This is a genomic window from Streptomyces pseudoechinosporeus (assembly GCF_054783935.1).
The window spans coordinates 1-228534 of record NZ_BAAGPS010000080.1 but is presented as its reverse complement, the minus strand read 5'-3'; the positions used below and the strand labels follow the sequence as shown (position 1 = coordinate 228534).

The following is a 228534-nucleotide window of genomic DNA, read 5'->3' as shown; positions in this document are numbered from 1 at the left end:
TGCACATCGAAGGTGACCACACCACGGTCCGGCTTGGAAGAAGACGGCCGCAGCTCGGCCACCCGCTGGTGGACCCTGATCGTGTCCCCGATCCGCACCGCCGCCTTGAGGCTCCAGTTCATGCCGAGGAACGCGATCGCGGTACCGTCCTTGATGCCGAGACGCGACTCCAAACCGGTCGCCACGGCGAACACTCCGGGGCCCTGGAAGATGCGCCCCCCGAACTGGGTCTTCTTCGAGAACTCCTCATCGGTGTGCAGCGGGTTGAAGTCCCCCGAGATCCCGGAGAAGGCCACCAGGTCCGCCTCGGTGATCGTGCGGGCCGGTGTCACCCAGCTCTGGCCCAGGGAGAAGTCGTCGAAGTACAGTCCGGTCACCCCGGCCGCCGTTTCCAACACGCTCATGGCCCCCAACTTTCGTCCGTGGTCGGGCGCCTCCATCGGCGCTCCCGAGCGAGTCTGGCCGCCACCGGCAGACCGGACCATCGGCCTGGTTACCAAAGAACCATGAGCCTGGCTGAATATTTCCGAAGGGCCCAGCAGGGGACCGATCGAGGAAAGGGAGCCATGGATGGATTGTGGGATTTCCAGGAATACGTCACCGATGCGAATGCTCCGCCGACTGGGCGAACAGCACCCCCTTTACGGTCGGTTCACCATCAGGCGACTCTTGTCGCCCGCACGGTGCCCAGGAAGGGCCCATCACGCATGAGCCTCTGCTTCCCGGCGACACTCGTCAACAGACGCTGCCACGACGCGGCGTCCACTCAGGTGGCCGGCAGACAAGCTCGCCGGTCCTCTCATCGGTGATCGGGACCATATCGGAGTGAAGGGCAGGGTGCCGGCCCGGACGCGCGCGGTGGGCGCGTGCGCGAGGGCGGTCGGATCTTGGTGAGATCCTCCGCGCCCGGCGACCGGCACGCATGACAGCGGCCAGCGGCCGGGCACCGGGGGGTTGCCGGTGCCCGCCCGCGAGTCAGCCGACCTCGAGGACGAACTTGCCGAGATGGTGGTCGCGCTCGAGTGCGGCCTGGGCGTCGAGGGCCTGGGTCCACGCAAACGTCCGGTCGACGACGGGACGGAGGGCGTCGGCCGCGCTGTTGAGATCGATCTCGGCGCACAGGGCCCTGACGACTTCAGTCTTCTCCTCAAGAGTGCGGGTGCGGAATGTCGTACCGATGATCTCCAGCCGCTTGCGGGCGAGTTCCTCCATGTCCAGGACTCCCTCCGCCCCTCCGAGACGGCCGACACCGACGATGCATCCGCGCACTGCTGCGGCACGGATGTTCGCCGGGAGGTAGGGGCCTCCCAACATGGTCGACGATGACGTCGGCTCCGGCTCCGCCGGTGACTTCCTGGACCCGCTCGGCGAAGTCGTGCTCGCTCGTGCTGATCAGTTCGTCGAGTCCCAGCTGCCGCAGGGCCGTGCCGTCGCGCCCCGACCGGGAGGTGCCCAGGATCCGCCCGGCTCCCAGCTGCCGGGCGACCTGGATCGCCTGGGTGCCCACGCCACTGGCTGCGGCGGGGTGATGAGCATGTGCCCAGCGTGGCGCACCGACTCGTGCCCGAAGGCCGTGAGCCACCCGAGGCCTGCCAGACCACGGACGGCCTCACACCAGCGCCGCAACAGCCGGGGCGGAACCACTCGCCGAGGTCCTCTCCCCCACCGTGCTCATGACCGGACGAGCCCGCCGTCGACGAAGAGCGTCTGGCCGGTGATGAACACAGCATCGTCGGAGACGAGGAAGGACAACGTGCCCGTGAGGTCCTCGGGGACTTCCACCCGTCGGATGGCCTGCGCCTGCGGAGCCGCCTCGAACAGTTCCGCCGGCCCGGCCTCCGTCGTCGCCGTACGCACCAGGCTGGGCGCGATGGCGTTGACGGTGATGCCGGCGTCGCCCAGTTCGGTGGCCAGTGCCCGGGTGAGGCCGATCACGGCCATCTTGCTCGCCATGTAGTGCGCGAAGCCGGGAGCGACCAAAGCGACGGAGTTCGACGTCATGTTGACGATCCGGCCCCAGCCCCGCTCGCGCATGCCCGGCACGAACGCCTTCGCCGTGTGGAACATGGCATCGACGTTCAGGCTGAACACCGCGCGCCACTGCTCGAAGGTGATGGCGTCGAACGGCTGGATAGGATAGACACCTGCGTTGTTGACCAGGATGTCGACCCCCCCGAACTGCTCCGTGACCTCCTCCTGGGCGGCCACCACACTGGCGGGCTCGGTGAGATCGGCCTGTACGGCGATGGCCCGGCCACCCGCGTCGAGGATCTCCTTCACGACCGGGGTGGCATCGGCCCGGTCCAGCACCGCCACGGCGGCACCTTCGGCAGCCAGCCGGAGGGCAAAGGCACGGCCGATCCCGGCCGCAGCTCCGGTGACGACCGCGGTCCGGCCTTCGTGCCGCATGGTGACTCCTCTGTACGGTGTTCAGAGCCCGAAGGATGTATGCAGATACGGACCCGTCGGCGGCTTCAGCCGGCGGGGACTGGCAACGGTCGTCTCGATCTCCTCACGGCGCGCTGTGGGAGCCGGTCATCAGGGCGGCGAGGTCCTCCGGCTGAAGGAACGACGGCGGGGGCGGCGGCCCCCAGTTGTAGAGACCCTTGAGTCCTTCGAACATCCCCGGCTTCCAGAGCTGGTCGTCGAGGACGCAGTCGAGGTCGCTGTAGTACTCGGAGAAGTTGCCCGCGGGGTCCCTCAGGTACCAGAAGAAATTCGACCCGACGTGATGACGGCCCAGGCCCCAGATGTGCCGCTCGGGATTGCCTTCCAGCATGGCCGTGGCCCCGCGGCCCACCTCGTCGACGTCGTCGACCTGCCACGCGGTGTGGTGCAGGAAGTTCAGCGGGGACTGCTGGACGAGGAAGTTGTGGTGGTCGGTCGAGCAGCGCATGAAGGCGGCGAGGCCCTTGGCCTCGTCGGTGACCTTGAAGCCGAGTCCCTCGGTAAAGAACCGCTGGGTGGCCTCCTTGTCCACGGAACCGACCACGATGTGCCCGAGCTTGCGGGGCCGGACCGGTCCCTCCCGCAGGATGCCGGGGGCCCGGGTGTTGGGGCGCTCCACGCGCCCCGGTCCGTTGTACGGGGTCGGAGGCTGTTCCGGCTGGACGAGCCGCGGCATGACCCGCAGGGTGACGTCGAACCCGCCGATGGGCTCCCGGACCGAGAGCGTGTCCGCGCTTTTGGAGACCGTCAGGTCGAGCTTGGTCAGGGACTCCGCCGTGCGGCCGAGGTCGTCCTCGTCGTCAATGCCGACTTCGATGGCGAGGAGTTGGCGGGTGGGTGAGTGGCGCAGGATGAGCTGTTCACCGCCGTCCTGGGTGGCGAACCGGCCGGGTGCGGTCTCGGTGAGACCGAATTCCGCGTAGTAGGCGGTGGTTTCGGCGACGTTGGGCACCCCGATGGTGACCGACGCCATACGATGAAGGGCCATGATCTGTTCCCTCGTGGACTCGTCGTTGAGCAGAGAAGTGGCGCGATGGAGTGGAGAGGTGGCGCGGAGGAGGCTTGAGCGCCCGGGTCAGGCGAAGCAGCGCTGGCGGATCTCCCCGATGCCCTCGATGCGGCTGACGACCTCGTCGCCGGGCGAGAGGAACCTGGGAGGGGTCCGGGCCATGCCGACGCCGCTGGGAGTACCGGTGAAGATCAGGTCGCCGGGGAGCAGCGGACACACCGCGGACAGCCGGGCGATCAGCTCGCGAACCGGGAAGATCATCGAAGAGGTGCGGGCCTTCTGGACCTCTTCGCCGTTGATCGTGCAGCTGAGCTCCAGATCGTCCGGGTTGTCGAATTCGTCCGGCGTGATCAGCCACGGACCGATGGGGCCGAACCCGGGGAAGGACTTGCCCAGCGAGAACTGCGGGACCGGACCCGTGAGTTGCACCTTCCGCTCGGAGAAGTCCTGCCCGACGGTCAGCCCGGCGACGTACTCCCAGGCGTCCTCCTCCTTGACGTGATGCGCCGGCCGACCGATGACCACGACGAGCTCCACCTCCCAGTCCACCGAGCCGCTCGGCAGCGGGAGATCCCCGTACGGGCCGGTGATGCAGGTGGGAAACTTCGTGAACGTCGGCGGCGCCTCGGGGAGCGCCACCCCCGACTCCTTGGCGTGATCGTTGTAGTTCAGCCCGATCGCGAAGACCTGCCGGGGTGCCGGAACGGGAGGCCCGAGGGTGTCGGGAGCGACGACGGCGTCGGCCGTTGCCCCTGCCGCGGGGACCGCGTCGGCGGCCCACTCGCGGAACTCGTCCCATCGTTCGTAGACGGCCTGAGGATCGGACGAGAACCGATCATCGCTGAGCCGGGCGACGTCGGCTGTGTTGCCGTCGGCGGTGAGGACGGTAAGACGTTGTGCCACGGATGCCACGCGCATGTTCGCTCCTGGAGCCACATCGACCGGTGCTGTCTACCATCAACATCCGCCGAGCATTTCGGCATGTCAATACGTTTTCGAAATTCTGTTGGGGTTACGACATTGGCCCGTCTCTGCTTTACTTCAGGACATGCTCAGTGACGCACCGACGAAGGCCGGCCGGTCCGGAGCGCCGACGAGGGCGGAGAAGGTCTACGCCGAGCTCCGCAGCGACATACTCAACGGCCGCCTCGGTCCCGGAGAACGACTGCCGTTCGCCCAACTCGGCGAGCGGTACCAGGCAAGCACCGGCGTACTCCGGGAGGTCCTTCCCAGGCTCGTCGAGCAGGGCCTGGTGACTTCCGAACGGCAGTTCGGGTTCCGTGTCATGCCGGTGTCCGAGGTGGACCTACGCCATCTCACCGAGCTCAGGGTCACCATCGAGTCCCAGGCCCTGCGGCAGTCCGTCGAACAGGGCGACCTCGCGTGGCAGTCACGCCTTGTGGCGGTCCATCACACCCTGGCCGCCACTCCGATGACCGACCTGTCGGGCGCCATCAACGAGGACTGGCTGGAAGCCCACGCCCGGTTCCACGCGACGCTCAACGAGGCATGCCCGAACGGCAGGCTCCGTGGGCTCGCCGACTCCCTGCGGGCCGTCTCCGAGGTCTACCGCTGCTGGTCGGGCGTCGCCACCGACGGTGCGGGCCGGGACGTCACGGGCGAACACGGCCGGATTCTTGACGCCGCGCTCGCCGGCGACGCCGATCGTGCCGTGGCGGAACTCACCGCGCACATCCAGCGCACGACGGACGCGCTGCTGGCATCCCGCGGTGCGACTGCTCCCGACGGAAGCACGGCCCCTAGAGAAAACGGCCCCTAGAGAAACACGAGGAGCGTGATGGCAGATGCGCGAGCTCCACCCAGCGCCGTACTCACCGACCGGGTCATGCCCGGTGCCACCTGCTTCCCCGGCCCGGCTCGACTACGCCGAACACGCCGTCCGGGTAACCGACCCCGAGCATCCCGCCCTCATCGCCATCGACGACAAGAACGGCCGCGGGGCCGACTGGTCCTGGACCTCACTGAGACAGCGAACGGCGGCGCTCGCGGCGCACTTCCGCGAGCTCGGCGACCGGCCCGGCGACCGGATCGTCGGCTACCAGCCGACTATCCGCACGCCGTCGTCGCCTCCCTCGCCACGGCCAGTGCCAGCGCCGTCCGGCCCTCCTCCGGCCAGGATTTCGCCCCCGAGCGCGAGGAAGAACGCCACCTACACCGCGTTCCGCGAGGTCGGCGCGTGATCCGCACCGTGCAGCTGCTGCGCTACCTCTCGGATGCCCGCTGCGCGAGCAGGATCTGACCGCCGGGGCCTTAGGGCAGGCCGCCTGACCGGGTCGAGCGTTCGCCACCGAGGTCGTCCGCGCCGTCCGTGATGCCCTCGGACAGCTCCTACCGAGATACTTGGCCAGCCACAGACCTTATTGCTACGTTTACGTGCCCAGCCACCTAATGCGGTGGAACGTACGGATCTGTCACCTCCCGGTCGCGACACGCGACCCCCTCATCCAAGGAGACCCCCATGCGCCATGCCTTTGATCCAGAGCTCGCCCCGATCGCGGAGATACTCCCCCACCTCCCTTACGCCGATCCCCCAGCGTTCCGCCAGCAGGCCACCGAGTTCGCCGCGAGCATGCTGGGGCGCCCTGAGACGGCCATTCCCGTCGAGGTACGGGATGTGGCGGTGCCGGGCCCGGCAGGCGCGCCGGAGGTTCCCGTAAGGATCTACACTCCCAAGAGCGGCCAGGCAGCGTCCGGCGCGTTCATCTATATCCATGGCGGCGGCTGGATCGGCGGCGACGTCGCCGCCAATGACGGCCTCACGTACGCCCTGGCCGCCGAGTCGGGGGCCGTCGTGCTGTCCGTGGAATACCGCCTGGCCCCCGAGAACCCCTTCCCGGCCGCGCTCGAGGACTGCTACGCGGCCTTCCTCTGGACGGTCGAGAACGCCGCGGAACTGGGCATCGACCCCGAGCGGATCGGGATCGGAGGCGACAGCGCCGGCGCCAACCTCTCGGCCGGCGTGAGCCTGATGGCCCGCGACCGGGGCGGGCCGACGCCGTGCTTCCAGTTCCTGCGCGTCCCGGCCTTTGACGACCGCCTCGACACCCCGTCCATGGCCGAACTCACCGACACGCCGATCCTCAGGGGGTCCGACCTGCCGTTCGTGTGGGACTTCTACCTGGGCGGCCCGGGGCGTCGAGGTGGCCCCGATGTCTCCCCGTACGCCGCACCGGCCCGCGCCGAGGATCTGACCGGCCTCCCGCCCGCCTACGTCTGCGTCAGCGAGTTCGACCCGCTGCGCGACGAAGCCATCGCCTACGCCCAGCGCCTCCTCGATTCCGGCGTACCCACCGAACTCCACCTCGTGCCCGGCACCTTCCACGGTTCCCACGCCATCCTCGGGCCGAAGATCAACGAACGGGTGAACGCCGAGGCGGTCACTGTCATCCAGCGCGGCCTGAAGATCGAACAGTAAGCGCGGACAGCGTCACGTGCATGCCCGGCGCGGCATTGCGCGGCTCGCGCCGTGCGGTGCCGCGCCGCTCGCTGGAGCAGTGAGCATCCCCCACCCAGGGCCACCGCGTCTCGCGCGGCGGCCCTGGGAAACGAAACCGCCATCTCGCCGAGACCGACGCGACCGCGACCGATCCCGGCGCAGCTCGGGCCTCAGCAAATATTTGGCTAGCCACGTGTTTGCTGTTACGGTAGTTATGTGTCCAGCCACCTAAATGGGTGGTGACACGAGAGGAGTCGTCATGAAAGCCATCCTGTTCGACCGTTTCGGAGGCACGGACGTGCTGCACGAGGCGGACATCAAGGTCCCGCAGCCCGGCCCCGGGCAGGTCCTCGTCCGCGTCAAGGCGGCCGGGCTGAACGCGCTGGACGGCAAGATCCGCTCCGGGGCGCTGGAAGCCAGGTTCCCCACGCCGCTGCCCGCCGTCCCCGGTGGCGAGCTGGCCGGTGTGGTGGACGCCCTGGGTGAGGGCGTGCGGGACGTGCAGGTGGGTGACGAGGTGCTGGGGTGGTCGGACACCGGCTCGTACGCCGAGTACGCGCTGGCCACCACCGTGGCCCTCAAGCCCGCCGGCCTCGACTGGCAGCACGCCGTCGCGCTGCCGGTGGCGGGCGCGACGGCCGAGGGGGTCCTGGACCTGCTCGGCGTCGCCGCCGGGGAGACCGTGCTGATGCACGGCGCGGCCGGAGCGGTCGGCACCCTGGCGGTCCAGCTCGCCACGGCCCGCGGAGCGCGTGTCATCGGCACCGCCGGCGCCGCCAACCAGGACTACCTCACCTCGCTCGGCGCCACCGCGACCCTCTACGGCGAGGGCCTGGTCGAGCGGGTCCAGGCACTGGCCCCCGACGGCGTGGACGCGGTGTTCGACCTGGCCGGGAAGGGAGCCCTTGAGGACTCCATCACCCTGCGCGGCGGCACCGAGCGCATCGTCACCATCGCCGACCTCCGCGCGCACCAGTTCGGCATCACCTTCTTCAGTCTCCAAGAACGTTCGGCCGCCCACCTGGCCGCGCTGGCCCAGGACGCCGCGACCGGGAAGGTCGTCACCACCGTCACCGCCTACCCGCTCGCCCAGGCCGCCACGGCCCAGCAGGTCAGCGACGCCGGGCATGGCCGGGGCAAGCTCGTCCTCACCGTCGACTGATCGCGCCCGCCACGCCCTCCCACTTGGTCGTCACAGCACCAGAAGGCCCCCTCATGCTGAACTCCCTGTGGACATCGACCACCGTCGGTGGCCGACCACGGTCCTCATCCTCGCGCTCGCCAACCCGGACCTGGTCGAGCGGCTACGCTCTGACGCGCCGCTGAACACCCCCGATCCGATGACCTTCTACGGCGGCGGAGCGGTCGGCTACACCGACTACCCCACCCACACCGTCTGAGGAACCCAACCATGCCCGCCCCGACACCCCGCATCCCCACTACGGCCAGCGAGGGACCGATGAGCTACGCGATCTACCAGCTCGCCCGCGCTCACCGCGCCCGCGCCGCCGCAATGCTCCGCGAGATGGACCTGCATCCCGGACAGGAACTGCTGCTGATGCACCTCCTCGACCAGGACGGCCAGACCCAGTCCGAGCTGCTCGAAAGCGTCGACGTGGACCACTCCACCATCTCCAAGTCCCTACGCCGCATGCAGGATGCCGGCCTGCTCGTCCGCGAACCGGCCGCACACGACCGACGCGTCATGGTCGTCCACCTCACTGACAAGGGCCGTGCTATGCGCGAGCCCCTGGCAGCCATGTGGCGGGCCCTGGAGGAGACCTCCGCGCAAAACCTGTCGGCGCAGCAGGCGGAGTCCTTCGTCCGCATGGCCTACGCCATGGCCGACGCGATCAACAGCCGCGCTCTTCCGGAAGAAGAGTCCACGTAACTCACCCGTTTGCACCCCATCTGGCGTGCCCCGCTCGCCAGATGGGGTGGGATGCGAGCATGGGGTGCAAATCGTTTGGATTTGGCGGAGTCACTGCTAACTTCCGCACGTCGGGGAGAACGAGTGGTTGCGGGGCCTCAGCGTCAATCAAGCGCGAGATGTCCCGGTGCAGGCAGGCGGAACTCATCCGGGGGGCGAGGGCAACACTCCCGCGGGGACGGCGAGCCCTTCCCCATCGCCAACTGGCTGTACATCGAGGACGGCCGCATCACCCGCGTCCGGGTCACCTTCGACCTCGGCAAGCTCCTGCAGGCCGGCGGTGACCCGCGCAAACGGATCCGGCCACCAAAGGCCCGCCTCTTGAGCGACCCGGGCCGACGGCACCCACGTCCGCGGCCACCCCTGCTCCGCCCATCCACTCCCCCCACTCCTGACCTGATGGAAGTGAGACCCCATGTCCACCACCCTCCCCGTCCTCGTCGTCGGCGCGACCGGCTCCGTCGGCGGCAAGGTCGTCGACGAACTGCTCAAGCGCGGCAAGAACGTCCGCGCCCTGGTCCGGCCGACCACCGACGCGAGCAGGCTCGAAAACCGGGGTGTCGAGATCGCCCGCGGCGACATGCTCGACCTCGACTCGCTCGTCGCCGCCATGAACGGCGCCGATGCCGTCATCACCACCGCCGCCGGCTACACCCGCGGCGGCAAGAACGCGCACGACATCGACACCGTCGGCAACGCCAACCTCGCCGAGGCCGCCCACCGCGCCGGCATCCGAAGGTTCGTCCTGACCAGCATCCTCACCAGCGACCAGACGCCCCAGGTCCCGCACTTCTGGCACAAGAAGATCGCCGAGGACAAGCTCGAACAGCTCGGCGTCCCGTTCGTCGCACTGCGCCCGGGAGCGTTTTTCGACCAGATCGCGAGCATGGCGGGCGACCCGGTCGACAAGGGCCGCCTGATCTGGATGAGCAAGGCCAACGTCCCACTGACCTGGGTCCACACCTCGGATCTCGCGGTGTGCCTGGCGGCCGCGGTCGACGCCGAGGCCGCCAACGGCGAGCGCATCGACATCGGTTGGGACCGTCCGGTCAGCATGCGCGAGGTGGCCGACCTGATGGGCAGCCGGGCCGGAAAGAAGATCAAGGTGTGGACCGTCCCTTCGACCGTCACACGCGCATCAGGAGCCGTCGTCGGCCGCTTCGTGCCGGTGGTCAAGGACATGGCCGCGATGTTCGGCTGGTTCGACACGGGCCGCTATGTCGCCGACACCCGCCGGCAGGAGCAGCTGTTCGGCCTCGTCCCCACGGCCGAGGACGTCGTGGCCCGGTTCACCGACGAGCTGGGCAAGGCACGGCACCAGTGACGGGCCCGCATCCCGGTCCCGCTGCCCGGGCGGGGGTCTCATCGATGTGTGGCGGAATCGCCATGACAGATTCATCAGCGCCGGTGTGTCCATGACGATGCGCGCATCGTGCTGTCCGAGCCGGGCGGTGTGGACAAGCTCGTCGTCAAGGACGTCCCCTGCCCGCGGTGCAGCCGGGCGGGGCGCGGGATCCGGGTGAAGGCGTCCGGGGTGAACGAGTCGGAGGTGACGACCGGCAAGGGGCTCGCCGACTCGGACGTGACCTTGCCGCGCATGCCGGGCATCGAGGGTGCCGGCGTGGTGGACGAGGCCCGAGGGCAGCGGTCTGACGCCGGTCGGCCAGGTGGCGGCGATGATCGGGAGGCATGGGCCGCTCCAGCGACGGTTCCTGCGCCCAGTACCTCCTGGTACCGGTCGGCCAGGTGATCCCCGTCAGTTCGGACCTGCCGTGGTCGACGCTGGGCGCGCTGCCGGAGATGTCCGGACGGCCTCGGCTCCCTCACCACCGGCCTGGACCTCAAGTCCGGGCAGACCCCGCTGATCCGGCGGAACGTCCACGGTCGGGCTGAGCGCGGCCGCGATGGCAAAGGGCATGCACGCCACCGTCGTCGCCACCACCCGCAGCCCGGCTCGCGCCGACATGCTGCGGGGGCTCGGTGTCGATCACCCGGCGATGGACGACGGCAAGATCGCCGACATCGTACGGGCCGCCTGCCCGGACGGTGTGGACGCGGCGCTGGAGCTGGTCGGCTGCGGAGCCCTGCCGGACACGCCGGCCAGGGTCCGCGCCCACGGCACCGCCTGTTTCACCGGCGCGCTGGACGACCAGCGGACGATCCGGGACTTCGGGTTCGTCTCCTACGGCGGCGACGCGGCCGGCACCCGCGCGGTGCAGCAGCACAGCCGACTCAATGCTCGACGGCTGATCAGTCGTGTGACGGCGGGCGACGAGGATTGTGTGTCGAGCCCATGAAGGCCCCGGCGAATGCGGGCGGCAGCAATGACGGGCCGGTTGCCAGGTCGGCGGCACCCGGGTTGGGGTGGACTCTGATGAGCGCGATGACGCGGTCAGGCTGGAAGATTGTCCGAACCCGTTGGCACGGTGTGGTTGCCGAGCAGTTGGACAAATCCGTCCGGGACGAAGAAGTCGACCGCCGGCGTGGTGCCGGGTTGGGCGGAGTAGCGATCGAGGTCGTGTTCTCCTTCCGCGCGGAGGACCTCCTCGTCGATGAAGAAGTTCCCAGTGCAGTGCTCCGCCGGCTTGACCAGGATTGCGTGGGCGGCGTCGGCGACGATGGCGGGTTTTCGGCCGGCTGCCGGGCCTGTAGCGGCGGCGGCGACCACATTGCGCACAGCCGCGGTGTCGATCAACGTGAGCGGCCACAGCGAGTTGACTCCGATCCCGGTATCTCGGAGTTCTTCCGCCAGGCCGAGAGTGCACATGCTCATCCCCATCTTGGACATCGTGTACGCGAGGTGCATACCGAACCATCCGGACACCATTCCCAACGGAGGTGACAGGTTCAGGATGTGGGGGTTGTCCGCGGCCTCGAGGTGGGGCAGGCAGGTTTTTGACACCAGGAAAGTGCCACGCACGTTTACCTGATGCATCAGGTCGAAACGCTTCATTTCAGTTTCCACGGTATTCGTGAGACTGATCGCGCTCGCATTATTGACACAGATATCGATGCCGCCGAACCGTTTCACGGTTTCCGTTACAGCAGCGCTGACCTGGTCATCGGATCGAACATCACAGGTGAGCGGCAACGCCTGGCCGCCGGCCGATTCGATCTCGCGTGCGGCCGTGTAGATCGTGCCGGGGAGCCGCGGGTGGACCTCCGTCGTCTTTGCAGCGATGGCCACATTTGCCCCGTCACGAGCCGCGCGCAATGCGATCGCGAGACCGATGCCGCGGCTGCCGCCTGTTATGAAAAGCGTCTTACCGGCCAACGTCGTCATGTCATCTCCTTCAAGGCCGTTGTGCCGACCGAGCGAAACCCTCGGGCAGCACGAACCGGGTGGCGTCAGGTCATCCGGTGCGCGGGATGGCCGACCACGCCGTCGCGCTGGAGTACCACCACGGTGACCGCGCAGGCACTCGCCGCAGCGCAGACGTCACGATCAGCGAGCTCTCCCGAGCGGCTCAGGTCCGGGAGGCGGGTGGCCGTGCCGGTAATCGCTGCCGGCACGGCCCGCGCCACGGTCATGCTGAGACCGTGCTAGTCGACGGTCTCCTCACGCAGCGCGGGAATGACTTCGCGCCCGAGCAATTCATAGGAGTTCATCGTCTGTTCCTTCGTCAGGGTCCCGAACGAGCCCCAGAACAGGAGGTTCGAGGACCCGATCTCGTGCGCCTGCTTGATCAGCTTTTCGCGGACGGTGCTCGGTGACCCGACAATGAAGATCCCGAGATCGACGAGGGTCTGCCAGTCGACCGGACCGGATCCGGCGAAGGGACGGAAGAACGACTGGTAGAACTCGGTGTCGTACCCCTCAGGGACGGTGTTCTCGATGTCCTTCCAGACGACGGACTCCTTGTACAGCCCGAACATGTGGTTGAGAGCGGGCTCGGCGATGGCGCGGGCTTCCTCGTCGGTTTCCGCGACGAAGACGTTCCTGAGCACCATCACGGTCTCCGGCCCTGAAGGGTTCCCCGCCTTTTGCGCCGCAGCACGATACCTGTCGTGTGTGGCACGCAGTTGCTGGGTGGGCTGGAAAGCCGTGGAGATGCGGTAACCCTGCTCGCCACACCAGTCGATGGTCTCCGGACTGAGTGCGGTGATCCAGATCGGAGGCCGCTCCGACATGGGTTGCCGCGGCTGCGGCCACATCGACGTCTCCACGAAGTTCGCGTACTCGCCGGAATGCGTGAAGACCGGCTTCGAGAGCATCTCTTCGATCAGACGCAGACCTTCTTGGAATCGGGCTCGCGTTTCCTTCAGCGGGATGCCTTCGCGGAGGAACTCCCGTTCGTCGACACCCCGGCCGAGGCCGATCTCGAGCCGCCCGTGGGTGAGATAGTCCAGCATCGCGTACTCTTCGGCCAGCCGGCGCGGGTTGTGCATCGGCAGGATGTTCGCCATGACGCCGAGCTTCAGCCGCTGGGTGCGCTGAGCGAGCGCGGCGACCAGAAGATTGGCGGACGGGCTCAAGGCGTAGGGGGTGTAGTGGTGTTCACTGAAGAACATGCCCTCGAATCCGACACGCTCGGCCAGCTCCCACGTGTCGAGGTGCCAGTCGAAGAGATCCTGAGTTGCCTTGGTGTCGAACTTCGTGGGGTCGGGGGACCACGGGTAGTTGAAGTTGTCGAACAGCCAGGGGGTGATCATTTTTTGGCCTCCGTCGTCATTGGCGGAATTCTGGGGTCAGGAGATCGGTGCGGAAAGGGTGCCATCGGCGGACATGTAGGTACCGATGCGGTTGCCATTGGTGATGGGAAGCTTCAGTTCTGACGGGTGTTCGGCATCGTGCAGGATGCTGACCCAGGAGGGACTGCGCCTGAGCAGATGGCCCTGACCGACCACATCGACGAACCTTTCAGGATGTTCCAGGTCGGAGGAGCTGACCTGAAGCTGGATACGCTGGCCGGGACTGAACACATAGGCGGTCGGGGACAGCGAGATCTCGTATCGGTGCACCGCGTCAGGTGTCACGGATTTGGGGTTGGTGTAGGGGTGCTCGGGAAGCCAGGGTTCGGATCGAGCCTCGTCCACCTCGCGCAGAGTTCCGCGGAGCCAGCCACGGGTGATCAGGTGGCGGCTGCCGTCGACATCGACCACCCACAACGAGAGGAACAGCAGCAACTCGTCGTCGGTGGTGGCCGCGTACACCGTCGCGGTCGCCGGCCCGACCACTTCGGTGCGTTCGACCAGCGGGGGCGTGGTGAAGGTGACGGCGTCACGGCCGTTGTAAATGTTGTCCTCGTAGCCGGACGCGCCTTCGAAGGGCCAGTGCTCGTGTTCCGACAGCAGCCCTTCGCGGTGAAGGTAGAAGCTGTGCCACGCGGTCTGCGGCAGCGGCCACTCGTGGGCGTCGAGCCAGGAGCCCTTGCCGTCGTCGCCCTGCAGGAACAGCTGCACGGGTGGCTCGTCGAGGTAACCGGTGTCGTTGCCCTTGAGCCAGTGGTCGAACCAGCGCAGTGACTGCTCCGCGTACTGGTAGACCGGTCGGTTGAGGTAGATCGGCGGCCCGACGATCAGCTTCTTGGGCGCGTCGATCTGCTTCCACGCCCGGAACTCGCCGGGCAGGTGCAATCCGTACATGCCCCAGCAGGCGCCCAGCACGATGGGCACACGGATGGCCGTGAGGTCGGGGTTGCGTTCGTGCCAGTAGGGGCCGTCCACCGAGTTCATCAGCACGTCGACGATCAACGGGTGCGCGTTCACGTCCGGCGCGGCGAGCGCGGCCGCGAGCTCGGACACCGCTGTGATGTCCGGGTCGGCGCGCAACTGCTCCAACCGGCGGGCGTACTCCTCCTCGCCGAGCGCCTTCTTGCTCCATCCGTCGACCTCGACGTTGGCCAGCTGCTTGGTCCACGACGTGACGAAGTTCCGGGCGAGGATGCCCCCGTGGTAGAACTTGTCGCGATAGAAATCGGTGTACCCGAACGGCGCGAACACGGCCTTGAGCGGTTCCGGATTGCGGGCCGCGACCTGCTTCGCCGCTACGGCGAAGTAGGACACGCCGAACATCCCGACACCGCCCGTGCACCACGGCTGGGCCGCCATCCACTCGATGACGGCGACGATGTCGTCGACATCGCGCGGTCCGTAGTGGGAGTAGCGGCCGCCAGAGGCGCCGGTCCCGCGCGCGTTGACAATCACATGAACGTAACCGCGCCGTGCGTAGAAGTAGGGATCGCCGGCCTCGGCCTGAGCGTTCGCCAGGTTCATCGCGCGAGGGCGCGAGTGCGCGGTCTGCATGGCGGCGTCGTAGGCGTGCACCCCGAGCAGGCCAGGGAACTGGCCGTCGGAGTCCGGCCGGTACACCTGCGCGTCGAGCTCGACGCCGTCGTCCATCACGATGCGCACATGTCGCTCGACCAGCACGTCGTACTGTCGTGGCGAGGTTCGCCAGTTGACGCCGAACATCTCTACAGCTCCCCGAGGGCATCAAGCGCGGCTTGGGCCACGGCCGCATCCTGAGCGCTGGCGCCGCCGCTCACCCCGATCGCACCGATCACGCGACCGCCGCCGGTGATGGGAAGACCGCCGGCGACCGAGCTGAACCTGGGCACTGTCGGCATGGACACCAGCGCCCCCGGGTCCGAACTGATGAAGGCGTGCACCTGCTCGGTGGGAGCACCGGCATTGGCGGCCGTCCAGGCCTTGTCGGATGCCACCTTCATGGGCAGCAGGCCGGCGCCGTCCGTGCGCGCGATCGCGATCGGCTCACCGGCGACATCGCTGACGACGATGGCCGCCGGCATACCGGCCTCGCGTGCGCTCCCGACAGCAGCCTCGAGCAGTCGGCGAGCCGTCTCGTAGCTCACCGTCGACCGCTCGTAGGTGGTCGGTTCCGAATCACTCATCTCGTTCCTTCCTCACTGTGACAGGCTTGGTGCAGCGCGGCACGGAGCAGGCGTGGGTCGTGCAGCGGATCCATCAGCGCCATCATCGACAGCGCTGTGGCAGCCAGGTGTCGGGCCAACTCCGCACCGGCGGCAACGGCGTCCCCTCGGGACACCGCTTGCAGGATTCTGGTGTCGTGCCCTATGACCACGTCCCAGGCGCTCGGTGACTGGGTCATGTAGACGCGGCGATACCGGCTCGCATGATCGGCCAACTGATTGATCTGCCGCAGCAACCGGCCACTTGTGTCCGAGTAGAGGACCGCGTGGAACCGCTCGTGCGGAGCCTTGAACCGGTCGTAGTCGCGCTGCTCGGCGCTTTGTCGCATCTCCTCGAGCACCGTGGCCATCTCGTCCAGTTCGCTCGCTGTCAGAGACGGCACACGCACGGTCAGCGCCAGCGGCTCCAGCACCAGCCGTGAGGCGTAAAGCTCCTCCAGGTCCTCCATGGAGAAGTCGGCAACCTGGACGCGGCGGTTGTGTCGCGAGACCACGAGCCCTTCCCGCTCCAACAACCGGCACGCCTCGCGGATCGGGGAGCGGGACACCCCTAGGTCGCGGGACAGATCAGCCTGGGACACGACCGCTCCCGGCGGGAGTTCACCGTGCAGGATCCGGTTGCGCAGCAGTTCGTGAACCGCGTCGAGGGTGACAGTTCCCTGGCCCGACTCGCTCCCGGCTTCCGCTGCTGTGAGCGAGTCTGCTGATCGTTCGACCATCGGCATAACCCCTGCGTGTACTCGGTCCGTGTGGCGACACTCGGCATTCTGTCGACAGATTCACCTAGCGTCAAGATGATTCGGTGCGGAGTTGGCCTTGTGAACACCTAGTTAAGGGTCCATTCTGTAGACAGAATCGACCAGTACTCAAGGAGGCGTCATGGTCGAACCCGACCTGTTTCGTGCTGCCATGTCTCAGGTTGCGACCCCGGTCGTCGTGGTGACGGCGATCTCGGAGGAGCGGCCGCACGGCACTACCGTCGGCGCGTTCACTTCCCTGTCTCTTGATCCACCGATGATCTCCGTCGCCCTGGACCGGCAGTCGGAGCTGCTGGCCAAACTGCGGGGCGCCGAGCGCTTCGGTGTCAACGTGCTGGCCAGTGACCAGAAGGTGCTCGCGGCCAACTTCAGTAAGAAGAGTCCCGACAAGTTCGCGTCTGTGGATTGGCGTTCCGACGCGGGACTGCCGCGGCTGCCCGGCGTTGCCGTCTGGTTGGCATGCCGGACAAGCGGACTTCTCGACGGTGGCGACCACGTGGTCGTGCTGGGAACCGTCGAACACGCCGAGATAGACCAGCGCTCACCGCTGGTCTACCACGACCACGTCTTCTCGACCGTCGGGGCCATCGCGGATGACGTTGTCGCCAGCCGCGCTCGCAGGGTGGCCGAAGCGTGATCACTACGAAGAAACATGATGTGGCGCTGCAGTCCACTCCTCGTGCCGGCGGGGACGACAGGGTTTGGCACGCCATCGCTGCGGTAGCGGCCGGACGTCCGTCATGGTCGTCGACGACAGCCGCGCCCAGGGCAGCGTGACCTTCGCCGCGAGCCTTGCGAAACCGCGGCTTGTCGCGTTCGCAGTCCGGTACACCGCCGACTATGGCCACCAGCCTGAGCCGCTGAAACCCAATTAGGCACTCACCGGGTCACGGTCGATCGGCTGGGCGCCGGACCGGGATATCCGGTGGAGACCGCGCGCACCGTCGCGACCCTCGCCCCGCCGTAGTCGAGCGCCGCGGACTTATCCCGCCCGGGCCACGTCGTGCCGGTGGAGGCGGGAGCCGGCGGGGTGTTGCGCAGGCCTTGGATAGCCGAGGCAGCGGTGGAGCCCGTGCGCCAGGCGGGGCTCCCGGCGGTGGGCGCCTTCTGCGAACTCGTGCCGGAGGAATGAGCGGTCGAGTCGGCCCGCGGCAGAGAACCTGCCCGCTTCCCCACCAAGCGTGAACTCGCACTCGTCTCGATCGCCGCCCTGATGATTGGTCGGGGAGTGCTGGGTGTGGATGTACACCGGCTGCACGCTGCCGCCTCCGAAGGCGTTGGCCGTTGCGACACGCCGTATGCGACACCGGCCTGATCCGACCAGTCGTGAGAACGACATCCTCTGAGCCCAGCCCGCTGCGCAGAAGGGCGACACCGGAATCGGCGTCGCCCTTCTTTGCGTCGCGCACCGAAATCCGATCTTCGTCGTGGCGCTCGACTCCTCGTACTCGCTCAGGCTGTCGATCCATGAACTGTTCGGACAGGAAAATATGCGCGCCTGCACGTGTGCCCCCGGCCGGATCAACCGGGCCGGGGGCACACGTGCAGGCCTGACGGCCGAGGATCAGCCGTGGGTCGGGTAGTCGGTGTAACCGGTGTGGTCACCGCCGTAGAAGGTTGCCGGGTCCGGGCTGTTGAACGGGCCGCCGACGGCGAGACGCTTGGGCAGGTCGGGGTTGGCCAGGAACAGGGCGCCGTAGGAGATCAGGTCGGCGGTGCCGTCCTCGAGCAGCTGCAGCTCCTCCGGGCCCGTGGGCCGCGGGGCGGTGAAGGGGTTGAGGATGTAAGTGCCCGGGAACTGCTTGCGCAGGCGGAGGGTCAGGTCGCGGGACTCGGGGGCCTCCATCTGGTGCAGGTAGGCCAGGCCGAGCGGGGCGAGCGCGTCGACCAGCGCGGTGTAGGTCGCCTCCACGTCGACTCGGTCAGACTCATCGATGTCGTTGAAGGGGTTTCCGGGGGAGAGACGGAAGCCGACCTTGTCCGCGCCGATGGCCTCGACGACGGCCTTGGTGGCCTCGACGGCGAAGCGGATGCGGGCCTGCGGCGAACCGCCCCAGCCGTCGGTGCGCTGGTTGGAGTTCGGGGCGAGGAACTGGTGGATCAGGTAGCCGTTGGCACCGTGCAGCTCCACGCCGTCGAAGCCGGCCTCGATCGCGTTGCGCGCGGAGGAGGCATAGTCGGCGATCGTCTCGAGGATCTCGGCCTCGGTGAGTTCCTTCGGCTCCACGAAGTCCTGCGGGCCGCTCTGCGTGTAGACCTGCCCCTTGGCTGTGACGGCGGACGGACCGACGGGCTGAAGGCCCATCAGGCTCGGGTGACCGACCCGGCCGGTGTGCATCAGCTGCAGGTAGATCACACCGCCCTCGGCGTGCACGGCGTCAGTCACCTTGCGCCAGGCCTCGACCTGCTCGTCCGAGTGAATGCCCGGGGTGGCGGGGTAGCCCTGGCCGACCACCGACGGCTGGGTGCCCTCCGTGATGATCAGACCGGCGCTCGCCCGCTGCGCGTAGTAGGTGGCCGACAGGTCGGTCACGCACTGCCCGTCATCGTAGGCGCGACTGCGGGTCATCGGAGCCATCACGATGCGGTTGGCCAGCTGCTTGCCACTGAGGTCGTAGGACTGGAATGCCGTTGACATGAATCATTTTCCTTGTCTCACAGGCGGGCCGACGGTTCCCGCAGCCCATGACGTACCAGCGCCGATCGCGCCATTTACTGTCTGAACAAGTAAATCGCACAGGGCCATCCCCTCGCACCAGTGATCCACGTCACCTCGACCGTTTTCGCACAGCAAGGTAGGGCGAAAGCAGGGCTCTTGCTGCAGCTGTTGAGACCCAGCAGGGCGGTAGCGTCTACTTGTTCAAGCAAGTTCCCACACCGCCCAGCGAGGAAGAAATGACCCAGCCGGAGAGAGCGGACGCAAGTCGCTCGACCGCAGCCCGGACGACGCCGTCCGCGGACGGCCCCTTGCCGCTGCCACCTTCCGTCGCGGCCGGTCCCCTCAGTCACGCGATCCTCCGCGTGGCCCGCGTGCACCGGATGCTCGCCGGGCAGCTACTGCGCCGCGTCGGCCTCCACCCCGGCCAGGAACTGGTCATGATGCAGCTGTGGGACCGCGGCCCGCAGCGCCAGACCGACCTCGTCCGCCTGCTCGGCTCCGACGCCGCCACCATGACCCGCACCGTTCAACGCCTGGAGAACGCGGGCTTCGTACGCCGCCGCCCCTCCCCCAGCGACAAGCGGGCCACCATCGTCGAACCCACGGCCGCCAGCAACGCCCTGCGGCAAGAGGTGGAGCGCGCGTGGCTCGATCTCGAGGCCAGCACCGTCAACGACCTGACCCCCAAGGAACAGGCCGAGGCTCTCGAGGCCCTGGGCCGGATCGAGGACAACCTCACGCGGGCCGCAGCACAACTCGACTGAGGGACCGCACGACGGATCCGGAGCCGCCATGCGGATCGGGGCTCAGCCCGCCGCCTCGGTCCAGAACCTCGGGCACTGCCGGGGCAGGAAGAGGGCCAGGATCAGTCCGACGACCACGGCGGCTTTGGCGGTCACGGCGTGGAGTCGGAGGGGGCAGACGACGGTGCTGCGGCCCCAGGCCACTATCGGCCCCGCCCCACGCCTGACCAGCAGGAGAGGCCTCCGGCTTCGACGTCCAGGACAATGCCAGGGCGCCTTTGCGGCCAAGTAGCGCTGCGATCGGCCAACTATCGCTGCGAGCACAAGAGCCGGGGTTACCCGCCCATGGCGGCGACCTTCCGCAGACCCAACTCCCTGACGACGAGCCGACGCAGACCAGTGCGGTCGAGCCCGATGTCCAGCCCACGGCGGGCCGTACTGCCGGCACCGTCGCACCCGGCGAGATACGAGGCACGCTCGCGCCGGGGCTCGCCCGTCTCTGTGCACTGGATGACGGCGTCCACTCCCGTGTCGTCCTGCATGAACGACTCAAGACCCCACCCGTACCGGACATTGACGTGTCGGGCATGGGTCTCCAGGTGCTCCTTGAGTGCCGGTTCGAGGAGGATCTGGGAGACCCGCATCGTCGCTTCGAGCGGGAGTGTCCCGTCGTTGCGAGAGCGGATCTGCGCGAACTGCTCGTCCACGGACGGGTAGGTGAAGCGGTGCAGCTCCCAGCCCGTCAGCTTCGTCACCCAGCTGACGGCCATCCGGTGATCGGCGGGAACGGCGACCTTCCGCAGGAGACCGGCCACTCCCAGCCGACGGAACAGCTCCATCGTGCGCGCGTTGGTGATGTCCATCTTCGGGTGCCGGGTCGTCGTGGGATTGCGTTCGATCAGGAGCGCCTCCACGCCGTGGTGCTCGAGTTCGAGGGCCAGGGCGAGACCGACCGGTCCGCCTCCGGCGATGAGCACGGGAACGCGCCCGACCGGCTCGTCAGAGGGGTTCTGCCTGGGGGTTTCCGCCATGTGCGCGGCTCTGCGAGTCATGGTGGCGCCGCCTCGCTCTGCGCTTGACCGCAGAGTGAACACTCATGTTCAATCCGAGTCAAGAGTGTTAACTGCAAGGCACTCATGATCAAAGAGATCACGTGTGTGCGATCCACGCACTGCCACGACAGGGAGGCCACGACCTGTGAGCGCGACCGAGAAGAGGATCACGGCAGCGGCCATCCGGTTGTTCGCCGAGCGGGACAAGCCCGACCTCACGATGAGCGAGCTGGCATCCGAGGCACAGGTCGCGCGCGGCACGCTCTACCAGAAGGTCGACTCGATCGAGCAACTGTTCACGACCGTGGTCGAGAACATGACCCGCGAGCTGCACGCCAAGGTCGCCGCGGTCGTCGCCGGCACCGCGAACACCGACCCGGCGGCCCGACTCGCCACCGGGTTGCGGCTGTTCGTCCGGCTCTCCCACGAGGATCCGGCGATCGGCAGGTTCCTGGTCCGCTACGCCCTCACCGACGAACATCTGCGGACGCTGCTGAGCGGCCCGCCCATGAAGGACCTCGCCGAGGGCATCGCCTCGGGGCGCTACGACATCACGGAGACGAAGGTACTGAGTGTGGCCGGATTCATCAGCGGTACGACGGTCAGCGCGATGTGGATGGTCCTCGACGGCCACCAGGGCTGGCGCGAAGCCGGCAGCACGGCCGCCGAGTTGATCCTGCGAGCCCTCGGCATCGCACCGGACGAGGCGCAGCGCCTCGCCGCCATGGATCTGCCCGCTCCGCCGGAAGGCTGAGCCACACCCGACAAGCACAGAGACGAGGAGGCTCGCCGTGCGTCAGACGACTCCGCAGCCTGCGCGCCATCCCAACCCCACCGCCAAAGCGATCAAGCTCGCGCATCTGATCTTCCACCGGCCCGCCCTGGACCGGGCGGAGACCTTCCTCCGCGACTTCGGTCTCACCGTCGTGGAGCGCGGCCGGGAACGGATCCTGACCCCTGCCGCGGACGAGTCACCGTACTGCTACCGGGTCCACCGGGCCCGCGAGGAGCGCTTCGTCGGGCTCGGTCACCTCGTCGGCGGCCGCGCCGAGCTGGAAGCGCTCAGCAAGCTCCTAGGGGCGTCACCCATCAGTGAGGTGACGCTGCCCTGCGGCGGCGAGCAGGTGGTGCTCACGGACCCCTCGGGATTCACCGTCGAGGCGGTGTGGAACCAGGCGAATGTCGAGCCGCTCCCGGACCGTGCGCCGATGACGTTGAACGTCGGTGGGCAGCGACCGCGTCAACGCCGGTCAGCGGCCCGCGATGGAACCGCCGCGCATCATCGAACTCGGCCATGTCGTGCTCGACTTCGCCGACTACCAGAAGACGGTGGGCTGGTACACCGAGCACTTCGGGCTGATCCCCAGCGATGCGCAGCTCCTGCCGGACGGCTCCCCCCTTGTCGCCTTCATGCGGCTGGACCTCGGCGACACCCCGGCCGACCACCACAGCATCGCCGCGGCCCAGGGCCTGTGGCCCGAGTACAACCACAGCGCCTACGAGGTCACCGACGCCGATGCCGTGGGCGACTTCGTCCAGTGGGGCCCGCAGTTCCCGGTCTCCATGGTCAGGCCCAAGGCCAGCCTCAGGACGGCGCGCGTGGCCTGGCACCACCTGCGCCACACCCCCGACGTGTCGGTCGGCAAGCTCCGGTCGATGGCACGCCTGATCTCCGCATCCCGTACCCGATGAACTGAGAGTGGGAAGACATGGCAACCACCGTGGTGCGCTACGCCGCCGACGGCCCAGCGCGCTGGGGTGTCCTCCGCGGCGACAAGATCACCCCGGTTCCCGGCGAGTTCGGGACGACGGGCGAGCTCGTCGAGGGCACGACCACCGGCGAACTGGCCGCGCTGGACGGCGAGATGGTCGACGTCAACGACGTCCAGCTGCTGTCGCCGGTGACCCGCAACCAGCAGTTCGTCTGCCAGGGCGCCAACTACCGGCAGCACATGGTCGAGTCGGGCATGAACCACGACGACAAGACCTTCAACATGATCTTCACCAAGGCACGCAGCAGCATCGCGCCGGCGGACACCTACATCATCCGGCCCGCGCACGTCAGGCTGCTGGACTACGAGATCGAGCTCGGCCTGGTGCTGCGCCGGGCCGTCACCTCGCCCCAGCGGGTCACCGAGGCCAACCTGCACGAGTTCGTCGCGGGCGTGGTGATCGTCAACGACTACTCGGCGCGCGATGTGCAGCTGCCCCAGACGCAGTTCTACAAGGGCAAGAGCTTCCGCACCTTCGGCCCGGTCGGGCCCTACCTCGTGCTACTCGACCCCGACGAGATCGGTGTGCTCGGCGATCTGCGGCTCCGGCTCAGCGTCAACGGCGTCGTGCGCCAGCGGGAAACCACCGCCAACCTGGTGTTCAAGCCGGCCGAGACGCTCACCGAGCTCTCCGCAGTGCAGGACTTCGCCGCGGGCGATCTGCTGGCGGCCGGCACCCCGGCCGGGTGCGCGCTGAAAGTCCCGAGTCCCGAGGTAGTCAAGTTGCTCGGCCTGCTGCCGGCGGCAAAACGATGGGAGCTGGTCGGAAAATCGCAGGCCAGTCGGCCGTATCTGCAACCCGGCGACGTCGTCGAGGCGAGCATCACCAGCCGGGACAGCCCTGTCGACCTCGGTGTGCAGCGCAATCGCGTCGTAGACGGAGTCCTCTCGTGACCGCGCAGCCGCAGGGCGTGGCAACCCTGGCCGACGTGGAGGCGATCGAGGCGCGGGGCTGGCCGCAGGACGTGCCGGTCAGCACGTACGAGGCGATCCAGCGCACCGCCGACCGGACCCCCTCGGCGCCCGCCCTCAGTTTCTTCCTCACCGCCGACCGGCACCGGACGCCCGAGACCTGGACGTATCAACAACTGCTCGGTGAGATCAACCGCGCCGCCAACGCCTTCCACTCCCTCGGCGCCGACGAGAAAACCGTCATCGCCTACATCCTGCCCAACCTCCCCGAGACGCACTTCGTCATCTGGGGCGGCCAGGCGGCCGGCATCGTGTTCTCCGTCAACCCGTTCCTGGAGTCCGAGGCCATCGCCGACCTGCTCCGGGCGGCGGGCGCCGCGATCGTGGTCACGCTGGCGCCGTTCCCGGGAACCGACACCTGGGAGAAGGTCGCCCGGGCCGTCGAGAGCGTCGATTCCGTGCGGCATGTCGTCCTGATCGACCTGGCCGAGCACGCACCCGGACCGGTGTCGGCTTCGTCGACGGACGCCCGGCCGGTGCTGTCCGGTATCGCCGTACACGATTTCGCGGCCCTGCGGGCGGGGCAACCGAAGGATCACCTGGTCAGCGGCCGGGTCATCGCCCCGGACGACTTCTCGTCGTACTTCGGCACCGGCGGGACCACCGGCCTGCCCAAGATCGCGATGCGCACCCACCGCAACGAGGTCTCCGACGCCCTCAGCACGTCGTACCTGCTCTCCGGCCTCGTCGGCGAAGGCAAGAACATCTTCTGCGGCCTGCCGATGTTCCATGTCAACGCCGTCCTCATGACCGGTCTCGTCCCCTTCTCGCAGGGCGCGCACGTCGTCCTCGGAACGCCACAGGGCTACCGGGCCGACGGGCTCTTCGCGGCCTTCTGGGACATCGTCCAGCACCACCGCATCCACTTCTTCTCCGGCGTCCCGACCATCTATGCCGCCCTGTTGGAGCACCCCACGGACGGGTACGACCTCAGCTCTCTGGAGTACGGCATCTGCGGAGCGGCCCCGCTCCCCGTGGAGTTGATGCGCCGGTTCGAGAGTTCCACGGGCGTGAAGATCCTCGAGGGTTACGGACTGACCGAGGGGACCTGTGTGTCCTCGGTCAACCCCCCGCTCGGGGAACGGCGGACGGGCTCGATCGGTCTGCGGATCCCGTTTCAGAGGATGAAGGCGGTCGTGCTCGACGACGCCGGTGCGTATGTGCGCGACTGCGCGGCCGAGGAGACCGGGGCGCTGGTGATCAGCGGGCCCAACGTGTTCGCCGGGTACCGCGTGGCCGCGCAGAACGCGAACCTGTGGGTCGACACGGGCGACGGTGACCGGTGGCTCAACACGGGCGACCTCGGACGCCAGGACGCCGACGGCTACTTCTGGCTGACCGGGCGGAAGAAGGAACTCATCATCCGCGGCGGACACAACATCGACCCCTCGGTGATCGAGACACCGCTGTACGCCCACCCGGACGTGCAGTACGCGGCGGCCGTCGGCCGGCCGGATCCGCGGGTGGGCGAACTGCCGGTGGTCTACGTCCAGCTCAAGGACGGCGCCACCGCGGACGAGAAGGACCTGCTGGCCTATCTGGACGAGCGCATCGCGGAGCGCGCCGCCCGGCCCAAGGCCCTGCACATCATCGACAGCATGCCGATGACCGCGGTCGGCAAGCTGTTCAAGCCCGCCCTCGGCCGCCGCGAGACCGAGGCGGCACTCACCGCCGCACTGCGCGACGCGGGGTTCGCGGACGCCGTCGTACGCAGGCACCCGGATCCGGACCTGCCGCAGAACGTGATCGCGACCCTGCCCGCCGGTGCCGACGTCGACGCCGCGGCCAAGGTGCTCGGGGCCTTCGCCTTCCCGTTCACCATCACGACCGACTGACCAGCACACGATGGGAGCCCCAGCACATCATGGGCGATCACCGCGCCATCCGCTTCCCCGCCGAGATCCTCAAGGAGTGGGCCGAGTCGGGCGTCGACCTCCCCTCCCTCTTCGCCACCCCCCACCTCGGCACCCGCATGGGCATCCAGCTCACCGAAGCCTCCCCCGAACGCGTCGTCGGCACGATGCCCGTCGAAGGCAACACCCAGGTATACGGCCTCCTCCATGGCGGCGCCTCCGCCGTCCTCGCCGAGTCCCTCGGCGGCTGCGGGGCCATACTCCACGCCGGCCCCGGCCGGTTCGCCGTCGGCATCGATCTCAACGCCACCCACCACCGCTCCGCCCGCTCCGGCCTCGTCACCGGCGTCGCCACCGCCCTGCACCGGGGACGCAGCAGCGCCACCTACGACATCGCCATCACCGACGAGGACAACCGCCGGATCTGCTCGGCACGGCTGACCTGCACAGTCCGGGGGTCTGTACCCAACGGGCCCGAGGAATCGGCGGGTTGACGGACGCCACAGGGTTGTCACATACGCATCACAGGCAGTTGACAGGTCATCAATCATCCCCGATCCTCGTGACCACAACAGGCTGGGCCATTCGTGCCCGGCCTCTTCTCCGCATCGCCGCGTTCCACCCTGTGGTGGACGCCGCCTATGCACGCGTCGCCCAGTCCCCTGCCGGCCGCGGCGCGGTCATCCACCCTCACCGCCCGGAGGTTCCGTGCACCCTCACTTTTCCCCGACTCCACCCGGTCGCCCACCGGCGCCGACCCCTTCAGCCGATGCGCTCCAACGCCAACGCGCCGAAGCCCTGAGCGAAACCACGCATCGCGCCCAGCGCGCCTTCGTCGTCGTCAACGCCGTCCCCTTCACGACCGGCATCGCGCTCTCCTGCTTCACGGACGTCCCCGCGGTCTCCGTGCACGGGCCGCTGACCCTGGGCCTGGTGTGGGGCGTCCTGCAGTGCGGCCTGTTCGTCGCCAGCGCCTGGTTGTACGAGACGCGGTCCACGCGGTCGGGCGATCCCCTTGAGGAGTCACTGGCGCGATGACCCTGCACCTCTTGAGCTCAGGCGTCCTCGATCCCATCGGATCGGATGCCAGACGCCCCGTGATCCTCGCCTTCCTGATCTTCATCGGCGTGTCTCTGCTGTGGCTCTTCACCCTCGCCGCAGCGGAGGAGGACCACCCGGAGAGGCTCTACCTGGCCGACCGGTCCCTCTCCCCGGTCCTCAACGGGTTCGCCATGGCGGGCGAGCAGATCTCGGTCCTCACCCTATTGGCGGCTTCCGGGGTGGTCGCCCTGTTCGGCTACGACGGGTTCACCTTCGCCATCGACAGTCTCATCACGCTGGGCGTCCTTCTGGTCCTGGCGCAGAAGATACGCAACAGCGGCCGTTACACGCTCGGCGGTCTGTTCTCCCTGCGTGCTTCGGGGCCGGGGCCACGCATCGCCGCGGCCCTGGTGACGCTGGCCGTCACCGTTCCCATCGTGATGCTCCAGCTCCGCGCCGCCGGCATCAGCGCGGCCCTTCTGATCGGCATATCGACCGAGGGGGCCCAGATCATCTGCACTGTCCTGGTGGGCTGTCTCGTCGCGTGCTTCGCCGCGGTGGCGGGCCTGAAGGGCACCAGCCTCATGCATGCCCTCAAGGTGCCGCTCACCCTGGTGACCCTCGCGGTGGTCACGGTGCTGGCCCTCAGGAAGTTCTCGTGGGACCCCGGGGACCTCCTCTCGGCCGCCGTCGCGAAGAGCGTGGCACCGGACGACTACCTGAGCCCCGGCATGTGGCCGTACACGGCGAGCCTCGGATCGCTCAACACCTTTGGCAACCACATCGTCGTCATCCTCGGTACGGCCGTGATGCCCCATCTGATCCTGCGCGTCAGCGCCTCCCGGACCGGCCGCTCGGCGCGGCGGTCCATGAGCATCGCCACGGGACTGGTCGGGATCTTCGTCCTCCTCGTGGTCATGACGGGTTTCGCGGCAGCGGCCGTGGTGGGCGGTGCCCAGATCGGTGCCTTCGACGTCACGGGCCAGTCGTCCCCGATCCTGCTGGCCTCGGGCGTCCTGGGTGACGGTTCGGCGCGCGTCGCGCTCATCACCCTGATGGCCTGTGTCGTGTTCGCCGCCGTCCTCACGACGGTGACCAGCGTGACCTTCGCCGCCGCGGTCTCCTTCGCGCACGACGTGTTCGCGCGCGGCAGGCGGCCTCGTACCGACAGCGGAGAAGTGCGGGCACTGCGCGTGGCGGCCGTCCTGGTGTGCACCGTGGGCCTGTCGCTGACCGCCGCCACGCACCACTATCCGGCCGAGTTCCTCGCCACCTTCTCGATGAGCGTCGCGGCATCGTGCATCTTCCCCGCGCTGATCTACTCCTTCTTCTGGCACAGGTTCAATCGCACCGGCCTGCTGTGGTCGGTCTACGGCGGACTGCTGCTCAGCGTGGCCCTGACGATCCTCTCGCCCACCGTCTCGGGCAGTGAGTTCGCGCTGTGGCCGGACGCGAGCTTCGATCTGTATCCGTTCCAGACCCCTGGCCTGGTCTCGGTGCCCGTGGCGTTCCTGCTCGGATGGCTCGGCAGCATCGCCTCGCCGGAGCGCTCGCCGTCCGATTTCCGGCAGGTCGAGGACCAGCTTCTGACAGGTCGGGAAGTCGGGCCGAAGGCCGACTGAACGCCAAAGGGGACGCCGTCCTCCCCCGGACGGCGTCCCCTTTGGCGTTCTCGGTCAGTCCCCGGTGAACTCCGGGGTGCGCTTGTCGACGAAGGGCACGTCTCCCTGTACATCGGCTCCCCCTCCATGGGCTGGGCCGAGGACTTCCCGCCCGGGCTGATCAAGACGATCGGCATCCTGGAGGTTCTCGCCGCACTCGGGCTGATCCTGCCCGCGGCGGTGGACATCGCTCCGGACCTCGTTCACCCGGATGGACACACCCACCGTGGAGGTCGACCTGTGGTCGATGAGCATGGTGGGGACGCTCAGTCGCTCGTCACGCTTCCTGTCGCCCCACACAGGTACCCCTTCCCAAAAGTTGTCACATCAACTAATGTCTCTCTCGGGTTCAGAGCCAGTCCACGGCCTGGGCCGGAGGGAGCGCAGAGACATGACCACGCAGCGGCACGAGTTGCTCTTCGGAAGCTTCATCACGCCGAGTGCCGATCAGGCCGAACAGGTCGTGGCACTCACCCGGCTCTCCGAGCGGGCCGGGCTCGACATCGCCACGTTCCAGGACCACCCCTACCAGCCTCGGCTGCTCGACTCCTGGACATTGATCTCGTACCTCGCCGCGGCGACGAGCCGTATCAAGCTGGCGCCCAACGTGATGAACCTGCCGATGCGCCAGCCCGTGGTGATCGCCCGCAGTGCCGCGACACTGGACCTGCTCAGCGGCGGGCGCGTCGAACTGGCCTTGGGAGCGGGCGCATTCTGGGACGCCATCGAAGCGATCGGCGGCCGGCGGCTGGCACCCGGCGAGTCCGTCGACGCCCTCGAAGAGGCCATCACGATCATCCGTGAGATCTGGGACACCGAAACGCGTGGCGGAGTGCGCATGGACGGCACCCACTACCACGTCGCGGGCGCCAAGCGAGGCCCCGCACCCGCCCACGACATCGGCATCTGGGTCGGCGCGTACCGGCCACGGCTCCTCCGGCTGGTCGGCCGCATCGCTGACGGATGGCTGCCCAGCCTCAGCGCCTTCGAAGGCGGGCTCGCCGGCCTCGCCCGCGCCGGCCGTCACGTCGACGAAGGCGCCGAAGCGGCGGGGCGTGACCCCGCGTCCGTGCGCCGACTGCTCAACATCGGCACCCCTTCCCCATCCGGCGGCTCCGGAGCCCTCAGCGGGCCGCTCACGCAGTGGGCCGAACAGCTCGCCGAGGTCACCCTCGAACACGGCGTCTCCGGCTACATCCTGGGCGGCGACGACCCCACCGCGATCCAGCAGTTCGGCGAAGAAGTGGCCCCCACAGTACGGGAGCTGGTCAGAAAGGCCACTGCCTGACCAGCCCGTCCCCGACGCAGGCGCGCCTTGATCCGCGCCGCGGGGAAACCCTGCCCATCCCCCACTGGGGATGCCCAGTCGAGGCCCGGCTCGGCGATCGTGGCACCGGTCGTGCTGGGCACGCTGCCGGCCTGGATCATGTCAGTCGTCATCCGGAAACTCGCCCGCGAACGCGGCGGCCATGCGCATCCAGGGCTCCGCCTCCCCGTGCCGTCCCTGGCGTTGCAGGGTGCGGCCCAACATCAGGTGGGCGTAGTGCTCCACCGGATCGCGGTCGACGATCACACGCAACTGCTCCTCGGCGCGCCGCAGTTGTGCGGAGTGGTAGTAGGCGCGGGCCAGCAGCAGCCGGGGGCCGGTCTGCTCCGGGACCTCCTCGACGACGACGGCCAGCAGCCGCGCGGCGCCGATGTAGTCCCTGGCCTCGAACAGCAACTGGGCCCGCTCCCAGCGTTCGGCGGTGGTCTCCTCGTGCGGCACGCCGGCGCCGTTGTCGAACAGGTGCAGGGCGCTGGCCCAGCGGTCGGGCGCGACGCCGCCGTTCGCCCAGGTGCCGTTGAAGTTGTCGCTCATCAGTGGTCCTTTCCCGGCTGCCGCGTGCGCGGCAGCTCCCCTCATGCCGACCGGAGTGCGGCCAACTGCTGCTCGAAGGGCACGAAGGTCTCTGTGTGCTCCGCAACGGCCCGGCGGCCGCCCATGAGCCCTGCCAGCTCGCCACCGGCCCGGCCGATCCGGGAGGCGAGACCGCCGGTACGCCCGTCCCCGGCCGTTCCCCAGTCCTCGGACGCCCCGTACACGGCAGTGGGTACGACGATCGTGCGCAGGTAGGCGAAGAGCGGACGCAACGCGTGCTCGAGGACGAGCGAATGCCGGGAGCTGCCGCCCGTGGCGGCGATCAGCACCGGCTTGCCGGTGAGAGCGCCTTCGTCCAGCACGTCGAAGAACGACTTGAACAGCCCGCTGTACGAGGCCGAGAACACCGGCGTGACCGCGATGACGCCGTCGGCTTCCGTGACGGCCTCCAGCGCCTCCCGCAGGGCAGGCCCCGGGAAGCCGTTGACCAGGTTGTGGGCGATGTCCGTGGCCAGGTCGCGCAGTTCGACCACCTGCACGTCCACCTCGCGCCCGCCGTCCGCCAGGCTCTCGCGGGTGGCGTCGGTGAGCCGGTCTGCGAGCAGCCTGGTGGAGGAGGGCTGGCGCAGGCCCGCCGACACGACCGCCAGCTTCAGGGGCTTCATCGTCAGGTCCTTTCGTACGGTCTCGGGTCGTGCGGATCTCAGGTCGTACGGGTCTCAGGCCGCCGGTTCGGCGGTCGGCGCGCGCTCCGCGTCGCGGGCGGCGAGCAGCGAGGCGTGGGTGGGCGCGTCGGGCACGTCGGCCGGCCGGTTCTTGGCGAACTCCTTCCGCAGCACCGGTACGACCTCCTCGCCGAGCATGTCGATCTGCTCCAGCACGGCCTTCTGCGGGACTCCGCCGCCGTCCACGATGAACAGCTGGCGCTGGTAGTCGCCGAAGTGCTCGCGGAAGGTGAGCGTCTTCTCGATGACCTGCTCCGGAGTGCCGACGGTCAGCGGGGTCTGCTCCATGTACTCCTCCATGGATATCCCGCCGCCCATCACCGGTGAGTGGTCGAAGAACGGGCGGAACTCGCGGATGGCGTCCTGGGAGTTGTGGCGCATGTAGACATGGCCGCCGAGGCCGACGATGGCCTGCTCGGGGCTGCCGTGGCCGTAGTACGCGTACCGCTCCCGGTACAGATCGATCAGCTTCTTGGTGTGCTCCTTGGGCCAGAAGATGTTGTTGTGGAAGAAGCCGTCGCCGTAGTACGCGGCCTGCTCGGCGATCTCCGGGGAACGGATGGAGCCGTGCCAGACGAACGGCGGTACGTCGCCCAGGGGCCGCGGCGTGGAGGTGAAGCCCTGCAGCGGGGTGCGGAAGCGCCCCTCCCAGTCAACGACGTCCTCGCGCCACAGCCGGTGCAGCAGGGCGTAGTTCTCGATGGCGAGGTTGATGCCCTGACGGATGTCCTGCCCGAACCAGGGATAGACCGGGCCGGTGTTGCCGCGGCCCATCACCAGGTCCACGCGACCGTCGGCCAGGTGCTGCAGCATCGCATAGTCCTCGGCGATCTTCACCGGGTCGTTCGTTGTGATCAGCGTGGTCGCGGTGGAGAGGATCAGCTTCTCGGTCCGCGCGGCGATCCAGCCCAGCATCGTCGTCGGCGAGGACGGCACGAACGGCGGGTTGTGGTGCTCGCCGGTCGCGAAGACGTCCAGCCCGACCTCTTCGGCCTTCTGCGCGATGGTGACCATCGCCTTGATCCGCTCGTGCTCGGTCGGCGTGCGGCCCGTGCTCGGGTCCGTGGTCACATCACCGACGGTGAAGATGCCGAACTGCATCGTCCTCAGCCTTTCATTCACGTGGTTGACGGATCAACCATACGCCTCCAACGCACCCCGGAGCTCCCCTATTCCGCTCCGCCGACAGCGGATCCCGTCAGCCGAGTTCCGCCTCCAGCCACCGCAGGACGTCGGGCGTCACGGGGTCGGTGATGTCGGCGAACTCGGCATGCCTCTTGAGGAACTTGGCCACGTAAGGGCAGACGGGCACGATCCGTTTCCCGGACTCGCGCACGTCCTCGAGTGCCCGCTGAACCAACGGTGCGGCCAGGCCCTGACCGGCGAAGGCGTCGTCGATCTCCGTATGGAAGAAGACACGTTGCTCACCGCGGTCGCGGTAGGCGGTCAGACCGGCACGCCGGCCGTCGACGGAAATCTCGTACCGGTGGTCGGCGTCCACCCGCTCGACGATCGGAGCGGCGGGAGACTGGCTCATGAGATGCCTTTCGCAGGAGGTCAGCGACGCGGGGAATTCCGGCGCGGGGTGATGATGGCGTTCGGCAGGGCCGGCGCGGGGAGGCGATGACCGGGATAGCCCTCGACGGCGCCGAAACGGTCGGACGATGCCTCCCAGTCCTTTCGGGCTTGGACGATGTCCTCGTGGCTGCGTCCGATGAAGTTCCACCACATGACGATCTCCTCCTCGAAAGGAGGGCCTCCGAGGAGGATCACCCGCGCCGGAGCGTCCGACTCGTTCACCACTGCCAGGGTGTCGGCGCCGCAGGGAACGTAGCCGAGTTCGGCCGGGCGCAGCGCGGTGTCGAGCAGGCGGACGTCCCCGCTGTCCACGAGCAGGCCGTGCTCGAAGGCGGTGTCCACAGGGAGGGTGATCGCCGCACGTGGTGCGAGGACGATCTCGGCACCGACCAGGGGCGTGAAGGTCCGCACCGGGGAGGTGCTTCCGGCGAGCGAGCCCAGGAAGACCCTGATCTCGGCCCCGTCGATCCGCACGGGTTCGGGGACGCAGCGCTGGAAGTCCCGGTCGGCGTTCCGGTGCTCCTCGGGAAGCGCCACCCACAGCTGGACGCCGTGGAGGACGGTGGTGGCCGGGGTGGAGACCTCGGAGTGGCTGATGCCGTACCCGCCCGTCATGAGGTTCATCTCGCCGGGCCGGATGAGGGCATGAGTGCCCAGGCTGTCGCGGTGCTCGACCTCCCCGCTGAACAGCCAGGTCACCGTCTGCAGGCCGGTGTGCGGATGCGGCGCGACGTCCATGCCGTGGGCGGTGGTGACGTCGACCGGGCCGTAGTGATCGGCGAAGCACCAGGCTCCGATCAGCGTCCGGGCCCGCTGCGGCAGCGTCCGCCGTACGCGCATCGCACGCGGGCCGCCCAAGGGCACCTCCCGCGCCGACAGCACATCGACCAGGGGCGCTCCGGCCTGCCGCCCGTCGTCGACCAGGGTTCCGCACCTCAGCTCCGCGGGTTCGGTTTCGACGTTGCTCACCGGGACCACCTTCCACCTACTATAGTTGTCACATCAACCACTATGCCACGAGAGCAGGCTGAGGGCCACAACACGCATCCGGCGTGCGGGCCGGCCTCAGCGGCCGTGAAGGAGTCCCACAGTGAGCAACCCCACCACCGGATCCGCACCGACGCGGAGGATCTTCATCGACAAGCAGAGCCCCAAAGCCTTCCACGCCCTCACACAGACCGCGGAGGCGGTACGCACGGTCGCCGCCGAGGCGGGACTCGACCGCACCACGGCGGAACTGATCAACCTCCGCGTGTCACAGATGAACGGCTGCGCCTACTGCCTGGACTCACACACCAGGACGGCCCTGCGCGCGGGCGAGTCGGCACAGCGACTGGGAGTGCTGGCGGCCTGGCGGGACACCGACATGTTCACCCCCTCCGAGCGCGCGGCGCTCGCGCTGGCCGAGGTGACGACCGATCCGACGGACGCCGACGCACAGGCGTCCGCCCATGAAGCCGCCCGGCAGGTCCTCACCGACGACCAGATCTCCGCCGCGATCTGGGTGGCGATCACCATCAACGCGTTCAACCGGGTGTCGATCATGAGCAAGCATCCGGTTCCGACACTCCGCAAGGCGTAGGCCCACCGGCACGCCGACCCGACCCACCGCTCCACCCGGTCACCGGACGCGACGAAAAGAACTCGCCATTTGATTGACGTATCACCTATGCCTCCGTAGAGTCCACGTCGACGAATCAACCACGACCTGCGTCCACTCCGTCCCGGCGTGGGCCAGCACGGAAGGAACCACCCCATGTACGTCACCGCCGCCATTCTCAGCGTCCTCCTCGTCCTTGTGACGCTGGCCGCGGGTGCGCCCAAGACTCTCCTCAAGGGCGACGTCTCCGCCGGGCTGCAGTCGCACATGGGGCTGAGCGCGGGCCTCGTCCGCTTCATCGGACTGGCCGAGGTCGCCGCCGCGGTGGGCCTGATCGTGGGCCTCTTCTGGCAGCCGCTCGGCATCGCGGCTGCCATAGGCTTCGCCATCACGATGGTCGGCGCGGTGGGCTTCCACGCGAAGGCCGGCGACTACGCCGACCCGGCCACGCGGGGGAACGCCATGGCCCCCTTCGTCCTCATCCCGCTCTCAGTGGCAACTGCCGTGACGCTCGGACTCGCGATGTGACCCGTGCATCAGGGCGCGCCGGCCACCCTCCGGGGTCAGGACGCGTCCTCGTCCAGCTTGTCCACGACGCGTGCGGAGACGTCCCCCAGCACCCGCAGTTCTGCCGGCGTGACATGGTCGAGGAACAGTTCGCGCACCGCCTCGACATGGAGCGGGGCAGCGGCCTCGATGGCCGTACGTCCCGCCTCCGTGATCACCACGAACGCGCCGCGCGCATCTTCAAGGCACTCCTCCCGCACTACCAGCCCCCGTCCGGCCATCCTCGCGATGTGATGGGACATCCTGCTCTTCTCCCACTCCAGCGCGCGGGCCAGATCCTGATAGCGCTGCCGCCCTTCCGGCACATCCGTCAGATTGACCAGCACCGCGAAGTCTGCAGCCGACAAACCAGACTTTGTCTGCAGCAAGCGCGACAAACGGCCCCCGAGCCGCTCGTGCAACCGGACAAAGCTCCGCCACGCATGCTGTTCGTCTGGCGTCAGCCACCGCACCGTTTCTCCCATGGAGTAATTGTAAACGTAGTTGATAGCTCATCAAACTCCGGAGGCGTGGCCCGACCTGTCCTGCCCTGACTGCCCGGGCCGCGCCTCCGGGCCCTGAGTACGACAGCACCGAACCGGAGAGGACGCGGCACACATGGCGATGAACGGAGTTCGGGACCGAAGCGCGATACTCGAACCGACCCCGATCATGCGCCGCAGCCACGGGTGATCGTCATGGGCGCGCCCGGAGCCGGAGTTCGCGCCCTCAGGTGTCGCGCGGCGCCTTGAGCCCGGTCCGCAACGCCGTCGCGATCTCCTCCGCCGCCGCGAGCTGGCCCGGCGTGAGGGGATTGACGAACAGCTCGCGTACGGCACGCAGATGGGGCAGGGACGCATTCCGGAACGCTTCCGCGCCGGTGGACGTGAGCACCACCTCGGCGCCTCGGCTGTCGGTGGCGCACTCCTCGCGCCGTACCAGCCCTCGCCGCTCCATGCGCCCAAGCTGGTGCGAGAGACGGCTGCGCTGCCAGCCGATACGGGCCGCCAGTTCGGACGGGCGCAGGCTGCGCCCGTCCGCTTCGCGCAGCGCGAGGAGCACGGCGTAGTCGCCGGGCGACAAGGAGGACTCGCTCTGCAGGCGTGACGCGAGATCGGAGCGGAGCGCTTCCGTCATCTCGATGAAGTCCCGCCAGATCCGCAGTTCCTCGACGGTGGGAAATGCCTTCCGTCGCTCTGTCATGGTGGTCACCATCCCTTGGTTGACATATCAATCATAGAGAGCAATGATTGAAGCGTCAACTAATAGCAACCGTGCCACCCATGCCACGGCCGGGGAACACAGCAGGAGGAGCCCACCCATGTCTGATCTCGTCTTCGGTCTGGACACGTTCGGGGATGTGCCTCAGGACGACTCCGGCATCCCCGTGTCCGACGCGCAGGCCATCCGGCAGGTTGTCGACGAGGCCGTTCTCGCGGAGGAGACCGGCGTCGACGTCCTGGCCCTCGGTGAGCATCACCGCCCCGAGTACGCCATCTCAACTCCCGAGACCGTACTGGCCGGCATCGCCACCCGTACCAACCGCATCCGTCTGTCCTCCGGCGTGACCGTGCTCAGCTCCGACGACCCGGTCCGCGTGTTCCAGCGGTTCTCGACTGTGGACGCGCTCTCGAACGGCCGGGCCGAGGTCATCCTCGGACGCGGCTCCTTCACCGAGTCGTTCCCCCTCTTCGGGTACGACCTGAGTGACTACGACGTGCTGTTCGAGGAGAAGATCGAGCTCTTCGCCAAGCTGCTGGAGGAGAAGCCCGTCACCTGGAGCGGCACCAAGCGGGCTTCGCTCGACAACGCCGACGTCTTCCCCAAGACCGAGTCCGGGCACCTGAACACCTGGGTCGGCGTCGGCGGCTCCCCCCAGTCGGTCATCCGCACCGCGCACTACGGCTTCCCGCTCATGATCGCCATCATCGGCGGCGCCCCGGAACGCTTCGCCCCCTACATCGACCTCTACCAGCGCGCCACCGACAAGTTCGGCACGACCGCCCACCCCGTCGGCATGCACTCCCCCGGCTTCATCGCCGACACGGACGAGGAGGCCCGGGAACTGCACTGGCCGCACTACAAGGTCATCCGGGACCGCATCGGTGCGCTGCGGGGCTGGCCGCCGGTCCGCAAGGAGGAGTACGAGGCCGAGATCGAGCACGGCTCCCTCTACATCGGCTCGCCCGAGACGGTCGCCCGCAAGATGGCCCGCGCCATCAAGGCGCTCGGCGTCGGCCGGTTCGACCTCATCTACACCACGGGGGCACAGCCGGTCAGCGCCCGCCTGCGCGCCGTAGAGCTGTACGGCTCGAAGGTCCTCCCGATGGTCCGCGACATCCTCGCGGGCTGACACCGTGAACGGAGCAGACATGGACATCACGGACGTTCGTACGGTCGGCATCCTGGGCGCGGGGAAGGTCGGGACCGTACTGGCACGACTGGCCGTGGCCGCCGGCTACCGCGTACTCATCGCCGGATCGGGCGATCCCGACAAGATCGCCCTCACCGTCGAAGTCCTCACCCCCGGCGCGGTCCCGGTCACTGCCGCACAGGCCGCGGCGGAGGCAGACGTCGTCGTCCTGGTGCTCCCGCTCGGCAAGTACCGCGGCATTGACGCCGAGGCGCTGCAGGGCAAGCTCGTCATCGACGCGATGAACTACTGGTGGGAGGTCGACGGCATCCGCGATGATCTCACCGACCCGCACACCTCGTCGAGCGAAGTCGTGCAGGCGTATTTGTCCGGAGCGCGTGTGGTCAAGGCGTTCAATCACATGGGCTACCACGACCTCGAGGACGGGGCCTGGCCCGCGGGGATACGTGGACGCAAAGCGATCGCGATCGCGGGTGACGATCCGGACGACCTCATGCTCGTCGGACGTCTCGTCGACGACTTCGGCTTCGACCCCGTCACGGCAGGCCCCCTCTCCGCAGGTGTACGGCTCGAACCGGGCACCGAGCCGTTCGGCGCCAACGTCGGCGCCGAGGAGCTGCGCGCGATGCTCAACCGCTTCCCGGAATCGGAGCGTGGACGGGCCGTGATCAGCGCACGGACCGCTGCTCCGCCGTCGACCGAAGACGCAGCCTGAGCGCCAACCCGTGACGGGCCGCGGGTTTGCCGCCGGTTTGCCGCCGGCCCGTCTCCAGTTTCCTGCACTCCCGACCGAGACCAGACGGACAGGTTGACATATCATCTAAGTTCCTCTAATTTGGATGACGCATCAATAATTACTGTGGGACTCCGCCAGGCGGGCCCGCACCACCCGATCACAAGAGGCACCTGTGAACGTCGCTCTGTGGGCCGTCGCGGCCCTGCTCGCTCTCGTGTTCCTGGGGGCCGGCGCTGCCAAGCTCGCCCAGCCCAAGGAGAAGCTCCTCGCCTCCCCGTCCATGGGCTGGGCCGAGGACTTCCCGCCCGGGCTGATCAAGACGATCGGCATCCTGGAGGTCCTCGCCGCACTCGGGCTGATCCTGCCCGCGGCGGTGGACATCGCCCCGGACCTCGTTCCGCTGGCCGCCTCCGGCCTGGCCCTGACCATGTTCGGCGCCGCCATCACGCACAGCCGACGCGGCGAGGCCCAGTCGGTCGTCGTGAACGTGGTCCTGCTCGCCCTGTCCGTCTTCGTGGCCTGGGGACGCTTCGGACCGCACGCCTTCTGACCTCACCTGACAGAGAAGGGAACCCCCCATGCCCGCGATCACCGTGGACGACGTCCTGGTCCTGCCGCGCCTGCCGGAGCCCGACCCGGCCGGCACCACCTTCCGGCCCGTCCGCCGCCTGACGACCGCCCAGCACGGCTTCGAGGGCGAGGGCTTCCCGGTCCGCCGCGCCTTCGCCGGAGTGCCGCTGCCCGAGCTCGACCCGTTCGTGCACATGGACCACCTGGGCGAGGTCGAACAGGCCCCGGGCGAGGCCACGGGCACCCCCTGGCACCCGCACCGCGGCTTCGAGACCGTCACCTACCTCATCGACGGCGCCGTGGAACACCAGGACTCCAACGGCGGCGGCGGAGAGATCACCGACGGCGACACCCAGTGGATGACCGCCGGATCCGGCATCCTGCACATCGAGCAGCCGCCGGAGCGACTCGTCCAAAGCGGCGGGGTGTTCCACGGCGTGCAGCTGTGGGTCAACCTGCCCCGCGCCCAGAAGATGAGCCCACCGCGCTACCAGGACATCCGCGGCAAGCACACCGGACTGCTCACCACTCCCGACGGCGGCGCGCTGATCCGGGTGATCGCGGGCGACATCGCCGGCCACAGCGGCCCGGGCGTGACCCACACCCCGATCAACCTCGCCCACCTCACCGTCGAGCCCGGCGCCCGCGTCGACCTGCCGTGGGACCCCGCCTACAACGCGCTGGTCTACGCCCTGGCGGGCCACGGCACCGTCGGCGCCGACTCCCGGCCGATCCGGGAGGGCCAACTCGCCGTCTTCGGCGCGGGTGACGCGCTGCGCCTGACCGCCGACCGCGTACAGGAGTCCCGCTCCCCCAAGCTGGAGCTCTTCGTGCTGGGCGGCCGACCCATCCGCGAACCCGTCGTCCAGTACGGCCCGTTCGTGATGAACACCCCCGAAGAAGTCCAACAGGCCTTCGAGGACTACCAGGCGGGCCGCCTCGGCGTCATCCCCGCCCAGCACCTCCCCCACACCTCCTGAACCCCCGTTCAGGACAGATCGCCTCCTTCGACGGGTTCGTCTTCATCAGATGGCCGATGTGCGCCAGCAGGTGACGCTGTCCCTGATGACCGAGTTCGAGAACTTCAGCGTCCTCAAGCCGGGCGACCACAATGTGCAGGCCCTCGACACCCTGCTCGACCAGGTCGTCGCCTGGAGCACGGCGCTGGCGCCGCTCCGCGCCACCGCCTGAGCCCGAGGCACCACACCCCTCCCGATGCCGGGTCCGCCAGCCGGGCCCGGCATCGGGCCGTTCGCCTGCCCGCCCACGGACTTCGCCCAGGACCACGCAACCGTCTTCTCCTGAGACGCGCCCGCGTGTCCATGAAAGGCGCGGCGCGGAAACTGATCGCTCCCTGTCGGGCAGTGGCCGAAATGCGACTTCTTGAGGACGGCGAACACCGAAAGGGCTTGCATAACAAGCTAGTTGATGTGTCGTCTTTGGCCTGTCAGCCCTTCGCCTCTCCCCCCACACAGGAGTACACATGCGTATAGGCTTCTCGCTCCCCCAGTACGGCGCCATGGCTCAACAGCCCGACCGAGTCGCCCACTTCGCCCGCCAGGCCGAGGAACTCGGCGCGGACAGTCTGTGGGCCGGCGACCGTGTGCTGGCCGCGGTGAATCCGACCGTGGGCTATGCGGGCACGGACACGATCCCGCCGAAGATGAACACACTGACCGACCCCTTCGTGACCCTGTCCGTGGCCGCAACCGCCACCGAGCGGCCCCTGCTGGGCACGAGCGCGCTCGTCGCGCCCTGGTACCCGCCGCTGCTGCTGGCCCGATCGCTGGCCGGCGTCGACGTGGTGAGCCGGGGGCGGCTGATCCCCGGCCTGGGGACCGGCTGGTCGCCTGAGGAGTACCAGGGCGTGGGCGTGCCCTGGAAGGAGCGGGGCGCGCGGCTGGACGAGTGCCTTGACGTGCTGGAGGCAGTGTGGACCACCGATCCGGTTGAGCATGAAGGAAAGCACCACTCCATCCCCGCCGCCCACATCGGGCCGAAGCCCGTCCAGCGCCCCCGGCCCCCCATCTACCTGTCCGGTTTCACCCCGGCCTCGCAGCGCAGGGTGGCCCGCCGGGGTGACGGCATCCTGCCGGTGGTCGTGACGTACCCCGGTTTCGAGTTCGACCCGGCGGCCATGGTCAACGACCCCTTGCAGCAGGTTCGTAAGATGGCCGAGGCCCAGGGCCGCGACCCGGCGAGCATCGGCGCGATCCTGCGGATCAACCCGAAGGCCGAGTCGACGGTGGAGGAGGTCGCGGACGTCATCCTGCGCACGCGGGACGAGACGGACGTCGACCACGTCTTCGTGGACTTCGTCGATCCTGCCGAGAGCGTGGACCATGCGTTGGAGCTGCTCCAACGCACGCTGGAACTCACGCGCTGATCCGTTTCCGGCCATCGTCGAGGCGACGTCGCCCGGCCGTCCCGCGTCAGCGGAAAGCCTGCGGCGTCACCGCCGCATCGAGTCCAACACGACGTTCCATTCGCGCACGTCCACCTTCGCGTCACCGGAGCGGACGATCGGGCTGTCGCGATAGAGGTCCTGTGCTGCCTCGAGCGAGTCACCACGCAGAATGGCCAACCCGCCACGGCCGTCGCTGAACAGGCCGGACATCACGAGGGTGCCTTCCTCCAAGAGCCCGGCGACGAACTGAACCTGTCGGTCAACACCGTGAAGTCGTATCTACGGGAGATGATGCACAAGCTCGCCGCCCGCAACCAGGCCCGCACGGCCTGCTGTGAGCAGTACGTCAGTAAAACGGGCCTGGCCACGAGTCCTCACCAAAGGAGCCTGAACAACACATGCGTTATCGCGAACTCGGCCGTACCGGGCTGACCGTGTCCGAGATCGGCTACGGGGCCTGGGGGTTGGGCCAAGGGGCCTGGGTCGGTGCCGACGACGATTCCGGGGTGCGCGCGCTGCACCGTGCCGTCGACCTGGGCGTCACCTTCATCGACACCGCCAGGGCGTACGACCGCAGTGAGCGGATCGTCGGCCGTGCGCTCAGGGAGCTTCCGGGCGGCGGTGACGGCGTGCATGTGGCGACCAAGGTCGGGCCAAAGGTCCCGGTCTCCCTGGCGCCCAGCGGACTCGACCCCATGGAGGCGTTCCCCGGCTCGCACCTCCGCGAGAGCCTGGAGACCAGCCTCCGCGAGCTCGGCCGCGACCATGTCGACCTCCTTCAGCTGCACACCTGGGAGGACGAGTGGACCGGGCGCGGTGACTGGCTGGAGACGGTGGACGCCCTCAAACAGGAGGGCAAGATCCGGTTCTTCGGGATCTCCGTCAAGGACCACCAGCCCGAGAACGTGCTCACGGTGCTGCGTACCGGGGTTCTGGACACGGTCCAGGTCATCTACAACATCTTCGAGCAGGCCCCGTCCGACGCCCTGCTGCCTGCCTGTGCGGAGCACGGCGTGGGCGTGATCGGGCGGGTCGCACTCGACGAAGGGGCCCTGACGGGCTCGGTCCGCACGGGTGTCACCTTCCCCGAGGGCGACTGGCGCAACTGGTACTTCCGGGAGGACCGACCCGCCCAGGTCGAGAAGCGCGTGGACGCCCTCCTCGCCGACCTGGGGATCGGCGCCGACGAGCTTGCGTCCACCGCACTGCGGTTCACGCTCGCCGGACAGGCGGTCTCCACGGTCATCGTCGGGATGCGGTCACTGGCGAACGTGGAACGCAACGCGGCGATCGCCGACGCACCACCCCTGACCGCCCACGAACTCTCGCTGCTGGCCAAGCACCGCTGGCCGAAGAACTTCTACCTCTGATCCCTGTCCTCTCGTCCTGTCAGCCGAGGCCGTCCGCGCCGATCTGGACGGCGGATTCGTCGAGGAGGGCGTCGGTGACGGGCTGCGGACGCCCGTCGAGGTCGTGGACGGGGGTGGCTTCCTTGTACCAGGATTCGATGACGGCGTTGCCCCAGAAGTCGCGGCGGCGGTCGTCGTGGACGTTCCAGCGGTAGGTTTCGTGGTCGGGGTCGCCGGTGTAGTAGTCGCTGGTGTAGATCTCCACGCGGTGGCCGTCGGGGTCGCGGAGGTAGAGGTAGAAGGCGTTGGAGACGCCGTGCCGGCCGGGGCCGCGTTCGATGTGGTGTTCCTTGCGCAGGGAGCCGAACAGGTCCGCCGCGCGCAGGACTTGGTGGGATTCGTGGGTGGCGATACCGAGGTGGTGCAGGCGGGGGCCTGCGCCGCCGGTGAAGGCGACGTCGTGGACGGTCTGCTTGCGGTACATCCAGGCGGCGTACAGCTCGTGCTCGTCGCCCTCGATCGTTTCCGAGCAGCCGAAGCCGAGGGACTGGTAGTGGGCGTAGGCGGCCGGGATGTCGGGGGTGCAGATGTTGAAGTGGTCCAGGCGGGCGATCTCGGCGCCGTGGCGGAGGTCGTAGCGCTGGATGAGGCGCTCGGCGCGCTCGATCTCGTGGAAGAACTCCACGGGGAAGCCGAGCGGGTCGATCACGCGGACCGCGTCGCCGATCCCGTGCGTGCCCTCGCCTTTCCTCAACCGCTTGAGGGGGCGGCCGAGTTCGGCGAAGAACTTCTCCGCCTTGTCGACGTCCTCGGGGGTGCGGACCCGGTACGCGAGGTGGTCAAGAGCGGCCGTCTCCCCACGCCTCAACACCAGCGAGTGGTGGGTGAGTTCATCCGTGCCGCGCAGGCAGAGAGTGTCGGTGTCCTCGTACTGGACGTGGAAGCCGAGCATGTCGACCCAGAACCAGCGGGCCGCCGCCAGGTCGGTGACGGCCAGCTGGGCGTAGGCGGACCGGATCACATCCGGGGCGTCGGGGTGCGCGGTGGTCATCAGGCGGCTCCGAAGCGGGGGGTGTGGACATCGCCCAGGGCAACGTGGACGATCTTCGATTCGGTGTAGAAGTCGATGGAGTGGGCGCCGCCCTCGCGGCCCACACCGGAGGCCTTGACGCCGCCGAAGGGAGTGCGCAGGTCACGGACGTTGTGCGAGTTGAGCCAGACCATGCCGGACTCGACGGCGTGGGCGATGCGGTGGCCGCGCTTGAGGTTGGTGGTCCAGACGTAGGCGGCCAGCCCGAACTGGGTGGCGTTCGCGAGTTCCACGGCCTCGGTCTCGTCGTCGAAGGGGGCGACGGCGACCACGGGGCCGAAGATCTCCTCCTGGAAGATACGGGCGTCGCGCTCGACGTCCGCGAAGACGGTCGGCTGGAGATAGTTGCCGTCGGGGAGGTGGTCAGGGCGGGTGCCGCCGGCGACGAGGCGGGCCTCCTTCCTGCCGATCTCGACGTAGTTCAGCACGCGTTGGTAGTGCTCGGGGTGGACCAGTGCGCCGACCTCGGTGGCGGGGTCGGAGGGCAGCCCGACGCGGACGTTGGCGGCCCGCTCGGCCAGGCGGCGGGTGAACTCCTCGTACACCGGACGCTCGACCAGCACCCGCGAACCGGCGGTGCAGCGTTCACCGTTGAGGGAGAACACCCCGAACACGACCGAGTCCAGGGCCGCTTCCAGGTCGGCGTCCGCGAACACGACGGCCGGGGACTTGCCGCCCAGCTCCATCGAGGTGGTCTTCAGGTGCTGGGCGGAGGAACGGATGATGTGCCGGCCGGTGTCGGTGGAGCCGGTGAAGGAGATCAGCGGCACGTCCGGGTGGTCGACGAGGGCCTGGCCGGCCTCCTCGCCGATGCCGTGGACGATGTTCACCACCCCGGCCGGGACACCCGCCTCTTCGAAGATCTCCGGCCACAGGCTCGCGGACAGCGGGGTCCACTCGGCGGGCTTGAGGACCAGTGTGCAGCCGGCGGCCAGAGCCGGGGCGAGCTTCCAGCTCTCCAGCATGAACGGGGTGTTCCACGGCGTGATCAGCCCGGCGACCCCCACCGGTCGGCGTACGACATACGAGAACTGCTCCTCGCCCTGCCGGAACGCCTCCTCGCCGAGCGCGACGATGACGTCGGCGAAGTAGCGGAAGTTCTCGGCGGCGCGCCGGGCCTGGCCGCGTGCCTGCGTGATCGGCAGTCCGGTGTCGTACGACTCGAAGGCGGCGAGCCGGTCATGGCGGGCCTCGACGGCGTCCGCGATGCGGTAGAGGGTGTTGGCGCGCGCCCGATTGGACAGACCGGCCCACTCGGGGAACGCTGACCTGGCGGCGGAAACCGCCCGATCGACGTCGGCCGCACCGCCTGCCGCAGCCCTGGCGTAGGGCGTGTTGGACACCGGATCGGCCACGGGGAACGTACGCCCGTCGGTGCTGTCGACCGGTTCTCCGCCGATCCAGTGCCGGATGACGGTCGGCAGGTTCTCGATGGTCGTCGTCATGGTCATGCTCCGATCGGTGCGGTGAGGTCGCCGCCCTCGGCGAGCAGCGCCCGAATGCGGGAAAGGCCCGCCTCGGTCGGGGTGATCAGCGGCGGACGGACGTGGGCGGAGGCGATCCGGCCCTGCTGCGCGAGCACCCACTTGGCGGGCGCCGGGTTGGTCTCGACGAACAGCAGGTCAACGAGCGGGTGCAGCCGGTAGTGCAGATCGCGGGCCCCGTCGAAGTCGCCCGCCTCCCACAGCTCGTACATCCGCGCCACCGCGGTCGGCGCGAGATTCGCGACCGCGCTCACGAAACCGGCTCCGCCCAGCGCCAGCAGCGGCAGGCACAGCAGCTCGATGCCCGACCACACCAGCAGCGAGCGGCCGCAGGCGTGCAGCACCCGGGAGAAGTGCTCGAAGTCCTTCGTCGTCTCCTTGACCCCGACGAAGTTGTCGAAGTCGGTGAACAGCCGCTTGACCGTCTCCGGTGCGATGTCCACCGCCGTGCGGGAGGGCACGTTGTAGGCGACGATCGGCAGATCCGGGAACTCCCGGGCCACCGTCGCGTACCACTGGTACAGCGCCTCCTGGGTGGGCCGCGCGTAGTACGGCGTGATGACGAGCGCGGCGTCCGCACCCAACTCCCGTGCCGCCGCAGTGATTTCGAGGGTCTCGTCGAGCTTGTGCGAGCCCGTGCCGGGCAGGAACGGGACGCGGTCGTCGATCACCCCCACGGCCGTACGCATCCCCGCGATCCGCTCGGCGACACTCTGCGCACTCGGCTCCCCGGTCGAACCGCCCAGCGAGATGCCGTGCGAACCGGACTCCAGCTGGAAGCGGATCAGCCCGGCCAGACTGTCGTGGTCGACCGCCCCATCGGCCGTGAACGGGGTGACCACCGGGGCGATCGAGCCCCGGATCGTGGACGGGTCGCTACGGAACTTCACTCTGTCTCTCCCTTGCACCAGGTCTCGTACGCATCCCGCCAGGCCGGGCCCAGCGGATACAGGCCGTCGACGCTCGCCCCGGCCCGCACCTGCTCGGTGATGAACCGCTCCTGCCGCTCCTGCTCCCGGCAGTCGGCGATCAACTCCGCGGCGAGATCAGGGGGTACGACGACCACGCCGTCGTCGTCGCCCACGATCAGGTCGCCGGGCTGCACCAGGGCCCCGCCGCAGGCGACCGGCACGCCGGTGTCCCAGGGGACGTGGCGGCGGCCGAGCACCGACGGGTGCGGTCCGCCGTGGAACACCGGCAGCCCCAGTGCGGCGACGGCCGCGCTGTCCCGCAGCCCTCCGTCGGTCACCACCCCGGCCGCGCCGCGCTGCTGCGCGCGCAGGGCAAGGATGTCGCCCAGGGTTCCGGCGGAGGTGTCCCGCCGGGCGTCCATCACCAGGACGTGGCCGGGCTGGAGCTCCTCGATGGCCCGCTTCTGGGCGTTCATGCCGGTGCCGTACTTCTCGAACAGGTCCTCGCGCAGCGGCAGATAGCGCAGGGTGTGCGCGACGCCCACCATGCGGGTGCCGGGTGCGGCCGGACTCGCCCCGTCGACCGACATGTGCGGCAGACCGCGCCGCCGTAGCTGCGCGCTGATCGTCGCCACGGCCACCGAGCGGAGGCCGCCGGCGAGGCTTTCGTCGAGAAGCGAGCCGGGTACGTACGCGGATCCGTACGCCGACTCCTCCTCGGCCCTGTCCGCCTTGGGCTGTGCGCCCCACGGCTCCAGGTCGTGCTCGGCGGAGGCGATCGGGCTGCGCAGCACTCCGGTGCTCAACCGGCCGTCGCCGACCTCGACTTCGACCACGTCCCCCGGCTCGACCACCGAGGCGCCGGCCGGTGTGCCGGTCAGGACCACATCGCCGGGTTCCAGGGTGACCAGCCGGGACAGGTCCGCGACCAGCTGGCCGAAGGGGAACAGCAGCGTGTCGGTCGTGTCGTCCTGGACCATCTCGCCGTTGACCCACGTCCTCAAGCGCAGTCCGGCGGGGTCGAGTTCGGTGGCGTCCAGCAGCCGCGGACCGATCGGGGTGAAGCCGTCCGCGCCCTTGGAGCGCAGGTTGGAGCCCCGGTCTGCGTATCTCAGGTCGTACACGCCCGCGTCATTGGCGGCGGTCACCCAGCGCACGTGGCGCCAGCCGTCCTTGGGCAGCACCCGTCGGGCCCGCGAGCCGATGACGAGTGCGATCTCGCCCTCGAAGCCCATGAGTTGGCAGCCACGCGGCCGGATGATCGCTTCCTCGGTGCCGGCCAGCGACGACGGTGGCTTGAGGAAGTAGGAGGGGTGGGCGGGAAAGCGTCCCCGCTCCTTGACCCGGCTGCGGAAGTTGAGGTGGACAGCGATGATCTTCGATGGGGGGTTCCCCAAGGGATGTGGCAACGGGGCTCCTTCAGCTGCCGGGCGTCTCGCCGAGGCGGCGGACGCGCTCGCGGAGGGCGAGCAGTCCGTGCACCGCGTCGAGGGAGGGGGACGGGACGCCTGTGCGGCGCGCGAGTTCGCGTACGGCACCGACGATGGCGTCGAGTTCGAGGGGCCGGCCACGGTCCGCGTCCTGCAGCATCGAGGTGCGGAACGCGCCGAGCTTGCGGGCGATGTCGAGCCGGTCGTCGGCCGTCATGGCGCTCTCGATGCCCAGTGCGGCACCGACGGCCGCCGACTCGTCGAACATGGCGGCGCAGACCTGCCGTACGTCCGGGTCGTCGAGGATGTCCAGGACGGTGGCGCCGGTGAGCGCGCTGACGGGGTTGAGGTTGACGTTGCCCAGGAGTTTTTCCCAGATGTCCCGGCGGATGTCGGTGCTGGGTTCCGGGCGGACGGGGCCTGCGGACAGGGCTGCGGCGCACCGTGTGACCCGCTCGGAGATGCCGCCCGTCGCATCGCCGATGATCAGCCTCGTGCCGCTGAGGTGGGTCACCCGTCCCGGTCCGTCCACTGCGCTGCTGAAGTGCGCCACCCCGGACATCACGCGCTCGGCGGGCAGGAGGCGCAGCAACTCGCCGTCGGGGTCGACCGATCGCAGAACGGGGTCTCCGCCGGCGTGCTCGACGGTGGACAGCAGCCACCAGGGCACTCCGTTGGCGACGACGAGTACGTCCACGCCGTGCTCGATCCACGTCCGGATGGAGCGGGCCGCCGGGAGCAGGTATTGGCTCTTGACGCAGACGACCGCCAGATCCGGTACAGGCAGCCCCGCGGTGTCGTACGCCGTGGGAAACCGGTGCCGTGCCTCGGTTCCCGTCTCGGCGCTCCGCAGCCCCAGCCCGTGCGCGGCGATCACGGCGAGGTGCGGGCCCCGCCTTCCGAGCAGGGAGACCTCGGCGCCCGACGCGGCGAACGCCCCGGCGAGGGTGGCGCCGACGGCCCCGGGGCCCACGATAGTGATCCGATGCGCCATGGCAGGCGGTTGCGGCGACACCGTCGCACCTCCATCTCGAGTGGTGGTCGATCCGTCGGCCGATGGCGGCCGTTCGCAGCGAGCATGCGCCGTGCCGCAGCCCGCAACAATGTCGGCACCTACACTCACGAAGGCTCAGTGATATAGATTCCGACACCCCTTGAACGCCTGAACAGGAGGGTCGGCATGACCGCGATACGCCTCGATCAGCTCGTCGAAGCCCTGCAAGGCGGCGTCATCAGCGTGCTGTCCGAAGGTGGTGCGGGCGATCAGCCGGTCATCGGTGTCGAGTTGCTGGACTGCCCAGAGGCGCTCGGGACCACCGCACCCGGACATCTGCTGCTCGGTGTCGGACTGGACATCGGGGACCGTACGGCACTGACCGCGGCCCTTCGGACGGCGGCGGACAGCTCCTGCGCACTCGCCGTCAAGTGCGCCGCTCCCGCACCCCCGGACGTGGCGGCGCACGTCCGGGAGATGGGCGTTCCAGTACTGGCCGTCGAGCCGCAGGTGCCGTGGACGCGCGTCCAGCGCCTGGTCACGACCATCCTGGCCGCGCGCGCGGCGCGTACCGAATCCGGTGGTGGGACGACGGGCGGCGACCTGTTCTCCTTGGCCAACGCGGTCGCCGGAATCGTCGGTGGGGCTGTCGCGATCATGGATACGCAGCAGATCGTGGTCGCCTACTCGAACCTGCCCGACCAGCCCATCGACGAGACCCGGCAGCGCGGGATCCTGGGCAGGCGGGTACCCGAGGACGCGCTCGCCGATCACCTGGACCGGGCGGTGTGGGTGAGCGACGACGTCGTACGCCAGCACCGGCCCGGGGATCTGCCGCGCATGGCCGTGGTCATCCGGGCGGGCGAGGACGTACTCGGCTCCCTGTGGGTCGCGTTCTCCGACGAGGCCGCGGCCACCGACTGCGGGCCCACTCTGCAGGAGGCCGCCCGGGTCGCGGCGCTGCACATGCTGGCGCTGCGCCGCCAGGTCGACGCGGAGCAGGAGAGGCGTGACCGCGCCCTGCGTTCCACGCTGGAGGGGCAGCCGGAACAGGGCGACCCGCACGGCGGCGTCCGCCTTCCCGCCGTACTGGTCGGGCTGGCCGAGACCGTACCGGAGACGGTCAGCGAGGAGTCGTGGGAGGCCGGCCTCGCGGCCCGGCACCGAGCCGCTGCGATGCGGATGCTGGACCTGGCCGTCCTCGACGGCCGCTCCCTCGGCTACGAGCCGGCGGCGGCCCTGCTCGGAAACCGCGTCTACGTGCTGCTGCCGGCCGCCGGCTCCGGCTCCGTGTCCACCGGTGTCCTGCTGGACCACCTCCTGGACCGGGCCGGGCACAGCCTGCACCGGTCGTTCACCGCGGTCCACTCCCCCACCGTCGGGACGCTTCCCGCTCTCCTCTCCGCCCGCCGCGACATCGACGCCGCGCTCGATCACCTCGGGGAGCAGCGCGCGGACCCGGGCGCGTACCGCACCGAGGACCTGCGGCCGGAGCTGGTGCTGCGGCGGCTCGTCGGGGCCGTACGCGACGATCCCGAACTGCGTACCGGCCTCGCGGAGCGCCTGCGGTCCCACGACGCCGAGCACGCCACCGACTACGCGGCCACCCTCCTCACGTATCTGCGGCACTTCGGCGATGTCGCCGCCGCCAGCGGCGAGTTGCACATCCACCAGAACACGCTGCGGCTACGGCTGCGCCGGGCCGAGCAGCTCTTCGGCGTGACGCTCACCGATCCGACGCGGCGCCTGCTGCTGACGTTGGAACTGACCGCTCTCGCGGGCCTGTCACAGCCGCCGACGGCAGAGTGACGTACGGGTGTCCTTCCTCTCACTCGGGCACCCGCACCCGTCAACTGCCCAGCCGTTATGTCAAATCGGACACCGTACGGCGGCTTTCGATGGCGACCTCGACATTGGTTCCCCGGCGGTCGGGCACCCATGCTCCTGGACACCGAAGGGCGCCGCCCGCCGCGTACCGGCGATGCCCATGGAGCGACCAAGGAGCATGGCAGTGACCGTTCTGGACACCCCGACGAGCACGGCGAAACCGGCGCGCATGAGCGATGCGGAGTGGCGAGCGCGGCTCGAACTGGCCGCGTGCTACCGGATCTTCGACCACCTCGGCTGGGTCGAGATGATCTTCAACCACATCACCGTGCGCGTGCCCGGCGAGGACGGGCACCTCCTGATCAACCCGTTCGGCCTGATGTACAACGAGGTGACCGCCTCGAACCTGGTGAAGATCGATCTCGACGGCAACGTCCTGTCAGACTCGGACTGGCCGGTCAACGAAGCAGGGCTGCTGATCCACTCGGTGATCCACGCCAACCGGCCCGACGCGCACTGCATCATGCACACCCACACCACCGCCGGCACCGGAGTCGCCTGCCTGCGCGACGGACTGGACCCTGACAACTTCTACGCCGCCCAACTGCACGACATGGTCGCCTACCACGACTTCGAGGGCATCACCGTCGACCCCGAAGAGAAGCCACGGCTGGTGGCCAACCTCGGCAACCACGACCTGATGATCCTGCGCAACCACGGCCTGCTGGCGCTGGGGCCGACCCTGCCCGCCGCGTTCGCCTCCCTGTGGACCCTGCAACGGGCCTGCGAGATCCAGCTCGCCGCCCAGTCGTCGGGACAGTCGCTGACCCCCGTGACCCTGGAGGCGGCGGTGCGCTCGACCAAGGAGTCCTTCCAGATGGGCGACCGAACCGAGTCGGGCAGGACTCTGTTCGACGCGCTGCGCCGCAGGATCGACCGCATCGCCCCCGACTACGCCGTCTGACACCGCCACACGTCCGCACCCCCGTCCCCTCCCCGGGCCAACGACGCCCCGACGACGATCGGACTCCCCATGTCCCCATCCGCTCAGACATCCGGCAGCCAGAGTCAGCACCGCACCGTCGCGCTCGCCGCCATGGCGGGCACCACCATCGAGTGGTACGACTTCTTCATCTACGCCCTGTGCACCGGACTGGTCTTCAACAGCCTGTTCTTCGACGGGCTCGGCGAGAACTCACTGATCATCTCCTTCGCGACCATCGGCATCAGCTTCTTCTTCCGGCCGGTCGGGGCCGCGCTCGCCGGCCACCTCGGTGACCGCATCGGCCGCCGCGCCATGCTCATCGCCACGCTGCTGCTCATGGGCGTCGCGACCACCCTCATCGGTCTCGTACCGTCGTCCAGTTCCATCGGTACGAGCGCCCCGGTCATCCTCGTACTCCTGCGCATCCTCCAGGGGTTGTCCGCAGGCGGCGAGTGGGGCGGCGCCGCGCTGATCTCCGTGGAACACGCGCCCGCGGCGCAGCGCGGAAGGTTCGGGGCCTATCCCCAGCTCGGAGCCCCGCTGGGCCTGCTGCTGGCCAACGGCGCCCTGGCCGCCGTCACCGCCCTCACCACGGACGACCAGTTCCTCGCCTGGGGCTGGCGCATCCCGTTCCTGGCGAGTGTCGTCCTCGTCGCGGCCGGGTTCGTCATCCGGCGCAAGGTGGAGGAGAGCCCCGTATACCGGGAGTTGAAGGAGTCCGGGAGCCGGTCGCGCGCCCCGCTCGCCGTGCTGTTCAAGGAGCACTGGCCGCTCGTCGTGGCCGGTGCCCTGCTGTTCGCCGCCAACAACGCCGTCGGCTATATGACCACGGGCGGCTACGTCCAGAGCTATTCGGTGAACCATCTCGACATGGACCCGACGACGATCCTGATCGGCGTGATGGTCGCTGCCGTCGGCTGGCTGGTCAGCACCATGGCCGGCGGCATACTGTCCGACCGGTTCGGCCGCCTGCGCGTCTACCGGATCGGCTTCGTCATCCAACTCGCCTGGATGTTCCCGTTCTTCGCGCTGCTCAACACGGCGAACATCGGACTCGTCGTCGTGGCGCTCGTCCTCTACAGCGTCGGCCTCGGACTCACCTACGGGCCGCAGGCCGCCCTGTTCGCGGAGCTGTACCCCGCTGCCGTCCGGTACAGCGGTGCGGCACTGTCGTACGCCATCGGAGCCGTCCTCGGCGGTGCCTTCGCCCCCATGATCGCCGAAGCCCTGCAGTCGAGCACCGGCACCGTGTACTCCGTCGGCGTCTACCTCGCGGGGGTCACGGCGGTCGGACTGGCCGTCACCTTCGTCCTGAAGAAACACCTGGGTGTGCCGCTCAGCGATGCCGGGGCCGACGAGAAGGACGAGCAGGCGGCACTGACCACCCTGAAGAACCACTGAACGGCGAAGAAGCCCTCCCCCCACAAAGCCTCCCGCTCCCCCCGTCCCACCCATCCCCTCACATCAAGGAGCCATCCGATGAACGAGCCGCACACCGACGCAACCCGCCCGGCGCTCACTCGCCGCCGCTTCTGGCAGCTCGGCGCCGCCACAGCGGTCACGGCCGGCGCGGCGGCGGTGCTCGCGGACAGCGCCGACGGGGCCCCGGCGGCCCCGGGTGACACCGCGCAGGACTACTTCGACCGGGCTGCCGAACTGGCAGGTGACAACCCGGTCTTCAAGAGCATCGTCAACGCGCTCACCTCCGGCTACACCCCTCCGCGACCCGCCGCTCCTGCGCCGCTGCGGATCTTCGACAACGTGGGGGTGGTGAGCGTCGGTTTTGTGTCCGCCACGGCGATCCTCACCTCACGCGGGATCATCCTCATCGACGCCCTGAACAATCCGGACGAGGCCGAGCAGATCCTCGTCCCGGGGTTGCGCGAGCTGGGAGCCGACCCGTCGACGATCAAGTACGTCGTGGTCACCCACGCCCACGGCGACCACTTCGGCGGCGCCCAGTACCTGGCCGACCAGTACGGCACGCGGGTCATGATGGCCCCGGCCGACTGGGACCTCCTCGCCTCCACCGCCCCGGCCAACGCACCCATCCGCGACCTGGACATCGCCGACGGCCAGAAGCTGACCCTGGGAGACACCACGGTCACGCTCCACCACACCCCGGGCCACACCCCCGGCAGCGTCTCGCCGTTCTTCCCGGCCCGCTGGCAGGGCCGCACGCACACCGCGATGACCTGGGGCGGGACCAACCCGCCCACAGCCACCGCGAGCAAGGAGACCTACCTCTCCTCCATCCTCACCTTCGCCTCCCGGATGCGGCGGGCCGGGGTCGACGTCGAACTGAGCAACCACGCATTCGCCGACCACGGCCTGGAGCGCATGGAAGAACTGCGCGCCGCGCCCGACGGTCCCGACAACCCCTTCGTCATCGGCACCTCCGGGGCACAGCGCTACATGAAGGTCATGGAGAACATGCTCCGGGGCCGCATCGCCCTGGACCAGGAGGGCGCCACCACCGCGTCGACGACGGTGGCAGCCGCGAGCACACATACGGCGGGCTGCTGCTGACGGCCATGAGGTCAAGGCAGTCGCCGGGGAGCGGCGGGCGCGGTCGGTGTGTCACACCGGCCGCGCAGCCACGTCGGCCGACGACCGCCTGCAGTCCGGCCAACCGAGACCGAGGCGGCGTTCGCTGACGGCTCGCGGGAAGAAGTGCTGCGACATCTCTTGACGTGTGCCCTGCAACTGCGTAGACATGACCGCGCGGTCATACGGATGACCTCGCTCGATGCAGACATACGGCCATGAGGAGACGTGATGACACCAGGGGTGGGGCGGAACACGGACTCGCCTGCGCCGCGCAGCGCGGACGTGGCCCGTGTGGCCGGAGTCTCGCGCAAAACGGTCTCACGGGTCCTCAACAACGAGCCGTACGTCTCCGACGACGCCCGCCAACGTGTCCTCGCAGCCGCCGGCGAACTGGGCTACCGGCTGAACCACGCGGCCCGTGCGCTGGCCTCCGGGCGTACCCGCTCCATCGGAGTGGTCGCTCTGGGTACGGCCGGATACGGCACCGCCTCGCTCCTTGTGGGCATCGAGCACGCCGTGCGGGACGCGGGGTACGCACTGCGCGTGGTCAACACGCCGGACGGCGACCCGGAAGGGATCGCCGGCGCAGTGGAGTCACTCCTCGAGCAGGGCGTGGACGGAGTCGTCGTCTCCGAGCCCATCGTGGAGGGAGAAGTCTCCGTCCACGCCGACGTACCGGTCCTCTTCCTGGGGGCACCGCCGGCCTTCAACGCCGCTCGCACGCTGACCGTGGGCGTGGCCGCCCACCAGCTGGCGCGGGTTGCCACCGAACATCTGCTGGACCTGGGACACGTGACCGTCCATCACCTCTCCGGACCGCTGCGGTGGTACGCCTCCAAGGACCGCCTGGAAGGATGGCAGGCCGCACTGGCGGCACGGGGCGCACCCGAACCACCTGTCGTCGAGGGTGACTGGTCACCCGCCTCCGGGTACGCAGCGGGCCGCGAGCTGGCCTCGGACCCCTCCGTGACCGCCGTGTTCGCAGCGGGCGACGAGATGGCCATCGGCCTCATCCACGCCCTGCGGGAGGCCGGTCGCCATGTGCCGGAGGACGTCAGTGTGGTCGGATTCGACGGCAATCCCGTCTTCGCCTACGTCGCTCCTGCCCTGACCACCGTGCGTCAGCCCTTCGACGCCGCGGCACGGGAAGGAATCAAGCGGCTCGTGCACGCCATCGAGGAGCCGGACACCGACCTGCCGCCGGCGAGCGACCCACCGGTCGAACTCGTCGTCCGTGGCTCGACCGCGCCCCCGCCGCCCCACCAGGGCTAGCCAGTACTTCCGATCCGGTGTTCACCGCGACGTCGTCGACCTGCCGTACCCGACGGACGCGCGCCCATTGACCCCGCCGCCTCCGCCCGGATCTCCCGAGTGGGCGGCGGTTACCGAAACGCATCCCCCCATCCCTCGTCATGGGAGCCGCACATGTCCCCTGCGCAGACAGGCGCCAGACCCGGCGCCGCTCCGCGTTCCCGCCCCTCCACCCTCCTGTTCCTCCTGCTCGCCCTGGCCGTCGCGGCTGCGACGCTCGTCCTGCCCGCCGCAGGCAGGGCAGACGCCATCTCCCGTCCGTCGCAGACGATGTACACACCACCGTCGAACGCGCCCTCGCCCGGGGTGTTCTACCCGCGCGCGATACGTCTGCAGCACAACGGCTCCGCCAACGGCACGATGCTCGCCACCTTCGAGCAGTACACCTCCGGCACTCCGGTCTTCCCGATCTACCGCAGCACCGACAACGGCGCCTCCTGGACGAAGATCTCCGAAGTCGCCGACACACAGAACGGCTGGGGCATGCGCTGGCAGCCCGAACTGTTCGAACTGCCCAGGGCCATGGGCGGCTTCCCCGCCGGAACCATCCTCGCCGCGGGCGACTCGGTGCCGGCCGACCGGGGAGGCAGCAAGATCGACCTGTACGCCAGCACCGACCGCGGCCAGAGCTGGGACTTCGTCACCAACATCGCCACCGGCGGCCCGGCGCATTCCACCAACGGCTACACCCCCGTCTGGGAGCCGTTCTTCCTGATCTCCGGCGACAGACTGATCGTCTACTACTCCGACCAGCGCGACACCGACCACGGCCAGAAGATCGTCCACCAGGTCTCCACGGACATCCGCAACTGGGGCCCGGTCGTGGACGACGTGGCGATGCCCACCTACGCGGACCGCCCGGGCATGCCGGTGGTGACCCGACTACCCAACGGCAACTACGTGATGAGCTACGAGTACTGCAACGCCCCCGAGGGCGGGTGCTCCGTGTACTACAAGATCTCCTCCGACCCGGAAGGGTTCGGCTCCGTCACCGGCCGGGTACTGCGGTCGACCGACGGCGTCATCCCCAGCGGAGCGCCCTTCATCACCTGGCTGCCCACCGGCGGCCCGAACGGCACCCTCGTCCTCAGCGGCGAGAGCCAGGACGACCTGTTCGTCAACACGGAGAACGGGGCCGCGAACGCCTGGACCCGCATGCGCTCCAACGTCGCCGGCGGGTACAGCCGGGGCATGCTCCCGCTGGCCGACGGCCACAGCCTGATGGTGCTCAGCGGGGGACGCGCGCGCAGCACCGGCGTCAACCCGGTCACGTACAGCGTCGTCGACCTGGGCGGCGGCATCTCCAACGGTGCCACCTACACCCTGTCCAACGCGAACAGCGACCTGAAGCTCGCCATCGCCGGCGGTTCCACCACCAACGGCACCAGCGCCACCCAGCAGACCACCACCAACGCCACCGACCAGCAGTGGCGCGTCACCCGGCAGCCCTCCGGCTACTTCAAGATTCTCAACGTCGCCAGTGGCAAGGTCCTGGGCGTACAGAACCAGTCCACCGCCGACGGCGCCAGGATCCTGCAGTGGGACGACAACGGCACCCTCGACCACGAATGGGCCGTCGCCCCCCATCCCGCCGGCGGCTACATCTTCAAGAACCGCATCACCGGCAAGTACCTGGAGATTCCGAACGCCTCCACGGCCGTGGGCACGCAGGCCGTCCAGTGGAGCAGCACCGACTGCGCTTGCCAGCGCTGGAACCTCACCCAGACCGCCCTGCCGCCGCTGGGCACCGGACAGTACGTCCTCGTCAACAAGAACAGCGGCAAATACCTCGACATCCCCCAGGCCTCCACCGTCACCGGTACAGCAGCCAACCAGTGGCAGAACTCCGCCTGCGTCTGCCAGTTGTTCACCTTCCAGTCCGCGGGCGGCGGAGCCTGGAGCATCAAGAACGTCAACAGCAATCTCAACCTGGACATCCGCGACTCATCCACCACCGCAGGCGCCGCCGTCATCCAGAGCACACCCTCCAGCGCCGACTCCCAGAAATGGACCCTCACCAACGCCGGCGACGGCTACTACGAACTCGTCAACGCCAACAGCGGCCTGAACGCCGCCGTCGCTCAGTCCTCCACGACCGACGGCGCACCCGTCGTCCAGTGGAACGACGTCGGCCTCGACGACCAACTCTGGAAGATCGTCCGCATCAACTGACCACCCACACATGACAGTCAGGACGGAGGGCGGTGCGGGTCGGTCACCCGCACCGCCCGACCCCTTTCACACCTGTGCCACCGCCACCACGTGTGGGCCGAGAAGGTCCTCGCCGGACGCTTCGACGAGCTGGCACCGTACGACGTGGTGTCACTGGAGACGCTGAGCTGACGCTGGAGTTCGACAAGCGGGCGTACCGGGTCATCCAGCAGGTTGGAGTCAGGACGCGTCCTCATCCAGCCTGCCCACGACCCGTTCGGAGAGAGGAGAGAGACTTATAGTTGATGCATCAACTTTTGCGAGTGGAATCAGGGTGGAATTCAGCCACGTTCACCCAGACGCTCGTACGCACCGATCGGCGGCCAACTCACCGAACACCAGCGGCGGTTCGAGCAAGGAGGGTTCAGCCCAGTTCGATGAGGCCGCGACGGACGGCCTCGGTGACCGTACTCGCCCTGTTCTCGGTACCGAGCTTCCGGTAGATGCGTACGAGATGGGTCTTGATCGTCGCCTCGCTGAGGAACAGTACAGCGGCGATGTCCCGGTTGCTGTGTCCTTGGGCGAGCAGCCGTATCACCTGGGTCTCCCGCTCACTCACTGCCACTTCCGGCTCGGAGACGTGGCCGGCGAGCCGCTCGGCGGCCTCGGGGGCGAGCACCGTCCTCCCGGTGGCCGCGGCACGCACGGCTCGGAACAGTTCCTCGGGCGGGCCCGCCTTGAGAATGTAGCCGCGGGCACCGGCCTCCATCGCCCGCACGACGTCGCCCTGGGTCCGGTAGCTCGTGAGCACGACGACCCGTACGCCCGGGACCGAGGCGGTGATCCGCCGGGTCGCCTCGATGCCGTCGTCCCCTTCACCGGCCCCCGGCCCGTCGGCCAGCCGGAGGTCCATGAGCACCACGTCGGGGCGGAGCCGCTGAGCGAGGTGCACGGCCTCCTGCCCGTCGCCGGTCTCGCCGATGACGGCGAAGCCGGGCTCGCCCTCGAGGAGGGCGAGCAGTCCGGCGCGGACGACGGCGTGGTCGTCCACGATCAGGACCCGGACCGTCGCGGGGGGTGCCTCGCTCATCGCGTGCTCGCGGGGACGGGGGTTTCCACGGGGAGAGTCGCCCGCATCCGGGTGCCGCGTCCGGGAGCGCTGTCGACGGTCAACGTGCCGCCGTACGCGGCGAGTCGCTCCCGGCCCGCGGCCAGTCCGAATCCGCGCCCGTCGACAGAGGCGCCCCTGCCCGGTGACGCGGCGTCGAAGCCCACGCCGTTGTCCCACACCTCCACCGTGACCGCGCCGGCGTCCCGGCGGTCGAGCGTGACCCACACATGTGCCGCACGGGCGTGCTCGCAGGCGTTGGCCAGCAGGCCCTGGGCCACGCGCAGCAGCTCCGCGGCCCGGTCCGGGGGCACGCTGCGGAACTCGCCCAGGGTGCCGAAGGCGACCCGCGGCATGCCGTCGCCGGAGCCCTTGCGCGCGCACAACTCGCGTAACGCCGCTGCCAGATCGCCCTGCACGAGCGCGGGCGGAGTCAGATCGCGGATGATGCTGCGGGTGTCCGCGAGACTTGCGCCGAGCGCCTCCGCCACGGCACGCACCTGCTTCCGCGCGGCCTCCGGCCTGCGGTCCCAGTCCCGCTCGGCGGCCTGCAGGAGCATCCGGTTGCCCGCGAGCTCCTGGGCGAGGGTGTCGTGCAGGTCCCGGGCGATGCGGGCCCGTTCGGCGAGTCGTCCGGCCTCCCGCTGCTGCCGCGCCAACTCCTCGCGGGTCCGGTCGAGTTCGTGCACCAGCCGCTGCTGGCCGCGATAGAGGACGACCGTGATCCAGATCGCCGTGACCGGAGGTGCCACCAGTTCCACATCGAGGCCCCCGGCGATCCGTACGAAGCAGACGACCAGCAATGCCGTGATCACCCCGACCACCGCGATGGCAGCCCGGTCCCCGAACATGCGCAGGGCCAGGACCGCCAACGGCACGGCCAGCCATGTGTAACCGAAGGCGAGTCCGGCCGGGAGGACCCACGAGAGCCAGCCCCACAGCCCGAGGAGCAGACCCAGCCAGACGGGTCTGATCCGGGTGCTCATCCGCTCCCACAGGCCCAGTCCTGCGCCGTAGCCCGCTGCCAGGAGCACGACGGGCGGTGCGACGGACCAGCACAGCTCGCTCGACACCTGGACGAGCCGCGTGAGCGTGCCGACGACGACCGTCAGGAGCAGAACGTGGGGAAGCAGCCGCAGCAGCAGCAGATAGCCCTGACACTGGGTGGCTAGGGGGGCGGGGGCGGCAGGGGACACGGCGGCGGTTCCTCAGCGGCAGGCGGGTCTGACGATGGGAGCGTTCGTCAGTGTAGACCGTTGCCGGTGTGACAGAAGTTGAGGAACTCGCCGCCGCAGAAGGCCAGTTACCGGCCCGGGTGGAGTCCCGGCCACCCCGGGGTCGGGTCGCCCTTGACCTCGCCGAAGTACAGGGCGAAGGTCTGCTTCAGCTGCTCGACCCGGGCACGGTCCTCCATGAACCGCGGGAATCCGTCCACGTTGGCGTTCGGGTACTCCCAGATCGGCTTCAGGCCCGTGGGCGAGGCGATGTCCGTACGTACCGACCAGCCGCTGGACGTCTGGCGCTCGGTGGACAGCTGCCAGTTCAGGTAGAGCTTGGCCGCCGTGGGATGAGCGGCCTGCTTGAAGATCGCGAGCCGCTGTCCCCACGCCATGAACGGGTGCCCATCGGCCATCCCCATACGGGTCGGGCTGGTGCTGGTCGGACTGCCGCCCGTCCCGACGCCGATGATCTTCTGCTTGGTGTTGACCGCGGTGCCGGGCGAGAAGGAGCCGCGGGCGAACTGCGGCTGCTGGGCGGCGAAGTCGGCCACCCAGTCCCAGCCGTACTTCTCCACGTAGAGGGCGAAGAGGTAGAGCACCGCGTCGTCGTCGTGCGGGTAGGACGAGGCGATGGCCCCCTTCCAGCGCGGGTCGACCAGGTCCAGCGGCGTCTGCGGCGCGTTCGCCCCGGCCGCCGCCACGTCGTACAGGTAACTGAAGGCGATGACCATCCCGGCCACCCAGGCACCGTCCGGGTCCCTGAACTGCTTGTGGAGCTTGCTGAATCCGGCGGGCTTGTAGCGCAGCAGCCGCCCCTCGCGCTTCCAGCGCGTGAAGTCGTGCAACGTCTGCAGCTGTACGAGGTCGGGGACCAGGGTGTCGGTGGCGAACTGGTTGTCCACGCGGACGTCGTGGTACTTGCTGTAGTCCACGATGAGCGTGAGGTCGATCTCCGGGAACCGCCGGCGGAAGGCCTCCCTCGCGCCCGCGCCGCTCCCCGAGTTGGCCAGGTCCCCGCCCGCGTAGACCACGAGCTTGCCGCCTTCGGCGATGGCGTCCTGGTACAGCTCGTCGAGCGAACGGGTCTCTTCGCCACGGCCCGCGGCGCCTTGCGCCGCGGCGGCGGACGCGGAGTCTGAGGCGGTCCCGGCCGACGCCTGTGTGCCAAGGGGTGCGGCGGACACCGATGTTGCGGACGTCGCGCCCAACACGGCGCCTGCGCCCGCCGCTAGCATCCGTCGTCTGCTGAAGTTGTTGGACATGTGAGGGGGTTGGTCCTTTCTCGGCCTGCGGGAATCCGCCGTAGACCACGGCGCCACCAGCCTGCCGCCTCACCAGGGCGGCGCGCGTCGCCCGGAAGCTGCTTCTACGTTCAACCGAACGGTTGAACGTAGAACGGCCCCCAAGGCTGCCGGCGGACTCGTCGAGCACGGCGTCGGAGGCGGGCTGCGGGTTCCCGTCGAAGCCGAGGACGGTTGGCCTTCTGGACCTGGGCTGTCAGAACTCGACGACGATGGAGCCGATCGCTTCCCGCGAGGCAAGGCGCGCGTAGCCGTCTTCGAAGTCCTCGAGAGCGAACCTGCTGTCGATCACCGGCCTCAACTGTCCAGCGGAGATCGTCGTGGCCGACCTGCGCCTACAAGCCGGACGCCACCCAGCTGAACGAACTGATCGGCGAGGCATACATCAAGGTGCCGGAATTCCACACCTGGTGGGACAGCCACCGCGTGGCCCGGTGCGCCCACAATACGCAGCGCTTCCACCACCCGGTCGTCGGCGAGCTCACCCTGCACCACGAGCTCCTCGCCTTCCCGGCCGACCCGGACCAGACGCTGTGCCTCTACACCGCCGAGCCCGGCTCTCCTTCCGCGCAGGCCCTCGCCCTCCTCGCCAGTTGGAGCGCACCCGACGCCACGCCCGGCCACGGCGCCTCCCACGCCTCACGGCTCGGCAGCAGCGCGGGCGATGAGTGAGCTACTCCCCCTCGCCCGCAGCGGTGACGGCATGGCCGCCGAACTGGTTGCGCAGGGCCGCGATCATCTTCATCTGCGGGGAGTCGTCCTGGCGGGACGCGAACCGGGAGAAGAGGGAGGCGCTGATGGTGGGCAGCGGCACGGCGTTGTCGATGGCCGCTTCGACGGTCCAGCGGCCCTCACCGGAGTCCTCCACGTAGCCGCGCAACTTGTCCAGGTGCTCGTCGGCGTCGAGGGCGTTGACGGCGAGGTCCAGGAGCCAGGAGCGGATGACGGTGCCGTCCTGCCAGGAACGGAAGACCTCGCGTACGTCCGTGACCGCGTCGACCTTCTCCAGCAACTCCCAGCCCTCGGCATAGGCCTGCATGATGGCGTACTCGATGCCGTTGTGGACCATCTTCGAGAAGTGCCCGGCTCCGACCGCCCCCGCATGGACAAAGCCGTACGGCCCGTCGGGCTTCAGCGCGTCGAAGACGGGCTTGACGACGGCGATGTCAGCGGTCTTGCCGCCGACCATGAGCGCGTAACCGTTCTCCAGGCCCCACACGCCGCCCGAAACACCCGCGTCGACGAAGCCGACGCCCCACGCGGCGAGTTCGAGGGCGCGCTTCTCGTCGTCCGTCCAGTGGGAGTTCCCGCCGTCGACCACGATGTCACCGGGCGACAGCAACTCCGCGAGTTCGTCGATGACTTCCTGTGTCGCCTCCCCGGCGGGAACCATCACCCACACCACGCGCGGGCCGTCGAGCTTGCCGACGAGTTCGGCCAGGCTGCCGACGTCGGAGACTTCGGGGTTGTGGTCGTAACCGATGACGGTGTGGCCCGCGCGGCGGAGCCGCTCGCGCATGTTGCCACCCATTTTGCCCAGACCGATGAGGCCAAGTCGCATAGCGGTCATGTCACTTGCTCCTGTGCTGTTCGTAGTCGATCAACCAAAGGACACCTTGATGAGTCAACTAACAGCTGAAGAGCAAGCCTCTGTTCCCAGCCCTGGGAGGCGGTTACTTGCACGGGGCGAGCCCGGCGGAATCACCGACCGCAGGGCCCCGCGTGATCGCAGTACGGCTGAAGCCGACTCTGCCCGCAGCCGCACAGAATGACCCTGGTCTCGGCGCGCGAACCTTCCGCTGTGTCCACGCGCAGCTCGCCGCGCACGGTCAGCTGGCCGGTGGAGCCGCGCGTGACCTGCGTGGGTCGCTCCGGGATCTCCGTCCCGCCGTCCGCGAGTTGGTACTGCAGCGCGCCCGAGAGGCAGCGCCGCACCACTTCGGCCAGGCGATCGGTCGCGGCACCGTCGGTCCTGATCCACGGCCGTGCGGCCGTGTCGAATACCTCCGGCAGGCCACGGACGCATTCAGTGCCCCCACCGAAGTGGCCGGTCTGCGGTACCGGCACTGGTACCGCAGACCGGTGTGCCGCTCAGTGCAGCCGGGCGGTCAGGTGGTACCGGCCGGACGGGATCCGGTACGAGGCCACCCCGTCCGCCTGACCGACGAAGCGCACCCCCTCCACTCGTGGCAACGGCGTGCGTCCCTCACGAACGGCATCGGCGGAGGCGACCGGAAGCCGCAGGGTCGCCTCACTGTTCGCCGGCACCACCGCCTCGTACACGAGGACCCCGCCTCCCTCCTCCACCTTCCACTTGCTCCGGATCTCGCCGTACGGCGACTCGTACGAGCCCGACACCCGCGTGATCCTGCCGGTGGGATCGATGTGGGGTTGCAGCAGGAAGTGCTTGAAGCCGGGGCTGTCCGGGTCGCGGGCGATGCCCGCCATGTACGCGTACATCCACTCCATGATCGCGCCGTAGGCGTAGTGGTTGAAGGAGTTCATGCTGACCGGGCCGAAACCGGCGTCCTCGGAATAGGAGTTCCAGCGCTCCCACACGGTGGTGGCGCCGTTCCTCACCGAGTACAGCCAGGACGGGAGCGCGTCCTGGTGCAGCAGCTTGTACGCCAGGTCGGCGCGGCCCTCGTCGGTGAGGACGGGGGCGAGGACGTTGACGCCGAGGAAGCCGACGGACAGGGTGCTCTCGGCGTACCTGACCCGGCTGCTGTCCGGGTGGGCGGCCTTGTAGGCCTCGTCGTTGCCGATGTTGTCGGCCAATAGCCCGACGAGCGTGCGGCGTTGAGCCTGCGTCTCGTAGAACCCGAGCTTGAGAACCCACAGCAGTGCTGACTGGCTGTTGTCCTCCGTCTTCTCGTTGGGGTCGGCGCCCGGTTCGATCGGGGAGGCGTCGCCGAGGCTGGACTTGACCGTGACCCGGCCGCCCTCGGTGCTCAGGTACTTGGTGATGAATGCCTGCTTGATGCGTCCAAAGAGGCGGTCGTACGCGTCTCCCTCCGCCGTCTTGCCGATCGCGTGGGCCATCTGCGTCATCAGCTTGGCGACATAGCCGTAGTAGACGTCGCTCATGAGCTGGGCGCTGGTCTTCTGCGGTGCCAGCCAGTCGCCGGTGAGGGAGCCCTGTCCGGCGTAGGTGTCGCCGGTTTGCTGCCGGATCCAGTCCAGGTAGCCGGTCATCGCGGGCCAGTTGTCCTTGACGACGGTCGCGTCACCGGTCATCTGCCACACGGTCCACGGCACGATGACACCGGCGTCCGCCCAACCGCTGCCGCCTCCTGGGAAGTTGTACCGTCCGCCGGGTGCGACCCCGGTGAACTGCGCCTTGTCCGCGCCGTAGATGACCGCGGAGTCGACGACGGTGTCCTGGAAGTGGCTGAGGAAGGCACCAGCGTCCGCGTTGTAGAGGCCGGTCGTGGCGAAGACCTGTGTGTCGCCCGTCCAGCCGAGGCGTTCGTCGCGCTGTGGGCAGTCGGTGGGCACCCAGAGGTAGTTGCCGCGCTGGCCCCAACGGATGTTCTCCGCCAGCTTGTTGATGTCGGGGTCGTTGGTGGTGACGGTGCCGGTCTCACGGATCGCGGATGTGGCGACCTTGCCGGTCAGTTCGGTGATCGTGACAGTCTCCGTCGCGGTCACAGACACGTAGCGGAAGCCGTAGAAGGTCAGGGAGTCCTGATGGGTCTCGCCGTGCCGGTCGCCCTTGAGGACGTACGTGCTGGTGGCCTTGGCGCTGCGGAGGTTGGCCCGGTAGACGGAGCCCTCGGGGCCGTCCGCGCCGGCACTGTCGTCGTTGAGCATCTCGCCGAACCTGAACCCGACCCGGGCTCCGGCCGGGCCGCGCAGGCTGTAGCGGGCCACCCCGACCATGTTCTGGCCGAGGTCGAAGACGGCGGTCTCGCCACTGCCGATCGTGACGGAGGCAGAGGCCGCCTCGGCGGGATCGGTCACCGTCCGGTCGGGGTCCACGACGATGCGCCCCCTGCCGCCCGGGCTACCGTCCTGTCCGGTCACTCCGGTGGCGACGGTGATCGACTCCGGTCGGCGGTCCCACTTCGACATCAGGCGTGCGGTCTCGCCCGGGTAGGCGAGGAGTTGGACGTCCGGGTACTTGTCCTCGAAGGCGACGCGTTCCACGTCCGACCACGCTGAGTCGTCGAAACCGTGCGCCGTCCAGCCCGGCAGCTCCATGCGGGCGTCGTAGGTCTGGCCGTCGTAGATGTCGTCGGCCCGGTAGGGACCGGTGTCCGTGGCCTTCCAGCTGCCGTCCGGCGCTGTGATGACCGTCTGCGAGGTGCCGTCGGCGTACCGGATCAGCAGCTTGGCTTTGACCGCGAGGGCGTTGCCGTCCTTGGAGTAGTACGTACTGCCGTCGGATATGCGGCCGTTGTACCAGCCGTTGCCGAGGACGACCGCGAGGGTGACGTCCGCTTCCCGCGTCATGAGGTCCGTGACGTCGTAGGCCAGGTAGTTGACGCGCGCGTCGTAGTTGGTCCAGCCCGGGGGCAGCAGTTCGGTCGTGGTGCCGCCGTCCTGCGGAACGGTCACGTGGTGTCCGTTGACGTATGCCTCGTACACGCCGAGGGCCGAGACGTACAGCCGTGCCTCACGGACCTGGGGCCGGTTCTTCAGGGCTGCTTCCTTCCGCAGCATCGGTGCCCCGGCCGAGTTGGGGGTCTTCCCTTTCACCCCGATCCACTGCGCGCCCTCCCAGCCGCCGACACCGTCGGTGCTCATGAGGCCCGTCTCGAAGAAGGCGGGGGACGCCTTGCCGACCGGACGCCCTTCGGCGTCCCAGACGGTGACCGTCCAGTGATAGCGACTCGAGGCGTGCAGCGGCTTGCCCGCGTAGCGGACGGCCACCGAGTCGGGCGAGGCGACACGACCGCTGTTCCAGACGTCGGCATGGGCAGCGGTCAGCTTGTCCGGGGAGCTCGCGACGAGGATCTGATACGCCCCTTGGCACCGCCCCCGGGCGGCGGACCGCATACGCCACCCGAAGCGCGGCCGGCCCACGTCCACACCGAGGGGATCAGTGCGGTGTTCCACGGTCAGCCCCCACACCGTGCCGCCCTCCACACGGCGGGCCGCTTCCGCCGCCGCGCTCGTTCCACCTCCCATGAAACCAGCCCCTACCGACACGGCGCCGGCCGTCGCGGCGAGCACGGTTCGACGAGGCACTGCCGGGCTGTGTCCGCGGGGTGGAATCCCCTCGCTGACATCGTCGTCGGCGCCGTCTGCACTGCGAGCTTCATGGCTCACACCTTCGTCCTTTCGGTTTCCTGGGAGTCGACCAAGGGATCGCGGCTGGTGAACGTGTGCTTCCCCGAGCCGACGACGTGGGTGGCACGGTCGCCCGTGGGCAGCCGGACCTCCGCCGTGGTGTTCGGCGGGAGCTCTACGTCGAGCCGGAACCTGCCGTTCTTACGGATCCACTGCGCGGACACCACGCCGTACGGCGTGCGGTAGCCGCCCTCGGCGTGGGTGAGTCCGCCGACCGGGCGAGGGTCGATCACCAGCTCGCGGTAGCCGGCCTTGCCACGCGCCTGGCGGATGCCCACCAGGCCGCTGTGAAACCACTCCTCGATCTGCAACAGGATCATGTGGTTCTTGGAGTTGCCCATGCCCCACTCTTCGGGAACGGTCGTCAGGCCGCCGGGATTGGCGGTGGTGGGTGCCATGAAGTAGCCGTAGCTCGGGCGGGTGTCCTCCTGGAGGACGTCCCACAGGACGTCGTCGCGGCCGCCTTCGTGCAGGGCTCTGACGATCGGGGCGAGACCGAGGGTGCCGCCGCTGAGATGCGGCCCGCCCCCGAACGGCCGGTGGGCATGGACCAGTTCCACCAGCGCGTCGAGGACCTTCCCACGTTCCCCCTCCGGTACGAGCCCCTCATCCAGCGCGAGCGCCTGCGCGGCCTGCGTCGCCCCGGCACCGCCCTGGTCGCCCTCGGCGGTGTACCGGCCGAGCGCCGCGTTGTAGAAGGTGTCGTTGAACGCGTCCTTGATGTTGGCCGCGAGGTTGCGGTACTCGGACGCGTCGGCATCGCGCCCGATCAGCGTTGCCATCCGGGCCATCCGGTCGGCGATCTGGTGGTAGCCCCAGGTTCCGGTGATGCGGCCCGAGGTGTTCTCACTGGCGATCCAGTCGGCCAGGGCCGCGTCCACGATGTGGGTGTCCGCGCCGGTGCCGGCCTTCCTGGTCCTGATGTAGTGCAGGAAGGCCTGCATCTGCACGTAGTAGCGGCTCATTGTCCGGGTGTCGCCGTATGTCTCGTACAGCAGCCAGGGCACGAGGATGATGCCGTTGCCCCAGTTGATCTCGTCGCCGAACCGGCCGGTGTAGCCCCAGTCGTAGACCGGGGCCTTGAGCGCCACGTTGCCGATGTTGTCGCCGGCCCGGGACTGGCCCTCGACCAGGTGGCGCTGCATGGTGCGCAGGTAGGCCGCGTAACCGAAGGTGCGGTGGAGGGATCCGAAGGGCTGCACGTAGTCGGCGGGGTAGGCGAGTTTTTCGCGGCCGGGGCAGTCCGTGAAGGTGGACATGGTGTTGCTCATGATCGAGTAACGGGCCATGCGGTGAATGCGGTTGATCCGGTCGTCGGAGGTCCGCACGGTGCCGGTGGCCGGCACGTCCGCGTGGATCTGCAGGCCGGTCACCGTGTTCCGGGTCGGTACGTAGCCCTCGGGCAGGCCGGTCACCTGCAGCCACTGCATGCCGAAGTAGTGGAACTGCGGGTGCCACCGCTCGCCTCGCTTGTCGCCGTACGTCGTGTAGGCGGCGAACACGTGGGTGCCGCGCGCTGCGCCGCCGCCCATGATCGATGCCTGGTTGACGGTGCCGTCGGCGTTCAGCGACTCGGCGGGGTACAGCTTGACGGTGGTGCCGGACGGGAGCGGGCCGTGGAGTTCGAGCAGCGGCCAGCCGGCGAAGTTCTGCCCGAAGTCGAAGACCCACACGCCGGGTTGAGGCTGGGTGACGCTGACCGGACGCAGTTTGTCGACGACCTTGAGCGGCTCGGCCACCCGCCAGACCAGTTCGGTGGTCAGGTTGGGCGGCGGGGCGATTGCGGCGTCGGTCCAGCCCACGGCCGTGCCGTCGCGCCGCCTCGCCGACTCGCCGAGATCCGCGCCAGGGGCGGTCCAGGCGGGCTGCTCGCGCCGGGCGTCGTAGTCGGAGCCGGAGTACCAGTTGGCTGTGACGGTCGGGCCGAGAGCCGTCTTCCACGAGCGGTCGCTGACGACGGTCTGGACCGTCCCGTCGGCCTTCGTGAGTTCCAGGCGGGCGATCACACGTGGGGAGACGGCGGCGCCCGCGCTCGGGTCCGTGCTCGCGAGGGAGTTGCCGGAGCCGGTGACGGCGGCACCGCTCTCGTGCCCGGAGGCGAGGCCGGGTTCGAAGGTGATGCCGGTGCCGTCGGCGCCGGCGGTGCCGATCGCGGTGATGGTGCGTGACTCCAGGCGCTCGCCGCCGTCGCGGGTGTCGATGTTGACGGTGCCGCCGACGTGGTAGTTGGCCACGCTGTTCACCTTGATCGTGGTGGCGCCCCGGGCGGCGGGCGCGACGAGGTTGCCGCTGCCCTTGAACTGGCTCTGCCACCAGCTGTACGGGGCAGTGCGGCCGGTGGTCGGATTCGTGACGGACCGGGTCACCAACGCCGTGCCGTGGCCCAGTTCGACGCCCACGGTGTTGTCGCCGGGGCGGACGAGGTGGGTGACGTCGTAGACCCGGTATTCGGTGGAGAGCTGGTAGTTGGAGTTGCCCGGAGCGAGCACCTCGTCGGTGACGGGTTTGTCGTTGAGCCGGGCCACGTGCAGTCCGATGCCGGACAGGTACAGCCTCGCCCTGACGACCTTTCCCCGGCGCTCGTTCACCCGGAAGGCGCGGGCGAACACGGGCAGGGGCTGGTCGACGGTGCGGCCCGGGTGTTCGATCCACCGGGCCTTGCCCCAGTCGGAGCGCTTGAGGAGCCCCATCTCCCATGAGGCGGGTCGGCTCCACGGTGTCGCGTCACCGTCGGTGCTCCACACCCGCACCTGCCAGACCAGCCGGTCGCGCGAGGCCAGTGCGGGACCGTGCCATGCGACGTCGGTCTGGGCCGAGGAGCGGACCTTGCCGCTGTCCCACAGCAGACGGCCCCTGTCGAGATCCCGCTCGGCGCGCGCCGAGCGGATCTGGTAGGCGGCCTGGGTCCATGCCGCGCCGGCGCCCACCACCCGCCAACTCAGTCGCGGGGCGGAGTCGTCTACGCCGAGCGGGTTGTCCTCGCGGCCGTCGACGGCGAGACCGGTGACCTTCGGCCCGTGTCTGTCGCCGTCCTCGTCGGCGTGGGCCTCCTGCGTGGGGAGGCCGGGGACGGTGGGCAGCGCCAGCCCTCCCGCGGAGACGGCCATGGTGCCGACCACCTGCCTACGGCTCACCGCTCCGCCCGATATGCCGGACATGCCAAACCTCCGTTGATTCGATGACCCCTGCGGGAATCTGAACGTTCGCCCACGTGCCGGACAGCCCTGTGGTCAGCTCCCGGCCTTGTAATCGGCGTCCATTTCCTTGAGGAGCTCTTCGGGCGTGGACTGGTCACTGAAGATCTCCTGGAGCCCGCTGAGCATGGTCTGCTGCACCTTGGCGTTGGGCCAGAGCTGGTCCATGAACGGCACCGTGCGGTCCGCCCTGATGAACGTGGACAGTTCGCCCAGCGACGGGTCCACCGCATAGCCCGTGTCGGCCAGGGAGGGCAGACCGCCCTGCTTCTTGACGAACAGGTTCATGCCCTCGGGAGACATCACGAAGTTCACGAACTTCAGCGCGAGGTCCTCGTTCTTCGCTTTGGCGTTCACTCCGTAGCCCGCACCCGCCGCAGCCGGAACGATCGTTGCGGACGGGTCGTCAGCGGCCGGCAGCGCCTTGAACGTGAACGTGCCCTGCGGGTTCTTCTGCTTGAGGAGAGCGATCACCCAGTTCCCCTGGATGATACCGAGTGTCTTGCCGGTGGCGGCGAGGCCTTGGCTGGCTTCGTAGTTGGTGCCCAGCGGGTTCTTCTGGAAGCAGCCGGTCTTCTCCATCGTCAGGTACTTGTCCAGGGCGGTGGTCCACTGCGACTGGGCGAAGGTGGCCTGGCCGGTCTGCATCTTCTTGTCGAAGTCGCGGTCGTCGCCGTAGACGGTCGTGGCGACCAGCGCGTACAGGACGAGCTGGGTCACCCAGTTGTCCTGGTTGCCCAGCGCGAACGCGGGAGTCCCCTTGTCGGCCGCGGCCCGGCAGAAGGCCAGCAGATCCTTCCAGGTGTCCGGGGGCGTGAGTTCGGCCTTCTCCAGGGCTTGTTGGTTGTAGACGGCGCCGATGCCGTTCTGCCCGAAGATGGCGTTGTAGGTCTTCCCCTCGTACTGGGCGACGCTCTTGATCGCGTCCGGCAGTTTGGCGGCCCAGGGTTGGTCCGAGAGGTCACGCAGGTAGCCCGGTTTGGCCAGGACGTACGTGGCGCCGGGGTTTCCGTTGCCCGGCCAGACCGACATCACGTCGGGTGCCGTGCCCGAGGACAGCTGAGTCCGGATCTGCTGCTGGTACTGGTCGGCGCCGCTGGTGGTGTAGCGGACCTTGACGCCGGGGTTGGCCTTCTCGAAGGCTTTCACGACATCCTCGACGGATCCCTGGTCGACCGAGGCGAGCGTCAGGGTCTTGGATCCGCCGCCGGAGTCGCCCGCCTTGGTGCCGCCGCTACAGGCGGCAAGGAGGGCAGCGGCTGTCACAACGGCCGACAGGACCGTCGGTATGCGTGTCTTCATGATGTCTCCCTCGGAGAAGAGGCCACGGCCGTGGTGGACGGGTGGGACTCGCGTGTCATCCCTTCAGCCCTCCCGCGAAACCGTTGATGATGCTGCGCTGCAGCACGAAGTAGACGAGCAGGACGGGCAGGATGCTGATCACCAGGGCGGCGAAGATGAGGTTCCAGTCGGTGACGTACTGGCCGACGAAGCCGGCGATCGCGACCGGCATGGTCTGCTGGGCGCTGCCGCTCAGGTACAGCAGCGGGGTGAAGAAGTCGTTCCAGACAGCGACCGTGTTGAGTACCAGGGCCGTTACCGTGACCGGTTTGAGCATCGGCAGCACCACGTACCGGAAGCCCTGCAGGGGTGTGCAGCCGTCGATCAGGGCCGCGTCCTCGAAGTCCCGGGGCAGGGCGCGCAGGAAGCCGACGTAGAGGAAGACGGTGAAGGGCACCTGCAGGCCGGAGTAGAAGAGGACCAGGGCCCAAGGAGTACCGAGCAGACCGAGGTCCCGCATGGTCTGGTAGAGCGGCAGCGAGGCGAGTTGGAAGGGCAGTACCAGGCCCAGGAGGACCAGCAGGTACGTGCCGCGTGACCAGCGTGCCGTGACGCGGGCCAGCGGATACGCGGCGAGCGAGGAAACGGCCAGCACGATGGTCACGCTGCAGACCGTCACCAGCACGCTGTTGGCCAGCGCACCGCCGAGCGCGCCCTGCTGCCAGGCCTGCGAGAAGTTGTCCAGGGTCGGCGAGGTGGTCGGCTCGATGGGCGAGGACGTGTCCGACGCCGGTCGCACCGCGAGGTTGACCAGGACGTACACGGGGAAGCCCACGAAGAGGGCGGCGGCGATCATCGTCAGTTCCAGCGCGAGGGTGCGCGGGCGGTAGCGGTTCATGACGCGGCCCTCTCGTTGCGGGACAGCACCAGGTACTGACCCGTGGAGGCGACCGCCACGATGATCGTGAGGACCACCGCGAGCGCGATGCTGTAGCCGAACTCGCCGAGCGTGAAGGCGTCCTTGTAGATCAGCGTGGAGATGGTGTCAGTGGCGTGTCCCGGTCCCCCGCCCGTCAACGCGTAGACCTGGTCGAAGAGTTTGATCCCGCCGATGATCGACAGCATCAGGTTGATGGTGAACGCCGGAGCCAGCAGCGGACGGGTCACCGACCAGAAGCGCCGTACGGGACCTGCCCCGTCGATGGCCGCCGCCTCATGGATCTCCTTGGGTACCGACTGGAGCCCGGCCAGGAAGATGACCATCGAGTAGCCCGCGTACTGCCAGACGATCACTCCGACCACCGCCCACAGCGCGAGCTGCGGATCGCCCAGCCAGTCCTGCCGCGAGCCGTCAAGGCCGACCGCGCCCAGCAGGCTGTTGACCCCGCCGTCGGGGCCGAGCAGGTTGCGCCAGAGGTAGGCGGTGACGATCGGGGTGATCACGGCCGGAGCGAACAGGAAGACCCTGAGCACGTTCCGGGACTTGATGGCCGTGTTGACCCCGAGGGCCAGCAACAGGCCCAGCCCGTTCTGGAGGACCGTGATCGACACGGCGATCAGCAGCGTGTGCCAGATGGCCTGCACCGCGTCGGCGTCGCTGAACATGTCGGCGAAGTTGCCCAGCCCGACGAAGGAGAAGTTGGGGTCCAGGCCGTCCCAGTCGGTGAAGGCGTAGTACACGCCACGAGCACTCGGTATCAGGACGACGAAGACGAAGAGCAGCAGTGCGGGCAGCGCGAACCACCAGGGGGGTGTGGTGCGCGGTCGGCGGGCGTGCGCTGCCGGCGCCGCGTGCGGGAAGTGGTCGTGGTCCGGAAGTTGCTCGTTCGGGGCGAGGGTCACAAGCGGACTTCCTCCTTGAAACGTTTCAAACTGGTTGTGAGATCAGGGCTCCGGTCGGCTGGACACCGTGAGGCATCTGCCGGCTCAACGTCTTGGGGATGTGGTCCGAGACCCAGTAAGGGCGTCCAGGGTGTGGTCCAGTGGGTAACGTTTCCCAAAGGGTGCTGCCAGACCCTAGAGAGCGCCTCGCGTGACGTCAAGATGCCGCGCAAGCTGCGCAACTGTTACGGCGGCGACGCGTTCCACGGCACTCGACGACGTGCTGGGATGTGGCTCACGGCTCACGACTGCGCCTTACTGAGCTGCGGCTCCGCCGTACACTCTGCGGCAACGTTCCCCACTTCGCCGGAGGGCACCGGGATGGAGCCGCCAGCACCGCCTCGCCGCGTCACGATCGTCGACGTGGCACGTCACGCCCAGGTGTCCACCACCGCTGTCTCCAAGGTGCTGCGCAACGCCTACGGAGCCAGCCCCGAGATGCGCGCGAAGGTGCGCCGGTCGATCGACGAGCTCGGCTACCGGCCGCACGCGGGGGCCAGGGGCCTGCGCGGGAAGACGTACACCATCGGCGTGATGCTGCCCGACATCCGCAACCCGTTCTTCCCCGAGATCCTCGACGGGATCACCGGCCGCCTCGCGGACACCGACTACCAGGTCTTCCTGGGCCCGGGCTGCAATGGCGAGACGGCGGAGGCGCGGGTCACCGAGGCCATGATCGACCGGGGAATGGACGGCATCGTCCTGATCGCACCCGTGTCACCGCGTGCCCATCTCGAGCACGTCGCCTCTGCCGTACCGACCGTCGTCATCGGCCGCCACGGGCATTCCCCGGTGTACGACACCGTGACGGACGACGACATGGCGGGCGCGTCCTTGGTCGTCGGCCACCTCGCCGACCTCGGCCACCGCCGGATCGCCCACATCGAACATCACGAAACCGACCCGACACGCATCGCGGAGATGCCCAACGCCCAGCGCGCCGACGGATACCGGCAGGCCATGCGGTCCTTCGGCTTCGCGGAGGAGATCGACATCGTCTCCACCACGTACACCCAGCAGGGCGGGTACGAGGGCGCCAAGGAACTGCTCGCGCGCCCCCGCCCACCCACGGCTGTCTTCGCAGGCGCGGACATCGTTGCGATGGGTGTGCTGGAGGCGCTCACCGAAGCCGGAGTGTCCGTTCCCGGTGACATCTCGGTGGCCGGCTACGACAACACGACGTTCGCCTCCTTCGGTCCGATTTCACTCACCAGCGTCGACCAGGCGGGCCACGAGATCGGCGCGAACGCCGCCCGCCTCCTCCTGGAACGGATCGCCGACCGTCACAAGGCGCCGGTCCAGGTCAAGCTCTCCCCCACGCTGGTGCCGCGCCGGACCACCGCTCCTCCCCCGGAATAGAAACCATTCCGGAGTCCGGCAGCGGCGGCGTTCAACCGTTGGGTTGAACACCGTTTCCACCTACGGCAGGCCTCATCGCCGACTCCGCGGCGGAGCTGCTGTTGACCAAGGTCACGCCCGCGTCGAAGCCCGGGTCAGCAGGCAGCTGCTCCTTCCGGACGCCGGTGCAGAGCAGACCGATCCCACCAATTGGATCGCCCTATCCATTTTCGTGCTACGGTGGCGACAGTGAACCGGAAAGGCCTATCCGATTCAAGAAGTGGATAGAACTATCCGGCTTCCGCTGTCATGAGTCTTCCGAGAAAGGACTTGCTGTGACCAGCATCGCCATCGTCGGAGCCGGCCCCCAGATGGGCCTGGCCATCGCCCGCACCTTCGGCTCCCAGGGCTTCGACGTCGCCCTGATCTCCCGTAACCGCGACAAGCTCGACGGCCTCGTCAGCAAGCTCGCGGCCGAGGGCATCACCGCCGCCGCGTTCCCCGCGGACGTGCTCGACCGCAACGCGCTCACCCAGGCGCTCAAGGACGCCGCCGCACGCTTCGGCGGGATCGACGTCCTGGAGTACTCCCCGGTGGGGACGTTCGGCGTCACCACGCTGACCGCTCCGGCCACCACCGAACCCTCGGACGTGGAGTTCGAGATGAACTTCCAGCTGTACGGCGCCATCGCCGCCACCCAGGCGGTACTGCCCGCGATGCGTGAGGCCGGCGCGGGCACCCTGCTCTACACCACCGGCGCCGGCTCGATCTGGCCCGACCCGCGGGTCGCCAACGTGAACGCCGCCGCCGCGGCGCTGCGCAACTGGGTGATGAACCTGCACAAGGAGCTGGCCGACGCCGACACCGGCATCCAGGCCGCCCACATCGGCATCGACTCCTCGATCGGCGTCTCCGTCATCCCCGGCGTGGAGGCGGCCCGGCCCGAGCAGATCACTCCCCTCTACTGGGAGCTGCACACCACCAAGCGAGACGAGGCCGAGGTGGTCTTCAAGCTCGACGACGACGGCTTCCCCCGCGGCTGACAGCACACCGAGCCGTACCCGCCCCCTCATCGAACCCTGATCGCGCCGCGGTGTTCCGGTCCGCGGCGCGATCAAGGAGAAGGGTTCCGTTCCGCTGGACATTGCCGGCCGCCCGGTTCGCGGCCTCCGGCGTCATGAAGGCCACCAAGTCCCGTGAGCGGCTCATGCCTTGACACCCTCGGCCTGCTGATGCCCCCGTCGCCCCGTTCCCCCCACCTTTTCGAGGAACAGACCCTCATGACCACGACCACCGACCCGGCACTGATCAACCCCCGCGCGGTACGTCTCGTCAAGGCGTTCAAGGACTTTCTGGCCCGCATGCGCGACGAGGAGGGACTGACTTTCGACGACTTCAGCGTGGCCGCCGATCTGCTGCAGAGGGTCCAGGCAAACACCGGCGCTCCCTTGGCGATGGTCTTCGGCCCGCTGTACAGCGAGGTCTTCCTGGACGGCCGGGATGGCTACACCCCCTCCGCAGGCGTCGACAGCGCCACGGTCATCCCCGGCTCCCCGCGCATCGGCAACCCCGGCACCCTGCCGATGCGGCCGGACGAACCCGCTGGCCACAGACCTGAACCAGCGACCTGCGAAATGCGGGGCCAGGGTCTGCCCATCCCGAGCCCCGCCCCCTCACACGGCGGGACGACCTCGAACTGCGGGGAGTCACCCCGCCGCCCGGCCATGATCACGATCAACAGGAAGTCCTTCGCATCGGCCGTGCCTGATCGATCCGGAACCGCACCCAGCACCAGGTCCTTGACCCGCGCTACCAGCTACCACGCCCCGTGCTTGGCACTCTTCGTCGATATGTTGCTGTTATGCCGCGCCTCGGCACGGTGATCCGGCCCTGAGGTCAGCTGCTCTTGCCCGGCGGTGTGGTGGTGCCCTGGCCGGCGCGGAGCATGGCCTTGTAAAGGGGTTCGTGCCCGGGTGAGGCGGGCAGGGGGCCGCGCGCCGGGGCCTCAAGGGACTGGATGAACAGGGCGACAACGCGTCGCCAGGCATCCGGGGCGGCGTCGCCGGTGGCGTTGACGACGCCCGCGTTGGCCATATGGATCAGTACCAGGTCCGAGGGGTCGAAGTCCTCGCGCAGGCGGCCGGTGGCCTTGGCGCGGTCGATGAGGCGCAGCATGGCCTGGTACGCCTCGTTGCGGCGTTGCTCCAAGACCTTGGCGGTGGGGAAGGACATGGTCAGGACGTCGGCGAAGCCGTTGTCGGCGGCCTGCATCGCGCAGGCGGCCTCGATATAACCGACGAAACCGTTCCAGGGGTCGGGGTCGTCCAGGGCGACGGTGACCGCGTCGGCGTAGGCGCCCATGCGGTCGGAGAAGACGGCGTCGACCAGTTCCTCCTTCGTGGGGAAGCGGCGGAACATGGTGGCAATGCCCACGCCCGCCTCGCGGGCCACGGACGCCATGGAGGCGCTCAGGCCGTCGCGCGCGAATACCGTCCGTGCGGCGGCGATGATCCGCTCCCGGTTGCGCTCGGCGTCACTGCGAAGAGGCTGAGCGGCGGGACCGTCGGGGTGCTGGGCGCCAGGGTTCATACCAGCCAGTCTAGCAATCGGATTGGCCTATCCATTTTTGATGCCATGCTGGTCACTCGGAGCGCGAAGTGTCTCAACCTGCCGTCCCCGTCAGTTGGCCTGCGGCAGGCATGCGGTGGATCGGGCCGGACAGGTCGGACAGGGGCAGGCCGCTTGCGCGGTTGGTGTGGGCGATGATCTCCGCGGTGATGGAAACCGCGGTCTCTTCGGGGGTGCGGGCGCCGAGGTCGAGGCCGATCGGTGAGCGCAGCCGGGCCAACTGACCTTGTGTGACGCCGACTTCGTGCAGGAGGCGCAGGCGTTCGTCGTGGGTGCGCCGGGAGCCCATCGCGCCGACATAGCCGACGGGCAGGTCCAGGGCCAGGCGCAGCAGGGGGATGTCGAACTTGGCGTCGTGGGTGAGGACGCACACGGCGGTGCGCTCGTCCACGGTCGTGCGTTGCAGGTAGCGGTGGGGCCAGTCGACCACGATCTCGTCCGCGTGCGGGAAGCGTGCGGTCGTGGCGAAGACGGGCCGGGCGTCGCAGACGGTGATCCGGTAGCCCAGGAATTGGCCGGCCTGGCTGAGGGCGGCGGCGAAGTCGACGGCGCCGAAGATCAGCATGCGGGGGCGGGTGGCTGCCACGTGGACGAGGATGGAGAGCCGCTCCGGGCAGGTGTCCGTGTCCCCGCCGAGCGAGGTGAGCGCGGTGCGTCCTGCCCGTAGCAGGGCTGTGGCCCGGTCCGCCACCGCCCACCCTGTGGACCCCTTGTCCAGCGTCCCGTCAGCAATCCAGCTGTCACCGAGAACGCTCAGGGTGGCGCCGAGAAGCCGGTCAGGGCCGTCGACGATGTGTGCCACCGCCGTGGGCCGGCCTCGCACCACGTCGGCGAGGGCGGCGGCGAGTTGCGGCTGGGCCACGGGATCGATGCGCTGGACGAGGACGTCGAGTTCGCCGCCGCAGGTCAGGCCGACGGCGAAGGCGTCGTCGTCGGAGTACCCGAACCGGGCGCGCTGCGGAGCACCGCGGTCGCGCAGTACCTGCCGGCACAGTTCGTAGACCGTGCCCTCGACGCAGCCGCCGGAGATGCTGCCGACCGCGTTGCCGTCCTCGTCCACCGCGACCGACGTACCGGAAGGCAGGGGTGCGCTGCCGGTGACGTCGACGACGGTGGCCAGGGCGAAGGGGCGTGCCTCGCGGCACCAGCGGTGCAGTGTGTCCGCGATGTTCAGCATGGGCGGGTCTCCGTGTGAGACGACGGGGGACGACGATTCTTGGAGTGGGACGGCTTGGGAGGTGGGCCGCCGCTGTGTCGTCGGGGGGAGTGACACGGCGGCGGCCCGGGGGTCCGGCGGCCGGGCATGGTCAGCCGCCGAACGGTCGGGTGAGCACCCCGGGCGGCCGTCTCACCACGAAACCGACCGCCCGGGGGCCCGTATCGGGCCTCGGCTCAGAGCAACGCCTCGGCGGTGATGGGCAGTTCACGGACCCGTCGGCCGGTGGCGTTGAACACCGCGTTGCCGATCGCGGCCGCCACACCCACCTGGACGACCTCGCCGAGCCCCTTGACGCCGAGCGCGTTGCCGTCGTTGTCCTCGCCGTCCAGGTAGATCGCCCTGACCTCGGGGACGTCGGCGTTGACGGGCACGAGGTAGTCGGCGAGGTTGGCGTTCACGATCCGGCCGTCGCGGTGGTCGGTGACCGTGTGCTCCAGCAGGGCCGCGCCGATACCGCCCACGATGCCGCCGATCGCCTGGCTGTCGGCGAGCTTGGGGCTGATGATGCGGCCGGCGTCGTACACCCCGAGCATCCGCCGCACCCGCACCAGGTTCTCGCCGGCGTCAGCACCGAGTGGTACACGCGGCTGGAGAAGGGCCACATCGGCGGCGTCTCCGAGGACGTTCTCGACGCGGTCGCCCAGGCACTGCGGCTGGACGAGGACGAACGGACCTACCTGTTCGACCTGGCCCGGGCGGCCCGGCCCGCCCGTCGCAGGCCACCCCGCCGCAAGGACGTCGAGGTTCCTCCCGCCGTCCACTGGATGCTCGACTCCGTGACGATGTCCGCCGCCTTCGTACGCAGCGGCCGAGGGGACATCGTCGCGAGCAACGCGTTGTGCCGAGCCCTGTACGCGCCGATGCTCGACAGCGACACCACCGACGAGCAGGACCGCGCCAACTTCCCCCGCTACTTCTTCCTCGACCCCGGCTCCCAGCACTTCTTCGTCGACTGGGACCACGGCGCGAACGCCACCGTCGCACTGCTGCGCGCCGAAGCCGCGCGCGAGCCCCACGACCGGGTCCTGCGCGAGCTCATCGGCGAACTGTCCACGCTCAGCCCCGAGTTCCGCACCAGGTGGGCCAGGCACGACGTCCGCATCCGCCACGAGGGCGTCAAGCGGCTGCAGCACCCCGAGGTCGGCCGCCTGGAGCTGACCTTCCGCGCTCTGGACCTACCTGTGTCCAACCGGGCGGTGCACGAACTGACCTTCTACACCGCCGAGCCGGGCACCGCCGACGAAGACCGGCTCAAGCTCCTCGCCAGCTGGGCAGCAACACAGCCCCCGGCCACAGAGCCCAACCGACATAAGAGTCGATGAGAGCCGGCCTTTCGGGCTTGTCGAGGCGCCTGGCCAAGCGCGCGCTCAAGGGTACGTTCAGCGTCGGCCCCGCCGGCCGCCGATCCCCTGGAGAATGTCGACGTACACGTACCGGCCGTCGACCCAGCGACCGCCCTCGGCGAGCTCGTACCCTCCGTCCACGACAACCGTCGCGGGCGCTGCCGTTGATGTCACGTTCGGTCTCCTGGGTCAGCGAATCGTCGTGCCGTCCGGCTGGTCGAGCAGGCCGAGTTCGTCCCGTGTCGGCAGGCCCTCCCAGTCGCCCCGGGACGCTACTGCACAACAGGCCCCTTCGGAGCCGCGCCCTGGCGGCACAGGTCCACGAACGCGGTGGCCGCGGGCGACAGTTGCTCGCAGCGCCACATCATCACCGCGCTGCGGACCAGGCGCGGCTCGGTCAGCATGACGACCGCGCCCCGGCCGGCCGCGTCCTCCGCGAGCCGGCGCGGCAGCAGGGTGGCTCCGGCACCGGCCAGGACGAGGGGGACGATGGCGGCGCGATGCGGGGTCTCGACCGCGACGCGCGGCGGCTTGCCGTCGACGGTCAGTACGTGGTCGACGAGGGCGCGCATGGCGGTACCTTCCGGTGTCGAGATCAGTGGGAAGGCCGCCAACGCGGCGACGTCCACGGCCTGCTGGCCGTCCTGCTGGGCCCCCGGCGGCAGCACCGCGAAGAACTCCTGCTCGGGCAGGCGCAGATGATCAAGGCCGTCCAGGCCGACCGGGGACTCGGCGAGCCCCAGTTCGCACTCGCCCGTGAGGACCATCCGGGTCACCGCGTCATCGTGTTCGGGGTCCGTGACCCGGACGTCGACCAACGGGTGCCGTTCCCGGAACTGGCCGATCAGCTCGGCCAGCGGGTCGACCGCGAGCGTCGTCAGCGCGACGATGTCGAGCCGTCCGCCGACCAGTCCGACCACGGCGTTCACCGAGGCCCGCGCCGTGGCGAAGTCCCGCAGCACCTGCTGCGCCGGGCGGACCAGCGCCTCACCGGCCGCCGTGAGGCCGACACCGCGGCCCAGCCGGTGGAACAGGGGCGTGCCGAGGTCGCGTTCCAGCGCCCGGATCGCTTGCGACAGGGAGGGTTGCGCCACTCGCAGACGACGGCTGGCGTTGGTGAACCCCCCGCTGTGAACGATCGCTAGAAAATATTCCAGCTGGCGACGTTCCATAGGCGGATCCTATGTGAATTGTCAAGAACTGGTCTTCCTTCACCGGGCGCAGCCGTTGTGCGGACCGTTGCCGGAGCGGGATCGTTTCCCGCCAAGAGGCGACGGTGCCTTCACCTCTCCCCCGCCGGTCTTTCACCGCCCTGAAGGGACGCCTCCTGATGATGAGTTGCTGCGGCATGGACCACCACCAGGCGGGCTATACCGAGAGCCAGCGCAGGGACCTCGACCGCGTGCTCGCCTTCAACCGCCGCCTGGCCGCGGCGATCGACGACTGTACGGACATCTCGGCCGTGGTCGCGGTGCTGGACCCCGATCCGCTGCGCTACATGTGGGTCGACGAGGGCGGCGGACGGCTCACCGAGTATCTGGCCGCCGCCGAGCGGGAGTTGAGCACCGCGGGCCGGCTCGCGGGCCACCGCAGGCTGCCCGGCCGGGCAGTGTGCGCACCGCGCTCGGCGGCCCGCCCGGCGGTCGCGGCGGCGGACGACGGCCGGGTCCTGTACGCGTGGATCGAGTGGCAGGACGAGGTCGGGGAGCGCGTCGTCGCGGCGCTGGCGGACGGCCCCGGCGCCGAGGCGGTGCCGGTCGTACTGAACGACGAGCCGTCCGACTGTTTCCGGCCATCCGCCGCCTTCGACTCCGAGGGAGGCGCCTGGGTCTGCTATGGGCGGGCGGACGCGGACGGTCACGTGGACGTGTGGACACACCGTTTCGATCCCACCTCGGGGTGGGGTGCCGCTGAGCGGATCAGCGGGACCGGCCACCCATCGTTCAACCAAGAGGTCGTCGCGCACACGGACGGCGGCATCGAGGTGGTGTGGCAGGGCCCGCACGGATCCGGCTTCGGCATCTGGTCCCGGCGTCTGCGGGACGGGGCGTGGGGCGGGGTCCGGCTGGTCAGCGAGGGCGCGGCGGGCAACGCCTGGGATCCGGCGGTGGCGGCTCTGCCGGACGGCGGCAGCGCGTACGCCTGGTCGGAGTACGTGGCCGGGTCGTACCGGGTGGTGGTGTGCGTCGCGGACGGCTCGGGGGTGCTGGGGCCGGTGCGGCCGGTGAGTTCGGGGACGGACTACGCGCTGCACCCCAGCCTCGCGGTGACCGCGGACGGCGGGCTCTGGTGCGCGTTCGACGTCATCGCCGTGCACGGGCACGGCGGTTCAGGGCCGACCCGGCTGCGACCGGTGGCCGAGCTCGCCGAGGCGCCGGGGGTCATCGGCATGCGGGACAGCGGCGACTCCGTACCGCCGGAACTGCTGCCCGAGGTGACGGCGTCGCTGCGGGTCGTGCGGGTGACGGAGGACGGGCTGCTGGAGCCCGACGGCGTACTGGCCGAAGGGCTCGATGTCGTACCAGGCGGGCTGCCCCGGCTGGCCGCGGACGCGTCCGGCGGGCTGACCGTCGCGTACCGCACCCACCGGCGGCTGCCCCTCATGACGTACTACTGGGAGGTCGCCGCGCAGACGCTCGGCCCCGACGGCTGGTCCCGCCCCGTCACCTTCGGCGGCAGCGACGGGACGCTGGAAGAGGTCGCGGTGGCGCGCGCCGGGGACGGTGTGCTGCTGGCCTGGCAGACCGACGGCAGGCTGGAGCGCAGCCTCACCTGGACGGAGGGCTTCGGCGGCCGGGAGTGCCCGAACCTGCTGGAGCACCTGGGGTCGGTGGTCTGGCACGGGATGCACGGAGTCGGCGCGATCAGCTCCGCGGTCCTTCCCGCCGACGGCCGCCCCGCGCACGCCGCACGCCGCGTCCCGGTGGTGGCCAGCAGCGACCGCCGTGAGGCCCGCTCCTGGGCCGACACCCCCAGCCCCCGCCACCGCACCGAGGTCGACGGCACCGAACTCACCCTGTACTGGGGCGACTTGCACCGCCACTCCCTGGTCAGCCGGTGCACCTCCGGTGACGAGCCGTCGCTGGAGGACTTCTACCGCTACGGCTGGGACGTCTGCGACTACGACTTCTGGGCGGTCACCGACCACTCCGAGAACAGCAGCGCCTACCAGTGGTGGTCGATCCAGAAGATCGCCGACCTCTTCCGGGTCGACGACCGCTTCGTGCCGATGTACGGCTTCGAATGGACCGGCAACACCGGGCACCAGAACGTGATCTACGGTTCCGAGGAGCGCGGCGCGCCCATCTACTCGTCGTTCGCGGCCGGTTCGCAGACCCCGGACGAGCTGTGGGCGAGCCTGCGGCGGCATCCGCGCTATCCGGCGCTCACCATTCCGCACCACCCGGGCTCGGCGATGATCCCGTACGACTGGGACTACCAGGACCCGGAGTTCCTGCGCCTGGTGGAGGTGTTCCAGGCGTGCCGGGGCAACTACGAGCAGCAGGGCTGCTTCCGGCAGTACTCGGACGGGACGCTCGACGGGACGTTCGTGCTGGACGGGCTGCGCCGGGGACACCGCTTCGGGCTGATCGCCAGTTCGGACCACGGCAACGGGGCGAGCTACGTCGGCGCGTTCGCCGAACGGCTCACCCGGCAGGGCGTGTTCGATGCCCTACAAGCCCGCCGGGTGTTCGGCGCGACGACCCGGGACGTCATCGTCGACGTACGGGTGGGCGGCGCCTTCATGGGCAGCGAGATCCGGCGCGACGGGCCCGTCGAGATCGAGGTCTACGCTCGCGGTTTCCGGGACCTCGCGCGGATCGAGCTGGTCCGGGGCGGCGAGACCATCCAGAGCCTGGCCCCCGACCCGGTCCTGCCGGAGGGCTGGGTGGAGCTGCCGCTGCGCGTGGAGTTCGGGCAGAGCGGCGTCACCACCGACTGGAGCGGGAGCCTGCGCGTCGACGGCGGCACGATCGTACGGACGCCGTTCTGGAGCCCCGAAGTCACCCTGGCCGACGACCACTTGGTGCGGTGGACGGCGTACACCAAGTCCTTCGGTGAGCCGTACGGTTCGCAGCGCGGCGGGATCGAGCTGACCCTGACCGGCCCGCCCGAGGCCACGGCCGTCCTGGAGACCGCGCAGGGCGGCATGACCGTCGCGCTGGGCAAGCTGCTGGCCGGGGCGGTCGAGATGCCGGGCGGGGACGGCGGGCGACTGCGCCTGGGCCGCGGGACCGGCGGGCTGACCTCGCTCGGCGGGACCGAGCGGCGGCTGACGTGGACGGACGATCCCGGCGGCGCCGCGTACTACTACGTACGAGTCATCCAGATCGACGGCGAGATGGCCTGGTCATCTCCCGTTTGGGTGGACCCCGAAGAGCCGACGGGGCGTGAACCCGCTACCGCTTCCCCCTTCGGAACCGCTTCGCCCTTCGAACAGGAGAACGTGCCCCATGTACCCCATGTACCCCATGCTCCCCAGAAGTAGCAGATCCCGCTCACGCGGACGGCTCACCGCCGTCCTCTCCCTCGCCCTCACGATTCCGCTGCTGCTCGCGGGCTGCGGCAGCGGCGACTCCAGCTCGTTCGGCTCCGGTTCCGGCTCCGGCGGCGAATCGAAAGCGGTCCGCCTCGTCCAGCAGCCCTGGGCGGACCTCGTCGTCGAGAACCAGATCGTCAGCGACATCCTCACCAAGCTCGGCTACTCCCCCTCCGTCCAGGAGGTCGCGGTCCCGCTGGGCGCCCAGGCGCTGTCCACCGGCAAGGCGGACGCGTACCTCGGCAACTGGTGGCCGTCGCAGGAGAGCGTGTACGGCAAGATGATCGACGACGGGTCGGTCGCGGTGTCGGGCACCGTGCTCACCGGCACGCAGTACGCCCCGGGCGTCCCCGGGGCGATGGCGAAGGAGCTGAAGATCAGCTCCCTCGCGGACCTCGACGCCAAGGGCGACCTGTTCAAGCACGAGATCCTGGGCATCGAGCCGGGCACGCCGGGCAACCAGGCCATCCTCGACGCGATCAAGAAGGACGCGTACGGACTGGGCGACTGGAAGCTGGTCCCGAGCAGCACCGAGGCCATGCTCGCCGAGGTCACCCGCCGGGTCGCCAAGGACCAGCCGGTCGTCTTCCTGGCCTGGAGTCCGCACTGGATGGTGGTGAAGTGGGACGTGACGTTCCTGGCCGACCCGCAGAAGGTCTGGCCCGGCGCCGGCGAGATCCGCACGCTCACCCGGTCCGGGCTGAAGAAGGAGGACCCCAACGTCGTCCGCTTCCTGTCCCAGGTCAGCACCGACGCGGCGACGGCATCGGCGTGGATCGACGCGTTCGACAACAAGAAGCAGTCGGCGAAGGAGATCGCCGCGGCATGGATCGACGCGCACCCGGAGGACGTCAAGAAGTGGCTCTTCGGCGTCAAGACCGTGGACGGCGAGGACGGTGCCGCGGCGGTGCTCGGGGCTGACGCGTCATGAGCCCAGGACTCCCGACGGCGCAGTCCCCGGCCCCGCCCACGGAGGCCACGACAGCGATGATCGAGGGCTCCGGACTGAGCAAGGTGTACGGGCTCTCCGAACCCCGGGCGGCGGCCCTGCTCCAGGGCGCCCGCCCGGCGCCGTCGGTCGCCGCGGCCGGGGGAAACCTCGCCGTCCACGACGTCGCGTTCACCGTGGGCCAAGGCGAACTCTTCGTCATCATGGGCCTGTCCGGCTCCGGCAAGTCGACGCTGCTGCGGATGGTCAACCGGCTCGTCGAGCCGTCGTCCGGGACGCTGCGGATCGACGGCGCCGACGTGACCGGCATGGAGCCGGCCGCCCTGCGCGAGCTGAGGAACCGTCACATCAGCATGGTCTTCCAGCACTTCGCGCTGCTGCCGCACCGGACCGTACGGGAGAACGCCGCGTACGGGCTGCAGATCCGGCAGGTCCCGGCGAAGGAACGGCTGGAACGGGCCGACGCGGCACTGCACCAGGTGGGCCTCGGGGACCGCGGAGACGTACGCCCCCACCAGCTGTCCGGAGGCATGCGGCAACGGGTCGGTCTGGCCCGCGCGCTGGCGACCGACGCCGACATCCTGCTGATGGACGAACCGTTCAGCGCACTGGACCCGCTGATCCGGCGGGACATGCAGGATCTGCTGCTCCGGCTCCAGGCGGAACGCCGGCGCACCATCGTCTTCGTCACCCACGACCTCAACGAGGCCATGAGGATCGGCGGGCGGATCATGGTGATGAAGGACGGCCGCGTCGTGCAGTGCGGTACCGGACCGGAGATCCTCTCCTCACCCGCCGACGCGTACGTGAGCGACTTCGTGTCCGACGTCGACCGGTCCCGGGTGCTGACCGCCGGCGCGGTGATGCGGCCCGCGCTGCTCACCGCGAGCGCCGGCGAGGCGCCCGCGGCCGTCCTTGACCGGCTGGCGAACGCCGAGGCGAACGGCGTCTTCGTCCTGGGCGACGACGGGCGGCTGCTCGGCGTGGCGCGGGACGAGGACCTGGCCGCCGCCCTGCGGGACGGTGAGCCGGACATCGTAGGGCGGGTGGTGGACACGTTCGACGCGGTGCCGCCGGACCTGCCCCTGTCGGACCTGCTCCACCTCGCGGGCCGGAACATCGTGCCGGTCACGGTCGTGGAGGACGGGCGGCTGCTCGGTGTCGTGCCCAGGGCGGCCATCCTGTCCGCCATCGCCATGCCGGGGAGGAGCGGTCATGCCTAGGATCCAGGTCGGGCAGTACGTCAACGACATGATCGAGTTCCTGCTGCGCCACCTGGGCGGGGTGTTCGACGGGCTGGCGTCGGCGGCGACCTCGGCGGTGGACGCCGTCTACTGGGTCGTACACACCCCTCCTTCCGGGGTGATGATCCCGGTCTTCGCGGTCATCGCATGGCTCGCGACCCGTCACTGGCAGCTCGTGGTCTTCACGGTCCTGGCGTTCCTGTTGGTCGACTCCATGGAACTGTGGACGGCGACGATGCAGACCCTCACCGTCGTGCTGATCGCCGCGACCGCGGCCGTCGTGATCGGCGTGCCGATCGGGATGTGGGCGGCCACCAGCGGCCGGGTCAGCGCGGTGGCGCGGCCGGTGCTGGACTTCATGCAGACGCTCCCGGTGTTCGTCTACCTCATCCCGTCCGTGTTCTTCTTCGGCATCGGCGTCGTGCCGGGCGTCGTGTCGACGACGGCGTTCGCCATCCCGCCCGCGGTACGGCTGACCGAGCTCGGCATCCGGCAGGTCGACCAGGAGATCGTGGAGGCCGCGCACGCCTTCGGGTCCCGGCCCCGGCAGGTGCTGCGGCAGGTGCAACTGCCGCTCGCCATGCCGTCCATCATGGCGGGCGTCAACCAGGTGATCATGCTGGCGCTGTCGATGGTCGTCATCGCCGGCATGGTGGGCGCGGGCGGGCTCGGCGAGGTCGTGGTGCGCGGTGTGACGCAGCTCGACATCGGGGCCGGCTTCGAGGGCGGGCTGTCGGTGGTGATCCTGGCGATCTTCCTCGACCGGGTCACCAGCGGCCTCGGGACACCGGGGCTCCGCCCTCGACGGCTGCTGCTCCGCCGCCCGGCGGCGACCGCCACCTCCTCTTCCGACTCGGTGTCGCCGGACCATGAGTCCGCGGACCTGGAACCCACAGTCGCGGGTGCCGGGGACCTGGTGAAGGGAGCTCCCTCCTGAGCCTCCGAACTCCGGCCGCGCCGGAGGCCGTTGCGGGCGGGCCGGGCATCGCGACCGTCGAGCACCACAGCCGAGCCCGCACCGGAACCGGGCGATGAGCACACCGCCCGCCAGTCGGCCGGATGAGTGTTCCGTACGCTCCAGGACGCGTGGGCCTATAGGCCCTGGTCCCCGAAGGGGAGCGCGTCCAGATCTCCGTCGAAGTCCTGGGGGTCCAGGAACGCCAGGTCCAGGGGAGGGGGCGGCGGTTCTTTGTGACTGTCGGGGCCGAGCAGGGCCTGTTCGGTCCAGATGCACTTCCCTGTCGGCGTGTAGCGCGTGCCCCAGCGTTGGGAGAGCGCCGTGACCAGTTGCAGGCCACGGCCTCCCTCGTCGGTTTCCGTCGCGCGGCGCATGCGGGGCATCGTCAGGCTGCCGTCGAAGACCTCGCAGATCAGCTCGGCGCCGTGCAGCAGGCGCAGGCGGACCGGGCCCTTGGCGTGGCGTACGACGTTGCCCACGAGTTCGCTGGCCAGGAGCTCCGTGGTGGGCGTCAGGCCGTCCAGGCCCCAGGCGGAGAGCTGCTCGCGGACGTGGCGGCGGGCCTGGCCGGCCGCCTTCGGGTCCTCGGGGAGCGGCCAGGAGGCGATCCTGTCGCCGGTCAGGGCGTGCAGGCGGGCGACGAGGAACGCCGCGTCGTCGGCCGCCTGGTGCTCGGAGGGGAGCAGGCCGGCCGTCAGGGTGTCGCAGAGGCGCTCCAGCTCCGCGTCGGTTCCGTCCTCGTGGGCCGTGCGCAGGAGCCGGGCCAGATCCGCCATGCCCTCGTCGATCTCGCGCTTCGACGACTCGACCAGGCCGTCGGTGTAGAGGACGAGCAGGCTTCCCTCGGGGACGGCCACCTCGACCGTCTCGAACGGCGGTTCCGCCGCGCCCAGGGGTGGGTCGGCGGCCAGCTCCGGGAAGTGCACGGTGCCGTCGGGGTGGACGAGGGCGGGCGGCGGGTGCCCGGCGCGGGCGATGGAGCAGACCTGGGTGGTGGAGTCGTAGAGCGCGTACAGGCAGGTGACGTACGACTCCTCGCCCATGCCACCGACGATGTCGTTGAGGTGGCTCATGATCTCGTCGGGGGGCAGTTCGAGATCGGCCAGGGTGTGGACGGCGGTGCGCAGCCGGCCCATCGTGGCCGCCTCGGGCAGACCGTGGCCCATGACGTCGCCGACGACGAGGGCGACCTGTCCGCCGGAGAGCGGGATGATGTCGTACCAGTCGCCGCCCACGTCCATGCCCTGTCCCGCGGGGAGGTAGCGGGCGGCGGCCGTGCACGCGGGCAGGTCGGGCAGGCCGCGGGGAAGCAGACTGCGCTGGAGTTCGCGGGACCGGCCGTGCTCGGCGTCGTAGAGCCGGGCCCTTTCCAGGGCCTGCGCGACAAGGGCGGTGATCGTGGTCAGCAGGGTGCGCTCCTCGTCGGTGAGGCGGCGCGGACGGTCGAAGGCCACGACGCACACCCCGAACGTGTGACCGGACGCGGTCAGCGGCAGAAACGCCCAGGCCTGTTTGCCGGCGTGGCCGGGCAGGTCGGCCCGGCCGGGGTAACGCGTGGCGAATTCCTGCGGGGAGGACAGGAACAGCGGCGTGCCGGCCAGGATCGCGTCCCAGAGCGGGTTGGGCTGTATCGGCTCGCGGCTGTCGAGCCGGTCGAGGAAGTCGTCCGGGTAGCCGACGGATCCGACGTTGCACAGCCGGTCGCCCTCGCGCACCTGCACCACAAGGCCGGTGGCGGCGAACGGCGGCAGCACCCGCAGGGCGACCGCGTCCACCACGTCCTGTGAAGTCATCGCCTTGGCGAGTGCCGTGGTCAGCTCCGCGATCCGGGCCGCCCGTTCGGACGCGGCGCGTTCGGCGGCCTGGTGCTCCTCCGCGAGGCGCCGCTTCTCGGTGACGTCGGTGCAGTAGAGGGTGCGGCCGTCGGGTCCCGGCACAATCCGCACGTGATAGCGGCGCCCGTTGTCCGGCATGTGTACGTCGAACCCGGCGGGCTTCTCCTCGGCCGCGGCCTCTCGGCAGCGGCTCTCCAGGCCGGGGACCTGCAGTGCGGAGGGCAGCTCCCACAGCGTGCGCCCGAACAACTCCTCCTCGGAGAAGCCGAGCGTGCGTTCCGCCTCCAGGTTGGCGAAGGTGATCCGCCACTCGTCGTCCACCGCCAGGAAGCCGTCGCTCATGTGGCGCAGGGCCCGGCTGAGCGCGTCACGCGTGGAACGGGGCTCGTTGCTGTCCCACCCCACGCCGATCATCCGGTGGGCTTCGCCCTGCTCGTCGTACGTCGCCCTGCCGCGGGCCTGTGTCCAGCCCCATGTTCCGTCCAGTTTGCGCACCCGGTACTCGGCCTCGTACACGCCGTGCTCCCGGATCGCCCGCTGCGCCGCCGCCAGCGTCGGCGCCAGGTCGTCGGGGTGGACGATCCTCATCCAGTTCTCGATCTTGCCGGTGAAGTCCTCGGGCCTGGTGCCATAGAGCTCCAGGGCCGCCTCGTCCCATATCAGGTCGCCGGTCTGGATGTTCCAGTCCCACGAGCCGACGCTGACCTCCTTCATCGCCTGCCGCAGGCGCTCTCCGCTCAGCTCCGTCTGGGAGGGCCCGGACGGCGGCGGCGCCTGCACCATGCGCTCCTCGGTCCAGGCGATCACGGCCCGCAGGAAGTCCCACTGCTCCGGGGTGGGCTCGCCCCCGTCGCCCATCAGGAGGGTGAGCGCGCCGATGCTGCGGTCCCCGCTGAACACCGGTAGGGCGGCCAGGCCGGTGCCGGGCCACGTGACGTCCGCCGCTTCCGCCGGAAGTCCGGCCGGCCGGGTCGGCGAGCCCGCGGCCGGGTCGGCGAGCCCGTCGGATTCCAGCGGCACCCATACACCACTGCCCTGGTGCAGGGCACGCGCCGGGGCCAGCGGGCCCTCCTGGTCGAGGATCTCCCAGGGGCGGGTGAGGGCGGGAGGGAGACCGGCCGCCGACACCAGGCGCAGCGCGGACATGGGGCCACGAAGATGAACCGTTCCGCCCAAGGCGCCCAACTCGCCCACCGCATGCTGGAGTGCGAGCCGGAAGACTTCACTTTCCGTGACACCGGGGACAACCGTGCTCAGCAACGCCAGCCTTGCGTTCATGCCGCGGACCTTATCGTTCTCATCTCGTTCAAAACCTTGCTTCGCAGGATTCTCACGCTCATCCCCGGGCGGCGCCACAGGGTATCAACAGCGGTGAAGGTGAAGGGAGTTGGCTGAGTGCATCGTCAACTCCCGGCAGTGTAACGGGAGTAACGCTCCAGTCCCGTGTAACGTGCCTCCCCACGGGCAGCCTGGCGGCATGGATATCGGCGTCTTCATCCCCATCGGCAACAACGGCTGGCTCATATCGAAGAGTTCCCCGCAGTACATGCCCACCTTCGAGCTGAACAAGGCCATCGTGCAGAAGGCCGAGGAGCACGGGCTCGACTTCGCGCTGTCGATGATCAAGCTCAAGGGGTTCGGCGGCGAGACCGAGTTCTGGGACCACTGCCTCGAGTCGTTCACGCTGATGGCGGGCCTGGCCGCCGTTACGGAGCGGATCAAGCTGTACGCCTCGACGCCGATCCTCGTCCTGCCGCCGGCGATCGTCGCGCGCATGGCCGTGACGGTCGACTCGATCGCCCCCGGCCGGTTCGGCGTCAACATCGTCACCGGCTGGGCGCCAGGCGAGTACTCCCAGATGGGCCTGTGGCCCGGGGACGAACACTTCGGCAACCGCTATGCCCGGGCCGTCGAGTACGTCACCGTGATGAAGGAGCTGTGGAGCGAGGGCGTCAGCGACTTCAAGGGCGAGTTCTACGAGATGGACGACTGCGTGCTGTCGCCGCAGCCGGTGAACGGGCACATTGACATCGTTGCCGCGGGCCAGAGCAACACCGGCATGAAATTCGCCGCCGAGCACGCCGACTACAACTTCATCCTGGGCAGCGGCGTCAACACCCCGCTCGCGCTCTCGGACACCACGGCCACGCTCGTGGACGCGGCGCACCAGGCCGGCCGCGACGTCGGAGCGATGTCGCTGTTCATGGTCATCGCGGACGAGACCGACGAGGCCGCCCAGGCGAAGTGGCAGGACTACCACGACAACGCCGACCGCGCGGCGCTGGCGTACATGGCGGGGGAATCGGCCACGGACAAGACCGCCGACGACTCCTCGACCGCCCGCACCATCTCGCTGCCCGAGGGCGCCGTGAACTTCAACATGGGCACGCTCGTCGGCTCGTACGAGACCGTCGCGAAGATGCTCGACGAGGTCGCCGAGGTCCCCGGCACCAAGGGGATCATGCTGGTGTTCGACGACTTCCTCGAAGGCATCGAGAACTTCGGCACGCGCATCCAGCCACTGATGCGGTGCCGCTCGTGAAGTCCCGCTCATGACCTGGCGGAGCCCGCCCCCCTGCCGTTCAGCCCCGCTGGTGACCGAAGCGAGCACCCTTCAGGGTGAGGCCGTGCACCGCGGGGTCCACGCGGCGCTGGGGGTGGGTGCGCACCGGGGCGGGCTCGATCACCGAAGGGGGCTCGCCCGCCTCCGCCATCCGGCGCAGCAGCCGCTCGCGCAGGTCGTCGGCGAGGTCCCGGTGGGAGGCCAGGCCTACGAGGTTGTCCAGCTCGTAGGGGTCGTGGGCCAGGTCATACAGGGCGGTCTCGGTATAGCGGTCCGCCGAGGGCCGACGCCACGGGTCGGCGTCGGGTGCGCTGACGTGGTACTTCCAGCGGGAGGTGCGGATCGCCCTGCCGCACTCGGCCTCGCTGATCTGGATGTACACCTCGCTCGGCCACTCGGCCCCGGGATCGCGGACCAGGGGCAGGAAGGACCGCCCCTGCATGTCGTCGGGCACGCCGACCCCCGCGGCGTCCAGCAGCGTCGGGGCGAGGTCTATGGTGCTGACCGGCGTGTCGATCGCCCGGCCGCCGTCGAAGCCGGGGCCGCGCACGGCGAGCGGCACCCGCACGGAGCCGTCGTGACAGGAGCGCTTGTACTCGTCGTTACGCGTCTTGAAGTGGTTGCCATGGTCGGACGTGAACGCGACGATCGTGTCGTCGAGCAGGTCCATGCTGCGCAGCGCGTCCAGCAGCCGGCCGAGCCCCTCGTCGACGCGGCGGATCTGCCCGAGATAGCCGCCGATGTGGCGGTGCGCCGAGCCGCCGGAGGCCGACAGGGCGGCGAGGTCGGGCGGCATCCAGCGGCCCTGGTAGCGCTGCGCGTAGCCGTCGGGTGCCGGATAGCTGTCCACCTCGTTCTGGTGGTGCGGCTCGATGAGAGAGCAGAAGAGGTAGAACGGTTCGGCGTGGTGGTCGGCGGCGTAGCGTACGGCCGCGTCGAACAGAGCGTCGGAGCGGTAGCCGGGCAGGAGGACCGGCCTGCCGCCGTCGTCGTACATGACCGTCTTGTACGCGTCGGAGGTGAACTCCAAGGTGTTCGAGCCCAGCCAGGAGCCGTAGCCGCCGCGCTGTTCGGGCGGTACGGGGTTACTGCTCGCCAGGTGCCATTTGCCGAGGTAGCCGGTGGCGTAGCCGGCCGCGCCGAAGTGATGGGCGAGGGTGCGACTGCGCTCGGGCAAGGGGATGCCGTTACGGAAACAGCCGGTGGTCGTCGGGTACTGCCCGGTCTGGAGGGCCGCCCGCGCCGGGGCGCACACCGGCTGCGGGGTGATCGCCTGCACGGCGTGCGTACCGGTGCGCGCCATGCTGTCGAAGTTGGGCGTCAGGCCGAGCGGGTTGCCGTGCACCCCCGTCGTGTCCCAGCGCTGCTGGTCGGTGAAGACGACGATGACGTTCGGGGGCCGTTGCGGCATGGCGCTCCTTTGGTTCACATAGCTGATCACGGCCGTCTCAGGTCGAGCTGCGGCGGATCCGGATGGCCGACCGCGTTGCCGTACGCATGCGCGAGGAAATCACACGATGGAGCAGCCGAGCTGAACTGAACGGGCTCGGACGCGTACAACAACGACAGCAGGGCCTCTCGGCACTGCTCGGTTGGATTCGCATCCCCGAGCTGCCGAGAGGCCCTGTCTTTATGTGCGTACAACGGGAAGATCACCCCGCGGGAAACCTGTCCGACCCGCACGTTCCATGATCGCTTGAGATACGACTACTCAGTAAGTGGCCGGGACGGACGAACCGTCGAAGTTGACGGAGTAGACCTTCTTGTCGAAGCCGTCCACCGTCTTCCGCTTGAAGGTCACGTCGTCGGCGCTGCCCTCATAGACGACAGTGCCATTCTTGTTGGGGCCGAGGTTGTTGCCCGCGGCTTTGAAGGACGCGGCGGTCGCCTTGCCGCTCTGATTCAGACCCCTGTCCTTCTGCCAGAACTTGGTCGCCGACGCGGTACGCAAGTCGAACTCGCCGCTGATGTCGTCCTCGGTGAACAGGTGCAGGACGCCCGCGCCGTCCTTCCAGGAGACGCCATCAGCCACCAGGACGGTCTGCCACAGGACGACCGCGTTGCTCTCGGCACCCTTCTTGAGCGTTCCCTCGTCGTCCCAGTCGTCGCCGGTGTTGCCGCTGCCGTCGATGACGCCGACTTCCTCGTCCGCATGGGCCGCGCCCGTCGCCGCGAATCCCCCGAGAGCGGTGCCCACGGCCAGCACGGTCGCCATCGCTGCCTTGCGGAAGTGCTTGTTCATGTTCTTCTTCTTTCCCTTGGACCGCTCATCCCGTTGATCCTCGCGAGACCAAGCGGGTTGTCGAATTGACTAACTCGACCATCCGCGAAGAGAGCCTGGGGGGGTAGTCACGTAGTTCCGGGGCTTGACATCCGCCCACCCGGGGACGCCAGGACTGAGTGGGACAGTCGGCCCGTCGGCACCCGGGCGCCCCCGTTATGTTTTCCGCGGTCTTGCAAAAGGGCCGCCGGCCTCCGGGCCCGGCATGACTGTGTCCCCCTGTCGAAGGGATGACCTGGGGGGTGGTGCCACCGGGCCCGGGAGGTGTCGTCGGAGACGCTGATGAGTGCCTCTGTGTGTCAAGCGGCCGCAGCAGGCGTCGTCTGGCGGTCGCGTTTGAGGGTGCGGTAGACAACGTTCGACAAGCGTCGTTTGAGGGCCCGGCGGGCCTCCGCCGGCGTCTTGCCTTCGGCGATTTTCCGCAGGTAGTAGTCCTGGCCTCGGCCGCCGTCGCGGATCTGGCAGACCGCGATGATGTGCAGCACGGAGTTCAGCGCGCGGTTGCCTCCGGTGTTGAGGCGGTGACGGGTGTTCTTGCCGCTGGAGGCATCCAGGGGTGCCGTGCCGGTGTAGCTGGCGAAGTGGTGCTCGGTGGGGAAGCGTGTGACGTCGCCGACGTGTCCGAGGAGCTTGGCGGCGAGCACGGTGCCCAGGCCAGGGAGCGCGGTCAGCGCGGTGCGGGCTGCGGCCAGAGCGTCGCGCATTTGGGCTTCGTTGTCGCGGACTTGCCGGTCGACGCGCCGCAGGTCGGCGAGGAGATCCCGAGCGAGGTCGCGGCGGCAGCAGTCGGTGGCGGTGGCTGGACGGATGCCTTTCATGAGGGCGGCGGCCTTCTCTGCGGACAGGCGGGTGGGGGCACCGCCGGGCAGCAGGTCCCGCAGCACGGCGTGGAGGCGGTTGATGATGCGGGTGCGTTCGTTGACCAGGTCGTCGTGCCGCTCGGTCAGCAGCCGCAGGATCGTCGACTGGTCTTCCGGCTCGACCGTGCGCAGGTCGTGCCGGAAGAGGGCGACCTGGGCGACGTGCAGGGCGTCGGCCGCATCGGTCTTGCGGTCCCCGCCGGTGGCCAGGAGCCGGGCCCGGGCGGAGAGGGTGGAGGGCACATCCACCACGGGCTCGCCGGCGGCCGCCAGCTGCTGGGCGAGGCTGCGGCCGAGTCCTTTGGCGCCTTCGACGGCGAAACGGCGCTCGGGCCATCGCTCGCACCAGCGCAGCAGTTGCCGGACGGTCCCTGCGTTGACGACGAAGCGCCGCTGGGCGAGCTGGTGTCCTGCGGCGTCGACGGCGACGGCGGTGTGGGAGGACTTGTGGGGGTCGATACCGATGGTGATCACGTGCACCTTGCCCAGGTCGAGCGGGATGGGAGGGGTGCGGTGGGCACTCTGACTTGAAGTCTCAGCGTCCATTGGTCACGCCTCTGTCGAGCCACACCGCGCGGGTGCCGGCCGGCGGCGGCAAACTCATCATGAGCCAGCTCCAGTTGGGGCGGCATGAGGTCACGCGAGCCCATGCCGGTCGGCATCCTGGACGCTACGGCTGCAGACCGTGCGTCTGGGTCCGATTCAACAAGTCAGAGGTCCGGCCACCACCCGGTCCAGACCGTCAGGCGTTGAGCGCGTCGGTCAGGGCCTTGGTCACGTCTTCCGTCGTGGCCGTGCCGCCGACGTCGCGGGTGAGGATGCCCGCGGCGGTCGTGGCCTCGATCGCCTTGTTGAGGCGGGCCGCCTGGTCGGGAAGCCCGAAGTGCTCCAGCATCAGCGCGGCGCTGCCGACCGCGCCGATCGGGTTGGCCAGGCCCTGGCCCGCGATGTCCGGCGCGGAGCCGTGCACCGGCTCGAACATGCTGGGGAAGCGGCGCTCGGGGTTGAGGTTGGCGCTGGCCGCCAGGCCCAGGCTGCCCGCCAGGGCGCTGCCGAGGTCGGAGAGGATGTCGGCGTTGAGGTTGGAGGCGACGACGACCGAGAGGTCCTCGGGGTGCAGCACGAACTTGGCGGACATCGCGTCCACGAGCACGCTCTCGGTCTCGACGTCCGGGTAGTCGGCGGCGACCCGCTGGAAGACGTCGTCCCACAGGACCATGCCGTACTGCTGGGCGTTGCTCTTGGTCACGGAGGAGACCTTCTTGTGCACCCGGGTGCGGGCCAGGTCGAAGGCGAACCGCATGATGCGCTCGCAGCCCACCTCCGTGAACAGGGCCGACTGGACGGCGACTTCGCCGCCGGGTCCGCGGCCGGAGAGGTTGCGGCCACCCAGGCCTGCGTACTCGCCCTCGCTGTTCTCGCGGACGACGACCCAGTCGAGCTCCGTGTCGTCGGCCTTGCGCAGAGGGCTCTGGACGCCGGGCAGGAAGTGCACGGGGCGGACGTTGGCCCACTGGTCGAAGCTCTGACAGATCTTCAGGCGCAGGCCCCACAGGCTGACGTGGTCGGGGACGGTCGGCCAGCCGACGGCGCCGAAGTAGATGGCGTCGAAGTCCTTGAGCTGCTCCAGGCCGTCGTCGTCGATCATCTTGCCGGTGCGCTCGTAGAACTCGCAGCCCCAGGGGAACTCCTCCCACTCGAAGGCGAAGGGGGCCGCGGACGCCTGGGAGGTCTCGGCCAGGGCGTCCAGGACGGCTCGCCCGGCGGCGACGACCTCTTTGCCCACCCCGTCGGCGGGGATGGCGGCGATGCGGAACGTGCGGGGTGCGGCTGTCATGGGTGCCTCCGGCTCGCTGTGGTGCGGTCGGATTCGAGTCAACACACCGACGTCACGGCGCGTCCAAGACCTGCTTTCGATACGACGTATAGGCGTGGCCGATCGGTCCTGCGTCAGGCGGCGTGTGCCCGCCGCTGCGCCAGCGACCCGGTGAGAGCGAGGAACGCCCGCGCCGCCGGCGTGAGGTGGGCGGGCAGGCTGACCATCGCCACGTGGAGATGGGCGGTCGGCTCGATGGGTGCGACCACCGCGCCGCAGCGGCGGGCCAGCCGGGTCCAGGAGGAGGGCAGGACCGCGACGCCCACCCCGGTGAGGACCAGCGGCAGGATCGACGTGCGGTGGTCGACGACCGTCACGATCTCCGTTCCGGTGCCGCCCGCGGTGATGTCGTCCACGATGCTGCGCATCAGGCTGCCGGTGCGGGACGCGATGAGCTTCTGGCCGGCCAGGTCCTCGGGCCGGATCGTGACGTCGTCCTCGATCGCCCCGCCGGGCGCGGCAACGACCACGAACGGCTGGTCCTCGACGTGCAGCACGTCCAGCCCGGACGGGAGCACGGGAGCGGCACTGCCCAGCAGGCCCAGTTCACAGGCGCCGCTGCTCACCAGGGATATGACCTCGTCCGGGGTGAATGCGGCCTGGGTGCTCACCGTCACCGACGGATGCAGCTCGGCGAAGCGGTGGATGAGGGTGGTGAGCGGTTCGATGCCGGGCGAGGGCATGGTGGCGACCTCGACGGTGCCGCCGTGCAGCCCGGCGAGCGCGGCCGCGGTGTCCCGTACGGCGGCCAGGTCCCGCAGCACGCGACGGCTCGGCTCCAGCAGTTCCGCACCGGCTTCGCTCAGTACGACGCCCCGCCCCACCCGGTGGAAGAGGGCCACCCCGAGATCGGCCTCCAGGTTCGCCATCGCCTGGGACAGCGACGGCTGGGCCACGTGGAGGGCGGCGGCGGCCTTGCTGAAACCACCGTGCTCGACGATGGCGAGGAAGTACTCCAGTTGCCGGGCGTCCACGGTGCCTCCCCGCTCTGTGCCGGTACGACAGGCGGAGCGAGCCTACCTGCCGGTTTCCGTTCCTCCGCGTCCGATCCAGCGGCTGGCGAGGGTCCGCCCGCACTGGGCGAGCAGCCGCGCGGACAGGGCGCTGTCCTGCGCGCAGTCCTGGTCGGTCAGGTCCGTCAGGGCCTGGACGGAACGGAAGTGGGTGGCGGTCCGGTCCGCGGGCAGGGTGCAGCGGCCGGCCATCGCGTGCACCGCCACGTCCAGTCGACGGGCCCGCCGGGCGAGCGCGACCGGCAGCTTGCCCGACAAGGACTGCTCGTCGAGGCTGCCTTCGCCGGTTACGACGAAGACGCTCCCGGCCAGCAGGTCGTCGGCTCCGAGCAGGGTAAGGAAGTAGTCGGCCCCCGAGCACACCCGCCCGCCCAGCAGCATGCCGGCGTACCCCAGCCCGCCGGCTGCCCCGGCACCGGGGGCATCAGCGAGGCGTACCGCCTCTGCGACTCCCGCCGCCGCCAACCGCCGTACGAAACCGGCGAGCGCGCCGTCCAGCTCCCGTACGTCGTCCGCGCTCACCCCCTTCTGGGGACCGTAAACGGCGGCCGTGCCAGTCGGTCCCAGCAGCGGGTTGTCCACATCGGTGGCCAGGACGAGGTCGACCCGGGCCAGCGCGGCGCGGGCCTCGGCGAGGTCGACCATGTGGAGGTCGGCGAGCCCTGCGCCGCCCGGGCCGATCGGCGTGCCGTTCTCGCGGGCCAGTACCGCGCCGAGGGACTGCAGCAGTCCCGCGCCACCGTCAGTCGTGGCAACACCGCCGAGTGCGAGGACGATCGTGTCCGCTCCGCACGCCAGCGCGTACCGGACGGCCTGACCGATACCCCGGCTCGTGGCCGTGAGCGGCACCTTGCGCCCGCCCGGCAGCATGCCGAGTCCACAGATGGCCGCCGCCTCGATGAGCACGGTACGGCCCCGCACCGCGACCTCGGCCGTGACCGGCTGCCCGGTCGGCCCGGTCACCGTGACCTTCTCGGACCGGAACCGGCCCGCGCAGGCGGCATCCACACTGCCCTCGCCCCCGTCCGCCAGCGCGAGCCGGCGGACCTGCGCGCGCGGGGCGCCTTCCAACAGCCCGCGCTCCAGCGCTGAGGGAGCCCTTGAACTTGTCCGGGGCGACCAGGACGGACACCATCAGGACGCCACCTCGGCGCTGGGAGCCACAGTCGGCCGGCTCTTCACCGCTTCCGGCTCGGCGGCCACCGGCGGTTCCACCGCCCTGCCTGCCAGCACCTCGCGTGCCCGCGCCAGATCCAGGGTGTTCTCCCACCGGGCGATGAAGAGGGTGGCGACGGCGTTGCCGGAGAAGTTCACCATGGCCCGGCACTCGGACATGAACTTGTCGATGCCGAAGACGAGCATGATGCCGGCGGCGGGAACGGTACCGACGGTCGACAGGGTCGCGGTGAGCGCGATGAAACCGCCGCCCGCGACACCCGCCGCGCCCTTGGAGGTCAGCAACATGACCGCGAGCAGCCCCAGTTGCTGGGTGACGGACAGCGGGGTGTCGGTGGCCTGGGCGATGTACAGCGTCGCGAGGGAGAGGTAGATCGCCGCGCCGTCGAGGTTGAAGCTGTAGCCGGTCGGCACGACCAGGCCGACCGTGGACCTCTCGACCCCCATGTGCTGGAGCTTGCGCATCAGCCCCGGCAGCGCGGGCTCGGCGGTGGACGTGCCCAGGATCAGGAGGTACTCCTCCTTGAAGTAGCGGAAGAGCTGGAAGATGTTCAGCTTCACGTACGCGGCCAGCACACCGCCGAGCACCACCACGACGAACAGGATCGACGTGACGTAGAAGAGCAGGATCAGCGAGCCCAGGCTGGTCAGGGTGGACAGGCCGAACTTCCCGATCGCGTACGCCATCGCGCCGAAGGCACCCAGCGGCGCGACCTTCATGACGTACGACAGCACCTTGAAGACGACCTCGGTCAGCCGGTGCACACCCGCGATGACCGGCTCACCCGACTTCCCCACCGCCTTCAGCGCGACGCCGAAAATCACCGCCAGGAAGATCACCTGGAGGATGTCGCCCTCGACGAACGGGCCGAAGAAACTGTCCGGCACGATGTGGGTGAGGAACTCCCACCACTGCTGGTGCTCGCCCTTCTCGATGTACTCGCCCGCGTCGCCGGAGGTGTCCAGCGTCGACGGGTCGGCGTGCACGCCGTCGCCGAGCCGGAAGATGTTGATCGCCACCAGACCCGCCGCCATGGCGACGATCGTGCCGACCTGGAAGTAGGTCAGCGCCTTGATCCCGGTGAGCCCGACCCTCTTCAGGTCCGCGACGCCCGCTATGCCGCCGATGATGGTCAGGAACACGATCGGGCCGATCAGCATCTTCATCGCGGTGATGAACGTCGTACCGAGCGGCTCCATGTCGGTGGCGAGATCCGGCCACCGCCAGCCCAGCACGATGCCGATCACGATCGCCACCAGGACCTGGACGTACAACTGCCGGTACCACGGTTTCGCCGCGATGCGCGCGGCCTGTGCGGCTCGCTCGTTGTCCGGGGTTTGCGTCATTGCAGCCTCCCTGATCGCGCGACACCGAGCCCGATCGGCACGCGCCAGCTTTGCGCCACAGTGAACCGGGCCACACATCAGGGGGTCCACGACCAAAAATCGATGCCCCGTATAGGCCGGGCCTATCAATACCGGCACAGGCCACAGGCTCCACTGCGCGGGCGAAGGGGCCTGCGCATGACGAAGTGGACGTCCTTCTGGTCGGGTCGCCTCCCTGGGTCGCGCGTCGCACCGGCGAGAGGGCCGGGCGACTGGCAGTCGACCTCGACCCAGAAGACCGGGCAGTACAGACGGACGGAGAGCGCATCGCCGTCGCCGATGCCATCGGCCCGGCCCACGAAGGCTCGACCATGCCGAGGAGCCTCTTCTTCTGCGCTGCGATGAGCTTGTCGCAGCGCAGGCCCGTGTGCTCCTGGACCGTGTTGCCGGAGAAGGCGCCGGCCTTCGCTCAGGGCCGCGCAGGCGTCGCCGACGGTCAGGTCGTCAGAGAGCGGGAGGCTACGCGAGACGAGCCGCTCCTTGGGTCCGATGCCCAGCCCACCGTCAGCCAGGTGATGCACGTCACACCCGGCGGGGGAAATAAATGGACCAGGCTTCCCACTTATCTTGATCAATGAGAAGGGACAGTCGGCGCGCCCTCGAGTGACGCGCCCCTGACTGATCAGGAGGCTGCCGTGACGCAGTCCGTATCGCCTCGGAACGGCGCATCCCCGCAGCCGAGCAGGGCGAGGAAGAAGACCGCGCGCGTCATGCCGCTGTGGGAAGCGGCCAGGACACAGCGGCTGAGGAGCCTGGCGCACGATGCCGGAGGGACCCGGTGAGCTGCGTGGCCGCCTGCGGCCTTCGCAGCCGCGGTTCCCGGCGCGCGCCGGTTCTCAGCCGGACCGCGCCGAGGGAGGCGCACGTGCGGCGGAACCTGCGGCTCGCGATAGCGGGCGTGGCGGCGACGCTGCTCATGTATTCCGGGCTCCTCGCCGTGTCCGTCCGTAAGGAGGCCTTCGTCGAGGTCGGCTGGACGTCGTCCGCCGCCGAACGTCTCCGCCCTTATGGGACCGTCGCAGCGGAGAGAGGAGCGGCGTTCGTCCACGATGTGGCACAGGCACTGACCTGGATCCTTGCCCTCGCCCCGTTGCCCTTGGCGGTGCTGAGCCTGCTCTGGCTGGCCCGGCGGGATCAGCAGGTCTACATGCGCCTTGCCATCGCGTTGCTGTTGTCCGGCGCGGCCGGGCTCGGCGTCTTCGCCTCGGTGCGGGAATGGCCGGTGCGCGAGACGTCCGTGCTCGGTGATTACCTGGCGCTGCCCGGTGTACGTGCCGGCTGGTACGTGCTGATGGCGCTGGCGGTGGTCGCCACCACCTCGAAGACCTGGCCGCGGGTGACCGTACTGCTGATCGCGCTGTCCGCGGCAGTGGCGGGGGCGTCGACCGGGGGCAGCCTCTGGCTCGCAGCGCTGTCTGCCGTGGTCGCACCGCTGCTGGCGTGGTACGCCGCAGGTCACCTCCCGTATGAGAAGGAGAAGCATCCGCGCGGGGACGCGGACGCCTTGCCCGCCGGGGATTCGCAGGGACGGGTGCTGTCGTTCCGGCCACACACCCAGGTGCCGAAGCCGACGGACACTCCGGAACCCGCCCCGCTGCGGCAGGCGGGCTGACGGCCATGGATGTCGGTGCTCTGATCGAGGCGGCGGGATGGTGGTCGTACATCGTCGTGTTCGCCGTGACGGCCGGCGAGACCAGCGCCTTCATCGGTGTGCTGCTGCCCGGCGAGACCGTCATCCTCCTCGCGTCCGCGATCGCGGGCCAGGGCGACCTCAACCCTGTGCTCCTCGCCGCCCTCGTCGTGACCGGTGGCATGACCGGCGACAGTCTCGGCTACGCCCTGGGGCACTGGTACGGGCGACGCCCGAACGCCCGACTTCTACGCCGAATCCGGCCCGACGGCCGGATCGGACAGGCCCATGACTTCCTGACGCGTCATGGCGGGGCGGCGGTCGTCACTGGCCGGTTCATCGGATTCGTACGGACCTTCCTGCCCTTCGCCGCCGGGGCGTCCGGCATGCCGTACCGCCGCTTCTTCCTCTTCAGCACTCTCGCCTCGCTGATCTGGGGCATCGGAAACGTGCTCCTCGGCTACTTCGCCGGCGCCGCCGCCACCGAGTTCCTGCACTCGGCCGGTCCGATCGTTGCGACCGTGCTCGCCGCCGCGGCTGTGGCGCTGGTCGGTCTCGTGTGGTTGCTCAGGCGTCGCCGCGGCAGCGCGCGGGTGCCGTCTGCCGTGGTGGCCTCCGGCGCAGCCCTTCGGCGCCCTCAACAGGAACCGATCCACCTCACCACCTCTTCGAAGGAGTAGTGACCCATGGGATTCGAGGGTGCGGAACTGGCGGTCGTACCGCTGGACGCCGAACATGCGAAGGACGCGGCCGTCACCGGCGCGAAGGCCGCCAATCTGGCGCGTGCCGCCGTGGCGGGGTTGCCGGTGCTGCCGGGGTTCGTGCTGGTGCCCGCCGATCGGGCACCCCAGGCGGGCGCAGGGGAGGACGCGGTGCGCTCCGCGTGGCGGGCGCTGGCCGGCCCCGAGGAGCGGGCGTTGGTCGTGCGGTCCTCCTCCGCACACGAGGACACCGAGGACTCCTCCATGGCGGGGCGGTTCGAGTCGGTGCTGGATGTGCGGGGCTGGGAGGAGTTCACCATCGCGGTGCAGATCGTCCTCGACTCCGCCGGACGAGTCAGGCCGCTGCGCCCACCGGAGGAGATCCCGGACGGTGACGGAATGGCGGTGCTGGTGCAGCCGATGCTCGCATCCGCCGTCGGCGGCGTGATGTTCGGCGCCGACCCGGTCGAGGGCCGCACCGACCGGATCCTCGTCAGCGCGGTGCCTGGCGGACCGCACCAGCTCGTCGACGGCAGCACCCAAGGTGTGCGCTATCAACTGACCCGCCTCGCCCGGCTGGTACGCACCGACCCGGCCGAAGCACGCGGCCACCGGATCCTGTCCCACCGGCGACGAGTGAGGCTGGTGGAGCTGGCCAAGAAGACCGAGCGGGCGTTCGGCGGACCCCAGGACATGGAGTTCGGCTTCGACGCCGACGGAAAGCTGTGGCTGTTCCAGGCCCGGCCCATCACCGCGATGGCGGCCCGCCCGCCACGGGGAGCGCGCCTGCTGGGCCCCGGTCCGGTCGCCGAGACCCTGCCCGGGGTGCTCCAGCCGCTGGAGGAGGACCTGTGGGTGGCCCCGATGTCCCACGGCCTCACCCTCGCCCTCGACACCGCCGGCGCCGCGCCCCGGCACCAGCTGCGCACACTCCCGCTGGTGACCACCGTGGACGGGCGGGCTGCCGCCGATCTGCTACTGCTGGGCGCCGTCCCGTCCGCCCACCCGGTCCTGGACTTCATCAATCCGGCACCGGGGGCCCGCCGGGCGGGCGCGGCCTGGCGGATCGGGCGGCTGCGCTCGGCACTACCGCTGCTGGCCGTCGACCTGATGGCGGACGTGGACTGGCAGCTGGCCGACTTCCCTCCACCCCGGGAGATGCTCAGCGGCCAGCTACTGGACGCCGTCGCCTGGGGCCGGCACGTCCTGTCGTCCCTGCACGCCCAGGAGTCCCTGGCGGGCGCGCTGCTCAGCGCGGGCACCGGCGCCACCGCAGCGGGCGAAGCGCTCGCCGAACTGATGGAGGGCCGCAGGCGGGGCCTGAGCGACGAGCAGCTCGTGGAACGCCACCCCGTTCTGCTGGCCCTGCTGCCTCCGACCCTCGGCGACCGCCCGCCGCTGCCCGCACAGACCGGGTGGACCACGGCGCCGCGGGGCGTGGGCGCGCTGCCCGTGCGGGAAGGGCTGCGGCTGCGCATCCGCTGGGTGCAGGAGATGCAGGCGCAGATGGTTCGGGAACTCGCACAGCGCGTCGGCCCCGGTGAGTGCGGGGTCGGGTCCTCTCGTCTGGTGCTGTTGCGCTGGGAGGAACTGGTCAGGGCGGCGGACGGCAAAGGCCTGCCGACCGATCTCGCCGAACGGCTGCCCCGCGAGGACACCGGTCCGCTGCCCGCCGTCTTCCGCCTGGCCGACGGCCGCCCCGTGGCCCAACTCCCGCCCGGACACCGGGCCTCGGGCGAGGGGCAGGGGGCCGGCGGCGGCTTCGGCACCGGCACCGCCTGGGACGGCCACGGCGAGCGCCCCGACCATCCCGTGCTCGTGGTCCGCTCCCTCGACCCCGCCCTGGCCCCACTGCTGCCCGGCCTGACCGGGCTGGTCGCGGAGACCGGCAGCGCCCTGTCCCACCTCGCCGTGCTCGCCCGCGAATACCGGGTGCCCACCGCAGTCGGCGTACCCGCGGCGGTCGACCGCTTCCCCGCCGGAACATCTTTGACCGTGGACGGCGGGACAGGAGAGGTGACCGTGAACGACACCCCCGGTGCGGCGCCGGAACCCACATCGATACGTGAGGAGTCGGCGGCATGAAGGCCATCAGACTGGTCGGCTACACCTTCGGTGGCCTGTCCGCCGCCTACGCCGGCTACTACACCGTGCTCTACCTGACCCGCTGGGAATGGCAGCGGGCCCTGATCTCCGCCGCCCTGCTCATCGTCGTCGAGGTCTTCCTCGCCACCGTCCTGCTGCTCACCCGCCTGGCCCGCCTGGAGGACCGGCTGGAGCAGTCCGACGCCCGCGTCGAGGAGGTGCGCAAGCGGCTCGAACAGACCCGTGATCCGGTGCCGAACCACTTCAACTGGCTCGCCGCCGTCGACCGGACGGAGCTGAACGGCACCCACCGCACGTTCGTCTTCGTCCCCGTGCTCATGGTGGCCGGCGCGGCCCTGTCCGGGATCGCCATGGTCATCCAGAAGGTGGCCGGAGCCACCGCGCGACCGGGCGCCGAGCGCCGACTGGCCGGACGCCTGGCCGCCCTGACCGCCCCGCCGCTCACCGCGACCGCCGCTTTGGAGAGCCGCCCGGCCGTACCCCCCACCCGCACCGGCCGGAAGGCACTCGCCGTAGCAACGGCCGTCGGTGGCCTGCTCCTGGTGCCCCTGCTGTGGTCCGCCCTGGCGGACGCGACCCAGACCCGACCCGAACAGGCCCCCACCGCGGCGAGCACCACCATGGTCTTCCGCGTCGAGACCCGCGGCGACCAAAGCCCCCAGGCCGTCCAGCTCGCCGCCACCGACCTCTGGGAGACCTGCCGCCGCTCCACCGCCGCCCAGAACGACAACGCCACCCTGAGCCAGATGCGCGACGGCGTCTACACCGGCGTCATCCGCCCCGCCCTGCCGCCGCACGACGTGATGCGCCTGCGCGGCTGCCTCCAGGACGCCAACACCAACCGCACCAGCGCCGTCGTCCTCGGAGAAGGGCAGACCGAACAGCGGAGCTGAACATCGGCCAAGAGCCGAGTGCCGTGGGACTGGCCCACGGCACTCGGCTCAGCGACGATCGGAGCCCGCGCCGCGCGCAGCTGCCCAGAGCTTCGTCCTGTCGCCCGGACTCGGTCAGCGAAGGCTGCGGCCAACTCGGCGATGACGGCCGTGGCCCGCTCGCGCGGGCAAGCGTGCACGCGATGGTCGATCTCGACATCGGCCTGCCCACCCGGCAGTCAAAGCACGAACTACCGGCCGGTGCCGCCAGCCGCCCACCTCCTGCGGCACGGTGGAGCGCTGAACGCCGGCCCGGCGACGGGGTACCCACCCCGGGCGAGGCACCGCCGACAGCAGGGCCTGGGTGTAGGTGTCCTGCGGGTCGTCCAGGACCGCGGCGGTGCGGCCCGCTTCGACGACCCGTCCCCGGTGCATGACGACGCAGTCGTCGCTGATCTCCCGTACCACGCCGAGGTCGTGGGAGATGAAGAGGAACGGCCCCGCTCCAACGGCGGCGCCAGCTCGACGGTCATACCTGACCAGCTCCTGTTCCGGCCGGCCCGACCATGCATGACCGATACCCGCCGGGTACCGCTGTGATACCGGAACCGTCATTGTTCCCGCAGGCGAGCGGTGTTGGACTCGACGTCATGAATAAGCTCAACAACAAGGTCGCGGTCATCACCGGCGGCAGTTCGGGTATCGGACTCGCCACGGCGCAGCGATTCATCGAAGAGGGCGCGGTGGTCTACGTCACCGGCCGCAGGCAGCAGGAGCTGGAAGCCGCCGCGGCGAAGGTGGGCGCGATCGCCGTCCAGGGCGACGTGTCGAACCCCGCGGACCTCGACCGGCTGTACGACACCGTACGGGGCGACGGCCGCCGGATCGACGTGCTGGTCGTGAACGCTGGGACCTCCGCATTCGCCAGGCTCGAAGACGTCACCGACGAGCTCTTCGACAAGATCTTCAACAGCAACGTCAAGAGCACACTGAACACAGTCCAGAAGGCCCTGCCACTGCTCAACGACGGCGCGTCGATCGTGCTGGTCAGTTCGGTGTCGGGGAGCACCGGACCGGAAGGGTACAGCGTCTACAGCGCGTCCAAGGCCGCGGTCCGTTCGTTCGCCCGGGGATGGGCGAACGAACTCAAGGGACGGAAGATCCGGGTCAACGCGATGGCACCGGGCACCACGGACACTCCTGGGATCGGGAGCGGGATCGACGAGGCCACCAAGCGCGAGTTCATGGCGAGCCTCTCGTCGAAGGTCCCACTGGGCCGGTGGGGGCGGCCGGAGGAACAGGCCGACGCGATCCTGTTCCTCGCATCGGACCAGAGCAGCTACATCACGGGCTTCGAGCTGGTCGTCGACGGCGGCGCCACCCAGCTGGGCCCCTTCGGTTGAGCGGCCCACATCCCGGCCGCCACGCTCTGGGCGGTACGCACGAACGCGTCACGCGTCGCGGCCGGGACGTCCTTCCCCCAGGTCAGCACCACCTGTGTCGGCGGCGCGTCGACAACGGGAACAGCCACGACGGCGGATCCGATCCGGTCGGTCGCGCTCGCCCCCACCGTCACAATCAGTTCGCCCATCGCGACCTTCTCGATGATCTCGTCGAGCGCGATCTCCAGCGCGTCCTCCGGCCACAGCGGCCGAAAAAGCTCGTCCCGCACGACATCGGCAACCGAAACAGCCGGTTTCGCCGCGAGGGAATGGTCCAGCGGCAGCAACGCGACTGTCGGCGCCTCGGCGAGCTCGGAGAACTCCAGTCCATCAAGACGGACATGGCCGCACATCAACGCGATGTCCGCCGAACCGTTGCGCACCAGATCGACCTGGTCCCGGCTGAACACGACCTCGACCTCGGCCGCACCGGGCAGGCGGCGATAGGCGCGCACCACCCTGGCCGGCAGCCCGGATCCGGTGCCCTGCCGCGCGGCTACCACCAGCCGGTGCGGGCGGCCGCTGCGTTGGGCGCGCGACACCGCGCCGTCCACCGCGGTCAACGCCTTCCGGCTTTCGGCCAGGAAAACCGTGCCTGCCGCGGTGAGGTCGACACGACGGCTGGTGCGCGTGAGCAATTGAACGCCCATCCGGCGTTCCAGCCTGCCGATCGCCCTGGACAGCGGCGGCTGCGCGATCCCGAGCCGTTCCGCGGCCCGCCCGAAGTGCAGTTCCTCGGCGACCGTGACGAAGTACTCGAGCTCGCGTGTTTCCGGCCGTTCCATATCCACAGGTCACCAATCAGTTGCCTGAGCAAATGCTCGCTGAGAGCCGCATCAGCTCCCAGCTCCCCAACCCGTACCGGGACCTTCAGCCGAGTGAGCAGCTCGGCCTGCCGGACGCGGTAGGCCGCCACGTTCGCCATCTTGACGTGCTCGTAGCCACGGACCTTGTCGGGAAGGGAGGCCAGCTCTATCACTGTCTCCAGAAGCGCCGGCTGTTCGACGAAAACACAGCCTTCCCCACCGAACTCGCGGTCGCCGCTTGACGAGTTGAGCGCCTGAGGTTTCTATGCGGTCACAACACCAGTTCGGCGCGGATCTGAGGGAGCACTTTCGTGCCGAGCAGTTCGATGGCGCGCAGGAAGTCGCGCTGGGGCATGCCGCCGACGTCCATCTGGAGGATCTGGCGGGTGTGGCCGAGCAGGTCGTGCAGGTGGAGGATGCGGTCGGCGATTTCGTTGGGGCTGCCGACGAAGACCATGCCGTCGGGGCCGTAGGTCGCGGCGCGGTCGGCGCGCGAGGGGGCGGGGCGGCCCAGTTCGGCCAGGCCTTCGGCCATCATGCGGTGCTCGTACTCCAGGTAGGTCGACCGGGCCTGGGCGTCGGACTCGGCGACGAACCCGTGCACGGCGACCGCGATGTCGGCCTGCTCGGTGGGGTGACCGGCCTGGGCCCAGGCGGCGCGGTAGGCGTGCCCGTAGCGCGCCCAGTGCTCGGGGGTGCCGCCGAGGACGCCAAGGAACATCGGCAGCCCCCACTCGACGGCGCGCTGCACCGACTCCGGGCTGCCGCCGGTGCCCAGCCAGATCTTCAGCGGCTCCTCGGGGCGGGGGAAGACGGTGACGTCCTGCAGCGGCCGTCTGCGGTGCGGGCCGCGCCAGGTGATGTTCTCGCCGGCGTTGACGGCCATCAGCAGGGCGAGTTTGGAGGCGTAGAGCATGTCGTAGTCGTGCTCGTCGTGGTCGAACAGCGGGAACGTGATCGTCGACGATCCGCGTCCGGCGACCAGTTCGATGCGTCCGGGAGCCAGCGAGGCGGCGGTCGCGAGCTGCTGGAACACCCGGATCGGGTCGTCGGTCGACAGGACGGTGACCGCGGTGCTGAGCTTGATCCGGTGGGTGGCGGCCGCGGCGGCGTTGACCACCGAGGTGGGCGAGGACAGCGGCATCGCCCGCATGTGGTGCTCGCCCACCCCGAAGAAGTCCAGTCCCACCTCGTCCGCGAGCTGGATGGCCTCCAGCACATCGCGGACGGCCTGTGCGGTGGGGCCGCGGCTGCCGTCGGACAGGCGTGGGGTGTTGCCGAAGGAGTAGACGCCGAGTTCGAAGGTCATGGCGGTCTCCTGGCCTCAGTTGCTGATGGCGGGCAGGGCCCGCCGGTAGCGGGTGTCGGTGAGCTGGGAGACGAGGAAAGCGGCGATGTCGGCGCGGCTCATGGCGGAGCCGACCTTGTCGTGGCCGAGGAACCCGGAGCGGATGCGGCCGGTGGCGGGCTTGTCGGTGGGGTTGGTGATGCGGGCGATGGTGTAGTCGAGACCGGAGTCGGTGACGGCCGCGGTCATGCCCTTCAGTTCGGCCAGCGCGTTGGGGAACATCAGCCCGGCCACGACGGGCAGCACCTTGTGTTTCCAGTGCGGCTTGTCGCAGGGGTCGGCCAGTGAGGGCGTGGCCAGGCCGATGAAGCGGGTGACCTGCTGCGCCTCCATGGCCTGCACGATGGTGCGGGTTCCGTCGGTCACCTGGGTGCCGGTGGTGGACCGTTTCAGGGAGGGGCCGAGCGTGCTGATCACCGCGTCGGCGCCGCTGACGGCCTGCTCGACGGCATCGCGGTCGGACAGCTGCCCGGTGACGACCGTGAGGTGGGAGTGGGTGAGGGCGAGCTTGGCCGGGGTGCGGACCAGGGCGGTGACCTGGTGGCCGGCGTCCAGGAGTTGCTGGACGACGAGGCGGCCGATGCCGCCGGTCGCGCCGAAGACGGTGACACGCATCAGGGATGGTTCCTCGCGGTGGCGGTCGGAAGGCGGGGATCAGAAGGAGGGGTCAGAAGCTGTACGGGCCGAAGCGGCCCCAGGCCACCAGGGCGGCCAGGGTCAGCAGGACGGCGTTGAAGGCGATCGCGCCGGGTTCCTTGCGGCGGGCGTGGGTGATCGCGGCCAGCACCATCACCACGACCAGGCCGGTCGCGGCCAGCGGGGTCAGCACGGGGGCGATGTCAGTCGCAGCGGGAAGGATCAGGCCGAGCGCGGCGGCGAACTCCACGATGCCGATGAAGCGGACGGTGCCCTGGGAGAAGTCGGCGGTCCAGGGCAGCTGGCCGACCAGCTTGTCCTTGGGCTGGGTGGACTTCATGACCCCGGCCATGGCGAACATGGCGGCCAGCACGGCCTGCACCATCCACAAGAAGACGTTCACGTACGGATTCCTTGGCAGAGGGGGACGGGGTAGGGAGGGGGCAGACGCCCCCTCCCGGGAGCGGGGTGGGCCGGCCGGTCAGGCGTTGAAGACGGCCTCGGAGCGGTCACGGTTTTCGTGCAGGTCCCAGTACAGAGGCGCGATCTGCTCGGGCGTGGCCGTCGGGATACCTTCCGGACCGCCCCCGCCGATCCAGACGCTGATCGCCACGTGCGCGGCGTGCACACCGCTGCCGGCCAGCTCCTTGTCCAGGTTGATGACCCAGTTGCGCAGGGCTGCCGAGGCCGCGTTGACGTTGCCGAGCATGGGAATGGGATCCACCGAACCGCCGCCGGTGGTGAACAGCAGGGTCCCGGCGCCCGCCTCGCGCATCGCGGGCAGGACCGCCTGGGCCGCCGTGATGGCGCCGTAGAAGAGGTACTCGATCTGCGGCTGCAGATTGTCCACCGTGACCTCCGAAGGAGTGGCCAGGGCGTGACCGGGCACCGGGGAGTGCGGGGCCGGTGAGTACTCCAGTACGTCGATGCCGCCGAAGCGGGCCTTCACGGCGTCCAGGGCGGCGGTCAGGGAGGGCCGGTCCAGGACGTCGGCGGTGAACGCCTCGGCGGTGATGCCTTCCTGGCCGAGCTGGCCGACCAGGGTCTGAAGCTTCTCCTTGGTGCGGGAGATCAGGGCGACGTCGAAGCCGCGGCTGCCGAAGGTGCGGGCGATGGCCAGGCCCATACCGGGGCCGGCACCGACGAGGGCAAGGGCGGGCACGGTGGTCTCTCTTCCGTCGGACGTCAGTCAGGAATGGACGTGGGTCAGGAGCAGGAAACGGCGATCTTGCCCGGGGTGCCGGCGCCGAACGCGGAGAACGCCTCGGGGGCCTGCTCCAGCGGGTAGGTGGCGGTCACCGGCACCCGCAGCGCACCGGAGGCGACCTGCTCGGCCAGGGAGGTCAGGACCCGGGCGTCCGGGTTGGCCATGATCGTGTGGACGGTGACGTCCTGCCCCTTGACGTCGTCCTGGCCCAGGCCAATGGTCGAGGCGAGCCGACCGCCCGGCCGCAGCAGAGCGGCCAGCTGGGCACCGTCGCCCGCCAGGTGCAGCACCGCGTCCACGCCGTCCGGGGCGATCGCGCGGACCTGCGCCTGAAGGTCACCGGTGAAGTCGACGACGTGCACCTCCGCGTCGGTCAGGCCGGTGACGAAGTCGGTCTGCGCGCCGGGGCGGGCGGTCGCGATCACCTTCGCGCCGCGGGCGGCGGCGAGCTGCACCGCCAGGGAACCCACCCCGCCGGAGGCCCCGGAGATCAGCACCGTCTCGCCCTCGCCCAGGGCCACCGCATCCAGGCTCACCAGGGCGGCGGCCCCGGCCACGCCCAGCGCGCCCGCATCCCCCACCTTCAGGCCCGCGGGGATGCGGGCGACTCCGTGTCCGGCGGACACGGTGACGTACTCGGCCAGCGATCCGGCGCCCAGGAACGGCTTCAGCGCGACACCGAAGACCGCGTCACCGACCGCGAAGCCCTCCACGCCCTCGCCGAGCGCCTCGACGGTGCCCGCGAAGTCCTGGCCGAGCACCATGGGGAACCGGTGCTCCATCATCCCTTGCATGTAGCCGGCCGCGACGGCGATGTCGAAGCCGTTCAGCGAGGCGGCCGCCACCTTGACCAGCAATTCCCCGGCCTGAGGGCGAGGAGTGTCCCCCTCGGCCACGGCCGGGGCCGACGGGACGGATTCGAGCGTGACAGCGCGCATGGCAATACCCTTCGATTAAGTGGGCCGAGCGGCCCACTTCCACTGCCGCTCACCGTACACCGAAACCGGCCCGACTGTTCCACTTATGTAGAGTGGGCGCATGACCTCGCCACCTTCCGACCAGACACCGGGCCAACAACCCGGCACGGGCCTGCGCGCCGACGCCGAACGCAACCGCGACCGCATCCTGACCGCCGCCCGCCGCCTCTACGCCACCGAAGGGCTCGGCGTCTCCATGGCCTCCGTCGCCCGCGAGGCAGGCGTCGGCAAAGCCACGCTCAGCCGCCGCTTCGCCACCCGGGAGGAACTGATCAACGCGGTCTTCGCCGACCGCATGGACGCCTACGCCGACGCCGTCGCCGAGGCACTCGCCGACCCCGACCCCTGGCACGGCTTCACCGGCTACATCCACGCCGTCTGCGCCATGCAGGCCGCCGACCGTGGCTTCGCCGACGTCCTGACCATGACCTTCCCCACCGCCAAGGCCCTGGAGGCCCGCCGCACCGAGTCGTACAACGGATTCCTCGAACTCATCGCCCGCGCCAAGAACAGCGGACACCTCCGCGAGGACTTCGTCCCCGAGGACCTCGTCATCCTGCAAATGGCCAACGCCGGCGTCATCGCCGCCGCCGGCGATGACGCCCCCGACACCTGGCGCCGCCTCGTCGGCCACATCCTCCGCTCCTACGCCGCCCCCGACGCACCGATCCCCGCGCTGCCCGACGCCCCCAGGCCCACTGCTCTCTACCGCGCCATGGTCCGCCTCTCACGAACCGGCCCGGGTACCGCCTCGGGTGGCGACCTTGGCCCGTAGTACGCGTTCGCGCCGTGGCGGAAGATCACGCCGATTCACCTGGAAGGGTTCCGGCCCGTCCGGCAAGCCCCGCCGAGTCCAGGTACGCGGCGCTCGGTGAATAGCACGGGCAATCGACCGATGGCAACGACGGAACCGACACTCCGCGACTATGCGGCAAGTACCTTTCTGGGCAAGGCCGTCCCCCTGCTGGGAGGACGGCCGAGGTCCAGATACTGCCGAAATTCGAATCAGGCTCCCGGGTGCAGCCCGAGCCGGCCCGGCGACGGGTCGCCCTTGACCTCGCCGAAGTACAGGGCGAAGGTCTGCTTCCAGCGCTCGACCGCGGCGCGGTCGGCCATGAAGCGGGGGAAGCCGTCGAGGTTGCCGTTGGGGTACTGCCAGACGGGCTTCAGACCCGTCGGCGGGGTGACGTCGGTGCGGACCGACCAGCCGTTGAAGGCGGCCTGCTGCTGCTCGGTAGACAGCTGCCAGTTGAGGTAGAGCTTGGCCGCGGTCGGGTGCTTGGCCTGCTTCAGGATCGCGGCCCGCTGCCCCCAGGCCATGAACGGCGTCGCCGCGTCGGGGATCACCCACTTGACGGGCCCGGTGGCCAGGGGCGCGCCGGAGGCGCCGATGCCGATCGCCTTCTGCCCACTGGTGACGGCGTCTCTGGGGGTGTAGCTGCCACGAGCGAACTGCACGTCCTGGGCGGCCAGTCGGGCCAGCCAGTCCCAGCCGTACTTCTCCACGTAGAGCGTGTAGAGGTAGAGGGACGCGTCGTCGTCGTGCGGGTAGGAAGAGGCTATCTGCCCCTTCCACTTGGCGTCGACGAGGTCCAGTGGGCTGCGCGGTGCGTCCGAACCGACCGCCGCCGGACTGTACATGTAGCTGAAGGAGCTCACCATGACGGCGACCCAGGCTCCGTGCGGGTCCTTGAAGGGGGCGTACACCTTGGAGTAGCCGGCCGGCTTGTAGGCGAGCAGGCGGCCCTGCTGCTTCCAGCGCACGAAGTCCTGCACGGTCTGCAGCTGTACGACGTCGGGCACGAGCGTGTCGGTGGCGAACTGGTTGTCCACGCGGACGTCGTGGAACTTGCTGTAGTCGACGACGACCGTCAGGTCGATGTCCGGGAAGCGACTCTTGAAGCCGCTTCGGAGGCCGTCCGCCTGCGTCGAGACATCGCCGCCGGCGTAGATGACGAGCTTGCCGCCCTCGGCGAGAGCCGCCTGGTACAGCTCGTCGAGCGTCCTGGTTTCCTCGGCTCCTCCTGTTGAACCGAGGCCGGGGGACGCCGCGGCGGGCGAGGCGGTGGCGGCTAACGCGCCGAGGCCGAGAGCGGCACCCGCTCCGGTGGCGAGCAGGCGGCGTCGACTGGGGAGGTTGGTCATGTGGGGGAAAGACCTTTCTGAGCGAGAGGAAGAAAAAGGCACCGGTACAGCGGCGCCCGGGGGTGCTACGCGGCTCGGGCGGACCGAACAGCGGCTTCGGCCAGGACAGTTGCTACCTGGTCGGGATGGGACAGATGCGGTGAGTGCCCCGAGGGGATACGGACGCTGTGCGCGACCCGGGCGGCCCACTCCTCCTGGACGGCCGACGGCAGAGCCGGATCCTCGGTGGCCACGATGTAGGTGAGAGGAAGGCGAGTGGGGGGCGGCGCCGGGCGTCTGCGTAAAGACGCCTACACCCTGCCAGTTCAGTCGTTCGGCAGCGGACACGGGGAATCTCTTGCCGTGCGGTGGTGCGGGTGGGATGTCTAGGCGCTCATCGCCTCGCGCACGAGCGCGGTGTCGACGAACTGCTCGAAGCGCACGATGAGCCCACCGCGTACGACGAAGTGATGGGCGACGCGGACGGCGAGCGGCTTGCCGGTGGCCTTGTTGACGGCCGTGTAGCGGGCCAGGACGACGACGTTCTCGCCGTCGACGACATAGGTGTCGTCGTGGGCGGCCCAGCCGTCCCACTCCTTGGCGAGTTGCTCCATGACGTGGGAGGTGACGCCGTCGGGAGTGCGGTAGGTGCCCGCGAGCGGGAAACCGGCCATCTCGGTCCACTCCACGTCGGGGGCGAGGGTGGCGCGCAGGGCCTCCAGGTCACCGGCGGCGGAGGCCAGGTACTGACGGCGTACGACGTCGGCGGGGGCGATGGACGCGGCGAACTCGGTCATGGTCAGCCCCACTTCATCTCGCCCTTGGCGACCTTGGCACCGATCTGGGCGGCGATCAGCATGCCGTTGTCGGGGTAGCGTTCGACGAGCGCCTCGGTCAGTGCGGCGCCGTCGGCGGCCTTGCCGAGTTCCTCCTCGAAGGCGAGGAGGTAGTCGCGGGTGGCGGTGATGGCGGAGGCGTCGGCCGCCGTGCCGGGCAGGCGGTGGCCGGGGACGACCAACTCGGGCTGCAGAGCGGCCATTTCGTCGAGCAGGTCGATCCATGCGGCACGGTCGCCGGGGGTGGGAGTGTCGGCGACCCAGACGTGCTCCTGCTGGAAGAGCAGGACGCCGCCGAGGAGCGCGCGCTGATCGGCCTGCCACAGGTAGTGGCGGTCAGGCAGTCCGGCCGAGCCGCCCTTGAGCTCGAAGCGGCGGCCCTCAAGGGTGAGGTCGCCGGTCAGCGGCTGGAGGTCGACCAGGCGGGTGGGGAGGTTCGGGCCGAGCGCGGCCCACGCCTTGAGCTTGCCCTCGTAGGAGTGCTGGATGTGCTCGATGACGATCGGGGTGGCGACGAAGACGGCTTCGGGGAAGGCGTCGGCGAGGACCTCTGCGCCGAAGTAGAAGTCGGGGTCGCCGTGGCTGACGAAGACGGTGGTCAGCGTCTTGCCCGAGTCGAGGATCTCGGCGGCCAGCCGGTGGCCGTCGGCGCGGGTGAAGCCGGCGTCCACCAGCAGGGCTTCGTTCTCGCCGGTGACGAGGGTGGCGGTCTTGTTCTTGCTGCCGGCAGGGAAGTCCAGGTCGAGGACCTTGAAGTCGAGCGTGCTCATGGGGAGCCTCCTTGAGGGGTGGGGTAGAAGAAGGAAGTCAGGCGGTAGCCAGGGCCGCGAGCCGCTGGTCGACCTTGTCGGCGGTGGCGTGGCCATGGGCCAGGGGAGTGATGGCATTGCCGTCCATCGCCAGCAAGGTGGGGAAGCCGGTGACGCCCAGTTCGGCCGCGCGGTGGAAGTCGTCCGCTGCCGTGTACGGCGCCTCGGGGCCCTGGAAGGCGGAGACCACGGAGTCGGCGTCGAGCCCGGCCGCCTGGGCGACCGCGCGGTAGGTGGCCGCCTCCGACAGGCTGAGGCCGTCGACGTAGAAGGCGTGCTGGAGGGCCACGGCGAGTTCCGGCGCCCGGTCGGGGGCAGCCTGGCGCAGGGCCGCGACACCGCGGGCGGCGGCCTCGGAGTCCATCACGAACGAGCCGTCGGCGATCAGCCGCTCGTACGCCTCCCCGAACTCGGCGCCGGTCAGCTCGGCGATCTGGGCGTTCGCGCCCTGGACGTAGCCGAACTCGCGGATCGGCACCCGGCGCGGCCCGGTGAACAGACCGCCGGAGATCACCTCGACCGGCAGCCCGGGGTGGCGGGCGACGACCTCGCGCAGGGTGCCGGAGAACCCGTGCGACCAGCCGCAGTAGGCGTCGAAGACGTAGACGAGCTTCATCGAGGACCTCGGCAGGGATGCGCGCCCGCCGGTTGCGAGCGATTCACCTGACACAACAGTAGCTGACGCGTCAGATATTTCTTGACTCGTGTGAACTGGAACACACCCGCGCGGCCAACGCCATGAGATCAACACTGCCGCCGGTCCGCAGGTCAGGGCAGCCGGGGCAGCACATCCCGAGCCGTATGACTGAGGATCCGGAGATCCTCGGCGAACCGCTCGCGGTCCGCCGCGGGGAGCGGCTCCACGAAGTACCGCTTGATGTTCTCCAGGTGCACCAGAGACGCGCGTACGACCGTCTCCTCGCCCAGCGGGGTCAGCCGCACGAGCTTCCCGCGCCGGTCGTCGGGGGATTCCGCGCGCGTCACGAGACCCGCTGTCTCCATGCGATCCACCAGCCGGGTGGCGCCGCCGGTGGTCAGGACCTGCTCCTGGGCGATGGCCCGCATCGAGAGCCCCGGCTCGCCCGCCCGCCCGAGGATCAGCAGCACCTCGAAGACCAGATGGCTGATGCCGCACTCCACCTCGAGCGCCCGGCCGAGGATGTACTCCAGCCGGTTGGCCGCCCCCTGCAGCCGTCCGAACGCCAGGATGAGCGCATGGTCGGCGGCCTCCTGCGCAGTCCTGATCTCCGCTTCCTCGCCCACGGCCGCGCCGCCCCTCTCGTCGTCCCGGTACCACCGTACCGATCATCTCGGCTCGACCAGTCGAGCGGCGGCAGCAGCCTCATCGTTCGGGCTGACCAGCGAGCTCACCGTGTCCAACGGTCTGGACACAACGAACTTCGCGACGCCCCTCCCCCATCATTCGCCCAGCAGGCGGTGCAGCCAGCGCAGGCGGGCGGTGCGGGCATCCACGGACAGCGCGGCCTGCGGCACGAGACCGTCGAACCCGTGACAGCCGCCCGGCCATACGTGGAGTTCGGCGCTCCCGCCCGCCTGCCAGATCCGGGAGGCGTAGGTGACGTCCTCGTCGCGGAAGGTCTCCGCGGAGCCGACGTCGACGAAGGCCGGGGGCAGGCCGGAGAGGTCGTCGGCGCGGGCCGGGGCGGCATAGGGCGAGACGTCGTCGGTGCCGCGTGCCTCACCCAGCAGCGCGTTCCAGCCGGTTTCGTTGGCGGTGCGGTCCCATACGCCCAGGCCGGCCATCTGGTGGGCGGAGGGTGTGTCGTTACGGTCGTCGAGCATGGGGCACATGAGCAGCTGGCCGATGGCGCGCGGCCCTTGGCGGTCGCGTGCGAGAAGTGCGAGCGCCGCAGCGAGCCCGCCGCCCGCGCTGCCCCCTGCCAGGATGATGCGGTCCGGGTCGCCACCGATCTCCTTGGCGTGTTCCGCCGTCCACAGCAGTCCGGCGTAGCAGTCCTCCACCGGGGCCGGGTACGGGTGCTCCGGGGCGAACCGGTACTCCACGGACACCACCACCAGGCCCAGTTCCTCGGCCCAGTCGAGTGGGAGTCCCAGCCGGTTGGTGCCCACGACCATGCCGCCGGGGTGCGTGAAGTAGACGATCGGGCGTAGGTCCGGCGCGTCGGTGGGGCGGCAGATCAGCAGCGACACGTCCGGTGCGCCCGGCGGGCCGGGCACCGACCGCTCCTGTACCTCGAAGAGTCCTCCGCGGCTCAGTTCGTCGTCCGTCATGAGGGCGAGCAGGTCGTTGATCCGCTCTCGCGCCGCGGGGATGTCGTCCGGGGTGGCCGTGGTCGGCGCCTGGTCGCCGAGTTCCACGAGTGCGGCGGCCAGCTCCGGGTCGAAGGGCGGAGGGGGCATGGTCATCGGAACCTCCTTGCAGATGGAGCAGATGAAAGCGAGGCGGCTTCACGGAACCGTGCCGCTGGGGAGATCTGTTCGTCGAGCGCCGGCCGCAAGCGGAGCACGGTGCCCACCAAGGCGAACAGGGATGGGATGGGGATCGGGCAGCGCTGCGGTGTACCGCTGGGCAGACCACACCTGAAGCACCCGTGACACACGGCCGGTGAGCCGATCAGGCGGATTCCCGGACCTGGACCCGAAGCGGATCCTGGATGGGGCCGGCGGGAACCTCCTTCCCGTCCAGGGTGTCGACGATACGGCGGGCCAGACCCCGCGCGATGGCGTCGGTGTCGCGGACGACCGAGGTCAGCGGTGGCTGGGCCAGAGCCGCGCCCGGGATGTCGTCGACGCCGACCACGGCGAGGTCCTGTGGGGCGCGCAGCCCGAGGGACCGCAGGGCGGCCAGCACGGCCATCGCGATCTCGTCATTGAACGCGCAGATACCGGTAACCGGTGGGTCGGCGGCGAGCCATGCCTTCACGGCTTCGGCGGCACCGCTCGGCTCCAGAGGCACGGTTCGGGCGTCCGGCTCCGGAAGGCCGAGTTCGGCGCAGATCTTGCGGACGCCGTCCAGGCGCGACCGGGCCAGGGCGCCGAGTCTTGTCAGATCCGGACAGGCATAACCGAGCCGGCTGTGCTTGTCGACGAGGTGGCGGGCCTGCACGGCGCCGATCGGTTCCTCGGACACCAAGGGCGGCCGAGGTTCTCCCCGCACCGAGCCGTGCACCGCCATGACGACCTCGATGCCCACCGCCCGCATGGCGTCGGCCTCGGACTCGGGGAACTCCTCCAGGGCCAGCACCGCCGCAGGCGTCACCGCCTTCCAGATCTCCCGCAATGGTCGGGCGGGGGGAGCCGACGAGTGCACCAGGAAGGTGAGCTCGTGTTCGGCGAAGGCACTGGTCAGCTGCTGGATGAGGCGTCCCAGGACATGCTCGATCGGCCAGTTGGGCAGCAGGCCGAGCACGACGTTCGAACGCCCCGTCCGCAGCGTGCGCGCCGCGGCCGACGGCGAATAGCCGAGCCGGGCGGCCGCCTCCCACACCCGACGGCGCGTCGCGTCGGCGATCTTCTGGTGCGGGGTGTCGTTGAGGACATAGCTCACCGTCGCGCGCGAGACTCCGGCCTCTCGCGCGACGTCCGCGCTGGTCACCCGCCTGCCGCTGGACGTCCCGGTCATGCATCCCACCCTCTGACAGACCTCTTGTCAAAGCCCACGACTGCGGGCTAGCTTACGCACTCAGTCAACCTACACGTTTAAGTGGCGCGATTCAGTAACTCTCCGTTTCGAGAGCCGCTGGCGCCGGCCGGGCGCCGCCTTCTCAGGTCCCCCACCGTCCCCCTCCCCGGTATTCAACGAAGAGGACCCATGCCTGACCTGAAAACCACCGCCAGCAACCCCTGGAAGACCGCGGTCCTCGCCGGCATGGCCTCCTACCTGGACGCCGCGGCCCTGGTGACGTCGGGAATCGCGATCGGCGGTTACTACGCCGCCCCGCAGACGACCGGAAAGGCCACTCTGTGATCCGCTCGCACGACCTCCAGCACAACGGCCTGACGCTGCGCTCCACGCTGCACATCCCCGAAGGGCCACCCGGAACCCGCTGGCCCACCGCGGTGTTCGTCCACGGCTTCACCTCCAACCGTCTCGAACTGCCGAACTTCGTCGCCATGTCCCGGCTGCTGGAAGCCAACGGCATCGCCTCGGTCCGGTTCGACCTGTCGGGCCACGGTGAGAGCGACGGCGACTTCTTCGACGTGACCATCGCGGGCGAGATCGCCGAGACCCGCGCGGTCCTGCAAACGGTCCGGACCCTCGACTTCGTCGCCCCCGACCGTATCGGCCTGGTCGGTATGAGCATGGGCGGCGTGGTCGCCGGCATCGTGGCCGCCGAGGAGCCCGGGATCAGCGCGCTGTGTCTGTGGTCTCCGGCCGCCGTCGCCCCCTCCGAGATCGGCAGCGGCCATCTCAAGGGCCGCAGCCTGGCGGCGGAGATCGAGGAGAAGGGCTACTTCGACGCCGACGGGCACCGGATGAGCCCCGCTCTCGTCGAGGACATCGCCGGTCTCGACGTCTACGGGCGGTCCGGCGCGTACACCGGCCCGGTCCACATCCTGCACGGCGACAAAGACGACATCGGGCCCCTGGAGTACGTGCGCCGCTACCTGGACCACTACGACGGCAACGCGCACCTCGAGATCGTCGAAGGCGCGGACCACGCCTGGGGAACCGTCCCCCACCGCACCACGCTGCACCAGTCCACGCTGCGATTCCTCCGAAGGCACCTCCAACTATGAACACGTCGAGCATCGAGGCACTCCGCGAGACGGATGCCACAACGACGGTCATCGGGCTGCACACCGCGGACGACTCCGGTCTCGTGGCCACCCCGTCTCCTGAACCCCGTCTGTCGTGGTCGCTGGCGAGCGCAAGACCGGGCGTCCTGCAGCACGCCTACGAGATCCAGGTGTCAGCCGACCGGTCCTTCAGCGACGCGGCGCCCAGCGGAGAGGTCGAGTCCGACCTGGTGACCGACCACCCGTGGCCGGCGCCTCCGCTGCGCAGCCGCGAGGTCCGGTACTGGCGCGTCCGTGTCCGCACCGACCTCGGATGGACGGAATGGAGCGAACCCGCCCGCGTGGAGGCCGCGCTGCTCGACGACGAGGACTGGACGGCCCGTCCCGTCCATGTCCCCAGTGACCGGGGCCGTACCTCCCCCGGCCCCGTGCCGCTGCTCCGCCGGGAGTTCCACCTCCCGGCGGAGCCGGTATCCGCGCGCCTGTACGTGACCTCACTGGGCGTCCACTGCACCGCGGTCAACGGCCGTCCCGTCTCCGACGAACTGCTGGAACCGGGCTGGACCAGCTACCCCAACCGGCTGCTCTACGCCACCTACGACGTCACCGGCCTGCTCGCCCCCGGCCACAACGCCATCTCTGCCGCGGTCGGTGACGGCTGGTACCGCGGCCACCTCACCTGGCACAAGAACCGCTCCGTACGGAACGGCATCCGTCGCCTGGTCGATCAGCGGCGGCACCCTCACGGTGGACGCCGTACTGCCACCTGGCATCACCGGACGGTTCCTGCCACCCGAGGGCTGGCACTCCACACAGGCCACCAGCCGGCTCGGATCTGGAAGCCACCACCTGATCCTGCGCCCCGGCACCAGTCCCTGAACTCCACCGTCACCCAAGGAACCGCACCATGGCGATCAGCCACGATCACGGCGCAGCCGAGCTGAGCCTCGACGAGAAGACCACACTGCTCTCGGGCCGGGACATGTGGAACACCAAGCCCGCCGAACGGGCGGGAATTCCCTCACTCGTACTGAGCGACGGTCCGCACGGCGTCCGGCGCCAGCGCGAGGACGCCGACAACCTCGGCCTCTACGACAGTTATCCGGCGACCTGTTTCCCGCCCGCGGTCGCGCTGGCCGCCGGCTGGGACCCGGAACTGATCGGCCGGGTGGGAGAGGCGCTCGGCCGCGAGGCCCGGGCGCTCGGTGTGGACGTACTGCTGGGCCCCGGCGTCAACATCAAGCGCTCGCCCCTGTGCGGCCGCAACTTCGAGTACTTCTCCGAGGACCCGTTGCTCAGCGGCGTACTGGGTGCGGCACATGTGGCCGGCGTGCAGAGCCAGGGTGTGGGCGCGTCGGTCAAGCACTTCGCGGCCAACAACCAGGAGACCGAACGGATGCGGGTCAGCGCCGACGTCGACGAGCGCACCCTGCGTGAGATCTACCTCCCGGCGTTCGAGCGGATCGTGGTCCAGGCCCGCCCGGCGACCGTCATGTGCGCCTACAACAAGGTCAACGGCACCTATGCCTCCGAGAGCCGGTGGCTGCTCACCCAGGTGCTCCGCGAGGAATGGGGCTTCGACGGCCTGGTGGTCTCCGACTGGGGCGCCGTCAACAACCGCGTCGCCGCGCTGCTCGCCGGCACCGACCTGGAAATGCCCGGCACCCATCGCCCCACCGACGCCGAGGTCGCCGCCGCGGTCCGCTCCGGAGAACTGGACGAGACCGTCGTCGACACCGCCATCGCCCGGCTGACCGGTCTGGCCGAAGGGGTCCACGCCCAGGCAGACCCCGTGACCGTGGACTTCGACGCGCACCACCGGCTGGCCCGCGAGGTCGCCGCCGACTGCCTGGTGCTGTTGAAGAACGACGAGCGGACCCTGCCCCTCGCTCCGACCGGCCGTATCGCCGTCATCGGCGAGTTCGCCGCGGCCCTGCGCTACCAAGGCGGCGGCAGCTCCCACGTCAACGCGACCCGCGTCGACAGCCCCCTGGAGGAGCTGCGTGCCCTGCTGCCCGACGCCCAGGTCGACTTCGCGCAAGGCCATGACACCAAGGGGCATGCGGACGCCGGGCAGCTCCGCGAGGAGGCCGTCGCACTCGCGGGCCGAACAGACACCGCCGTACTCCTGATCGGCCTGCGCGAGGCCGACGAGTCCGAGGGTTTCGATCGCGAGCACCTCCAACTGCCCGCCGATCAGCTGGAGTTGGTTCGAGCCGTGGCCCAGGTGGCCCGACGTACGGTCGTCGTGCTCCTCAACGGTGGCGTGGTGAGCCTGGAGGGCCGGCACGACGAGGTGGACGCCGTACTGGAGGCGTGGCTGCCCGGCCAGGCGGGCGGCGGCGCGATCGCCGACGTGCTGACTGGCCGGGTCAATCCGTCAGGGCGGCTCGCCGAGACCATCCCGATCCGGCTGGGCGACACCCCGTCCTTCCTGAACTTCCCCGGCGAACAGGGGCACGTGCGGTACGGCGAGGGCGTCATGGTCGGCTACCGCTACTACGAGACCGCCGGCGTCGCCGTCCGCCACCCGTTCGGCCACGGCCTGAGCTATACCTCCTTCGAACAGACCGGCTTCCGTGTCACCCCCACCGGCCCGGACACCGCCACCGCCAGTGTCACGGTCACCAACACCGGCGACCGCTTCGGCAAACACGTGGTGCAGGTTTACGTCGCCGCGCCCGAGCGCCCCGTCAGCAGCCCGGCACGGGAACTGCGCGGCTTCGCCAAGGTGGCCCTCGCCCCGGGCGAGAGCACCACCGTCGAGATCGACCTCGACCGCCGCGCCTTCGCCTACTGGGACATCACCCGCGACGACTGGACCGTCGCCGCCGGGCAGTACCAGGTGCAACTCGCCGACAACGCCCACGACGTCGTGGCCACCGCCGACCTCGGCCTGGCGGGTGACAACCTGCTGCGGCCGCTCACCCTCGACTCCACCGTCAGCGAGTGGTTCGGCCACCCGACCGTCGGCCCTGCCCTGAGGGAGGCGATGACGTCCGAGCATCCCCAGGAACAAACCGATGCGGATGCGGAAGGGAACCCTGACGCACTGCTCATCCTGTCGTCCATGGCGCTGCGCCAGTTCCTCGGGTTCCTCCCCCGACCGATTCCGGACGAGGTGCTGGAGCGGCTCATGAAGATGAGCGAGGCGCACCCGGAGGCTGCCGGTACCTGATCCCCTGCTCCCGTTCGTGGTGGCCGGCCTCACCGACCGCGACCCGCTGTGCCCTGACACACAGCGGGCCGCTCCGAATTGACTCCCCTCCGATCGCCGTCAGCAGCAGCGCGCCGCTTCACCGCAGGGCGTCGGCGAAGAAGTCGAGTGATCGGTCCACCTCGGTGAGAGCCGGGGTCCGGTTGAGGTGACCGTGCGGCATACCGGCGGCCAGGTAGGTGCTGACCTTGACCTGCGATGCGGTCAGCTGCCGCGCCAGGAGTTCGGCCGACGGCCGGAGGTCGTCGTATTCGGAGATGAGCAGGTGAGCCGGCGGGAGGCCATGCAGCGGAGCCGCGCCGGGCAGTGCGTCGCGCGGGAGATCGGTGAGCCGCCCGACGTAGTTCTGCACCATGAACTCGATGTCGGTCGCCGAGAATCGCATCGTCGGTGGGAGTGCCGTCATTTCGGCGGCCGTGACGTTGTCCAGAGCAGGGACGGGGAAGTGCGCGAACGGGTAGGCGAGCAGGAGGAGATCGGCCGGCTGCAGTGCCTCGTCGCGGTCCCGGAGGGCTGTGGCGAGCGCCAGGGCCGCGCCCGCGCTCGCCCCGCCGAGGGCGACAAGGTCGGCGTCGGCGGCCAGTTCGGTCCTGAGCCACCGCCAGGCGGCGCACACGTCGTCCAGCGGAACCGGGTAGTGGACCTCATCCGTGGCCAGCCGGTAGTCGACGGAGACCACCACCGCCTCGGCCCGCGCCGCCAGTTCGGCCGCGACGACGTGTGCTTCGGGCATGTCGAGGTCGCCGCCGAGGAAGCCGCCGCCGTGCGCCCACAGGACGGCCGCCGAGCCGGGGCGCCTCGGAGTGTACGTCCGCACCGGCACCGGGCCATGAGGACCGGCGATATCGCGGTTCTCGACCACGACGTCGGGCTGTGCCCATTCCGTCGGATCCTGCGCGAACTCCAGGAACCGCGACAGAGCGTCCGGGTCGGCGAGATCGGCGAACGTGATGCCGGCGAGGAGATGCAGTCGCTCGGCGAGATAAGGGTCGAGGGGCATGAGGGCCGCCTTCCGTGACGTCTGGACAGGGGCAGCAGTGGTGATGACGGCGTGCGGGTCGGTCGCTTCCGGCCCGTCCGGCATTTCAGCCCGGCTGGGGGCACCCCCTCCGAGGGCGTGCCTGCGGGTACGCCGAAGCCGCGCGGTGGCCGACAGCGGACGGATCGCCGGCGATATCTGCGGCGGGCCTCGGCCATGACGGCTCAGGCCGTCACGCCGACTCGCGGACCTCGAGCCGGATGCGTGGCTCCACCTGGTTGCTGGTGGCCGGTGCGCCGTCGAGCGCGGCCCTCACCGCGTTCGCGTACAGCTCGGCGATACCGGGGAGGTCCTGGACGACGCTGGTCAGGGGTGGGTAGGACACCGCTGCGGCAGGGCTGTCGTCGACGCCGATCACCGCCATGTCCCGGGGGGCTTCGAGGCCGAGGCGGCGCAGACCGGCCAGCACGCTCATGGCCACGTCGTCGTTGAACGCGCAGATGCCAGTCACTTGGGGGTCGGCGGCGAGCCAGGACCGGACGGCGTCGGCGGCAGCGTCCGCTGTCAGCGGGACGGTCCGGACGTCGGGTTCGGGCAGTCCCAGCTCGGCACAGACTTTGCGGACGCCGTCGGCGCGCGGCCCGGCGAAGACGGCGACCCGCTCGTCGTCGGGGTACGCGTATCCCAGTCGCCGGTGCGAGGCGGCCAGATGGCGGGCCTGTGCGGCACCGACCGCGTTCGCACTGGTGATGTTCTCGTCCGATCCGAAGCCCTTGTCGTCGTACAGGGCGACGATCACCTCGATGCCCGCGGCCCGCATCGCCGTCGCATCGGAATCGGAGAACGGTTCGAAGGACAGCACGGCGGCCGGCGTGATGGCTTTCCAGATCTCGCTCAGCGAGCGAGCGCCCCGGATGCCGGAATGGACGACGAAGGCGAGATTGTGCTTCGCGAACGCAAGCGTGAGCTCCTGGACGAGTTGCCCGGCCGCGTAGCCGAGGGGCCAGTCGGGCAGCAGGCCGAGCACCACGTCGGAACGCCCGTATCGGAGGGTTCGCGCCGCGGCCGACGGGGCGTAGCCGAGCTTTTCGGCCGCTGTCAGCACCCGCTGCCGTGTCGCTTCGGTGATCTTCTGATGCTGTGTGTTGTTGAGCACGAAGCTCACCGTGGCCCGCGAGACTCCGGCCTCACGGGCCACGTCCGCACTCGTCACTCTCCCGCTTCGCGGTGCCATCGACGACCACCTTCCACGAACCTCTTGCGCAACGCAGGAGACACGGTTAATTTACGGACACCCACTCACTATAACGTGTTAGCGACACGTTATAGCTACTCCAAGTAGCGATGATGCGAGGTTGCGCGATGAGACGCTGACTCATCCGATCGCCGACATTGAAACAGACGGCCTGCGGGCCCCACGGGACGGAGTGATCCTCCACGTACGTGGGCCCGCTCCGTCCGACAATGATCCGCTGGATGCCACGACAACCCGACGGCAGGTCGACCGCGACAGCCGATCGGCACCGCTCGGGCGAGTGCCCGGGCACTCATGGCCACGGCGAATTCCGACCACTCCTCTGCCGCCTTCACCTGTCGCCCCGGTCAGGCGTACAAATACCGGTCCGGCTCGGTGTGACCGCTCACCCCGTTTCCGCCCGGTCACCGGATCAGCATCACCCTCCGTTTCAGCGGCTTCCTCCGCTGAGCCCTTTCCTGAACACTCGCAAATCCCCCCTCCAGGCCGTCCGCCTCGGTGGCCCTCCGCAAGCCGTGTGACCCGCTCCTCCCTCGATTTTTCCGGCCCCTTAATCGGAGACCCTCAATGAAGAGAAGAACCGCACTCCAGGCCTCGATCGGCGTCGTGGTATCGCTCACGCTCGCCGCCTGCGGCGGAGGAGAGACCAGCGGCGGCAACGCCGGCCCGGCGAACCTGACCATCGCCCTGTCCTCGGCGCCCAACAGCCTGGACCCCGCCCAGATCGCCGTCGGGCCCTTCCTCAACTACATGGATCCCGCCTACGCGACGCTGCTGACCCGCAAGGCCGACGGCACCCTGGGGGCCGGGCTGGCCGACAAGTGGGGCTACGTCGGCGAAGGGAACACCAAGTTCGAGCTCCACCTGCGCAAGGGCGTGAAGTTCGCCGACGGCACGCCGATCACCGCCACCGACGTAGTCAACTCGATCAAGTACTTCCAGAAGGGCAGCGGACCCGGAGGCGCCTGGTTCCGTCCCCTGACCTTCTCCACGCCGGACACTTCGACCGTGGTGATCAGCAGCCCGACGCCGAACCCGGACATGGGGGCGCTGTTCACCCCCGCGTTCCTGGGCGGCGCCATCATCAGCCCGGCGGGGCTGAAGAACCCGAAGAAGCTGGCCTCCGCGACCTTCGGCGCCGGGCCGTACGTGTACAGCGCCAAGGAGTCGGTCTCCGGTGATCACTACGTCTACGTGCCGAACAAGAACTTCTACGACCAGTCCGCCGTCCACTTCAAGAAGATCACTGTCCGGGTGATGCCGAACGTCAACTCGCAGGCGCAGGCCCTGAAGTCCGGGCAGATCGACCTCATGTTCGGCACTCCGGACGTGGCGCCGACGCTCGCCGGCGACAAGTCGATCACCACGGTCAAGAAGCCCACCACCTGGGCGGGTCTGTTCCTCATGGACCGCGAGGGCACCGTCGTCAAGGGACTGGGCGATGAGCGGGTCCGGCAGGCGCTGAACCACGCCATCGACCGTGCCGCCATCACGAAGGCGGTCTACGGCGACTTCGGCGCACCGGTCTCTCAGCCCGCGATGCCCGGTTACGACGGCTACAGCCCCGCGGCCGAGAAGATGTACCCCTACGACCCGGCCAAGGCCAAGAAGTTGCTGAAGGCTGCGGGATACGAGAAGGGACTGACCATCCCGGTGAACTACGGGTCGTTCGACCCCTCGACGACCAAGATGGTCCAGGCCGTGCAGGACCAGCTCGGCAAGGTGGGTGTGACCCTCAAGCTGAAGGCCGCCGCGAACTTCGGTGGCTGGATCAACGACCTGCTGACGAAGAAGTACGCGGCCACCGTGCTCTCGCCGGGCTCGGGTGGCGACACCAACTTCTACGCACAGCAGGCGCCGTTCACCAAGACGGGCCTCATGAACCTCTTCGGCGTGGCCGACCCGGACTTCGATGCCGCGTACGCCAAGCTCGCCAAGGCGGACCCGCAGTCCAGCGGCGCGGCGGCGAAGGATCTCACCGATGTGATCGTGCGGAAGGCGCTCGCCCTGCCGGTGTCCGGTACCGACACGATCGTCATGCACAACAGCAAGCTGCACGGGGTGCAGTTCCCGGAGGGCGGCGCCCAGCTGACCTCGAACACCATGTGGACCACCGGCTGACGAGGACCGTGATGTTTCCCATCATTCTCCGCAGGCTGGCGCTGTCCATCCCGCTCCTTGTGATCGTCTCAGCGATCACCTCGCTCCTGGAGTCGTTCGTGCCGGGTGACCCGGCACGAACGATCCTGGGTATCAACGCGACGCCGGAGCAGTACGACGCGCTGAGGGCCGCGCTCCATCTCGACAAGCCGTTCGTCGAGCAGTACTGGCTCTACCTGCGCGACATCCTGCACGGCGACTTCGGCAGCTCGCTGTTCACCGGCGAATCCGTGCTGGGGACGATCGGGCAACGCCTGCCGGTCACGCTGACCCTGGTGATCGGGGCCACCGTGCTGTCGACCCTGGTCGGCGTCCTGCTCGGGGTGTACAGCGCGACGCGTGGCCGGTTCAGCCGCCGACTGTTCGACATTGTGTCCCTGCTGGGCAGCGCCCTGCCCAACTTCTGGCTCGCGCTGATGCTCGTATCCCTGTTCGCCGTCAAGTTCCCGATCTTCCCGGCCACCGGGTACACCCCGTTCGCCCAGTCACCGGGGCAATGGGCGGCCGGCCTCGTGCTGCCCATGATCGCTCTCTCGATCGGGGGTGTCGCCCTGATCTCCAAGATCACCCGCGACGCGATGCTGTCCACCCTGGGCCTCGACCACATCAGAACGTTGCGAGCCTCCGGCGTCCGGCCCGCATCCATCGTCTGGAAGTACGCCCTGCGCAGTTGCGGGCTGCCGGTGGCGACCGCGGTCGGCCTCACGATGATCGCGTACATCCCCGGCACGATCCTCGTCGAGAACATCTTCACCCTGCCCGGGCTCGGGACGACGGTTGTCGACGCGACCAACCAGCACGATCTGCCGGTCGTGCAGGGCGTTGCCATCACCTTCACGATGCTGGTGATCGTGATCAACCTTCTCGTCGATGTTCTCTACAGCCTCCTGAATCCGAAGGTGCGTGTGGCATGACCGCTGCAGATCCGCCCGTGAGCGTGCCATCGCGGAAGTGGACCAACCCCTTCGCCGGTATCTGGCGCCGTCCTCTCACCGCGGCAGCGCTCGCCGTGGTCCTGGCGGTCACCGTCGCCGTGATCCTCGCCCCCCTTCTGGCACCGCACCCGCCGTTGGCGCAGGACCTGCTCCACGCGCGCGGCGGTCCGTCGGCCAGCCACCCGCTGGGCACCGACGACCTCGGCCGCGACGTGCTGAGCCGGTTGCTCTACGGCGGCCGGCCGGCCCTGCTGGGGGTGGGTGTCGCCGTGAGCGTCTACATCGTCCTGGGCATGTCACTCGGCATCCTCGCCGGCTATCTACGGGGCTGGACCGACCGGGTCATCGTGGCCGTGATGGACGTCATGCTCTCGGTTCCCGCGGTCATCATCATGCTCGCCGTCCTGGCGATCTTCAGCCAGAGCAACGTCGCCGCCATGCTCACGCTCGGCGTCCTCTCCGCCGCGGGCCTCGCACGGATCATCCGCAGCTCGTGCATCGCACTGCGGGAGGAACTGTTCGTGGACGCCGCCAGAGTGTCCGGGCTCAACCCGGCGCGAATCATGGCACGGCACATCTTCCCCGGCCTGGTGGGGCTGCTGCTCGTCCAGATGTGCCTCTTCTCGGGCATCGCCCTCATGGTGCAGACCGGCCTCGGCTTCCTCGGCCTGGCCACCCCGCCGCCCGCCCCCAGCTGGGGCGGCATGGTCGGAGAGGCCTCGCAGGTCATCGAGCAGAACCCCTACCTGCTGCTCATCTCCGGCGGTCTGATCGGCCTCATGTCCATCTCCTTCGGCCTGCTCGGCGACGGGCTGCGCGACGTCACTCAGGAACGGAGACAAGGGACCGGCAGCCGGTCTCAGCGGCCGGTCCCCGTGACGGTCGCCAAGGACACCGCCGAAGCGTCGGACACACCCCCGGACGCGGGTGTGCTCGCCATGCGCGACTACTCGATCGCCTTCGCCACCCCCCAGGGCCCACGCACCGTCGTCGACTCCGTCAGCTTCACGGTGAACACCGGTGAGATCTTCGGTCTCGTGGGCGAGTCCGGCAGCGGCAAGACGGTGACGGGCCTGTCCCTGCTCGGGCTGCTCGCTCCCAACGGGACGGTGACGGGTGGCTCGGCCTGGCTGGCCGGCAGACGGATCAGCGGCCTGCCGGAGCGGGATCTGCAGCGCATCCGCGGCCGCGAGATAGCCCTGGTGTCACAGGAACCCATGGTGGCACTCGACCCGAACTTCACCATCGGCTCCCAACTGTCCGAGGTCGTCCGGCGTACCGGTGCCGTGCCGGGCGGGAAGGACGCCGTCGGACAACGAGTCCGCGAGCTGCTGAGCAGCGTCCACCTGCGTGACCCGGACGACATCGCGCGCCGGCACCCGCACGAGCTGTCCGGCGGCATGCTCCAGCGCGTCGCCATCGCCATGGCGCTGGCCGGGTCACCGAAGGTGCTGATCGCCGACGAGCCCACCACGGCACTGGACGTCACGGTGCAGGCGGGAATCCTGGACCTGCTGCGGTCGCTGCGCGACGAACGCGGCATGGCGATCATCCTGATCACCCACGACCTGGGCGTGGTGGCCGACAGCTGCGACCGGGCGATCGTGATGGAGCAGGGCCGGATCGTGGAAGAGGGCTCGGTCGAGGACATCTTCTACAGGCCGCAGCACCCGTACACGAAGAAGCTCATCGAGAGCACACCCAGCATCGCTCGTACCGAAGGGAGGGTCGCGTGACCGGCACACCCGTACTCCAGCTTGACGGCCTTGCGGTCCGCTACCCGTCCCGTGGCTTCCGCAAGCCCCCGACCACGGTCATCGAGGACGTGTCGTTCGAGGTCGGGCGCGCCGAGACGGTCGCGCTCGTGGGCGAGTCCGGCTCGGGCAAGACCACCATCGGCAGGGCGGTGCTGGGACTGACGCCGGTCAGCGGCGGGCGCGTGCTGCTCGACGGGCGGGACATCACCCGTCTCACCGGCCGTGCCCGGCGCGCACTGGCCCCCGACCTCCAGGCGATCTTCCAGAATCCGTATGGGTCGCTCAACCCGGCGCTGCCCGTGGGCCGGACGCTGGCCGAGCCCCTGCTCGCCGGCTCGACCCGATCACCTCGCGAAGTCCGCGCTCACATCACCGATCTGCTGCGCCGCGTCGGCCTGCCGGAGGACGCAGCCGACCGCTATCCGGCCCAGTTCAGCGGAGGTCAGCGCCAGCGCATCGCCATCGCCCGGGCGGTCGCCCGGCAACCCAAGGTCATCATCTGCGACGAGCCGACCAGCGCCCTCGACGTCACCACCCAGGCCGCTGCTCTCGACCTGCTCGCCGAACTCCAGCAATCGCTGGGGTGCGCGTACCTGTTCATCACCCACGACCTCGCCGTCGTCAAGGAGTTCGCGGCACACACCCTGGTGCTGCAACACGGACACATCGTCGAAGAAGGACGCAGCACCGACGTATGCGACCAGCCACAACACGAGTACACCCAGCGCCTGGTGGCGGCCGCCCCCGTGCCGAACCCCGTCCTGCAACGCAGCCGCCGACAGAAGCGACTTGAGCTGCATGCAACCTCATGAGCTCGCCCGCGACGGCGTCATGACGCCGGCCGAAGCCCACGCACAGGAGACCGCAGCGATGAGCAACCCCCCTGCCGAAGGCCGGATCGTGTTCCCCAGGGACTTCGTGTTCGGTACCGCCACCAGTGCCTTCCAGATCGAGGGCGCCTGGGACGAGGACGGGAAAGGCCCCTCGATCTGGGACACCTTCGGACACACCCCGGGCAAGGTGCACCTGGACATCCCGGGCGACGTCACGGTCGACCACTACCACCGGTTCCGCGAGGACGTCGCCCTGATGCGCGACCTCGGCGTCGACTCCTACCGGTTCTCGCTGAGCTGGCCCCGGCTGCTCCCCGAGGGAACCGGTGCCGTGAACCGCGCTGGCATCGACTTCTACCACCGCCTCCTCGACGAACTGGACGCGGCCGGGATCTCCCCCAACGTCACGCTGTACCACTGGGATCTGCCCCAGGCGCTGGAGGACCGCGGCGGCTGGGCCAACCGTGACGTCGCCCAGTGGTTCCGTGACTACGCCGCCCTGGCGTTCGAGGAGTTCGGCGACCGGGTGCCCCGCTGGGCGACGCTCAACGAGCCCATCGCGATCTGGGTGGGGTACGGCATGGGTATGTTCGCGCCCGGCCACGAGGACGCACGGCTGGGCAAGCAGGCCATGCACAACGCGCTGCTCGCGCATGGCGAGGCCGTCCGTGCCTTCAGGAAACTCGGCACACCCGGATCCGAGATCGGAATCGTCGTGGACATCTGGAAGCAGCACCCCGCCACCGACGACCCCGCCGACGCCGCCTTCGCGGCGCGGAACGAGGACGACTCCTTCCGGTTCTTCCTCGATCCGCTCCTGAAGAAGGGGTACAGCGAGCGCAATGTCGAACGCCTCACCCGCGAGGGCACCATGCCCGAGGTCCGCGACGGCGACCTGGAGCTGATCGCCTCGCCGGTCGACTTCCTCGGTCTGAACGTGTACTCCAGGGTCGTCGCCAGCGCCAAGGACGAGGGCGCGAAGTGGTGGGAGGTCAATCGCGAGACGCACCCGGGCGGGAACTTCCTCGACAACGGCATGGAGTTCTACCCGAAAGCCGTCTACGACGCCATCAACCTGGTCCACGACGAATACGGCTGGACGGGACCGGTGTACATCACCGAGAACGGCACGGTCGACGCCGAAGGCGCCGACCCGTTCGACGACCAGGAGCGCATCCGCTACGCCCGCGGCTTCCTGGAGTGGACCGCACGTGCGATCGACGAAGGCGCCGACGTACGCGGCTACTACCTCTGGTCGCTCCTGGACAACTACGAATGGTCCGCGGGCTTCAGCAAGCGCTTCGGCATCGTCCACGTCGACCCCGACACCCTCGAACGCAAACCCAAGGCCTCCTTCGAGTGGTACCGCGACGTCATCGCGCGCCGCGAACTGGACGTCTGAGCTTGTCCTACCTTCCAAACGTGGGTCGGGGACGGTCCTTCGTAAGATCCCACCAGTGCCCGGGGTGACCTGGGCAGCTGGGTAAACCTCACCGGGAGCAAGGTTGCCCCGCCGAAGAACGCAGAGGAGTTCCCTTGGCCACCCCCGTACGCATTGGACTGATCGGCTACGGCTTCGGCGGCCGTGTCTTCCACGCCCCGCTGCTCGCTGCCGCCCCGGAATACGAGTTCCTGGGCGTGGTCACCAATTCCCCGGAGCGCCGAGCCCAGGTCGCCCAGGACACGAGTCGGCCGACCTTCGGCTCGCTGGAGGCCCTAGCCCGCGCCGGCGCCGAGGCGGTCGTCGTCTCTACTCCCGCGGCCACGCACGTGACTTTGGTGCAGCAGGCGCTGGAACTGGGCCTGGCTGTCGTCTGCGACAAGCCATTCGCACTCGACGCGGCCTCGGCACGTGCGACCGTCGAGCTCGCGGAGAAGCAAGGCGGTCCGCTGACGGTGTACCAGAACCGCCGGTGGGACTCCGACTTCCTCACCCTGCGGACGCTGCTCGACAGCGGCGGAATCGGGACCGTGCTCCGCTACGAGTCCCGGTTCGAGATCTTCCGGCCCGAGGCAGGTCCTCCTGCCGCAGGCGGTGGCACCCTTCTCGACTTCGGCAGCCACCTGGTCGACCAGGCCCTGGTGCTGTCCGGCCCGGTGGAGCGGGTGTACGCGGAGATGCACCACCGCGAGGACGAGGACGGACTCGACGACGACGTCTTTGTGGCCCTGACCCACCGCAACGGGGTGCAGTCCCACCTGTGGGGCAGTGGGCGGCAGGGTGCGCCAGGACCCAGCCTGCGCGTGACCGGGACCACGGGCACCTTCGTCATCGACCACAGAGACAGCCAGGACCGCGCGCTGATGACCGGTGCGACCCCGCAATCCGAGGGCGAAAGCTGGGGTGCCGTGCCCGAACACCTCTGGGGCCGGGTGCGGCGCGGAGACACCGCCGAGCCCGTCATCTCGAGCCGCGGCAGATGGGACTTGTTCTATACAGCCTTCGCCGCCGCGGTCCACGGTGAGGGACCTGTTCCCGTCGACCCCTGGGACGCGGTGGCCACCGCCACCGTCCTGGACGCCGCGCGGTCCAGTGCCCGCAACGGCCGGGTGGTGCGCCTGCCTTGACAGCTTGACCGCAGAGTGCCGCCGACGGCGGCCTCCCTCACCGCGATGCCCGTGACGTCCTCGCGCACGTCAGCGCAGGCCCCGCCAGGAGCAGGCTGCCGTTCCTCTGACCGGTACGGGAACGCTCAGCACCGCGCCGGAGGCCGCAGTCGGATTCTTCACCCCGTGCCGGGCCGTGGTGATGAACAGGCGGTTGTCGCTGGGGTGCAGACACACCGACGTGGGGTGGGGAGCGGGCACGGTCAGGGTGTGGAGCAGGCGTCCGTCCGGGTGGTACCGGCGGACCGCGCCGGCGCCCCACATCGCGACCCAGAGACAGCCCTCTTCGTCGACGGTCATTCCGTCGGGGCTTCCTTCGCCGTCCCGCAGTTGGGCGAAGGTCTCCGGGCCGCCGGAGAGGTCGCCCGAGAGCGGGTCGATGCGGCAGCGGAGGATGGTTCCGACGGCTGTGTCGGCGACGTACATGGTCGTGCCGTCGGTGGTGAACGCCGGGCCGTTGGCGATGGTCAGGCCGTCGAGGACGCGTACCACGGTGCCGTCGGGGTCCGTGCGGTAGAGCGAGCCCGCGCCGGGGGTGGCGTCGTAGGCCATGCTGCCGGCCCAGAAGCGGCCGACGGGGTCCGCGACGCCGTCGTTCATCCGGATGGGAACCGGGGTGCCGTCCTCGGGGCGGTCCAGCCATTCGAGTTTGCCGTCGACGGTGAGCAGCGCAATCCCGGTCCCAGCGGCGGCGATCCACGCGCCCGGGCGGTCGCCCACCGGCGCGACGGCACCCAACGGCACGTCGAGCCCGACCAGTTGGCGCACAGCCGCCGGTCCGGTACCGCCGCGCAGTTCGAAGAGCCGCCCGCTGAGGATGTCGACGTACACGTACCGGCCGTCGACCCAGCGACCTCCCTCGGCGAGTTCGTACCCTCCGTCCACGACGACTGTCGCGGGCGCTGCCGTTGATGTCACGTTCGGTCTCCTGGGGTCAGCGAATCGTCGTGCCGTCCGGCTGGTCGAGCAGGCCGAGTTCGTCCTGCGTCGGCAGGCCCTCCCAGTCGCCCCGGGTGGCGACGGCGAAGGCCGCGGTGGTGACGGCTCGGTGCAGACGGGCCGGGAGGTCCGCGCCGCCCAGGATTCCGGACAGGTATCCGGCCACGAAGGCGTCACCCGCGCCGACCAGATCGACCGCGTCGATCTGTCGCGCCGGGCAGTCGGTCGCCCCGTCGGCGGTGAAGGCCGTCGCGCCGCGTGCGCCACGCTTGACGACCACCTCTCTGACGCCGGCAGTCAGAACACCGTGCACGGCCTCGGACTCGTCTGCGCCCGGACGCTCCAGCACCAGCGGCAGCTCGTCCTCGGATGCGATGAGCAGGTCGGTGTGGGCCAGCAGCGGTCGCAGGACCGTGCGGGCGCGGTCGGAAGTCCACAGCCGCGAACGGTAGTTGACATCGAGGCATACGGTGATGCCGGCCTCGCGGGCAGCCATGACGGCGGCCATGACGGCCTCGGCCGCCGACGGACCGAGCGCCGGTGTGATGCCGGTCAGATGCAGGATGCGGGATCCGGGGTCGAGCGCGGGCAGTACGTCCGCCGGGGAGACGGCCGAACCCGCCGAGCCGGCGCGGTAGTAGCTGACCCGGGTCAGCGTGCCCAGGCGGGGTTCGGTCAGCAGCAGTCCCGTGGGCCGGCCGGTGTCGTCGGTGACCGCGTAGGAGGTGTCGACGCCCTCGGCACGCAGGGTGCGCAGTACCAGAGCACCGAGTTCGTCCGCACCGACCCGGCCGGCCCAGCGCACCCGGTGCCCGAGGCGGGCGAGGCCGATGGCGACGTTGGACTCGGCTCCCGCCACGGACAGGCCGAGACTGCCGCCCAGTCGCAGCGCGCCGTGGGCGCGGAGCGCCGCCATCGTCTCGCCGAAGGTCACCACGTCGGGCGGGGCCTGGCCGACCGGAGTCGTCACGGCGTCTCCCCTGCGGCCACCCTGCGGAACACGGCCGCGCGGGCGCGGAGTTGGTCCAGGTCGCCGCCGTCGGCCGCGTCCCCGACGAGTGGTGAGCCGACGCCGACGGCGATGGCGCCCCGGTCCAGGTAGTCGCGGGCGGCCTGTGCGTCCACTCCGCCGACCGGCACGAAGGGCACGTCGGGGAACGGGTCGCGCAGGGCCCGCAGATAGCCGGGTCCGCCGAGAGAGCCAGGGAAGAGTTTGATGCCGGCGGCGCCCCGGGCGAGGGCGAGTTCGATCTCGGTCGGCGTCAGGGCGCCCATCAGCACAGGTATGCCGTACGGCTCCAGCCCGTCGACCAGCGCCGGGGTGACGAGGTATGACGCACCGGCGTCCACGGCGCGGGCGGCGTCCGCGGCCGAGCGCACGGTTCCGGCGCCGAGGAGTGTGTCGGGGCCCAGTTCGGTACGCGCCTGCCTGATCACGGTCAGGGCGTCGGCGGTAGTCAGCGAGACCTCGATGGCCGCGATGCCCTCCTCGGCAAGGATGCGTACGGTGCGCAGTGCCGCGGCAGGGTCCTTGCCGCGCACGATCGCCAACAGGCGGTGGGCTCGGAGCGATTCCACCAGGTTCATGGGAGCAAGCTTTCCTTGGGCGTGGGATTCGAGGCTCTGACGGTGACTCACCATTCGGTGAACGCTCCGTCTGCTCCCCGCCATACGGGGTTGCGCCAGCGGTGTCCGGTCTCGGCGGCGTGGCGTACGGCCTTCTCGTCGATCTCGACGCCGAGACCCGGGCGGGAGGAGGCGACGGCGTATCCGCCCTCGAAGCGGAAGGGTTCGGGGTCCATCACGTACTCCAGCAGGTCGCACTGCTGGTTGTAGTGGATGCCCATGCTCTGTTCCTGGATGAGGAAGTTCGGTACGGAGAAGGCGATCTGCAGGCTGGCGGCCAGGGCGATCGGGCCGAGCGGGCAGTGGGGAGCCATGGCGACGTCGTACGTCTCGGCCATGGCCGCGATGCGGCGGACCTCGGAGATGCCGCCGGCGTGCGACAGGTCGGGCTGGGCGACGGCGATGCCGCTGGTCATGACCTCGCGGAAGTCCCAGCGGGAGTAGAGGCGTTCGCCGGTCGCGAGCGGAATGCTCGTGGACTCCACCAGGCTGCGCAGGTGGCCCGAGTGCTCCGGCAGGACAGGCTCCTCGACGAACAGCGGGTGCAGCGGTTCCAGCAGGGGCAGCAGGCGGCGTGACATCGCGGTGGAGACCCGGCCGTGGAAGTCGACGGCGATGTCCCGCTCGTTACCCAGCACCTCGCGGACGGCCGCGACCCGCTCGACGACCTCGGCGGTGCGTGCCGGGGTGTCGATCGGCGCGAGTTCGGCCGAGGCGTTCATCTTCACGGCGGTGAAGCCCGCCTTCACCTGCTCCTCGGCGAGTTCGGCCACGTCGCTCGGTCGGTCTCCGCCGATCCACGCGTACATCCGGACGCGGTCGCGTACCGGGCCGCCGAGGAGGCGGTGCACCGGGACGCCGTAGGTTTTGCCGGCGATGTCCCACAGTGCCTGGTCGATACCGGCGACGGCGCTGGAGAGGATGGGGCCGCCACGGTAGAAGCCGCCCTTGGTGAGTACCTGCCAGTGGTCCTCGATGCGCAGCGGGTCCCGGCCGACGAGGTAGTCGGCCAGTTCGTGGACCGCGGCACGCACGGTCTCGGCGCGGCCCTCGATGACGGGTTCGCCCCAGCCGGTGATGCCCTCGTCGGTGGCGACGCGCAGGAACAGCCAGCGCGGGGCCACCAGGAATGTCTCAAGTCCGGTTATTTTCAAGGGGCTTCCTTCGGCAGCGGGTCGGTCGCGACGTCAACCTGGTCCGCCTGTACGGCCGCCAGGTCGTCGGACGCCTGCGCCAGCAGTGACTCGACGGCGGTCACGGCGGCGTCCGGATCTCCCGCTTCGACTGCTCGTAGCAGTTCCTGGTGCACGGGGATGGAGTCGGAGAAGTGCTGGGCGCCGTGCACGATCCGGTCGCGGACGCGCAGGCCGGCCTCGATGACGACCTCCATGCGGCTCAGCAGTTCGTTGTGGGCGGCGTCCAGCAGGGCGCGGTGGAAGGCCAGGTCCGCCTCGACCATCGCGTCCGCGTCCGTCCCCGCCGCCGCCATCGCCTCGAGCGCCTGCCGCATCGCGTCCAGGTCGGATGCGGTGCGGCGGGTCGCGGCGAGCCGGGCGCCGGCGGGCTCGACTATCGCGCGGACCTCGGCGAGGTCTTCCATGAAGGCGTCGGTGGGAGCGCTGCTGCCCTGCCAGCGCAGCAGATCGCTGTCGAGCAGGTTCCAGTCGGCACGCGGCCGGATGGTCGTACCGCGCTTCTGCTTCGACTCGAGCAGGCCCTTGGACGCCAGCACCCGCATGGCCTCGCGGACCACGGTCTTGCTGACGCCGAGCTCTGTCTCGAACTTGATGGGGTCCACCACGGAGCCCGGGGGGTAGTCGCCGCGGATGATGCGTCGGCCCAGCTCCTCCACGGCCTGGCCGTGCAGTCCCTTACCGGGATGGGTCACCACGTTCTCCGTTTCCGCTCTGGTCCTGTTCGCGGAGGCCGCGCACGGCCCTCCGCGCGGTGCGCGCCGCTCACGAGGACTCCTTCATGACGCTCCATCCTCCATCGACCACGAGGCTCGCTCCGGTCACATAGGAGGCGTCCGCCGATGCCAGGAAGGCTACGGCGGCGGCCACCTCCTCCGGCTGCCCGAACCGCTTCGCCGCCGTGGCCGCCACGCTGCGCGCCCGGTCGGGCTCCGGGATCCCGTCCCACGCGGCGGTGAGGATGGGTCCGGGCAGCACCGTGTTGACCCGGATGTCCGGCCCGTACTCGACGGCCAACTGCCGCCCCAGCGCGCACAGTGCACCCTTCGCGGCGGCGTAGGCGGCATGGCCCGGCAGACCGATGACCGCGTGCACCGAGGAGGTGAGGACGACGGACCCCGAGGCCTCGCGCAACATGGCCGCGAAGGTCTTCATGGCCTGCCAGGCCGGCTTGAGCAGCACGGCCATCTGGCCGTCCCACTCGGCCTCGCTCAGTTCGTGGGCAGGCTTGTTCAGCTGGGCGAAGGCGTTGCTGTGCAGCACGTCCAGCCGCCCGTGACGCTCGTGGACGTGGCGGGCCAGGTTCTCCCAGTCGGCGGCCGAGGTCACGTCGCAGCGTACGTACTCCGCGCGTCCTCCGCTGTCCGCGATGCCTGCCGCGACCGTCTTGCCGGCAGTGTCATCCACGTCCGTGACCACGACCGTCGCGCCTTCGGCCGCGAGTCTGCGAGCTGTGGCCGCGCCGATTCCGCGCGCGGCGCCGGTGATCATCGCCACGCGCCCCGCCATCCTGCGGCATTCCGTCATCGCGTGCCTCTCCCCTTCTGCTGCCTGCGCCTATGATAGCTGTTTCAATTAATAATGAATATATCTTGACTGGCGGCGACGGCGCTCCGAGACTGACCGGCATGCAACAGGCAGATGCGGTAGCGATCGACGCCCGGCGGCGCCTGCGCCCGGCCGGCATCGCCTGCGACGTCGTACCCCCCGACCACGACCTGTCCGGCTACCGCCTCGTCATCGTGCCCAGCCTGTACCTGTTGAAGGACCAGGACGCCGAACGTCTCACCGAGTTCGTCCGCGGTGGCGGCCATCCGCTGGTGTCGTTCTTCTCCGGCATCGTCGACGAGCACGTCCAGGCGACCGTGCGCGAGGGCGACGGCGGACGGTTCGTCTTCTCGCTGAACCGCGGTCAGGAAGAGGCCGGGATCAGGCTCCCCGAGCCGATGACCGACGCCCTGACCCGAGGGACGACTCCCGCCGGCCGCCTCGCGCTGCCGGCAGCCGGAGTAGCCGTACTGATCGAGCCGTAGACAACCGATCGAGCCGCACACAAAGGGATACAAGGGACACACATGAATACCTCACCACCATCGCGGAGGTCAGTGCTCCGGTGGGGTGCCGGGGCGGCCGGGGCACTGGCCGCGCTCCCGGCCCTCACCGCCTGCGGCGAGACCGTCGGAGCCGCCCGCACGACCCGGCAGCAGTCCACTCGCCCCGGTCAGAAGGTCAGACTCGTCTTCTGGACGTGGGTGCCGATGCAGAAGACCGTCGACCTCTGGAACCGGACGCACCCCGACATCCACGTCGAGATGCAGACCATCCCCGCGAACGTGCAGGGCGGCTACCAGAAGATGCACTCCTCGCTGACGGCCGGGAACCCTCCCGACCTGGCGCAGGTCGAGTACCACGAGCTTCCCGGCTTCATGCTGGTCAACGGCCTGACGGACCTGAGCGAATACGGTGCCGACGAGCTGCGCGACAGCTATGTGCCGTGGCAGTGGCAGCAGGGCGTCTTCGACGGGCGGGTCCGTACCATCCCGCAGGCGTCGGGCCCGATGGGCCTCTTCTACCGTCAGGACCTCTTCAAGAAGTGGGGCATCGAAACACCCGCCACCTGGGCGGAGTTCGAACAGGCCGCCCGCGTGGTCAAGGCCCGCGGCGGCGGCGCCCGGCTGTCCACGTTCAATCCCAACCAGCCCAGCTGGTTCGCCGCGATGTGCTGGCAGCGTGGTGCGCGGTGGATACGGACCGAAGGCGACGACTGGATCGTCGACATGAACAGCGACCTTTCGCGTGAGGTGGCCGACTACTGGGAGCGGATGGTCCGCGACGACCTCGTGTTCGTCGGGCCCGACATGTCCAGCGCCTGGTTCAGGCAGATCCAGACCGGACAGATCTCCGCCTGGGTCGGGCCGCAGTGGGGCGATGCCATGCTGCGCAGCAACGCACCGGGCACCAAGGGGAAGTGGCGGGTCGCTCCTCTGCCGCAGTGGGCTCGGGGAGAGAACGCCTCCGCCAACTGGGGCGGATCGTCCACCGCCATCCTCCAGGGCACTCGCCACCCGCGTGAGGCGCTGCAGTTCGCGCACTGGGTCAACACCGACCCCAAGGCCGTAGACCTGAACATCTCGGTCGGCTACGGCTGGCCCGCCGCCACCGGCATCTTCCGCGGCTCGGCACTCGACAAGCCCGACCCGTTCTTCGGCGGCCAGCGGTACAACGACGTGTTCACCGCGTCCGACCGGGCCATCGACACCTCCTGGAAGTGGTCGCCCACCACGGACGCCGACTTCTTCCGGCTCGGGGACTCCTTCGGCGCCGCCATAGCCGGAGACGGCACGCTCGCCTCGTCGCTGGCCGACGCCCAGAAGAGCACCGTGGACAACCTGCTGGCCAAGGGCCTCAAGGCGAGGAGCGCGTGATGAGCACCGCGATCAGCCGGACGAAGAACCGGACGGAGAAGCCGACACCGGGCGGCCGACGGCGGTCCGCCCGCCCGGACCGGGCGGCCTGGGGATTCGTCCTCCCCTTCGTCGCCCTCTTCCTCTTCACCTTCGTCATTCCGCTCGGCTATGCCGTCTACCAGAGCCTGCTCAAACCGGTCCGCTCCGGTTCGCTGGGCCTGGGTCCGGCCACCGTCGGCTTCGCCGGACTGGACAACTACACCCTCGCCCTTCAGCAGTCGGCCTTCCTGGAGAGCTTCGCGCGGGTCCTGCTCTTCGGCCTCGTGCAGATCCCGGTGATGCTGCTGCTGTCCACCGCGCTGGCGCTGGCGCTCGACACGCTCTCCCACCGCTGGGCGGGCATCCTGCGCGCCGCCTACTTCCTGCCGTACGGCGTCCCCGGCGTCATCGCCTCGATCCTGTGGGGCTTTCTGTACGTGCCCGGTGTGAGCCCGGTCGTCGACCTGCTCGGCAAGGCCGGTCTCGCGCCCGACTTCCTCGGCTACGACAGCGTGCTGTGGTCGATCGCCAACATCGTGATCTGGGAGTTCGCCGGCTACAACATGCTGGTGATCGTCGCCCAGCTCAAAGCGATCCCGCAGGAGCTCTACGAGGCCGCGCGCATCGACGGGGCCGGTGCATGGCAGACGGCGATCCGGATCAAGCTGCCCCTGGCCCGGCCCGCCCTCGTGCTCACCGGTGTCTTCTCCATCATCGGCACCCTGCAACTGTTCGCCGAGCCGCTGGTCATCAAGCCGCTGACCTCGACGGTCACCAGTTCGTACACACCGAACCTGAGCGCCTACAACGAGGCCTTCGCCAACAACAACATCTACCTCGCCGCGGCCGAGTCGGTGATCCTCGCCCTCGTCGCGAGCGTGCTGTCCTTCGGCTTCCTCAGCCTGGTGAACCGCAGGAAGGGAAGGGATGCACGGTGAGCGTGTCCACACCCCCCGTCAAGAAGCCGACGGGCGCCTCCGCCCACGCTCCACGAGCCGCCGGAGAACGCCGTGACGGCAGGCCGCGCCGCGGCGTGAAGCCTTCGCGGATCCTGCTCGTCGCACTGCTGACCGTCGCGGCCCTCTACTTCCTGCTGCCCGTCTACTGGCTGCTGGTGGCCTCCACCAAGAGCGGCGCCGACCTCTTCGGAAGCTTCGGACTGTGGTTCTCCGACCCGCAGTGGCTGCACAACCTGTCGCAGGTCTTCTCCTACGACGACGGCGTGTTCTGGAACTGGACGTGGAACAGCCTCCTGTACGCGGGTGTCGGCGGCGCGTTGGCAACCCTGCTCGCGTGCGCCGCCGGGTACGCCCTCGCCGTGTACCGCTTCCGTGGTCGGGAGACGGTCTTCAAGGTTGTGCTGGCCGGTGTGCTGCTGCCCAGCACCGCGCTCGCGCTCCCCTTGTACCTGCTGTTCAGCAAGGTGGACCTCGCCAACACCTACTGGGCCGTGCTGATCCCCAGCATGGTCAGTCCGTTCGGGGTGTATCTGTGCCGCATCTACGCCGAGGCCGCGGTGCCCGTCGAGATGCTGGAGGCGGCACGGGTCGACGGCGCCGGCGAGTGGCGGATCTTCGGCACCCTCGTCCTGCGCACGATGACGCCCGCGCTGGTAACCGTCTTCCTCTTCCAGTTCGTCGGCATCTGGAACAACTACTTCCTGCCACTGGTCATGCTCTCCGACGATCGGAAGTACCCCATCACCCTGGGCCTGACGACCTGGCAGTCGGCGGCCGACCGCAATCCCGAGCTCTACCAGCTCACGATCGGCGGAGCGTTCCTCTCGATCCTCCCGCTGGCCGCCGCGATGCTCGTCCTGCAGCGCTACTGGCGATCCGGCCTGACCCAGGGCAGCGTCAAGGGCTGAAGCCGAAGGGGCGGGGCGCCACTCCCGCCCCGAAGGTCACCTGCCCCTCGGACCGGCCGCCTTCCGAAACACGTCGTAGACGAGCTTGGGCCGCTCCTCCGCGAAGGTGAGCAGGCCCATCACGGAGATGCCGTTGTAGTTCTGGTTGTACCCGGCCCGCTGCTTGTAGTCCTTGAGGACCCAGTAGGTGAAGCCCGCGACGAACTCGCTGCGCGCGACCACCTGCGTCCAGTGGGCGGTGAAGCGGGCCGCCTGCCACTCCTCCGTACCCTCCGTGGTGCCGGGGCCGTGGTTGCCGGCCAGGGACCAGGTGCCGTTCTCGGTGATCAGGATCGGCTTGTCCGGGTACTTGGCGTGCACGGCGTCCAGCGTGGGGCCGAGGTCGGCGTCCTTGCCGTAGAAGTAGCCGAAGTACTCGTTGAACCCGATCACGTCGGCGAGGTCGAAGGCGGGGTCGTTGCTGGTGTTGGAGGCCCAGGTCACCGGGCGGGCGGTGAGGTCGACCGCCTTCACGGCCGCCTTGAGGTCGGCGAGCCAGGCCCGGTAGACCGGAGCGCCGTCGGCGTCGATCTCCGACTCGTTCTGCATCCCCCAGAGGATCACCGACGGGTGGTTGTGCTGGTTCCACGCCATCGTCAGGGCCATGGCCCGGGCAAGGCCGTAGCGCTCGGTCTGGAGCCTCTCCTGGGCGGTATTGAGCCACATGGTGTCGATGTCGTCCATCACCATCACGCCGTGCTCGTCCGCCCAGTCGTAGACGTACGGGTGGCGGTTGTAGACGCAGTTGCGGATGAAGTTGGCGCCCAGTGCCGTGATGTGGCCCAGCTCCCGGTCGTACTCGACCGGTGTCATCGCCCTGCCGTGCGCGGCCGTCTCCTCGTGCCAGTTGAGCCCCTTGAGGAAGAGCGGCTTGTCGTTCAGCCGCAACTGTGCGTCGCCTACGGTCAGTTCACGCACGCCGTACACGGTGGACAGCGTGTCCACCCGCGGGCCCGAGGGCTTTCCGGCGGTCAGCGTGGCGCGGGCGGTGAGCGTGTGCGGTGAGGCCGGACTCCATCGTGGAGCGCGGGGTGCGCGGACCGAGACGCCTACGACACCGGCCGACCTGGCCGCGATCCGGGCCTCGACCGCGGTGGGCCGACAGCCGCTCTCCCGGCCGGGATCCAGGGTGAGCCAGCCGTGGAAGTCGGATGCGCCGTGGTTCTCGATGACCGCTCGTGCCTCGATACGCCCGTCCGCGCCGGCCACGAGCAGTTTGGCAATGGTGACCTGCGGGACCGCCTCGATCCAGGCCGACCGGGTCAGGCCCGCGTAGGGCCAGTAGTCGACGGGCTTGTACGGCACCTCGTAGTCGTCGGTGACCGGCTGCGGAGTCGGGTCCGCGTAGTCGGTGTAGCTCGCCCGGCGGAAGACTCGCACCGCGATCGTCTGGCGTGCTCCCGGCCGGAGCGCCTCCGAAACCGGCAGTGCGAAGGGGGAGTTGGCGCCCTCGTGCTTGCCGAGATACGTGCCGTCGAGCCAGACCTCGGCGCTGTAGCCGGCGGCCAGGAAAGCGATGCGCACGTGCCGGGCGCGCCAGGATCCTGGAACGTCGACGACGGTGCGGTACCAGGCGTAGCCGTCGGCGAACGCCGTGCCCTTGCCGAAGGGGGCGGTCTCCGAGCCGAACCCGGGAGTGTCCAGCAGGTCCCAGGCCGACGGCACGTCGATGAGGCCCCACGCCCGGTCGTCGAAGCGCGGGGACTGCCAGCCTTCGCCGAGCCCCTGATTGCCGGGGTCGAAGCGGAAGCGCCACTTCCTGTCCAGGGACAGGTACTCGCGAGTCGGCTCACGAGTGCGCCAGCCGTCGAAGGCGGGGAGCACCGCGCCGTACTGGAAGACGACGTTGGTGCCGCCGACCTCGCGCACATGGGTGCCGGAAGGCTCGGTGGCCGGATGGGTGTCGAGCACCGGGCCGTCCGCAGCGGCCCTGCCGTCCGCCGCTCGCGCCGTCTGCGGCCAGGCCGGCAGGGCGACGAAGCCGGCCGCACCGAGTGCCGTGACGACGGTACGCCGGGACGGGTGAGTTGATTCGCTCATGACGGTGGACTCCTCGAGGCACGCAAGCGTTCGTTCGCCCCAAGAGCCTGGACAGCCCCACCATCTCCGTCAAGGGATTATTCATAAATAATGAATTGAGCTAGCGTGGCCTCATGACCGCACAGCAGCAATCGACGACGGGCGAGACCACGAGCCGACTCGCCATCACCTTGTGGGACTTCAGCTGGTACACCCAGGCAGGCCCCGGCGAACCCTTCGCCGACCTCGACCGCGCCTTCGCCGAGGCCGTGGAGCGGGGCTTCAACACCGTGCGCATCTGCGCCATGCCCTTCCTGCTGTTCTCCGGACGTGTCCATGCCCCGGATTCCCTCCAAGTCCGGGGCTTGGGCGAGCAGTTCGGGCAGCGCACCCGCTGGTACAACGTGCGCGGCGGCTATCCGCTGGACGGCCGCCGACGGCTCGTCGAGCTGTTCGAGGCGGCCGCCCGGCACGACTGCCGGGTGATCGTGTCCTCGTGGGAGTACCAGCAGTCCCCCAGCTTCGCCGACACCGACGCCTGGCACCGCGCCCTGGCCGCGGTTCCCGGCCCGGACCGTGCCGAGGCGGTGGCCGACGCGCTCGCCGGACTGCTGGACTTCCTCACCGAGCGCGGACTGGCCGACCGCGTCGCCTACGTCGAAGTACACAACGAGGTCGACAACTGCTCCCTCGTACCGGGCGACGGCACCGCCACGCACTACGCCCGGCTGCGCGGGCCCCTCGAACGCGCCGTGAAGCTGCTGCGGACCCGCCACCCTGGCATCCCCGTGACCTACTCGCTGGGCGAGCCGTGGCCCGGCGAGCTCGACGATCTGCCGGACGGAGCCCAGATCGCGCACTTCCACTTCTACGTCTACGGCGTGCTCGGCGCGCTCTACCAGGCGGTGGGACTCGGCCACGGCACCGAAGCAGCGCCCCGGACGGCCACCTGGCCCACCCCCGAACTGGCCGCCATGCTGCGCCCCGACGCGCCCGCCTTCGCCGACTACCAGCCGGACGAACCCTGGCGGCTGGCCGCCACCGGAATCCCGCGCGAACTGTTCTACGCGCACGACTGGGTGGACCCCGACCGCTGGGACCTGTGGCTCTACGAGAACTATCCGGCACACCGGCAGACCATGCGGGAGACACTGGCCCAATGGGTCGACTCCGTCGCCGAGTTCGCCCGTCGTCGCGGCATCCCCGCCGTCCTCGGTGAAGGTGTGGTCGGGTACACCCCGCTCCTGACACGCTTCGAGGAGGACACCGTCGGCAAGGACATCGCGGAGTTCGTCGTCGACCGCTGCCTCGCAGCGGGTTTCCACGGCATCGTCCCAACCTCCAACGCGGCCCCTCACCACCCCATGTGGCACACCGACCGGGACTGGATGCGGCGGGTCAACTCCCGCATCACCGCAGCCTGAACGCGACCCGACGGCGGCCCGCAGTCGAGGCGGCAAGGCGATCGGTCAGGGCGTACACGCGGTCCGGGAAGGCCCAGGAGCGGCGGCTCCACTGTGGCCGACAATCCCAGCACGGCATCATGCAGGCGGTATCGGCCGGGAGGGCGGGAAGTCGGGCGTACGGGCACCAGCTCCCGAGGGCGGCCCATTCCACATCCGCCGCAGTGGAGGCGCGGCCGGTGCGGAGGGCGAACGGCGCTCGGGGGCGGAAGCCGGGGCGGGGGCAGCTGGCTTCTTGTGGGTGGACTCGATGCCCAGGCGGTCGAGCTCGAGCCACAGTGGCTCCAGGGCACGGTCCGGGTCGAGGAAGAAGCGGCTGCCACGGATGCGTACGAAGCTCCAGCCGACCCGCTCCAGTTCACGCTGGCGCGCGGCGTCGGCGTCCGCTTCTCCTCGTTGTGGAATGCGTCGCCGTCGCATTCGACGGCAAGGCGCTTCGTACCTCCCTCGACCACCAGGTCGATCCGGTACCGGCCCACCGGGTACTGGGGACGTACCCGGTAGCCGCGCTTACGCAAGGCGAGGAAGACCCGCTGCTCGAAGAGGCTGTCGAACGCCTCATGCCGCTGGTGCGGGCTCACCTCGCCGAGGCCGAGGCCATCCTGCTCCTCGGCGAGTCGGTCGAGGTAGTCGAGATAGGGGATCTCGTACTTCTCACCGGTCGGGAGCGGCACGAGATGCGGTGGGGGCTGCAGCCCCCACCGCATCTCGTGCCGCTATGAAAGTCTCCTCGGAAAGCTACTCACGGCGCGCCGGACGCGGTTCCAGATGAGCGATCACGCTGGAGTGGAACCGGTCCACGGCGTCATCGACGCTGCGGATGAAGCCGGACTCGGCGTTGCCCCGCGTGCTGCCCATGCCCTTGAGGAGTGAGAGCCGGAAGCCGGTGATCGGGGAGCCGTCCTTCGGCAGAAGGTCGCCCGGCTCGGGGCGCAGCTTCTCCAGGGTGCCCCGGGGCCCGCTGCCCTGGCTCGCGACGAGGGTCTCGACATGCAGGTCGGCCGGGGCTTCACCGAGCTGGCGCACCAGTCGCTTGGCCCAGCTGAGGGGATACCCCTGCTCGGGGGCCGGGATGTCAATGGACGTACGCAGCTTGCTGGTGCGCAGGTCGGCAGTGATCGCAAGGATGCCGACCGTGCTGTCCATGCGGATCTCGGCGTGCAGGCGGCCGTCCTCGCACAGGCCGTCGGCGAGCGCGGCCCGGCGCGATTGCGGATCGGAGCCGCGCTTGGTGCGCTGGACGGGCAGCACCTTTACTCCGGCCTCGCCACCGAGGCGTAGGCAGACCTGACGGATGAGGCGTTCCCAGCTCTCGACGACCTCCACCGCACGCTCGTCGCCCTGGCACAAGGTCTCCGCATCGATGCCATTGCGCACCGGAACCCAGGCCGGGCCCATGTTCTGGAAGCCGTGGCAGCCGGAGTTCTCGTGCTGGAGGTAGTGCAGGAGTTCCTGGAGGACCCACGCGTGGGCGGCGTTGCCGACGCCTTCGTGGCGGATGAGCATCTGTGCTTGGTAGGTGACCTCGGCCCAGGACAGGTGCCACAGGGCGACCTTGTTCTTCCGTCGGCCGTCGATCTTGACGCTGACCAGCGGACTCCCTTCCAAGGCGACATCGTTGGACAGCGTGATCACGGCCTCGTAGCCACGTTTGGCCGCGATGTCCATGTAATCCTGGACCTGCTCCCCCTTGAGCGGGTTGCCGTTGGTCTTCGCCTCGACCAGGGCTGTCCACAGCTTGCCGGCGCGCTCGACCCGGAGGACGCCGTCCGGGCGCTTCGGGGTGTCGCCGTGGGGGAGTGAGACCTCCGTGAACGTCTCCATCCGGCCGGCTGGAGCGCCGAAGGCGGCGGTGAGGCGGCGCCCGAACTCCGGCACCTGGGCCATCACCGACAAAAGGATGGAGGTCGCCCGGACCTCGCGTTCATGGTCGCTCTTGAGCGACGAAGCGGGGAACAGCCGGGCCGTCCGCCAGGCGTCGTTCTCGGCGAGGGACTTCTTGGCGGCCTTGGGCAGGGTCACCTTTTTCTTGGCCGTGCGCGGTCGTCGTGCCGGAACGGTGGCCTCCGGTGCCACGACCGGGACGGGGACAGCGGCTTCCGCATTCGGGGCCGTGTCGCCAGTCGCCCGCGGTTCCGGCACGTGCGGCGTTGCTTCCGGTGCCGCCTGCTCGTCCGACTCTTCGGCATCGTCGACGTCGATGCCGAAGTCAGTCGCCAGCCCGGCCAGACCGGTCTCGTAACCCTGCCCGATGGCCCGGAACTTCCACTCGTCACTACGCCGGTACAGCTCACCGAAGAGGAACGCGCTCTCCACGGTCGCGTCCGTGATGGAGAACCCGATGACGCTCTCGCCGGCGCTGTCGGCCAGCGCCACCCTCAGGGCGTCCAGATCGCCGAACCGAGCGCCCCCGTAGCGGCTGGCCGCCACGACGATACGCTCGACCTCGCTGGGCATCGCTGCCAGATCGAGGTTGATGCGGTCCTCGCTGCCGCTGTCCGTCGGCGTCTTCCCGAGCAGCTGCACGGTTCCGTCTGGGCTGGCCTGGTTGTTGTAGAAGAAGAAGTCCTCTTCGCTGCGCACTTTGCCGTTGGCGTCGAGCAGCAGCACAGAGACGTCCGCGTCTCCGTCCCCCTCTGCGCTCGTCCAACTCAGACTGACGATCACAGATCCTGTGTCCGGACTCAGGCTGGGCAGGCTGACGTTCGCGCCCTTGATCATCTCTCGCATGGATCTCCCCCCTCGGAGTCCTCGTGGCATTGCGGAACGTCCAAGGGCGGGGACTTCGTACGGAAGGTGACCTGTACCCGGGCAGTTCTCGCTGACTGCGCGGGAGGCAGTGGCTCCGGCCACCCGAACATGCCTGGATATTAACGGCGTTTTCATGCCAGGCGTCAGCGACTCAGCAAACACCGGTCGTCAAAGGCACTGGTAATGGCCGAGGGCCCGGATGCGGTCAGGTGAATACGACTGTGAGGTGGGCCCCCCGGCGAGGTGACAGCGGAGCTGTTCCTTTTTCCCCAGCGGCCTCCTCCCGAACCCCTCGTGTTTCGCGCTTCTGAGTGGTCATGTTCCGGCGGCCCAGGCGGCGAGGACGGTTCGGGTTTCTTCGGGGGTGGCTGGTAGGAGGCTCCGGGCCGAAACGTTCGGCGATGATGACGCGTCGGAGCGTCTACTCCGGGCGGACGGAGAGACGCAGCAGCACCGCCGACGGGGCCGACGGGAGGGAGACGTCGAGGGTGGCGGCCTTCGGGTCCCAGGCGGCTTGTGCCTTGGTGGTGGAGGGGTACAGGACATCGACGTCGACCCGGGCGCCGCGAAGGCTCGGGAACGGGAGGACGGCCGACTCCTCGGAGCCGTCGCCGGGCCGCCGCCAGACCGTGACGTAGACGGTGTCGGGGGTATCGGCGGTGGCGGCATTGTGCAGGGCCAGGGCGATCCACGGGTCGTACCAGCCGGGGAGGCCCAGGGGCCAGGCGGGGACGGCGGTGGCCAGGTCGCCGCGGATCGCCTTGTGCACGGCCACCGCCTCGTGCGCCAGGGCGAGGGCATCGGGGGCGAGTTCGGGGAGGCGGCCCGAGAGGTGGATGCGGCCGAGGAGGGAGCTGGCCATGGTGAAGGCGACCTCGTCCAAGGAGTCTTCGGGCTGCGGGTAGGCCCAGACCGCCCCCTGCTCCGGGGTGACCGCGGTGGGTGCCGCCGCCGCGATCGGGGCGTACAGCTCCAGGTTCTGCTGGTCGCTGGTGGAGTGCAGCTGGACGCGCGAGAGAAGGGCGTAATCGGAGCGCTGACCGCCGGAGGCGCAGCTCTCCAGGACGAGGCCCGGGTGGCGGTCCATGACGCCATCCAGCCAGTCGAGGAAAGCGCGGTTGTGGCCGAGCAGGCCGTCCGCCGGGGACTCACCGGGGTGGCTGCTGGTGCCCGAACCCGCGTCCACGTTGTAGTCGAGTTTGAAGTAGCCGATGCCCAGATCGCTGACGAGCCGGTCCACCGCCCGGTCCAGGTGGTCGCGGGCGGCGGGGTGGCGCAGGTCGAGGTGGTAGCGGCCGTTCGCATTGACGCGGGCGCCGTGGCGGCGGAAGAACGCCTCGTCGGGCAGGGCGGTGGCGATCGGGCTGCGCACGCCCACCACCTCGGGCTCCAGCCACAGCCCCGGAACCATGCCGCGCTCCCGTATCCGGTCCATCACCTCGCGGAGGCCGTGTTCGCCGGGGAAGCGGGAGGGCGCGGGCTCCCAGGCGCCGACGGTGTCCCACCAGCCGCCGTTCTCGTCGTCGTACCAGCCGGAATCGATGACGAAGTACTCGGCGCCGGCCTCGGCGGCGGTGTCGATGTGCGGCAGCAGGCGGGCGGTGGTGGGATCGCCCATCAGGCAGTTCATGTAGTCGTTGAAGATGACGGGGAGATGCTGGTGGTCGGGGTGCGGGCGGCGGATGGCCCGCCGGTAGCGGGTGAGCGCGGCGAACGCCTCGTCGATACCGCCGGTCTCGGTGAGGGCGAGAGCCACCGGAACGGTCGTGAAGCCCGCCCCCGACTCCAGCCGGTGCGACCAGCCGTGCCGGACGTTGGTGGGGCCGGACAGGGACAGGAACCCCGTATCCGCGCTCTCCCCGCACTCCCACAGCCAGCCGCCGCCGTTGGTCTCGAGCTGCCACAGCCAGGTCCGCCCCGTCGTGCGGTCGCTCAGCGCGCCCAGCGGCAGGTGACCGGCGCTGGACCAGGAACCCTTCCCGGCCTTGGTGAACACGCTCTTACGGTTGGCCATGTGGACGCGGCCGTTGATGTGCGGGACGGCCTGGCGCAACGGCCGCCGCTGCCAGCGGTACTCGCCCATCCACTCGTTCTCCGCCCACAGCAGGTCCGCGGTCTCCAGCTGCGCGGGATCCGTGGTCAACACGCCCAGCACGAGGGAAGTGACCGACTCCAGGCAGAGCGGGCGGCTACCCCCATTGCGCAGCTCCACCTGGCTGCGCAGGACCGGGATGTCGTCGGGCGAGCGGTAGACCACGTCGACGGCGAGGTCCGTCTCGGGGTCGTGCAGGCGGACGGTCAGCTGGTGCCAGTCCCCGTCACGCAGGGCGTCGTGGCCGAGGTAGCGCAGCCGCGCGCCGACGCTGTCGACCAGGCGCCGGCTCGACGGGTTCCCGGCCATGGCCGCCCACGACGGCCTCGACCAGCGGTAGCGGCTCCCTCGAACCGGCCGGCCTGGGCACGGTGCCGGGGGCGCCGAGGTGGCGGAGCCGTGGACGGTCGTCCTGGTCGGCGTCGATGACGAGGCTCAGGGCCTCGTGGCCCCAGGAGACGATGGTGCGGGTGTCACTCATGTTCAGGCGTTCCTTCATTCCTTCGGTATCAGCGGGTGGTTGGCGTGGCGAACGCTCGGCTCGCGTGCGCGGGTATGCCAGACCAGGTCCGTGGCCGCGAGCGGGTCGGCGTCGAGACAGCTGTGTCGAGGGTGTCGGAGACGGTCACCGCGTAGCCGTCCGCCTTGAGCGCGGTGGCGTAGCGGTCGGTGGCGGGCACGTGCCCGTCCCAGCCGCCCCGGACGACGAGGGCATGCTGGGCGAGCGTCACTGGTCCTCCTTGAGAGAACTGGTGGGCGCGGACGACCCGCTCGTTGCCGGTGTCGAAGGGGTGCGGTCGGCCCCGGCGTCCCCTGAGGAAGACGTCGGGGCCGGGCGCCGACGGTTACAGGGCCGCGGCCTCCTCGGTGGTGAGGAAGCGCAGGTTCTGCACGTGCTCGTTGACGAACATGGGCACGCCGTCCGAGGCCAGGTACCACGCCGGCTTGCCCCCGCTGTCGCGGATCACCCTGCCGTTGACACGAAGGTTCTCGAAGGTGACGTCTTTGATGAGGTGGTCGGCGTCGAGGCCGATCAGCAGTGAGGGTCCGGCATTCCTGCCGTTGTAGGTGAGGTCCTTGATGTAGACGGACTCGATGCCGCGGCCGGGTGCGGTGTTCCACTTCGGCATGTAGGTGACACGCATCTGCACGAGCTGGCCCCAGCGGATGTCCTCGACGCGGATGTTGTCGAACCTGACGTCCCGGACGAGGTTGCCGTCGCCGGGATTGATGGCGATGCAGCCCTGGGCGTTCATCTGCGGCTCACGGTGGTCGAGGATGTCGATGTTTTCGAAGTTCAGGTTCTCCAGCACCTCGAAGTTCTCGGGGTCGGGGTTGCCGTGGATGCCTATGTTGATCGGGTGGGCCACGTCGGCCCACAGGGAGCAGTTCTTGACCGTGATGTTGCGGGTGTCGCCGTAGTAATCGTTGCGGTGCGTGTAGAGGGCGATGCAGTCGTCGGAGCTGCGCAGGAAGCAGCCGTCGATGGTGACGTTCTCCGCGCAGTAGACGTCGATGCCGTCGCCCCAGCCCTGGTGGGTGAAGGAGCGCAGGCTCTTGATGGAGACGTTTTTCGACTCGGCGACGTTGGCCGCGTTGTACCGGGGGTTGAGTACCGTGATGCCGTCGATGTGGACGTTCTGGGAGTCGTGGATGTAGAGCGCGCCGCCGGTGGCGTTGTAGATGACGCCATGGCCGGTCAGCCGGGCGTTCTCCACTCCCTCGAAGATCACGTTGGAGGTGAGGACGGCACCGGCGGCCAGATAGACGGTGGTGCCGCTGGGCACCTTCAGCGTGCGGTCGGGGTGGGTGTGCAGGCCGGGCCCGAAGTACATGACCTTCTTGTCGCCCTGCTGGGGCGGGTTCTGCTCGATGGGGTTGGCGAGCAGGTGCAGGCAGTCGAAGATCTTGTCGTCGAGCTGGACGACGAGGTTGCGGGGCTGGTCGAGGGTGAAGCGCAGGGTGCTGCCCAGCACCTCGGGCTTGATGCCGTACGAGTCCGGGCGGATGCGGGCCTTCTCGAAGCCCCCCTTGGTGTAGGTGACCTCGACCTCGACGGTGCCGGAGAAGTCGAAGGCGGCCATCGAGGAGTTCTGGGCCTGGTGACGGCCGGTCAGGGGGTCGATCAGGTCCAGCTTGACCAGGTAGGCGTCGAGCCTCTGCCAGCTGCCACCGGCCGGGCGGACCTTGACGGTGAAGGCGGTGTTGAGGGGGACGCTCGGGAGGGTCGGGTGGATGACGACGCGGTCGCCGGTGATGTCGGACGCCGCGGCCGGGGTGGCGCCACGGGCAGTGCCCACAAGGCCGGTGGCGGAAGCGGCGACGGCACCGGTGACGGTCAGGGCGGTGCGCCGGGACAGGGACGAGTTGATCATGTCGGCTCCTAAGAACGCGTGGATGAAGCGGCCACGGCGGTACACGCCGCGGCCGACGTGGAAGCTGGTCTTGCCGAGGTAGGGGACGACGAATGAGTGGGGCAGCCCACGTCGCACCGGTCGCTGTCGCTGTCGTCGAATGCCTGCGGCGTCGTGCCGTCGGGGGCACCGTGGGTGGGCTGCCGGTTTTCCGGTGGATCAGTTCCTTGCGGCTGACGCCCGTGTCCCTTCCGCGTCGCCGGCGTGGAAGCGGACAGTGAGGGTCGCCGAGTGGGGGTGAAGACGGTGCTGTGGAAAGGCGTCCGGGCCGCAGGAGGCACTGCCGAGTCCGTGGTGGGCCAGGTCGAGGGTGAGCCAGAGGGTGCCGTCCGGGACGAGATCGCTGGTGTGCCGTGCCGCGTCCATCGCCTCGGCCGTCCACGGCCGCAGGGACAGGTCGATGCCGGTGGGTGCGGAGAGATGCAGGACCTGGCCGTCGGCCCAGCGGATCGCCGCTTGGCGCACGCTGCTGCGGTTGCCGTTCTCCTGAGGCCGCACATAGGGGGTCTGCAGTTCCTCCACGGTGGCGTGGAACCTGCCGAGGCGAGCGGCCCGCCCGCTGTCGCTGTAGGACTCGCCGGGCCCGCACCCGTACCAGTCGAGGCTTGCGGCGCCGCCAGGCAGACCGAGCCGGATCCCGAGTTTCGGCAGGGTGGCCGGCTGCGGCGGCCCGTCTCCGTGGCGCGGATCCCCGAGGTCGGTGTCGAGCTGGCCGACCGGGGTGAGGTCCAGCTTCAGTTCGAGGGTCTCGGAGTCGTACGCGGTCCAGGTCCAGCGCCCCCGTATGCCTCCGTCCTGACCGGCGGCCCGGCTGACGGTGTCGACGACCAACTGCTCACCGTGGACGGCGCAGTCGACTGTGCGGTGCACGAGCCGGTGCAGGCCCAGTCCCCGCCACGCCTGTGCCTGGCCGTTGCCGCCGCGGTCGTTGTCCGTGGGGGCTCGCCACAGGTCGAGTCGAGGGCTGACCAGTGCCAGGTCGCCGAGCCGGACAAGTTCGCCCTGGGCGCTGAAGGTCGCCTCGCCCAGGTTCCATCCTCCCGCGGTGTGCTGCGGGCGGACGGGGACCGGCTCCCGGCGCGGCTCCTCGTGCACCGGCAGGATCAGTTGTGTGAAAGCGATCTCGTGTCCGGCCGGGGCCCCGTTGTGGTCCTTCGCCAGTACGGCGCGCACGGTCAGGACCTGTTCGCCGCCGACCGACGGAACCGTGGTGACCACTTCGTCGAGGATCACCTCATGGCTCGTGCGCGCCGGAATCGGCGGCAGGTCCAGGACGCCGTCCGCCAGCGGGACCCCGTCGGCCTCCAGGCGCCAGTCGAAGGCGAGGAAGGAGGTGTCGAGGAAGTCGAAGTCGTTGCGGATCAGCAGCGCCAGCCGGTTCGGCGCGTGCTCCAGTCGCATACGTACGGGGGCGATGACGGCCTTGTACTCGAGGAGGCCGGGCGAGGGCGTGCGGTCGGGGAAGACCAGTCCGTCGGCGATGAAGTTGCCGTCGTGGACCACCTCACCGAAGTCGCCCCCATAGGCGTAGAAGGGCCGGCCGGTGTCCGGGCCCTCGGTGGTCTTCTGGAGGATGCCGTGGTCGATCCACTCCCACACGAAGCCGCCGTGCAGCCGGGGATACCGGTCGAACAGCTCCTCGTACTCGGACAGGCCGCCCGGGCCGTTGCCCATCGCGTGCGCGTACTCGCAGAGGATGAACGGCAGCCGTCGGCGGTGTGAGTCGGCCGCGGCGTCGGTGGTGCGGGGCTCGGCGTGCATCCCGATGAGGGCGACCTCGTCGGGAGTGGCGTACATCCGGCTGTAGACATCCACGTAGGGGCTGTCGTAGTCGCCCTCATAGTGGACGAGGCGGTCCGGGTCGCGGCGGCGGGTCCACTCGGCCATCGCCCGGATGTTGTCGCCCTCACCGGCTTCGTTGCCCATCGACCACATGACGATGCTGGGGTGGTTCTTGTCGCGTTCGACCGTCCGCTGGACCCGGTCCATGAGGGCGTCGCGCCAGCGGGTGTCGGCGGACGGGTTGTTCTTCCAGCCGAGCAGGCCGAACCCGTGCGTCTCAAGGTCGCATTCGTCGATCACCCACAGGCCGTACTCGTCGCACAGGTCGAGGAACCGGGCGTCGGGCGGGTAGTGGCTGGTGCGGACCGCGTTGATGTTGTGCTGCTTCATCAGCAGAACGTCGGCACGCATGGTTTCCAGATCGAGGGTGCGACCGGTCTCCGGGTGCCATTCATGCCGATTGACGCCCCTGAAGCGGAGGGGCGAGCCATTGACGGTGATCATCCCGTCGACGATCCGGACGGTGCGGAAGCCTACGGAGAGGGTGACGGTCTCCCCTTCGGAGCGCAGTGTGCCCGCGTACAGCCGGGGCGTCTCGGCCGTCCAGGGTTCGACGTGGGCGATCCTGTGCGGCTCGCCCACGGCCAGGCCGGTGATGCCGAGTTCGGGGATGTCCACCACGGCGGGGACGTCGCACTCGACGAGCAGCAGTCCCTCGCCGGTGCGGTGGTCGAAGTCCGCGTGCACGAAATGGTCGCCGATGGCACCCGCGGGCCGCTCGATCAGGTGGACGGAGCGGAAGATACCGGAGAGCCACCACATGTCCTGGTCCTCGAGGTAGCTCCCGGCGGACCACTGATGGACCCGGACAGCCACTACGTTGCGGCCCTCCCGCAGCGCGGGGGTGGCGTCGAACTCGGCGGGCAGCCGACTGCCGGTCGCCCAGCCGAGTTCCGTGCCGTTCAGCCAGACCGTGAAGTGCGAGTCCACCCCCTCGAACCGCAGCACCCAGCGTGTGCCGGGAGCGACAGAGTCGAGAACGAACTCCCGGCGGTACTCGCCGGTGGGGTTGTCCTCCGGCGGGTGCGGCGGATCCACCGGGAAGGGGTAGACCACGTTGGTGTAGGCGGGCAGGCCGAAGCGGGCCTCGCTCGTGTCGAGGAGGTCTCCGTTCTCGTCACGCAGGCCTTCCATCTGCCACAGGCCCGGAACACGCATGTGGTCCCATGCCGAGTCGTCGAACCCGGCCTCCTGAAACCCTTCGGTCATCTCCCGGACCGAAGGCCTGAGCCGGAACCGCCACCGACCGTCCAGATCGATCCTCCGGACGTCGCTGCGGGCGCTCGCCCTCGGCGCCAGACGCCCCTCGCCGGGACTGAACGAGGCAAGCCGTTGGCTCGTAGGGGTGTGCAGGGTCATGGAACGCCCTCCGTGGCGGGGTCGAATGGTTGGTGTGTCCTTCGGGCCTGGTACTCGGCCGGTGGCCCTGAGACGAGTGCGACTGCTAAGCGACTGCGACTACTTGAGAAAGCGCTTGCTATACCGGCATACGTGGGTGAACGAGCGCGCCGGCGGCATGCGCTCTCGCGCTCGGAAGGCCTACGGCATGGGGGCCAGATCGAGCCGGACGGGCTCGTCGCGGTCGCAGTGCAGTCTGCCGTCGACGACTCGTGCGGCGGCGACCTGGAGCGAGGAGCGGCGGGTGGCCAGGGTGCCGTCGTCATCGTTGGTGTATGCGGGGCGGCCGGGATGTGTGAAGTAGAAGATGTAGGCCGTCTCCCCCTGGACGACCACGTCGGCATGGAGGCCGATGTTGCCGTCGTCAGGACGGCTGCCCGGCGAGTCCAGGATCAGTCCCTGGTGCTCCCAGGTCGTCAGGTCGTCCGACCGCAGCACTCCCTGTCCGCGCCACTCGTCGACGATCATCCAGTAGTGGCCGCCCAACTCGAAGACGTTGGGGCCCTCGTGCCCACGGTGATCGAGCACCACGCCGGTGGGCCGCCAGTGGTAGAGGTCGGGGCTGTCGGCGGCGCAGGTGATCGAGCCCCGGGAGCCGTCCTTGAACCACATCCGCCAGCCACCGCCGGGCAGTGGGTACACGCATGCGTCGATGACCTGGTCGGCGTCGAGGTCGAGCTCCCCGTGATACGTCCACTCCAGCATGTCGGCGCTGGTGTAGTGACGGATGTGGGCGGCTCCGGTCCAGGAGTCGGGTACGCCGCGGATGTAGCTGACGTACATGTGGTACAGGCCGTCGTGCCAGATGATCTCCGGTGCCCAGAAGGTGTTTCTCCCCCACTCGGTGTCCAGGCCGGTGAGCGTGCCCCGGTATGTCCAGGTACGGCCGCCGTCCGCGGACGATGCCACGCCCAGGTCGGTACCGTGCACCCAGGCGAAGCCGGGGCCTGGGGCTGCGGCGCGGCGGTTGGTGTAGACGAGCCACCATTCGCCGCTTTGGCGGTGGTGGACGACGACGGGGTCTGCCGCCCCGTCATATACGGGGTCGCGGAACAGGGGGGCGTCGGCTACGGCGTTCACCGGTGGTCTCCCTTGTCTGTGGAGTGGTCTGAAGAACCGGGGCGGTGCGGCGGCGGCACCCGCTTCCCGGTCGGCGGCCAGGCGAGGCGAGGCATGAGGGTGGGCACGGGGGAACACGGAAGGGCCGGCCTGTGGCAACGGCGGTCAGCGCCGCGGGACCTCGGGAGGCTGGACCGACGGGCTCGGCAGGGCCGGCGATCGTACGCCTTGCCCGAGAACGCGGGAGGAGCTCTCCCTCCCCGACGGCCACGCCCGGTTCACGGCCCGCTCAGCCGCCTGTCGACTCCCGGATCACGAGGGAGAAGGAGCTGACGAACTCTTCGTGCTCCGCCCCGGGCCTGGTCTCCTCGATACGCCTGATCAGGAGGTCGACCGCCCGTTCGGCCATCGCGTCGTGGTCGGGGTCGACGGTGGACAGCGCAGGGACGAGGAACTCGCTCTCCTTGACGTTGTCGAAGCCGATGACCTTCACCTGATCCGGCACCCGCACCCCCGCATACGCCAGGCCCCGCAGCGCACCCATGGCCACGGAGTCGTTCACGCAGAACAGACCGTCGAAGTCGAGCCTGCTCTCGACCATCTCCCGGGCCCGTTCGACGCCTTCGGCCATGTCCGGCCTGTCCACCGTCTGGATCAGAGCCGGATCCGCCGGCAGGCCGGCCTTCTCCAGCGCCTGCCGGTAGCCCCTGAGCCGGAGGCTGGAGGTGTCGACTTCGTCGACGCCACCGCACAGGATCGCGATCCGTCGGCAGCCCCGCTCGATCAGGTGGCCGGTGGCCGCCTCGGCGGCGTCGACATTGGGCATGACGACATGGTCCACCGGACCGCCGAAGATCCGCTCGCCCAGGATGACCACCGGGTGATCCACCTTGAGGCGCTCGGCATCGGCCGGCCCCAGTCCTGCGGCACTGAGGATGAGCCCGTCATAGAGACGGTTACGTGACAGCGACAGCGCGGCGAGTTCGTTCTCCCGCGAAGCGCCGGTCTGCTCGATGCTCACCCGTAGGTTGTGGCGCTCGGCGGCGGCGATGATGGTGGCGGCGAGCCGGCTGTAGTACGGGCTGTTCACCTGGGGGACGGCGAGGCCGATGGTGCCGGTGCGGCCCTTGCTGAGATTGCGGGCCGCGACGTTGACGCGGTAGTCGAGGCGGGCCATCGCCTCGAGGACCTTCTCTCGCGTTGCCGAGCGCACGTTCGGATGATCGTTGATGACGTTCGAGACGGTCATCGCCGAGACTCCGGCCGCCTTAGCGACATCCCGAATCGTTGCCACGTTCGCCCCTGGTCTGCGGTCTTGGGTCTCACCCGGATACTGCGCCCGGCATTTGTCTGTGCCGTGCCCCAGTAAAAAGGAATTCTTTCTCTGGCACGGAAAGACAGCGCACAGGATCCCATACGTTTTTCTGCCCTGTGTCGGCATGAGTGATTCAGGGCCCCGTCTCGGCTCACATCTCGCGAGCCGTGCGGCAGTGTGCGCTCGTTCATGAAGGCCCCGTGAGCGACGACCTCGTCCTCGGTCACGGGGGTGCCGTCCCGGCCGCTCGCCTGGCGGACCGGTTCCGTCCCTCCAGCCGCGGTCGCCGGCGAAACAGCCGTCCGGCCGACGTGAGTTGGGGATGTCCGGGATGCGCCGGGGCCGCACGAAGCCCAGGCGGATGCCGCCCCTGCTGAACATCGGCGAGTCCTGCTCGCCCCGTAGGCCGCCGTGGCCGCAGCGGCCCAGCTGCTCGGTGACGTGGCCTTTCAGGTTGCGGCTGATCTTCGGTCGCTCGATGCCGAGGGTGATGACCACGGTGGGAGTTGGCACGGACGTACTCCAGCGGTGATGTGGTGATGCGGTGGCGTGTTCGGACCTCGGGCCGTCGGGCCGTCGGGTTGCGAGCAGGGGCAGTACGGCTTGGCCGGCCACGCGGCTCGCTGTCGGGTCAGTAATGACCCACTGTGCGGGGCTTGCTTGTACCGGTAAAAAACCTGCCACCGTGATGCCCCAGGCGTCAAGAGCCGTGCACCGGCTTGCTCGGCCTTAGGACCGTCAGCCCGCGCCGACGGGGTAATCCAACCCTCTTGACACCCTCGAATGGACCCACCTAATGTTCGCCGAAGTCTTTCAGCGACCGGTTTCGCGGTGCGGCCATTGCCGGACCTATTTCCGCCGAGCCGACGAGCCGGGACTGTCTCCCCCAACACTCACAACTGCCGCGCCGGCGGAAGCCGACGGTGGGAGAGGTGCGCGATGAAGCGACCCTGAAGATGCCCGGCAGCCGCCGGGACACCCGTGCCACTGCCCGTGTTCCCAATGAAGCGCCGGACGCAGGACCAGCCTGGTCCTTCCTCCGTCCTCGGGCATTCCGTTCAGCTACGGCGTTCACTGCCTCGCTCGACACCGGGAGCCTGCCCGCGCATGGGCAGCGCTGCCGACCGCCCCTGGGACGGGGCGGCGTCTGATCCCGTCGACGAACCGAGGCGCAGCCCGCACCGTGCAAGAGGCCCCGCACCGCGGCTGAGTGCAGACCGCGCGCTCCCGTCCGCTCTCCTCATGCCTTCCTGCGCGCAGCACTCGTCTGTCCGCATCCCCTGTATGCATCCGCACGAAAGGTTTCACAGGCATGCCTATCTCGTCCTCAGTCTCTCTCGACAGACGGCGTTTCCTCGCCGTCTCCGCCGGTGCCGCGCTCGGCGCGTCCGCGCTGTCCGCCTGTGCCGCTTCCGTCGACAACGGGAGTGGTTCCGGCGGCAACGGTTCGGGCGGTGGTGGCGGTAAAACGACGCTCACCGTCATGAGCAACGACAGCGAGCTGGGCAGTAAGGAGGTCATCGCGTACGCGGAGCAGACGCTGGGTGTGAAGATCAGCCTCGTCAACTATGACCCGACGAAGCTGAACGCCATGCTGGCCAGCAAGAACCCGCCGGACGTGGTGCGCGGCTACGGTGCACTGGACACGCCGTACTTCGCCGCTCGCGGGCTGATGACCGATCTGGACCCCTACTTCGCCAAGAGCTCGGTGCTCAAGGTCTCCGACCTGGACCCGGTCAATGATCTGTGGCGTTTCGACGGCAAGAAGCAGGGGTCGGGCCCGCGCTATGGCTTCACGAAGGACTGGAGCCAGGACGCGATGTTCTGGTACCGCACCGACATGTTCGACGCGGCGAAGCTGGACTACCCCAGCGACAGCGAGCCGCTGTCGTACGACGAGTGGCTGGATCTGGGCAAGCAGCTGGTCAAGCGGCGGCTGGGCAAGGTGAAGGTCTACGGCATGAATGCCGGGGGCGGCAACATCCAGATGTTCCAGGGGATGACGGCCTCGGCGGGCGGCAGCCTGTTCGCCGATGACCTGGCTTCCGTCGACTTCTCCTCGCCCGAGGCGCTGAAGGCGCTGAGCTGGTATCTGGAGTACGCCAAGGCCAACATCGGCCCGAGCCCGGTCAACCCGAACCCGGACGGCTGGGACTGGCCCACCTACCAGGCCAACCGGATGGCGATGGCCAGCGACGGCTACTGGTTCGGCGGGTCCATCGGCGGCGACGCCAAGCTCGCCAAGGTCTCCCGTTTCGCGCCCGCGCCGCAGCTGGGCAGCCACCGCATCAGCCCCTGCTTCGGCGCGACCGGCTACTGGATCCCCAAGGAGGCCAAGAACAAGGACGTCGTCTGGAAGCTCTTCGAGTGGTACATGGGCGGCAAGCCGGCCAAGGACCGGGCCGGCGGCGGCTGGGGTATCCCGGCGCTGAAGTCGCTGCACTCGATGATGCCGCAGGCCACGCCCTACCAGAAGCAGGCCTATGAGGTGCAGCAGCAGGAGCTGTCGTACCTGCAGGTGATGTCGATGACCCCGTACGTGCAGTCGACAGCCCTGGACGCGGTGATCAACAAGGTGCTGCCGGGTGCGGTCAAGTCCGGCACCTCGGCAGGGAAGGTCGCGGACGCGCTGAACAAGCAGATGAACGCCGCGATCGCCCAGGGCAAGGAGCTGGTGGGGTGAGCAGCGGACAGCTCCTGAAGGACTCCGCCCGGGTCGTGCCGTCCCCGTCGGGGGCGGCCGCCCGCCCGCGCCGCAAGCGGCTCTCCCTCAGGCAGCGCAGGATGGGCGCGTTCTACGCGTTCACCGGCCCCTGGGTGCTGGGCTTCATGGCCCTGACGGCCTACCCGCTCGGCTACGCGCTGTGGCTGAGCTTCACCAACTCCGACGGCCTGTCCAACCGCAGCCGCTTCGTCGGCCTGGCCAACTACAAGGAGGTCTTTTCCGACCCGGACACGCTGGCCTCCCTGGGCCGTACCGCGCTGTTCACCGGAATCACCGTGCCGCTGTCGATCCTTGCGGGACTGATCCTGGCGGTGCTGGTCAACCAGCCCATCCGCGCCCGCGGCCTGTTCCGCACCCTGCTCTATCTGCCCGCCGTCGTCCCGCCGGTCGGCGCGGCACTCACCTTCAAGCTCATCTTCGACCGCGACTCGGGCGCGGCGAACGGCCTGCTGGACCTCCTCGGCATCAACGGCATCACCTGGCTGACCGATCCCTACGCCCGCTGGGTACTGATCGTGCTGACGATGTGGGGCGTCGGCAACGTCATGATCGTCTCGCTGGCCGGCCTGCAGGACATCCCCAAAGAGCTCCTCGAGGCGGCGCGGGTCGACGGCGCCAACTCCTTCCAGTCCTTCACCCGCATCACCCTGCCGCTGCTCAGCCCGGTGATCTTCTTCCAGGTCGTCACCGGAATCATCGTGTCGCTGCAGAGCTTCGCGCCGCTGCTGATCGCCCTCAACCCCACCCCGGCAGGGGTGACGTCCGTCCCCCAGAGCAACTACTTCTACATGATCGACGTTTTCGCCCAGTTCTTCGCCAACGGACGCTACGGCTACGCCTCGGCGATGCTGTGGGTCCTCTTCGCGATCATCGTCTTCGTCACCTTCCTGCTCTTCAAACTCAGCAAGGGCGCCGTCTTCTACTCCGTGGAGCCGGAATCGGCGAAGAACAAGCCCCGCACGATGGGAAACACGTGATGGTCTTCGCCCGCCGCAGTGCGATCTACATGCTCCTGGTGGCGCTGCTCGCGCTCTTGCTCAGTCCCTTCGGCTGGCTGGCGATCACCGCACTCAAGGACGCCTCCGAGCTGCGGGTTCTCCCCATCCACTGGTGGCCCCACGACCCGAGCCCGGACAACTTCGCCGGGGCGCTGACCACGTTCGACTACCTCGGCTACGCCCGCAACTCCTTGACCATCGCCACGATCTACGCCGTGCTGGTCACCCTCGCCTCGGCGTGGGCCGGATTCGGCTTCGCCCGGCTCAACGCCCCGGGCAAGCGGGCCATCTTCGGCGTCCTGATGTCGACGATGATGCTGCCGTCGATCATCACCCTGATCCCGACCTACCTGATGTTCTCCGAACTCGATCTGGTCAACACCTACATGCCGTGGGTGCTGTGGGGACTGTGCGGCGCACCGTATCTGATCTTCCTGTTCCGGCAGTTCTTCAGCAACATGCCCAAGGAACTGGAGGAGGCGGCGATCGTCGACGGCTGCGGCACCTTCCGGATCTTCCTACGGATCTTCCTGCCGCAGTCGTGGCCGGTCATCGCCACCAGCATGATCCTGTCCTTCAGCTGGACTTGGGGCGACTACATCGGCCCCGCGCTGTTCCTGGACGACGCGCACACCACACTCGCGGTGAAGCTCGCCAACGGCTACGTCAACGCGCACGGCGAACCGATGCCCAACCTCGTCGCCTCGGGCGCCGTGATGTACGTCGTGCCCGTGCTCGTGCTGTTCCTGATCATGCAGCGCGGCTTCGTCTCCGGAATCGCCACCTCGGGACTGAAATGACGGGCGCCTGGGCAGCACCGCGCAGACGCACGTGCACGCACAGGCAGAGCACACCGGCCACGCAAAGTTACGTATAGATCCAAGTTTTGGGTTCAAGGGCCCACAAGCTTCTTCAGCGGCCCTTGAGAAGAACAGAGGAAATCCCTTGTCCTACAACATCCGCGCGGGCGGCCTGGAACGCCACACGGCCGAAGAGATCCTCCGCATCGAGCCCTGGGGGCCGCACGCGGTCCGGGTGCGGGCCTCCTCGGGGACCGTCGATCCCGCGGCCCCCGGCGCGCTGGACAACCCCCCGCCCTCCCCCGACGCCGAGTTGTCCGTATCCGACGAGGGCTCCGCCCGCCTGGTCAACGGCCGCCTCGCCGTCGAGGCCGCGGTGGACGGCAAGTTGAGGTTCCTCGACGCCGCCTCGGGCCGTGAACTGCTCGCCGACAAGACCCCGTACCACCACCACGGCGGTCCCCGCGTCCACGCGGCGGGCGGCCGTACGGAACAGCACTTCGAGGGGTACGAGGGTGAGCGGCTGCACGGCCTCGGGCAGCATCTGCACGGGCTCCTGGACCAGAAGGGCTGTGTGATCGACCTCGTCCAGGGCAACACCGTCGCCACCATCCCCTTCCTGCATTCCTCGCGCGGCTACGGACTGCTGTGGAACAACCCCGCCACCGGCCGTGTCGAACTGGGCACCGACACGACCCGGTGGGTCGCCGACGGCGGCGGGCGCGTCGACTACTGGGTCACCGCGGGCGACACCCCGGCCCAGATCATCGACGCGTACACCCTGGTCACCGGACGCCCGCCCCTCCTCCCCGAGTGGGCGTCCGGTTTCTGGCAGTCGAAGCTGCGCTACCGCACCCAGGACGAACTCCTCACGGTGGCACGGCAGTACAAGGAGCGCGGGCTGCCGCTGTCCGTCATCGTCTGCGACTTCTTCCACTGGCCGAACATGGGCGACTGGCGTTTCGAGGAGAGCGAGTGGCCCGACCCCGCCGCCATGGTCAAGGAGCTGACCGAACTCGGGGTGCGGCTCGCGGTCTCGGTGTGGCCGACCGTCGAGCCCGGCAGTGACACCTTCGACGAACTGCGCGCGTCCGGACACCTCGTACGGGACGCGGACGGCTGCCTCCTCACCTTCCCGTGGCCGTCGCGCAGTGCCGAGGAGCCGATGCGCCCGATGGCGTACTACGACGCCACCCACCCCGGAGCACGCGCCGCGCTGTGGCAGCGGCTGAACGACAACTACCGTTCGCTGGGCGTGAGTTGCTTCTGGCTGGACGCCTGCGAGCCCGACCTGAGCCGGGAGGTCGCCGAGCGCGCCGTCTACGCGGCCGGGCCGGCCGCCGAGGCCGCGCACCTCTACCCCGTGCTGCACACCCGTACGGTCGCCGAGGGCCTGGCCAAGGCGGGCGACGACCGGCCGCTGTCCCTGGTCCGGTCCGCGTGGGCCGGCAGCCAGAAGTACGGGGCCGCGCTGTGGTCCGGCGACATCCCCACCACCTTCGACTCCCTGTCGCGCCAGATCAGGGCCGGGCTGAACGTCGCGATGAGCGGCATCCCCTGGTGGAACACCGACATCGGCGGCTTCGGCGGCGGCAACCCGGACGACCCCGCCTATCGCGAGGTGCTGATCCGGTGGTTTCAGTACGGCACCTTCAGCCCCGTCATGCGCCTGCACGGCGACCGTGAGCCCAACCACCCCACGTTCTCCGCGGACATGAGCGGCGGGCCGAACGAGGTCTGGTCCTACGGCGAAGAGGCGTACGGCATCCTCCGGGAGCACCTGCAACTGCGCGAGCGGCTGCGCCCGTACCTGAGGGAGCTGTCCGAGGAGGCCCACCGCACCGGCGCCCCGCCGATGCGCCCGCTGTTCTTCGGCTTCCCCGAGGACGAGCGCGCCTGGGACGTGGACGACCAGTTCCTGCTCGGTCCCGATGTGCTGGTGGCGCCCGTGTACGAGGCGGGTGCGCGGACCCGCCGGGTGTACCTGCCGTCCGGGACGCGCTGGCTCGACCCGGTCACCGGAAGCGTGCTGGAGGGCGGTACGACGCTCGACGCGGACGCCCCGCTGGAGCGCATCCCCGTCTTCGTACGCGAGGGGGCATCGGTCGCGGCACGGTTGAGCTGACCAAACCCCTGTGGCCTCCTCGGACTTCTCGGCACCGTGGGGGACACCGTCACCCGGCCCGAGGGGACCTCGACCTCGCCCCTCGGGCCCACTGCCGGAAATCACCGTCGGCGCAGCCCCCGCCCCCTCTCGGTCGGCCACCGGCAGGCGAAGGCCGCCCGCGTCCCGGCACCCCTGCGTCCTCGCCGAACCGTGACGCTCCTCCGCACGAAAGACAGGAAAGCCATGCACTCCGTACGCCCTTCCGGGGGCGACACGACCTCGCCCACGCCGGCCCTGGTCGCGCTCCCCGACCGCGGGATCCATGACACCGCTCCCGCCGATTCGTGGACCGACGGCTTCCTCATCGGCAACGGCGAATACGGGGCCGTGGTGTACGGGGACCCGGCGCTGGAGAAGATCGTCTTCGACCACCACCGCCTCGTCCTGCCGAACGGCACCCGCGACGTCACCCCGCCGGTGCTCGCCGGCCGGCTGGAAGGGGTGCGGGACAAGGCGCTGGCCGGGGACTACGCCGGAGCCTGTCGGGACTTCGCCGCCGGGTGGGAGCTGCGCTGGACACAGACCTATCACCCCGCCTACGAGCTGCGGATCGCCACCGCGGAGGACCCCGTCGCCGACGAGTACGTCCGGGTCACCGACTTCCGCACGAGCGAGGTCACCTCCGCCTGGGCGGACGCGCACGGCGCCTGGTCCCGCCGGGTCTTCGTCTCCCGCGCCGACCGGGTCGTCGTCCACGAACTGGTGCCGGCCCCGGGCCGTACCGTCGACGTCACCCTGGGCGTGCACACCGCGCTCGACGACGCCGCGACCATCCACAGCGGGGGCGACACCCTGCACACGCGCATGACGTTCACCACCCTGGCCGACGTCGGTGAGGGCTCCGGCTGGCTGAACCTGCGCGGTACCTACCCCGAGGGACTGGGCGCCCACGGCTACGAGGGCGTCACCCGCGTCGTGCCGACCGGCGGCACGGTCGCCGTCAGCGGCTCGACCGTCGTGGTCACAGGGGCGGCCAGGCTCACTCTCCTGACCCGACTGGACAGGTACGAGACACCCACCGCCTGGGACGCCAGGCCCCTGCACGCGGGGCTGGCCGCCCTGGAAGCCGACTACGGGACTCTCCTCGCCCGCCATACGAAGATCCACTCGGAACTGTACGACCGCTCCCGCCTCGACCTGAACGTCCCCGAGGCCGACCGTCGGCTGTCGACCACCGAGCTGATCGCCCGTCAGAATGCCGACCGCGGGGTCATCGACCCTGCGCTGCTGGAGCGGCTCTACGACTGCGGCCGCTACCTCTTCCTCAGCTCCAGCGGCATCCTGCCACCCCGTCTGACCGGCATCTGGACGGGCGCGTGGACCGCCGCCTGGGCCGGTGACTTCACCACTGACGCCAACGTCAACCTCCAGGTCGCGGGCGGCAACATCCTCGACCTCACCGAGGCCATGGAGGGCTACTTCGACCTGATCCTCGGTCAACTGGACCATTGGCGCACCAACGCCAGGAACCTTTACGGCGCCCGCGGCTTCCTCGCCCCCTCCCGTACCGACGGCGAGTACGGCCACATGCTGCACTTCAACGGCGGCGACTTCCCCGGCCACTGCTGGACGGGCGGCGCCGACTGGCTGCTCCACCCGCTCCTGGAGTACTACGAGGTCACCGGCGACCAGGCGTTCCTGCGTGACAAGCTCGGCCCCGCGTTGATGGAACTTGCCCTGTTCTACGAGGACTTCCTCACCCGCGGGGATACGAACGGCAAGGCGGTCTTCGTGCCGTCCTTCTCCATGGAGAACGCCCCGGGCAGCACGGGCGAGCACCTGTCCGTCAACGCCACCGGCGACATCACGGCCGGCAGACATGCCCTCCAGGCCGCCATCGACGCCGCGGGCGCCCTCGGCGTCGAACAGGGCAGCGGCGAGGGCGTCGAACGCTGGACGGCGCTGCTCGGCAGGATCCCCGACTACCGGATCAACGAGGACGGCGCGCTCGCCGAGTGGTCCTGGCCCGGTCTGACGGACCGCTACGACCACCGCCACATCCAGCACCTGTACGCCGCCTGGCCCCTCCACGAGATCAACCCGGAGGAGCGTCCCGACCTCGTGCCCCCGGCACTCAAAGCGCTCGAACTGCGCGGAGACCAGAACCTCTCCGCACACGGCAGCCTGCACCGCGCCCTAGCGGCCGCCCGGCTCAAGGACGGCGCGCAGGTGTACGACAACCTCCGGAAGATCATCGGCGGTGACATGCTCTTCCGGTCGCTGATGACCTCCCACAACCCCGGCCGGGACATCTACAACGCCGACGCGGCGAACGCCCTGCCCGCCGTACTGGCCGAAGCGCTGCTGTACTCCCGGCCCGGCGTCCTGGAACTCCTCCCCGCCCTGCCCGAGCAGTGGGACAAGGGCACGATCACCGGCATCCGGGGCCGCGGCGGCATCCGCGTGCACAGCCTGGACTGGGATCTGTCCGACGGCACCACGACGGTGACCGTCACCTCGGACCGGACCCAGGACGTCACGCTGATCAACCGCCGCGGCATCACGGCCGTCACCACCTCCGCACAGGTCGGTCCCTCCATGCTGGGCCCGCATGCCCGGAGCATCTCCCTCACCGCCGGGCAACACACACGGATCACGATCTCCCTGCCGACGGGCACGTCGCCCCAAGCGCACCGCAGGCCGGAGCAGAACGGACACGGCGAGGGCGCCTGAAGCCGCTGACCAGCGAGGACACCGCCCAGGGCGCTTCGGCGCGTGCGCCGGTGTCCATCGCGAGGCCCGCGGATCCCCGCTCCCTCCGTACCTGCCCCCCTCACCACACTCAGGAGTGTTTGTGTATCAGCCGAAACCGGTCTACGTCGGCTATCTGTTCGTCTATTTCGTCGGCAACCCGTCAGTCGACGACGAACGGATCCGGATGGCACTCAGCCACGGCAACGACCCGTTGCACTACCGGGAACTGAACGACGGAGAACCCGTCCTGGCCTCCAGCCTCGGCACCGGGGGGGTACGCGACCCCTTCGTGATCCGCTCCCCCGACGGCGACAGGTTCCACCTGATCGCCACGGATCTGCAGACATCCGGCGACGCCGAGGAGCAGGTGCGGCTCACCTGGGACAGAGCCGAGCGCGCCGGCAGCAAGTCGATCGTGGTGTGGGACTCCTCCGACCTGGTGAACTGGACCGGTCAGCGCCTCGTCAAGGTGTCCCCCGACACCGCCGGCAACACCTGGGCGCCGAAGGCCTGTTACGCGGACGAACTCGGCACATACGTCGTCTTCTGGGCCTCGAAGCTCTACGCGGAGGACGACCCCGATCACACGGGCACGACGTACAACAGGATGCTGTACGCCACGACCACGGACTTCCGCACCTTCAGCGAGCCCACCCTCTGGCACGATCCGGGGCACGCCGTGATCGACTCGGCCGTGATCAAGCACAACGGGGTGTACTACCGCTACACGAAGGACGAGCGGGACCAGACGCCTTCCGTGCCCACCGCGAAGCTCATCATCGCCGAGAGGTCCCGCGAACTGACCTCCACCACGTATGACTTCGTGGCCGACCGCATCGGCGAGGGGGACATCAGCCGTGGTGAGGGCCCGGCCGTGTTCAAATCGAACATGGAGGAGAAGTGGTACATGTTCATCGACGAGTTCGGGGGGCGCAACTACGTCCCGTTCGAGACGACCGATCTCGACTCCGGGAAGTGGATCCCGTCGACGAGCTACCGACTGCCCCCTGAGGCCAAGCACGGCTCGGTGCTCCCCCTCACCCAGGCGGAGTACGACCGGCTGCTGAGTGCTTACGGCGGTCAAGAGAGCGATTCCTGATCACGCACGATCAGTCGCGATGCTCTCCGCCGCAGGCCGGCAAGGTTCGAACGAAGGAAACGAGCACCCATGCAGTCACTCCCCCGCAACGCGGTATGCCTTCTCCCCGGCCCGTTCCTGGACGCACAGGCCACCTCTCTCGACCACCTGCTGTCCCTCGACACCGACCGGCTCCTCGCGCCCTTAGGGCGCGAGGCCGACCTGCCGCCGGTCGCCGAGTCCTACGGCAACTGGGAGAATGCGGGTCTCGACGGCCACACCGTCGGGCACGCGCTGTCGGGTGCCGCTCTCATGAGCGCGGTGACGGACGACCCCCGGCCGAGAGCCATGGTCGAGCGTCTGGCCCTCTGACTGCCCGAGCCTCGGCCTCCGTAGCAGGGACCCACTCACCTCCCGGGGCCACAACCGCCCCGGCGTCCGGGCCACGCCGGGCGGATGCGCCGCCCTCCTCGCCATTTCCTTCTGTTACACGTCCTTGAAAGGCAGACATGTCCGACCAGAGCGTCACCCCCGCGCGGTTCACCCTCAACTCGGCCTTCGACATCGGCGCCGTCCATCCCCGCCTGTACGGATCGTTTGTCGAGCACCTGGGCCGCTGCGTCTACACCGGCATCCACGAACCCGGCCACCCAGCCGCCGACGCCGACGGCCTGCGCCAGGACGTCCTTGCGCTGATCCGGGAGCTGGGCGTCACCACCGTGCGCTACCCGGGCGGCAACTTCGTCTCCGGCTACCGCTGGGAGGACTCCGTGGGACCTCGTGAGGACCGGCCGGTCCGGCTGGACCTCGCCTGGAAGTCCACCGAGACCAACGAGTTCGGCCTCGCCGAGTTCATGGGCTTCTGCGCCAAGACCGGCATGGAGCCCATGATGGCCCTCAACCTCGGCACCCGCGGGGTGGAGGAGGCCCTGCACCTGCTGGAGTACAGCAACCACCCGGGCGGCACCGAGCTGTCCGACCGCCGTGCCGCCCACGGCGCCAAGGAGCCGTACGGCATCAAGATGTGGTGCCTGGGCAACGAGATGGACGGGCCCTGGCAGACCGGACACAAGACGGCGGAGGAGTACGGGCGGCTCGCCGCCGAGACCGCCCGCGCCATGAGGATGATCCAGCCCGACCTGGAACTGGTCGCCTGCGGGAGCTCAGGCTCCCGTATGGAGACGTTCGCCGCCTGGGAGGCGACCGTCCTGGAGGCCTCCTACGACCTGGTCGACTACGTCTCCCTGCATGCCTACTACGAGGAGATCGACGGCGACCGGGACTCCTTCCTGGCCTCCGCCGTCGACATGGAGCACTTCATCGAGTCGGTCGTCGCCACCTGCGACCACGTCGGAGCGCGCCTGAAGTCCAAGAAGAAGATCAACCTCTCCTTCGACGAGTGGAACGTCTGGTACCAGACGCGGCCGAACCCGCACCAGGTCGAGGACTGGCAGCAGGCCCCGCGCATCCTGGAGGACGTCTACACCGTCACCGACGCCGTGGTCTTCGGCTCCCTGCTCATCACCCTGCTGCGGCACGCCGACCGGGTCACCTCCGCCTCGCTCGCCCAGCTCGTCAACGTCATCGCGCCGATCATGACGGAGCCGGGCGGCGCCGCCTGGCGGCAGACCACCTTCTTCCCCTTCGCCCAGGCCTCCCAGTACGGACGCGGCCGGGTGCTGCGCGTCGAGGTGGACAGCCCCACGTACACCACCGCCACGTTCGGTGAGGTGCCGCTGCTGCACGCCACCGCCGTGACCGACGACGAGACCGGCGCCGTCACCGTCTTCGCCGTCAACCGCAGCCAGACGGACACTCTGCCGCTGAGGATCGACCTGCGCGGCGTCGGCGCCCACACCGTGGCGGAGCACCTGGTCCTGGCCGACAGCGACCCGGAGGCCACCAACACCGCGGACCGGCCCGACCGGGTCACCCCGCACCCCGCCACCGGCACCACCGTCTCCGACGGCGTCCTCCACGCCGAACTCGAACCGCTCTCCTGGAACATGATCCGGCTGCCCGGCCAGGAGGACTGACCACTCCGACATACCGACTGCCCATGGGCCGCTGCCACCGCCGTCGTCCACGTCGCGGACACCGGCTCATGGGCCCGCATGCGGCACGAACACACTCACGCCCGGGACGAACCGATGACAACCGTTGCCCGACCCCTGTTCCGAGACCCCATGCACGACGGCGCGACCGACCCCACTGTCATCTGGAACCGGCAGGCCGGCGGGTGGTGGATGTTCTACACGAGCCGACGCGCCGCCGATGAACGACGTGAGCTGGGTGCACGGGACCGACATCGGGATCGCGTCCTCTGCCATCACCTGACCGATTGTGCCCACCGCTCAGTCGGGTGACGCAGAAGAGGATTTCGCCCTTACGAGCACGTCGCCTACGGCAACTACGACGCACTGACGAACTCGTCCCTGAGCAGGCCCCCTGTAGCAGCCGCTTCCCCGCAGGGCCGAAGCATTCGAGCGAAGGAAACAAGCACCCATGCAGTCACTCCCCCGCAACGCGGTACGCCTTCTCCCCGGCCCGTTCCTGGACGCACAGGCCACCGCCCTCGACTACCTGCTGTTCCTCGACACCGACCGGCTTCTCGCGCCCTTGCGGCGCGAGGCCGGTCTACCGCCGGTCGCCGAGTCCTACGGCAACTGGGAGAAATCGGGTCTCGACGGCCACACCGTCGGGCACGCGTTGTCGGGTGCCGCTCTCATGAGCGCGGTGACGGACGACCCCCGGCCGAGGGCCATGGTCGAGCGTCTGGTTCAGGGCGTCGTCGAGTGCCAGGACGCCCTGGGCACCGGCTACGTCGGGGGCATTCCCGACGGCGTTCGGCTGTGGCAGCGGGTCGCCGCAGGCCAGGTGGAGCGGGGCTCTTTCGAGCTCGGTGGTGCCTGGGTGCCGTGGTACAACCTGCACAAGCTCTTCGCCGGTCTGCTGGACGCCCACCGCCACGCCGGTTCGGACCTGGCGCTGACCGCCGTCCGACGGCTGGCCGACTGGTGGGACCAGTTGGCGGCGGGGATGGACGACGACACCCACGAAGCCATGCTCCGCACGGAGTTCGGTGGGATGTGCGAGGCGTTGGCGGACATCGCCGACGTCACCGGCACGGACCGCTACGCCGCCCTGGCACGGCGCTTCCTCGACCGGTCCCTGCTCGGCCCGCTGTGCGAGCACCGCGACGTCCTCGACGGGATGCACGCCAACACCCAGATCGCCAAAGTCGTCGGGTACCAGCGGCTCGGCGAGGTCGGCGGCGACCCCGGCCTGCGGGACGCCGCACGGTTCTTCTGGCAGACCATGACCCGGCACCGGACGTTCTCCTTCGGCGGCAACTCCGTACGCGAGCACCTGCACCCCCGCGACGACTTCACCTCCGCGCTCCAGTCGCCGGAGGGCCCCGAGACCTGCAACACCTACAACATGCTCAAGCTGAGCCGCGCGCTGTTCCTCGAACGGCCGGATGCCGAGGTGCTCGACCACTACGAGCGTGCGACGGTCAACCACATCCTCTCGTCCCTGCATCCCAAGGGCGGGCTGGTGTATTTCACGCCGGTGCGGCCGGGCCACTACCGCGTGGTGTCGACGCCCCAGGACTGCTTCTGGTGCTGCGTCGGCACCGGGCTGGAGAACCACGCGAAGTACGGCGAGTTGGTGTACACCGCCGAGGGCGGCGACCTGTTCGTCAATCTCTTCATCGCCTCCCGGCTCAGCCTGCCCGAACAGAACCTGGTGCTGGAGCAGACCGGGACAGCCCCGTACGACGATGAGGTGAGACTCGTGGTGCGCGAGACTCCCGCCACCCCCGTGGCGATCCACATACGCGTCCCCGGCTGGCACGAGGGAACGCTGCAGGTCCGTATCAACGGCGCGCAGCCCGAGGGTGGGCCGGCCCCGCTCACGACGCGCCGCGGGGCAGGCGGACAGCCCCTGACGTACGTGCGTCTGGAGCGGCAGTGGCGCGAAGGGGACACGGTCACCGTGCGCCTTCGCCCGCGTATCAGCGCCGAACTGCTCCCCGACGGCTCGCCGTGGGTGTCGTACCGCTTCGGGCCCACCGTCCTCGCGGCCGAGGGCGACCGGGGCGACCTGGCCGGGCACTTCGCCGACGACTCCAGGATGGGTCATGTCGCCGACGGCCCGTTGCGCCCCCTGGAGCACCTGCCCGTCGTGCTCGCCCAGGGCACCTCCGATCTGGCGGCCGGCGTGCGCCGACTCGCCCCGGACCGGTTGGCGTTCGCCCTGGAGCACGTGGACGCGCGACCGGGCGAGTCCGTCACCCTCGTCCCCTTCACCGGCATCCACGACTCCCGCTACCACCTCTACTTCCCCCTGGCGGAACCGGAACGCCTCCAGGAACGGCGGGCGGAGCTGCGTGCGGCCGACGAAGCGGCACTCGCGCTGCACGACCGAACCGTTGACGCCGTTGCCGCCGGCGAGCAACAGCCTGAAAGCGACCACCGGTTCGAGGGGCAGGACACATGGTCGGGCCTCACCGACGGGCTGAGGTGGCGGGCCGCCACCGGATGGTGGTCCTACCGCCTGACAGACCCGGACGGCACCGCCACCAGCCTGCGGGTGACCCACCTCTCGGACCGAAGCGCCGGACCGACCCGCGTGCTGATCGACGGCCATGTGCTGGGCACGATTACGCCCTTGTCGCATCCCGAGGGCAAGGAAATCTCCCAGGTACTCCCGCTGGACGCGAACCGTCGTGCCGGGATCGCCGAGATTCGGTTCGAAGCGGTCGGCTCTGCACCCACCATCCGGCTGCGCGAACTACGCCTGGTGCGCTGACGTGACCGCCGATCGTGGGCGGCACGGGTGTGGCCATCACAGTCCTGACGGCGTATGTCCTCCACTTCGTCGGCTGGTGGCTCATCTTTCGCGGTAACGGTCCCCGCGGCGAGCCAGGGGGCGACGAGTTTCGGGCCGCCGGAGAAGCCGACGAAGAAGTGCGGCTCGACGAAGCCCGTGGTGATCCGGACGTCCGCCTCGGCCTAGTTGCAGGGCACCCTGGCGGGCAGCGCCCGCCCGTCACTTCCGCGCTGTCGTCCCGAAGAGGAGGGGTTCGCCGGAGCGCAGGTGTTCCCTCAGCCACTGCTCGGTGTTGCTCACGTGGAGCAGTGCGGCGGCCTGGCTGAGGGCGGCGTCACGGGTGGACAGGGCGTTGAAGATCGCCTCGTGCTCGGCCAGGGTGCGGCCCGCGGCTTTGTCGTCGACAAGACCGCGCCAGATGCGGGCGCGCAGGGTGCGGCCGGAGATGCCCTCCAGGAGGGTGAGGAGGGTCTCGTTGCCCGTGGCCGAGATGACGGCGCGGTGGAAGGCGGCGTCGTGGGCGTTGAGCTGTTCGACGTCGTCGCGGGCCTCGCGCATGGCGTCCAAATGGTGCTTCACTTCGGCCAGTTGGGCGTCGGAGATTCGGGTGGCGGCAAGGGCCGTGGCGAGCGGCTCGAGGAGCCGCCGTACCTCCATGAGGTCCTGCAGGGCGACCGAGTCGCCCTGCAGCAGTTCCACCGCGCCGCCGAGCCCCTCCAGGAGCAGGCTCGGCTGCAGGCTGGTCACATATGTGCCGTCGCCCCGCCGGACCTCCAGGACCCGCGCGACGGCCAGCGCCTTGACCGCTTCCCGGGCGAGGTTGCGGGACAGTCCCAGCTGGGCGGCCAGGTCCGACTCCGGTGGGAGCTTGGAGCCCGGAGGCAGGGCACCGGTCCGGATCAGCTCACGGATGTCATCAATGGCCTTGTCCGTCAGAGACACCGCTCATCTCTCCCCCCACCGTGCCCCGTGAGCACGTCCGACCTGATCAGCCCCTGAGTGCGGAGGTCGTCCCAGAGGCCGTCCGGGACTTGCTGATCATGGAGTTTCACGTTTCGTCCGACCTGTTCCGCAGTCCGCATGCCGAGGGTGACGTTGATGATACTGGGATGCGTGTACGGGAAAGCGATCGCGGCGGCGGGCAGAGTGGTCCCGTGCGCCGCGCAGACCTCGGCGATCGCCCGGGCCCGGGCGACCAGAGCCGGCGGGGCGTCCTGGTAGTCGTACTTCATGCCCTCGGTGGGCCGGTCACGGGAGAGCAGTCCCGAGTTGAAGACACCCACCGCCACCACGCTCTTGCCCAGGTCCCGTGCGGCGGGCAGAACGTCGTCCAGCCCCGACTGGTCCAGGAGCGTGTAGCGCCCGGCCAGCATCACCACGTCGGCGGCGGTCTCGCGCAGGAAGCGGGCGAGCATCGCCGACTGGTTCATGCCGGCGCCGATCGCGCCGATCACGCCCTGGTCGCGCAACTCCGCCAGCGTAGGCATGGCCTCCTCGGCCGCCTGCCGCCAGTGGTCGTCCGGATCGTGCAGGTACACGATGTCCAGCCGGTCCAGACCGGTGCGCTCCAGCGTGCCCTCGATGGACCGGAGCACGCCATCACTGCTGAAGTCCCACTGCCGGCGCAGGTCGTCCCGTACGACGAAGCCCTCGGTGTCGACGCCACGTGGCTCCTCGTTGGGCACGAGCAGCCTGCCCACCTTGGAGGAGATGACGTACTCGTCGCGCGGGCGGCCTCGCAGGGCGGCGCCCAGGCGGCGCTCGGAGAGGCCGAGGCCGTAGTGCGGTGCGGTGTCGAAATACCGCAGGCCCGCCTCCCAGGCCGCGTCGACGGCGGCGGTCGCGGCGTCGGCCGGGGTGACACGGTAGAGGTTGCCGATCACGGAGGCCCCGAAGCCGAGCTCGGTGACGGAGACGGACGTGTTCTGGATCTTCCGCTGGTGCAAGACGTACTCCTGGGATACGTGCGATGGGGCGCCGGTCAGCGTCTGACGTGGGCCGATCCGCCCGCGATGAGCGCCTCGACCTCGGTGAGCGAGGCCATGGAGACGTCTCCGGGCGTGGTCATGGTGAGCGCGCCGTGGGCGGTGCCGTAGGCCAGGGCACGCTCCAGGCCGGTGCCGCTGAGCAGTCCGTGGATCAGGCCGGCGGCGAAGGCGTCGCCGGACCCGATGCGGTCCAGGACCTGCAGGCCGGGCATCCGCGGGCCGGCGACGAAGCCGCTTTCGGCGGACCAGCCGGCCGAAGACCAGTCGTTGACCCCGGCCGAGGGCACGTCGCGCAGGGTCGTTGCCAGTACTTTCCCCCCGGGCAGCAGGCCGGCCACCTCGGCGAGCGCGTCGGCCGCCTCGTCGGACCCGATGCGCGCCTGTCCCGGGTACGTCCCGGCCAGGCCGAGGGCGCCCATGACGACGTCAGCCTGCCGGGCGAGCCGCAGGTCGACCTCGCGGGCCGCGTCGGCACCGCCCCGGCCGGCCCACAGGCTGGGGCGGTAGTTGGGGTCGTAGGAGACGGTGGCACCGTGGCGGCGGGCCGCGGCCATGGCCTCGTCCGCGACGTCCACCGTGGTGTCGGACAGGCCCGCGAAGATGCCGCCGGTATGGAACCAGCGCACTCCGGCCGAGAAGACGGTGTCCCAGTCGACGTCCCCCTTGCACAGCCGGGAGACGGCGGTGTGCGCGCGGTCGCTGACACCCACCACGCCGCGGACGCCGAAACCGCGTTCGACGAAGTTGAGGCCGTTGCGGGCGGTGCGCCCGATACCGTCGTCGGGCACCCAGCGGATCAGCGATGTGTCGACGCCGCCCTGGAGGATCAGGTCCTCGACCAGCCGGCCCACCGCATTATCGGCGAGCGCGGTCACGACGGCTGTGCGCAGGCCGAAGCAGCGCCGCAGTCCGCGCACGACGTTGTACTCACCGCCGCCCTCCCAGACCTGGAAGGAGCGGGCGGTGCGGATCCGTCCCTCGCCCGGGTCGAAGCGCAGCATCACCTCGCCGAGGGCCACCACGTCGATCACGTCGTGCTCCTCTCCACCGCCTCGGCGGTCAGCCGACGGATGCCCTCGTAGTCGCCTCGCCGTAGGTGGTCGGCGGTGGCCATCCAGCTGCCGCCGACGGCAAGGACCGCCGGGTGGGCGAGGTAGGTTGCCAGGCGGGAAGCGCCGATCCCGCCGGTCGGCACGAAGCGCATCCCGGGGAAGGGAGCCGCGAGCGCTCGCAGTGTCCGCACGCCGCCGAGCGGCTCGGCGGGGAAGAGCTTGACGGTGTCGAGGCCCGCCTTCAGGGCACGCATCAGCTCGGTGGCGGTGGCGATGCCGGGCACCACGGGCACGCCCAGCTCGCGGCACTTCGCAACGACCTCCTCGTCGAAGCCTGGCGAGACGACGAAGCGGGCCCCGGCCGCCACGGCCCGCTCCGCCTGCTCGGGCGTGAGGACCGTACCGACGCCGACGACCAGGCCACCATGCGCGGCCATCTCCTTGAGCACCAGCTCGGCGTCCGGTGTGCGAAAGGTGACCTCGGCGCACCGGGCACCACCCGCCGCAAGCGCGTCGGCCAGCGGGCGGGCGGTCGAGACGCGCCGCACCGTCAGTACCGGCATCACGCGGGCTCCGGCCAGTACGGAGGCCAGGTCGGTGCCGCTCATCGGCCGAGCCATCCGCCGTCGACGGGCAGGACGACGCCGTGGACGTAGGCGGCGGCGTCCGAGGCGAGGAACACCGTGGCGCCCGCCAGGTCGTCGGCGTTGCCCCACCGGCTGGCCGGGACGCGGTCCAGGATCGCCTTGCTGCGCCCCGGGTCGTCCTGCAGAGCCTGGGTGTTGTCGGTGGCGATGTAGCCGGGGGCGATGGCGTTGACGTTCACGCCGTGCGGCGCCCACTCGTTGGCCAGCGCCTTGGTCAGTCCGGCGACGCCGTGCTTGGCGGCGGTGTAGCCGGGAACGGTGATGCCGCCCTGGAAGCTGAGCAGCGACGCCGTGAAGATGATCTTCCCCTGGCCGCGGACCACCATGGCCGAGCCGACCGCCCGGGTCAGCGCGAACTGCGCGTTGAGGTTGACCTGGAGCACCAACTCCCAGTCCGCGTCGCTGTGTTCGGCTGCCGGAGTGCGGCGGATCGTGCCCGCGTTGTTGACCAGGATGTCCACCGGCCGCTCGCGCCCGGCGAGGTCCGCGCCCAGGGCCCGTACGGCGGCCGGATCGGCGAAATCGGCCCGGAGCACCTCGAACGTACGGCCCGCGGCGCGCACGTCCTTCTCCACGGCGCTGCCGGTCTCCTCCAGCGAGGCGCTGACGCCGATGACGTCCGCGCCGGCCTCGGCGAGCGCGCGGGCCATCGCCCGGCCGATGCCGCGCCGGGCTCCCGTGACGACGGCAAGCTTCCCGGTGAGGTCGAAGGCGGTCATACGGCGGCTCCCTGAGCGTCGTCGGTGCAGTCCACCAGGATCTTCATCACGTCGCCGCCGCCCTCCAGGGCCTCGAAAGCGGCCGGTGCCTGGGTGAGCGGCACGACCTTGCTGATCAGCCGCTCGGCCGGGATGGTGCCGTCGTCGACCAGGGCGACCGCCTTCTCGAAGTCGGAGCGGTCGTACAACCGGGCCCCCACCAGGGTGAGTTCGCGCCAGAAGAAGCGGTGCAGGTTGACCTCGCGGGGGCGGGGGTGGATGGCGACGAGACAGAGACGGCCGCGCACTCCCAGTACGTCGACCGCGGTGTCCACGCCGCCCGCCGCGCCGGACACCTCGAAGGCGACGTCCGCGCCCGCGTCCCCGGTCCACTGCCGCACCAGCTCCGGCACGTCGTCGTCGGCCGGGTTCCACGCCGTCAGCCTCAACTCCTCGGCGAGCAGCCGACGGTGGGCGCTCAGCTCCACCACCCGGACCTCGGCGCCCGCGGCCCGCGCGACCAGCGCGATGAGGACACCGACCGGGCCGCCGCCGACCACGACGGCCTTCTCGCCGTTTCGCACGGCGGCCCGGCCCACGTCGTGCACGGCAACCGCCGTCGGTTCGACGAGCGCGGCACGGTCGAGGGGAAGGGAGTCGGGCAACCGGATGAGCGTCGAGGCGGGCACGGTCCAGCGCTGCTGCATCGCGCCCGGGGAGTCGATACCGATGAAGTCGAGGTGCTGGCAGACGTGTTGATGGCCCGCTCGGCAGGCCGGGCAGGAGTCGTCCCAGCGCAGCGGCATCACGGTGACCGCATCACCGGCCTGCCAGCCCTCGACGCCTGGACCCACGCGTACGACGCGGCCGGACATCTCGTGCCCCAGGACGGTGGGCGTGTGGACCCGGGCGTCCATGTCGCCGTGGAAGATGTGCAGATCGGTGCCGCAGATACCGACATAGGCGGGGGCCAGCTCCACCTCACCAGGACCGGGTGGCGCACTGAGTGCGGGAGCCGTGTCCAGGGTGCGGGCGGCCGTGTAACGGACGGCGAGTGTCATCGTGTCGTCAGGGTCCTTTCAGCGCGGACGCCGATGGTCAGCAGCAGGTTGGCGTAGGTACGGATGTCGGCGGTGACGATCGCCAGCGCCAGGTCGGGCGAGCAGGCGGCGTCGTAGAACTCGAAGCGGCCGAGGGTGCCGACCGGGAGGGGCGCCAGCATCGAGCGGTACTCGGCGATGGCGGGCGGCTCCGGTTCGCCTTCGGGCGGCACCATCACATGGGCCGCCTCGACGGGCAGGGCGCGCAGCAGGACGTCGAGCACGGTGGTGACGTCCAGCAGGCCGGGGCCAGGTTGAGGTGGACGGTGCCGGCGCGCTCGCCGGTGGCGGGGCCGGCCGGGTAGTGGCCGTCGGCGAGCGGGACGCGGGCGCCGTGACCGGCGCCGGCCAGGGATTCGAGGATGTCGGGATGCAGTAGTTCGGTCAGGAGCACGGGAGTGTCCTCTCCTTCTTGTCAGGCAGCCGGTGGAAGGCGGTCGCCGTACGGCAGCGCACTGCCTGCTTAGCGCTCTCGGGACAGCCGCCCGGCAACATTCCGACGGCGGCGGCCCAGCGGTCCGGCACGTCAGACACGGGAGGCCCAGACGGGGCCGTCGGGGTAGGCGTACTCCTTGAGGGACTCGGGGTGCATCTCCGCGCCCAGGCCGGGCAGGGTGGGCGCGAGGTAGTGGCCGTCGGCGATGCGGACCGGGTCGACGAAGTGCTCGTGGAGGTGGTCGACGTACTCGATGACGCGGTCCTCGGTCGTGCCGGAGACGGCGACGTAGTCGAACATCGACAGGTGCTGGACCATCTCGCACAGGCCCACGCCGCCCGCGTGCGGGCAGACCGGCACGCCGAACTTCGCGGCGAGCAGCAGGATCGCGATGTTCTCGTTGACGCCGCCGACCCGCGCGGAGTCGATCTGCACGATGTCCACCGCGCCGGCCTGGAGGAGCTGCTTGAAGACGACCCGGTTGGCGATGTGCTCGCCGGTGGCGACCTTGATCGGGCTGACGGCCTTGCGGACGGCGGCATGGCCAAGGATGTCGTCGGGGGAAGTCGGCTCCTCGATCCAGTACGGCTGGTACAGAGCGAGGGCGCTCATCCAATCGATGGCGGGCTGGACGTCCCATCTCTGGTTGGCGTCGACGGCGATGCGGATGGAGTCGCCGACCGTCTCGCGGGCGGTGCGCATGCGCCGTACGTCGTCCTCCAGGGACGCGCCGACCTTCAGCTTGATCTGGGTGAAGCCGTCGGCGACGGCCTCGCGGGCCAGGCGGGCCAGCTTCTCGTCGGAGTAGCCGAGCCAGCCCGGGGTGGTGGTGTAGGCGGGGTAACCGTGCTCCAGCAGCCGTGCGATCCGCTCCTCGCGGCCGGGCTCGGCGCGGCGCAGGATCTCCAGGGCCTCCTCGGGGGTGAGGGCGTCGCTGAGCCAGCGGAAGTCGACCTGGGCGACCAAGTCCTCGGGAGACATCTCGCCGAGGAAGCGCCACACGGGCTCGCCGGCCCGCTTGGCGGCCAGGTCCCAGGCGGCGTTGACCACCGCGCCGGTCGCCATGTGGATGGCGCCCTTCTCCGGTCCCAGCCAGCGCAGTTGGGGATCGTGGACCAGGGAGCGGGCAAACGCTCCGAGGTCGGCGCAGACCTCTTCGACCGAGAGGCCCACCACGTGCGGGGCGAGCGCCTCGATGGCGGCGGCCTGCACATCGTTGCCGCGGCCGGTCGTGAAGGCCAGAGCGTGGCCCTCGAGTCCGTCGTCGGCGTCGGTGCGCAGGACGACGTAGGCGGCGGAGTAGTCGGGTTCGGGGTTCATCGCGTCCGACCCGTCCAGGTGCTCGGACGTCGGGAAACGCACGTCCAGCACGTCCAAGGCGGTGATGCGGACGGAGACCGGGAAAGTGGACGGGGCGGATGACATAGCGGCAACTCCTGTGAGGGCAGGGGCGATACGGCCCCTTGCGACGAGATGTGTGCGGCGGAGGGTTCGGGCGGCCTGGACGGCCGCCCGGTTCACTCCTGGACCTTGCCGCCCGTAATGCGCGAGATGGTCAGCGCGACCAGGATGATCAGGCCGTTGAGGGCGCCGATCCACTGCGCGGGGACGTCGACGACCCTATTGATGGGATGTCTTTATAGAGCTTGACTGGCGCATCGTCTAGCCCTTCGCTCGATCTGCCATAAACTCCCAGTTCATAACGCACTCAAGTATGGACGAGGATGCCCTTGAGGGCAAGATACATCCCATCAATCTCGGTCGCTCAAGTGTGGGAACTGACCATGAAGCGCCTGCCAGACATGGCATGTCTGGGTGCGCGCAATACGCATCAAGAGTGCGGTAAATGGGGCAAACATCTCGGCTGCGCGGTGTTTTTCATCCCTGCACGCTGGTTGACATCCCATGGCGACATGACCGACGTTCATGCGTGGCCCTGCATTCCCCCTGTCCCCTTCCGCATCAGGGATGTGTCCATGTCGAACTTGATCAACAGGCGCCAGTTACTGGCCTCCGCAACCTGCGTGGCCACGGCGGCCGTTGCCGGAGGTGTGTTCAGTGCTGGTGTCGCCGAGGCGGCGCCCAGCAGGTACACGCCCGACTGGAACTCGGTCGACCAGCACCCGCCGGCTCCGGAGTGGTTCCAGGACGCGAAGTTCGGGATCTACTTCCACTGGGGTGCCTTCAGCGTCCCCGCATACGGCAACGAGTGGTACCCGCGCAACATGTACGAGAGCGGGAACAACGCCAACCAGCACCACATCGCGACCTACGGCCAGCCATCAGCGTGGCCGTACCACAACTTCATCAACGGAGCGCGGGACCTGGCGGGCAACACCGTGAAGTTCGCCCCGAAGCTGAAATCGGCCGGCGGGAAGTTCGACCCCGAGGAGTGGGTGCAGTTGTTCGTCGACGCCGGTGCCAGGTTCGCCGGCCCGGTCGCCGAGCACCATGATGGCTTCTCCATGTGGGACAGCCAGGTCAACGAGTGGAACTCGGTGAAGAAGGGCCCAGGACTGGACCTGCTGAAGCTCTTCTCCACGGCTATCCGCGCCAAGGGTCTCAAGCTGCTGGTGGCCATGCACCACGCGTACAACTTCACCGGCTTCTACGAGTACGTCCCCACCCAGACGGACCCCAGCCTCAAGAAGCTCTACGGCCAGCTGGGTTCGGCCGCGGAGAACCAGCTCTGGTTCGACAAGCTCAAGGAGGTCATCGACCGCGCCCAGCCCGACATCCTGTGGCAGGACTTCAATCTGGACGCCGTCGACGAGCAACAGCGCCTGAACTTCCTGGCGTACTACTACAACCAGGCAATCAGCTGGGGCCGCGAGGTCGTCGCCACGTACAAGGACGGCATGAACGGCAAGGGCGAGGTCTTCGACTACGAACGCGGCGGCCCGGCCGATCTCACCACCCCGTACTGGCTGACCGACGACAGCATCTCCAGCAGCAGCTGGTGCTACACCCAGGGCATCGGCTACTACACCACCCAGCAGATGCTGCACTCGTTCATCGACCGGGTCAGCAAGAACGGCAACATGCTGCTCAACATCGCGCCGATGGCCGACGGCACCATCCCCCAGGCGCAGAAGGACATCCTGCTCGCCATCGGCGACCATCTGAAGCGCTTCGGCGAGTCGGTGTACGCGACCCGCGCCTGGACCGCGTACGGCGAAGGCCCGACGAAGATGGGCGGCGGCTCCTTCACCAGGCCCACGGCAGGCACCGCGCAGGACATCCGCTTCACCCGCAACAAGGCAAACAACGTCCTGTACGCCACCGTCCTGGGCTGGCCCGGCAGCTCGCTCACGATCAAGACCCTCAGCCCGGACCGGATCAACCTCTCGTCGCTGACCTCGGTGAAGCTCCTCGGTACCACCGCCGGCACCTACATCGACCTGCCCACGCCGACTCAGAACGCCTCCGGCCTCACGGTCACCCTGCCGTCCTCCGCGCCGTACAGCGCCAACGCCTACGTCCTGAAGCTCAACTTCTCCGGCACGATCCCCGGCCTGCGGCCGCTGGCCGGCGCCATCGCCTTCACGGACGTCGACTACACCGGCAACGCCGCCGTCCTCACCGTCGGCGACCACACCGCGGCCGACCTGACCGCGGCCGGACCGGGCCCGGGCACCCTCTCCTCCCTCCGGCCGGCCCCCGGCTACCAGGTGATCGGCTACTCCGGAGACAACTTCACCGGCGCCTCCTGGACCTTCACCGCCGACAACCCCGACCTCAGGGTCACCGGCAACAACGACCAGATCACCTCGCTGAGGGTCCAGTTCAACCCGGCGACGTACTTCCGGATCACCAACGCCACCAACGGCCTCGCCCTGGACAGCGGCGGCAACGTCACCTCCGGCTCCGACCTCAAGCAGTGGACCTGGAACGGCAGCAACAACCTCCAGTGGCAGGCGGAGCAGGTCACAGGCGGCTACTACAGGCTGGTCAACCGCACCAACGGCATGGTCGCCGACGGCTGGGGCGCCACCGCCAACGGCTCCGCCGTCCGGCAGGCCGCCTGGAACGGCGGCACCAACCAGCAGTGGGAGATCACCCACCGGGGCGGCGACCGCTATTCGATCGCCAACCGCACCACCGGCCTGGTCCTCGACGGCGGCGGCAACGTCGCCTCGGGCTCCGTCACCAAGCAGTGGACCTACGGCAGCAGCACCAACCTGCTGTGGACCTTCACCGCGCTGTAGCCGACGAAGCCCGCTGACAAGGCGCCGCACATCCGTTGTCGGCGGGCGGGCGGTCACACTCAGTGAAAGGGGCACGAATGCACAGAGATGGCATGCATATGACATTCAGCGCGTCGTGGTGGGGACGCGGGAGGCGTACGGGGGTGCTGGCCGCGGTGACCGCCTTACTGGCGGCGCTCCTGACCGGCTTGGGTGCCGCCGGGACTGCGCAGGCAGCCACCGTGGATACGAACGCGTCGTATGTGCTGGTCAACCGTGGCAGCGGCAAGGCGCTCGACGTGTCCGGCGCGAGCATCGCCGACGGAGCAGGCATCTCGCAGTGGACCCGCCATGACGGCGCCAACCAACGCTTCCAGTTCGTGGACTCGGGCGGCGGCTACTACCGGCTGAAGGCGCAGCACTCCGGCAAGGTGCTGGACGTCCTCAGTCACTCCACCGCCGACCATGCGGACATCGTGCAGTGGGGTGATGCCGACAGCGCCAACCAGCAGTTCCGGCTGGCCGATTCCTCGGACGGTCACGTCCGGCTGATCAACCGCAACAGCGGCAAGGCCGTCGAGGTCCAGAACGCCTCCATCGCGGACGGCGCCAAGGTCGTGCAGTTCACCGACTGGGGCGGGACCAACCAGCAGTGGCAACTGGTCCGCGCGACAGGAGTGCTCGCGCAGGTGCACACCGCGGGGCGGGTCAAGGACGCCGGAAACACCGTGCAGTACAGCTGGCCCGGCGTGTACTTCGAGGGCCGTGTCAGCGGCACCGGCGTGGGCATCGTGCTCAACGACTCGGCCGCCGATTACGACGTCCAGATCGATGGAGCCACCGTCGCCACGCTCGTCACGCCCGGCAACACCACGCACTGGATCAACGGCCTGTCGAACAGCACGCACACCGTCCGGCTCGTCAAGCGCAACGACACCCCGGGGGACACCAGCACCTTCGGAGGCTTCGTCGCCGCGCCCGGCGGTGCCGTACTGAGCAAACCGGCCGCCCGCAATCGCCAGATCGAGTTCATCGGTGACTCCCTCACGGTGGGCTACGGCAACCTCTCGACCTCCCGCGACTGCACCTCGGACCAGGTCAGGCGGACCACCAACGCCGACGTGAGCTACGGCGCCCTCACCGCCCGGCAATTGAATGCCGACTACCAGATCAATGGCTATTCGGGCCTCGGCATGGTGCGCAACTACAACGGAGGCTCGCCGGATGTCACGTACCGGACCTTCTACGATCGTGCCCTGCTGAACGTGTCCGGCGATGTCTGGCAGAACCCGGGCACCTGGCGCCCCCAGGTCGTGGTGGTCAACCTCGGCACCAACGACTTCTCGACCGCCGTCAACCCCGGTGAGCCGTGGACGCCGGACAGCCTCGCGGCCGCCTACCGCAACGCCTACGGCGACTTCGTCCAGAAGCTGCGCACGCGCTACGGGGCCGACGCGACCATCGTGGCGGTAGGCGCCGGCCAGTACGCCGGCCTTGTCCAGCAGGTGGTCAAGACGCGCAACGACGCCGGCGACAGCCGGGTCCGCTACTGGTTCCTCGACGACTCGGGCCTGGACTTCCTCGGCTGCGACTGGCACTACTCGGCCCACGACAACCGACTCATCGCCGACCGGCTCACCTCGTTCATCGCCGGTCTGCCGACAGGCCGGTGACGGCACCGACCGCCCAGGAGCACCACAGATCCGGCTACGGGACATCCGACTCCTGATGTGGTGCGGCTCGACCCGACGGTCGAAAATCCTGTTGTCGAGCGGGGCGCGCAGGCACCGGCCCCGCTCGGCCCCGCACCCGGCGGTCAGGAACGCACCGGCCGGGGCGCCGTAAAACGGAAGCGGACCTAGGCTGAAAACTGGCGGCTGGAAACCAGCCCTGACGGGCACAGCTGTCCGGACGGAGGCGTAGCCGCGTGAACATGGCCGGCAAGCAGGATGCCCGCACTGCCGCGCTTGTGGTGGGGCCGGACGGCGTGGTGAGCGGCTGGAGCGAGAGCGGGCGGCTGCTGCTGGGCTGGACGGCGGAGGATGCCGTCGGGCGCCCCGTGACCGACCTGCTGGCCGCTGCCCCACCACCCGGCTTCCCCGAGAGCTACGGCAGCGGCCCCGACAGCACGGGGCTCATCCCCCTGCGCCACCGGGACGGTTCCACGGTGGACGCTTTGGTGTCGGCTCACCCGCTGTTCGGCGCCGACGGCCAGGCGCTGGGCCATGCGGTGACCGTCCACCGCTGGGAACGCCGCCCCGTGATCGCCGACCTGGCCTTCGAACAGTGCCCCTTCGCTCTGGGCGTCTACGACCCTGAGCTGCGGTTCCTGTGGATCAACGCCTCCTCGGGCCGGGTGATAGCGCACTCCGAGGAGCAAGTGCTCGGTAAGAAGTACCGCGAGCTGTTTCCCGAATTTGACCGCGAGCTGTTTCCCGAAAGGGACGACAAGCCCTACACCGACAAGCTCGCCGAGGTAGCGAGGACGGGCGAGCCCGCGCGTCTCATCACCGTCTTCCGCCCGCTCGGCAGCGACTACGCCAACGCCTGGGCCACCAGCATATGGCCCGTCCGGGATGCCGAGGGCAGGGTCCGCGCGGTCGCCAACTGGGGATTCGACATGAGCGCCGAGTACTGGGCCCGGCAGCGCCTGCTCATCCTCAACGAGGCCAGCGGCGGCATCGGCCGGACGCTCGACGTGCTCGGCACCGCCCAGGAATTGGCCACGACCCCGGTGCCGGGATTCACCGACCTCGTCACCGTCGATCTCTTCGACGAGGTGCTGCGCGGAGAGGAACCGCCCCTTTCCCCCGCCTCCGCCTCCGGCGAAGCCATCGCGCTCAGCCGCGCCGCCCAGCACAGCGCGAAGTGTGACACCGACCGGGCTCCCGGGCACCCGATGCCGGTCAGTCACGCTCCCGGTTCCGTCGCCGCCCGCTGCATGGCCACCGGCAGGTCCACGGTTCAGCTCGCAGCCGAACCCGGCCAGGGCGGCGAATGGGCCTTCGGGCCCGGGCTCGCCTCCGACCCGGCCCACTGGCCACCGGGCAACCCGTTGATCGACGAGTCCATCGCCGCGGATGGGCTGACCTGCCGGATCACCGTGCCGCTCCGGGCCCGCGGCGCGCTGCTCGGCGTCGTCGCCTTCTCCCGCAGCGACCGGCCCGAGGCCTTCACCGCCGACGACCTGATCCTCGCCGAAGAGCTGACCGCCAAGGCAGCCGTCGCCATCGACAACGCCCGCCGGTACTCGCGCGAGCGCACGACCGCGCTGACCCTGCAAAGCAGTCTGCTGCTGCAGCAGCTGCCAAGCCAGGAGGCGCTCGAGGTGGCATCCCGCTACCTGCCCGCCGGGACCGGCGCGGAAGTGGGTGGTGACTGGTTCGACGTCATTCCGCTCTCCGGTGCCCGGGTCGCCCTGGTCGTCGGCGATGTAGTCGGTCACGGCCTGCACGCCTCGGCCAGCATGGGCCGGTTGCGCACGGCGGTCCGCACGCTCGCCGACGTGGACCTGCCGCCGGACGAGTTGCTGACCCACCTGGACGACCTGGTCATCCACCTCGCCAGCGACCTCCAGCCCGCCGGCCACTTCCAGCCGACCGGCGAGTTCGGGGCCACCTGCCTGTACACCGTCTACGACCCGGTCTCCCGCCGCTTCACACTGGCGAGCGCGGGTCATCCGCTGCCGCTCATCATCTCCCTGGACGGCACCAGGACCCCGGCACCCGCACAGCCGGGACCACCGCTCGGCATCGGTGGGCTGCCTTTCGAGGCCACCGAGCTCGAGCTGCCCGAGGACAGCCTGCTCGCCCTCTACACCGACGGGCTGGTGGCGAGCCGCGAGCGCGATGTCGACCAGGGGATCGCCGAACTGCTGCGGGTCCTGAACCACTCGGCCACCTCACTTGAGGCCCTGTGCGACACGGTGATGGACGCCATGCTCCCCGAACGCCGCACCGACGACGCTGCCCTGCTGCTCGCTCGCACTCACGCGCTGGATCCCCACCACGTCGCCGACTGGGACGTCGAGCCCGACTCCGCGCAGGTGCCGCGCGCCAGGAAGTTCGCCGTCGACCAGGTGGACGCCTGGGGCCTGGAGGAGGCGTCATTCGTCACCGAACTGGTTGTCAGCGAGCTGGTCACCAACGCCATCAGATACGGCGAGCCCCCGATCAGGCTGCGGCTGATTCGCGACGCCTCCCTGATCTGCGAGGTCTCCGACGCCAGCAACACCGCACCGCACCTGCGCCGGGCGCGCGCCTTCGACGAGGGCGGCCGGGGCCTGCTGCTCGTCGCCCAGCTCACCCAGGGGTGGGGTACCCGGCACACCACCGACGGCAAGACGATCTGGTGCGCGCAGGCCCTCACCGAGCCCGAGCCGCGATGAGATCCAAGCCCGGCGGGCCGTCGCCGGACTCCCGGAGGGCGGCGACTGCCTGCGCTCGAGCGCGAGCTGGTTGCCTGCCCGCGTACCGGTCATGCGCTGTGCGCACCGCACACACGCGCTCCAGACAGGTGCGAGCGGGTACGTCACACCGAGGTGATGATCAGCCAACGGCCCGCCGAGGCCGAGGACCGCGCCGTCCCGGGCCACTGGGAGGGCGAGCTCATCATCGGGGACGATCCGGCAGGGAACCGCGGAAGCCGACTCCCACGGGCGGAGCCAGCCGCACCCACGTCGCACACCCCTCGGAAGCCGAGTGTGGAGCTGGCTCTGAAGCGCGAATGTCGAAGCGCTTCAACAGTTCATTATTGCTGACGGACTGTCAATGATCCAACAAGAGAAAGCATCTCGCGGTAGGGACCTTGTTTTACGCGAAACTTGTCCGTTAACTTGCGCCTGGAGGTGAAGCGCTTCGACAGCCCGCCGCAGGAAGGCCGCCGCCATGAGTCATGAGTTGAACCGCAGAAGCTTCGTCAGTGCAGCAGCCCCGCCCTCACCCGGCACCGCTCCGGTACCGGACAGGGCTGGTATCTCGCCGCCCGCCTGGACGACGCCGACTACGCCGCCCTGGTCGGCCGCCTGCTGAAGGAGGCCGGCGTCGAACCGGACGTGCCGGGCCTGCCGGCCGGTGTCGAAGCCGTCACCCGGCACGCACCCCACGGCCGCCACTGGCAGGTCCTGCTCCACCACACCCCCGAGGCCGTGCCCTTGCCGCACCCCGCCCACGACCTGCTCACCGATGCCCTCGCGCACGAACTGCCGCCCGGCGGTTGAGCGGGCACTGACCTCGAAAGGGCCGACATGACCAAGGAACAAGGGACCCTCCACTGGGGGCACGAGGCCCTTCACCTCGAGATCGTCCTCGATGACGACGGCAGCCCGCGCCTCACGCATCTCGGACTGCCCGGCGAAGCGCAGAGAATCCCCGGTGCGTCCCTGCCCCTGGTGGAGGTGACGGCCGCGGGTCACGGCCGTGGCTGGTCGGGCAACCACCTCGTGGGCACCGATCTCGGCGGGCGTCTGCGCCACCGGACCCACCGCGCGACCCGCGACGGCGACTGGCACACACTGACCGTGCACCTCCACGATCCGGAAACCGGGCTGGTCGCGGAGGTGACCTACCGATCACCGGACGGCATCCCCGTGCTCCGCAGCGAGGTGACCCTGCGCAACGAAGGGCAGACCACGCTGCACCTGGAGTCGGTCAGCTCGCTCGTGGTGGGCTGCCTCACCCCGCAGGCCCCGGCGGCCATCGACGCCGCGGACCTGCTGTGGGCGGAGAACGACTGGCTCGCCGAATGCCGCTGGCAGCGACAGCCGATGCGCCTGACCACACCGTCCCTCAGCGGACGCGTGAGCTACGGGCACGGCAGAGCCGGCTTCGCCCTGAACGGACAGGGCACCTGGTCCAGTTGCGGACGCCTCCCCATGGGCGGCCTGACGGACCGGCGTACCGGCCGCACCTGGGTGTGGCAGATCGAGCACAACGGCGGGGGCTGGCGCTGGGAGTGCGGCGAGCGGGACAAGGCGGCCTACGCGGCGCTGTTCGGGCCCACCGACACCCACCACGGCTGGCGGCACCCCCTTGAACCCGGCGCCATCTTCCGCACCGTACCCGCCGCCTTGTCCTTCAGCGCCGACGGCGGCCCCGACGCCGCGTTCGCCGCGCTGACCCGCTACCGCCGCGCCCAGCGCCGCCCGCATGCCGACCACCAGCGCCTGCCCGTCATTTTCAACGACTACATGAACTGCCTGATGGGCGATCCCACGACGGAGAAGCTGCTGCCGCTCATCGACGCGGCGGCCGACGCAGGCGCCGAGTACTTCGTGATCGACGCCGGCTGGTACGACGGCGACGACGGCGGCTGGTGGGACAGCGTCGGCGCCTGGGAGCCCGCCGCATCCCGGTTCCCCGGGACGCGCGGGATCCACGAGGTGCTGGACCGCATCCGGGAGCGCGGCATGGTTCCCGGCCTGTGGCTGGAGCCGGAGGTGATCGGCGTACGCAGCCCCATGGCCAAGTCCCTGCCCGACGAGGCGTTCTTCCGCCGCGACGGCGCCCGCGTCACGGAGGCCGGCCGACACCACCTGGACCTGCGCCACCCGGCCGCCCGTGCCCACCTGGACCAGGTCGTGGACCGCCTGGTCGGCGAGTGGGGCGTCGGCTACCTCAAACTCGACCACAACATCGACCCCGGCTCCGGCACCAGCGCCCACCCCGGCGAGACCCCGGGCGCCGGCCTGCTCGGCCACAACCGGGCACACCTCCACTGGCTCGACGGCATCCTCGACCGGCACCCGCACCTGGTGGTGGAGAACTGCGCCTCCGGCGGCATGCGCTGGGACGACGCACTGCTGTCCCGGATGCAGCTGCAGTCCACGAGCGATCAGCAGAACCTCCAGCTCTACGCGCCCATCGCGGCCTCCGCGCCGACCGCTGCCACCCCCGAGCAGGGTGCCGTCTGGGCGTACCCCCAGCCGGAGGACTCCCTCGACGAGGTGGCCTTCACCATGGCGGGCGCGCTCCTCGGCCGGATCCATCTCTCCGGCCGCATTCCCGAACTCCAGCCGGAGGCCCGTGCCTTGGTCCACGAGGCGGTAGCGGCGTACAAGGCCATCCGCGCCGACCTGCCGCAGGCCGTGCCGTCCTGGCCACTGGGCCTTCCCGCCTGGGACGACCCCTGGATCGCCCTGGCCCTGCGCACTCCCGCCACCACCTACCTCACCGCCTGGCGCCGCCCCGGAACCGACGCCGCGGCGACGCTTCTCCTGCCCCACCTGCGGGACGCCGCCGCTCGTGTCGACCTGCTCTATCCCTCGGTCAGCCGGGCCGTTTCCGCCTGGATGCCCGACACGGCCGAGCTGCGCCTGACTCTGCCCACCGCGCCGTCCGCCGTCCTGCTCCGCATCACCGCGACGGACCCCGGCGCTCCCTGAACCACCCCCACGCCCGCATCACGAATCGACGAGAGGACCCATCGGGTGCCCCCTCTGCGCCAGCCGGACGGACGCTTCGCCAACCCCGTGATCCCCGGCTTCCATCCCGACCCCAGCGTCTGCCGCGTCGGCGACGACTACTACCTGGCCTGCTCCAGCTTCGAGTACTTCCCCGGCGTACCCCTCTTCCACAGCCGTGACCTGGTGCACTGGACGCAGATCGGCAACGCCCTGGACCGGCCGGAGCAACTGCGTCTGTCGGACGCGTGGTCCTCCGGTGGGATCTACGCCCCCACCCTGCGCCACCACGACGGCCGCTTCTGGCTGATCGTCACCAACTGCAGCGAGGGCGGCGGCAACCTGATCGTCACGGCCACCGACCCCACCGGACCGTGGTCGGACCCCATCTGGGCGCCGGGTGTCCCCGGCATCGATCCCGACCTGGTCTGGGACGAGGACGGCACCTGCTGGTGCACGGTCGCCGGGGTCTCGCAGGTCCGGATCGACCCGTCCACCGGAGAGACGTACGGGACTCCGCACCGGCTCTGGTCGGGCGGGCCCGGCGCCAAGGCCCCGGAGGCGCCGCACCTGTACCGGATCGGCGACTACTGGTACCTGCTCATCGCCGAGGGCGGCACCGAGCGCGGCCACGGCGTCTCGATCGCCCGCGGTCCTACGCCCCAAGGCCCGTTCGAGCCGGGCCCGGCCAACCCGATCCTCACCCATCGCGGCACCGACCACCCCGTCCAGAACACCGGGCACGCCGACCTGGTCCAAGGCCCCGACGGCTCCTGGTGGATGGTGCTGCTCGGCGTCCGACCGGGCGGCGGCACGCCGGGCTGGCACGTGCTCGGCCGGGAGACCTTCCTGGCCCCCGTGACCTGGGTGGACGACTGGCCGGTCGTCGGCGAGGTCGCCCTGGACCTGCCCGAGCTCCCGTGGCCGCTCTCCCTCAGCCCTGTCGAGGAGCACCGGGACGACTTCGAGCTCGCCGAACTGCGACCGTCCTGGATCTCCCTGCGCGACCGGCCCGCCGAACACTGCACCACCAAGGAGCGCCCCGGATGGCTGACGCTCCGCGCGCGGGGCGACTCACTGGACGAGCCCGACGCGGTGTTCGCGGGCCGACGCCAGCAGCATCTGTCGTGCCGGGCGCGCACTCTGGTCGATCCCTCTGAGGGACGCGGTGGGCTCGCCGTCCGGCTGGACGAGCGGCACCACTACGCGATCGAGGCGTCCGGTGCGGAGGTGCAAGTGATCGCGCGCGTCGGCTCTTTGCGCACGGTCGTGGCCGCACAGTCCGTGCCCGCCGGGCCACTGGTCCTCGCCCTCACGATCACCGATCCGCCGCCTCCGCACGGACCGAGCACCGGACCCGACGTCGTCGCCCTCGGCGTCGAGCAGCCCGGCGGCACGTTCACCGAGCTCGCGACCCTCGACGGCCGCTACCTGTCGACCGAGGTCGCCGGCGGCTTCACGGGCCGGGTCATCGGCATGTACGCCGCGGCAGGCGCCGTCCACTTCGACTGGTTCGACTACGAGCCCCTCGACGGCTGAACCAGGCTCAGCGGTCCGGCCCGGAACCCCGAGAGCGGCACGACACACATCACCCCATGGACCTGTAGCGACAGGCGTGGCCGACGGTAGCGCCTGGTCGCTGCCCGACCACGGATCGGATCACCCGCACGACCGACCGAAAGGGATGAAACATGAAGGACATACGGCACCTCGCGCAGCACCGCAGCCGGGGCCCAGGCCGCCTGGCCGCCCTGCTGCTGACGCTGGCCGTCATGTTGGGGCTGACCGGTGGCACCGCGCTGGCCGCGCCCGACGGCACGAAGAAGGCGTCACCGTCGGCGGTCAGTGTTCCGGCTTCCGCCATGGACGCCGTCGCGGCGATGCAGCCCAGCTGGAACCTGGGCAACACCCTGGACGCCATACCCAACGAGGATTCCTGGGGCAACGGGCAGACCAGCAAAGCGACGTTCGAGAAGATCGCCAAGGACGGGTTCCGCAGCGTCCGCATACCGGTGACCTGGAGCGACCACCAGTCCGCCACCGCGCCGTACACCATCGACGCCACCTACATGGCCCGCGTCAAGCAGCTCGTCGACTGGGCGCAGGACAGCGGCCTTTACGTCGTGCTCAACGTCCACCACGACTCGTGGATGTGGGTCGAGAAGATCACAAGCGACCACGACAACGTGATGGCCCGGTTCAACTCCACCTGGTCCCAGATCTCCACGACCTTCCGTGACGAGCCGCGCAGTCTGATCTTCGAGGGCATCAACGAGCCGAGCTTCGCCGGCGCCACGGATGCGCAGAAGTTCCAGTACCTGAGGGAGCTGCAGACCTCGTTCCACTCCGTGGTCCGCGCCTCGGGCGGCGCGAACGCGAACCGCCTGCTGAGCTTGACCACGCCGGCCGGCAGCCCCGACCAGGCCTTCATGGACGACCTGTACACCACGATCACCTCGCTGAACGACGATCAGCTCGTGGCGCAGGTGCACTTCTACAGCTGGTACCCGTTCAGCGTGAACATCGCGGGCGGCACCCACTACGACGCCACCGCGCAGAAGCACCTGGACGACACCTTCGCCAACATGCACAACACCTTCGTCGCCAAGGGCATCCCGCTCTACGTCGGCGAGTACGGCCTGCTCGACTGGCCCAACCACTTCCACCCCTCCCGCGTCGAGCGGGGCGAGGCGCTGAAGTACTTCGAGCATGTGGGATACGCGGCGCGCAAGTACGGCCTCACCACAGCCTTGTGGGACCCGTTCTCGTACCTGAACCGCGAGACCCTGCAATGGCGTGACCCGGCCCTGATGAACTGGATCAAGTCGAGCTGGACCACCCGCTCGGGCACGGCCTCCTTCGACAAGGTCTTCGTGCCGAAGTCCAGCCCGGTCACGGCCAAGTCGCTCACCCTGAACCTCAACGGGACCAAGTTCCGCGGGGTGTGGCAGGGCGACACCAAGCTGGCCGCGGGACGGGACTACACCGTTTCCGGCGACCAGCTGACCTTCACCGCCGGCGCGCTGACCCGCCTGGTCGGCAACCGCGCCTACGGCGTCAACTCGACCGTCCAGGCCCGGTTCACCAGCGGCCTGCCCTGGAACATCGACATCGTCACCAACGACGTTCCCGTGGTGTCGGACGCCACCGGCACCGTCGAGAAGTTCGCCGTTCCCACCCAGTACCGGGGCAACGACCTGGCGACCATGCACGCCACGTACGCCGACGGCACCAACGCCGGCCCGACCGACTGGACGCCGTTCCAGGAGTTCAACAAGGCCTTCTCGCCGGACTACCCGAACGGCACGATCATCCTGACCCCCGAGTTCCTCAAGACGCTCCGCGACGGGGAACCGGCGACGCTGGTCTTCCACTTCTACAGCGGCGCCACCGTCACGTACCACGTCACGAAGTCCGGCAGCTCGGTCACCGGCACAGCCTCCTGACCGACTGACCGGCCCCTCGCCCTGGTTGCCCTCCCCGGCAACCAGGGCACGCCTGTCCCCAGGCTCCCTCACTCCTCCTTCGGCGGAGCCGTGCTCTCCCGGACGGTGAGGGTGGTCGCGATCTCCAGTCCCACCTGCGACACTTCCTCGCCGCGGCCGAGCGCCAGAGCCAGCTCGGTGGCGGCCGTCGCCATCTCGGCCAGCGGCTGATGGACCGTGGTCAAGGGCGGATCCATCCAGGCCACGGCCGGTACGTCGTCGAAGCCCACCACGCTGAGATCGTGCGGGATACGCAGGCCCAGCTCGCGCGCGGCCTGGTAGACACCGAGCGCCTGCATGTCGTTGGCGGTGAACACGGCGGTGGGGCGATCGGGGCGGGTGAGCAGCCCCCGCGCCGCGGCGTACCCGTGCTCGCGCGTGAGCTGGGTCTTCACCACCAGGCCGGGTTCCATCGGCAGTCCGGCTTCCGCGAGAGCGGACGAGTAGCCGGACAGCCGTGCGAGGCAGAAGGGGTGGTCAGGCCCGCTGATCATGGCGATGCGCCGGTGCCCCAAGCCGACCAGATGCCGGGTCGCCGCCTGACCGCCCCTCCAGTTCGTGGCACCCACGAACGGAACGTCGTCGGGCAGCTCGTCGATGGGGTCGAAGACGACGAACGGGATGCCCTTCGCCGCCAGTTGGTCCCGTTCGGCTTCCGAGAGCTGCGCGACCGACAGGACGGCTTGAGGGCGCCGGCCGACCGTGTCGTCGATGGTCATGGAGGCCGAACTCCGACACCAGCACACCGATCCGGTTCTTGCGGGCCACGCGCTTGACACCGCGGATGATCTCCACGGCCCACATGCTCTCCAGCTCGCGGAACACGAGCTCCACCAGGTTGCTCCGGCTCTTCGGGGCATGCGGTAACCGTACTGATGGATCAGTTCCTCGACGCGGGCCCGGGTCTCGTCCGACACACCCGACCGGCCGTTGAGCACCTTCGACACGGTGGGCACGGAGACGCCCGCGGACTCGGCGATGTAAGCGATCGTCACCGCTGCGGTCCCCCGCCGCCCTCACCGTGGTCCTCCGTCGAAGGTCTTCCCGCTCGGTTGTCCGGCACAGTCGCCTTTCCCCATCCCCTCGCCTGCTGCCGCCACCATTCTCGCAGCCAGCAGAGGAAGCAACACAGTGCGTCGGGCACAGCTCCGACAAGCATGCTTGTCATGACCATGACTACACCCTACAGTCCGCCAGACAGCAAAACATGGGAGCGCTCCCAACACTGGGGAGGCGGGAGCCCCCACAACACACCCGCTCTGGCCGTACCTCCGAAAGGTTCCGCATGCGACCGTTACAGCACCTTCCGCGCACCGTGCGCGGCACGTGGGGCGCGCTCGTCACCCCGCTCGCCACCGTCGCCGCGCTCTTCGCCGCCACACCGATGGCCGAGGCCGACACCACGGTCTGCGAACAGTTCGGCTCGACTGTCATCCAGGGGCGATACGTCGTCCAGAACAACCGCTGGGGCACCAACGAGCCCCAGTGCGTCACCGCCACCGACACCGGCTTCCGGCTCACCCGGGCCGACGGTTCCGTGCCCACGAACGGCGCGCCGAAGTCGTACCCGTCCCTCTTCAACGGCTGCCACTACACCAACTGCTCGCCGGGGACCAACCTCCCCGCGCAGCTCGCCGGCATCTCCAGCGCGCCGAGCAGCATCTCGTACGGCTACGTCGGCGACGCCGTGTACAACGCCTCGTACGACATCTGGCTGGACCCGACGCCCCGCACCGACGGCGTGAACCGGACCGAGATCATGATCTGGTTCAACAAGGTGGGCCCGGTCCAGCCCATCGGCTCCCAGGTCGGCACGGCCACCGTCGGCGGACGCACCTGGCAGGTGTGGTCGGGCAGCAACGGCTCCAACGACGTGCTGTCCTTCGTCGCCCCGTCGGCGATCGGCAGCTGGAGCTTCGACGTGATGGACTTCGTCCGGCAGGCCGTAGCTCGCGGACTGGCCCAGAGCAGTTGGTACCTGACCAGCGTTCAGGCCGGCTTCGAACCCTGGCAGAACGGCACCGGGCTGACGGTGAACTCGTTCTCGTCGACCGTCAACACGGGTGGTGGACCGGGCGGCCCCGGCGGCGCCACGACCTGCGAGGTGTCGTACGCCACGAACGTGTGGCAGGGAGGCTTCACCGCGGACGTCACCGTCGCCAACACCGGTTCGGCACCCGTCGACGGCTGGCGCCTCGCCTTCGCTCCGCCCTCCAGCCAGCACATCACCAGCGCCTGGAACGCCTCCGTCTCCCCGTCCTCGGGATCCGTCACGGCGAGCGGCCTGACGCACAACGCGAGCATCGCTCCCGGCGGCAGCCAGACGTTCGGGTTCCAGGGCACCTACAGCGGCACCTTCGCCGCGCCTGGCGGGTTCAGCCTGAACGGGACCGCCTGCACCAGGACGTGACGTGACCGGCGCCGGACGCTTGCGTGCCGTACGGCGCTATGACAGCCATCCGCGGCGAGGAACCTCGCCGCGGATGGCACCAAGAAGACAGACCGTCTGCTCGACTCCCTGTGACAGCACAGGCAGTGCCATTGAGGGTGTAGGACGTCGCCGGGGCGGTGTTCCCGGTGTGGGCTGCCTGGAAGCCGATGTCGACCGAAGCGCCTGGAGCGATGGTGGCATTGTGGGAGGCGTTCCTGGCCGTCACCCGGCCGGCGGCGGGCGAGTAGTCCGCGTTCCAGCTGGAAGTGATGGTCTGGCCGTCGGGCAGGGTGAAGACGAGGGACCAGCCGTCGATCGCCGTGGTGCCGGTGTTGGTGATGGTGATGTTCGACGTCAGGCCGGTGTTCCAGGCGCTGACGGTGCCGGTGATCCGGCAGGTCGCCGTCCCCGGCGGCGGGTCGGAGGTCTGGAACTGCGTGAAGAACTTCCACACCTCTCCCGGCACCCAGGTCCTGGAGCCGCTGTCACCGGTGGCCCCGTCCTGCGGAGCGGGGATGTGCCCTTCGTCGAACGCGGCCCAGGCGACCGGATGCCCGGCCGAGCAGCCCGAGTAGGTGGTGACCCGGTGCGTCAGGCTGCCCTGCGCCGGCTCGGGCGGGTTTTGCGGGGTGCAGCCGTTGTTCCTGACGAACCTGTCCCGCAACGCCCGTCCGCCGGAGATACCGAGGACACTGTCCCTGAGGCCGTGCACTCCGAGGTAAGCGATCGGCTGAGTATCGCCACTGCATCCGCTGAGCTGTCCGCCGCCCAGGACCGCGACCGCGCGGAAGACCGTCGCCCGGGAACACGCGAGGGCGTACGACATGGCGCCGCCGTAGCTGAATCCCAGAGCGAAGCGCTGTGTCGTGTCGACGCACAGGTCCGCCTCGATCCGCCTGATCATGTCGTCGACGAAGGTGACGTCCTCACCGCCGGCATTGGCCCAGCCGTTGTTGAGGCCTTGGGGTGCGACGAAGATGGCGCTGTTGTCCGCCAGTCGCTGGAGCCCGTAGTAGGCCCAGGTGCCCGTTTCCACGGTGCGGCCGGTGGCGACGTCGGTGGAGGTGCCGCCCAGCCAGTGGAACCCGAAGACCAGCCGGTGGGGACGGTTGCGGTCATAGCCGTCCGGGATCCGCAGGATGAAGCTCCGGTTCTTGCCGCTGCTCTGGATCGTGTGCGTACCGCTCGTCAGGGTGGGGGCCTTGCCGCATCCGGGGGTCGCGGCAGCGGTGCCGACGGTTGCGGCAGCCGTGCCGGAGGCCGCGACCGGCGCGTTCTCGCGGTGGCCACTGCCCAGCGCCGTGCCTCCCATGGTCAGGACGAGCAGCACCGCGAGCACGGGGGGCCATAAATGGAATCTTGAGCTTTTCGTCATGCAACTCTCCTTTTCCTGTTGGAACATCGCCTTGACCGGCCGGAGCGGGGTGTCACACGCGGGTCCACTTCTGGCTGGCCTGGCCGTTGCAGGTCCACAGGACCAGTGGGGTCCCGCCCGCGGTGCCGGCCCCGTTGACGTCGAGGCACAGCCCGGCATGGACGTTGCGGATCGACCCGTCGGAGCCGACGGTCCATTTCTGGTTGTTCTGGCCGTTGCAGGGCCAGGTGATGACCCGGGTGCCGTTGGTGGTGCCCTGGTCGTAGGCGTCCAGGCACTTGTCGCCGAAGACGCGGATCTCGCCGCCGGCCCACGTGGTCCACAGCTGGTTGGCGGCCGTGTGGCAGTCCCAGATCAGTACCGTGGCCCTGGCCGCGGTGGAGGCGTTGTCCACATCCAGGCAGCGGCCGGATGCGGTGCCGCGCAGCCGCAAGGTGGTGGCGGTCTGCGGGCTGCCTCCGGTCACCCGGAACACGGCCACGCCGTGCGCGGGGACGCTCGCCGAGATCTGCCCGGACGTGCTGGACGTGCCGCCGGTCCACAGGTCGGTGAGGGTGAACGGCCCGCCGGACAGGCCGACTTGCGCGGCCGTGGTGGTGACCGTCGCTGTGCCCTCTCCCCGGTTGAACAGGCCCACCGCGACCGAGCCGTCGGACAGGGCCTTGGCGAACACCTCGGTGCCGCCGTCGTCGCGCACCCTGCGCCCGCCCGCCCCGAGCGGGTCCTGGTTCACCGCCAGCAGACGCGGGTTGCGCAGGATCGCGCTCACGTCGGCGGACATGGTGCGGATGTCGTTGCCGGCCATGAGCGGGGCACCCAGCAGCGCCCACAGGGCGAAGTGGGAACGCGACTCGGTCAGTGACAGGCCGGGACGGCCGACGACCAGCATGTCGGGGTCGTTCCAGTGCCCCGGGCCCGCCTGCGCCGCCAGCGGCGCGGTGACGTCCAGGACGTTGCCGACGCCCATCGGATAGCTGTTGGTGTTGCCGTTCTGCCAGATGTCGAGCAGGTCCTCGGTCGTCCGCCACAGGTCGGCGACCTCGCCCCAGTTGTACGTGGCGCCGGTGATGGCGTGGAAGCTGTTGGGGTTGATGCTGTAGACGATCGGCCGCCCGGTGGCCCGCAGGGCGTCGCGCATCAGCGTGAAACGCCTGACCTGCTCGTCACGGGTACCGCTGTTCGAGTGGGCGCGCGGCTATGGCCAGCGCTTCGGCATCGTCCACGTCGACTACGACACGCTGACCCGAACGCCCAAGGACAGCTACCACTGGTACCGGAGCCTGATCACCGCGCACCGCGCGCGGACGGAGGAAACCACCCCATGAAGTTCGTGGAGAGCGAACCGTCCGACGGCTGATTCAGCGCCCTCAGGCCAGGCCGAACCTCTCGGCGTGCACCTGCCGGTGGGGAACCTTCAGCCTGCGCAGGGCGCTGAGCACGGTCGAGGTCATCGCGGGCGGGCCACAGACGTACACGTCGCGTTCGGTTATGTCGGGAACCAGGGTACGGAGACTCTCCGGCTCGAACGGCGGGCTCGTCTCCCCCGTACGGCCGGTGAGCAGGTGCAGCTGCCCGCCGCGGTCCGCGACCAGAGTTCGTACCTCGTCGATCAGCACGGCGTCGTCCTCGCTGCGCACCCGGTAGAGCACGACGACGTCGCCGGCTGGTTCCTCCTCCAACAGGGCTCGGACGGGCGTGATCCCCACTCCTCCGGCGATCAGCAGCGCGCCGGGCCGCGTTCGATGCAACGAGGTGAACGCCCCGTACGGTCCCTCGACGAACGCGCGGCTCCCGACCGGGACGTGCCGCAGGCCGGCGCTGGTGCTGCCGACCGCCTTGGCGGTCAGGCGCAATGTGCGGCCGTCGGGTGCCGCCGACAGCGAGAACGGATTGGCCGGCCACCAGTGGTTGTGCCCGGGGAACCGCCAGATGCAGAACTGGCCCGCCCGGGCCGGCAGCCTGTCGAGGTGGCGGCCGGTGACGTGCACCGACACCACGTCGTCCGACTCCGGCACCACCGCCGTGACCTCGAATCGGTGATAGGCGTTGCGCCACAGAGGCATCACGATCCGCCCCGTGACCAGGGCACCGAACGCGAACAGCCATAGGGCCCACCAGTAGATCATCGCGGGCACGGAGGAGCTGAAGGTCGTGGTCTCCTGCAACTGGTGGACGAACGCCAGCCCCAACGCCAGGTACAGCAGCAGGTGCACGCCGTGCCAGGTCTCGTACCGCAGCCGCCGCCTCACTTGTCGGGCGGAGACCGCGGCGACCACGACGACGATCGCCGCGGCCAGCATCCCGAGCAGCGAAGCCGGCACTCCGGCCAGCGCGAAGAACGTCTTCGTCATCGACGCGTCATCGAGCCTCGCGTAGCCCAGCACCACCAGCACGGCGTGGGTGAGGAGGGTCCACAGCAGGGTGAAGCCGACCCACCGGTGCCACACCGTCAACCGGTCCATGCCGATACGGCGGTCGAGCCACGGCAGCCGGGCCACCAGCAGCAGTTGGAACAGCATCAGCACGGCGGCGTGCAGGCCGAAGAACTTGGCGACCGTGAGCACCCCGTTCTTGCCGGTCCCGGCGGTGAGGAACAATGCCTCGACGATCACCAAGTTGGTGATGACAAACGTCCACAGCGCCCATCGCGCCGCGACGACCGGAGGTATGGTGCTCTGTCGCACCTGTGTACTTGTCGCCTCCACCGTTTCCCCTCTTGTCCATGTGACGCACTGGCGCCCGGCACCCGCGAGGTCGCGGGGACCCGAGCATCCCGATCTGATACGGCCGCTGGGCCGGGCAAGACTACGGAACATGGCGAGAAGTTGGCCCTGCTTGGCCTTAACTGTTCTTGTTCCGCGATCGGCACACTGGTCGAGCGGACCGCACGTACCCGGCCGCCGTCGCCGGGTACGCTGAGTGATTAAGGTGTTAACCACAAGCCTCATGGGGCTGTTGGGGTGCATGGGGTACACACATGACGAGTTCGCGTGTCTGGCGGCGTCCCACGCTCAGCGCCGTGGCGGCACGGGCGGGGGTGTCCACGGCCACGGTGTCGAACGCGCTCAACGGCACCGGGCGGCTGTCCGAGGCGACCAGGCAGCGCGTGCTCGCCGCGGCGCGCGAGGTCGGTCACGCCCCGGCCAGCGCGGCCCGGGCCCTGGCCCGCGGGAGCACCGGAGTTCTCGGCCTGACCATGACGACGTACGGCGACCTTCCCGTCTCGTACATGGAGATCCCCTATTACGCACAGCTGACGCTGGGCGCGATGGCGGCGGCGCACGAGCGCGGCTACATGCTCATGGTGATGCCGAGTTCCCTGTCACCGTGGATGTGGCTCAACACGCCGATGGACGGCGTCATCCACGTCGGTCCGCGCACCGATGACCCAGTGCGTTCCATCCTGCGGGAGCGGGGCATCCCGATGGTCACCGACGGCCGGCCGCCCCAGCCGCACTGGCGCGACGCGTGGGTGGACACCGACCACGAAGCGGGCCTGCGCCTCCTGCTCGACCACCTCACTGAGGCTGGCGCCCGGCGGATCGCACTCTCCCAGCCGCTGCACGACGACGAGTACCCGCACCTGATCGGACGCGCCTACGCCTCCTGGTGCGCCGAGCACGACATGCCCGCCCTCGTCGAGGAGTACGCCTCGCTGCCCGACTACTTCACGGCTGAACGGGACGCTGTCAGCCGGCTGCTCGACCGCGATCCACGACCGGACGCCGTCATCGGCATCTACTCCGACTCCGGTCACAACATCCTCGCCGCCGCCCGGCACCACGGGCTCCGAGTGCCGCAGGACCTGCTGGTGGCGTGCATCAGTGAGGATCCGGACTACGCGACGACGGCCCCGCCCGTCACCACGCTCAGCCTCCGCCCGGACCGGGTGAGCGACGAAGCGGTCGACCTGCTGATCGCTCTCATCAACGCCCGCAGCGGTGTGGACCGGCATCGGCTCGTGCAGCCGGTCCTGGCCCCTCGCCGGTCCACACGACGCCCGGTACGGCGAGGGAACGGCACACCCTGACCGCAGGGCCCGGACCGCATCGGCGGGGCATTGCCTCGCCGATGCAGTTTCGTTGTCGGCGTCGGGTCAGCTCGTCACACGGAAGGTGGCGTCGCCGCGCCCTGTCGCCGTGGTGATCGGGTCGAGGCGGAGTTGGTACGCGTAGTGGCGGATGTACCGGTCGGGGTGGTTGTACGACTGGAACGACGACCAGCTTGCGTCGGCGAGCCCGGCGACCTGGCGGAAGGTGGCGTCCGCGGCGAACTGGGTGGTGCCGTCGTTGTAAGCGAGCTGGAAGTCGTAGTTGGAGTGCCGCAGGAAGTGGCCGGGGAAGTTCACCGACTCGAAGGAGACGGTACCGGAGCCCGCCAGACCGGGCCGCAGCCGGAACTGGGCGTCCGGGCCGGTGATGTTCTGGTCGATGCGCACGTCGAAGGCGGCGTGCCGCACGTACCGGTCCTGGAAGTTGTACGACTGGAGCCGGTTGACCGTGGTGTTGGGCCAGCGGGCCTGGACGCGGCTCTCCTCGGCGGCCGTCAGGTTCAGGATCGAGCCGTGGCGCTTCTTGGTGCTGCCCAGGTTGTAGCTGCCCGACGCCGGGAGCTTGTAGGTGCCGGAGGCGGACGGGTTGGTCGTCGTGACCGGCATGTAACCGCGTCCCGAGGCGTACTGGTCGAGGTAGAGGGTCCACTCGTTGCGGTCTCTGAACTTCATCCACATCGGACCTTCGACCTGGGAGCCGGTCAGGCCGATGCCGGAGAGGTTGCCGAGGTTGGTCCAGGTGCCGAGGATCGAGTTGCTGCCTTCGAGGGTGATCTGACCGTCACCGGAGGCCCGTACATAGCGGTAGTTGCCGACGCCGCTCGGCATCTCGACGATCTGGGTGTCGATGATTTCCTGGGTGCCGGGGCGCTCGATGTAGACCTGGGGGGTGGTGATGGAGCGGAAGTCGCTGGTGTGGGCGTAGTAAATGCGGTGCTTCGTTGCGCCGTTGAGGGGCTTGTTCGTCGCCCAGTACAGGACGTAGTCGTTGCTGGCCGGGTCCCAGATCGCCTCTGGCGCCCACGCGTTGCGCCCGTCGGGAATCGCTCCGGCGACGTTGAGCAGCCACGGCTGCGACCAGGTGACCAGGTCCGTCGACTCCCACACCACAAGACTGCGACTGCCGTCGTTGATGGACTGACTCCACGTCTGCCCGCAGCTGATGCACAGGTCGGTCGCGATGATCCAGTACTTGTCACCGTTCGGGGAACGCACCAGTGCGGGGTCACGCACCCCACGCGTACCGACCGTGGAACGCAGAGCCATCCCTCCGCCGTTGAGGTCACTCCAGTTCAGACCATCCGTACTGTGCGAGAAGTAGATCTGCTGACCGGTCGCCCCCTCCCCGATGAAGTGCGTCATGAGATAGCCCGGATCGGCGGCGGCAGCCCGCTGCGGTGTGGTCAGGGCTTGGCCTGTGAAGAGCAGGCACGCGGCGAGCAATATCGCCGACAGCCGGGTGCGAAGCGCGGACATGTCCATCTCCTGTCGTTCTGCGAATGCCACCATCGGGCGAAAAGGAGCGAAGCAGGGTCAACCGGGGGGCTCAGTCTCAGTGTTGGCGGGACAGGGCCGACTACCACATGACGCGGAAGGGGTGGTCGGATCCGGGCAACGGCATGTCTCCTGCGTGCGGTGCATTTCGCCGTGGTGACGGCGGGGCTGGGCAAACGATGCCCGTGCGTCGGTGGTGTGACGGCTTGTGGGGTGAAGTCCCGGTTGTCGCCCGAGTGAGGCGGTCGCGGTACGGGGCTGGCCGGCACGATTGGTCATTCCAAGAGCGGGTGGGCGCGGCGCAGCAGGACGGTCTGTGGTTTTTCGGCGCCCGTGAAGCGCTTCGCCCGTGCGCTGCTTCGGCGTCCTGTTCTCCTGCGACTCCTATTTCTCTCTTGACCCGGCCAAGCGGCCTTCGGCGTAAGGCGATATCCAACGGCGGCCGACCGATTCTCCGCCTTCCGGTACTGACCGTTGCTGCGTTTTGGCGTGCCCTCCCAGTGCTCGGCCGGAAAGCCTCCGTAGCCGACTTCCTGTCCGGCTGACATAAGTTGTGCGGTAAATCGAACAGCGTTCGCGATGTCGGGCAGACGTTAAGTGTGAGCAGCGGGACGCGTCAATATCTTCGACATCCGTAGTCCGTGGGACCCGAAAAGACTGGTCAGGGTCGGCGAATGTGCCGGTCGCTTCCATCTTCGCCGGACCATCGATGAGGTCCGGCGGTCAGTCCTTCCGGCAGGGCTACTGCCCGTCGGCGACGACGTCCCAGTGCTCGATGATCTTCCCATCGACCACTCGGAAGATGTCCGCGACGACGTAGTCGGAGCTGAAAACCCACACCAGGTCCCCGTCGGCGAGGGTGTTGCCGAACCGGGTCCCTCCGTCCCCGGTGGGCGAGGTGTTTCCGTCAGGGGTGCTGCTTGGTGAGGGGGCGTCCTGCGTGTCCTGCTGCAGCAGTTGCTGCAGCGGACCTGTTCCGTTCGGGATCATCGGGTTGTGCTGGTAGTACCGGGGATCCCACCTCCTGTCGATCACGGTCACGTCACCGCCGGAGAGCTTGCGGTAAGCGGTGACCGCGAACTTCTGGTTCTTCTCCTCCAGTTCCTCGGACAGGGTCGGCGCCCCCTTCGGGTACCGGTACTCGTCGCTGAACAAGGAGTTCCCGCTGGCCGTCTTCGCCGGTACGGTCTGCGTGATGCCCCAGTGCTCGACCAGCTTGCCGTTGCTGACCCGATACAGGTCGGCCTTGGCCTCGCCGGTCGCCTCGTTCGCCGGGGTGGCCGACGCGTGCCAGTGCACGGCCACCAAGTCACCGTCAGTGGCCACGCGCTTGACGGTTGCCACCGCACCGGGAATCTTCGCCTTGAGGTTCTTGAACTGCTTGACCTGCCCGTCAGCTCCGCGGGGCACCGACTTGTCGTGCTGCACGTAGTCAGTGCCGACGAGCTCCTTCACCACGTCGGTCCGGTTCTTGTTGAACGCCTCCGAGTACAGGCGCAGAACGAGCGCCTTGTTCCGCTCCTCGGAGGCTGACGACGAGCCGGCCGCAGAGGACGTAGTCGACGGGGCGGCCGGGCTGGTGCCGGACGTGCTACTGCAGGCGGTCGCGAAGCAGGCCACGGCAGCAAGCCGGGGCAGAGTCTTCCGGTATTTCACTCGGGTCTCCTATGTACGGTCAGGGGTTCGATGCCGGCATTACGTAACTGAGGGTTTGTTCGAGGAGTCCGGTCCTACTTGGGGGAGCTCCACCAGGCGGTGCCGGCGGCGCGGATCGTGTTGGTGCCGCAGTGCACCTCGCCGCCGAAGACGTGGTGGGTACGCCAGTCGTCCAGGTAGCGCACCCGTATACCGGCCTTGGCGTACGCCTTGGTCACCGCCTCGGCGACGATGTCCTTGCCGCCCACGACCGGGCCCCACTGCCTGGGCGCGAGGTACGTGGTGGGGGTCAGCACGACGCCGTTGACGGCACCGGGGTAGTAGGCGCCGACCTCACGGTTCTCCGCCGGCGCGGCACGCTGCCCGGGGAAGCCGCCGAAGCCGCTGTCGTACATCGCCGGGATCTTCACGATCTCGGCGTCCGTGACGCCGGTCTCGCGCTTCAGCAGCGCCAGGTTGTCCTTGATCTTCCGGGCCGCGAAGGCGTTGTCCTTGAGCAACTGCCGGTCGGACAGGGCCTGGCCGATCGTGGGGATGCGGCCCTCGACGTAGGAACGCGGAATGGAGAACGCCTTCGTGCGGCCGTGCCCGGCGCGCTGCGCCTTGCGGAGCAGGGCGAGCCCGCCCTCCGGATCGGCGACACCGATCTTCCAGCCGCGTGGGGTGTCGGCGGGCAGGAACTGCACGAACTCGTCCACATGGCCGATGCCGAGCCAGCCGGTGTCGAGCGCCAGCGGGTCCTGCGCCTGCTGGGCCTTGAGGAAGGCCGTGTGAGCGGGCAGCCGGGAGCCGTGCCGGCCGGTGATGATCCGGCCTGCCGGGTAGGACTTGCCGTGGTGGGTGTACGGCGGGATGGTCTCCAGGTTGCCCGTGGAGTTGATCTGGTCGTACGTCCCCTTGTTGATCTGCGCGACGCCGACGCCGGGTCCGTGCAGCTCGAAGACCTGCTTGCCGGCGTCACGGTCCATCTGTGCGGAGCGGATCATCATCCGCAGGACGCGCGGCTTGCCACCGGGACCGGGCATGCTGACGTAACCGGGCTCGATGAAGTCCTGCGCCCAGATGTCCGAGCCGTCCTTGAACTTGTACGTCGGCTTGGTGATACCGGCTTTTCGCACCTCCTTGGCGAACTGCTCGGCGAACCCGCGCTGGTTGGGGTCCTGGTGGCTTCCGTTCACGACCAGCGCCTGCTCGGCACGCTGGAGGTGGTGCTGCGTCAGGACCGGGGCCGCGCGCAGCATCACCTCGTCCGTGGAGGTGCGGTCGCCGTCGGTGACGGTGAACCGGACAGTGATCCGGCCGTCCCAGTCCTCCCGTATGACGTCCCGTCCGTCCAGGCCGAGCCGGAGCCCGGCGCGCAGTTCGGCGGCGGTGACTCGGGTGCTGTCGGTCCCGTAGGTCCAGGCTTCGCCGCGCTTGAGGAACAGCCGGACCTTGGACTTGCCGGAGCCGACCAACTGGAGGCCACCGGTGACGGCATCCGAGACGTTGCCGACCGGGACCGTGCGCAGCGGCGCCAGGTATTCGGGCGTCCGTACGACGTCGCCCTGGGCGTCGTTGCAGGCCTGGAGCCGGGCGTTGGACAGCCAACGGCCGTCAGGAGTCTTCGTCTTGCAGCGCCGCTGTTTGTCACCGATGTTCGGCAGGAAGATCGCGCCCCGTTCGCTGTTCCACGTCGTCTTGCCCACGACATCGGAACCCCCGGTGACATCGACCGCACCATCACGGTTCACATCGGCACGAATGTCCGCCCGTATCCCCCCGGTGTCGCCAGCCCTGGCCACCGTCCCGGTGCCGGAGACGGCCGCCAGGGCGATCGCCAACGCTGTCACGGCCCTGGGCCTCACTCTGCTCATGCACCTACTCCTCGTCGTCTTGACCGGCACCTCCATCCCATTGCGGCGCCTTGCGGCATTCACTCCGCCGACCGGCGGGACAACCCCCGCCGACAGGGCGGACTCCGACCATCCGAAAGTGGGACCCGCGCCACCAGAGAAATCGAAGGCAACCTTTTCGCTCTCGGCGGTCACTGAGCAGTGCACCATCGGCTCGATCTTCCGAACGGACAGGTATGAAGACAGCGAGGCAGGCCGCGCGTCAGCGCAGGCAAAGACGCAGGCTTGTGCTGGGCACCACCTTGGCGGTGACCGCCGCGGGCGTTCTCGCCTACCTGGTCATGGGGCTCCCCGACCGCGAGGCGGAGGCAGGGCATGCCGCGGCCACGTCTGTCGCCACCACCAAGGTGAGAATCACCCCCACGAAGGGCACCCCGAGCGCGTCGGCGACCCCTCCCGCGACCAGCACACCGAAACCGACACGGACGCCGAAGGGCGCTGCGAAGACCGGTGCAGCACGCCCTTCGGCCACAGCCACCCCGCGGCCCCCGCGAAAGGCGCCCACCACGCCATCGTTGGCGGGGCGGATTCGGCCCAACACCCCCTACACCGGGGTCGCCACCGCCTACGAGGCCGCCGACGGAGACGGCGCCTGCCTGTTCGGCCCGAGTCCCGACCTCATGATCGCGGCCATGAACACCACGGACTACGAGACGTCCAGGGCGTGCGGCGCGTACGTGCTCGTCCGCGCGGCCAACGGCAAGTCGATCACGGTACGGATCACCAACGAATGCCCGCTGCCCTGTGCACCCGGGCAACTCGACCTCAGCCAACAGGCCTTCGCCAAGCTCGCCGATCTCAAGGTCGGCCGAATACCTGTCACCTGGCAGCTGCTGAGTCCCAGCACGTCCGACACGATCTCCATCAGGTACAAGACCGGGTCCAGTCCTTATTGGTGCGGCATCCAAGCGATCGGCCACCGCAACCCGGTCGCGCGCCTGGAAGTCCGGACCAGCGGCGGCTGGCGGCAGTTGCCCCGCACCGAATACAACTACTTCATCTCCGACAACGGCAGCGGGTGCGGCAGCTCGATCAGAGTCACGGACATCTACGGAGAACGACTGACCATCACCGGGATCGCGCTGCGGCCGAACGTCGTGCAACCGACCGGGGTTCAGTTCGCCCGGCACTGACCCCGCCGCGCACGCGTGCGTCTCTTTCACCGGAAGTCGGGGCGGCGACTGCCGATTCAGTTGGCTGTCCGTCAGGGGCCGAGGGCCGGGACCGGTCGCGACCGCGGGGAGCCCGGCGGCCGTGGTCACGTGCGAGACCATCCCACGCCGGCCGTTGTCTCACCTGGCTCGGGCCTGGGTGCCTGGGCGTTGCCGAGCTGGTCGGTGAGGCTGCGCAGCGAGTGGCGCCGGGCGGTGGCCCGGGTGACGGCGAGGACCACACACCCAAACGGCGCCCCATACAGCCGTACCGTACGGGGCGCCGGCTCCGGATGCGGGCGCGGATTCCCCTCACCGGATGCGCCGGGCGACCTGGGTCGCCCTGCCCATCAGCCATTCGAGCGGCCCCCGCTGGAAGAAGCGGAACCAGATGGTGGCTAGGACGGTGACGGACATGATGAAGCCGAGCAGGATGTACAAGGGCTGGACAGTCAGTTCCTCGGTGTCCAGGAGCCAGATGGCGACGATGTGGTAGACGTACGCCGTCAGCGACATCGAGCCGACCGCGATGACGGGCCCGGCCAGGCGGCGCAGCCGGGGGAAGGCATCCATGGCGGCCAGGCACACGGTGATCACCAGGATCGCCACACCGGTGTTGCCCACGATGGACAGGGTCGCCTCGCTGTGCGGGGAGGCGACCAGCAGCCCGGCGGGGGTGTCGCCGAAGAGGCCGACGCTGCCGGGCGATGAGGACGACATGCCCGATCCCCCTTCGGCTTCCCGAACGGCCTCGGCCGCACCGGGCAGGAGACGCAGCGCCAGCCAGGAGCCGCCGTAGCCGATGATGGCGAGGGCGACGCCGGTGAGGGCGAGGCGTGTCCGGACAGCCGTGGCGGCCAGGTCGAGGCGGGCGACAGCCATACCGGCGATGACGAACGGGACCCAGGTCAGGGCCGGATAGCCGCCGGTGAAGAACAGCGAGACGATGCCGTCGGCCTGGCCGACGGTGGGGAATGCGCGGTCGCCGACCACCGGCCTCAGCACGTACAGCAGTTGCGGGCCCACCAGGGCCCAACCCGCCGCGATCATCGCCAGCGGCTTGGCGCCCAGCCGGTACAGCGGCAGTACAAGCAGGAAGAACAGTCCGTAGAAGGCGAGGATCGGCACGACCGGGGTGCCGGTCATGGTCAGGGCGGTGCCGAGGGCCAGCAGGATCACAGCCCGGATGACGACCTTGGCGACGGCCTGGCGGCCGGCCGGCCCGGTCTTCGGTGTGCGGCGCCCGGTGATGAGGGCGACCGCGAAGCCAGCCAGGACGGCGAACAGGGCGGAGGAGCGGCCTTGTGCCAACTCCATCAGGAAGCCGATGGCACCGCCTTGGCTCGGGGCGGGGCCCACATGGACCGCGTACATGCCGAAGACGGCCAGACCGCGGGCCAGGTCCAGCCCGATCAGCCGGGCTGTGGAGGGCTGCTCGCCCTCCCGTGCTCCGGCCGTCGAAGGGGCATCGGTGACTGCATCGCGTTTCATGCCCTCCAGACTGGAAACGCCACGTGTCGGCGGTGAATCCGCCAGAGGACCCCACCACCCCCGCCGATCGGCGGCATTGGCCCCGCCCATCGGCTGGAACCGGGCTTCCGACGCCGAGCCGGGCGGTGGCGGCTCCGAGCTCCCGGCTCCGAGCGGTGACAGTCGAATCGGGCTGCCTCCGCTCAGCTGCTCAACGGCTGTTTTCGCCAGGTTGCGGGCGACAAGGGCCGGCGGGCGGGGCGTCGACGGCTCCGGCAGCAGGCTCGGAGCGCTGTGTCGGCGGGCCGCGGAGCGCTCCGAGCGAGCCGGTCAGAACGGGCAGGTGTCCATCCAGCGCGTGACCAGGGATGTGTTGTTCTTGTCGGCGTCACGTACGGGACCGCACAGGAACGGGCTGAAGCGGGTGTCGGCACGCAGCCAGAGACTGAGGAACGACACGATCCACTTGCCCTGCTTGGCCTTGTTGCCGTAGCCCGTCATCGGGCACAGATGGTCGCCCGGAACCTCGATGTAGAGCTTCTCGGCCCGGGACATGGAGTTGTACCAGGGCACCGCGTAGCTGTTGCCGTGGGCGACAGAGTCGCTTTGACAGGTCATGAAGAACGTGGGCTCGGTGACTGCGGAGAAGTTCGCGTTCGGGTAGTACGGGGCCGTGGGCACGCCCGCCCGGAAGCGCGCGTCGTCCCGGAGGGCCGCCATGACACCCCCGCCGCCCATCGAGTGACCGACCGCCCCGAGCGTGCCGTTGACCTTCCCGGATATCGGGTTACCGGGGGCGTTGCCGAGCGCGAGCAACTGGGAGCCGGCGGCGGTGATCTGGCGGCCGCGCGATGCGGGATCGTCGGTGAGGGTGTTGGTGCCGACGTTGATGACGACGAAGCCCCAGGAGGCGAGGCGGGGTGCGAGCCACTGCAGGTTCTGCTGTGTGCCCTGGTAGCCAGGCATCAGTACGACGCCCGGGTACGAGCCACTGTTCCTGGGGTACGTGACCGTGCCGGAGCCGTACCCGGTTGGCCTGGGAACGGTGTAAGTGGCGGTGGTCAGCGGCCCGTTGGCGGCCTCCAGGGAGGCAGTCGTCGGGTCCGGGACGGCGGCGGCCGCCGGCGGGGCGGCGGCGGTCAGCAGAGTCAGCGCCAAGCCGATCGTGGTCACCAGGGCGATCATTGCCGTCATGGCACGGGGTCGGGTCCGTAACTGCACGGTCGTGTTGGTCGAACGACGGGATGGATCCATTGCTTTACCTCCGGATAGCGGTGAGAGCGGTAACCGGACAGCGGGGTGCGCGAAGGGGTGCCGCGTGCGGCGGCTACCGGGACTGTTCGAAGAGCCAGTCGATGACCACGTCGTTCTCGTACGTCTGGGCCCATGCGAGGTGTGGGTTCACCGGTGTCGTTCCGGCCGTGTAGCTCGTGAACAGGACGTGACTGCGCGTGGCCCGGGCCTGCCTCAGGAGCGCCCGGGACCGGGCCTCGAACTGTGCCTTCGGCAGATCGTTGGCCCACTCCCCACGGCTGACCCGAGCACCGGCGGTCTCCAGCGCGTTCATCAGTGTCCAGGTGCCGGGCTTGCCGAACCGGCCCTCGCGGTAGGGGACGACCGGATCGTCGACGGAGTGGTCGGCCCAGATCGGGATGTGCGTGATCCTGTCCATGGTGGCCGGGTCGCCCCAGCCGGCCGTGGGCAGGGCAGCCGCGAAGACCTCGGGCCGCTTCGCCAGCAGGCTGTAGATACCGCGCCCGCCCGAGGACAGGCCGACGAGATAGAGCCGGGCTGTGTCCACGTTTCGGGAGTGCTCGCTCACGAAGGTGTCGATGAGTTCGATCAGAGCGGCCTGGACCTTGGCGTCGGTCCAGTCCGTGCCGTCGGGTCCGTCCATGGGACGGGGCAGGGGGATCTGCGGAGAGAGGACGAACGCGGGGTCGCGGCGCTGTCGTTCCGGTTTGGCGAACGTGACCGCGATCCGGTTGGAAGTGAGCTGGGTCATGTTGTTGTCCGCGACTTCGCCACCGCCATGCAGGGTGACGACGAGTGGGTACCGCTTGCGCGTCTGCGGGTTCCGTACGAATCCCTCGGGCTGGTACAGCCGGAAGTCCAGTTCGAAACCCGCGGAGTCGGTGAAGGAACCGGCGGCGAAGTCGTCGACCACGGGAGTGATGACGTCGTCGTTCCGGCTCGCGAACGGGCCGGCCTTGAGCACTGGTTCGCCTTCCGGGGTGTGCACGTCCGCCACTTGTCTGACGGAGTAGGCGCGGTCGAGCGGAAGGGGGTCGGTGCCCGCGGCCCGCGCGTTGGAGTCGTTCGGGTCGAGTTCGATGATCAGGCGGTCCCCCGGCCGTCCTGGGCGAGATCGGTCGTCCACTTCGGCGGTGGTACTGGAGTAGACCCGGGTCACCGTGCGAGCCGCTGTTTGCCCGCCCACAGTGGCCTTCACCTGGAAGGCCGAGGGCGGGATCACCCCGCCGCGTAGGTCAATGCGATACGAGTACTGGAGGGCGACGGCTGTCACCAGCCAGTTGTTCCTCGGCGTCACCCGCGTGACGAGGTCCGTTCGCAGGACCGGATTGCGCCCGGAGGTCACTTGTCGTCCTTGAGATGTGGCTGTCGTGGTGTCGGCGGCCGAGGCGGTTGCCGTGCTCACGGCCGGCGCCGCGACCGCACCTGCTGTGACTGCGAGCGCCGTACGTCTGGTGATCCGTCTCATGGGTCCTCGTCTCGGTCGGTGGGGCCCCCGGACCGGGTGCCTGGTGCGTGTGGATGCGTTCGCCCTGCTCCGGACTCCTGGAAGCGGGCGGCATGTTGGAGGTCTGAGCGGCATGTGTGGTGGCTGCCGGGAGCCCGCGGCCGGCGGGGACTCCGCTCAGGCCCGGGACACCGGTCACAGGGAGAACGCACCGGTCAGCAGGGCGCCGGCGGTCATGACCAGGGTGGTGGCGAAGGCCCAGCGGAAGATGAAGCGCTGGTGTTCGCCGAGCGACACACCGCTCATGCCGACCAGGATGAACGTGGACGCGGTGAGCGGACTGAGCGGGAACCCCGTGGTCATCTGGCCGAGAATGGCAGCCCTGGCGACCTCGGCCGGGTCCGTGCCGAAGCCCTGCGCGGTCTCGGCGAGTACGGGCAGTACGCCGAAGTAGTAGGCGTCCGGAGTGAAGACCAGGCTCAGCGGCATGCCGGTGACGGCCACCGCGACGGGCAGGTGCGAGCCGAAGGAGTCGGGGACGACGGAGACGAGCGTCTCGGCCATCTCGTCGATCATCTTGGTGCCGGTGAGGATCCCGGTGAGGACGCCGGCTGCGAAGATCATCGTGGTGACCAGGACCACGCTCTTGGCGTGCTTGTCGAGCAGCGCCTGTTGCTGTTCCCAGGTGGGGTGGTTGACCAGCAGCGCGATCGCGAACCCGAGGACGAACAGCACCGGAAGCGGCATCACTTCCTGGATCAGGCAGACCACGAGGGCGATGGTGAGCAGGAGATTGAAGATGTTCAGCCAGGTCCGCCAGGTCCGCGGCAGCGGCGGGACTCGGACGGTGCCGGGCCCGTCCCCGGGAGCCCGGAGGGCCTGACGCTCCCCGTCAGCCGTCGCGGGAGTGGCGTGTCGGCTCGACTCGGGTTCCGTGGTCGCCGTGACCGTCGTCGAAGCGGCGGGTTCACGGTCGTCCCGCTCGTCCTCGCCCTCGCGCACGTCCGTGGCCGGACCCTGCGGGGGCAGCGCGGCAAGACGGTTGCGTTCCCGGCGGCCGAGCAGGTAGGAGGCCACCAGCACCCAGACGACACCGAAGCCCATCGCGGGCAGCACGGGGTTGAAGACCTCGGAACTGTCCAGCTTCAGCGCCGCCATGGCGCGTACGGTCGGGCCGCCCCAGGGGACCATGTTCATCACGCCCGCGCCCAGGCAGACCACTCCGGACAGCACCAGGGGGTTCATACCGAGTCTCTTGTAGACCGGCAGCAGTGCGGAGACGGTGATGAGGAAGGTGGAGGCGCCGTCGCCGTCCAGGGCCACGCACAGGGTGAGGACGGCCGTGGCGACGGTGATCCGCAACGGGTCGCCCTGCGCCACCCGCAACAGACCGCGGATCAGGGGGTCGAAGAGCCCGGCGTCCACCATCAGGCTGAAGTACAGGACCGCGAAGGCGATCATGATGCCGGTGGGGGCCACCTTGGACAGCCCACTGAGTATCAACTCGCCCAGATCGCCCGCGAAGCCGCCGATGAGCGCCGCCAGCACCGGAAGCAGGATCAGAGCGACCAGTACCGAGGCGCGTTTGGTCATGGTGAGCAGCAGTAAGACGGCGATCGTGGCGAAGCCCAGGGCTGCCAGCATGGCGGCGCTCGCTTTCTCGGGGACGGCCCTCGGCGGCGGTGGGCGGGGGAGGCAGGCCGAGGTGTTACGCGAGAGTTTCGGAGCACCGGCGGATCGGTGTCCAGCATCAAACCGAGATCTGTCCATGCGTTAAGCGCATCAATCCAAGCGGTGGCGCCCTATGCTCGTCGGCCATGGAGGCCACCACCTTGCGTCAACTGGCGGCGTACACGGCCGTCGCCCGGGCCGCGAGCTTCACCGCAGCCGCCGCGGAGATGCACGTGTCCCAGTCCTCACTCAGCCGCGCGGTCGCGGATCTGGAGCGACAGCTCGGCGTCCAGCTCCTGGAACGGGACACCCGTAACGTGCAGTTGACCGCGGCGGGCGTCGAGGCCCTGCGTGTCGCCGAGCAGATAGTCACCGCTCACCGGGCGGGCATGAAGGAGCTCAGGCGATACCTGCTCGGCGAGTCGGGAACGGTCGCCGTGGCCACCCTTCCCTCCGTCGCCGCGGTGCTCCTGCCGCAGGTGATCTCCGACTTCCGTGAGCGGCGGCCACAGGTGGCGGTACGACTCCTCGACGGCCTGGAGCGGTTGGTACTGGACCGGGTCCTGTCCGGCGACGCCGACTTCGCGATCACCACCGTCGGTAACCCGCCGGAGCAGTTGGAGCACCGCCCCCTGGTCAGGGACCGCTTCGTCGCGGTGCTACCGGAAGGCCACCCGCTCGCCGACCGCCACGAGATCGCCTGGGACGACCTGGCTCGTCAGCCGTTCCTGGCCGTCGGGCGCGACTCGAGCGTGCGCCGGCTCACCGACGCGGCGTTCGCCCAGATCGACGCGCACGCGGTACCAGCGGCCGAGGCGGGCAGTATCGCGACCGTGGGGGGACTGGTGACCGCCGGCCTCGGGGTGTCGGCGATGCCCGCCCTCGTGCTCCCGCTGATGGGTGCCGGACCCGTCGTCTGCCGTCCTCTGGTGGACCCCGTGGTGGACCGGCGCCTGGACATCGCGCTGCGCGCTCGGCGGACGCTCCCGACCGTGACGGAGCGGTTCCTGGAGACGCTCGAAGAGTTCCGCCTCCAGGGGCGTCCACTTCCGCCCGGAGTTTCGTGGGCTTGAGGCCGCGCACCAACCCTCCCCCATTCATGCGTTTTTCGCATTGATTGATGGCCTTCTGTTGCTCGACAGGCATTTCTCCGCTCCGGCAGTCTGAAGACAACGGCGACGGCCGCGCCGCACCAACGCGGACGACGCTGTCGGGGACCCACGCGGAATGGCAGGGCAAGGGAGCTCAGCGGTGTCGGATGACGAGCGGAACACCACCGGAAGCGGGCAGTTGCACGGGCTGAAAGTGGTCGAGTTCGCCCATGTGGTGGCCGGTCCGCTGGCAGGCTCGATGCTCGCCGACCAAGGGGCCGACGTCGTACACGTAGAACCCCCCGGCGCCGGAGACGCGGCCCGCGCCATGGGGCCCCAACGTGACGGTGTTCCCCTGTGGTTCAAGGTCGCCGGCCGCAACAAACGCTCGGTCACCCTCGATCTGCACCACGAGGCCGGCCGACTCGTCGCCCACCGGCTCGTCGCCTGGGCGGACGTCGTCATCGTCACCCTGCGCGCAGGACGCCTGCGCAGCTGGGGACTCGACTGGGACTCCGTACACCGGATCAACCCCCGAGCCGTGCTGCTGCAGATCTCCGGCTTCGGCGCCACCTCGTCGCAGGCGGACGCCCCCGGCTTCGGCAAGGTGGGTGAGGCGCGCAGCGGAGTCGTCCACCTGACCGGCTTTCCCGACGGCCCGCCCGTCCACACCGGCTTCTCGCACGGCGACGCCGTGACCGGCCTGATGGGCGCCTACGCCGTCCTCGCCGCCCTCCACCGCCGCGACCACGACCCCGGGTTCGACGGCGAGTGGATCGACCTCGCTCTCTTCGAGTCCCTGTTCCGTCTGGTCGAGTGGCAGGTCATCGTCCACGACCAGTTGGGACGAGTACCCGAACGCTCCGGCAACCAGTTGGCGGTCGCCCCGGGGGCCGTGATCAACACCTACCGCTCCCGCGACGGCGAGTGGATCACGGTGACCTCCGCGACGCTGCGCTCGGTCCGCAACATCGCCCGCCTGCTGGGACTCCCCGAGAAGGAGTTCACCACGGCTCAGCAACAGTACGACCGACGCGAACAGTTGGACGAGAACCTGCGGAACTGGGTGGCGGAGCGCGCCACCGGAGAGTGCCTGGAGGAGTTCGCCCGTGCCGAAGTCGTGGCCTCACGGGTGTTCGACGCCGCGGACATCGCCGCCGACCCCGTGTACGCCGAACGCGAAGACATCGTCACCGTCAATGACCCCGATCTCGGCCCGGTGCGTATGCAGGCGGTGATCCCGCACTTCCGGCAGCGCCCCGGGCGGGTCTGGCGGACGGGGCCCGCCCTCGGGCAGGACAACCACCTGGTCTACGGGCAGTGGCTCGGACTCAGCCCGGACGAGCTGGCCGACCTGGAGAAGAGCGATGTCATCTGAGGCGTCTTCGGAGAGCCCTGCCGAGGTCGACGCGGGAGTGGTCGACCGGCCCCCGCTGCGCTCCCTGCTCTTCGTCCCCGGCACCAGAACCGACTGGCTGCCCAAGGCCCGGGCGGCGGGCGCCGACGCGGCCGTCCTCGACCTGGAGGACGCGGTGCCGGCCTCGGGCAGGCTCGCCGCCCGTGCGCAGGTGGCCGACGCCGTCGCACGGGCCGCCGCCACGTCGGCCGAGCAGGCGGGACGGATGGCGCTGTTCGTCCGTGTCAACCCGCTGGACGACTGGGCGGGGGCCGAGGAACTGCGGGCGGTCGTAGGGCCCGGGCTCGCCGGTGTCGTCCTTCCCAAGGTCCGCTGCACCCAGGATGTGAAGCTTGCCGACCGGCTGCTGGCCTGGTGCGAACAGGACCAGGGCCTGCCGCCGGGACACATCGCCCTGGTGCCCCTGCTGGAGACGGCGCGTGGTCTGCGCGAGGCCTACGACATCGCCCAAGCCGCGTCGCGCGTCGCCTACTTGGGCGCTCTCACCGCCCCCGGCGGCGACGTGGAACGCGCCGTCGGCTACCGATGGAGCCCAGAGGGAACCGAAACGGTGGCACTGCGCTCCCGCGTTCTGCTGGACGCCAGGGCAGCCGGAGTGCCGTGCCCGGTCAGCGGATTGTGGACGCGCATCACCGACCTGCCGGGGCTACGCGCCTTCGCCGAACAGAACCGCTCCCTCGGCTACGAAGGCATGATGGCGATCCATCCCTCCCATGTCCCCGTGATCAACGAGGTGTTCTCTCCCAGCTCCGCCGAACTCGCCCGCTGCGCAGAGCTGATCGCGGCGGTCGAGGCGGCACAGCGAGAAGGGACGGGCGCCGTGACCTTCCAAGGTGAGATGGTCGACGAGGCCATGGCCCGTACGGCCCGCCTTGTTCTGGAACGACACGGGGCGCAGGTTCGCGTGGCGCGTACGAGTACGCGCCACCGCGCAGCGCGGTGATGGCCCACTGCTGCTGGGGGCTGCCGTTGTCGGTCCGCTGCACCATCGCCGCGCCGTCAAGGAACCGCTGCTGTGCCGACTGCTGTGACACTCCTGGGCCGGGTCGGCCGACGGCGGGCGGATCTGTGTATTTCCTGTGAAGGTCGGCAACCTCCCGCCCATCGCCGGCAACTGAGGGGAGATACCGGCTCGATCTTCCAGAACGGATGAGCAATGAAGAAGCAGCAGCAGGCCCCACAGCACCGCCGACGCAACCTTCGGCTGGCAGTGGGTACGCCGCTGGCGCTGACAGCCGCGGGCGTTCTCGCCTATGGCACGGTCTTCGGGACGTTCGGTGACGGCGCCCGGCCCGAGGCGGCCGCGGCACCGGTTCCCGGCGACGCGATGGCCGCTGTGGCCGCGATGCAGCCGGGCTGGAACCTGGGCAACAGTCTGGACGCCATCCCGGACGAGACCTCGTGGGGCCAGCCCCGCACCACGAAGGCCCTGCTGGACAAGGTCCGCTCCCAGGGCTTCAACAGCATCCGCGTCCCTGTGACCTGGACCGACCACCAGGGAGCGGCACCGAACTACACCATCGACGCGGCGTACTTGAAGCGGGTCAGGCAGGTGGTCGACCAGGCGCTCGACAGCGGCTTCTACGTGATCATCGACATCCACCACGACTCCTGGCAGTGGGCCGACTCGATGGCCACCGACCACGACAAGGTGCTCGCCCGCTTCAACGCCACCTGGACCCAGATCGCCGCCGCGTTCAGGAACGAGTCCGCCAAGCTGGTCTTCGAGAGCGTCAACGAGCCCCAGTTCGAGCACGCCGACGACGCGCAGAAGGCCGAACTGCTCAACGAGCTGAACAAGTCGTTCCACAGCATCGTGCGCAAGTCGGGCGGCAACAACGGCAAGCGGATGCTCATGCTGCCCACCCAGGTCTGCACACCGGACCAGCGGCTGATGAACAACCTCGCCGGCACGATCAAGTCGCTGGGCGACCCGCGACTGATCGCCACCGTGCACTACTACGGGTACTTCCCGTTCAGCGTGAACGTCGCCGGCACCACCCGCTTCGACACCACGGTTCAGAAAGACCTGAGCCAGACCTTCAAGCGGATACATGACACCTTCGTCGCCAAGAACATCCCCGTCGTCATCGGCGAGTACGGTCTGCTCGGCTACGACCACGGCCCCGGCGCCGTGGAACGCGGCGAGATGCAGAAGTACTTCGAGGCGTTCGGCCACACCGCCCGCACCAACAAGGTCACCACCGTCCTGTGGGACAACGGCGCCTTCTTCGACCGCGACAAGCTGCGGTGGAAGGACGCCGGGATGTACCGCCAGATCAAGTCGAGCTGGACCACGCGCTCGGCCACCGCTTCCACGGACAACGTCTTCGTGCCGAAGTCCGGCCGCGTCAAGGACCGTACGCTCACCCTGAACCTGAACGGAGCCACCTTCAAGGCTCTCAAGCACGGCACGACCAAGCTGGTCAACGGCAAGGACTACACCCTTGCCGGCAACCGGCTGACGCTGAAGGCGGCCGCGCTCACCCGGCTCGTCGGGGACCGTTCCCACGGGGTCAACGCGACGCTGCAGGCCGAGTTCTCCCGAGGCGTCCCCTGGCGGCTCCAGGTGATCACCCATGAAACCCCGGTGCAGTCGAACACGACCGGAACGACGAACTCATTCCGGATCCCCACGCAGCTCCGGGGTGATGAGCTGGCGACGATGGAGGCCACGTACGCGGACGGCGGCAACGCCGGCCCGACCAGCTGGACGCCCTACCAGCAGTTCAACACCGCTTTCGCACCGGACAAGGCCAAGCAGGCCATCCGCCTCACCCCCGCCTTCCTCAACGCGGTGAAGGATGACGCACGCGTCAAGCTCACCTTCCACTTCTGGAGCGGCGCCACCACGACGTACTACGTGACCAAGTCGGGAAGTACGGTGACCGGCACGACATCCTGAGCAAAGGGCCGGTGCCCGTCCGGGAGGCTCCCGGGCGGGCACCGCGCTCAGTCGGCGGGGGACGGCGCCGCGACACGTTCACTGGACGTGGCGTGCTATGCCGGTCGCCTTCGTCATCAGCCACTCCAGCGGGCCGCGGCGTATCCGGCGAAAGGCTGCCGTGCCCCTGCCGACCGGAGGGCGATACCCCGCCGGGTGGCTGGAGCTGCCACCCGACAGGCTGCCGGGACGCTCCGGAGCTTTAGGGTCGAGGCGGTAAGAGCCGGGCGGTAGGGACGAAGGTGAGGCGGAGGGCACGTGATCCGGGTAGTGGTGGTGGACGACGAGGCTCTGGTCCGGTCGGGTTTCGGGCTCATCCTGGGCGCGTCCGACGACATCGAGGTCGTCGCGACCGCGAGCGGCGGCGAAGCCGTGGAGACCGTCCGCCGGGAGCGGCCCGACGTGGTTCTGCTGGACATCCGGATGCCGGACGTCGACGGGCTCACCGTGCTGCGCGAGCTGCGGACGATGCCGGACGCTCCCGTCGTGGCGATGCTGACCACGTTCGACGCCGACGAGTACATCCTGACCGCGCTGCACTCCGGCGCCGCCGGTTTCCTGCTCAAGGACACCGAGCCGGAGCAGCTCGCCCACCTGGTGCGCACCCTGGCCGCGGGCGGCGTGGTGCTGTCCCCCAAGGCGTCGCGCACCCTGCTGCACAGCCACCCCCGCACCGAGGCCGCCGTCGACGAGGAGGCGGCCAGGGTCCGGCTGCTCACCGCGCGTGAGCGCGACGTCCTCGTCCTGGTGGCGGAGGGCCTGTCGAACGCCGACATCGGGGCGCGCATCCACCTGGGTGCCGGCACCGTGAAGGACCACGTCAGCGCTATCCTCACGAAGCTTCGCGTGACGAGCCGGGTGCAGGCCGCGCTGCTGGCGCAGCGGGCCGGACTGCTCGACGAACGCCCGCAGCCGGAGGCCAGACGATGAATCGCGCACGCGCCCTGTGGCAGCGTGTGCCCGCGCCGGTCGTCGACCTCGTCCTGGTGGCGGTGGCAGCCGTGGACGTATGGCTGATGTTGTGGGACGACACGCGTCCCGGCGTCGCGCTGGCCACGCTCGGCTGCGCCGCGTTGGCCTTCCGGCGCAGGTTCCCGCTCGGCGTCTTCCTGCTCACCCTGCCGGTCGCGCTGACGCAGCCGGTCGCCGTCGCCCCGCTCGTGGCGCTGTTCACCCTGGCCGAACGCTCCCGCAGCCGTCCTCTCCTCGCGGGGTGCGTCGCCCTGGCCGCCGTGGCGAGCAGCGTTCCGTGGCCCCTGGCCAGTTTCTCCGAGGTCGGCCGGACCATGACGCTGATCGACTTCGTGTACAGCCTGGCCACCGCTGTCGCCCCGGTCCTCTTCGGGCAACTCCTCCAGGCGCACCGGGACTTGGCGCGGCGGCTGGCGGAGATCGAGGAGGCCAGGGAGCACGAGCGGGCCCTGCACGCGCAGGCCGTGCTCGCCCGCGAACGCGCCCAGCTGGCCCGTGAGATGCACGACGTGGTCTCCCACCAGGTCAGCCTGATCGCCGTACAGGCCGGAGCCATGCAGGTCGCCGCCCAGGAACCGAACGCCAAAGAGGCCGCTCGAACGATCCGTTCCCTGAGCGTCACCACACTCGACGAACTGCGCACCATGGTCACGCTGCTGCGCGCCTCCGGCGGCCGAGCCACCGAGCTGACTCCTCAGCCCACCCTGGCCGACCTGCACAAACTCGTGGAGTCAAGCGGCACTCACGCACAGCTGAAGGGTGAACTCCCGCCCATCGTGGGCACACCGGCGCAACGGGCTCTCTACCGCACGGTCCAGGAGGCGCTGACCAACGTCCGCAAGCACGCCCCCGGCGCCGCGGCCTGCGTCGAGCTGTGGCAGGACGGCGACGACATCGGAGTGACCGTCGCCAACAGCCCGCCCACGCGTCCCTCCCTGTCCCTCCCCGGTTCGCAGCAGGGCTTGGTCGGCCTGCGGGAACGGGCCGACATCCTGCGCGGCACCCTGGAGGCGGGCCCGACCACGGAGGGCGGCTACCGGGTGCGGCTGCGGATTCCGCTCAGCGCGGACTGAGATCGCTCAGGAGGTCGTGCTGCCCATCCCGCCGCGGGACACGGCGCTCAACGGGCCGCAGCGGGCCAGGCGGCCGAAGAGCCTAGGGGACAGGCCCGGGCTAGAGGGGCGTCGACGCCGACGGCACGAAGGGTGCACCGTGTCCCGGCACGATCAGGGCCGGGCCGAGAGCCAGGACCTTCTCCCTGGCCGCCCGAAGTTGATCGCGGTCGGGCGCGAAGGGGTCGTCGGCCGGGCCCTCGGCGGTCCACCACAGATGGGTCAGGACCACCAGGCCCTCGTCCGCCGTCACCAGGGTGCTGACGTCCTCGGCGGTGTGGCCGGGAGCGGTCATGAGAGTGATCGACGAGGAGAGCCGGTATCCGTCGGCGTTCCGGTCCTCCCAGATGTCGTCCTGGTAGATGGCCATGTGGTCGTGGTAGCGGGCTTCGGGAAACAGGGCGGCGTTCAGCGTGTGGTCCGGGTGGTGGTGGCTGAAGATCACGTCGGTGACGTCCTCTGGGGCGAGTCCGTGGGGCGTCAGCGGGTCCAGGATGAGCCGGCGGTCCGCGACCATGCCGGGATCGACGATCGCGACGGTCGCACCGTCGACGAGCAGGGTGACGGTGCCGGCGACCCGCGTGTCGGCGTAGCCGGTGGTCAGGACGTGGAACGAGGCGGTCATGACGGGGCTCCTCCGGTGAGGCCTTGAGTGATGGGCGTGGGGCCGTGCGAGCCGGTCACCGGGGAAGGAGCGCCCGGAAGCCGGTGATCAGGGCGCGGAGACCGACGTCGAAGGCGAGTTCGGCGCGGCGGTGGTCGGTGGGGGTGTCGTCGAGTACGGCGGTGAGGTGGGGGGCGGTTTCGCGGGTCACGTCGGAGACCATCACCGGCGGGGCCACGAGGTCGAGGGCGGAGCCGAGGACGAAGCTCTCCATTGCGTTGATCAGGGGCATGACCTGGCTCGCGGTGAAGCCGGCGGTCAGCAGGAGTTCGGCGACCTTCTCGTACATCGCGTGCATGAAGGGTTCGGCGAGCGGGGCGGTGGCGAGCAGGGGTACCGCCCCGGGGTGCGCGGCGAAGGCCTTGCGGTAGGAGCGGGCCCATTCCTCCAGGGCCTGCTCCCAGGGCTGTGACGAGTCCCAGTCGTCGGGGCCGGTCTCCATGGCCAGCTCTTCCCGCATGAGCGAGATGATCTCGCCCCGGCCGGACACATGGTGGTAGAGCGCGGACGGGGCGACGCCGAGCTCCCTGGCCAGGGCGGAAATGGTGAGGACGCCCTGCTCGTCGGCGAGTCTCAGCGCTGCCGCGCCGATGCGTCGGCGGTCCAGCAGAGGGGTGCGCGGCCTTGGCACGAGGGCTCCTCTTCGTATGTCTCCGTTCGGCAGGCGGCACGGTCGCCTGCACGACGTCACCGGAACTTTACCGAATGACTTTCAGTAAAACTCTTCCCGGCTGCTCAAGTGACCCCTACATTACCGAAAACCGAATGGCTTTCAGTTAGGTCGTCGTACGACGGAAGGGCGTCGCCGCTATGCAGGCCGACATCGTGTTCACCGGAGGGACCGTCAGGACCGGGACCCCCGAAAGCCCGGTGCTCGACGCGCTCGCCGTCACGGGCGGCAGGATCAGTGCGCTCGGACCGGAGGCGCTCGCCGCCCGGGGCAGGGGCACCACCGTCGTCGATCTACGAGGAGGCGCGCTGCTGCCCGCGTTCGGCGACGGACACGTGCACCCGGTGATGGGCGGTCTGGGCCTGCTCGGAGCACCCGTGCGCGAGTGCACCTCCGTGGAGGGGATCGTCGAGGCCGTACGGCACTGGGCCGACGAGCATCCCGAGGCCGAGTGGATCACCGGCGACGGCTTCGACGCCTGGCTCGCCCCCGGCGGCAGGTTCGACGCCCGCCGGCTGGACGCGGCCGTCCCCGACCGGCCCGTGGTGCTGCGCACGATGGATCACCACACGGCGTGGGTGAACACCGAGGCGCTGCGCCGGGCCGGGTTCACCGCCGCCACGCCCGACCCGGACGGCGGGGAGATCGTGCGCCGGGAAGGCTCCACCGAACCGCTGGGCACCCTTCGGGAGTTCGGTGCCGTGCTGCCCGTACTTGACCTCGTACCCCAGCCGTCCCACGAAGCGCAGGTGGAGGCGCTGCGCGAGACCGCCGCTCGATTCGCCGCCTCCGGCGTGACCTGGGTGCAGGACGCCTGGGTGGAACCGCACCACGCCGATGTCTGGATCACAGCGGCGACCAGCGGCCCAGGGCTTCCCGTCCGTGCCGACCTCGGCTTCTTCCTGGGGCCTGAGCACTGGCGCGAGAACATCCTCCGGCTCGCTGCCGAGCGTGAACGTGTGGAGAGTGCCGCCCCCGGACTGCTCACGGCGCACACCGTGAAGTTCTTCGCCGACGGGGTAATCGAATCCGGTACGGCCGCCCTCCTCAAGCCGTACAGCGACTGCCCGCACTCCCACGGCATCGCCAACTGGACTCCGACGGAACTGGCGAAAGCCGTCACCGCGGTCGACGCCCTCGGCTTCCAGCCGCACATCCACGCGCTCGGCGACGGCGGCGTCCGCGTCGCCCTCGACGCCATCGAGGCCGCGACTCGCACCAACGGCCCCCGCGACCGCCGCCCGGTCATCGCCCACGCCCAGCTGATCGACCCCGCCGACCTCCCCCGCTTCGCCGAACTCGGGGTGATCGCCAATCTCCAGCCGCTGTGGGCCCAGCCCGACCGGCTGATGACCGAGCTCATCCTGCCGAAGATCGGCCCGGAACGCGGCGCGCGGCAGTACCAGATCGCCGCCCTGCTCGCCTCCGGCGCCCGCATCTCCTTCGGCAGCGACTGGCCGGTCACCGATCACGAACCACTGCGGGGCATCGCCACCGCCGTGACCCGCCAGACGCCCGAGGGAATCCCCGACGGCGGCTGGCTCCCCCAGGAGCGGATCGATACCGCGACCGCCCTGGCCGCCTACTCCGCCGGATGCGCCTACCAGGCGTTCGAGGAGAAGAAGTGGGGCGTCCTGCGCCCCGGTATGTGGGCCGACCTGGTGCATCTCGCCGCCGACCCGGTCGAGACCGCTCCACGCGACCTCGCACACCTGCCCGTCCTCGGCACCTGGCTCGCCGGACGGCGCACGTACGGCTCCCACGTCCCCTCCCCCGTTCCTGCCGCAGGGCGGTAGCCGAAAGGCGCCGTCACGGCCGGACCGCGCACCAGGTCAGTAACCCACCCGTCGACCTCACGCATCACGCGGAGACCTCCATGACCGAGCCCGACACCTCCACCGCTCCCCAACGGCCTCCAACGACCACCGGAACGGAGCCGACCGGCCAACTGCAGCGGGCCGCGCTCGGCGTCACCGACATCGTCTTCTTCGTCGTGGCGGCCGCCGCCCCGCTCACCGTGATGGCGGGTATTGCCCCGCTCGCCATCCTCTTCGGCGGCATCGGCGCCCCGGTCGCCTATCTGGCGGTCGGCGTCGTGCTGTGCCTGTTCGCGGTCGGTTTCACCGCCATGACGCCTCACATCCGCAACGCAGGCGCCTTCTACTCGTACATCGCCCGGGGCCTGGGCCGCCCTGCGGGACTGGGAGCGGCGCTGCTGGCGGTGTTCTCCTACAACGCCCTGCAGATCGGCACCTACGGCGCCTTCGGCTTCTTCGCCGCCGGCACCGCGAACGACCTCCTGGGCGTCGACCTGCCCTGGCCGGTCTACGCCTTCGCCGCGATCGCCGCGGTGTGGTTCCTCGGCTTCCGGTCGATCCACGTGGGCGCCAAGGTCCTCGGCGCCCTGCTGATCGCGGAGACCGCCATCCTGGTGCTGTTGGCCGGCGCGATCCTCGTCAAGGGCGGTGCGGACGGCCTGAGCCTGGCCTCCTTCGCCCCCTCCAACGTCTTCACCTCGCAGATGAGCGCATCGCTGGGCCTCGCCATCGCCGCCTTCATCGGCTTCGAGGCCACCGTCCTCTACCGCGAGGAGGCCCGCGATCCCGACCGCACCGTGCCCCGCGCCACCTACCTGGCCGTCGGCTTCCTCGGCCTCTTCTACACGTTCGTCGTCTGGATCATCGTCCAGGCCTTCGGCGACGACAAAGCCGTCGGGACGGCGGCACAGAACCCCGCCGAGATGTTCTTCACCGCCATGACCCGCTACGTGGGCGACTGGGCCACCGACCTCCAGCGCGTCCTGATCGTCAGCAGCCTCCTGGCCTCCCTGCTCGCCTTCCACAACGCCATCACCCGCTACGGCTACGCACTGTCCGTCGAGGGCGCCGCCCCCGCCCGCCTGGGCCGCATCCACCCCCGGCACGGCTCGCCCTGGATCTCCGGCATCGCACAGACCGTGCTGGCGGCCGTCGTCACCGCCGTCTTCGCCGTGATCGGCGCGCACCCGTACAACGAGTTCCTGCTGTGGGTGAACACCCCCGGAGTGGTCGGCATTCTCGCGCTGCAGACGCTCGCTGCCTGCGCCGTGGTCGTCTTCTTCCGCCGCAACCCCGGTGCCGGCGGGGCGGGCCGCCTGCGCACGGTCGCCGCGCCCGCGGCCGCCGCGCTCCTCCTGGCTGTGATCACAGGGCTGGTCTGCACCCGCCTCAATCTCTTCACCGGCGCCCCGCCCGCCGTCAACTGGACGCTCATCGCGCTCACTCCGGTCGTCTTCACGATCGGCGCGGTCCTCGCGGTGCGGATCGGCCGCAAGCGGCCGGAGGTCTACGCGAAGCTCGCCACCACCGACGTCGACTCCGTGTGACCGACGGTCAGGCCCCGTCGCGGGACGGCAGATCACCGCGACGGGGCCGCAGCCGCACGCCGACGTCTCGCCGCCACGCCCGGCGAGAAGTCGACGTCCCAACTCACGGGGCGCAGTGCGTCGTCGGTGCACGTCGGGCGCCCTCCGGGACCGGTGTGACGGTCACTGCGTCCGGGGCGTGATGTGACTGGCGGCGGGGGCTCAAGTGCCACCCGGCGCCTTGATGACCATCCGCGGCAAAGGCTCTCGCCGCGGGTGGCAACAAGCACCCCGAACATGCCATGTACTCGTATTCGCATGCGCCAGCACGGCGCCGGCCGAACAGACGAGGGCATCTCCGGCTCTGATGTCCTCGACCGGGGCGTGCCACCATCGAGCCGGCGTTCGCGAGCATGAGATGGCCCTTGCCTCGCGGCCCGCGGTGTGCCGTCCGGATCGTGTCGGGGTCCCGTGGCGCGGAAACCGAACTCCCGTGACGGCGCAGGCGGTGCCGTTGAGCGTGTACGAGTTCGGCGAGGTGGTATCGCCGGTGTGGGCGGCCTGGAACGCCTCCACGTGCGTCCGCGTCACCTCCACTGGATCCTCGGCCGCCCCATCCGCGTCCGGGTCCGGGTCCGGCGAATACTCCCCCAGGTACCGCGCCAACTGCGCGGCCGCCAGCAGATAGTTGTAGCGGGTGGTCTCCGGATAGTTCCCCGACCGCAGTGAGCGGTCCCAGTCCCGCAGGAACCCCGACCAGGTCGTCGACAGCCCCGCAGTGATCTTGTCCAGGTCCAGCAGCGGCATCCTCGCCGGCCTCCGAGTAAAGGCGCCGATGAGCGGCATGCTCAACCCCGAAGCCGGAAACGACCCACGCGAAAAGGGCCCTCACAGGCTCCCGCCTGCGAAGACCCTTCACACCGTCGGGACGACAGGATTTGAACCTGCGCCCCCTTGACCCCCAGCAATGTGGCCGATCATGGTTTGAAGACCTGAACAGCCACACTGCGCCGTACGGCGCAGTCAAAAACTGCATACCACCGCCTACACGGCCACCAAGGCCACCGTACGAGGACGTACTTCTCCCCGAGCCATCCGATCCGTGGCCAGACGCCCCTGACCGCCGGCGAGCCTTGGCGCGCTGGAGCGAGCGGTGCACCTGCGGTCGTGCGACGTCCAACTCCCGGACGGCTCGGGGTGCACGGCGACGATCACCCCGTACGGCACTCGCGCGGTGTCACCGACCTGGCCGCCGTGGTCGAACCGCTCACGGGCACGGACACCAGGGCGGTCGCGCCAGGTCCCAGGACGATGCTCGCCGACCGTTCCCTTCCCTGGCGGCACGTGCTGGAACGGGCAACACAGCCGGCTGCTTCAGCGTTTGAGCCGATACTGCCGATCGGCAAGCGCGGGAACGGATAGACCGTCCTGGCCAAGGAGTTGGCGGCGAGTACACCCCCGGCAGTCGCCGACTCGGCTGAGGACAACGAACCGGGCC

195 protein-coding genes and 10 pseudogenes (1 of these 205 only partly in view) are annotated in these 228534 nt (G+C 69.5%); 96 read left to right on the top strand and 109 right to left on the bottom strand.

Going from position 1 to position 228534, the window contains the following annotated elements; translation table 11 throughout:
- The 6 genes and pseudogenes from ACYVO6_RS44710 to ACYVO6_RS44685 all read right to left on the bottom strand — a co-directional run.
- A protein-coding gene (locus tag ACYVO6_RS44710; protein WP_461071921.1) for a MaoC/PaaZ C-terminal domain-containing protein crosses the window boundary here: on the bottom strand, nucleotides 1–404 show its 5' portion. 67 nt of this gene lie to the left of the window's left edge; 404 of the gene's 471 nt are visible here — the first part of the coding sequence; its start codon is at nucleotides 402–404; its stop codon lies off the left edge, out of view.
- Nucleotides 405–975: 571 nt separating this feature from the next.
- A complete protein-coding gene (locus ACYVO6_RS44705; RefSeq protein WP_461071919.1) occupies nucleotides 976–1314 on the bottom strand; it encodes a zinc-binding dehydrogenase in 339 nt (112 codons plus the stop codon).
- Nucleotides 1313–1507: pseudogene (locus ACYVO6_RS44700) on the bottom strand (zinc-binding dehydrogenase); the annotation flags it as partial. The gene ACYVO6_RS44705 and the pseudogene ACYVO6_RS44700, both read right to left, overlap by 2 nt.
- 164 nt (nucleotides 1508–1671) lie before the next feature.
- A complete protein-coding gene (locus tag ACYVO6_RS44695) occupies nucleotides 1672–2409 on the bottom strand; it encodes an SDR family NAD(P)-dependent oxidoreductase (RefSeq protein WP_461071917.1) in 738 nt (245 codons plus the stop codon).
- 103 nt (nucleotides 2410–2512) lie between these two features.
- Nucleotides 2513–3436, bottom strand: a complete 924-nt coding sequence (locus tag ACYVO6_RS44690; RefSeq protein ID WP_461071915.1) for a VOC family protein — start codon at nucleotides 3434–3436, stop codon at nucleotides 2513–2515.
- Nucleotides 3437–3523: 87 nt separating this feature from the next.
- Nucleotides 3524–4375: a fumarylacetoacetate hydrolase family protein gene (locus ACYVO6_RS44685; protein WP_461071914.1), complete on the bottom strand. Its 852-nt coding sequence runs from the start codon at nucleotides 4373–4375 to the stop codon at nucleotides 3524–3526.
- A gap of 130 nt (nucleotides 4376–4505) precedes the next feature.
- Here ACYVO6_RS44685 and ACYVO6_RS44680 point away from each other — a divergent pair, with 130 nt between their 5' ends.
- From ACYVO6_RS44680 to ACYVO6_RS44650, 7 genes and pseudogenes are all read left to right on the top strand, one after another.
- Entirely contained in the window at nucleotides 4506–5237 is a 732-nt protein-coding gene (locus ACYVO6_RS44680; RefSeq protein ID WP_461071912.1) for a GntR family transcriptional regulator, read from the top strand.
- A 73-nt stretch (nucleotides 5238–5310) separates the two neighbouring features.
- The gene (locus tag ACYVO6_RS44675) at nucleotides 5311–5658 is read left to right on the top strand and encodes a hypothetical protein (protein WP_461071910.1); all 348 of its coding nucleotides are present in this window, start codon (nucleotides 5311–5313) and stop codon (nucleotides 5656–5658) included.
- 278 nt (nucleotides 5659–5936) lie between these two features.
- On the top strand, nucleotides 5937–6893 hold the full coding sequence (locus tag ACYVO6_RS44670) for an alpha/beta hydrolase (RefSeq protein ID WP_461071908.1): 957 nt from the start codon (nucleotides 5937–5939) through the stop codon (nucleotides 6891–6893).
- 280 nt (nucleotides 6894–7173) lie between these two features.
- Entirely contained in the window at nucleotides 7174–8076 is a 903-nt protein-coding gene (locus tag ACYVO6_RS44665) for an NADP-dependent oxidoreductase (protein WP_461071906.1), read from the top strand.
- A gap of 97 nt (nucleotides 8077–8173) precedes the next feature.
- Nucleotides 8174–8314: pseudogene (locus ACYVO6_RS44660) on the top strand (alkene reductase); the annotation flags it as partial.
- A gap of 11 nt (nucleotides 8315–8325) precedes the next feature.
- Nucleotides 8326–8805, top strand: coding sequence for a MarR family winged helix-turn-helix transcriptional regulator (locus tag ACYVO6_RS44655; protein ID WP_461071904.1), 480 nt, complete (start codon nucleotides 8326–8328; stop codon nucleotides 8803–8805).
- 454 nt (nucleotides 8806–9259) lie between these two features.
- Nucleotides 9260–10168: an SDR family oxidoreductase gene (locus ACYVO6_RS44650; RefSeq protein WP_461071902.1), complete on the top strand. Its 909-nt coding sequence runs from the start codon at nucleotides 9260–9262 to the stop codon at nucleotides 10166–10168.
- A gap of 74 nt (nucleotides 10169–10242) precedes the next feature.
- Here the strand turns inward: ACYVO6_RS44650 and ACYVO6_RS44645 are convergent, their stop codons facing one another.
- A complete protein-coding gene (locus tag ACYVO6_RS44645; RefSeq protein ID WP_461071900.1) occupies nucleotides 10243–10443 on the bottom strand; it encodes a hypothetical protein in 201 nt (66 codons plus the stop codon).
- A gap of 305 nt (nucleotides 10444–10748) precedes the next feature.
- Here ACYVO6_RS44645 and ACYVO6_RS44640 point away from each other — a divergent pair, with 305 nt between their 5' ends.
- On the top strand, nucleotides 10749–11141 hold the full coding sequence (locus ACYVO6_RS44640; protein ID WP_461071898.1) for a zinc-binding dehydrogenase: 393 nt from the start codon (nucleotides 10749–10751) through the stop codon (nucleotides 11139–11141).
- A gap of 95 nt (nucleotides 11142–11236) precedes the next feature.
- On the opposite strand, the gene ACYVO6_RS44635 is transcribed toward ACYVO6_RS44640, so the two are convergent.
- The 6 genes from ACYVO6_RS44635 to ACYVO6_RS44610 form a co-directional block, all read right to left on the bottom strand.
- Nucleotides 11237–12127, bottom strand: coding sequence for an SDR family oxidoreductase (locus tag ACYVO6_RS44635; RefSeq protein ID WP_461071896.1), 891 nt, complete (start codon nucleotides 12125–12127; stop codon nucleotides 11237–11239).
- A 65-nt stretch (nucleotides 12128–12192) separates the two neighbouring features.
- Entirely contained in the window at nucleotides 12193–12375 is a 183-nt protein-coding gene (locus tag ACYVO6_RS44630) for a hypothetical protein (protein ID WP_461071894.1), read from the bottom strand.
- A 12-nt stretch (nucleotides 12376–12387) separates the two neighbouring features.
- On the bottom strand, nucleotides 12388–13497 hold the full coding sequence (locus tag ACYVO6_RS44625; protein WP_461071892.1) for an LLM class flavin-dependent oxidoreductase: 1110 nt from the start codon (nucleotides 13495–13497) through the stop codon (nucleotides 12388–12390).
- A 36-nt stretch (nucleotides 13498–13533) separates the two neighbouring features.
- Nucleotides 13534–15258, bottom strand: coding sequence for a CocE/NonD family hydrolase (locus ACYVO6_RS44620; RefSeq protein ID WP_461071890.1), 1725 nt, complete (start codon nucleotides 15256–15258; stop codon nucleotides 13534–13536).
- Nucleotides 15259–15260: 2 nt separating this feature from the next.
- Nucleotides 15261–15698 carry a GlcG/HbpS family heme-binding protein gene (locus tag ACYVO6_RS44615; protein WP_461071888.1) on the bottom strand — a complete coding sequence of 146 codons (438 nt, stop codon included), beginning with the start codon at nucleotides 15696–15698 and terminating at the stop codon, nucleotides 15261–15263.
- Nucleotides 15695–16456 (bottom strand): GntR family transcriptional regulator, encoded by a 762-nt coding sequence (locus tag ACYVO6_RS44610; RefSeq protein WP_461071886.1) that lies wholly within the window; start codon nucleotides 16454–16456, stop codon nucleotides 15695–15697. Before ACYVO6_RS44610 ends, ACYVO6_RS44615 begins: the two co-directional genes overlap by 4 nt.
- Nucleotides 16457–16616: 160 nt before the next feature.
- Here ACYVO6_RS44610 and ACYVO6_RS44605 point away from each other — a divergent pair, with 160 nt between their 5' ends.
- Entirely contained in the window at nucleotides 16617–17132 is a 516-nt protein-coding gene (locus tag ACYVO6_RS44605) for a flavin reductase family protein (RefSeq protein ID WP_461071884.1), read from the top strand.
- A 345-nt stretch (nucleotides 17133–17477) separates the two neighbouring features.
- A pseudogene (locus ACYVO6_RS44600) lies at nucleotides 17478–17627 on the top strand (3,4-dihydroxy-2-butanone-4-phosphate synthase); the annotation flags it as partial.
- A 432-nt stretch (nucleotides 17628–18059) separates the two neighbouring features.
- Here the strand turns inward: ACYVO6_RS44600 and ACYVO6_RS44595 are convergent.
- Entirely contained in the window at nucleotides 18060–19133 is a 1074-nt protein-coding gene (locus ACYVO6_RS44595; RefSeq protein ID WP_461071882.1) for an alkene reductase, read from the bottom strand.
- A 257-nt stretch (nucleotides 19134–19390) separates the two neighbouring features.
- On the opposite strand from ACYVO6_RS44595, the gene ACYVO6_RS44590 reads away from it, so the two are divergent.
- Nucleotides 19391–19918: a MarR family winged helix-turn-helix transcriptional regulator gene (locus ACYVO6_RS44590; protein ID WP_461071880.1), complete on the top strand. Its 528-nt coding sequence runs from the start codon at nucleotides 19391–19393 to the stop codon at nucleotides 19916–19918.
- 314 nt (nucleotides 19919–20232) lie between these two features.
- Here ACYVO6_RS44590 and ACYVO6_RS44585 read toward each other — a convergent pair whose 3' ends face one another.
- Nucleotides 20233–20949: an FAD-dependent monooxygenase gene (locus tag ACYVO6_RS44585; protein WP_461071878.1), complete on the bottom strand. Its 717-nt coding sequence runs from the start codon at nucleotides 20947–20949 to the stop codon at nucleotides 20233–20235.
- A gap of 145 nt (nucleotides 20950–21094) precedes the next feature.
- Here ACYVO6_RS44585 and ACYVO6_RS44580 point away from each other — a divergent pair, with 145 nt between their 5' ends.
- The 9 genes and pseudogenes from ACYVO6_RS44580 to ACYVO6_RS44540 all read left to right on the top strand — a co-directional run bounded on the left by ACYVO6_RS44580 (nucleotide 21095) and on the right by ACYVO6_RS44540 (nucleotide 29536).
- Nucleotides 21095–21703 carry a TetR family transcriptional regulator gene (locus tag ACYVO6_RS44580; RefSeq protein WP_461071876.1) on the top strand — a complete coding sequence of 203 codons (609 nt, stop codon included), beginning with the start codon at nucleotides 21095–21097 and terminating at the stop codon, nucleotides 21701–21703.
- Between the two features lie 470 nt (nucleotides 21704–22173).
- Nucleotides 22174–22641, top strand: a complete 468-nt coding sequence (locus ACYVO6_RS44575) for a VOC family protein (RefSeq protein ID WP_461071874.1) — start codon at nucleotides 22174–22176, stop codon at nucleotides 22639–22641.
- Nucleotides 22642–22658: 17 nt separating this feature from the next.
- Nucleotides 22659–23615, top strand: a complete 957-nt coding sequence (locus ACYVO6_RS44570) for a fumarylacetoacetate hydrolase family protein (protein WP_461071872.1) — start codon at nucleotides 22659–22661, stop codon at nucleotides 23613–23615.
- A complete protein-coding gene (locus ACYVO6_RS44565) occupies nucleotides 23612–25528 on the top strand; it encodes an acyl-CoA synthetase (protein ID WP_461071870.1) in 1917 nt (638 codons plus the stop codon). Before ACYVO6_RS44570 ends, ACYVO6_RS44565 begins: the two co-directional genes overlap by 4 nt.
- Nucleotides 25529–25557: 29 nt before the next feature.
- Nucleotides 25558–26040 carry a PaaI family thioesterase gene (locus ACYVO6_RS44560; protein WP_461071868.1) on the top strand — a complete coding sequence of 161 codons (483 nt, stop codon included), beginning with the start codon at nucleotides 25558–25560 and terminating at the stop codon, nucleotides 26038–26040.
- Nucleotides 26041–26254: 214 nt separating this feature from the next.
- Nucleotides 26255–26584 carry a hypothetical protein gene (locus ACYVO6_RS44555; RefSeq protein ID WP_461071866.1) on the top strand — a complete coding sequence of 110 codons (330 nt, stop codon included), beginning with the start codon at nucleotides 26255–26257 and terminating at the stop codon, nucleotides 26582–26584.
- Nucleotides 26581–28209, top strand: a complete 1629-nt coding sequence (locus ACYVO6_RS44550) for a sodium/solute symporter (protein ID WP_461071864.1) — start codon at nucleotides 26581–26583, stop codon at nucleotides 28207–28209. The genes ACYVO6_RS44555 and ACYVO6_RS44550 overlap by 4 nt, the downstream gene beginning before the upstream one ends.
- A gap of 126 nt (nucleotides 28210–28335) precedes the next feature.
- Nucleotides 28336–28386: pseudogene (locus ACYVO6_RS44545) on the top strand (hypothetical protein); the annotation flags it as partial.
- A gap of 253 nt (nucleotides 28387–28639) precedes the next feature.
- The gene (locus ACYVO6_RS44540) at nucleotides 28640–29536 is read left to right on the top strand and encodes an LLM class flavin-dependent oxidoreductase (RefSeq protein WP_461071862.1); all 897 of its coding nucleotides are present in this window, start codon (nucleotides 28640–28642) and stop codon (nucleotides 29534–29536) included.
- A 141-nt stretch (nucleotides 29537–29677) separates the two neighbouring features.
- On the opposite strand, the gene ACYVO6_RS44535 is transcribed toward ACYVO6_RS44540, so the two are convergent.
- From ACYVO6_RS44535 to ACYVO6_RS44515, 5 genes are all read right to left on the bottom strand, one after another.
- Complete coding sequence (locus ACYVO6_RS44535) at nucleotides 29678–30109, bottom strand: tetratricopeptide repeat protein (protein ID WP_461071860.1); 432 nt, start codon at nucleotides 30107–30109, stop codon at nucleotides 29678–29680.
- A gap of 41 nt (nucleotides 30110–30150) precedes the next feature.
- A complete protein-coding gene (locus ACYVO6_RS44530) occupies nucleotides 30151–30774 on the bottom strand; it encodes an FMN reductase (RefSeq protein WP_461071858.1) in 624 nt (207 codons plus the stop codon).
- A 54-nt stretch (nucleotides 30775–30828) separates the two neighbouring features.
- Complete coding sequence (locus ACYVO6_RS44525; RefSeq protein ID WP_461071856.1) at nucleotides 30829–31935, bottom strand: LLM class flavin-dependent oxidoreductase; 1107 nt, start codon at nucleotides 31933–31935, stop codon at nucleotides 30829–30831.
- Nucleotides 31936–32032: 97 nt separating this feature from the next.
- Nucleotides 32033–32371 carry a GNAT family N-acetyltransferase gene (locus ACYVO6_RS44520; RefSeq protein WP_461071854.1) on the bottom strand — a complete coding sequence of 113 codons (339 nt, stop codon included), beginning with the start codon at nucleotides 32369–32371 and terminating at the stop codon, nucleotides 32033–32035.
- Nucleotides 32372–32391: 20 nt separating this feature from the next.
- Nucleotides 32392–33381: a pirin family protein gene (locus tag ACYVO6_RS44515; RefSeq protein WP_461071852.1), complete on the bottom strand. Its 990-nt coding sequence runs from the start codon at nucleotides 33379–33381 to the stop codon at nucleotides 32392–32394.
- Between the two features lie 121 nt (nucleotides 33382–33502).
- Here ACYVO6_RS44515 and ACYVO6_RS44510 point away from each other — a divergent pair, with 121 nt between their 5' ends.
- Nucleotides 33503–33994 (top strand): carboxymuconolactone decarboxylase family protein, encoded by a 492-nt coding sequence (locus ACYVO6_RS44510; protein WP_461071850.1) that lies wholly within the window; start codon nucleotides 33503–33505, stop codon nucleotides 33992–33994.
- A gap of 174 nt (nucleotides 33995–34168) precedes the next feature.
- Complete coding sequence (locus ACYVO6_RS44505) at nucleotides 34169–34540, top strand: DoxX family protein (RefSeq protein WP_461071848.1); 372 nt, start codon at nucleotides 34169–34171, stop codon at nucleotides 34538–34540.
- Between the two features lie 35 nt (nucleotides 34541–34575).
- On the opposite strand, the gene ACYVO6_RS44500 is transcribed toward ACYVO6_RS44505, so the two are convergent.
- Both ACYVO6_RS44500 and ACYVO6_RS44495 read right to left on the bottom strand, forming a co-directional pair.
- Complete coding sequence (locus tag ACYVO6_RS44500; protein WP_461071846.1) at nucleotides 34576–35043, bottom strand: MarR family winged helix-turn-helix transcriptional regulator; 468 nt, start codon at nucleotides 35041–35043, stop codon at nucleotides 34576–34578.
- A 244-nt stretch (nucleotides 35044–35287) separates the two neighbouring features.
- Nucleotides 35288–35761 carry a MarR family winged helix-turn-helix transcriptional regulator gene (locus ACYVO6_RS44495; protein WP_461071844.1) on the bottom strand — a complete coding sequence of 158 codons (474 nt, stop codon included), beginning with the start codon at nucleotides 35759–35761 and terminating at the stop codon, nucleotides 35288–35290.
- Nucleotides 35762–35879: 118 nt separating this feature from the next.
- Between ACYVO6_RS44495 and ACYVO6_RS44490 the strand changes: the two genes are divergently transcribed.
- From ACYVO6_RS44490 to ACYVO6_RS44465, 6 genes are all read left to right on the top strand, one after another.
- On the top strand, nucleotides 35880–36911 hold the full coding sequence (locus ACYVO6_RS44490) for an LLM class flavin-dependent oxidoreductase (RefSeq protein ID WP_461071842.1): 1032 nt from the start codon (nucleotides 35880–35882) through the stop codon (nucleotides 36909–36911).
- Between the two features lie 19 nt (nucleotides 36912–36930).
- Entirely contained in the window at nucleotides 36931–37647 is a 717-nt protein-coding gene (locus tag ACYVO6_RS44485) for an NADPH-dependent F420 reductase (protein WP_461071840.1), read from the top strand.
- Nucleotides 37648–37840: 193 nt separating this feature from the next.
- Nucleotides 37841–38218, top strand: a complete 378-nt coding sequence (locus ACYVO6_RS44480; RefSeq protein WP_461071838.1) for a DoxX family protein — start codon at nucleotides 37841–37843, stop codon at nucleotides 38216–38218.
- A gap of 28 nt (nucleotides 38219–38246) precedes the next feature.
- Nucleotides 38247–39218, top strand: coding sequence for a pirin family protein (locus tag ACYVO6_RS44475; RefSeq protein ID WP_461071836.1), 972 nt, complete (start codon nucleotides 38247–38249; stop codon nucleotides 39216–39218).
- Nucleotides 39219–39267: 49 nt separating this feature from the next.
- The gene (locus ACYVO6_RS44470) at nucleotides 39268–39429 is read left to right on the top strand and encodes a hypothetical protein (RefSeq protein ID WP_461071834.1); all 162 of its coding nucleotides are present in this window, start codon (nucleotides 39268–39270) and stop codon (nucleotides 39427–39429) included.
- Nucleotides 39430–39721: 292 nt separating this feature from the next.
- A complete protein-coding gene (locus ACYVO6_RS44465) occupies nucleotides 39722–40624 on the top strand; it encodes a TIGR03619 family F420-dependent LLM class oxidoreductase (RefSeq protein WP_461071832.1) in 903 nt (300 codons plus the stop codon).
- 66 nt (nucleotides 40625–40690) lie between these two features.
- On the opposite strand, the gene ACYVO6_RS44460 is transcribed toward ACYVO6_RS44465, so the two are convergent.
- Nucleotides 40691–40924: a YciI family protein gene (locus ACYVO6_RS44460; RefSeq protein ID WP_461071939.1), complete on the bottom strand. Its 234-nt coding sequence runs from the start codon at nucleotides 40922–40924 to the stop codon at nucleotides 40691–40693.
- Between ACYVO6_RS44460 and ACYVO6_RS44455 the strand changes: the two genes are divergently transcribed.
- Both ACYVO6_RS44455 and ACYVO6_RS44450 read left to right on the top strand, forming a co-directional pair.
- Entirely contained in the window at nucleotides 40892–41077 is a 186-nt protein-coding gene (locus ACYVO6_RS44455; protein WP_461071937.1) for a hypothetical protein, read from the top strand. The genes ACYVO6_RS44460 and ACYVO6_RS44455 overlap by 33 nt on opposite strands.
- Nucleotides 41044–42015: an aldo/keto reductase gene (locus tag ACYVO6_RS44450; protein WP_461071830.1), complete on the top strand. Its 972-nt coding sequence runs from the start codon at nucleotides 41044–41046 to the stop codon at nucleotides 42013–42015. Before ACYVO6_RS44455 ends, ACYVO6_RS44450 begins: the two co-directional genes overlap by 34 nt.
- A 19-nt stretch (nucleotides 42016–42034) precedes the next feature.
- On the opposite strand, the gene hpaD is transcribed toward ACYVO6_RS44450, so the two are convergent.
- From hpaD to ACYVO6_RS44425, 5 genes are read right to left on the bottom strand one after another with little or no spacing between them, the layout of a single operon-like run.
- Nucleotides 42035–43045, bottom strand: a complete 1011-nt coding sequence (gene hpaD / locus ACYVO6_RS44445) for a 3,4-dihydroxyphenylacetate 2,3-dioxygenase (protein WP_461071828.1) — start codon at nucleotides 43043–43045, stop codon at nucleotides 42035–42037.
- A complete protein-coding gene (gene hpaE, locus ACYVO6_RS44440) occupies nucleotides 43045–44535 on the bottom strand; it encodes a 5-carboxymethyl-2-hydroxymuconate semialdehyde dehydrogenase (RefSeq protein ID WP_461071826.1) in 1491 nt (496 codons plus the stop codon). Before hpaE ends, hpaD begins: the two co-directional genes overlap by 1 nt.
- A complete protein-coding gene (dapA, locus tag ACYVO6_RS44435) occupies nucleotides 44532–45458 on the bottom strand; it encodes a 4-hydroxy-tetrahydrodipicolinate synthase (RefSeq protein ID WP_461071824.1) in 927 nt (308 codons plus the stop codon). The genes hpaE and dapA overlap by 4 nt, the downstream gene beginning before the upstream one ends.
- Nucleotides 45455–46888 carry a fumarylacetoacetate hydrolase family protein gene (locus tag ACYVO6_RS44430; RefSeq protein ID WP_461071822.1) on the bottom strand — a complete coding sequence of 478 codons (1434 nt, stop codon included), beginning with the start codon at nucleotides 46886–46888 and terminating at the stop codon, nucleotides 45455–45457. Before ACYVO6_RS44430 ends, dapA begins: the two co-directional genes overlap by 4 nt.
- A gap of 10 nt (nucleotides 46889–46898) precedes the next feature.
- Nucleotides 46899–47882, bottom strand: coding sequence for a ketopantoate reductase family protein (locus ACYVO6_RS44425; RefSeq protein ID WP_461071820.1), 984 nt, complete (start codon nucleotides 47880–47882; stop codon nucleotides 46899–46901).
- 207 nt (nucleotides 47883–48089) lie between these two features.
- Between ACYVO6_RS44425 and ACYVO6_RS44420 the strand changes: the two genes are divergently transcribed.
- The 6 genes from ACYVO6_RS44420 to ACYVO6_RS44395 all read left to right on the top strand — a co-directional run bounded on the left by ACYVO6_RS44420 (nucleotide 48090) and on the right by ACYVO6_RS44395 (nucleotide 56748).
- Nucleotides 48090–49712 carry a PucR family transcriptional regulator gene (locus ACYVO6_RS44420; RefSeq protein ID WP_461071818.1) on the top strand — a complete coding sequence of 541 codons (1623 nt, stop codon included), beginning with the start codon at nucleotides 48090–48092 and terminating at the stop codon, nucleotides 49710–49712.
- 196 nt (nucleotides 49713–49908) lie between these two features.
- Nucleotides 49909–50694, top strand: a complete 786-nt coding sequence (locus ACYVO6_RS44415) for a class II aldolase/adducin family protein (protein WP_461071816.1) — start codon at nucleotides 49909–49911, stop codon at nucleotides 50692–50694.
- Between the two features lie 69 nt (nucleotides 50695–50763).
- Nucleotides 50764–52116 (top strand): MFS transporter, encoded by a 1353-nt coding sequence (locus tag ACYVO6_RS44410; RefSeq protein WP_461071814.1) that lies wholly within the window; start codon nucleotides 50764–50766, stop codon nucleotides 52114–52116.
- 78 nt (nucleotides 52117–52194) lie between these two features.
- Complete coding sequence (locus tag ACYVO6_RS44405) at nucleotides 52195–53244, top strand: MBL fold metallo-hydrolase (protein WP_461071812.1); 1050 nt, start codon at nucleotides 52195–52197, stop codon at nucleotides 53242–53244.
- A gap of 249 nt (nucleotides 53245–53493) precedes the next feature.
- The gene (locus ACYVO6_RS44400) at nucleotides 53494–54537 is read left to right on the top strand and encodes a LacI family DNA-binding transcriptional regulator (protein WP_461071810.1); all 1044 of its coding nucleotides are present in this window, start codon (nucleotides 53494–53496) and stop codon (nucleotides 54535–54537) included.
- Between the two features lie 153 nt (nucleotides 54538–54690).
- The gene (locus ACYVO6_RS44395) at nucleotides 54691–56748 is read left to right on the top strand and encodes an RICIN domain-containing protein (protein ID WP_461071808.1); all 2058 of its coding nucleotides are present in this window, start codon (nucleotides 54691–54693) and stop codon (nucleotides 56746–56748) included.
- 403 nt (nucleotides 56749–57151) lie between these two features.
- On the opposite strand, the gene ACYVO6_RS44390 is transcribed toward ACYVO6_RS44395, so the two are convergent.
- From ACYVO6_RS44390 to ACYVO6_RS44375, 4 genes are all read right to left on the bottom strand, one after another.
- The gene (locus ACYVO6_RS44390; RefSeq protein WP_352378311.1) at nucleotides 57152–57817 is read right to left on the bottom strand and encodes a response regulator transcription factor; all 666 of its coding nucleotides are present in this window, start codon (nucleotides 57815–57817) and stop codon (nucleotides 57152–57154) included.
- The gene (locus ACYVO6_RS44385) at nucleotides 57814–59031 is read right to left on the bottom strand and encodes a sensor histidine kinase (RefSeq protein WP_461071806.1); all 1218 of its coding nucleotides are present in this window, start codon (nucleotides 59029–59031) and stop codon (nucleotides 57814–57816) included. The genes ACYVO6_RS44390 and ACYVO6_RS44385 overlap by 4 nt, the downstream gene beginning before the upstream one ends.
- A gap of 107 nt (nucleotides 59032–59138) precedes the next feature.
- Complete coding sequence (locus ACYVO6_RS44380) at nucleotides 59139–60317, bottom strand: ABC transporter substrate-binding protein (RefSeq protein ID WP_461071804.1); 1179 nt, start codon at nucleotides 60315–60317, stop codon at nucleotides 59139–59141.
- 235 nt (nucleotides 60318–60552) lie between these two features.
- Nucleotides 60553–60738: a zinc-binding dehydrogenase gene (locus ACYVO6_RS44375; protein ID WP_461071935.1), complete on the bottom strand. Its 186-nt coding sequence runs from the start codon at nucleotides 60736–60738 to the stop codon at nucleotides 60553–60555.
- On the opposite strand from ACYVO6_RS44375, the pseudogene ACYVO6_RS44370 reads away from it, so the two are divergent.
- Nucleotides 60702–61028: pseudogene (locus tag ACYVO6_RS44370) on the top strand (MmyB family transcriptional regulator); the annotation flags it as partial. The gene ACYVO6_RS44375 and the pseudogene ACYVO6_RS44370 sit on opposite strands and share 37 nt — an antisense overlap.
- Nucleotide 61029: 1 nt before the next feature.
- Here the strand turns inward: ACYVO6_RS44370 and gnd are convergent.
- From gnd to ACYVO6_RS44335, 7 genes are all read right to left on the bottom strand, one after another.
- Nucleotides 61030–61926, bottom strand: a complete 897-nt coding sequence (gnd, locus tag ACYVO6_RS44365; protein WP_461071802.1) for a phosphogluconate dehydrogenase (NAD(+)-dependent, decarboxylating) — start codon at nucleotides 61924–61926, stop codon at nucleotides 61030–61032.
- A gap of 131 nt (nucleotides 61927–62057) precedes the next feature.
- Entirely contained in the window at nucleotides 62058–62423 is a 366-nt protein-coding gene (locus ACYVO6_RS44360; RefSeq protein ID WP_461071800.1) for a (4Fe-4S)-binding protein, read from the bottom strand.
- 24 nt (nucleotides 62424–62447) lie between these two features.
- A complete protein-coding gene (locus tag ACYVO6_RS44355) occupies nucleotides 62448–65489 on the bottom strand; it encodes a family 78 glycoside hydrolase catalytic domain (RefSeq protein WP_461071798.1) in 3042 nt (1013 codons plus the stop codon).
- 137 nt (nucleotides 65490–65626) lie between these two features.
- Nucleotides 65627–68809, bottom strand: coding sequence for a family 78 glycoside hydrolase catalytic domain (locus tag ACYVO6_RS44350; protein WP_461071796.1), 3183 nt, complete (start codon nucleotides 68807–68809; stop codon nucleotides 65627–65629).
- 72 nt (nucleotides 68810–68881) lie between these two features.
- Nucleotides 68882–70147 carry an ABC transporter substrate-binding protein gene (locus ACYVO6_RS44345; RefSeq protein ID WP_461071794.1) on the bottom strand — a complete coding sequence of 422 codons (1266 nt, stop codon included), beginning with the start codon at nucleotides 70145–70147 and terminating at the stop codon, nucleotides 68882–68884.
- A gap of 55 nt (nucleotides 70148–70202) precedes the next feature.
- On the bottom strand, nucleotides 70203–71024 hold the full coding sequence (locus tag ACYVO6_RS44340; protein WP_461071792.1) for a carbohydrate ABC transporter permease: 822 nt from the start codon (nucleotides 71022–71024) through the stop codon (nucleotides 70203–70205).
- Nucleotides 71021–71968 carry a carbohydrate ABC transporter permease gene (locus ACYVO6_RS44335; protein WP_461071790.1) on the bottom strand — a complete coding sequence of 316 codons (948 nt, stop codon included), beginning with the start codon at nucleotides 71966–71968 and terminating at the stop codon, nucleotides 71021–71023. Before ACYVO6_RS44335 ends, ACYVO6_RS44340 begins: the two co-directional genes overlap by 4 nt.
- 360 nt (nucleotides 71969–72328) lie before the next feature.
- On the opposite strand from ACYVO6_RS44335, the gene ACYVO6_RS44330 reads away from it, so the two are divergent.
- From ACYVO6_RS44330 to ACYVO6_RS44320, 3 genes are all read left to right on the top strand, one after another.
- Nucleotides 72329–73366 (top strand): LacI family DNA-binding transcriptional regulator, encoded by a 1038-nt coding sequence (locus tag ACYVO6_RS44330; RefSeq protein ID WP_461071788.1) that lies wholly within the window; start codon nucleotides 72329–72331, stop codon nucleotides 73364–73366.
- Nucleotides 73367–73680: 314 nt separating this feature from the next.
- Nucleotides 73681–74388 carry an SDR family NAD(P)-dependent oxidoreductase gene (locus ACYVO6_RS44325; RefSeq protein WP_461071786.1) on the top strand — a complete coding sequence of 236 codons (708 nt, stop codon included), beginning with the start codon at nucleotides 73681–73683 and terminating at the stop codon, nucleotides 74386–74388.
- 237 nt (nucleotides 74389–74625) lie between these two features.
- Nucleotides 74626–75228, top strand: coding sequence for a hypothetical protein (locus tag ACYVO6_RS44320; RefSeq protein WP_461071784.1), 603 nt, complete (start codon nucleotides 74626–74628; stop codon nucleotides 75226–75228).
- 13 nt (nucleotides 75229–75241) lie between these two features.
- Here the strand turns inward: ACYVO6_RS44320 and ACYVO6_RS44315 are convergent, their stop codons facing one another.
- From ACYVO6_RS44315 to ACYVO6_RS44305, 3 genes and pseudogenes are all read right to left on the bottom strand, one after another.
- Nucleotides 75242–75934, bottom strand: coding sequence for a TetR/AcrR family transcriptional regulator (locus ACYVO6_RS44315; protein WP_461071782.1), 693 nt, complete (start codon nucleotides 75932–75934; stop codon nucleotides 75242–75244).
- Nucleotides 75935–76007: 73 nt separating this feature from the next.
- Nucleotides 76008–77150: an XdhC family protein gene (locus ACYVO6_RS44310; protein WP_461071780.1), complete on the bottom strand. Its 1143-nt coding sequence runs from the start codon at nucleotides 77148–77150 to the stop codon at nucleotides 76008–76010.
- A 215-nt stretch (nucleotides 77151–77365) separates the two neighbouring features.
- Nucleotides 77366–77758: pseudogene (locus ACYVO6_RS44305) on the bottom strand (molybdopterin cofactor-binding domain-containing protein); the annotation flags it as partial.
- 198 nt (nucleotides 77759–77956) lie between these two features.
- On the opposite strand from ACYVO6_RS44305, the gene ACYVO6_RS44300 reads away from it, so the two are divergent.
- Nucleotides 77957–78514 (top strand): MmyB family transcriptional regulator, encoded by a 558-nt coding sequence (locus ACYVO6_RS44300; protein WP_461071778.1) that lies wholly within the window; start codon nucleotides 77957–77959, stop codon nucleotides 78512–78514.
- Nucleotides 78515–78571: 57 nt separating this feature from the next.
- Here the strand turns inward: ACYVO6_RS44300 and ACYVO6_RS44295 are convergent, their stop codons facing one another.
- Both ACYVO6_RS44295 and ACYVO6_RS44290 read right to left on the bottom strand, forming a co-directional pair.
- Entirely contained in the window at nucleotides 78572–78709 is a 138-nt protein-coding gene (locus ACYVO6_RS44295; RefSeq protein ID WP_461071776.1) for a hypothetical protein, read from the bottom strand.
- Nucleotides 78710–78807: 98 nt separating this feature from the next.
- A complete protein-coding gene (locus ACYVO6_RS44290) occupies nucleotides 78808–79707 on the bottom strand; it encodes a LysR family transcriptional regulator (protein ID WP_033329136.1) in 900 nt (299 codons plus the stop codon).
- 176 nt (nucleotides 79708–79883) lie between these two features.
- Here ACYVO6_RS44290 and ACYVO6_RS44285 point away from each other — a divergent pair, with 176 nt between their 5' ends.
- From ACYVO6_RS44285 to ACYVO6_RS44270, 4 genes are read left to right on the top strand one after another with little or no spacing between them, the layout of a single operon-like run.
- Nucleotides 79884–83024: a DUF3604 domain-containing protein gene (locus tag ACYVO6_RS44285; protein WP_461071774.1), complete on the top strand. Its 3141-nt coding sequence runs from the start codon at nucleotides 79884–79886 to the stop codon at nucleotides 83022–83024.
- Nucleotides 83008–84006, top strand: coding sequence for a glycine betaine ABC transporter substrate-binding protein (locus tag ACYVO6_RS44280; RefSeq protein ID WP_461071772.1), 999 nt, complete (start codon nucleotides 83008–83010; stop codon nucleotides 84004–84006). The genes ACYVO6_RS44285 and ACYVO6_RS44280 overlap by 17 nt, the downstream gene beginning before the upstream one ends.
- Nucleotides 84003–85247 (top strand): quaternary amine ABC transporter ATP-binding protein, encoded by a 1245-nt coding sequence (locus ACYVO6_RS44275; protein ID WP_461071770.1) that lies wholly within the window; start codon nucleotides 84003–84005, stop codon nucleotides 85245–85247. The genes ACYVO6_RS44280 and ACYVO6_RS44275 overlap by 4 nt, the downstream gene beginning before the upstream one ends.
- Nucleotides 85240–86205: an ABC transporter permease gene (locus ACYVO6_RS44270; RefSeq protein ID WP_461071768.1), complete on the top strand. Its 966-nt coding sequence runs from the start codon at nucleotides 85240–85242 to the stop codon at nucleotides 86203–86205. Before ACYVO6_RS44275 ends, ACYVO6_RS44270 begins: the two co-directional genes overlap by 8 nt.
- Nucleotides 86206–86360: 155 nt before the next feature.
- On the opposite strand, the gene ACYVO6_RS44265 is transcribed toward ACYVO6_RS44270, so the two are convergent.
- A complete protein-coding gene (locus ACYVO6_RS44265; protein ID WP_461071766.1) occupies nucleotides 86361–89339 on the bottom strand; it encodes a SpoIIE family protein phosphatase in 2979 nt (992 codons plus the stop codon).
- Between the two features lie 199 nt (nucleotides 89340–89538).
- Between ACYVO6_RS44265 and rutA the strand changes: the two genes are divergently transcribed.
- The gene (gene rutA, locus ACYVO6_RS44260) at nucleotides 89539–90603 is read left to right on the top strand and encodes a pyrimidine utilization protein A (RefSeq protein WP_461071764.1); all 1065 of its coding nucleotides are present in this window, start codon (nucleotides 89539–89541) and stop codon (nucleotides 90601–90603) included.
- Between the two features lie 40 nt (nucleotides 90604–90643).
- On the opposite strand, the gene ACYVO6_RS44255 is transcribed toward rutA, so the two are convergent.
- The 7 genes from ACYVO6_RS44255 to dctA all read right to left on the bottom strand — a co-directional run bounded on the left by ACYVO6_RS44255 (nucleotide 90644) and on the right by dctA (nucleotide 99177).
- Nucleotides 90644–92035, bottom strand: coding sequence for a sulfatase-like hydrolase/transferase (locus ACYVO6_RS44255; RefSeq protein WP_461071762.1), 1392 nt, complete (start codon nucleotides 92033–92035; stop codon nucleotides 90644–90646).
- Between the two features lie 300 nt (nucleotides 92036–92335).
- Nucleotides 92336–92866, bottom strand: a complete 531-nt coding sequence (locus tag ACYVO6_RS44250; RefSeq protein ID WP_461071760.1) for a peptidoglycan-binding domain-containing protein — start codon at nucleotides 92864–92866, stop codon at nucleotides 92336–92338.
- 338 nt (nucleotides 92867–93204) lie between these two features.
- Complete coding sequence (locus tag ACYVO6_RS44245) at nucleotides 93205–94311, bottom strand: IS110 family RNA-guided transposase (protein WP_461071759.1); 1107 nt, start codon at nucleotides 94309–94311, stop codon at nucleotides 93205–93207.
- Between the two features lie 196 nt (nucleotides 94312–94507).
- Nucleotides 94508–95602: a tartrate dehydrogenase gene (locus tag ACYVO6_RS44240; RefSeq protein WP_461071757.1), complete on the bottom strand. Its 1095-nt coding sequence runs from the start codon at nucleotides 95600–95602 to the stop codon at nucleotides 94508–94510.
- 113 nt (nucleotides 95603–95715) lie between these two features.
- Entirely contained in the window at nucleotides 95716–96615 is a 900-nt protein-coding gene (locus ACYVO6_RS44235; protein ID WP_461071755.1) for a LysR family transcriptional regulator, read from the bottom strand.
- Between the two features lie 42 nt (nucleotides 96616–96657).
- On the bottom strand, nucleotides 96658–97725 hold the full coding sequence (locus ACYVO6_RS44230; protein ID WP_461071753.1) for a glycerate kinase: 1068 nt from the start codon (nucleotides 97723–97725) through the stop codon (nucleotides 96658–96660).
- Between the two features lie 63 nt (nucleotides 97726–97788).
- A complete protein-coding gene (gene dctA / locus ACYVO6_RS44225) occupies nucleotides 97789–99177 on the bottom strand; it encodes a C4-dicarboxylate transporter DctA (protein ID WP_461071751.1) in 1389 nt (462 codons plus the stop codon).
- Nucleotides 99178–100081: 904 nt separating this feature from the next.
- Between dctA and ACYVO6_RS44220 the strand changes: the two genes are divergently transcribed.
- From ACYVO6_RS44220 to ACYVO6_RS44200, 5 genes are all read left to right on the top strand, one after another.
- Nucleotides 100082–100828 (top strand): hypothetical protein, encoded by a 747-nt coding sequence (locus ACYVO6_RS44220; protein ID WP_461071749.1) that lies wholly within the window; start codon nucleotides 100082–100084, stop codon nucleotides 100826–100828.
- Nucleotides 100829–100833: 5 nt separating this feature from the next.
- Nucleotides 100834–101526 (top strand): DedA family protein, encoded by a 693-nt coding sequence (locus ACYVO6_RS44215; protein WP_461071747.1) that lies wholly within the window; start codon nucleotides 100834–100836, stop codon nucleotides 101524–101526.
- 6 nt (nucleotides 101527–101532) lie between these two features.
- Nucleotides 101533–103632 (top strand): PEP/pyruvate-binding domain-containing protein, encoded by a 2100-nt coding sequence (locus ACYVO6_RS44210; RefSeq protein ID WP_461071745.1) that lies wholly within the window; start codon nucleotides 101533–101535, stop codon nucleotides 103630–103632.
- Nucleotides 103629–104546, top strand: a complete 918-nt coding sequence (locus ACYVO6_RS44205) for a hypothetical protein (protein WP_461071743.1) — start codon at nucleotides 103629–103631, stop codon at nucleotides 104544–104546. The genes ACYVO6_RS44210 and ACYVO6_RS44205 overlap by 4 nt, the downstream gene beginning before the upstream one ends.
- A 629-nt stretch (nucleotides 104547–105175) precedes the next feature.
- Nucleotides 105176–105928: an SDR family NAD(P)-dependent oxidoreductase gene (locus ACYVO6_RS44200; protein ID WP_461071741.1), complete on the top strand. Its 753-nt coding sequence runs from the start codon at nucleotides 105176–105178 to the stop codon at nucleotides 105926–105928.
- Here the strand turns inward: ACYVO6_RS44200 and ACYVO6_RS44195 are convergent.
- Nucleotides 105865–106752: a LysR family transcriptional regulator gene (locus tag ACYVO6_RS44195; RefSeq protein ID WP_461071739.1), complete on the bottom strand. Its 888-nt coding sequence runs from the start codon at nucleotides 106750–106752 to the stop codon at nucleotides 105865–105867. The two genes, ACYVO6_RS44200 and ACYVO6_RS44195, sit on opposite strands and share 64 nt — an antisense overlap.
- 32 nt (nucleotides 106753–106784) lie before the next feature.
- Here ACYVO6_RS44195 and ACYVO6_RS44190 point away from each other — a divergent pair, with 32 nt between their 5' ends.
- Entirely contained in the window at nucleotides 106785–107015 is a 231-nt protein-coding gene (locus ACYVO6_RS44190) for a hypothetical protein (RefSeq protein WP_461071737.1), read from the top strand.
- A gap of 29 nt (nucleotides 107016–107044) precedes the next feature.
- Here ACYVO6_RS44190 and ACYVO6_RS44185 read toward each other — a convergent pair whose 3' ends face one another.
- The 5 genes from ACYVO6_RS44185 to ACYVO6_RS44165 form a co-directional block, all read right to left on the bottom strand.
- On the bottom strand, nucleotides 107045–108082 hold the full coding sequence (locus tag ACYVO6_RS44185) for an LLM class flavin-dependent oxidoreductase (RefSeq protein WP_461071735.1): 1038 nt from the start codon (nucleotides 108080–108082) through the stop codon (nucleotides 107045–107047).
- 15 nt (nucleotides 108083–108097) lie between these two features.
- Complete coding sequence (locus ACYVO6_RS44180; RefSeq protein ID WP_461071733.1) at nucleotides 108098–108736, bottom strand: NAD(P)-dependent oxidoreductase; 639 nt, start codon at nucleotides 108734–108736, stop codon at nucleotides 108098–108100.
- Between the two features lie 52 nt (nucleotides 108737–108788).
- The gene (locus tag ACYVO6_RS44175) at nucleotides 108789–109160 is read right to left on the bottom strand and encodes a DoxX family protein (RefSeq protein ID WP_461071731.1); all 372 of its coding nucleotides are present in this window, start codon (nucleotides 109158–109160) and stop codon (nucleotides 108789–108791) included.
- Nucleotides 109161–109238: 78 nt separating this feature from the next.
- Nucleotides 109239–109919, bottom strand: a complete 681-nt coding sequence (locus ACYVO6_RS44170) for an SDR family NAD(P)-dependent oxidoreductase (protein WP_461071729.1) — start codon at nucleotides 109917–109919, stop codon at nucleotides 109239–109241.
- A 44-nt stretch (nucleotides 109920–109963) separates the two neighbouring features.
- Nucleotides 109964–110902 carry an NADP-dependent oxidoreductase gene (locus ACYVO6_RS44165; protein ID WP_461071727.1) on the bottom strand — a complete coding sequence of 313 codons (939 nt, stop codon included), beginning with the start codon at nucleotides 110900–110902 and terminating at the stop codon, nucleotides 109964–109966.
- Between the two features lie 100 nt (nucleotides 110903–111002).
- Between ACYVO6_RS44165 and ACYVO6_RS44160 the strand changes: the two genes are divergently transcribed.
- Nucleotides 111003–111716: a TetR/AcrR family transcriptional regulator gene (locus ACYVO6_RS44160; RefSeq protein WP_461071725.1), complete on the top strand. Its 714-nt coding sequence runs from the start codon at nucleotides 111003–111005 to the stop codon at nucleotides 111714–111716.
- A gap of 230 nt (nucleotides 111717–111946) precedes the next feature.
- Here ACYVO6_RS44160 and ACYVO6_RS44155 read toward each other — a convergent pair whose 3' ends face one another.
- The 8 genes from ACYVO6_RS44155 to ACYVO6_RS44120 form a co-directional block, all read right to left on the bottom strand.
- On the bottom strand, nucleotides 111947–113086 hold the full coding sequence (locus tag ACYVO6_RS44155) for an ABC transporter substrate-binding protein (RefSeq protein ID WP_461071723.1): 1140 nt from the start codon (nucleotides 113084–113086) through the stop codon (nucleotides 111947–111949).
- 65 nt (nucleotides 113087–113151) lie between these two features.
- A complete protein-coding gene (locus ACYVO6_RS44150) occupies nucleotides 113152–113319 on the bottom strand; it encodes a hypothetical protein (RefSeq protein ID WP_461071721.1) in 168 nt (55 codons plus the stop codon).
- A 132-nt stretch (nucleotides 113320–113451) separates the two neighbouring features.
- The gene (locus ACYVO6_RS44145) at nucleotides 113452–113862 is read right to left on the bottom strand and encodes a nuclear transport factor 2 family protein (RefSeq protein ID WP_461071719.1); all 411 of its coding nucleotides are present in this window, start codon (nucleotides 113860–113862) and stop codon (nucleotides 113452–113454) included.
- A gap of 2 nt (nucleotides 113863–113864) precedes the next feature.
- Nucleotides 113865–114671 carry an MBL fold metallo-hydrolase gene (locus ACYVO6_RS44140; protein WP_461071717.1) on the bottom strand — a complete coding sequence of 269 codons (807 nt, stop codon included), beginning with the start codon at nucleotides 114669–114671 and terminating at the stop codon, nucleotides 113865–113867.
- Nucleotides 114672–114708: 37 nt separating this feature from the next.
- Nucleotides 114709–115326 (bottom strand): DsbA family protein, encoded by a 618-nt coding sequence (locus ACYVO6_RS44135; protein WP_461071715.1) that lies wholly within the window; start codon nucleotides 115324–115326, stop codon nucleotides 114709–114711.
- A gap of 152 nt (nucleotides 115327–115478) precedes the next feature.
- Nucleotides 115479–115973, bottom strand: a complete 495-nt coding sequence (locus ACYVO6_RS44130; RefSeq protein ID WP_461071713.1) for a MarR family winged helix-turn-helix transcriptional regulator — start codon at nucleotides 115971–115973, stop codon at nucleotides 115479–115481.
- A gap of 156 nt (nucleotides 115974–116129) precedes the next feature.
- On the bottom strand, nucleotides 116130–117098 hold the full coding sequence (locus ACYVO6_RS44125) for an alpha/beta hydrolase (RefSeq protein ID WP_461071711.1): 969 nt from the start codon (nucleotides 117096–117098) through the stop codon (nucleotides 116130–116132).
- 208 nt (nucleotides 117099–117306) lie between these two features.
- Nucleotides 117307–118314 carry a LacI family DNA-binding transcriptional regulator gene (locus ACYVO6_RS44120; RefSeq protein ID WP_461071709.1) on the bottom strand — a complete coding sequence of 336 codons (1008 nt, stop codon included), beginning with the start codon at nucleotides 118312–118314 and terminating at the stop codon, nucleotides 117307–117309.
- A gap of 189 nt (nucleotides 118315–118503) precedes the next feature.
- On the opposite strand from ACYVO6_RS44120, the gene ACYVO6_RS44115 reads away from it, so the two are divergent.
- The 4 genes from ACYVO6_RS44115 to ACYVO6_RS44100 are packed head-to-tail and all read left to right on the top strand — an operon-like array spanning nucleotide 118504 to nucleotide 122610.
- Nucleotides 118504–118659 (top strand): hypothetical protein, encoded by a 156-nt coding sequence (locus ACYVO6_RS44115; protein WP_461071707.1) that lies wholly within the window; start codon nucleotides 118504–118506, stop codon nucleotides 118657–118659.
- A complete protein-coding gene (locus ACYVO6_RS44110) occupies nucleotides 118656–119432 on the top strand; it encodes an alpha/beta hydrolase (RefSeq protein WP_461071705.1) in 777 nt (258 codons plus the stop codon). Before ACYVO6_RS44115 ends, ACYVO6_RS44110 begins: the two co-directional genes overlap by 4 nt.
- Nucleotides 119429–120376 (top strand): alpha-L-rhamnosidase N-terminal domain-containing protein, encoded by a 948-nt coding sequence (locus tag ACYVO6_RS44105; RefSeq protein WP_461071703.1) that lies wholly within the window; start codon nucleotides 119429–119431, stop codon nucleotides 120374–120376. The genes ACYVO6_RS44110 and ACYVO6_RS44105 overlap by 4 nt, the downstream gene beginning before the upstream one ends.
- On the top strand, nucleotides 120340–122610 hold the full coding sequence (locus ACYVO6_RS44100; protein ID WP_461071701.1) for a glycoside hydrolase family 3 C-terminal domain-containing protein: 2271 nt from the start codon (nucleotides 120340–120342) through the stop codon (nucleotides 122608–122610). Before ACYVO6_RS44105 ends, ACYVO6_RS44100 begins: the two co-directional genes overlap by 37 nt.
- A gap of 118 nt (nucleotides 122611–122728) precedes the next feature.
- Here the strand turns inward: ACYVO6_RS44100 and ACYVO6_RS44095 are convergent, their stop codons facing one another.
- Complete coding sequence (locus ACYVO6_RS44095; RefSeq protein WP_461071699.1) at nucleotides 122729–123649, bottom strand: alpha/beta hydrolase fold domain-containing protein; 921 nt, start codon at nucleotides 123647–123649, stop codon at nucleotides 122729–122731.
- Nucleotides 123650–123860: 211 nt separating this feature from the next.
- Nucleotides 123861–124862 carry a LacI family DNA-binding transcriptional regulator gene (locus ACYVO6_RS44090; RefSeq protein WP_461071697.1) on the bottom strand — a complete coding sequence of 334 codons (1002 nt, stop codon included), beginning with the start codon at nucleotides 124860–124862 and terminating at the stop codon, nucleotides 123861–123863.
- Between the two features lie 588 nt (nucleotides 124863–125450).
- Here ACYVO6_RS44090 and ACYVO6_RS44085 point away from each other — a divergent pair.
- The 6 genes from ACYVO6_RS44085 (at nucleotide 125451) to ACYVO6_RS44060 (ending at nucleotide 133136) form a co-directional block, all read left to right on the top strand.
- Nucleotides 125451–127004 (top strand): ABC transporter substrate-binding protein, encoded by a 1554-nt coding sequence (locus tag ACYVO6_RS44085; RefSeq protein ID WP_461071695.1) that lies wholly within the window; start codon nucleotides 125451–125453, stop codon nucleotides 127002–127004.
- A gap of 11 nt (nucleotides 127005–127015) precedes the next feature.
- Nucleotides 127016–127957: an ABC transporter permease gene (locus ACYVO6_RS44080; RefSeq protein ID WP_461071694.1), complete on the top strand. Its 942-nt coding sequence runs from the start codon at nucleotides 127016–127018 to the stop codon at nucleotides 127955–127957.
- The gene (locus ACYVO6_RS44075; RefSeq protein ID WP_461071693.1) at nucleotides 127954–129714 is read left to right on the top strand and encodes a dipeptide/oligopeptide/nickel ABC transporter permease/ATP-binding protein; all 1761 of its coding nucleotides are present in this window, start codon (nucleotides 127954–127956) and stop codon (nucleotides 129712–129714) included. Before ACYVO6_RS44080 ends, ACYVO6_RS44075 begins: the two co-directional genes overlap by 4 nt.
- Nucleotides 129711–130547: an ABC transporter ATP-binding protein gene (locus ACYVO6_RS44070; protein ID WP_461071692.1), complete on the top strand. Its 837-nt coding sequence runs from the start codon at nucleotides 129711–129713 to the stop codon at nucleotides 130545–130547. The genes ACYVO6_RS44075 and ACYVO6_RS44070 overlap by 4 nt, the downstream gene beginning before the upstream one ends.
- A gap of 58 nt (nucleotides 130548–130605) precedes the next feature.
- Nucleotides 130606–131970 (top strand): GH1 family beta-glucosidase, encoded by a 1365-nt coding sequence (locus ACYVO6_RS44065; protein ID WP_461071690.1) that lies wholly within the window; start codon nucleotides 130606–130608, stop codon nucleotides 131968–131970.
- A gap of 134 nt (nucleotides 131971–132104) precedes the next feature.
- The gene (locus ACYVO6_RS44060; RefSeq protein ID WP_461071688.1) at nucleotides 132105–133136 is read left to right on the top strand and encodes a Gfo/Idh/MocA family protein; all 1032 of its coding nucleotides are present in this window, start codon (nucleotides 132105–132107) and stop codon (nucleotides 133134–133136) included.
- A 69-nt stretch (nucleotides 133137–133205) separates the two neighbouring features.
- Here the strand turns inward: ACYVO6_RS44060 and ACYVO6_RS44055 are convergent, their stop codons facing one another.
- The 6 genes from ACYVO6_RS44055 to ACYVO6_RS44030 form a co-directional block, all read right to left on the bottom strand.
- Complete coding sequence (locus ACYVO6_RS44055; RefSeq protein ID WP_461071686.1) at nucleotides 133206–134093, bottom strand: SMP-30/gluconolactonase/LRE family protein; 888 nt, start codon at nucleotides 134091–134093, stop codon at nucleotides 133206–133208.
- A gap of 16 nt (nucleotides 134094–134109) precedes the next feature.
- On the bottom strand, nucleotides 134110–135084 hold the full coding sequence (locus ACYVO6_RS44050; protein ID WP_461071684.1) for a sugar kinase: 975 nt from the start codon (nucleotides 135082–135084) through the stop codon (nucleotides 134110–134112).
- Nucleotides 135081–135701, bottom strand: coding sequence for a bifunctional 4-hydroxy-2-oxoglutarate aldolase/2-dehydro-3-deoxy-phosphogluconate aldolase (locus ACYVO6_RS44045; RefSeq protein ID WP_461071682.1), 621 nt, complete (start codon nucleotides 135699–135701; stop codon nucleotides 135081–135083). Before ACYVO6_RS44045 ends, ACYVO6_RS44050 begins: the two co-directional genes overlap by 4 nt.
- Nucleotides 135702–135748: 47 nt before the next feature.
- A complete protein-coding gene (gene dgoD, locus ACYVO6_RS44040) occupies nucleotides 135749–136894 on the bottom strand; it encodes a galactonate dehydratase (RefSeq protein ID WP_461071680.1) in 1146 nt (381 codons plus the stop codon).
- On the bottom strand, nucleotides 136891–137631 hold the full coding sequence (locus ACYVO6_RS44035) for a FadR/GntR family transcriptional regulator (protein ID WP_461071678.1): 741 nt from the start codon (nucleotides 137629–137631) through the stop codon (nucleotides 136891–136893). The genes dgoD and ACYVO6_RS44035 overlap by 4 nt, the downstream gene beginning before the upstream one ends.
- A gap of 67 nt (nucleotides 137632–137698) precedes the next feature.
- Complete coding sequence (locus ACYVO6_RS44030; protein WP_461071676.1) at nucleotides 137699–138460, bottom strand: SDR family NAD(P)-dependent oxidoreductase; 762 nt, start codon at nucleotides 138458–138460, stop codon at nucleotides 137699–137701.
- Between the two features lie 101 nt (nucleotides 138461–138561).
- Between ACYVO6_RS44030 and ACYVO6_RS44025 the strand changes: the two genes are divergently transcribed.
- The 4 genes from ACYVO6_RS44025 to ACYVO6_RS44010 are packed head-to-tail and all read left to right on the top strand — an operon-like array spanning nucleotide 138562 to nucleotide 142246.
- On the top strand, nucleotides 138562–138966 hold the full coding sequence (locus ACYVO6_RS44025) for a beta-galactosidase trimerization domain-containing protein (RefSeq protein WP_461071674.1): 405 nt from the start codon (nucleotides 138562–138564) through the stop codon (nucleotides 138964–138966).
- Between the two features lie 42 nt (nucleotides 138967–139008).
- Nucleotides 139009–140358, top strand: a complete 1350-nt coding sequence (locus ACYVO6_RS44020; protein WP_461071672.1) for an ABC transporter substrate-binding protein — start codon at nucleotides 139009–139011, stop codon at nucleotides 140356–140358.
- Complete coding sequence (locus tag ACYVO6_RS44015; RefSeq protein ID WP_461071670.1) at nucleotides 140358–141317, top strand: carbohydrate ABC transporter permease; 960 nt, start codon at nucleotides 140358–140360, stop codon at nucleotides 141315–141317. The genes ACYVO6_RS44020 and ACYVO6_RS44015 overlap by 1 nt, the downstream gene beginning before the upstream one ends.
- Nucleotides 141318–141319: 2 nt before the next feature.
- The gene (locus ACYVO6_RS44010; RefSeq protein ID WP_461071668.1) at nucleotides 141320–142246 is read left to right on the top strand and encodes a carbohydrate ABC transporter permease; all 927 of its coding nucleotides are present in this window, start codon (nucleotides 141320–141322) and stop codon (nucleotides 142244–142246) included.
- Between the two features lie 36 nt (nucleotides 142247–142282).
- Here ACYVO6_RS44010 and ACYVO6_RS44005 read toward each other — a convergent pair whose 3' ends face one another.
- Nucleotides 142283–144325, bottom strand: coding sequence for a glycoside hydrolase family 2 protein (locus ACYVO6_RS44005; RefSeq protein WP_461071666.1), 2043 nt, complete (start codon nucleotides 144323–144325; stop codon nucleotides 142283–142285).
- Between the two features lie 113 nt (nucleotides 144326–144438).
- Here ACYVO6_RS44005 and ACYVO6_RS44000 point away from each other — a divergent pair, with 113 nt between their 5' ends.
- Nucleotides 144439–145728 (top strand): cellulase-like family protein, encoded by a 1290-nt coding sequence (locus ACYVO6_RS44000; protein WP_461071664.1) that lies wholly within the window; start codon nucleotides 144439–144441, stop codon nucleotides 145726–145728.
- Nucleotides 145729–145845: 117 nt separating this feature from the next.
- Here the strand turns inward: ACYVO6_RS44000 and ACYVO6_RS43995 are convergent.
- Nucleotides 145846–146285: pseudogene (locus ACYVO6_RS43995) on the bottom strand (DUF559 domain-containing protein).
- On the opposite strand from ACYVO6_RS43995, the gene ACYVO6_RS43990 reads away from it, so the two are divergent.
- Nucleotides 146166–146489: a hypothetical protein gene (locus ACYVO6_RS43990; RefSeq protein WP_461071941.1), complete on the top strand. Its 324-nt coding sequence runs from the start codon at nucleotides 146166–146168 to the stop codon at nucleotides 146487–146489. The pseudogene ACYVO6_RS43995 and the gene ACYVO6_RS43990 overlap by 120 nt on opposite strands.
- A gap of 16 nt (nucleotides 146490–146505) precedes the next feature.
- Here ACYVO6_RS43990 and ACYVO6_RS43985 read toward each other — a convergent pair whose 3' ends face one another.
- The 8 genes from ACYVO6_RS43985 to ACYVO6_RS43950 all read right to left on the bottom strand — a co-directional run bounded on the left by ACYVO6_RS43985 (nucleotide 146506) and on the right by ACYVO6_RS43950 (nucleotide 158617).
- Nucleotides 146506–148488 (bottom strand): TerD family protein, encoded by a 1983-nt coding sequence (locus ACYVO6_RS43985; protein ID WP_461071933.1) that lies wholly within the window; start codon nucleotides 148486–148488, stop codon nucleotides 146506–146508.
- Nucleotides 148489–148939: 451 nt separating this feature from the next.
- Nucleotides 148940–150919: an alpha-galactosidase gene (locus ACYVO6_RS43980; protein ID WP_461071662.1), complete on the bottom strand. Its 1980-nt coding sequence runs from the start codon at nucleotides 150917–150919 to the stop codon at nucleotides 148940–148942.
- Nucleotides 150837–151091: a hypothetical protein gene (locus tag ACYVO6_RS43975; protein WP_461071660.1), complete on the bottom strand. Its 255-nt coding sequence runs from the start codon at nucleotides 151089–151091 to the stop codon at nucleotides 150837–150839. Before ACYVO6_RS43975 ends, ACYVO6_RS43980 begins: the two co-directional genes overlap by 83 nt.
- A gap of 28 nt (nucleotides 151092–151119) precedes the next feature.
- The gene (locus ACYVO6_RS43970) at nucleotides 151120–151341 is read right to left on the bottom strand and encodes a hypothetical protein (protein WP_461071658.1); all 222 of its coding nucleotides are present in this window, start codon (nucleotides 151339–151341) and stop codon (nucleotides 151120–151122) included.
- Between the two features lie 114 nt (nucleotides 151342–151455).
- On the bottom strand, nucleotides 151456–152982 hold the full coding sequence (locus tag ACYVO6_RS43965) for a glycosyl hydrolase family 28 protein (RefSeq protein ID WP_461071931.1): 1527 nt from the start codon (nucleotides 152980–152982) through the stop codon (nucleotides 151456–151458).
- A 201-nt stretch (nucleotides 152983–153183) separates the two neighbouring features.
- Nucleotides 153184–156075, bottom strand: a complete 2892-nt coding sequence (locus ACYVO6_RS43960; RefSeq protein WP_461071656.1) for a glycoside hydrolase family 2 TIM barrel-domain containing protein — start codon at nucleotides 156073–156075, stop codon at nucleotides 153184–153186.
- Nucleotides 156076–156405: 330 nt separating this feature from the next.
- The gene (locus ACYVO6_RS43955) at nucleotides 156406–157344 is read right to left on the bottom strand and encodes a family 43 glycosylhydrolase (RefSeq protein WP_461071654.1); all 939 of its coding nucleotides are present in this window, start codon (nucleotides 157342–157344) and stop codon (nucleotides 156406–156408) included.
- A gap of 268 nt (nucleotides 157345–157612) precedes the next feature.
- Nucleotides 157613–158617, bottom strand: coding sequence for a LacI family DNA-binding transcriptional regulator (locus ACYVO6_RS43950; protein ID WP_461071652.1), 1005 nt, complete (start codon nucleotides 158615–158617; stop codon nucleotides 157613–157615).
- A gap of 1333 nt (nucleotides 158618–159950) precedes the next feature.
- On the opposite strand from ACYVO6_RS43950, the gene ACYVO6_RS43945 reads away from it, so the two are divergent.
- The 9 genes from ACYVO6_RS43945 (at nucleotide 159951) to ACYVO6_RS43905 (ending at nucleotide 173915) form a co-directional block, all read left to right on the top strand.
- Nucleotides 159951–161321, top strand: coding sequence for an extracellular solute-binding protein (locus tag ACYVO6_RS43945; protein WP_461071650.1), 1371 nt, complete (start codon nucleotides 159951–159953; stop codon nucleotides 161319–161321).
- Nucleotides 161318–162340, top strand: a complete 1023-nt coding sequence (locus ACYVO6_RS43940) for a carbohydrate ABC transporter permease (protein ID WP_461071648.1) — start codon at nucleotides 161318–161320, stop codon at nucleotides 162338–162340. The genes ACYVO6_RS43945 and ACYVO6_RS43940 overlap by 4 nt, the downstream gene beginning before the upstream one ends.
- Entirely contained in the window at nucleotides 162340–163161 is an 822-nt protein-coding gene (locus ACYVO6_RS43935) for a carbohydrate ABC transporter permease (protein ID WP_461071929.1), read from the top strand. Before ACYVO6_RS43940 ends, ACYVO6_RS43935 begins: the two co-directional genes overlap by 1 nt.
- Nucleotides 163162–163306: 145 nt before the next feature.
- The gene (locus tag ACYVO6_RS43930) at nucleotides 163307–165286 is read left to right on the top strand and encodes a glycoside hydrolase family 31 protein (RefSeq protein ID WP_461071646.1); all 1980 of its coding nucleotides are present in this window, start codon (nucleotides 163307–163309) and stop codon (nucleotides 165284–165286) included.
- Nucleotides 165287–165511: 225 nt separating this feature from the next.
- Entirely contained in the window at nucleotides 165512–168001 is a 2490-nt protein-coding gene (locus ACYVO6_RS43925) for a glycosyl hydrolase family 95 catalytic domain-containing protein (protein ID WP_461071644.1), read from the top strand.
- A gap of 121 nt (nucleotides 168002–168122) precedes the next feature.
- A complete protein-coding gene (locus ACYVO6_RS43920) occupies nucleotides 168123–169121 on the top strand; it encodes a glycoside hydrolase family 43 protein (RefSeq protein ID WP_461071642.1) in 999 nt (332 codons plus the stop codon).
- 69 nt (nucleotides 169122–169190) lie between these two features.
- Nucleotides 169191–169472: a beta-L-arabinofuranosidase domain-containing protein gene (locus ACYVO6_RS43915; RefSeq protein WP_461071640.1), complete on the top strand. Its 282-nt coding sequence runs from the start codon at nucleotides 169191–169193 to the stop codon at nucleotides 169470–169472.
- A 137-nt stretch (nucleotides 169473–169609) separates the two neighbouring features.
- Complete coding sequence (gene arfA, locus ACYVO6_RS43910; RefSeq protein WP_461071638.1) at nucleotides 169610–171136, top strand: arabinosylfuranosidase ArfA; 1527 nt, start codon at nucleotides 169610–169612, stop codon at nucleotides 171134–171136.
- A gap of 469 nt (nucleotides 171137–171605) precedes the next feature.
- Nucleotides 171606–173915: a beta-L-arabinofuranosidase domain-containing protein gene (locus ACYVO6_RS43905; RefSeq protein ID WP_461071636.1), complete on the top strand. Its 2310-nt coding sequence runs from the start codon at nucleotides 171606–171608 to the stop codon at nucleotides 173913–173915.
- Nucleotides 173916–174031: 116 nt separating this feature from the next.
- Here ACYVO6_RS43905 and ACYVO6_RS43900 read toward each other — a convergent pair.
- The 10 genes and pseudogenes from ACYVO6_RS43900 to ACYVO6_RS43855 all read right to left on the bottom strand — a co-directional run.
- Nucleotides 174032–174106: pseudogene (locus ACYVO6_RS43900) on the bottom strand (lactate racemase domain-containing protein); the annotation flags it as partial.
- 49 nt (nucleotides 174107–174155) lie between these two features.
- Complete coding sequence (locus ACYVO6_RS43895; protein ID WP_461071634.1) at nucleotides 174156–174878, bottom strand: FadR/GntR family transcriptional regulator; 723 nt, start codon at nucleotides 174876–174878, stop codon at nucleotides 174156–174158.
- A complete protein-coding gene (locus ACYVO6_RS43890; RefSeq protein WP_461071633.1) occupies nucleotides 174869–175882 on the bottom strand; it encodes an aldo/keto reductase in 1014 nt (337 codons plus the stop codon). The genes ACYVO6_RS43895 and ACYVO6_RS43890 overlap by 10 nt, the downstream gene beginning before the upstream one ends.
- 35 nt (nucleotides 175883–175917) lie before the next feature.
- Entirely contained in the window at nucleotides 175918–176955 is a 1038-nt protein-coding gene (locus ACYVO6_RS43885) for a sugar kinase (protein ID WP_461071632.1), read from the bottom strand.
- Nucleotides 176952–177584 (bottom strand): bifunctional 4-hydroxy-2-oxoglutarate aldolase/2-dehydro-3-deoxy-phosphogluconate aldolase, encoded by a 633-nt coding sequence (eda, locus tag ACYVO6_RS43880; RefSeq protein ID WP_461071630.1) that lies wholly within the window; start codon nucleotides 177582–177584, stop codon nucleotides 176952–176954. Before eda ends, ACYVO6_RS43885 begins: the two co-directional genes overlap by 4 nt.
- Nucleotides 177581–178342, bottom strand: a complete 762-nt coding sequence (locus ACYVO6_RS43875; RefSeq protein ID WP_461071628.1) for an SDR family oxidoreductase — start codon at nucleotides 178340–178342, stop codon at nucleotides 177581–177583. The genes eda and ACYVO6_RS43875 overlap by 4 nt, the downstream gene beginning before the upstream one ends.
- Entirely contained in the window at nucleotides 178339–179382 is a 1044-nt protein-coding gene (locus ACYVO6_RS43870) for a zinc-dependent alcohol dehydrogenase (RefSeq protein ID WP_461071626.1), read from the bottom strand. Before ACYVO6_RS43870 ends, ACYVO6_RS43875 begins: the two co-directional genes overlap by 4 nt.
- The gene (locus ACYVO6_RS43865) at nucleotides 179379–179645 is read right to left on the bottom strand and encodes an RbsD/FucU domain-containing protein (RefSeq protein WP_461071624.1); all 267 of its coding nucleotides are present in this window, start codon (nucleotides 179643–179645) and stop codon (nucleotides 179379–179381) included. Before ACYVO6_RS43865 ends, ACYVO6_RS43870 begins: the two co-directional genes overlap by 4 nt.
- Nucleotides 179597–179815, bottom strand: a complete 219-nt coding sequence (locus ACYVO6_RS43860; protein WP_461071622.1) for an RbsD/FucU domain-containing protein — start codon at nucleotides 179813–179815, stop codon at nucleotides 179597–179599. Before ACYVO6_RS43860 ends, ACYVO6_RS43865 begins: the two co-directional genes overlap by 49 nt.
- Nucleotides 179816–179947: 132 nt before the next feature.
- A complete protein-coding gene (locus tag ACYVO6_RS43855; RefSeq protein WP_461071620.1) occupies nucleotides 179948–181282 on the bottom strand; it encodes an L-fuconate dehydratase in 1335 nt (444 codons plus the stop codon).
- 551 nt (nucleotides 181283–181833) lie between these two features.
- On the opposite strand from ACYVO6_RS43855, the gene ACYVO6_RS43850 reads away from it, so the two are divergent.
- The 3 genes from ACYVO6_RS43850 to ACYVO6_RS43840 all read left to right on the top strand — a co-directional run bounded on the left by ACYVO6_RS43850 (nucleotide 181834) and on the right by ACYVO6_RS43840 (nucleotide 188431).
- Nucleotides 181834–184065 (top strand): alpha-L-fucosidase, encoded by a 2232-nt coding sequence (locus tag ACYVO6_RS43850; protein WP_461071618.1) that lies wholly within the window; start codon nucleotides 181834–181836, stop codon nucleotides 184063–184065.
- A 98-nt stretch (nucleotides 184066–184163) separates the two neighbouring features.
- The gene (locus ACYVO6_RS43845; RefSeq protein ID WP_461071927.1) at nucleotides 184164–185717 is read left to right on the top strand and encodes an RICIN domain-containing protein; all 1554 of its coding nucleotides are present in this window, start codon (nucleotides 184164–184166) and stop codon (nucleotides 185715–185717) included.
- Between the two features lie 260 nt (nucleotides 185718–185977).
- The gene (locus tag ACYVO6_RS43840; RefSeq protein WP_461071616.1) at nucleotides 185978–188431 is read left to right on the top strand and encodes a SpoIIE family protein phosphatase; all 2454 of its coding nucleotides are present in this window, start codon (nucleotides 185978–185980) and stop codon (nucleotides 188429–188431) included.
- Nucleotides 188432–188935: 504 nt separating this feature from the next.
- Here the strand turns inward: ACYVO6_RS43840 and ACYVO6_RS43835 are convergent.
- A complete protein-coding gene (locus tag ACYVO6_RS43835) occupies nucleotides 188936–189304 on the bottom strand; it encodes a hypothetical protein (RefSeq protein ID WP_461071614.1) in 369 nt (122 codons plus the stop codon).
- On the opposite strand from ACYVO6_RS43835, the gene ACYVO6_RS43830 reads away from it, so the two are divergent.
- The 3 genes from ACYVO6_RS43830 to ACYVO6_RS43820 all read left to right on the top strand — a co-directional run bounded on the left by ACYVO6_RS43830 (nucleotide 189290) and on the right by ACYVO6_RS43820 (nucleotide 194889).
- Complete coding sequence (locus ACYVO6_RS43830) at nucleotides 189290–191425, top strand: alpha-galactosidase (protein ID WP_461071612.1); 2136 nt, start codon at nucleotides 189290–189292, stop codon at nucleotides 191423–191425. The two genes, ACYVO6_RS43835 and ACYVO6_RS43830, sit on opposite strands and share 15 nt — an antisense overlap.
- A 45-nt stretch (nucleotides 191426–191470) precedes the next feature.
- The gene (locus tag ACYVO6_RS43825) at nucleotides 191471–192982 is read left to right on the top strand and encodes a glycoside hydrolase family 43 protein (protein WP_461071610.1); all 1512 of its coding nucleotides are present in this window, start codon (nucleotides 191471–191473) and stop codon (nucleotides 192980–192982) included.
- A gap of 152 nt (nucleotides 192983–193134) precedes the next feature.
- Complete coding sequence (locus ACYVO6_RS43820) at nucleotides 193135–194889, top strand: cellulase family glycosylhydrolase (protein ID WP_461071608.1); 1755 nt, start codon at nucleotides 193135–193137, stop codon at nucleotides 194887–194889.
- A gap of 68 nt (nucleotides 194890–194957) precedes the next feature.
- Here ACYVO6_RS43820 and ACYVO6_RS43815 read toward each other — a convergent pair.
- A pseudogene (locus ACYVO6_RS43815) lies at nucleotides 194958–195923 on the bottom strand (LacI family DNA-binding transcriptional regulator).
- A gap of 290 nt (nucleotides 195924–196213) precedes the next feature.
- Here ACYVO6_RS43815 and ACYVO6_RS43810 point away from each other — a divergent pair.
- Entirely contained in the window at nucleotides 196214–197338 is a 1125-nt protein-coding gene (locus tag ACYVO6_RS43810; protein WP_461071606.1) for a GH12 family glycosyl hydrolase domain-containing protein, read from the top strand.
- Here ACYVO6_RS43810 and ACYVO6_RS43805 read toward each other — a convergent pair.
- Both ACYVO6_RS43805 and ACYVO6_RS43800 read right to left on the bottom strand, forming a co-directional pair.
- Entirely contained in the window at nucleotides 197304–198689 is a 1386-nt protein-coding gene (locus tag ACYVO6_RS43805) for a CE1 family esterase (RefSeq protein ID WP_461071925.1), read from the bottom strand. The genes ACYVO6_RS43810 and ACYVO6_RS43805 overlap by 35 nt on opposite strands.
- Before the next feature lie 97 nt (nucleotides 198690–198786).
- Nucleotides 198787–199917, bottom strand: a pseudogene (locus tag ACYVO6_RS43800) (ricin-type beta-trefoil lectin domain protein); the annotation flags it as partial.
- Between ACYVO6_RS43800 and ACYVO6_RS43795 the strand changes: the two are divergent.
- Nucleotides 199850–200059, top strand: coding sequence for a family 1 glycosylhydrolase (locus tag ACYVO6_RS43795; protein WP_461071604.1), 210 nt, complete (start codon nucleotides 199850–199852; stop codon nucleotides 200057–200059). The pseudogene ACYVO6_RS43800 and the gene ACYVO6_RS43795 overlap by 68 nt on opposite strands.
- Before the next feature lie 42 nt (nucleotides 200060–200101).
- Here the strand turns inward: ACYVO6_RS43795 and ACYVO6_RS43790 are convergent, their stop codons facing one another.
- Nucleotides 200102–201418 carry a ferredoxin reductase family protein gene (locus ACYVO6_RS43790; protein ID WP_461071602.1) on the bottom strand — a complete coding sequence of 439 codons (1317 nt, stop codon included), beginning with the start codon at nucleotides 201416–201418 and terminating at the stop codon, nucleotides 200102–200104.
- A gap of 293 nt (nucleotides 201419–201711) precedes the next feature.
- Between ACYVO6_RS43790 and ACYVO6_RS43785 the strand changes: the two genes are divergently transcribed.
- Nucleotides 201712–202764 (top strand): LacI family DNA-binding transcriptional regulator, encoded by a 1053-nt coding sequence (locus ACYVO6_RS43785; protein ID WP_461071600.1) that lies wholly within the window; start codon nucleotides 201712–201714, stop codon nucleotides 202762–202764.
- A gap of 66 nt (nucleotides 202765–202830) precedes the next feature.
- On the opposite strand, the gene ACYVO6_RS43780 is transcribed toward ACYVO6_RS43785, so the two are convergent.
- From ACYVO6_RS43780 to ACYVO6_RS43770, 3 genes are all read right to left on the bottom strand, one after another.
- Nucleotides 202831–204261, bottom strand: coding sequence for a glycoside hydrolase family 43 protein (locus ACYVO6_RS43780; protein WP_461071598.1), 1431 nt, complete (start codon nucleotides 204259–204261; stop codon nucleotides 202831–202833).
- Between the two features lie 759 nt (nucleotides 204262–205020).
- Entirely contained in the window at nucleotides 205021–205935 is a 915-nt protein-coding gene (locus ACYVO6_RS43775) for a nuclear transport factor 2 family protein (protein WP_461071596.1), read from the bottom strand.
- 74 nt (nucleotides 205936–206009) lie between these two features.
- Nucleotides 206010–207791, bottom strand: a complete 1782-nt coding sequence (locus ACYVO6_RS43770; RefSeq protein ID WP_461071594.1) for a protein-arginine deiminase domain-containing protein — start codon at nucleotides 207789–207791, stop codon at nucleotides 206010–206012.
- A 215-nt stretch (nucleotides 207792–208006) separates the two neighbouring features.
- On the opposite strand from ACYVO6_RS43770, the gene ACYVO6_RS43765 reads away from it, so the two are divergent.
- A complete protein-coding gene (locus tag ACYVO6_RS43765; RefSeq protein WP_461071592.1) occupies nucleotides 208007–208963 on the top strand; it encodes an expansin EXLX1 family cellulose-binding protein in 957 nt (318 codons plus the stop codon).
- Between the two features lie 330 nt (nucleotides 208964–209293).
- Here the strand turns inward: ACYVO6_RS43765 and ACYVO6_RS43760 are convergent, their stop codons facing one another.
- The 4 genes from ACYVO6_RS43760 to ACYVO6_RS43745 form a co-directional block, all read right to left on the bottom strand.
- The gene (locus tag ACYVO6_RS43760; protein WP_461071590.1) at nucleotides 209294–210472 is read right to left on the bottom strand and encodes a DUF418 domain-containing protein; all 1179 of its coding nucleotides are present in this window, start codon (nucleotides 210470–210472) and stop codon (nucleotides 209294–209296) included.
- A 309-nt stretch (nucleotides 210473–210781) separates the two neighbouring features.
- Nucleotides 210782–211645: a poly(ethylene terephthalate) hydrolase family protein gene (locus tag ACYVO6_RS43755; RefSeq protein WP_461071588.1), complete on the bottom strand. Its 864-nt coding sequence runs from the start codon at nucleotides 211643–211645 to the stop codon at nucleotides 210782–210784.
- Between the two features lie 133 nt (nucleotides 211646–211778).
- A complete protein-coding gene (locus ACYVO6_RS43750) occupies nucleotides 211779–213050 on the bottom strand; it encodes a prolyl oligopeptidase family serine peptidase (protein WP_461071586.1) in 1272 nt (423 codons plus the stop codon).
- Nucleotides 213051–213347: 297 nt separating this feature from the next.
- Entirely contained in the window at nucleotides 213348–214796 is a 1449-nt protein-coding gene (locus ACYVO6_RS43745; RefSeq protein ID WP_461071584.1) for a CitMHS family transporter, read from the bottom strand.
- A gap of 173 nt (nucleotides 214797–214969) precedes the next feature.
- Between ACYVO6_RS43745 and ACYVO6_RS43740 the strand changes: the two genes are divergently transcribed.
- The 6 genes from ACYVO6_RS43740 to ACYVO6_RS43715 all read left to right on the top strand — a co-directional run bounded on the left by ACYVO6_RS43740 (nucleotide 214970) and on the right by ACYVO6_RS43715 (nucleotide 222320).
- Complete coding sequence (locus tag ACYVO6_RS43740) at nucleotides 214970–215896, top strand: LysR family transcriptional regulator (RefSeq protein ID WP_461071582.1); 927 nt, start codon at nucleotides 214970–214972, stop codon at nucleotides 215894–215896.
- Nucleotides 215897–216074: 178 nt separating this feature from the next.
- On the top strand, nucleotides 216075–217292 hold the full coding sequence (locus tag ACYVO6_RS43735) for a CaiB/BaiF CoA transferase family protein (RefSeq protein WP_461071580.1): 1218 nt from the start codon (nucleotides 216075–216077) through the stop codon (nucleotides 217290–217292).
- Nucleotides 217282–218274, top strand: coding sequence for an HpcH/HpaI aldolase/citrate lyase family protein (locus tag ACYVO6_RS43730; RefSeq protein ID WP_461071578.1), 993 nt, complete (start codon nucleotides 217282–217284; stop codon nucleotides 218272–218274). Before ACYVO6_RS43735 ends, ACYVO6_RS43730 begins: the two co-directional genes overlap by 11 nt.
- A 213-nt stretch (nucleotides 218275–218487) precedes the next feature.
- Entirely contained in the window at nucleotides 218488–220236 is a 1749-nt protein-coding gene (locus ACYVO6_RS43725; RefSeq protein WP_461071576.1) for a cellulase family glycosylhydrolase, read from the top strand.
- 297 nt (nucleotides 220237–220533) lie between these two features.
- Nucleotides 220534–221205: a response regulator gene (locus ACYVO6_RS43720; RefSeq protein ID WP_461071574.1), complete on the top strand. Its 672-nt coding sequence runs from the start codon at nucleotides 220534–220536 to the stop codon at nucleotides 221203–221205.
- Nucleotides 221202–222320 carry a sensor histidine kinase gene (locus tag ACYVO6_RS43715; RefSeq protein WP_461071572.1) on the top strand — a complete coding sequence of 373 codons (1119 nt, stop codon included), beginning with the start codon at nucleotides 221202–221204 and terminating at the stop codon, nucleotides 222318–222320. Before ACYVO6_RS43720 ends, ACYVO6_RS43715 begins: the two co-directional genes overlap by 4 nt.
- Nucleotides 222321–222420: 100 nt before the next feature.
- Here ACYVO6_RS43715 and ACYVO6_RS43710 read toward each other — a convergent pair whose 3' ends face one another.
- Both ACYVO6_RS43710 and ACYVO6_RS43705 read right to left on the bottom strand, forming a co-directional pair.
- A complete protein-coding gene (locus ACYVO6_RS43710; RefSeq protein WP_461071570.1) occupies nucleotides 222421–222984 on the bottom strand; it encodes an MBL fold metallo-hydrolase in 564 nt (187 codons plus the stop codon).
- Nucleotides 222985–223039: 55 nt separating this feature from the next.
- Nucleotides 223040–223654: a TetR/AcrR family transcriptional regulator C-terminal domain-containing protein gene (locus ACYVO6_RS43705; RefSeq protein ID WP_461071568.1), complete on the bottom strand. Its 615-nt coding sequence runs from the start codon at nucleotides 223652–223654 to the stop codon at nucleotides 223040–223042.
- 179 nt (nucleotides 223655–223833) lie between these two features.
- On the opposite strand from ACYVO6_RS43705, the gene ACYVO6_RS43700 reads away from it, so the two are divergent.
- Together ACYVO6_RS43700 and ACYVO6_RS43695 are read left to right on the top strand one after the other, a co-directional pair.
- Nucleotides 223834–225489: an amidohydrolase gene (locus ACYVO6_RS43700; RefSeq protein ID WP_461071566.1), complete on the top strand. Its 1656-nt coding sequence runs from the start codon at nucleotides 223834–223836 to the stop codon at nucleotides 225487–225489.
- Nucleotides 225490–225569: 80 nt separating this feature from the next.
- A complete protein-coding gene (locus tag ACYVO6_RS43695) occupies nucleotides 225570–227057 on the top strand; it encodes an APC family permease (RefSeq protein ID WP_461071564.1) in 1488 nt (495 codons plus the stop codon).
- A 201-nt stretch (nucleotides 227058–227258) separates the two neighbouring features.
- Here ACYVO6_RS43695 and ACYVO6_RS43690 read toward each other — a convergent pair whose 3' ends face one another.
- Entirely contained in the window at nucleotides 227259–227843 is a 585-nt protein-coding gene (locus ACYVO6_RS43690) for a hypothetical protein (protein WP_461071562.1), read from the bottom strand.
- Between the last annotated feature and the right edge of the window lie 691 nt (nucleotides 227844–228534).

What these genes read in the sequence shown, in the direction of transcription:
- ACYVO6_RS44020 (WP_461071672.1), top strand. Translation starts at nt 139,009, where the DNA reads ATGAATACCTCACCACCATCGCGGAGGTCAGTGCTCCGGTGGGGTGCC.
- ACYVO6_RS44100 (WP_461071701.1), top strand. Translation starts at nt 120,340, where the DNA reads ATGGCGATCAGCCACGATCACGGCGCAGCCGAGCTGAGCCTCGACGAG.
- ACYVO6_RS43755 (WP_461071588.1), bottom strand. Translation starts at nt 211,645, where the DNA reads ATGACGGCAATGATCGCCCTGGTGACCACGATCGGCTTGGCGCTGACT.
- rutA (WP_461071764.1), top strand. Translation starts at nt 89,539, where the DNA reads ATGGATATCGGCGTCTTCATCCCCATCGGCAACAACGGCTGGCTCATA.
- hpaE (WP_461071826.1), bottom strand. Translation starts at nt 44,535, where the DNA reads ATGACCATGACGACGACCATCGAGAACCTGCCGACCGTCATCCGGCAC.
- ACYVO6_RS44265 (WP_461071766.1), bottom strand. Translation starts at nt 89,339, where the DNA reads ATGAACGCAAGGCTGGCGTTGCTGAGCACGGTTGTCCCCGGTGTCACG.
- ACYVO6_RS43700 (WP_461071566.1), top strand. Translation starts at nt 223,834, where the DNA reads ATGCAGGCCGACATCGTGTTCACCGGAGGGACCGTCAGGACCGGGACC.
- ACYVO6_RS44595 (WP_461071882.1), bottom strand. Translation starts at nt 19,133, where the DNA reads ATGTCAACGGCATTCCAGTCCTACGACCTCAGTGGCAAGCAGCTGGCC.
- ACYVO6_RS44505 (WP_461071848.1), top strand. Translation starts at nt 34,169, where the DNA reads ATGTACGTCACCGCCGCCATTCTCAGCGTCCTCCTCGTCCTTGTGACG.
- ACYVO6_RS44605 (WP_461071884.1), top strand. Translation starts at nt 16,617, where the DNA reads ATGGTCGAACCCGACCTGTTTCGTGCTGCCATGTCTCAGGTTGCGACC.
- arfA (WP_461071638.1), top strand. Translation starts at nt 169,610, where the DNA reads ATGTCCGACCAGAGCGTCACCCCCGCGCGGTTCACCCTCAACTCGGCC.
- ACYVO6_RS44420 (WP_461071818.1), top strand. Translation starts at nt 48,090, where the DNA reads ATGACCGCGATACGCCTCGATCAGCTCGTCGAAGCCCTGCAAGGCGGC.
- dctA (WP_461071751.1), bottom strand. Translation starts at nt 99,177, where the DNA reads ATGACGCAAACCCCGGACAACGAGCGAGCCGCACAGGCCGCGCGCATC.
- ACYVO6_RS44105 (WP_461071703.1), top strand. Translation starts at nt 119,429, where the DNA reads ATGAACACGTCGAGCATCGAGGCACTCCGCGAGACGGATGCCACAACG.
- ACYVO6_RS44500 (WP_461071846.1), bottom strand. Translation starts at nt 35,043, where the DNA reads ATGGGAGAAACGGTGCGGTGGCTGACGCCAGACGAACAGCATGCGTGG.
- hpaD (WP_461071828.1), bottom strand. Translation starts at nt 43,045, where the DNA reads ATGACCACCGCGCACCCCGACGCCCCGGATGTGATCCGGTCCGCCTAC.
- ACYVO6_RS44380 (WP_461071804.1), bottom strand. Translation starts at nt 60,317, where the DNA reads ATGTCCAACAACTTCAGCAGACGACGGATGCTAGCGGCGGGCGCAGGC.
- ACYVO6_RS43850 (WP_461071618.1), top strand. Translation starts at nt 181,834, where the DNA reads ATGTCGAACTTGATCAACAGGCGCCAGTTACTGGCCTCCGCAACCTGC.
- ACYVO6_RS44350 (WP_461071796.1), bottom strand. Translation starts at nt 68,809, where the DNA reads ATGTCCGGCATATCGGGCGGAGCGGTGAGCCGTAGGCAGGTGGTCGGC.
- ACYVO6_RS44210 (WP_461071745.1), top strand. Translation starts at nt 101,533, where the DNA reads ATGGGATTCGAGGGTGCGGAACTGGCGGTCGTACCGCTGGACGCCGAA.
- ACYVO6_RS44520 (WP_461071854.1), bottom strand. Translation starts at nt 32,371, where the DNA reads ATGAGCCAGTCTCCCGCCGCTCCGATCGTCGAGCGGGTGGACGCCGAC.
- ACYVO6_RS44570 (WP_461071872.1), top strand. Translation starts at nt 22,659, where the DNA reads ATGGCAACCACCGTGGTGCGCTACGCCGCCGACGGCCCAGCGCGCTGG.
- ACYVO6_RS44255 (WP_461071762.1), bottom strand. Translation starts at nt 92,035, where the DNA reads ATGCCGCAACGGCCCCCGAACGTCATCGTCGTCTTCACCGACCAGCAG.
- ACYVO6_RS44485 (WP_461071840.1), top strand. Translation starts at nt 36,931, where the DNA reads ATGGACATCACGGACGTTCGTACGGTCGGCATCCTGGGCGCGGGGAAG.
- ACYVO6_RS44115 (WP_461071707.1), top strand. Translation starts at nt 118,504, where the DNA reads ATGCCTGACCTGAAAACCACCGCCAGCAACCCCTGGAAGACCGCGGTC.
- ACYVO6_RS43765 (WP_461071592.1), top strand. Translation starts at nt 208,007, where the DNA reads ATGAAGACAGCGAGGCAGGCCGCGCGTCAGCGCAGGCAAAGACGCAGG.
- ACYVO6_RS44245 (WP_461071759.1), bottom strand. Translation starts at nt 94,311, where the DNA reads ATGGACGCTGAGACTTCAAGTCAGAGTGCCCACCGCACCCCTCCCATC.
- ACYVO6_RS43830 (WP_461071612.1), top strand. Translation starts at nt 189,290, where the DNA reads ATGACCAAGGAACAAGGGACCCTCCACTGGGGGCACGAGGCCCTTCAC.
- ACYVO6_RS44490 (WP_461071842.1), top strand. Translation starts at nt 35,880, where the DNA reads ATGTCTGATCTCGTCTTCGGTCTGGACACGTTCGGGGATGTGCCTCAG.
- ACYVO6_RS44450 (WP_461071830.1), top strand. Translation starts at nt 41,044, where the DNA reads ATGCGTTATCGCGAACTCGGCCGTACCGGGCTGACCGTGTCCGAGATC.
- ACYVO6_RS43960 (WP_461071656.1), bottom strand. Translation starts at nt 156,075, where the DNA reads ATGACCGAAGGGTTTCAGGAGGCCGGGTTCGACGACTCGGCATGGGAC.
- ACYVO6_RS44405 (WP_461071812.1), top strand. Translation starts at nt 52,195, where the DNA reads ATGAACGAGCCGCACACCGACGCAACCCGCCCGGCGCTCACTCGCCGC.
- ACYVO6_RS43760 (WP_461071590.1), bottom strand. Translation starts at nt 210,472, where the DNA reads ATGAAACGCGATGCAGTCACCGATGCCCCTTCGACGGCCGGAGCACGG.
- ACYVO6_RS44550 (WP_461071864.1), top strand. Translation starts at nt 26,581, where the DNA reads ATGACCCTGCACCTCTTGAGCTCAGGCGTCCTCGATCCCATCGGATCG.
- ACYVO6_RS44390 (WP_352378311.1), bottom strand. Translation starts at nt 57,817, where the DNA reads ATGAGCGAGGCACCCCCCGCGACGGTCCGGGTCCTGATCGTGGACGAC.
- ACYVO6_RS44320 (WP_461071784.1), top strand. Translation starts at nt 74,626, where the DNA reads ATGACCACGACCACCGACCCGGCACTGATCAACCCCCGCGCGGTACGT.
- ACYVO6_RS44330 (WP_461071788.1), top strand. Translation starts at nt 72,329, where the DNA reads ATGGAGCCGCCAGCACCGCCTCGCCGCGTCACGATCGTCGACGTGGCA.
- ACYVO6_RS43875 (WP_461071628.1), bottom strand. Translation starts at nt 178,342, where the DNA reads ATGACCGCCTTCGACCTCACCGGGAAGCTTGCCGTCGTCACGGGAGCC.
- ACYVO6_RS43845 (WP_461071927.1), top strand. Translation starts at nt 184,164, where the DNA reads ATGACATTCAGCGCGTCGTGGTGGGGACGCGGGAGGCGTACGGGGGTG.
- ACYVO6_RS44240 (WP_461071757.1), bottom strand. Translation starts at nt 95,602, where the DNA reads ATGACAGCCGCACCCCGCACGTTCCGCATCGCCGCCATCCCCGCCGAC.
- ACYVO6_RS44470 (WP_461071834.1), top strand. Translation starts at nt 39,268, where the DNA reads ATGGCCGATGTGCGCCAGCAGGTGACGCTGTCCCTGATGACCGAGTTC.
- ACYVO6_RS44095 (WP_461071699.1), bottom strand. Translation starts at nt 123,649, where the DNA reads ATGCCCCTCGACCCTTATCTCGCCGAGCGACTGCATCTCCTCGCCGGC.
- ACYVO6_RS44615 (WP_461071888.1), bottom strand. Translation starts at nt 15,698, where the DNA reads ATGAGTGATTCGGAACCGACCACCTACGAGCGGTCGACGGTGAGCTAC.
- ACYVO6_RS43915 (WP_461071640.1), top strand. Translation starts at nt 169,191, where the DNA reads ATGCAGTCACTCCCCCGCAACGCGGTATGCCTTCTCCCCGGCCCGTTC.
- ACYVO6_RS43710 (WP_461071570.1), bottom strand. Translation starts at nt 222,984, where the DNA reads ATGACCGCCTCGTTCCACGTCCTGACCACCGGCTACGCCGACACGCGG.
- ACYVO6_RS44415 (WP_461071816.1), top strand. Translation starts at nt 49,909, where the DNA reads ATGGCAGTGACCGTTCTGGACACCCCGACGAGCACGGCGAAACCGGCG.
- ACYVO6_RS44670 (WP_461071908.1), top strand. Translation starts at nt 5,937, where the DNA reads ATGCGCCATGCCTTTGATCCAGAGCTCGCCCCGATCGCGGAGATACTC.
- ACYVO6_RS43840 (WP_461071616.1), top strand. Translation starts at nt 185,978, where the DNA reads ATGGCCGGCAAGCAGGATGCCCGCACTGCCGCGCTTGTGGTGGGGCCG.
- ACYVO6_RS44315 (WP_461071782.1), bottom strand. Translation starts at nt 75,934, where the DNA reads ATGAACCCTGGCGCCCAGCACCCCGACGGTCCCGCCGCTCAGCCTCTT.
- ACYVO6_RS43785 (WP_461071600.1), top strand. Translation starts at nt 201,712, where the DNA reads ATGACGAGTTCGCGTGTCTGGCGGCGTCCCACGCTCAGCGCCGTGGCG.
- ACYVO6_RS43925 (WP_461071644.1), top strand. Translation starts at nt 165,512, where the DNA reads ATGCACTCCGTACGCCCTTCCGGGGGCGACACGACCTCGCCCACGCCG.
- ACYVO6_RS44525 (WP_461071856.1), bottom strand. Translation starts at nt 31,935, where the DNA reads ATGCAGTTCGGCATCTTCACCGTCGGTGATGTGACCACGGACCCGAGC.
- ACYVO6_RS44200 (WP_461071741.1), top strand. Translation starts at nt 105,176, where the DNA reads ATGAATAAGCTCAACAACAAGGTCGCGGTCATCACCGGCGGCAGTTCG.
- ACYVO6_RS43945 (WP_461071650.1), top strand. Translation starts at nt 159,951, where the DNA reads ATGCCTATCTCGTCCTCAGTCTCTCTCGACAGACGGCGTTTCCTCGCC.
- ACYVO6_RS43985 (WP_461071933.1), bottom strand. Translation starts at nt 148,488, where the DNA reads ATGATCAAGGGCGCGAACGTCAGCCTGCCCAGCCTGAGTCCGGACACA.
- ACYVO6_RS43690 (WP_461071562.1), bottom strand. Translation starts at nt 227,843, where the DNA reads ATGCCGCTGCTGGACCTGGACAAGATCACTGCGGGGCTGTCGACGACC.
- ACYVO6_RS44685 (WP_461071914.1), bottom strand. Translation starts at nt 4,375, where the DNA reads ATGCGCGTGGCATCCGTGGCACAACGTCTTACCGTCCTCACCGCCGAC.
- ACYVO6_RS44005 (WP_461071666.1), bottom strand. Translation starts at nt 144,325, where the DNA reads ATGAGCGAATCAACTCACCCGTCCCGGCGTACCGTCGTCACGGCACTC.
- ACYVO6_RS44275 (WP_461071770.1), top strand. Translation starts at nt 84,003, where the DNA reads ATGAGCCCAGGACTCCCGACGGCGCAGTCCCCGGCCCCGCCCACGGAG.
- ACYVO6_RS44585 (WP_461071878.1), bottom strand. Translation starts at nt 20,949, where the DNA reads ATGACTCGCAGAGCCGCGCACATGGCGGAAACCCCCAGGCAGAACCCC.
- ACYVO6_RS44690 (WP_461071915.1), bottom strand. Translation starts at nt 3,436, where the DNA reads ATGGCCCTTCATCGTATGGCGTCGGTCACCATCGGGGTGCCCAACGTC.
- ACYVO6_RS44085 (WP_461071695.1), top strand. Translation starts at nt 125,451, where the DNA reads ATGAAGAGAAGAACCGCACTCCAGGCCTCGATCGGCGTCGTGGTATCG.
- ACYVO6_RS44250 (WP_461071760.1), bottom strand. Translation starts at nt 92,866, where the DNA reads ATGAACAAGCACTTCCGCAAGGCAGCGATGGCGACCGTGCTGGCCGTG.
- ACYVO6_RS43725 (WP_461071576.1), top strand. Translation starts at nt 218,488, where the DNA reads ATGAAGAAGCAGCAGCAGGCCCCACAGCACCGCCGACGCAACCTTCGG.
- ACYVO6_RS44075 (WP_461071693.1), top strand. Translation starts at nt 127,954, where the DNA reads ATGACCGCTGCAGATCCGCCCGTGAGCGTGCCATCGCGGAAGTGGACC.
- ACYVO6_RS44145 (WP_461071719.1), bottom strand. Translation starts at nt 113,862, where the DNA reads ATGACCGAGTTCGCCGCGTCCATCGCCCCCGCCGACGTCGTACGCCGT.
- ACYVO6_RS44640 (WP_461071898.1), top strand. Translation starts at nt 10,749, where the DNA reads ATGGCAAAGGGCATGCACGCCACCGTCGTCGCCACCACCCGCAGCCCG.
- ACYVO6_RS44065 (WP_461071690.1), top strand. Translation starts at nt 130,606, where the DNA reads ATGAGCAACCCCCCTGCCGAAGGCCGGATCGTGTTCCCCAGGGACTTC.
- ACYVO6_RS44125 (WP_461071711.1), bottom strand. Translation starts at nt 117,098, where the DNA reads ATGACCATGCCCCCTCCGCCCTTCGACCCGGAGCTGGCCGCCGCACTC.
- gnd (WP_461071802.1), bottom strand. Translation starts at nt 61,926, where the DNA reads ATGACCGCTATGCGACTTGGCCTCATCGGTCTGGGCAAAATGGGTGGC.
- ACYVO6_RS44530 (WP_461071858.1), bottom strand. Translation starts at nt 30,774, where the DNA reads ATGAAGCCCCTGAAGCTGGCGGTCGTGTCGGCGGGCCTGCGCCAGCCC.
- ACYVO6_RS44340 (WP_461071792.1), bottom strand. Translation starts at nt 71,024, where the DNA reads ATGAACCGCTACCGCCCGCGCACCCTCGCGCTGGAACTGACGATGATC.
- ACYVO6_RS44610 (WP_461071886.1), bottom strand. Translation starts at nt 16,456, where the DNA reads ATGGTCGAACGATCAGCAGACTCGCTCACAGCAGCGGAAGCCGGGAGC.
- ACYVO6_RS44475 (WP_461071836.1), top strand. Translation starts at nt 38,247, where the DNA reads ATGCCCGCGATCACCGTGGACGACGTCCTGGTCCTGCCGCGCCTGCCG.
- ACYVO6_RS44310 (WP_461071780.1), bottom strand. Translation starts at nt 77,150, where the DNA reads ATGCTGAACATCGCGGACACACTGCACCGCTGGTGCCGCGAGGCACGC.
- ACYVO6_RS44135 (WP_461071715.1), bottom strand. Translation starts at nt 115,326, where the DNA reads ATGAAGCTCGTCTACGTCTTCGACGCCTACTGCGGCTGGTCGCACGGG.
- ACYVO6_RS43975 (WP_461071660.1), bottom strand. Translation starts at nt 151,091, where the DNA reads ATGAGTGACACCCGCACCATCGTCTCCTGGGGCCACGAGGCCCTGAGC.
- ACYVO6_RS43730 (WP_461071578.1), top strand. Translation starts at nt 217,282, where the DNA reads ATGTCATCTGAGGCGTCTTCGGAGAGCCCTGCCGAGGTCGACGCGGGA.
- ACYVO6_RS44410 (WP_461071814.1), top strand. Translation starts at nt 50,764, where the DNA reads ATGTCCCCATCCGCTCAGACATCCGGCAGCCAGAGTCAGCACCGCACC.
- ACYVO6_RS44650 (WP_461071902.1), top strand. Translation starts at nt 9,260, where the DNA reads ATGTCCACCACCCTCCCCGTCCTCGTCGTCGGCGCGACCGGCTCCGTC.
- ACYVO6_RS43870 (WP_461071626.1), bottom strand. Translation starts at nt 179,382, where the DNA reads ATGACACTCGCCGTCCGTTACACGGCCGCCCGCACCCTGGACACGGCT.
- ACYVO6_RS44375 (WP_461071935.1), bottom strand. Translation starts at nt 60,738, where the DNA reads ATGCCTCGCCGATCAGTTCGTTCAGCTGGGTGGCGTCCGGCTTGTAGG.
- ACYVO6_RS44290 (WP_033329136.1), bottom strand. Translation starts at nt 79,707, where the DNA reads ATGGAACGTCGCCAGCTGGAATATTTTCTAGCGATCGTTCACAGCGGG.
- ACYVO6_RS44000 (WP_461071664.1), top strand. Translation starts at nt 144,439, where the DNA reads ATGACCGCACAGCAGCAATCGACGACGGGCGAGACCACGAGCCGACTC.
- ACYVO6_RS44185 (WP_461071735.1), bottom strand. Translation starts at nt 108,082, where the DNA reads ATGACCTTCGAACTCGGCGTCTACTCCTTCGGCAACACCCCACGCCTG.
- ACYVO6_RS44680 (WP_461071912.1), top strand. Translation starts at nt 4,506, where the DNA reads ATGCTCAGTGACGCACCGACGAAGGCCGGCCGGTCCGGAGCGCCGACG.
- ACYVO6_RS44645 (WP_461071900.1), bottom strand. Translation starts at nt 10,443, where the DNA reads ATGCGCGGCAAGGTCACGTCCGAGTCGGCGAGCCCCTTGCCGGTCGTC.
- ACYVO6_RS44625 (WP_461071892.1), bottom strand. Translation starts at nt 13,497, where the DNA reads ATGATCACCCCCTGGCTGTTCGACAACTTCAACTACCCGTGGTCCCCC.
- ACYVO6_RS44215 (WP_461071747.1), top strand. Translation starts at nt 100,834, where the DNA reads ATGGATGTCGGTGCTCTGATCGAGGCGGCGGGATGGTGGTCGTACATC.
- ACYVO6_RS44495 (WP_461071844.1), bottom strand. Translation starts at nt 35,761, where the DNA reads ATGACAGAGCGACGGAAGGCATTTCCCACCGTCGAGGAACTGCGGATC.
- ACYVO6_RS44705 (WP_461071919.1), bottom strand. Translation starts at nt 1,314, where the DNA reads ATGTTGGGAGGCCCCTACCTCCCGGCGAACATCCGTGCCGCAGCAGTG.
- ACYVO6_RS44090 (WP_461071697.1), bottom strand. Translation starts at nt 124,862, where the DNA reads ATGGCACCGCGAAGCGGGAGAGTGACGAGTGCGGACGTGGCCCGTGAG.
- ACYVO6_RS44015 (WP_461071670.1), top strand. Translation starts at nt 140,358, where the DNA reads ATGAGCACCGCGATCAGCCGGACGAAGAACCGGACGGAGAAGCCGACA.
- ACYVO6_RS43980 (WP_461071662.1), bottom strand. Translation starts at nt 150,919, where the DNA reads ATGGCCGGGAACCCGTCGAGCCGGCGCCTGGTCGACAGCGTCGGCGCG.
- ACYVO6_RS44160 (WP_461071725.1), top strand. Translation starts at nt 111,003, where the DNA reads ATGACCTCGCCACCTTCCGACCAGACACCGGGCCAACAACCCGGCACG.
- ACYVO6_RS44165 (WP_461071727.1), bottom strand. Translation starts at nt 110,902, where the DNA reads ATGCGCGCTGTCACGCTCGAATCCGTCCCGTCGGCCCCGGCCGTGGCC.
- ACYVO6_RS43935 (WP_461071929.1), top strand. Translation starts at nt 162,340, where the DNA reads ATGGTCTTCGCCCGCCGCAGTGCGATCTACATGCTCCTGGTGGCGCTG.
- ACYVO6_RS44300 (WP_461071778.1), top strand. Translation starts at nt 77,957, where the DNA reads ATGCTCGACTCCGTGACGATGTCCGCCGCCTTCGTACGCAGCGGCCGA.
- ACYVO6_RS44590 (WP_461071880.1), top strand. Translation starts at nt 19,391, where the DNA reads ATGACCCAGCCGGAGAGAGCGGACGCAAGTCGCTCGACCGCAGCCCGG.
- ACYVO6_RS43715 (WP_461071572.1), top strand. Translation starts at nt 221,202, where the DNA reads ATGAATCGCGCACGCGCCCTGTGGCAGCGTGTGCCCGCGCCGGTCGTC.
- ACYVO6_RS44140 (WP_461071717.1), bottom strand. Translation starts at nt 114,671, where the DNA reads ATGAGCACGCTCGACTTCAAGGTCCTCGACCTGGACTTCCCTGCCGGC.
- ACYVO6_RS44195 (WP_461071739.1), bottom strand. Translation starts at nt 106,752, where the DNA reads ATGGAACGGCCGGAAACACGCGAGCTCGAGTACTTCGTCACGGTCGCC.
- ACYVO6_RS43855 (WP_461071620.1), bottom strand. Translation starts at nt 181,282, where the DNA reads ATGTCATCCGCCCCGTCCACTTTCCCGGTCTCCGTCCGCATCACCGCC.
- ACYVO6_RS44465 (WP_461071832.1), top strand. Translation starts at nt 39,722, where the DNA reads ATGCGTATAGGCTTCTCGCTCCCCCAGTACGGCGCCATGGCTCAACAG.
- ACYVO6_RS44280 (WP_461071772.1), top strand. Translation starts at nt 83,008, where the DNA reads ATGCTCCCCAGAAGTAGCAGATCCCGCTCACGCGGACGGCTCACCGCC.
- ACYVO6_RS44155 (WP_461071723.1), bottom strand. Translation starts at nt 113,086, where the DNA reads ATGACCAACCTCCCCAGTCGACGCCGCCTGCTCGCCACCGGAGCGGGT.
- ACYVO6_RS44030 (WP_461071676.1), bottom strand. Translation starts at nt 138,460, where the DNA reads ATGACGGAATGCCGCAGGATGGCGGGGCGCGTGGCGATGATCACCGGC.
- ACYVO6_RS44270 (WP_461071768.1), top strand. Translation starts at nt 85,240, where the DNA reads ATGCCTAGGATCCAGGTCGGGCAGTACGTCAACGACATGATCGAGTTC.
- ACYVO6_RS44120 (WP_461071709.1), bottom strand. Translation starts at nt 118,314, where the DNA reads ATGACCGGGACGTCCAGCGGCAGGCGGGTGACCAGCGCGGACGTCGCG.
- ACYVO6_RS43745 (WP_461071584.1), bottom strand. Translation starts at nt 214,796, where the DNA reads ATGCTGGCAGCCCTGGGCTTCGCCACGATCGCCGTCTTACTGCTGCTC.
- ACYVO6_RS44190 (WP_461071737.1), top strand. Translation starts at nt 106,785, where the DNA reads ATGCTCGCTGAGAGCCGCATCAGCTCCCAGCTCCCCAACCCGTACCGG.
- ACYVO6_RS44695 (WP_461071917.1), bottom strand. Translation starts at nt 2,409, where the DNA reads ATGCGGCACGAAGGCCGGACCGCGGTCGTCACCGGAGCTGCGGCCGGG.
- ACYVO6_RS44285 (WP_461071774.1), top strand. Translation starts at nt 79,884, where the DNA reads ATGGACCACCACCAGGCGGGCTATACCGAGAGCCAGCGCAGGGACCTC.
- ACYVO6_RS44045 (WP_461071682.1), bottom strand. Translation starts at nt 135,701, where the DNA reads ATGAACCTGGTGGAATCGCTCCGAGCCCACCGCCTGTTGGCGATCGTG.
- ACYVO6_RS44395 (WP_461071808.1), top strand. Translation starts at nt 54,691, where the DNA reads ATGTCCCCTGCGCAGACAGGCGCCAGACCCGGCGCCGCTCCGCGTTCC.
- ACYVO6_RS44620 (WP_461071890.1), bottom strand. Translation starts at nt 15,258, where the DNA reads ATGTTCGGCGTCAACTGGCGAACCTCGCCACGACAGTACGACGTGCTG.
- ACYVO6_RS44345 (WP_461071794.1), bottom strand. Translation starts at nt 70,147, where the DNA reads ATGAAGACACGCATACCGACGGTCCTGTCGGCCGTTGTGACAGCCGCT.
- ACYVO6_RS43905 (WP_461071636.1), top strand. Translation starts at nt 171,606, where the DNA reads ATGCAGTCACTCCCCCGCAACGCGGTACGCCTTCTCCCCGGCCCGTTC.
- ACYVO6_RS44655 (WP_461071904.1), top strand. Translation starts at nt 8,326, where the DNA reads ATGCCCGCCCCGACACCCCGCATCCCCACTACGGCCAGCGAGGGACCG.
- ACYVO6_RS44025 (WP_461071674.1), top strand. Translation starts at nt 138,562, where the DNA reads ATGCAACAGGCAGATGCGGTAGCGATCGACGCCCGGCGGCGCCTGCGC.
- eda (WP_461071630.1), bottom strand. Translation starts at nt 177,584, where the DNA reads ATGAGCGGCACCGACCTGGCCTCCGTACTGGCCGGAGCCCGCGTGATG.
- ACYVO6_RS43695 (WP_461071564.1), top strand. Translation starts at nt 225,570, where the DNA reads ATGACCGAGCCCGACACCTCCACCGCTCCCCAACGGCCTCCAACGACC.
- ACYVO6_RS44400 (WP_461071810.1), top strand. Translation starts at nt 53,494, where the DNA reads ATGACACCAGGGGTGGGGCGGAACACGGACTCGCCTGCGCCGCGCAGC.
- ACYVO6_RS43780 (WP_461071598.1), bottom strand. Translation starts at nt 204,261, where the DNA reads ATGTCCGCGCTTCGCACCCGGCTGTCGGCGATATTGCTCGCCGCGTGC.
- ACYVO6_RS43770 (WP_461071594.1), bottom strand. Translation starts at nt 207,791, where the DNA reads ATGAGCAGAGTGAGGCCCAGGGCCGTGACAGCGTTGGCGATCGCCCTG.
- ACYVO6_RS44180 (WP_461071733.1), bottom strand. Translation starts at nt 108,736, where the DNA reads ATGCGTGTCACCGTCTTCGGCGCGACCGGCGGCATCGGCCGCCTCGTC.
- ACYVO6_RS44535 (WP_461071860.1), bottom strand. Translation starts at nt 30,109, where the DNA reads ATGAGCGACAACTTCAACGGCACCTGGGCGAACGGCGGCGTCGCGCCC.
- ACYVO6_RS43820 (WP_461071608.1), top strand. Translation starts at nt 193,135, where the DNA reads ATGAAGGACATACGGCACCTCGCGCAGCACCGCAGCCGGGGCCCAGGC.
- ACYVO6_RS44665 (WP_461071906.1), top strand. Translation starts at nt 7,174, where the DNA reads ATGAAAGCCATCCTGTTCGACCGTTTCGGAGGCACGGACGTGCTGCAC.
- ACYVO6_RS44630 (WP_461071894.1), bottom strand. Translation starts at nt 12,375, where the DNA reads ATGACCGTGGCGCGGGCCGTGCCGGCAGCGATTACCGGCACGGCCACC.
- ACYVO6_RS44560 (WP_461071868.1), top strand. Translation starts at nt 25,558, where the DNA reads ATGGGCGATCACCGCGCCATCCGCTTCCCCGCCGAGATCCTCAAGGAG.
- ACYVO6_RS44205 (WP_461071743.1), top strand. Translation starts at nt 103,629, where the DNA reads ATGAAGGCCATCAGACTGGTCGGCTACACCTTCGGTGGCCTGTCCGCC.
- ACYVO6_RS43740 (WP_461071582.1), top strand. Translation starts at nt 214,970, where the DNA reads ATGGAGGCCACCACCTTGCGTCAACTGGCGGCGTACACGGCCGTCGCC.
- ACYVO6_RS44540 (WP_461071862.1), top strand. Translation starts at nt 28,640, where the DNA reads ATGACCACGCAGCGGCACGAGTTGCTCTTCGGAAGCTTCATCACGCCG.
- ACYVO6_RS44635 (WP_461071896.1), bottom strand. Translation starts at nt 12,127, where the DNA reads ATGACGACGTTGGCCGGTAAGACGCTTTTCATAACAGGCGGCAGCCGC.
- ACYVO6_RS44355 (WP_461071798.1), bottom strand. Translation starts at nt 65,489, where the DNA reads ATGGGAGGTGGAACGAGCGCGGCGGCGGAAGCGGCCCGCCGTGTGGAG.
- ACYVO6_RS43810 (WP_461071606.1), top strand. Translation starts at nt 196,214, where the DNA reads ATGCGACCGTTACAGCACCTTCCGCGCACCGTGCGCGGCACGTGGGGC.
- ACYVO6_RS44080 (WP_461071694.1), top strand. Translation starts at nt 127,016, where the DNA reads ATGTTTCCCATCATTCTCCGCAGGCTGGCGCTGTCCATCCCGCTCCTT.